The organism is Pseudomonas sp. RL_15y_Pfl2_60 (assembly GCF_963970595.1).
In the GTDB taxonomy this organism is placed as follows: domain Bacteria; phylum Pseudomonadota; class Gammaproteobacteria; order Pseudomonadales; family Pseudomonadaceae; genus Aquipseudomonas.
The window spans coordinates 57,672-288,357 of the sequence record NZ_CAXAOE010000005.1; the positions used below are offsets into that span (position 1 = coordinate 57,672).

The window sequence follows — 230,686 nt, forward strand, 5'->3', positions numbered from 1 at the left end:
GAACACTCGGCTGGCTGGTCGAATGGTTGATGATCAGCAAGCTTTATCACCGGCCATTGGACACCTTGCTTGCCACTTGGGGGTTGTCACTGGTGATGCAGCAGGCGTTTCGTTCGATTTTCGGTGCGCGTGAAGTCGGCGCAGAAATGCCGGAATGGATCATGGGTTCCTGGGCGCCTTCGGCGGCAATCGATATTCCTAAGAACGGCTTGTTCGTAATGGGCCTGACAGCGCTGCTGACGGCCACCATTTTTATCATGCTGTACCGCTCGCGCTGGGGCTTGCAGGTTCGCGCGACCATGCAGAACCGGGTGATGAGCCGGGCCGTTGGCATCAACACCAAAAAAGTCGACCGCATGACCTTCGCCCTGGGTTGCGGCGTGGCTGGCGTGGCTGGCGCGGCGTTCACCACCATCGGCTCGACTGGCCCAACCGCCGGTTCGCTGTACATCGTCGACACCTTTCTCACCGTGGTATTTGGCGGTGCGGCCAGTCTCGTCGGGACCATCGCCTCGGCGTTCACCATCGCTCAAGCGCAGTCGATCATGGAGTTCTTCCTGTCCGGCTCAATGGCCAAGGTGCTGACGTTATCTGCGGTCATCTTGATTCTGATGCTGCGCCCGCAAGGGTTGTTCTCGATCAAGGTGCGCAAGTGATGCAGATGTCGCTTTTGAAAGGCGCCAGTGCGCTGGCGCAGGAGCCTGCAGTGATCCGCTGGGTCAGTGCAGGCGTGATGCAGAGTCGTAGGAGCCGTCCATGAAAAACGCATATGAAAGCCTGCTGGGTGGCAAGCAGGGGGCCATTGGCCTGCTGGTGCTGGCCGTACTGATTCTGGTGGTGTTCCCGCTGATGCTGGACACCTTTCGCCTGAACATGGTCGGTAAGTACCTGACCTACGCATTCGTGGCCGTGGGGCTGGTGCTTTGCTGGGGGTATGGCGGCATTCTCAGCCTCGGCCAGGGCATCTTCTTCGGGCTGGGTGGCTACTGCATGGCGATGTTCCTCAAACTTGAGGCGTCCGACCCAGAGAGCACCAAGATTCAGTCAACGCCCGGTATTCCAGATTTTATGGATTGGAACCAGATCACAGAATTACCGGCGATGTGGCAACCGTTTCACAGCTTCAGCTTCACCCTGCTGGCGGTGATTGCAGTGCCGACGCTGTTGGCCTTGATCATTGGCATCGCCATGTTCAAGCGCCGGGTTGGCGATGTTTACTTTTCTATCGTGACCCAGGCCATTGCCGCGATCCTGACCATTTTGATCATCGGCCAACAAGGCTTGACGGGCGGGGTCAACGGCATCACTGACTTGAAGACCTTGCTTGGCTGGGATATTCGTCCCGACAGCTCCAAGGTCATCCTCTATTTTGTGAATGCCTTCTTGTTGCTCGGTTGTGTATTGCTGGGGCGCTTTATCCTGACTTCGAAACTCGGCCGCCTGTTGATGGCCATGCGCGATAAAGAAGAGCGCGTGCGGTTCTCCGGCTATGACGTGGCCAGCTTCAAGATCTTCGTGTTCTGCGTGGCAGCGGCTTTCTCGGCGATCGGTGGGGCGATGTTTGCCCTGCAGGTTGGCTTTATGTCGCCAAGTTTTGTCGGCATCGTGCCGTCGATCGAGATGGTCATCTTCGCCGCTGTAGGCGGACGCATGTCGTTGCTGGGTGCGGTGTATGGAACCCTGCTGGTGAGCTTCGGCAAGACCTATTTCTCCGAGAGTTTCCCCGAGCTGTGGCTGTACTTGATGGGCGGGCTGTTTATCGTCGTGGTCATGTATTTCCCCAACGGCATTGCCGGCTTGTGGGAAAGCCATGGGCGTAAATGGCTATCCCGGTCGTCGCTGGGCAACAAGCTGTTTGGTCGGCCAGAGCCCAAGGCGCGGGTGGCAACTAAGGCCGTTGCAGTGCAACCCGTTCGTGAACTGGAGACTACGCCATGAATAGCCCAGCAGGATTTCAGGCTGCCAAGCCGGTACTGGCCGTCGAGGGGTTGACGGTGTCTTTTGATGGTTTCAAGGCGGTCAACGATTTGAACCTCTATGTCGATCGCAACGAGGTGCATGTGGTGATCGGGCCGAACGGTGCTGGTAAAACCACGGTGCTTGACTTGATCTGCGGCAAAACCAAATCAACCGCTGGCAGCATCGAGTTTGATGGTCGCGAGCTGACTAAAATGCGCGAGTACGACATCGTCCGCGCCGGGGTCGGGCGCAAGTTTCAGAACCCGTCGATCTACGAAAACCTGACGGTGTTCGAGAACCTGGAGATGTCATATCCCAAGGGCCGCAATGTCTTCAGCGCGCTGTTCTTCAAGCGCACCGCGCAAGTGGTTGCGCGGGTCGAGGAGGTCGCCGCTGAAATCTTCCTCAGTGATTTTCTCGATAAGCAGGCCGACCTGCTGTCTCACGGCCAAAAACAGTGGTTGGAGATCGGCATGCTGCTGATGCAGGACCCCGCGCTGCTGATGCTCGACGAGCCGGTTGCCGGTATGAGCGTCAGCGAGCGGGCGCAGACAGCACAACTGCTCAACCGCATCAGCCAAGGGCGGTCGGTGCTGGTGATCGAGCATGACATGGAGTTCGTCAAAAGCATCGCCAACCGCGTCACTGTACTGCACCAGGGCAAGGTACTGGCCGAGGGCAGCATGGAGTCGGTGCAGAGCAATCCAAAAGTGATTGAGGTGTATCTCGGCCATTGAGGCCAGGACATTTTATCGAACCAGACAACCGAGCATCGGCTGGCCACGCCTTGCGTTGGACAGTTGAGCGTTACAGGGGATAACCATGTTCACAATCAGTAATCTGGTGTCCGGTTACGGCCAGAGCCAAATCCTTCATGAACTTAATTTGGACGTGGCGAAAAAGGAAATCGTTGCCGTCATGGGACGCAACGGCATGGGCAAGACCACCTTGTTCAAGAGTTTGATGGGCGTGCTGCCGCAGTGGGGCGGGCAGATCACGATTGATGGCCAGGATGTGTCCAAGCTGGAAACCCATCAACGGGTCGAACATGGCATCGCCTATGTGCCGCAGGGGCGGATGATCTTCTCGCACATGACCGTCCTGGAGAACATCCAGACCGGCCTGCCAGCCTCAGCCAAGGGCAAGGTGCCCGACGACCTTTATGCACTGTTCCCGGTGCTGCACGAGATGCGTTCGCGCAAGGGCGGCAACCTCTCGGGTGGGCAGCAACAGCAGTTGGCGATTGCCCGCGCGCTGGCAACCAACCCCAAGGTCCTGTTGCTCGATGAGCCGACGGAAGGCATCCAGCCATCGATCATCAAGGACATCGCCCACAAGCTCAAAGAGATTCGCAATCTGCGTGACCTGACCATAGTGGTGTCCGAGCAAGTGCTGTCGTTCACCCTGGACGTTGCCGATCGTTTCTTGGTGATAGAGAAGGGCAAGTTTGTGATCGAGGAAACCCGCGACAAGGTCGACGAGGCAACCATCAGCCGGTATTTGTCGGTTTAACTGCTGAGCTCAACAGTCGATTGTCGTGCCGGCACAGCTATGTTGTGCCGGCTTTTTCGCGTGGCCTGGATTTGCCCTTGAAGCCCGGTGCAACGCGGGTTTTGCCCATACGTCATTCAGCGTATTTCGTCATTTTCACCCACGTTTAAGACTAGCTCCGTATCCGGCGTTTTAGCGCCAAGTCCCTATCAATGGTCCCAGGAGTTCTGTCATGACCGAAACACTCATCAAGGTCGACCTCAACCAGCCAGCCACCGAGAACGAGCAAATTCATAACCGCTGGCACCCGGATATCCCAATGGCCTGTTGGGTTAAGCCGGGCGACGATTTCATCCTGGAAACCTACGACTGGACGGCTGGCGCGATCAAGAATAATGACGATGCCAGCGACGTGCGTGATGTTGACCTGTCCACCGTGCATTACCTGTCGGGTCCGGTTGGCGTGCACGGTGCCGAGCCTGGTGATTTGCTGGTGGTTGATTTGCTCGACATTGGCGCCAAGGCTGAGTCCATGTGGGGCTTCAATGGCTTCTTCTCCAAGAACAATGGCGGCGGCTTTCTGACTGATCACTTTCCCATGGCGCAGAAAGCCATCTGGGATTTCAAAGGCATGTTTACCAGCTCGCGGCACATCCCTGGTGTGAACTTCGCGGGTTTGATCCACCCTGGCCTGATCGGTTGCTTGCCAGACCACAAGATGCTGGCCGACTGGAACAAGCGCGAGCAGGAGTTGATCGACACCGATCCGCACCGCGTACCTGCGCTGGCCAATCCGCCAATGGCGCCCACTGCGCACATGGGCAAGATGAAAGGCGAGGCGCGTGACCTGGCAGCCTTGACCGGTGCGCGCACTGTGCCGCCACGCGAGCATGGTGGTAACTGCGATATCAAGGATCTGTCCCGTGGTTCCAAGGTCTTCTTTCCGGTTTATGTCGACGGCGCGGGCTTGTCGGTCGGCGACCTGCACTTCAGTCAGGGCGATGGTGAAATCACCTTCTGCGGCGCCATCGAAATGGCTGGCTGGGTGCACATGAAAGTCGAGCTCATCAAGGGTGGCATGGCCAAGTACGGCATCAAGAATCCGGTGTTCAAACCCAGCCCGATTGTGCCGAACTACAACAACTACCTGATATTCGAAGGCATCTCGGTCGACGAGTCCGGCAAGCAGCATTACCTGGACGTCAACATTGCCTACAAGCAGGCTTGCCTGAATGCCATCAACTACCTGACCAAGTTCGGTTACTCACCCGCGCAAGGTTATGCGTTGCTTGGCTCGGCGCCGGTGCAGGGGCATATCAGCGGGATTGTCGACGTACCCAACGCCTGTGCGACCTTGTGGTTGCCGACCGAAATCTTCGACTTCGACATCAACCCGAACGCCAACGGCCCGACCAAGTTCCTCGACGGCAGCATTGATTTGCCGATCGCGCCGGATCTTTAAACCATCGATCAACAAGCCGGTATCAACCCGGCAAACGAGTTCTCCCCCTGGCAGGTTTGGCGCTTTGGACGGCGGCCTGGCTTGCCAGGGTGGTGAACACTAAAACTTCAGGAGCCGTGCATGCCAATCTATGAATATGACTGCGCCGGTTGCGGCGATTTCACCATGCTGCGGCCCATGGCCGAACGCGATCAACCCTGTGATTGCCCCTACTGCGGAGCCATGAGCAAACGGGTAATTCTCAGTGCGCCGAGCCTGGCAACCATGCCCGGCACCCAACGTCGCGCCATTGCTGCCAATGAACGCAGTGCCAACGCCCCGCAAACCCTTGATGAGTACAAACAGAGCCGCAAGCACCCAAAGGGTTGTGGTTGCTGCTCGCCGAACAAGCCACTGGCACCAACCAAAGCCAATCCCCATGCAATGAAAGGCAAGCCAGCGGGGCGGCCCTGGATGATCAGTCATTGAGCCAGGCGTTCAAGCACCGCCGCGAAAGCAGGACAGTCCCCAGGCCGTGAGTTTAAAGGGCAGATGGTAATGTTGCTGGGTATCGTCCAGTCCGAATCGGTAGACCAGCACATCCAGAAACGGCACTCGCGGTAGTTGTTGACCTTGTGCGCGATAGAAGTCCGCTACATCCAGGCAGACCTCGTATTGACCGGGTTCAAACATCGGGCTGTGGTCTGTCAGCTCAACGAACAGGCCATTGGCTGCAATCCGACCTGTGCAGATCAGTTCCCGGCTTGCCTCCTTGAGGCGCTCGACGCGTATGGCCAATCCTTCGGCGACCTTGCCGGTTGCGACATCAACCACATGGATGGAGATGCCTGCATTCATTGCCAAAACCCATGGTGCGGCTTGGCCGCTTCTTCTTCCAGCATCGGCCCCAGTACCTCAACCTGGCGTTGGCCACGTACGAACACTTCGCGGCACGGCAAGGAGAAGGTTGGATTTTCCGGATGGTCGCCAGTCAGGCCGAGCAATGCGTGCTCGGAAAGGGCATAAACCACTCGGCCGATACCGGTCCAGTAGATCGCACCGGAACACATGCAGCAGGGCTCGGCGCTGGTGTACAAGGTGCATTTTGCCAGCTCTTCCGGGCTCAGAAGCTTGGCTGCCAAGGCCGCTGCAGCCAGTTCGGCGTGCTGGGTCGGGTCACCTTCAGGCGGCATTGAGTTGTTACCGGCACTGGCAATAACCTTGCCATTCTGATCAGCGACCAAGGCCGCGAAAGGATGGCGGCCGCGCTGTTTGGCTTGCTCGGAAAGCTGGATCGATTGACGCAGCAGATCCAGGTCGAGTTTGGACACATTGGGGTTGGTCAAGCTATTCATAGCGACTCCTGTCTTGATGGTTGGAGCTTCCTCTTGGCGAGAAGAGGAAGCTGGGCTTACTTGCTTGGCTCGGGCTGAGTGTCGAGCGTTGCCTCGGGTTCGTTTTGCGGGTCGCTGTTGAGCAATAGATTGAGAACAGTCGCGGTGATTGCACCCAGGAAAATGCCGCTTTCCAAGACCAGTTTGAGGGTGCCGCTGAGATGCTCGAACAAAGGCGGGAATGACATCGGCAGCACGCCAACACTTACAGATACCGCCACAATAATTGCGTTGCGTGTGCCTTCGAACTTGACCCGCGACAGCTCCTGGATACCGGCCACTGTGGTCATGCCGAACATCACGATGGCGCAGCCGCCGAGCACTGGCGTCGGAACCGCCGCGATCAGCGCACCGAGTTTCGGGAACAGGCCCATCAGCACCATGATTGCGCCTGCCGCCGCGACCACGAAGCGACTCTTGACGTTAGACAGGGCGATTAAACCGGTATTTTGGGTAAAGGCGTTGTAGGGGAAACTGTTGAACAGGCCGCCGAGCATGGTAGAGAGACCGTCGGCACGAAAGGCCCCGGCCAGGGTTTTCTGGGTGGTTGGTCTGCCGGTCAGTTTGCCGATAGCCAGGCAGTTACCGGTGGTTTCGGCCATGATCACCAGCATTGCCAGGGTCATGATCAGAATCGGCATCAGCGAGAATTCCGGTGCGCCAAAAGCCATCGGGGGGCTCAACTCGAACCACGCCGCCTCACCCACGCGGTTAAAGTTGGTCATACCGAAAGCCGCTGCAACCAAGCTCCCCAAAATAAGACCGATCAGCACGCTGAGATTACCGATAAAACCGGAAAACTTGGCGTAGACCACCAGCGTGATCGAAACCGTGGCTAGCCCAAGCAGCAGGTTGGCAGGCGCGCCAAAATCTTCGGCTGCAGGGTTACCACCGCCCAACCAGATAGCAGCGGCCGGCATCAGCGAGATGCCAATAATGGTAATCAGACTGCCGATGACAACCGGCGGGAAAAAGCGCAGCAGGCGGCTGAAAATTGGCGCAAGGGCAATGGTGATCGCGCCTGCGGCGATTACGGCACCGAATATCTGGCTGAGGCCGAACTCCTTGCCAATCATGATCATCGGGGCCAGCGCAATAAATGAGCAACCTTGGATCAGCGGCAGGCGGGCGCCGAATTTCCAGAAGCCAATGGTCTGGATCAAAGTCGCCACGCCTGAGGTCAGCAAATTGGCGTTAATCAGCAATATGACTTGCGCCGAGGTCAACCCCAGCGCGCTACCCAAAATCAACGGAACGGCCACAGCCCCGGCATACATCACCAGAACATGCTGCAAACCAAAGGTGAACAATTGGCGGATGGGCAGAACCTCATCAACCGGATGGACTTGTGTGGCTTTCATTAGCGTGTCTCCTGAAGAGGGCAGCTTTATTTTTATAAGGGCCGGGCACGCTATTGGTTCTTCGACCAATTAGTGACTCTGTGCTGGCGAAGTTGAGTATTCCTCGCTTGATCTCGATGGAACAAATGAATAACCATCGTTAAAACCGATGGATGAGTTAGGCAATGCGATGCGCTTTTCACTGGATCAACTACAGGTTTTCAGCCTCGTCGTGCAAGCGGGTTCATTCTCTGCTGCGGCGCGCAAAATGGGTCGTACCCAGTCGACGATCAGCGCGGCGATAGCCAATCTGGAAACCGATCTGGGCGTCGCCTTGTTTGATCGCTCAAGCCGTATTCCAAGCCTGACGCCAGCCGGTCAGAAGCTACTGCTGCAGGCTGAAGCGGTGATCGAGCGTTGCCTGGCACTGGAAAGTCATGCCGATGGCATGGCCGAGGATGTGGAGCCCTGCCTGACGCTGGCCATTGAGGTGCCGTACAACACGCTAATGCCGGTTCTCGTTGAGTTCGAGCAGCAGTTTCCCTCGGTCGACCTGATAGTCCGGCATCCTGTGGATGGCGATGCGCGCCAGATATTGCTCAAGGGCGAGGCCGTGCTGGGCGTGGCATTCTCGCAGCCTGACTACCCCCGTGAACTTGAGTTTATGCAGTTGGGCAAATTGATCATGGTGCATGTCACCCATCGGGATCACCCGCTGGCCCAGCACAAACAAGTCAGTTTTGCCGAGCTGCATGCCCATCGTCGGCTGGCATTCAGTGCCCACGTCGACAAACTACCGAGTACGGAATACCTGCGCTCCACGCAAATGTGGCAGGCCGAAAGCTACATGGCGGTGATGGAAATGGTGCGCGCCGGATTAGGGTGGGCCACCTTGCCGCGCCAGCTTATCCTGCGTGAATTGAACAATGGTGAATTGGTCGAGTTACAACTGGCTGCATACCCGCACACCGACTGGTTGGTGGGTGTCGATCTGGTATGGCCGCGCCAGCTACGCCGAGGCAAGGCCGAGCGCTGGCTTAAACAGCGTTTGATGCAGAGCAAGGTGTTTGAACTGGATCGCAACGGCCAGTCAACGACGTTGTAGTGTGCTCATTAAGCAGGGCGCAAGCCTCGTATATTTATTCGTGGAGCGAAGATGCCCTGCAACCAAGGCATCCTCGCTTGAACCACGCCGTCAGGAAATGGCTTTGTCTTGGAGCGTTTCGTCACTCATCAGTTTTTCCAGACTGATGGGCAGGTCGCGTACGCGTTTGCCAGTCGCGTGGTACACGGCGTTGGCCACAGCAGCGGCCAGCCCGGTCACCCCGATTTCACCGATCCCACGGGCGCCAAATTCATTGAGGTTGTAGTCTGGGTAATCGAGCAGGATTACATCGATCTCTGGCTGATCGGCATGCACCGGCACCATATATTCGGCGTAGTTATTGTTTACCGGCATGGCGTTGCGCTCGTCGTAATCGGTGCTTTCGAACAGCGCCATACCAATGGCCATGACGATGGCACCCTCGACCTGGTTGCGTGCGGTCTTGGCATTGATGACCTTGCCAACATCAATTGCGCTGACCACCCGCGAAACCCGCAACCGCGAAATACCCGGGTCCCAGCGCACCTCAACGAAGTGCGCGCCAAACGAGCTGAAGGCATGCTTTTCTGAGTCAGCCATACCGGTGTGAGCCTCGCCCTCGGCGCTGGCAAGCTTCATGCGCTTGAGTACATCAGCGAATGCGATGCTTGTGCTGCCACTTTCCAGTTTACCGTTACTGATCTTGATTGCATCGGGCTTGGCGCCGGCAAGTCCGCCTTCGCTGGAAATGGCAAACGCTTTGAGCTGTTGCAGCGCGGTTCGGGTCGCCTCGGCCACCGCTGGCAATACGCTAGCGGTCACCCAGGAGCCGCCGGAAACGGGGCCCGCCGGGAACGTTGAATCGCCCAAATGCACGACGACCTTGTCCAAGGGCAAGCCGGTAAGATCGCTGACACACTGCGCGATGACCGTGTAGGTGCCGGTGCCGATATCCTGGACGCCGCAAAAAACCTCGGCGCTGCCGTCGGGTTTCAAGGACACACGGGCCTTGGACGGCGTGCGGAAGGCGTCCCAATTGCACTGCGCCATCCCGTAGCCAATGACTTCATGGCCTTCACGCATGCTGCCTATTTCTGGCTTGCGGTTGGCCCAGCCAAACCGCTTGGCTCCTTCGGCCAAGGCTTCACGCAAATGATTGCCAGACCAGGGCAGCTGTTCCTGCTCATTTTGCTCAGCCCAGTTGAGTTGGCGGAACGCGAGTGGGTCCAGCTGACATTTCTCGGCCAACTCATCAATCGCAGACTCCAAGGCAAACAAGCCCGGCGCTGCTCCCGGCGCGCGCATTGAGGTTGGCGCGCCACGGTTGACCGGCACTGTGGCGTGGCTGGTTTCGACATTGGCACAGGAGTAAAGGCTGGCACTCATGCCTGCGCAGTTCTCAACATATCTATCGCCCATGCCTTGCGTATTGAGCGATTCATGGCGCAGCGAAACCAGCTTGCCCTTGGCATCGGCCGCCAAGCGCATGCGTTGATGGGTTTCGGGACGGTGTCCGACCGTGGTGAACATTTGAGCTCGTGGCACAACCAGTTGTACCGGTCGGCCAACCACCTTTGCCGCGGCGCATGCGGCTACACAATGGGGCCAAACCCAGAGCTTTGCGCCAAAGCCTGAGCCTATAAACGGAGCCCTGACTTCCACGCGCTCAGCTGGTAAACCGAAAATCTGGGCAAGGGTATTGCGCTGCACAACCACCGACTGGGTGGATTCATACACCACCAGCTTGTTGTTTTCCCAGAGCGCGACTGTGGCGTGCATCTCCATGGGGTTATGGGTTTCAACGGGCGTGGTGTAGGTCGCGTCAACCTTCTGCGCGCCGGCATCGAAGGCTTCGGCAGGGTTGCCGCGTTTATGGCCCTGGCCGCTGTCAGCAGGCGCGCCTTGCTGCAATCCCAGCTTGAGATTGGCTACTGCGCGGCTGTCTGTGTAGCTGACCTTGACCTTGTAAGCAGCCTCACGGGCATGTTCGAAGGTGTCAGCAATAACCAGAGCAACGAATTGCCCTGCGTAACGAATGACCTCGTCTTCGAACGGCAAGCGCTTTTCGTCGATACGCGTGGATGTCAGTACCTTCTCAATCGAGAACTGCGCAGGTGGGGAATGGAAGGCTTGGGGGAAGTTGCCATGGTGAAGAATTTCGATCACCCCGACAGAGCGCCGTGCGGATTCGATATCCAGTGACTTGATCGAGCCGCTGGCAACGTTGCTGAACACGCCATAGGCGAAGACCATTCCTTGCGGATGCTGGTCTGCGGTGTACAGGGCGCGGCCGGTGACTTTCAAACGCCCGTCGACGCGCCGTGGCGATGCACCCATGATTGATTCGCTCATGCCAATGCTCCTGTGCCGAGTGTCATGAGGTTGCGCACAATGGCTTGGCGCCCCAACGGAATCTTGTAGGCGTTGTGCGAATAAGGCACTGCATCCTTCAGGGCAATAGCCGCAACCTTGGCGAACGCATCCGGGCTGGCGGTTAGCCCACGCAGTGCGCGCTCTGCATCGTGTGCCCGCCATGGTTTGGTGCCCAGGCCGCCCATGGCAATACGCGCTTCGCGGATCACCTTGCCATCCATGACCAAAATCACCGCACTTGATGCCAGCGCGAACTGATAAGAGCTGCGATCACGCAGCTTTAGATAGGCGGATTGATTGTTCGCCAGCGGTGCGTCCAGGGTGACATGGGTGATCAACTCATCCGGCTGGAGTGCATGCTCCTTCCAGGGTGTGCTTCCCGGCAACAGGTGAAAATCGAGGAAGTTGATTTCGCGCTTACCGGATGGGCCTTGCACTTCAACACTGGCGCCAATTGCAGCCATGGCCACACACATATCCGAAGGATGGCTGGCAATGCATTGATCACTGGTGCCCAACACGGCATGCACGCTGCGGTTGTGGCCGTCGATGGCCGCGCAGCCCGAGCCGGGATTACGTTTGTTGCACGCAGAGACGCCATCGCGAAAATAATTGCAGCGCACCCGCTGCATCACATTCCCCGCAGTGGTCGCCTTGTTGCGCAGTTGAGTGGTGGCGCCGGAAAGCAGTGCCTGGGACAACAGCGCATAGTCACTTTTGATTCGCGGGTGATTGGCGAGTTGGGTATTGCTGACCATGGCGCCAATCCGGGTGCGACCATCGTTCAGGGTTTCGACCTGGTTCAACGCCAGCTTGTGCACGTCGACCACTTGATCGGGCTGCATGATGTCGAGCTTGACCAGATCCAGCAGTGTGGTGCCGCCCGCAAGAAAGGCCGTAGCCTCGTTGCGCGAGTGAGTGGCAATGGCCTGCTCGGTACTGCTCGCGCGGATATACTCCAAGGTTCTCATCAGCTGGCTCCTTGCAGTTTGCCGCGGGCATCTTGCACCGCTGCCAGAATGTTCTTGTAGGCGCCGCAGCGGCAGATGTTGCCACTCATGGCTTCGCGAACGCTGGCGTCGTCGGCTCCGATGTTCGCATCCTTGATAATCGCCGCAGCGGTCATCATCTGGCCTGAAGTGCAGTAGCCACACTGAAAGGCGTCGTGCGCCCAAAAGGCTTCTTGAATGGGGTGCAGTTGACCGTTTTGCTCCAGCCCTTCGATGGTGGTGATTTCATCACCCTCATGCATCGCGGCCAGGGACAGACAGCTGTTCACCGGCTGGCCGTTTATGTGCAAGGTACAAGCCCCGCACTGGCCGTGATCGCACCCCTTCTTGGTGCCGGTCAATTGCAGCCGATCGCGCAATACGTCCAGCAACACTGCGTTGCCGGGAATGTTGAGGGCGTGTAGTTGCCCGTTTACTTTAAGCGAGACACGCAACTCGCCCTTTGCCAAGGGCGTGTCACTGTCGTCGACGGGTGCCTCAAGCTGTGCGGTCTGCGCCCATACAGGCGCGGTGGCAACGGCCATGCCGGAAATACCGATAGTGCGAAGGAAGTTACGCCGCGAGGGCGTCGTCAGTTCCTTGAACAATTGGCCGGTGCTGTCTGAGTCGTGAATATTGCGTTCAGTCGGATCAGTCATTACTTCGGTCCTCATCGGTTTTAACGCTTCACATCACGGAGCTGCCTTGCATGGCGCGAGCTGTTGGATCGGGGCCGTTCAGCCCGCACTGCATCGCGCTTGTTTTTATGTGTTCGCGCATGATTCGTGCGCAATGCCGCTCCACATCTTCATCTGAGCTTATATATCGATAAGTGTTCACACTTGCTCGATCGGAGCGGGTTATTGCCTATTTCGGCAAAATGGCTTTGGCGGGGGAGGGGGAAGTCGCTTTCAGGCGGGGTCATCAGTTTGGGCTAATGAGCGAGTCAGCGCTTCGCAAAACCGCGAGCAGCGCCCTATTATTCATGAAGCTCAAAATTATCACTGAGTTGTCTGTACCGCTCAGCATTTGGATCATATACATGGATGCTTGTTTACTCAGCCCTATTGGCAATGATGCCGCTAATCAAAGTGGTTACCATTTTCACGCCACCAATGAATGCAATTTTGATAATCATGCACTTATTTTTTTACTTGTTTGTCGAAAAGGCCGCCGGCCATGTATTTTAGGCCGGTATCGCATGCGACTGTAACCACGGTTTTCCCCTGGCCAAGTATTTTGGCAAGCTTGATAGCCGCCACAATATTCAAACCGGTGGATGTTCCCGCAAGTATTCCTTCTTGCTCTGCAAGCAGGCGGCACATCTTGCGGCCTTCTTGTTCACATATGCCCCACGCTTCTTCATAAAGCTCTGGGTCCAAGAATGGAGGGACAAAGCCGATACCGATGCCTTCAACATGGTGCTCGCCGGCCCATCCTTTAGACATCATTGGAGAGCTTTCTGGTTCTAGCACATAAATCTTGGTGCTACGATTTACCTGCTTCAGAATCTTGGCGACACCCATCACCATACCTGCAACACCTGCCGCTCCGCAGAACGCATCCACGCCATTTGGGAACTGTTGTAGGATTTCGTTACCGATCTCTTCATAGCCGATCAGAGCATCTCTGTTGGCAAATTGATCGGTAAGGAAGAAATTTTCTTGCTTTCCGTACTCCACGGACTTCTGAATCATCCTTGGAATGAGGTCAGCCCCAATTTTTCCTGAGTCGCTATGAATCAGGTCTAGATCTGCACCGAACGCGTCCATCGTTTTCAGTTTCTCTGAGGCAAAAGCATTCGAAGAAACAATTTTGAATGCATAGCCCTTCACTGCACAAACGAACGCAAGTGATGAGCCTGTGCTCCCTCCGCTAGCCTCCACTACTGTCATGCCTGGGCGAAGCTCTCCCTTTTTTTCGGCTTGCTCTATCATGGTTTTCGCCATGCGATCTTTGTAGGAACCGGTGGGATTGAAGTACTCAAGTTTTACATACACATCTGCGTGCCCAGATGGTACGACCTTATTGAGCTTTACTACTGGGGTATTGCCAATGACATCTAACATGCTTTGACTTGGCACAGGAGCTTTGCTTTTCATAACGCCACCTATACTGGGGGAGGGCTTTGAAAGGTTTTTTGTAGGGGCTAGCTAAGGGCTGTAGTGGTCAACTAATTCCGGACGACGGTTTTAAGTCGTTCTTCTGCTTTTGCCGGACGATTCGGTTTCAGCGGCGTTTTTACATACTCTGGGCCAAAAGCAGCCAGCCAAATGTGTTTGGAACACTGGGGCACCTATCTGACTCTGTTGAGTTGGAAAGCATAGTTGTTTCGCCTGCGACCTGATCATCAGTTTCAGATCGCAGGCGGGGGGGCTAGCTTGGGAGGAATTCCTTTGCCCAACCCAAACTAGCAATATTGCACTGGATCATCGATTCGACCTCGGTTTCGTTGTAACCCATTTCCGCCAATACTTCGCGGGTAGAGTGGCCCCAGCGCTCTGGAAGACTGATGGCTTTTATACTGGCCTCGGTCGGGCGGATCGCTAGGTGATCAATCTGCGTCAGGCAGTGCCCGCTTGGATGGTTTGGGTGAATAGAAAAGGCGAAGCTGCCACGATCAATTCCCACTGTACCGTCGCCTTCTCGAGTGTACAGCTCGCGAAGGGTTTCGATCGAAAGAGGTTCGGCAGCGGCAATATCTGCAGCTTGGAATTGTTCTGCCCAGTAGCTTGCTGGCGCAGAACGTAATGCCTGACTCAAGAAGTCTGCGATATTGCAAGCTTGACTGATTCCTGCAAGACCTTCGATACGCTCGAGCTGGGCCAACTCGGCGGGTGTCGAGTCGAGGTAAATCCAGCCTTGAGCTGTTTGATAGAAGTGGGATAGGGCGTTATGACCCAGTACTTCACGGCCAGAAGGTTCATTGAAAGGCCCGCGGCCTGCATAGTCGAAGGCGAACGACAGTTGTGCCAGATTGGTAACGGACGATAGGGACGTGCGCGAACGGGTGGGTTTGCCTGTTTTCATCTTATGGTAAATAGAAACTGCCATACCGAGGCCAGCGGCAAAACCACAGTTGACGTCCAGAGTGCCCAGGTGAGCATGTTCTTCCGGCGTTTGTGGGCCACCGAAACGACTCATGATTCCGCTGTGGGCCTGAATGATATCGTCGTACCCAATATAATCACTCTTAGGGCCCACAAGTGGTCCGCCGAGACAGTCGAGACGGCAAAACAGGACGCCGGGGTTAACAGCTTGCAGGCTTTCGTTGTCCAGGCCCAAAGACTTGAGTTGGCGCTCTGGCGCATTGATTACCACGATGTCGACCGATGCCACCAAACGGTTGAATACTTCACGACCTTGAGCACTCATGATATCGACCAAGGCGCTACGTTTGCCCATGCCGGTCTGGAAGGTAAACAGGGTGCCGATCAGCGGGTCATACATAGGTTTGACCGGGTCAAGCTTGATCACGTCAGCGCCAAAGCGGGCTAGGAAAGCCGTGGAGTGTGGGCCTGCGATCACGTTAGTTAGATCAAGAATGCGCAGGCCATCGAGCCAGCCAGCTGAATTTGTAGCCTGTACAGCGTTACCAACCGGGTAGGTGGATGGGTGAGCGTTGGCGGTGGCTTGCAGCTGTGCCAGTGCCTGGGAATAGGATACTTGTGTGCGTGGACGCGGGTTGACCATCAGGCCGGCACACTCTTCAAGCCAGACGAATGGGCCGGGCTGTTTCATTAGGCCATATTCAGGATCATTGACCTCAACGATCAGACCGGCTGCGTTAGTGTGTTGGTGGTTTACCCACTCCTGAGTTGTACGGTGCGGCGCTCCCGGAATTTGGCCTTCACCGAACAGCGTGCCCCACTCTTCGGAGGTCTTGCTGAGGAACGCCTTTTTCATTTTGGCGGAGATATGGTCGGCCCATTTCTTCGGTAACGGATACACACCAATAGAGGTTTCACCATCCCATTCGCTGATCGGTGCATGCAGGTCGTTTACTTCCGGAAGTCCTTCGGCGACCAATTCGTCGTAGATGCCCAGCACTTGTAAGGCACGCTTGGCATGGTTGCGGTGGGACGGGCAGACGCAATAAAACATCCGGCCATCGGCACACTTGTAGGTGCGATAGAAGGGGTCGAGGTATTCCTGCAGGTCGTTGTAGCTCAAGTCCATTGGGATGTTATTGGCTTTGCGGTGCTCGATTTCCAGCTCACGCATAGTCTTGTAGCGCTCGGGCAACCCTTCAATCACGTAGGAGTTATAGGACAAGCCTTCCATCAGTGCGGAGATTACCGGCACTTCAATTGCGTCGCCGTGTCCAGTGCGTTCACGGGCTTGCAAAGCGAGGGCAACAGAGGCAGCTGCTAGAGTAGTGGCGTAGGCCGAGCCCAGCGGCAGTGGTGAGAAACTAGGATTCAAGCCCAGCAATACACGGTTAAAGCCCATGTCTGTGAAAGCCCCTGCGGTAGCGGCTACTACAGCTTCGGTGGCTTTCCAGTCACGGCGAAGCTCATCGTTGCTGGCAAAGCCAGGTATGGACAGGGTGATTAGTTCTGGGCGTTGCGCACGTAATGTGCCGAAGTCGATACCGAGCTTTTGCATGACGCCAGGACGAAAGCTTTCGATGACGATGTCTGCCTGCTCAATCAAGGCCAGAGCTTGGGTCAGTCCGTCTGCTGATTTTAGGTCCAAGCGCAGGCAGCTCTTGTTTCGGTTTAGCACCGCGTTGGCCGGGTGATCCCATTGCGGGCCTTGTGGCGGGTCAATATGGATCACAGTGGCACCCAGATCGGCAAGCGTCATGGCAACTGCCGGGGCTGCGATTTGCTGGCCGAAGTCGACGACGCGAACGCCAGTCAAAGGCAATTGATTGTTATTGTTCATTTCACATCCCTCTTCATATAGGTATTTAGTTTTTAAGAAAACTTCTGGGTGTCAGGATCTAAAAGTAAAAGCGGCCTAGGCCGCATCGGTCTGAGCTCCTGAGTTCCGACCATCAAGCCGCGTTTAAACAAGAGTCTGTTTAAATATTTGCTGTTGAGTAATTCGTTTTTAGGAATTAGTCAGCTGGCATTTACTTATGTGCTTGTTGGTTATGGGGCTGTTTTGGTGTTGCTAATACTAAAAATGAACAGGGCCGCGGAGTAGCAATAAAAAAATGGCCTCAGGCCGTATTTAATTTATGGCTGGACGGTGCTTTAGATAACAAGGGAGGGAGCGGTTTCAGCGTCGTGTCGTATTGGTTCAGCAGGGGAGGTATCGGCAATGGCTGCGCCTAAGTCATAAAAAAAACGGGGGCTAAGGCTGCCATTTTATTGCTTCTCATCGTTTTTCATCTTCATAACAATAGGTTTCGTCTCGATTTTGAGGGTTCCCAGTGAATCGATACGGCTGGCTTTTTTGTTGGGCGTCTGCGCAAACCTGCCGAGTGGTGATCGCGAGAAGCATCCGATGAAAGGAGCCATGCAGGTTTTCACATGGCCAGCTGCATATAAGTGGTCCGAGAGTAAACCAACAGTTAAAGAGGTGCGAGATGAAAATAAATATAAGAAATTCGTATATGCAGAGGGCCGAACAATGAGTGATAAGATAAATAAAACGCCGGAGGATCGAGTGTTGTCCGGCGTGCATCCGGTCATGTCAGTTGGTTCAGCAGTATTAGTTGTTTTCTTTGTGTTGTTCACCGTGATCTATCCAGATTTAGCCGGTGGTCTTTATACAGATGCTAAAGAGTTTATTGCGACAAAGTTGGGTTGGTATTACATCGGCCTAATGAGCACTTTCCTATTTTTGGCGGTGTGGTTGAGTTTTAGCCGTTATGGCGGTATTCGTTTGGGCAAAGATGATGACCGGCCGGAGTTCAGTAATTTTTCCTGGTTTAGCATGCTGTTCGGTGCAGGTATCGGTATCGGAATTCTGTTCTGGAGTATCGCGGAACCGATCTATCACCTTCAGGGAACGCCATTCTTCCCCGAAAGCCAGAATATGACTGCCGAGGCTGCGCAGGTGGCCATGCGCGTCGCTATCTTTCACTGGGGTCTGCATGGTTGGAGTTTATATGCAGTATTCGGGCTGATGCTGGCGTACTTTGCTTACCGCAAGGGTTTACCGCTGTCGATCCGCTCCAGCCTCTATCCTCTAATAGGCGAGCGTATTTACGGGCCGCTGGGTCATGCTGCCGATTTGCTGGCCGTGTTCGGTACGGTGTTTGGTATTGCTACCTCGCTTGGGTTAGGCGCGCAGCAGATGAACTCAGGGCTCAATTACTTGATGGGTATCGAGGTATCCATCACCAATCAGGTGATCCTGATTGCAGTGATCTCGGTGATTGCGACTGCCTCGGTGCTCAGCGGGGTTAATAAAGGTATTCGCATGCTCAGTGAATTGAACATGCACCTGACAATTTTGATTCTGGTGTTGTTCGTAGTATTTGGCCCCACGGCATACTTGCTAGGCGCGTTTGTGACCAATACAGGAGATTACCTGGCCAATGTTGTGCAACTCGGTCTTTGGGTTGATCCAGATCCTAAGGGGCAATGGCAAGGCTGGTGGACAATTTTCTACTGGGGCTGGTGGATTGCTTGGGCACCCTTTGTGTCGATGTTTGTTGCGCGTATCTCTAAGGGTCGCACGCTGCGTGAATTCGTCCTCTGCGTCTTAATCGCTCCAACCGTTTTGGTGACGTTCTGGATCACTATCTTTGGCAATAACGCGATCTATATTGAGCTGTTTGGTAGTGGCGGAGTCACGACTGCAGTAAACGAAGACTTGACCATGGCGCTGTTCAAAACCATTGAGTTAATGAGCCTTGGTCAATGGATGACGGTTTTGATGGCGGGCATCTGCACCCTGATGCTGGTGACTTACTTCGTAACATCGGCAGACTCGGCCACCTTGGTGATCTGCACCTTGGTTTGTATGGGTGATGAACATCCACCAGCCCGCTACCGCGTGTTCTGGGGGATTGCTATCGGTGCAGTAGCGGCAGGCTTGTTGTTGGCAGGAGGTCTAAAAGCATTGCAGACAGCCTCGGTGGCAGCGGCGCTACCGTTTTCTGTGGTGATCATCTTTGCCGCCTACGGTTTTTTTAAGGCGCTGCGCGAGGATGTCAAATCCTGTTCTGTGAGCACCCGCAAACAGCAGTCAGTCGATAAGTCGAGTAAGCCGCCGAGCAACGTCGAGACTGCTGCATCCTCAATGATTTGAACCTGAATACTCCGTGTCCCCTGATGCGGAGCCCCCCATACACGGATGACTGCACGGGAACCCTCTAGTTGTGTTCTTCGGAGACTGTCGTCTTGAAATAGCGGAGTTGCTATGTCTACTCAAGTGATACTGCCTCGCATTATGCAAATCGGCGGTGACGCCAGCCAAGATATTCCAGTGGTCATGGCCAACCTTGGTTGCTCCCGGCCGCTAATCATCACCGACAGGATGATGGTCAAACTAGGCTATGCCGAGCGTATTCAGCAATGTTTGGCCCGTGAGCAGATAGTTGCCGAGGTGTTCGATGAGACGGTGCCGGAACCGACAGTCGCTTCGATCCAGGCCGGTGTGGCAAAGGCGCGCAGCGGCAATTACGACTGCATCATTGCCTTGGGCGGCGGTAGCCCGATCGACAGTGCAAAGGCCATTGCCATCCTCGCTAAACATGGCGGTGAAATGCGTGACTACAAGTTTCCGCGCATTGTTGTTGAGTCCGGTTTACCGATTATTGCGGTGCCGACTACAGCCGGCACTGGCTCGGAGGTTACGCGGGTCACCATCATCGCCGATGAGAAAACCGACGAAAAAATGCTCTGTATCGGCATCGGCTTTATGCCGGTGGCAGCGTTAATCGACTTCAGCTTAACCCTGAGCCTACCAGCTCGTACTACAGCAGACACCGGCATTGATGCATTGACCCATGCGATGGAGGCGTACGTCAGCAAGAAGGCCAGCCTTTACAGCGACTGCCAGGCACTGCAAGCCATGCGGTTGATTGGACCCAATTTGCGCCGTGCCTACCATAATGGTTCGGACAAGGACGCCCGTGAGGCAATGATGCTGGGTTCGACTCTGGCTGGGGTGGCGTTTTCCAATGCATCGGTGGCATTGGTGCACGGTATGAGCCGGCCAATTGGCGCGCACTTTCATGTTCCCCACGGGCTGTCCAACGCCATGTTGCTGCCCAGTGTCACGGCCTATTCCATTCCTGCCGCCGCCGAGCGTTATGCCGACTGTGCCAGGGCAATGGGAGTCGCTAGTGCTACGGACAGCACTGAACAGGCCAACCGCAAACTATTGGATGAATTGCAGGCGCTCAATGATGAGTTGCAGGTGCCAAGCCCGGCTCAGTTCGGGATCGAGCGAGATCACTACTTTGCGCAGTTGGACATCATGGCCGAGCAGGCGCTGGCCTCTGGTTCGCCCAACAATAATCCACGGGTGCCTACGGCTGAAGAGATCATCGCGATCTACAAGCAGCTTTGGTAGTCCGATTTATTTCTGATCGCAGGCGTGTTGCCCGCACACAACAAAGTTGAGGATATGCAAAATGAATACAGTAGGTCACCTGATTAACGGCCAAATTGTCACAGATGCCGAGCGGTTGCAGGACGTGTACAACCCTTCCACTGGCGCCGTTTCCAAGCAGGTTGCATTGGCCTCGCGAGCGACTGTGGAGCAAGCCATCACAGCCGCTGAAACCGCCTTCCCGGCATGGCGCAACACCCCGCCGATCAAACGTGCGCGGGTGATGTTCCGCTTCAAGGAATTGCTGGAGCAAAACGCTGAGCGGATTGCGCAGATGATTGGAGAAGAGCACGGCAAGATATCTCACGATGCCATGGGAGAGCTGCAACGCGGTATTGAGAACGTTGAATATGCCTGCGGTGTACCTGAGCTGCTCAAGGGCGAGCACAGCAAGAACGTTGGCCCGAATATCGACTCCTGGAGCGAGTTTCAGCCTTTGGGCGTAGTGGCCGGGATCACTCCGTTCAACTTCCCTGCCATGGTGCCGCTCTGGATGTTCCCGATGGCCATAGCCTGCGGTAACTGCTTTATTCTCAAGCCCTCCGAGCGTGACCCAAGCTCGACCTTATTTATTGCTCAACTGCTTCAGGAGGCAGGTTTGCCGGATGGAGTTATGAGCGTGGTCAACGGCGATAAGGAAGCAGTTGATACCTTGTTGAATGACGAGCGTATCCAAGCGGTGAGCTTTGTTGGCTCGACACCGATTGCTGAGTACATCTACAAAACCGCCAATGCCAATGGCAAGCGTTGCCAGGCTCTGGGCGGGGCGAAGAACCACGCTATTGTGATGCCAGATGCCGATATGGATAACGCGGTAAACCAACTACTTGGCGCTGCGTTTGGTTCGTCCGGCGAGCGTTGCATGGCCCTGTCGGTAGCAGTGGCAGTTGGCGATACAGCAGCTGATGCGCTGATTGTGAAAATGCAGGCTGCCATGCAGTCGCTGAAAGTGGGAGCTTACTCGGAACAAAGCAATGACTTTGGCCCGGTGATTACTAAAGCGCACCAAGAAAAAGTCGTCGGTTACATCAACAGCGCCGAAGAACAGGGCGCTAAGGTAGTTGTTGATGGCCGTAACCCACAGGTGCCGGGCTATGAAAATGGCTTCTTTGTGGGGGGGACGCTGATCGATAATGTCACCCCGGACATGCACAGTTACCGCGAAGAAATCTTTGGCCCTGTGCTGCAAGTGGTTCGTGTCAACAGCATGCAGGAAGCTATGGATCTGATTGATGCCCATGAATACGGTAATGGCACCTGCATTTTTACACGCGACGGTGAAGCCGCCCGCTATTTCTCTGACAACATCAAAGTGGGTATGGTCGGAATCAACGTCCCTCTGCCTGTGCCTGTGGCATATCACAGTTTTGGTGGCTGGAAGCGCTCTCTGTTCGGCGACTTACATGCTTATGGCCCCGATGCCGTGCGCTTCTATACCAAACGTAAGACGGTTACTCAGCGCTGGCCTTCGGCGGGTATCCGCGAAGGGGCTGAGTTCTCTATGCCAACCATGAAATAAGTAATAGCAGGCTGGCTTGCTCAGAACCTCAAGGTTAGGCCACAGCTGTTATCAGTGCGTGGCCTTTTGTGCTTACTTCGTAGGTCAGTTAAGCGAACTTAATTACAAGGCGTTAGTTGATGAAGGAGAAGGGATCTTCAATCACTCGGGTGCTGGAAATTATTGAGGCAGTTTCCCGAGCGCATCGTCCTATATCTCCTGCCGATTTAGCCGAGCAATTGTCTATTCCTAAACCGAGCCTTCATCGGTTGCTGGCGCAACTAGAAGGTGACGGTTATCTGCAGTTCAATATGCGTCGTTTGCTGGTGCCAGGTATCCGCTTGCATGGAATTGCTCTCGGGGTCTTATATAGTGGCCGTTTCAAAGCGCCTCGTCAGGCCATCCTGCAACGCCTAACGTCAATTATTGGTGAAACCTGCGGTATTGCTATTCCCAGTGGCACTGAGATGATTTATTACGATCGGGTACAAACTGAGCGGCCGTTGCAGGTGTATTTGCCGGTGGGCAGTCATACGCCAACATGGTGTACCTCAAGCGGCAAACTCTACCTCAGTTCATTGTCTCGTGATCAACGCCTCGGCATTCTCAAGAATCTACCTCTGAGCCGGTATGCTCGCAATACATTGACCGATGCAGTGGAGCTAGAGCGCGCTCTGACTAAAATCAGGGCTGAGGAGTTGGGTACCGACAATGAGGAGTTCGTAGATGGTCTTGTGGCTTGCGCCGTTCCGGTTAAAGATCGGCAAGGTCGGCTGTTTGCCTGCTTATTCGTCCATGCCCCGGTAATTAGTAAGCGTTTTGATGAGCTGTTGATGTATGTCCCCCTGTTACGTGAGGCAGCTGCTGAGCTGGGGCAGTTGATCGATTATGCTGACGATGGAATTGTAGGGGTTTAGCGATGGTTGTAAAAAAACGGCTGCCTCCATTGAACTGGTTGCGGGCATTTGAAGCATCAGCCCGGCATCTTAACTTTACTCAAGCTGCTGCTGAGTTGAACCTGACTCAAGCCGCGATCAGTCAGCAAGTCAAAGGACTTGAGTCGCAGTTTGGTGTTCGTCTGTTCAAGCGGTTACCTCGAGGTCTGGAGCTGACCGAAGCGGGGCAGGCATACATGCCTGCGGTCCATGAGGCTGTGGAACGACTGGCGGCAGCCACCGATGAGTTATTTGGCCAGGGCCGAAAAAGGCTGCTGACAGTTCGGGCAAATTTGGTTTTTTTTACTAACTGGCTGGCACCAAGACTGTACCGCTTTAGAGCGTTGCATCCAGATATCTCTCTGCGTTTCACCAGCAACATATGGCTGGATGAGCGAGCGAAAGATGCTGATATGGATATTCGCTACGGTCAGGGGGTTTGGCCAGGGTTGAAAGTTAGGCGTCTGACTTGGGATGAGCTGATACCAGTGTGCAGTCCGGCGCTCTGCAACGGCGCCCAACCGCCATGCTCACCTAATGAGCTTGGCGACTACACCATGCTGCATGTTATAGGTTACGAAGAAGGTTGGGGCTATTGGCTTAATCAGACTGGTTTTCGTCATATCGATGCGTCCCAAGGTATGCAGTTCGACACATTGATAACGGCACTGGAGATGGCTACTCAAGGGCATGGACTTGCCTTAGGGAGAACCTCGTTGGTTGCTGGGTTGATCGCAACTGGTCGTCTGGTTGCCCCTTTCGAACAGCGGGTTGCCACGAACGAGGCTTTTTATTTGACGTGCCAAGACCACGATTACCTTTCTCCTCAGGCTTTGGCATTCTGGTCTTGGCTTGAGCAAGAGGCGGAAAGTGCAAGTACCGCGTCTTAATAAACGGTTCAAACAAGCGACTGAAGAGACAATAGCGGACAGACCACGATTAAACCCTTTCACCTCTATGAGGGCCGCTGGGTTTCTCAATCCCTACACCAAATCTCCACCGTGATTTATTCATGATTTTAATGTAGCCCTTTGAACATGAGCCTTTCAGGCTGATCGCGCAAAAAAATGCGCAGTTTTACTCTGCTAGAGTGCGGGCTGAATAAATTATCAAGACCAAAGGAATGGCGATGATACCTACAGCACGACTTGGCGATATGCATGATTGCCCAATCGCAGGCCACGGCAAGACACCTATTGTTTCAGCCTCACCCGATGATCAAACCAATTTTCTCGGCGCCGCCCGAGTGGGTGATAAATGCGGCTGTGGGGCCGTGATCACAACGGGCTTCCCTTCTATTGTCGTCAACAATCGACCGCTGGCCTATGTCGGAAGTCGTTCGAGTCACGGCGGCACCATCGTTTCAGGCAGCCCCGATACCTTTGGTGGCTTCCAATCCGGAGGCGGTGCAAGCAGTGATATTGTCGATTTCGCCCAGCTTGGCGCCATTCGAAGCGACGGCTCGGTCGATGATGCGCGAATGACTGAGCTTTTAAAAAATCCAAACCAAATGCAGCAGGCTTTGGTTAAAGAATCATCGCCCGTCGAAGCGAGCAACGCTCTGGTTGAACCCGTGGCTAAGGCGCAAACCCAAGAGCCCGGCTTTTACATCGTCCCGCAAAGCACCACAGCGCAGGGGCTTGAGACTCAACTCTTCACCTCGCCAAGCTCGGCTGTACTCGATAAGTTCAAAGGACTGAACCCTAATCTAGACCAGGTCAAAGCTGGCCAGATGATCGTGCTCAGCGACCCGAACAACCAGCAGTGCACGCGTGAAGAGGCGCTTCTGATGGAAGCCGCTACGAAGGTTAATGCCAGTTTGGAAGCGCTGACTCCAGATGAAGCGGACTTTATGGCCCGCAACCGTGACGAAATCGAATCATTTCTTACGCAAGGTTCAACATCGATCGGCATAGGTGAAGCAATATTTGCCAAGCATCTGGAAGGCGTGAGTAATTCACTTCGCAGCATTGATAGCTTGCATCAGCGATCCTTCCAGCAGTATGGGCACTTACGCGCTCAGGAGTTCTTCGCAGAGCGTCAACGCCTGTTCAGCCAGCTTGAAATGCAATTGACCTCACTAACTAAAAAAGGGATAGGCTTTCCAGATCATCCAAACCTCAAGAGCGCTCTAGGCATATCGAGCCGAAGCTTGGTGCATCACTGGACAAAGGCAGGGGCACCCGGCCAAATCCCCGGCTATGCAACCCACATAAACGGAGTCGCCCGAGCTGCAAAGTACGTAAAAATGGGCGGGTGGATTGGAACCACAGTTGGCGCTGGCGCCTCGTATATGAAGGTTCAGGATGTTTGCACAGCGGGTAATACAGAGGCGTGTGAAAGAGTCAAATATACTGAGACGGGGAGCTTCGCTGGTACGGTGGTTGGTGGAGCTATTACAGGTTTTGCGCTTAGCGGCTCCGCTGCTGGAACAATCTGCATTGCGCTTGGTGTTCCCACCGGAGGTATAGGAGCTCTAGCCTGTGGGCTTATAGTTGTTGGAGCAGGGTCTTTAGCTGCTGGAGGCATTGGTGGTGGAATTGGTGAGAGCACCGCGGATGTAGTTTATAAGAGGCGAACTGGTAAATGAATTTGCCGCTACTTGAGTTGGTATTTCTGATTGTGGTTTTGGTTGAGCTAATTGGCATAGTAGTCTGCCTTATTGCCGCGCTGTACCTTGCCTACACCAAGCTAGACACTATGCTCGAGAGTCTCAGCAATTGTCCGGCAGTCATGACAAGAGCTGCGTTAAAAAATGGCGGGCCAGTAGGCAAGCTCTTTGTGCTTGGAGGAGTCATGGGTGTTGTGGCTCGGCCCTCAATTTACTTACGCGATGGTGGTGCGAGTCCTACAGACTTAGCTAATTTCCCTGCGCCGCTTAAGCGCCAACTCATCGTACTCCAGCTAACCAGTTGGGGATTAGTTGCATCGATGGTTTTAATTTGGGGGTTCAGCAAACTGATTGATTGACTTGAATGAGCTCGATTGCAAGTCAAACCTCTGGGACCAGCTTCATATGTTTTAGAGCAATACAGGAGCAAACCATGATTATTAGCCTGCCTGCCGGTGGCATCTGGCGGGAAGGTGCACAGCAAAGTCTGTATTCAGGACTGCACCGCTGTTTTGGGTGTTGGTGATGAAATGCCGTGCAGAAACTCTCCCAGTGGCAAACAGAACGAGCCATTGCGGTTGGGTTCAGGTTGATTGGTTTTGTCGGCAGGCATTACGCAAATTAGCGCCTCAAAAACAAAAGGGCCTAGGTTTTCACCTAAGCCCTTTGTTGTATGTGGCGCACCAGGCGGGATTCGAACCCACGGCCCCTGCCTTCGGAGTCCTAAAAGTCGACGTTTAGAATCAATACGTTAGCGCGGGTTAGCTGGGAAATCAAAGAGTTGTGAGAGCTGGGGTTAGCGGGTTTTCGCCCCGTTTAGCGGGGCGAGTGTGGCAAAATTGTGGCAATGACTTGGAGTAGGTCTAGTCGATTAACTCTTTCGCTATCATCTCTGCCTGCTTCAATACTGTTTCCGTTGCGAGTAGCTGCATGTCTGGCGGGTAGCCGAACTGGCGAAGCGTGCGTTTCACAATTACCTTGAGCTTGGCTTTGACGCTTTCTTTGATGGTCCAGTCGATGGATGCATTTTCCCGCACCCGCAAGGTTAGTACCACCGCCAGTTCGCGTAGTTTGTCTTGCTCCATCAGCTCGCGGGCACTGTCATTGTTGGCCACAGCGCTGTAGAAGGCGTACTCGAAATCCGTCAGCCCCATATTCTTGGCTTCGTCATCAGAGGCAACGATTTCTTTGCTGATCTTGATCAGCTCGTCCATTACCTCAGCAGCTGTCAGAATCTTGTTATGGTACTTCTTGATGGCATTTTCCAGCATCTCCATCAAGCTCTTACTCTGGACTAGATTCTTCTTTGCTCGCGCTTTCAGTTCATCATTGAGTAGCTTTTTAAGTACCTCCAGCGCCACATTCTTGTGCTTATAATCCTTAAGTTCAGCCAAAAATTCCTCTGAGAGAATGGAAATATCAGGCTTCTTAATACCGGCTGCATCGAATACGTCGATCACCTGTTCCGATACTAATGCTTTGTCGATTACTTGGCGGATTGTAGTTTCGATGTCTTCATCGCTGCGACCTTCACCTATACCGCCCCCATCGAATTTGACCAACCGTGCTTTGACTGCTTGGAAGAAACCCACTTCATCCTTGGCATCCAGCGCCTGATCATGCGGAACGGCTATGGCGAAGGCTTGTGACAATGCCGTGACCTCATTGATGTAACGCTTGCGCCCATCCTCTAGACCGAGGATGTGTTCTTCCGCCGAGAGGATCAGAGATAGCTTCTGCGCAGTATCAGCTTCAAAGAAGTCTTCATAGGCGAATCCGTGGTACATAGCTGATATCACCTCGATTTTTTCCAACATCAGCGCGACCGCTTGCTCCTGTGCCAGAGTCGGATCGCCTTTGCCGCCTGCATCGGAGTAAAACGAAAGTGCTTCTTTCAAGTCGGAAGCAATGCCGAGGTAATCCACTACCAAGCCACCTGGTTTGTCCTTGTGCACGCGATTCACCCGTGCAATGGCCTGCATCAGGTTGTGACCCTTCATCGGCTTATCAATATAGAGGGTATGCATGCTAGGGGCATCAAACCCCGTTAGCCACATATCGCGCACGATGACCAGTTTGAGTGGATCGGCATCGTCCTTCATGCGTTCGGCCAGTAATTTGCGCTGCTCTTTGGTGGTGTGGTGTTTGGCCAATAGGGGGCCGTCGCTAGACTGCGCGGTCATCACCACTTTGATTGCACCCTTGGTCAACTCATCCGAATGCCACTTTGGACGCAGTTTGATTATCTCATTGTATAGCTCGGCGGCAATGCGTCGAGACATGCTCACCACCATACCTTTACCGGCAAAGACCTCCTGACGGGCGTCGAAATGGGCAACGATATCGCGAGCAATGTTCTGAATACGTTGTTCGCTACCGATCAGGGCTTCCATCCGGGTCCATCTGGCCTTGACCTTCTGAGTGTCGCTCAGTTCGTCCTGGTCTAGCTCTTCATCCAGTTCGGCTATCAGCTTCTTGCCTTCTTCGCTGAGCGTTACTTTAGCTAGGCGGCTTTCGTAGTAGATGCGCACGGTGGCTCCATCCTCTACTGCCTGAGCAATGTCGTAGATATCCACATAATTGCCAAACACTGCGGGTGTGTTTACGTCAGTCTTTTCGATCGGAGTACCGGTAAAGCCTAGATAGGTGGCGAACGGCAGTGCATCGCGTAGATATTTAGCAAAACCGTAGACTACTTTCTTGCCGATCAAAGTGCCGTCAGCGCTATTTTCATCCACTGTCTTAGCTGCAAAGCCGTACTGTGTACGGTGCGCTTCATCGGCAATTACAACGATGTTACGACGGTCGGAAAGCTCCTCATAGACATTGCCTTCTACTGGTTGGAACTTCTGAATGGTAGAGAACACTACCCCGCCTGAGGCCACCTTCAGCAAACTCTTGAGGTCCTCACGATCCCTGGCTTGAACCGGTTCCTGACGTAGTAGCTGCTTGGACGCAGCGAAGGTATCGAAAAGCTGGTCGTCAAGGTCGTTGCGATCTGTAATGACTAGAACGGTCGGGTTATCGAGCAACAGCACAATCTTACCGGTGTAGAACACCATGGAAAGAGATTTTCCCGATCCCTGAGTGTGCCACACCACGCCGGCCTTTTTATCGCCTCTAGGCTGCTTGGTTACTCCAGGCAGGCCATAGCTGATGGGACTCTCCTGCACGCTGAGACCGGTGCCCATGTCGACTGCCCGAAGGGTAGAGGCTATCGCCGCATTTACTGCGTAGTACTGGTGATAGGCCGCCAACTTTTTAACGGTGCTAATTGTTATTTGGCCAGTTTTGGGATCTTCCTTCTTGCCCTTCTCGAACACAATGAAGTGGCGCAGTAAATCCAACAAAGTGGTTTTGTTGAGCATGCCAACGATCAGCGTTTCCAATTGACTGACCAAGTGAGAGGCTTCTGTTTTACCATCGGCGCTCTTCCATGCCATAAAGCGCGAAAGCCCAGCTGAGAGTGAGCCGGCTTTGGCTTCTAATCCATCTGATATAACCACTAGCGCGTTAGTGCTGAACAGGCTCGGGATAGTTTGTTTATAGGTCTCGATCTGCTGGTATGCGGTTTTCAGCGTGGCGTTTTCAGCGGAGGCATTTTTTAGCTCGATTACTACCAAGGGTAAACCATTGACGAACAGCACTAGATCGGGGCGCTTAGTCTGGTTGTTTTCAATCACCGTGAATTGACTAACGACTACGAACTCGTTGTTCTCCGGACGGGCAAAGTCGATCAGCCATACTCGTTCGCCGCGCTCATCACCGTCCTTGTGAATGCTCACCGGCACTCCTTCGCTCAACAACCGATGGAATGCTTCGTTATTTGCCAGCAGCTCGGGAGACTGGACACGTTCGACATCCTTCAGTGCGGCCTGAACGACATCTGCCGGCAGCTTGGAATTGATACGCTGAACCGCTTTCTCCAGCCTCCCGACCAATAGCACCTCGGCATAGTCGTGTCGTTCTGGATTGTCACTGTCTGGGGCAATATCCGGAGCATGGACATAGTCGTAGCCTAGGCGCTCGAGCAATTTGATGGCGAAGGTTTCAATAGCGGATTCGGTGAGTGTGGCCAAAATGCGTTTCCCTATGGATTCTCTGGTGTCGCCAGCATATTCATGAGCAGCACAAGAGCTGGATGGTGAAAGGTGCTCACTCCTCACCCTCGGTAATATCGTTCTCAGATTCCAAGAATGCTTTAAATTCCGCTTGATAAGCTTTTATTTCCATACTGAACAAGATTTCACTGGCAGCATAGGAATAATCACCCATTTCGAATTCCCCGAAAGACTCATCCCAGAAGTTATTAAATTCTTCATTGTCATTGTAACTATTGCTTGCGCTGGCGGTATTGTCAGTAACCGTGCTTACAAGCTCTTTTCGCTCTTCAAAGGCTCGAATAAGAAAAACAGCCACGACCAGAGTGCTATCAATTAAAAATTCTCTAGTAAGTAAGTCGACTTTGTTGTTTCGATCTTTCAGCTCCTCCAGCGACTTACCGTGGGATGTAGGACTTATTTCATTTCTCAGATTACCTATCAACTGGCCAATATTAGCCAGTGAGCCTGACATTTGAGTGACTAACTCTTCCGTAGTATAGCCTAGGGCAACAAAGGCTTTCTTTAATACTGCATTGATGCTGGGAGTAGTCCCAAGGGGTACACCTTTTGCGTCGCAGATTTCTTTCCCAATACTTTCCAAAAGAGCTTTTGCATTTTCGACAGAAATACTGAAGTCGGTTTCAAGATGACCCTCCATTCGCTCAATATAGATTTCAAGCGTCTGCCAGCGACTATACTGGGCAAGCGCGGCTCTAAGCTTCTCCATCAGTAAGATACTCGCACTTCGCCGCTAATGAGTTTGGGTAGCATCGTGTCGCGCAGTTTTTCTAATGTTTTAACCTGCTTAGCAATGGCAATTTGCTTTTCAAGCAGTGGTTTCATCTGCTCGGACATTATCGTAAGGTCTTCGGGCGACGGGACCAAAACCATGGCTGCATCTAGATCGCCGCGCTTGATATGCCCCATTGTTGTAGCATGGCTGGCGGAAATGGAAATGAACTCTGCTAGGTGGTGTTTACACCACATCAGATAAAACCATTTCGGGAACTCCTCAGACGTTACTTTGAATAAATGCTGATTCAGTACGCAGCGCTCCCCGTCCCAAACCTTGACCATCAGAGAAGCTGACCAAGCAAAAATCACGTCACCGGCGTCAACAATATAGTCTTCTTTGACCTTGCTGGTTACCCAGTCTGAAGCCTCAGAAATGCCGCTACGTAGTTCTCGGATTTTTAAAGCGGGTAGCTTTTCAAAGTCGTTCTCTGGCGGATACTTTTGGCAGGCTAGGCCGTTTAAGAATCTGGCGATGCTGCTTAAAGGCCTTTCAGTACAGTTCTCTGGAGCATCTTCGATAAACCATTGGCGAAACTGAGTCTCGGCTATTTTTTCGAGCGTCATAGTCTGACGGTCCAACAAATTAATTTTGTCGTCTATGCTGCTGAGGACTGCCGCTATGGCTTTTTGTTCATTGACGTCGTTTGGTAAAATTATAGGCAAATCTCGTTGTGCAGTTATGCCTACATATGCACGAGTTGAACCGCTATCTCCGTGGTTTACCAACGTATCTTGGAATAGTGGCGAGTTAAAATAATACATAAGGAACTTGTTGTGTAGTCGCTCCTTATTGATGACTCGATAGTACGTAACCTGTGGTGTTAGCATTATGTATGGGGTTTTAATCTGCCCGACAATGGCGGTTCGCCCTAGTGTTGCTTTATGTGTTAATAGAACATCTTCCTCAATCGCAAATCCCTTGCTTAGCGAGTCGGCAAGCACTTGCGGAATAAATTTACAATCGATCAAATCAATTTTCGAGTTATTGATATCAGTTGCCATGACAAACGGAATTCCTTCGGATACAAAATCCGAACCCTTGGGATGTATTTCTCCATGGTTCCCGTCTAGCGGCTTAGCTATTACCCCATCCTCTACGAGTTGGCCGACTGTCGTAAGTGACCATTCAGAAGGGATAGGGCCAATCTCTGTTTCCTGCCACTCTCTCATTTATCTAGCCTCGCAAGATTTTTTGCGATCGCTTTGTTGAGTGTTGCTTCCTCTAACAATTGCTCTTCGAATTCAGATTTTAGCGCGGCAAATCGTTCTGCAAAGTCGAAATCGTCTTCCTCGTCAGGCAAGCCAACATAGCGGCCAGGTGTGACTATATAATCAAGTTCAGCAACACGCTCCAGTGCTACCGAAGCGCAGAAGCCTTTGATGTCTTCGTACCCGTCTTCCCCGGTACGCCAGGCATGGTAGGTATCGGCGATTCGTTGAATATCATCTGCGCTGAGTTCCTTCGTGCGTCGGTTTATGAGGTGACCAAGGTCGCGTGCATCGATAAAGAGTATTTCGCCCTTTCTTGGATGACCATTTGTCCTGGCGCGATTCATAAACCACAGCGCTGCGGGGATCTGAGTATTCAAAAATAACTTGGCGGGAAGGTTAACGATACAATCAATGAGGTTGCCGTCAGCAATTAATGCTTTGCGAATTTCGCCTTCACCACCGCTCTTGGTTGTCAACGCCCCCTTAGCTAGGACTACGCCTGCGCGGCCATTAGGTGCTAAGTGATGGGCAAAATGTTGTAACCAAGCGAAGTTGGCATTGCCCTCTGGCGGGGTGCCATATTTCCAGCGGCCATCACCCCGCAATAGCTCGCCACTCCAGTCGCTGACATTAAACGGAGGGTTGGCGATGATAAAGTCGGCCTTTAGATCCTTGTGCGCATCGTTGAGAAATGAGCCTTCGTTATTCCACTTTACTTGTGAGGAGTCGATGCCGCGAATGGCGAGGTTCATTCGCGCCAGTCGCCAAGTAGTTTGGTTACTTTCTTGGCCGTAAATCGATATGTCGTTGACACGGCCCTGGTGCTCTTCAACGAACTTTTCTGACTGCACGAACATACCGCCGGAGCCGCAGCAAGGGTCGAACACACGGCCCTTGTAGGGCTCGAGCATCGTCACCAATAGCTCGACGATCGAACGAGGGGTATAAAACTGGCCACCCTGTTTGCCTTCGGCCAAGGCGAACTCACCGAGAAAGTACTCAAATACATGACCTAGCACATCTGCACTGCGGCTTTTGGCATCCCCTAGGGCGATGTTCCCGACCAAATCAATCAGGCCACCGAGACTTGCTGGGTCAAGGTTCTGTCGAGCGAATACCTTTGGCAGCACACCTTTGAGTGGGGGGTTTTCTTTCTCCAGGGCATCCATGGCAGCGTCCACGTGACGTCCGATATCTGGCTGCCGGGCCATGCTCACTATGTAGAACCAGCGGGCTTCAAGCGGCACGAAGAAAACGTTCTCGGCTTTGTACTCGTCTTTATCCTCTGGGTCTGCTCCGGCATACTCGCCTTCGCCTGCCTTTAGGCGGGCGTACATCTCTTCGAACGAGTCAGATATGTACTTGAGGAAGATCAGGCCCAGTACAACATGCTTGTACTCCGCAGCGTCGATGTTTTTACGCAGCTTGTCAGCGGCTTTCCAAAGCTGTTTCTCGAGAGGTTCTTCTTTGACAGGTTTTGCTGTTTTCGGCCTAGCCATTGGGTCTGTATCCATTCGTGAAGTCGAGCGCGAGCGCGCTAGAGTAATGCTCAAAAGGTGTTTAAGAATTTTTACTTAAAGCATCTTCATAACGCTGCGTAAAAATAGGAAGCGTAGTATTCAGAACTATGCAGAGATCTCTAAGTTGAACGATGTCGAGTCGTCGCACCCCACGCTCCACATCGCTCATAAACGATTGTGGTCGGCCGAGGGCGGTCGAACACGCTGCTTGAGTCAGTCCTGACTCGGTCCGCAGACGCTTTAGCAGCAGAAGAAAAACCTCGTGCTCATTTCGGTAAATAGCTTTGGTCATGGCCGCGTATCAGTTGAACCGGCTTACCACGCTATATCTGCTTTTAAGATATCTGATTATCAGATATTTTAGGTGCGAGATGGTGGCCTGAGGAAAAGTGATGAGGCAGGTGTGGGAGTTATTTCGAGTGCTTTGGGCTGTCGGGTGTCTGCCTGTTGGCACGTTGCTGCTTGTTGTGGTGGTTCTGTGCGGTTTCAGTCTGCCGTTCTTCTTGGGGTTTTCTGGCGACGCCGACCCTGCTGTTCGTTGGCTATTCTGGGCTCTGGCCATCTACTTCTTTGGGGGGGCATGGTTGTTCTGGTGTGTGGATCAACGCTATGCAGAGAAGCTGAAGCAACAGGGCGGCTTCCGGTCTTCCTCCATCGCTCAAAATACAAGAATGATCACACGCCTCCGTAAAGTGGGAGATACACATGCTCAGTGACCGCGCGCCGCTATCAATTGCCGCCAACGTGTTGGCAAGCTCCTCCATTCAATCTGTACTCCGCTCTCCGTCTTATCACGCCCGTGGCTGGCAGATACTTGATCGCTGGGCGCTTAGCTGTCCAAAACAGCTACGTAATCTCGAGGCGGCCGGAGAGGTCATCTGAATCGCCCCAGGTTTTCTAGACACTCTCCAGCCTCTGGAAATAGCGCTTTTCAAACTCTACCGGCGACAGCTGGTTGTTGAAACCGTGCCGGCGTTTTGGGTTGTAAAACATCTCGATGTAATCGAACACATCAGCGCGAGCATCCTGCCTGGTGCTGTAGATCTTTCGCCTGATCCGCTCCCGCTTCAGCAGCTGGAAAAAGCTTTCCGCTACCGCATTGTCATGGCAGTTGCCACGCCGACTCATGCTGCCAAGCAAGTTGTTGGCTTTCAGAAAGCTCTGCCAGTCGCCGCTGCTGAACTGGCTACCTTGGTCGGAATGAATCATCACTTCCTGCTTTGGCTTACGCCGCCAAACCGCCATCAACAATGCATCAATAGCCAGATCGCTGGTCATTTGCGGCTTCATTGACCAGCCGATGACCTGCCGCGAAAACAGATCGAGCACCACCGCCAAAAATAACCAACCCTCATAGGTGCGGATGTAGGTTATGTCAGTGACCCAGACCTTGTTGGGTTCGACGACATTGAATCGACGCTCCAGATGATTTGGTGAAGCCACTGGTGGCTTGCCACCATAACGTCCCGGCCGGCGCCGATACCCTGTCTGCGAGCGCAGTCCTTCCTGACGCATTAATCGAGCAACGCGATGACTACCGCACTGTTCTCCAAGCTCACGCAGGTCGTCATGGATTTTGCGGTAGCCATAGACGCCACCGCTCTCGAGCCACGAGTGCTTGATCAAACCCAGCAGCCGCTGATCATCCTTAGCTCGTGCCGACTTCGGCTCAGCCCGGCGTAGTAACCGCTGGCATGTACTTTCAGGGTCAGGCACAGGCGGCGAACCGAATAGTCTGCGGATAGCTGACTGATGAAGGCGTACTTTAGCCGCACTCCTTGGCAAAGTACGCGGCGGCCTTTTTTAGGATGTCTCGCTCCTCGGTCACGCGCTTGAGTTCAGCCCGCAAACGACGTAGCTCAGCGTGTTGGTCGTCCTCTTGCGCGCGTTGCTCTTGGGGCTTGCTGTAACGCTTCACCCAGGCATACAGGCTGTGTGTCGACATGCCCAAACGAGCAGCTACCTCAGCTACCGGCAGACCTCGTTCGGTTACCTGTTTGACGGCTTCGATTTTGAATTCTTCGGGATAACGCGGGTTGCTCATGGCACCTCCTAATGGGCCGTATTATGAGGCCTGAAGGTGTCTACGAAACTAGGGGCGATTCAGTCGCTACATTCCGAGTGCCAATTTGGATGGGCACAGAATGGACACATGAAAAACAAAAGGGCCTAGGTTTTCACCTAAGCCCTTTGTTGTATGTGGCGCACCAGGCGGGATTCGAACCCACGACCCCTGCCTTCGGAGGGCAGTACTCTATCCAGCTGAGCTACTGGTGCGTTGCGGGCGCAATGATACGCATCTAGTTCGCGGGCGTCCATGGGCATGGTTTGTTCGTGATTCTGCACAAAATTTGTACGGCGGACAGTCACTCGTCTGTCAAAAGAATAAATAACGGCTTAAATCGTTAATTTTTTCGAACAGACTATTGCCCTTTACCCCTCGCGACCCTAGGATTCGTTTGAGATTTCAAACACACGCCCTGAATCTGATCGGAACTCGACAGCCCCCTGCTGCTCGAAACCCTTACAGGCCAGGTTAATGCTTGATCCGCGCGGCCATTCGTCCGACATTTTTTCACATTGGGCACACGCCTAGGCTCCCATAACAACCTCCCGGTTTTAGCGCCGGTATTCAGGAGACTGCCATGCAATTGCAAGACACTCAGCTATTTCGTCAGCAGGCTTATATCGATGGTGCCTGGTTGGACGCCGACAGCGGCCAGACTATCAAGGTGACCAACCCCGCGACCGGCGAGACCTTGGGTACTGTGCCAAAGATGGGCGCAGCAGAAACGCGTCGTGCGATCGAAGCGGCTGACCGTGCGCTGCCGGCCTGGCGTGCACTGACTGCCAAGGAACGCGCAAACAAGCTGCGCCGCTGGTTTGAGCTGCTGATCGAAAACCAGGACGACCTGGGCCGCCTGATGACGCTGGAACAAGGCAAGCCACTGGCGGAAGCCAAGGGTGAGATTGCCTATGCGGCCTCGTTTATCGAGTGGTTTGCAGAAGAAGCCAAGCGTATTTATGGCGATGTGATTCCTGGGCATCAGCCAGACAAGCGTCTGATCGTTATTAAGCAGCCGATTGGTGTGACTGCGGCTATTACGCCGTGGAACTTCCCGGCTGCGATGATTACCCGTAAAGCCGGTCCGGCGTTGGCTGCAGGCTGCACCATGGTGATCAAGCCTGCGTCGCAGACACCGTTCTCGGCCTTGGCCTTGGTGGAGCTGGCTGAGCGTGCGGGTATCCCTAAAGGTGTGTTGAGCGTGGTGACCGGCAGCGCTGGCGATATCGGCGGCGAGCTGACTAGCAACCCAATCGTGCGCAAGCTGTCGTTCACTGGTTCGACCGAAATTGGTCGTCAGCTGATGGCTGAGTGCGCCAAGGACATCAAGAAAGTATCGCTGGAGCTGGGCGGCAACGCGCCGTTTATCGTGTTTGATGACGCCGATCTCGACGCCGCAGTTGAAGGCGCGATTGTTTCCAAGTACCGCAACAACGGCCAGACCTGCGTCTGCGCCAACCGTTTGTATGTACAGGACAGCGTTTACGATGCCTTCGCCGACAAGCTCAAGGCAGCAGTTGCCAAGCTCAATATTGGTGATGGCCTGACTGAAGGCACCACCACTGGCCCGTTGATTGACGACAAAGCGGTGGCCAAGGTGCAAGAGCACATTGAAGATGCAGTCAGCAAAGGCGCCAAGGTGCTGACTGGCGGCAAGCCACATAGCAAGGGCGGCACCTTCTTTGAGCCAACCATTTTGGTTGATGTGCCCCTTAACGCTGCTGTCGCCAAAGAGGAAACATTTGGTCCGCTGGCGCCACTGTTCCGCTTTAAAGATGAAGCTGAAGTGATCGCCATGTCCAATGACACCGAGTTTGGCCTGGCCTCGTACTTCTATGCCCGTGACATGAGCCGTGTGTTCCGTGTGGCCGAGGCGCTGGAGTACGGCATGGTCGGCGTCAACACAGGCTTGATCTCGAATGAAGTCGCACCATTTGGTGGCATCAAGGCCTCTGGCCTGGGCCGTGAAGGCTCCAAGTACGGTATTGAAGATTATCTGGAAATCAAATACCTGTGCCTGAGTGTCTAATCCTTAAACGCGTGGCTTGATAGCGCGCAGGTGATGGCTGAAAGGTTAACTGGCAAGAGTCAGCCGGGTTTTTTGGTCATCACCTTGTTTTAAATAACCCTGTGACCGGGGAGGGCGCAGCAGTCGATCATCGTATGCTGCTGCGTTTGACGCTGGTTGCGCAGTCCTTGAACCACGCCGCACGATGAGCGGCGAATGAGGAAGACATGAGCAAGACTAACGAATCATTGATGCAACGCCGTACCGCCGCTGTTCCACGTGGCGTTGGCCAGATCCATCCGATTTTCGCTGCAAAAGCGGAAAACGCGACGGTAACCGATGTTGAAGGGCGCGAGTTCATCGACTTCGCGGGCGGTATCGCGGTGCTCAACACCGGCCACCTGCATCCAAAAATCGTTGCAGCTGTTCAAGAGCAGTTGACCAAGCTTTCCCACACTTGCTTCCAGGTGTTGGCTTACGAGCCATACGTTGAGGTGTGCGAGAAGATCAATGCCAAGGTGCCAGGTGATTTCGACAAGAAAACCCTGCTGGTCACCACGGGTTCCGAAGCCGTTGAAAACGCAGTGAAGATTGCGCGCGCCGCAACCGGTCGTGCGGGCGTTATTGCCTTCACCGGCGGTTATCACGGTCGCACCATGATGACCCTGGGGTTGACCGGCAAGGTCGTACCTTATTCGGCAGGCATGGGCTTGATGCCGGGCGGCGTGTTCCGCGCGCAGTATCCGTGCGAGATCCACGGGGTCAGCACTGATGATGCAATCGCCAGCATCGAGCGCATCTTCAAGAACGACGCTGAGCCAAAAGACATCGCTGCAATCATCATCGAACCTGTTCAGGGTGAAGGTGGCTTCTACGTTGCGCCGAAGGATTTCATGAAGCGCTTGCGCGCATTGTGCGACCAGCACGGCATTCTGTTGATCGCCGACGAAGTCCAGACCGGCGCTGGCCGTACCGGTACCTTCTTCGCCATGGAGCAGATGGGTGTTGTGCCTGACCTGACCACGTTCGCCAAGTCGATTGCCGGTGGCTTCCCATTGGCGGGTGTGTGTGGCAAGGCTGAATACATGGACGCTATCGCGCCAGGCGGTTTGGGCGGCACTTATGCCGGTAGCCCGATTGCGTGTGCGGCGGCTCTGGCGGTCATGGAAGTGTTTGAAGAAGAAAACCTGCTGGATCGCAGCAAGGCTGTTGGCGAGCGTCTGGTCACTGGCCTCAAGGCCATTCAGGCCAAGCACAACTCCATCGGTGATGTGCGTGCGCTGGGCTCGATGATCGCCGTTGAGCTGTTTGAAGGCGGTGATCACCACAAGCCAGCAGCAGCGCTGGTTGGCCAAGTGGTGGCAAAGGCCCGCGACAAAGGCTTGATCCTGTTGTCGTGCGGTACTTACGGCAACGTGTTGCGCGTGCTGGTGCCGCTGACTGCGGAAGATGCATTGCTGGACAAGGGCTTGGCGATTATCGCTGAGTGCTTTGACGAGCTGGCGTAAGCCATAGTGCAAAAAGCCCGCTTTGGCGAAATGCCGAAGCGGGCTTTTTTGCATCTGTAGGTAGAGCAACGCTTTATATGTCCGCAGTTGTTTGGTCCAAACTCAGCTTGCGGGTCGAGCTGGTGGACAAGCTTCGCGTTGTCACACCCTACCGTTCAGCGGGCGATGAAGGTTTTCGCAAAAATCAGCGTACCCACACCCCATGCGGCGTTGACCAGGAAGCCAATCAGGAAACGGCCTGGCAACTGGGCCATATCGAAGCCCATGCCCTTTAGCGGGAAAACCACCAGCAGAGCGACTAGAGTTAAAGCGATACCACCAAACAGCAGACCTTTAATCCAGGGCTGCGGTTTTTGTGCGTCCCAACGCAATACGCTCAGCATCACTATTGCCCAAACCCCGCCCCAGAATGAAGCTGAGATCAACGCTGGTATCCCAAGTGGCAGGGTTGCCGCCATGTTGAACGGCGCAAAGGGTACGATGCCGGTGGCGTGCAATATGCCCAGAATAGGTTGGTGGAAGAAGGGTACTGCAAGAAAACCGGCGAGAAAGAACAAGACAATACGCGTCATGCGAAGCTCCTAGGATAGCTTGATTAACCAGCGCGGACTTTGTACAAACTTTGTATAACAATACAGTAAGTTATTGCTGGGCGCTGGCTGTAACAAAGTCTGGGCAAATAGCTCTATAAACCATACTTTTCATTGGAGCCCACTGTGCACGCGATGTTACCGCTGCTCGATCGCCTGGCATTCCCCGCGCTAACTCGCGGCGAGCTTGAGGCTTTGCAGGTCAATCTAACCTATGTGTGCAACCAGCGTTGCCTGCATTGCCACGTCAATGCGGGGCCTACGCGCACAGAGTCCATGACCGATGAAAGCCTTGCGCTGCTGCATCAGGTGATTGATGCGCATCCCGTGCATACGCTTGACCTGACCGGTGGCGCGCCTGAAATGCATCCGCGTTTCCGTGAAATTGTCATGCATGCGCGGCGCGAAGGCTTACGGGTCATTGATCGCTGCAACCTGACGATCTTGAGCGAACCCGGTTATGAGGATCTGGCCCAGTTTCTAGCCGAGCACCAAGTTGAAATCAGCGCTTCAATGCCTTGCTATTCGCGTGACAACGTGGACAAGCAGCGCGGCGATGGTGTTTTCGATGCCAGCATCGTTGGCTTGCAAAAGCTCAACGCGCTCGGTTATGGCAAAGAGGGCAGCGGCCTGGTCCTGAACCTGGTGTACAACCCGCAAGGCGCCAGTTTGCCGCCACCTCAGCAAGCCCTTGAGGCCGACTACAAGCGTCATTTACAGGAAGACTTTGGTATCGCCTTTAACCACTTGCTGACCATCACCAACCAGCCGATTGCCCGCTTTGGCAGCACTTTGGTCAGCAAGGGTCAGTTCAACGATTACATGCAGCTACTGCGCGACAGCTACCGTGCCGAGAATGTTGAGGGCTTGATGTGTCGTTCGTTGGTCAGCGTTGACTGGCAAGGTTATTTGTACGACTGCGACTTCAACCAGATGCTCGATTTGCCGCTGGAGTTGCAAAGCCAGGTGATCAGCCGCCAGCGTCCGCACTTGAGCGACCTGCTCAATGCGACACTGGCTGGCAACTCCATCGTTACCCGTGACCATTGCTTCGCTTGCACGGCTGGACAAGGTTCCAGTTGCGGCGGTGCGCTTAATTCCTGAGGAAGTAACCTATGCAACCCAACAGCGCTCTTGGCCTGTTCTTTTGGGGATTTCTGGTGCTGTACGGGGTATTGATGGTGATGCTGTCGCCGCGCGCCGTCACCATCGGTGGTTTCTTTCATGGTGAAGACAACCAGGGTCGTAGCGCGGCGCCTTGGTTGCTGACCTCCAGTATTTTCATTAGTTGGATCTTCGCCAAGTCGGTGACCAATGCCGCCAATCTTGGCGCTAGCTACGGCTTGATCGGTGGTTTGGCCTACGCCACATACTGGTTGGCGATTCCCTTGACCGGCTTTGTGATTTATCGGTTGCGGCGCAAGTTTGCGGCAACTGGATTGGTCAGCTTTCTGAGTTCGCATTACGGACGCGGCGCGGCATTGGCCTTTACTGCTGCGATCTTGATTCGCCTGTTTAACGAGGTCTGGAGTAATACCGCTGTGGTTGGCGGCTATTACGGTGACTCCGGCAGCACCGGGTTTATCACGGCTGCCTTGCTGTTTACTGCGGTGACATTGGCCTACAGCCTGCGTGGCGGCTTGCGCAGTTCGATTCTGACTGATGCGGCGCAAGCGGCGATCTTCGTTGTGGCCCTGGTTTGGGTGCTTGGCTTGGTATTGCCGCAGCACAGCGCCGCCGAATTGGCCAGTACCAGCCATTGGGCCTTTAGCGGCGGCGTGGATCTACTCCTGGTCGCGGGCCTGCAAGTGTTCAGCTACGGCTTCCATGATCCGGTCATGACTGATCGTGGTTTTATCAGCGAAGAGAAAACCATGCGCCGGGCGTTTGTGATTGCGGGCGTACTGGGCTTCTTCGCAATTCTCGCCTTTAGCTTGATTGGCGTCCATGCGCAGCTTACGGGGCTGGCTGCATCGAGTAATGTGCCGGCTGACCTGGCCAAATCCATGGGTGTTGCCGCCTTGATGGTCATGACCGTGGTCATGGTGTCTGCCGCCGGTTCTACGCTGGACTCAACCTTTTCCAGCCTGGCCAAGTTGGCGGGCCGCGAATTGCCTAATCTGGCCGGGCGCGACCTTGGCCAGAAAGCAATTGGCGTCGGCATGGCGGTGATGGTGGTGTTTGCCCTGCTCGGCAACCTGCCGATGCTGGCTGGCACTGACATTCTCAAAGCCACCACCATAAGCGGCACCATGGTGATTGGCCTGGCACCGGTCTTTATTCTCCACGGCATCGTCAAACCAACGCGCCTTGGGTTTCATCTGAGTTTCTGGTGCGGCTTGCTGCTGGGCCTTGCATTGAGCCTTGGCTGGATACCGCAAAGCTGGGCGATTGGCGACGGTAACTATGCGTTATTGCTGGGCACCAACCTTTACGGCCTTATTCTTTGCACACTGGGCTATGTATTACCGGGGCTTCTGTGCTCGGCGCCCAACGCGTCATCCGCCTCTACTAGGAGCTGAACATGAGCCAATTGATCCCGCGCCAAGCCGTACCTGCATTGAGCGTTAAGCTGATGCCTGAAGGTCAATGGACCTTGAATGCCAATGCGCCGAAAAACTTCACCATGTTGGTGTTCTATCGCGGCCTGCATTGCCCGCTATGCCGCAAGTCATTGCAAGAGCTCAATGGCTTGGTTGAACGCTTTGCAGCGCTGGGCGTTGAGGTGATTGCACTGTCGACCGACAGCCATGAGCGTGCGCAGAAGACCCAGGCTACCTGGACCATCGGTAATGTGCCTTTGGGTTATGGCCTGAGCATCGAGGAGGCGCGTAGTTGGGGGTTATTTATTTCCGAGGGTAAGCCAGGCCCGCAGGAGCCTGAGATTTTCGCTGAGCCGGGCGTGTTCCTGGTTCGCCCGGATGGCACCTTGTATATGTCTTCGGTAAACACCATGCCGTTTGCACGTCCGCATTTTGATGAGTTGCTCGGAGCGGTCGAGTACGTGATCAACAACAACTACCCAGCGCGCGGCGAAGCCTGATGTCACTGCGCGCGGGCCGTGACTGTCCCTTGGATTACCGCTTGCCTGCGCAGGCGTTCGCTGCGCAGCCGCTGTTTAGCTGCGACACGCTGTATGTGGTCGGCGGTTTGTACGGTAATCGTCAGGCCATGGCGGCACTGCAGCGCAGGGTTCAGTCCGAGCCAGGTGCCCGGGTCGTCCTCAATGGTGATGCGCACTGGTTCGATTGCGATCCGCAGGTCTTTTTGCAAGTTGAGCAAGGCTTGAGTGGCTACACCTTGCTGCGCGGCAATGTTGAGACTGAACTCGGGCGGGCCAGTGATAGCGGTGCAGGCTGTGGTTGTGCCTATCCGATGACGGTTGATGAGCAGGTGGTCGAACGTTCGAATACCATGCAGCAACAACTCAAGCAAACCGTGCAAGCTTTGCCTGGTATGGCTGAGCAATTGGCTGCGCGGCCTGCAACGGCAGTGGTCGAGGTTGGCGGGCGGCGCATAGCAATCAGCCATGGCGACGAGCAATCGCTGGCGGGTTGGCAGTGCTCGCGTGAGGCGTTGGATGAGCCAGCACGGCAGCTGGAACTTGACCAATGGTTGCTGCAACACCAATGCGAAGTATTGGCCACCAGCCATAGTTGCGCGGCGGTTGCGCTTAGCCTGCAACATGGCGCCATGATCAACAACGGCGCTGCCGGCATGCCGAACTTCAGTGGTGGGCGCTATGGCGTCATCACGCGCATTGCCACCACGCCACATGCAGCAGCGTTTTACCGCGCCGAGCGTAGCGGTTTGTTTATCGAAGCCTTGGCGCTGAATTACGATCACGAACAATTTATCAATGACTTCGATCGCCAGTGGCCGCCGTCTAGCCCGGCGGCGCTGTCGTATCGTCCACGTATCCAGGGGCAGGCACTGTTACCGGTGTCGAATGCTCTATTGAAAGGCTTCAGCTTGTGTCAGAGCCTATGCGCCATGGAGGCGCTTACTTAATGAATAGCCGCAAAATTTTATTAATGGGCGTGATCCTGGCGCTAATTGCCAGCTTCTTTGTTTTTGACCTGGGCCAATACCTCAACCTTGAGGCGCTCAAGGCCCAGCAAGCCTCTTTGAACGCACAAGTCTCGGCGCAACCCTTGCTGGCCGCCGGGATATTCTTTGTCATCTACGTGGCCGTGACCGCGTTGTCGCTGCCTGGTGCCGCGCTGATGACTCTGCTTGGCGGTGCGCTCTTTGGCCTTGGTGAGGGTTTCCTGCTGGTCTCCTTTGCCTCGACCATGGGCGCCTCCCTGGCCATGCTCAGCAGCCGCTTTTTGTTGCGTGACTGGGTGCAAAAGCGCTTCGGCAAGCGTTTGGCCAGCATTGACCAAGGTGTCGAGCGAGAGGGCGCGTTCTACTTGTTCGCATTGCGCCTGGTGCCCTTGTTCCCTTTCTTCCTGATCAACTTGGCAATGGGCCTTACACGCTTGCCGGTACGCACGTTCTGGTGGGTCAGCCAGCTGGGCATGTTGCCAGGCACCTTGGTGTACGTGAATGCCGGCCGCGAGCTGGGTCAGCTTGAATCACTCAGTGGCATTCTGTCGCCGGGTTTGATCGGTGCGTTTGTGCTGCTGGGTATATTCCCGATTATCGCGCGCAAGTTGCTCGGCTTGATTCAGGCGCGGCGCATCTACAAGAACTGGGTTCGTCCAGATGCTTTCGACCGTAATTTGGTGGTGGTTGGCGCCGGTTCCGGCGGATTGGTCAGCGCCTATATTGCGGCGGCGGTTAAAGCCAAGGTCAGCTTGATTGAAAAGCACAAAATGGGCGGCGATTGCCTCAACACAGGTTGCGTACCCTCCAAGGCATTACTGCGTTCGGCAAAGTTTGCTGGCGAGCTGAAAAAGGCGGATGCCCTGGGCTTTCGCGCGGCGCATGCCGAGATTGATTTTCCTGCGGTGATGGAGCGTGTGCAGCGGGTTATCAGCGATATCGAGCCCCATGACTCAGTGGAGCGTTACACTGGTCTGGGCGTTGAGGTGATTACCGGTGAGGCGAAAATTACTTCGCCGTGGACTGTTGAAGTCAATGGCCAGACGCTGAGTGCCCGCAGCATGATTATTGCCGCTGGCGCACGGCCTCTGGTGCCCAATATTCCGGGCCTCGATCAAGTTCAGATGTACACCTCCGACACCATCTGGAATTTGCGTCAGCAACCGCGATGGATGTTGGTATTAGGCGGCGGCCCAATCGGCTGTGAGCTGGCCCAAGCTTTCCAGCGCCTGGGCTGTCAGGTGATTCAGGTCGAACTGGCTGACCGTTTGCTGCCGCGCGAAGATGCGGATGCCAGCGAGCAAGTATTCAACAGCCTGTGTAACGATGGTGTTGATGTGCGCTTGTTGCATAAAGCCGAGCGTTTCGAGCTGGTCGACGGTGAACAACGCATGGTTGCGCGGCGCATGGATACCGGTGAGGAAGTCACCATCGCCTTTGACTGCCTGCTGATGGCGTTGGGGCGTGTGGCAAATGTCAGCGGTTATGGCGCTGAAGACCTCGAATTGACGGTACGTCCAAACGGTACGCTGGAAACCGACGAATACCTCGCCACGCGCTTCCCCAACATTTATGCGGTGGGCGATGTAACCGGGCCATACCAGTTCACCCACGTGGCTGCGCATCAGGCCTGGTACGCGGCTGTAAACTCGCTGTTTAGCGGCTTCAAGCGGTTCAAGGTGGATTACCGGGTAATTCCGTATTGCACCTTCACATCTCCTGAAATCGCGCGGGTGGGTTTATCTGAGACTGAGGCGAAGGCGCAGGACATCGCCTATGAAGTTACCCGATACGAGATTGATGATCTGGACCGGGCAATTGCCGATGAAGCCGCCCATGGCTTTGTCAAAGTGCTTACCGAGCCCGGCAAGGATCGCATCCTTGGTGTGAGTATTGTTGGTGAGCATGCTGGTGAGTTGCTGGCTGAATACGTGTTGGCGATGAAGCACAACCTGGGGTTGAACAAGATCCTTGGCACCACGCACAGCTATCCAACCATGGCTGAGGCAAACAAGTATGCGGCAGGCGAGTGGAAGCGTGCCCATGCGCCGCAAGGCCTGTTGCGCTGGGTTGAGAAATTCCATGGCTGGAGGCGCGGTTGAAACGCTTGCCAAGCATGCTGGTGCTGGCCTGTGCCTTGGCGCAGGTCGCCGTGGCACAGGCAGAGAATCAGTTGCAGGCATGGACCTCCGGCCCGCCTGCAGGTGATTGGTCGGCACCTTGGCGGTTGGCCGATATTCCCAAGCTCAAGCCCTCGAGCCGCACCTTGGAGGCTCAGGATGGGCGCAAGGTTCTGCATATCAAGGCTGATGCCGCCGCGGGCGGTTTGCTGCACCCGCTGGACCTTGCCGGCGATAAGCCCTGGATATTGAGTTGGCAGTGGCGCACGGAAAAACGTTTGAGCAAAGCGGCATTTGCCACCCGTGACGGTGATGATTACGCCGCGCGGGTGTATGTGCTGCTGGACTATCCGCTGGATGATCTACCCTTTTTGACCCGGCAAAAGATCCGTTTGGCGCGAACTTTTTATGACCCGGAGCTGCCCGCTGCCACACTGGCTTATGTGTGGGATAACAAGGCGGCGCCCGGTACGCATGCGCGCAGCGCCTATACCGACCAAGTCGAGATGAAGGTATTGCGCGGTCCGCAAGCGCCGTTGGCGACCTGGCTTGATGAGAAGCGTGACCTGCGCGCCGATGCAATTGCTGCTTTTGGCGCGGCGCCGCAACGGATTATCGGCGTGGTGTTTGCTGCTGATAGCGATAATACCGGTGAGTCGGCTGAAAGTTATTTTGCTGCGCCGACCTTGGACTTACAGGCGAAATAAACAACACAGCGGCCTCGGCCGCTGTGTCTTGGTTGAGCAGCCTAGGCCGTTTGTGCGCTTGAATCTTCCTGGGCTTGGTCCTTGCGCTGCCAGCGGTTTGCGCGGCTGAAGGTGCCGAAGTCGTTAAAGCGTACACCTGCTTCTCGCATCACCTTGTGGGCGAAAGGGACGCTCAGTTGGCGAATATAGAAGGGCTCCTTGACCGCGAAATGATGGATGGCGTGGCTGCTGCCAAAGTTGAAGCAGAATGCTTGTAGCGGCCACAGCCACCAAGGGTTGAGCACCTGGGTTTGCTGGATCACATTGCCCGGCTCGACATCGCCGTAATAGTGCATGTTGGAGCTGACAAAATGCAGGCAGAAGGTGCGCAGAACATTGGGGCCGACCAGTACCACCACCGCAATATTTACCGCATTGAAGAACTGCAAGGTGCTGCTCGACCAGTCGATCGGCATGCCCAGGCCACGGCAGAGGAGGTCAATAGCGTGGAAGCCGAGAAACAGATACCAGGTTCCCCAGTTGAGCAATGCCAGCGGTGCATAAACCAGCAATGAACGCTTGATGATTTTCCCGCGAATTTCAGCGCTAGGTGCGCGAACCGCACGAATAACGGTGGACATGACGTTATCGCCCACCATCAGCAAGCGTGCCAGACCCCAAGGCTCGCCATTGGTGATGGCGCGCTCTTCGATGTCTTGCTCGGTGCCTGAAACCTTATGATGATTAAGGTGCAGGTGGCGTCTGACCCAGGGGTTGATCGTGCTTGGCCGCGCCAGCCATACCAGCGCCATCATCAGGTTGTGGGGAATGCGCTGCTTGCGAAAGTACATCGAGTGAATCAGGTCGTGTTCAAGTTCGTGGGTCAAAGATGCTAGAAAAGCATTCAGTAACAGACATGCCCACCACGGCATATAGCCGGCCATGTACAGTGCTGCAGAGCCGATCATGCCCAGCAGGGCAAAGGCTAAAATGCTGGCGCCCAACGCATCTTGATGCAATAAAATTGGAAAGCGCTGGCGCAGTTCAACGCCGTGGGCCAGCACTGTTTGGCGAATATGCGCTGATCGTTGCTGATCATTCATGGTGTCAACGCTTGCAGAATCGTTGGACATAACCCCATCCTCTTAATTATCGGCTGCAAAACCTTATGGTGAGTGCCATAACCATGCGTCATTTGTTATGTATGTGCCCAACCGAGTACGCCAACCTGTTGACTGGATGCGCCAACTTGCATGACCAATGAAGCGACGACTTTAGCCAGCTGGACCCGCGCCCTGCGTAAGCAGCTGGATGCGCTGGGCCTTGATAGTGAGCAGCTGTGCCAGCAAGCAGGCTTTGCGCCTGGCGCGCTGGACGATCCCAATGGACGTTGTCCGCTGTCGGTTACCACCCGGCTTTGGCAGTTGGCTGTCGAGGCCAGCGGGGACCCTGCGTTGGGCCTCAAGACCTCGCAGTTTGTCAGCCCAACCACCTTTCATGCTTTGGGTTATGCGCTGATAGCCAGTTGCAGCATGCGCGAAATGTTCGAGCGCACGGTCAGGTATTACCAGGTCATCAGTGATGTGATGGAGCTTGAGCTTCGCGAATGCGCCGATTGCTATGAGTTTTGCTTTCGCACAGCCCCTGGCAGCCAGCCTCCCGCCGCCGAAGCCCTCGATGCTTTTGCGGCCATCTATGTGCGCAGTTGCCGTAATCGACTGGGCCGCGATTTTGCGCCGCTGGCGGTGTATCTACAGCGGCCAGAGCCTGAAGATAGCCAGCCCTGGCATGCGGTGTTTCGTGCGCCCTTGGTGTTTTCGGCAGCCGAAAATCTATTGCGTTTTGCCAAGCCAGAATTTGAGCAACCGCTTGATGATGGTAACCCTGAACTGGCCGAGCACAACGAAGTGGCGCTCAAGCGTAACCTGGAGCAACTGCAGGCCCCGATCTGGATACGTAAGGTACGTGCTCGTCTGGAGGCGCAGTTGCCAGAGGGTGAGCCCTCGGCGGAACGCATTGCCCAAGCCCTGCACCTGAGCTTGCGCAGCCTGCAACGGCATTTGGCCGATGAAGGAACAAGTTATGAAGCCGTGTTGGCGCAAACGCGCCAGGCATTGGCCTTAGAGCACATGCGCGAGGGCAATTGCTCTATTAGCGAGATAGCCTACTTGCTCGGTTTTTCGGATGTCAGCAGCTTTAGTCGCGCCTTCAAACGCTGGACCGGACAAACGCCGAGCCAATACCGTGAGACTTTCAAGGAAGACTAGAACGCGTTATGAGTGATTACGATTTAATTTTGGTCGGTGCAGGCCATGCGCATCTTGGCGTGTTGCGTCGCTGGGCCATGCTTGAGCGTCCGTCTGGACGTATCGCCTTGGTCAGCGCCGACACCCATGCCTGGTATTCGGGCATGCTCCCCGGATTGTTGGCGGGTCGTTATTCGGCACAGGATTGCAGTGTTGAACTGCAACCGATCTGCCGCGCCGCCAAGGTCGAGTTAATTACCGCGCAGGTCGAATCCCTCTCGGCGGAACAGCGCCAGTTGCAACTCAGCGATGGTCGCCAGTTGAGTGCCAACTGGCTGTCACTCAATGTTGGTGGCCAGGTTGCGCCGTTGACGCAACAAGGCGATGCCATGCAGTGCCTGGCGATCAAACCCTTTGCGCCATTCCTGGCGCGTTGGCAGGCCTGGCAGCATTCGCCAAAACCCATTGCCATTGTCGGCGGCGGTGCTGCGGGTGTTGAGCTGGCGTTGGCGCTTGCCGACAAAGTGCCGCAGTTGTCACTGTTCTGCGCGGGCAAACTGCTCGCAGGCCATAACCCGGGTTTGCATTTGCGGGCGATAGGCGCGTTGCGCCAGCGCCGAGTGCGTCTGCGTGAATACAGCCCGATCAGCCGCGTTGAAGATGACCAGTTATTCAGTCAGGACGAATTGGTCTGGCGGGGCGAGCGGGTGTTGCTGGCAACGGGCGCGCAGGCTTTACCCTGGCTCGAAGAAAGTGGCCTGGCCTGTGATGCGCGTGGCTTTGTGCAGGTACTTTCCACGCTGCAGAGTCAGTCACATGGGCAAATCTTTGCTGCGGGCGATTGCGCCAGCTTGCCCGGCGCTTTCAAAAGCGGTGTTTATTCAGTGCGTCAGGGACCGGTATTGGCGAGCAATTTGATGGCCGCCTTGCATCAGCAGCCCTTGAAAAACTATCGCCCGCAAAAGCAGAGCCTGGCGTTGTTGGCCACGGGCGACGGTGGTGCGCTGTTGGCGTGGCGCGGTATCAGTGCCGGCGGGCAAGTCTATGGGCGCTGGAAGGATTACCTTGACCAAAGCTTTATCCGCCGACATCGGTTTTCAGGATGACCCGCCAGATTGTTTAGCCATAAATAATCTAAACATGTAAAAAATCTGCTTTAACAAACATTGTGCGCTGTGCGAGTCTTTGGTTCTATGAGTTCGCCAGCGCTTCTTTCCAAGCAGACTGTATTTGTCCCGTTGCTACGGGAGCGGCTCTGTTTTGCTGCAAACCGGGTGAACCCTCTCTTCCCAAAAATACTAGCCTTCTGGGCGCTTTGGCACTGCCGACATGCGCGCCCTCCGGATACAGCCCTTCCCGCGACGTGTTAATCGCTATGCGCTAGCGCATACACCGATTATCGACCTTCGGCAGTCGCCTGGCACTGCCGCGCTATTGCTTATCCGCTTGCCACATGGCAACTGACTTATTCGCGCTACTGCGCTATCGAGATCCCATGCAATTTGCTCCAGTGCAAGAAGCTGAAAAATTTCTAGCCGACAATCCTGATATCGAGATGTTCGAGCTGTTCATTCTTGACGCCAACGGTGTACCACGCGGCAAGCTGCTACACCGTGACGAGTTGCTCGCGGTGTACAAAACCGGGCGGCCGTTGCCAAGCACCATTCTCGGCTTGACCATGAATGGCGATGACGTTGAGGACTCGGGCCTGGTCTGGGAAGTGGGTGATATTGATTGTCGCGCCTATCCATTGTCCGGCAGCTTGACCCGCATGCCTTGGCGGCAGATTCCTACCGCGGCAGTGCAAGTCAGCATGCACCCGACTGAAGGCTTGCCGGCCACTGTCGCTGATCCAAGGCATCTGCTGGTGCAGGTGATCGAACGGCTGAAGGCGGACGGTTATTACCCGGTCATGGCCTGTGAGCTGGAATTTTATTTGCTCGATCAAAAGCGCGATGCCCAGGGTCGACCGCAACCGGCGCTGGATGTTGATGGTGGTCGTCCGCGTAGCACCCAGGTCTACGGTTTGCGTGAACTTGAGCAGATTGAACCCTTTCTAGCCGACCTCTACAGCGCCTGCAAGACCCAAGGTATCCCGGCGCGCACAGCCATCTCCGAATACGCACCGGGCCAGGTTGAAATCACGCTGGAGCATGGCGATGCGTTAGAGGCCATGGATCAAGCGGTTCGCTATAAGCGCATCGTTAAGGGGGTCGCCCACAAGCACGGCATGCAGGCCTGCTTTATGGCCAAGCCTTATGATCATCTGGCGGGCACTGGCATGCATATGCACGTCAGCCTGGCGGACGCACAGGGCAATAATCTCTATGCCAGCGAAGACCCGGCGGGCACGCCGCTGCTGGGAATGTCGGTGGCGGGCATGCTCAGTGCACTGCTCGATTCGCTGCTGTTGTTTTGCCCTAACGCCAACTCCTACCGCCGTTTCCAGGCCAATAGCTATGCGCCCCTGGCACCGACCTGGGGTGTGGATAACCGTACTGTCAGCATGCGTGTGCCGGGTGGTCCAGCCAATACACGCCATGTCGAACACCGTATTTGTGGTGCCGACGCCAACCCTTATCTGGCGGCTGCGGCGATTCTTGCCGCTATCCATCACGGGATTCGCCACGAGCTTGATCCGGGCGCCCCGGTCACGGGCAATGGTTATGCACAGGCTACAGAGCTGTTGCCAACGGACTGGTTGACCTCTTTGCACGCACTTGAAAACTCAAGCTGGGCGCGTGAGGCCCTCGGTAGCGAGTTTCTTGATGTGTATCTCGCGGTCAAGCGCGAAGAGCATCGCCAGTTTATGGCTGAAGTGGGTGAGCAAGACTGGCGCTGGTACCTGACGAACGCCTGAAGCCTGACAGCAAACCGTTTAACCAAGGATCTTGTATGAATGCTCGAGTAGATGTTGCTGCGCAGCGCTGTAAGTCGTATTACACGGCCACGCTTAATCAGGAAACCAATTACCCAAGCCTGCAAGGCCAGGTCAGTGTCGATGTGGTGATTATCGGGGGCGGCTTTACCGGCGTCGCCAGTGCGGTTGAGCTGGCTGAGCGCGGCCTGAAGGTTGCGATTGTCGAAGCCAAGAAAATTGGCTGGGGCGCAACCGGCCGTAACGGCGGCCAAGTCACCGGCAGTCTCTCGGGCGATGGCGCCATGCGCAAACAAATGCGCAAGAAGCTCGGTAGCGAGGTTGATGATTTCATCTGGGGCCTGCGCTGGCGCGGCCACGAGATTATCAAGCGGCGTGTGGATAAGTATTCGATCGCCTGTGATCTCAAATACGGCCACCTGCATGCAGCCTACAAGCCTGCGCACATGGATGACTTGAAGGCTGACTACGAGGAAGCCGTACGCCGTGGCATGGGTGATGAAGTGACCCTGCTTGACCGCAGTGCCGTGCGCAATCTTCTGGACAGCGACTTGTACTATGGCGCAATCAAGAACATGCGCAATATGCACCTGCATCCCCTGAACCTGTGTATCGGTGAAGCCAAGGCCGCTGAAAGCCTGGGCGCGCTGATTTTCGAGCATTCCGAGGTGCTGGAGATCATTCACGGCGATAAACCAGCCGTGGTGACCGCACAAGGCCGGGTCGATGCAAAGCAAGTGCTGCTGGCCGGCGATGTGTATCACCAGCTTGAGCCGAAAAAACTGAAGGGCATGATCTTCCCGGCCATGGGCGGAATTGTCACCACCGAGCCACTTGGTGAGCTGGCCGACCAGATCAACCCGCAAGACCTGGCCGTGTATGACTGCCGGTTTGTCCTCGACTATTTCCGCCTGACCGCAGACAAGCGCTTGTTGTTTGGTGGTGGCGCCAACTACTCTGGGCGCGACTCTCGTGACATCGCTGCCGAGTTGCGTCCGGGTATTGAGCAGACATTCCCTAAACTCAAAGGCGTTGATATCGATTTCCAGTGGAGTTGCGCCATGGGCATCGTGATTAACCGTATTCCGCAACTGGGCAAGCTTTCGGACAACGTCTGGTATTGCCAGGGCTATTCCGGCCATGGCATCGCCACGACGCATATCATGGGCGAAGTCATGGCCAATGCGTTGACCGGTACTTTGGAGAAGTTCGACACCTTTGCCGGTTGTTCGCACATTAAAGTGCCATTTGGCGATGTATTTGGTAACCCGATGCTGGCGGTCGGGATGTGGTATTACCAACTGCTTGAGAAGCTGCGCTGATTGGTCGTTGTCGGGTTATTATCGCTGCTGTAAATGCACCTGCAGCGGAGAATAATAATGAAAACCCTGGTCGATCACCTGGCGCAATACGCGGCTTATCACCGCGACCAGCGAAATATCATCAGCCACTTTGTCGGTATCCCGATGATCGTGCTGGCAGTGGCGGTTTTGTTGTCTCGTCCGGGTGTTGAGTGGCTTGGGCTTTGGTGGTCTGGCGCGGCGCTTGTGAGCCTTGTTGCTGCTGTGTTCTACCTTCGCCTTGACCTGCGCTTTGGCCTCGCCATGAGCATCGGGCTGCTGTTGTGTATCTGGGTCGGTGCGCTGCTGGCGCAGCAAAGTACGATGCTGTGGTTGAGCTCAGGGCTCGGCTTGTTTGTCGTGGGTTGGTTGATCCAGTTTGTTGGCCACTATTTTGAAGGCCGCAAACCTGCATTTGTTGACGATGTCATGGGCTTGGCAATCGGCCCGCTGTTTGTGGTGGCTGAAGCTGCGTTCTTGCTGGGGTTGCGCGCAGAGGTCGAGCAGCAGGTGGTCGACCGCGCCGGACCGGTAAGGCACAAGAGCGGCCAACAATCGATTTAACACCTGGCTGGACAACTTGCGTTGTCCAGCGTGCTACTGCGCCGCTACAGCAGGCGAGGCCTGCTCGCGCTCTATCCAGTTTTGCGTCAGCGTGCGCGAATGCCGGTCAACCGTAATGGGGGCAAAGGGCCTGCCTGACACACTCTGCAGGGTGTTGCTCTTGCTGTTCATGTCGGCCAGTGCGCTCTTCAGGTACTCCCAGCGAGCAGTAAGCCTGCCCAGCGCCGGATCATCGGTTAAGCCCGCCGCGTTGAGTTGTTGGTCAATCTTTGGCAGCAGCAGGCGTTCGTCCTGTCCCAGATAGGTATCAGGTTGCTCACGGGCAATTTCAAAGGTGCCCATGTAGGCGCGGCTGAGGTACTGCACTGCAAGGTATTCGACCTCGGCGGGCAGCTCATTGTCACTGCCTTGCGGCATTTGCCGTGCTTCATGCAGAAACTCGCGTAGAGCCTTGCTCAGTTCCTCTGGATATCGCCACGGCACGTTGTCTTCGTTGGGGCCATAGGAAACACCGTTACGCAACTGGGTAACAAGCGCTTGGCGCGTCGCCAGTAGGCCGTCGCTTGGCTGTGAAATGGCTTGCATGGCGCCGTTTAGAGCTTGCAGGTCTGCTTCCAGGCGCTGTTGATGCGTCTTCTGGAAGCCTTCACCGCGTAACAGAAGCAAGCTGCTGGTGGCGCGACAGGCGTACACCTGCGCAAGCTCGGCGGGGCTGAGCGCCGCAGCTGAGGTGCTTGCGGGGAAGCTCGCCGCGAGTGCAATCAAAAAAATAAAAGCATGAGTAATCATAAGCTTGGAACGCATTCCGGGGTGCTCCTTATTATTGTTGTGAGCAGTGCGGATAAGACTTTGCGCAGCAATACGCTAGGTATAGATTACTTTTCCTCGGGCGTTATGAAATTAACCAAAAGAGTGATTTTATCGACGATTGACCATCAGCCTTGCAGGTGCTGGCAACAACTGCCTGGGTATTAGGGCAGTGCCTTGGGGTCGGCGTTGTCGAGCGACTCATCGGATGCGTAGATGCACCGGTCGCGGCCGTTGCGCTTGGCCTGTAACAGGGCGGCATCTGCCCGGTTGAGGGTTTGCGAGTAGCTTTCATCGGCGCGGTGTTCTGCGACCCCGAAACTGGCGGACACGCTCAGCAACTCGGTGCTGACCCGCACGGCGAGGGCGCGCAGGCCGCTGCGTACGCGGTCGATAACCTGCGCGGCCGAATCCAGGTCAGTGTCGGGTAATAAAATCAGAAACTCTTCGCCACCCCAGCGCCCGCAAAGGTCGTAGCTGCGAACCTCGGCTTGTAATACCCGGGCGATTTCTTCGAGCATGCGGTCGCCGATATCGTGGCCCCAGTTGTCATTGATCTGCTTGAAGTGGTCGACATCAACCATCGCCAGGACAAAGGTCTTGTTCTGGCGTGTGGCCCGTGAAACTTCCTCCTTGAGCCGCTCAATCAACATACGGCGGTTGGCCAGGGCGGTCAGTGGGTCGCGGTTGGAGGCTTCTTTCAGAGCCAGGTTGAGGTCGCGCATCATCTGCTGGTAGCGGTCAGAAATGCGGGCGACCTTTTCCAGTTTGCGCAGTTGCTTGTGATAACGCTCGGACAACGACAAGTTCTGTTCGCGGGCCAGGGATTGATAGCCATCAGAGATGCGCGCAATGCGTTCGATTCGACCCAGGTGTTCAACATTCTGCTGGTGCAGGCGTTGCAGGGCATCGCGCAGCGGATGGTCCCTATACGCAGGATCAGCCAACAAGCTGTCTATCAAGCTATCCAGATCGCGCTCGCGGTTCATATGCTACTCATCAAGGGTACTGATAGTGAACGCAAATGTGCAGTCTTCGCGAAACTCTTCGGCGAGCTCCGCAACACGTTCGTTACGGCTGTCGTAAAGCCAGGTGACACTGACTTCCCGGCCCTGGTTGTGCGCCTCTTCAAGCAGGTCGAAGATATCCATCATGGCTTTGATCGAGCTGGTGTTGAGGTACAGCAGCTTTAGTTGTAGCGCCAGGGGCCGTGGTTCTTCTGCCAGGAAACGTTCAACCCACTGGATGACCTGGTCATACAGCTCGAATGAGTTTTCCGGGTAGGAATCGCCTTGCATTGCCAGGACGCCAGCTTGCCAGTCTCCATGAATGAAGGGTGTGGATTGCGTGCTGGCGATATTAAGTTCGCTCATGATTTTACTCTCAATATCCTTATTTCAAATAACGGCACTAAGGCTGAAAAAGAACCTGCCGTCTTGTTGCTCACGCAAGCTGGTACGCATAGGCGAGCTGGACTTGCGGGCAATATCCAGCAAGCCAAGACCAGCGCCGCTGCTGGCGCCATCTTCACGCGGTTTGCGTAGCTGTTCTTTGTAGGCGATTTTGAGTTGGGCTTTGTCCAGCGTAGATAACCGTGCGACAAAGTCGACTAATTCACGGCCGTCTTGCTCCGTCACCAGGTTGCCTGCCGATACTACATAGCGGCCCTCGTCATCGCGAGAAATGGCTACGGTAGCAGAGGCGTCTTGGTCGCTAAAGCCTTTCTGCGTGGCATAATGCCTGATGTTCTGGGTCATCTCGATGTAAACCGCAAATACGTCCATCGCCGCCGAAGGCTTGGCTTGCTCCGCCTGCAAGTAGTTACGCAAAGCATTGCCAATTTCCTCGATCAGGCTGCGTGATATCGGGCCATTGAAGCAGAGCATGACACGCTGCCGATTGTAGATTTCACGCATTGCAAGTAGATCTAACGATTCCATAGGCGCCCTTGTTATTGTCTGCTCTGGTGAACATGAGCGGAGCGTATCGCCCCATTCTTTCTCTTCAGCATTTCAATTTAGCAGTCAGCTGTTCTGATCGAAGCGAAAGCACAGCACAGTGATGTCATCACGTTGCGGTAACTCGCCTTGATATTCTGCGAGTTTTGTCGCAAAAAGCTCAGCCTGCTCGGCCAGCGGTAATTTCGCATGCTTTTGCAGCATAGCGGTGAATCGCTTGTTACCAAACCCGAAGCCATGTTCGCCGCCAGCCTGGTCCAGGAATCCGTCTGTGCACATGTAGTAGGTCCAGCCGGGCATCAATGCCAGCTCGATGTTCTGGTATTCACCTTTGCGCTTGTCACCCAAGGCCCTGCGGCCTCCGGGTAACTCTTGGATCGCTTCGCCGTCAGTGGCGAACAAGCCAATCTTGGCCCCGGCAAATAGCAATCTGTTGTGGCTGGGGTTGACCCAGACCAGACCGGCGTCCGTGTTGGTGGCCAACGCGCGGGACGATTGCGCATCGGCGAGCATGCCGCGTAGCGCGAGGTCTGTTTCGCGCAGAATCGCAGCGGGATCATCTGCGCCGGCCACACCAATGGCGTGGTCGATTGCGGCGCGGGCAAGCATGGTCATCAACGCGCCAGGGACACCGTGCCCTGCGCAATCAAATACACCAAGTAAATAGCCATCTTGGTGCTGGCGGTACACATAAAAGTCACCGCCGACCGTATCGCGCGGCTGCCAAAGCACAAACTGCTGCTGGCCCAGCGATGCACTGAGCTGACGGTCGGGCAGAATCGCGCGCTGGATCAGGCTCGCGTAATCAATTGAGTCATCAATTTTCTTATGCGCCGCGACCATTTCCCGATTCGCCTGCTCCAGCGCATGGGTTCGCTCCTGGACCTTGCCTTCCAACTCGCGGGTGTGCTGTAGCACCTGATCGGCCATGCTCGAAAAGGCTTGCGTCAACTCGCCTATTTCATCATCGCGCGCATCAGGCAGGGGCTCTTCATAATGCCCGGCAGCAATTGCCAGTGCCGAGCGCCGCAGCCCCTTGATTGGCCTCACCACCAAGCTTTCTACAGCGTAGGCAAACCCCAGCAAAAGCACGCCAAGCAATGCAACAAAGCTGATAAGCAGCAGCCACAGCCAGCGGCTATCGACTACATTGGCTGCTTGCAGATCAACCGAGGTCATGACGTACCACTTAAGTGGCTCGATGTAGGCAAGTGCCAGCAGTCGTGGCTTGCCGCTGACCATGGCATCCATGGTCTTGACTCGATTCGGCTCGGTTTGCGCCTGCAGCATGATCTGACGCATCAATTGACGGTCGTCGCGATTACTCAGGTACTCGAATATGTCATTGCTGTGTGGCGCATTGGCTTGCTTGGGCTGGGCTTGAATGATGCCGTCGTGATTGAACAGCATCGGCATCACACCTGGCTCGGTTTTGCTGAGCAGTTCATCAATAAAGGGTTTGAGGTTCAGCTCGCTGCCGGTGATACCGAGGAGTTTGTTTTGCGCGTTGCGTACGCGCACGTTGAAGCGGATCTTGCTGGCATTATCCTGCTCGTCGACCTCAATACCCAGGCTGTAGTCAGTTGGGTCATCGCGCAGGGCAAAGTACCAGGCGTCTTTTGGATCTGTTTCGCTAAGGGTGTAGCGGCGAATCTGGCTGACCGGGCTGCCTTCATCGTTGCGGTAAAGGTTCAGTGATGAGTCGACGATGATGAAATAGGATTTATCCAGAAAATCACTGCGAAAACCTTCAGCTTCATCAAAGAAACGCGTGCGGTGGACTGAGCTGCTTTCATTTTGCAGCCATTGCCGGGTGCTAAGTGAGTTAGCTAAGCGCTTGGACAGTGCCAGTTCCCGGCTCAAGGGCGCCGCGATTTGTTGACGATGCAAAAGGGTGAAGTTACGTGCGTAGGCTTCGCCAAAGTGGCCACGAATATCGCCAAGCGCACGCCAGCCAAACATCACGGCAGGAACCAGCGCAATAGCGCATGCAAGTAAAACTGCGAGCGCAGACTTACCCCGTAATCCCCATTTTACAGCCATACGCTATGTCCTTTAGCACGCAGCCTCTGTGGGCTTTACGTATAAATAAGTTGTGTGAGTTGTATGGCAGTCGATCGGCAAGTTTAAAGGCAGGCAGATGGCCGAAAATGCCTGTTTAAGTGCCCTAGATAACAGACAAACGATGCATTTGAGCAAAGATGCAACAGCTACTCGGATAAAACAAGGCTTCAGAGCAGGGCGGATTTTATTAAGCGATAGTGGCAAGTCGCCATGTTTTCCTTTTCTATCAAGCCAACTAAGGTTTGGAGAAAGTGGGCGGCTAGCTAGGCAGTACCGAGCAGTGAGACTGATTTGATCTGCAGCCAAACTTGTTGCTGCGGCAGGAGTTTGAGCCTGTCGAACGAGTAACGGGTGATTCTCGCTACGATGTGCTCTTCACCCACAGCAGCATGGACCAGCACCTGCGCTTGCTCCTCAAGCGAGACGATGCTGACGATTTGTGCCGGAATCAGGTTGAGAATACTGCTGTCATGGGCTTTTTGCAGGTTGATACTGACATCCCTGGCCTTGATCTTGACCCTCACCGGCTGGCCATTATCCAGCATGGTATGCGGCAGTTTCAGCACGCTATCGCAACCATTTAAACGGATGCTCAACAACCGGTAGCGCGAGTCAAAACCACTGACCTGGCCATCAACGACCGCTTCGGCATCGGCCTCGAAAATAAAGGGCAAGTCATCGCGCACCAGCGTCTGCTTCAGCGCCCCCGCCGCCTGCACCTTGCCGTCTTCGAGAACCACCAGATGATCAGCCAGGCGACCGATTTCATCTGCACTATGGCTGACGTATATCACCGGGATCTGCAGTTGCCCATGCAGCCGTTCCAGATAGGGCAGCACTTCAGATTTGCGCTTGGGATCGAGTGCGGCCAGAGGCTCATCCATCAGCAGCAGCTTGGGGCTGCACAACAGTGCGCGGGCGATTGCCACGCGTTGGCGTTCACCGCCAGACAGCTTGTCGGGCATGCGCTTTAACAGATGATCGATACCCAGCAGCTCGACGGCTTGCTGCAGAGGCACCTTGCGTAAGGTGCTGGCGACACGCTTCCAGCCGTATTGTAGGTTGCCCAGCACGCTTAAATGCGGGAACAGATTAGCGTCCTGAAACACGTAGCCAATCGCACGCTTATGGGGGGGCATGAACAGGCCGTTCTGGCTGTCTTGCCAAACCTCGCCATTGACCTTGAGGTAACCCTCTTGAGGTTTTTCCAGCCCGGCAATGCAGCGCAGGCAACTGGTTTTGCCTGATCCGGAGTGGCCAAAGAAGCCGCTGACACCTTTGCCCGGCAACTGTAGGTCAACATCCAGGGCAAAGCTCTCGTGGCTGAGCTTGAAGCGCGCCTGTATTGACCCTGACGCTGAATCTTGCGGCGGTAGGGGCTCACTCATGACTGCCAGCCTTGTTTTGCCTGGCGGCTGGAGTAGAGCGCGAGCAACACGACAAATGAAAACAGCAGCATTCCGCCAGCCAACCAATGGGCCTGCGCGTATTGCAGGGTTTCGACATGGTTATAGATTTGCACCGATACAACCTGGGTCTTGCCCGGGATATTGCCGCCAATCATCAGCACCACGCCAAACTCACCAACGGTGTGCGCGAAACCTAGAATCGAGGCAGTGATAAAGCCGGGTCGTGCCAGCGGTATGACCACGCTGAAGAATGTATCCAACTGACTGGCGCGCAACGTAGCAGCGGCTTCAAGCGGGGCGTTGCCTATCGACTCGAAGGCGTTTTGCAATGGCTGTACAACAAAGGGCAGGGAGTAGAACACCGAACCGATCACCAACCCGGTGAAGCTGAACGTCAAGATTCCCCAGCCCAGGCTTTCTGTGAGTTGTCCGATGTAGCCATTGGGACCCAGCGCAATCAGCAGGTAAAAGCCGATAACCGTGGGCGGTAAGACCAGCGGCAAGGCGACTATGGCGCCGATCGGGCGTTTCAACCATGAATCTGTCCGTGCCAGCCACCAGGCGATTGGCGTGCCGATCAGCAGTAATAGCACGGTGGTCAGCGATGCCAGTTCGAGGGTCAGCCAGATGGCGCTTAAGTCGTCGTTGCTCAGGGGCATTGCTCAGGCTCGGGGTTAAATCTTGTAGCCATAAGACTTGATGATCGCCTGGGCTTTAGGGCCTTTGAGGTAATCAGTCAGGGCTTTGGCCGCTGGGTTATTCGCGCCTTTCTTGAGGATCAGTGCGTCTTGCTTAATGGGTTGATAATAGGCGTCTGGCACTAGCCAGGCAGAGCCGCTGGTTATTTTGCCATCTTTATACACTTGCGACAGTGCAACAAAGCCCAGCTCGGCATTACCGGTGGAGACGAACTGCAGGGCTTGAGTGATGCTTTGGCCTTCAACGATCTTGTCCTTGAGGCTAGCGCTCAAGCCCAGTTTTTCTAAGGTTTCTGTGGCCGCACGGCCATATGGCGCGGCTTTGGGGTTAGCCATCGCCAAGTGCTTGAAGCCGTTCTGCTTGAGCACTGTACCTTGCTCATCGACGTAACCGGGCTTGGCTGACCACAGTACCAAGGCGCCAGTGGCGTAGGTAAAACGTGAGCCGGCAACGCTCTTGCCCGCCTGTTCAAGCTTGGCTGGGGTGCTGTCGTCAGCGCTGAAAAATACTTCAAATGGCGCTCCATTGTTGATCTGCGCGAACAGCTGCCCGGTTGCGCCGAATGCCGGGATAACCCTGTTGCCTGTGTCTTTCTCAAACTCTGCGGCGATCGCTTTGAGTGGGGCGGTGAAGTTGGCTGCAACCGCGACATTAACGTCTGCGGCGAAGCTATGGCTACTTACCACGCTGGTAACGAGGAGGGCGCAAAAGGCTTTGAGGCGATGACGAAACATGGGTTTCCCCTGGGTTTTGGTTGTCGTTATATGTTTTTCTATATAGCGGTAGGCGAAGAACTGCCTACGCAACTCGGCGTTTCTACAGTTAGCTTATACCGTTATATTCAAAAATATACAGCGATTTTCAGAAAGTGAGCGCCAATTATCAAGGCGGCCAATACGCCAAACCACGCACAGCGGCTTGATGTTTGGTCACCTTAGCTTCATCAGCCTGTCACCTTCGGATGAATAAATTATCAGCCAGAACGATCTCCCCGTTTTTGGGGCACTGCGCTTAAGTCTGGAGGGATACAAATGGCTGGCTCCCCAACATCGAGTAACGTCTTAGTGACTCCGGCAGGGGGTATCTCGAAAATCAGTCTGGTTTTCGCTGCGATGCTCATAGCGGTCACCTTGTATTTCATGGTTTGGGGGCTGGAGTACACCCACAGCAACTATGCGCTGCTGTTCATCCTGGCGACTTTGTTTGGCATCTTCATGGCCTTCAACATTGGCGGTAACGATGTCGCCAACTCCTTTGGTACCAGCGTTGGTGCGGGCACCTTGAGCATACGCCAGGCGCTGATGGTAGCGGCGGTATTCGAGGTCAGCGGCGCGGTAATCGCTGGCGGTGAAGTGACCTCAACCATACGTGGCGGCATTGTTGATCTGGGCGCCATGGCAGTCTCGCCGATGGACTTTGTCTACATCATGATGTCGGCGCTGATTGCAGCGGGTATATGGCTGCTGTACGCGACCAAGAAGGGCTATCCCGTCTCCACCACCCACTCGATTATTGGTGCGATCGTCGGTAGTTCGATCACCTTGGGCATCCTGCTCAACGGTACTGATACGGCGCTGGCGTTGGTGCAGTGGGACAAAATCGGCCAAATCGCGATTTCATGGGTGCTGTCGCCTCTACTCGGTGGCGTCGTGGCCTACCTGCTGTACGCGCAGATTAAAAAATACATCCTCACTTACAACGATGAGGCGGAAAGCCAGATAAGGCAGATCCGAGAAGAGAAGCGCAACCACCAGCGCCGGCACAAAGAGGCATTCGAGCGGTTGTCTGAGATCCAGAAGATTTCCTACACCCACGCCATGACGCGCGACATGCAGGTAATCAACGACCGCGATTTTCAAGCCGAAGACCTTGAGTCCGATTACTACCGCGACCTGCAGAAAATCGAGAACAAGCGTGGCCAGCTACGTACCCATAATGCACTGGAAACCTGGGTGCCGGTGATTGCCGCGCTTGGTGCGGTGATCATTTCATCCATGTTGCTGTTCAAAGGCTTGAAGAACATGCACCTGGGCCTGAGCACCCTTAACAGCTACTTGATCATGGTGATGATTGGTGCGCTGGTCTGGCTGGCGACTTTTATCTTTGCCAAGACCCTGAAGGACGAGTCGCTGAGCCGGGCGACCTTTGTCATGTTCAGCTGGATGCAGGTTTTTACCGCTTGTGGCTTTGCCTTCAGTCATGGCTCCAACGATATCGCCAATGCGATCGGGCCGTTTGTGGCGATTCTGGAAGTATTGCGCACCGGCGCTATCGGTTCAGAAGCAGCCATTCCGACGGCGGCGATGGTTACTTTTGGTGTCGCCTTGATCGCTGGCTTATGGTTTATCGGCAAAGAGGTGATTCAAACCGTGGGCCACAACCTCACTGCGTTGCATCCCGCCTCGGGGTTTTCCGCTGAGCTTGCGGCGGCAGCCGTGGTGATGCTGGCATCGGTGATGGGGCTGCCGGTATCAAGCACGCATATTCTGATTGGTGCGGTGCTGGGCATTGGCCTGGTCAACCGGCAAACCAACTGGTCGTTGATGAAGCCCATTGCCCTGGCCTGGGTGATTACCTTGCCTGCTGCGGCAGTGCTTGCCGCCGTTGCCTTCCTTGCCCTGCGCAGCCTCTTCTGATGCGGACTTAACCCGAGGATCTGTCATGACCGATAACGCGAACCTGGATTTTGCCGAGCAGGCCTCTCGCTTGCATGCCGATATCCTCGACAGTTTCGATGAAGAGCTGGAAATGGAGTTCGACGATGTTCGCCTTGATCCTGTGCTCAAGGAGTTGGGGCACGTGGCACCGGTGGATATGGACCGGCGCCTGTACTTGCGTGAACTGCTGCGTTTGCAGTCCGAACTGGTTAAGTTGCAGGAATGGGTCGTCGAGCAGAAACTCAAGGTCGTGGTGCTGTTCGAGGGGCGTGACGCAGCAGGAAAGGGCGGTGCTATCAAGCGCATTACCCAACGCTTGAACCCGCGCGTATGCCGGGTTGCAGCCTTGCCAGCGCCCAGTGAACGGGAGCGCAGCCAATGGTATTTCCAGCGCTATGTCGCGCATTTGCCCGCCGCTGGCGAGATGGTCCTGTTTGACCGCAGTTGGTACAACCGCGCGGGTGTCGAGCGGGTCATGGGGTTTTGCAGTGATGCTGAATACGAAGAGTTCTACCGCAGCGTGCCTGAATTTGAACGCATGCTGATCCGCTCGGGCATCATCTTGGTCAAATACTGGTTCTCGATCACCGATGAGGAGCAATACCGACGCTTTTTGATGCGCATCCATGATCCGCTCAAACAGTGGAAACTATCGCCCATGGACCTGGAGTCGCGCCGCCGCTGGGAAGATTACACCCGGGCCAAGGAAGAAATGCTCTCGCGCACCCACACCGAACAAGCGCCGTGGTGGATAGTCGAGGCTGACGACAAAAAGCGTGCACGGCTTAATTGCATCCAGCATTTGCTGATGCAAATCCCATACGGCCAGACCAAGCAACCGGAAGTTGTGTTGCCTGCACGGGTATATAATGCAGATTATCTGCGCTCGCCTGTTCCACAACAGATGCTGGTGCCTCAGTTCTTCTGAGGCGTTTCTTAGGGTGCCTTGCCACTGTCTATTGCGGTGGTGGGCCGGTCTACTATCAGTGGCTCTATGTCTTGTTCAACACCCCAAGGCCAAGCGCCACAATCTGTCAGTTTGTTCGACGCCTTCCGCTTTTGGCTGAAACTGGGGCTGATCAGCTTTGGCGGTCCGGCCGGGCAAATTTCGATCATGCATGAAGAGCTTGTGGTACGCCGTCGCTGGTTGTCTGAGCGACGATTCCTGCATGCTCTGAACTATTGCATGATGCTGCCCGGGCCAGAAGCGCAACAGTTGGCGACCTACATCGGCTGGCTCATGCACCGCACCTGGGGCGGGATTATTGCGGGCGCTTTATTCATCCTGCCTTCGTTGCTTATCCTCATCGCATTGTCGTGGCTATACATCGCCTTCGGCGACCAACGGCTGGTTGAAGGGCTGTTCTACGGGATAAAACCGGCGGTCACGGCAATTGTGATTCAAGCGACCTACCGTATTGGCTCCCGGACGCTAACCAACCCTGCGCTTTGGTTGATCGCCATTGCTGCGTTTGTGGCGATTTTTGCCCTTGAGGTCGCTTTTCCGCTGATCGTCCTGGCTGCAGCGCTGACTGGCTATTTTGCCGGGCGTATCTGGCCTCACTGGTTTAGCGGCCCAACCCATGCCGACACGCTCAACCCGGCTGCTTCAGGCGCGTTGATTGATGACCATACTCCAACACCAGCCCATGCGCGTTTTACCCTGACTGGCCTGATCAAGTTGCTCTTGGTGGGAGCTTTGCTCTGGTTGCTGCCGATGGCGTCACTGATGCTGGCGTTTGGTTGGGATGGCACGCTGACGCAGATGGCCTGGTTCTTCACCAAGGCCGCGCTGCTGACCTTTGGTGGCGCCTATGCAGTGTTGCCCTATGTCTATCAAGGCGCGATCACGCAGTATGGCTGGCTGACGCCAGCACAGATGATTGATGGCTTGGCGCTGGGTGAAACCACGCCGGGGCCACTGATTATGGTCGTTGCCTTCGTGGGTTTTATTGGGGCTTATGTGCAGCAGGTATTTGGCCCAGACCAGATGTTTCTGGCTGGAGCGGTGGCGGCAGTGTTAGTCAGCTGGTTTACCTTTTTGCCCTCGTTCTTATTTATCCTGGCGGGCGGGCCGTTGGTGGAGTCGACCCACAATCAACTGAAATTTACTGCGCCGTTGACGGCGATCACCGCGGCGGTGGTTGGGGTTATTCTCAATCTGGCGTTGTTTTTCGCCTATCACGTCCTCTGGCCGCAAGGCTTGAACGCAGCCTTTGACTGGCCCTCGGCGCTAATTACCATGGCTGCGGCTGTGGCTTTGTTGCGCTATAAGCGTGGGGTTATTCAGGTGATTGCGCTGAGTGCCTGTTGTGGCTTGCTGGTGCATTTATTTCGCGCCAGTTGATTACTCAAGCAAATTAGCAGTGGCTTTGTCCTCGATTGCGCAGGATCATCAACCGACAGCCATCTTATTCGCAGGGAGAGTTTCTGATGACTAGCGCCACCCTCGCTAACCTGTGCAGAACGCTCTGGATCAGCTGTTGTATTGCCATTATTCCGCTTAGCGCGTCAGCCAGTTGGCGCAATGTTTTGCCTGATGCTGAGTTGGTTGGCCAAGGTGATTTGCGCATCTGGGGCTTTCGCATCTATACGGCCCGGCTGTGGAGCGCCCAGCAGCCTTTTGATGGCAGCAAACCCTTTGCCCTTGAGTTGATTTATCACCGCGAAATCAGTCGCCAAGAGTTTGTTGACGCCAGCCTTGATGAAATACGCCGCACATCCGCAGGTCGGGTCAGTGAGTCGCAGTTGCAGGCCTGGCGCAGCGAAATGCAGCGTGCTTTCGTCGATGTCCAGGAAGGTCAGCGTATCACCGGGGTTAATTTGACCCAAAGCAGTCAGTTCTACGTTGATGGCCGCTTGCATCATGAAGTGCGTGACAGTGCCTTTACCAAGGCATTCTTTGCCATTTGGCTGGATCCGAAAACCCGTGACCCTGGGTTACGAAAGCAGTTACTTGGCAGCCGTTGATGGTGCCCAAATAGCGCTTCCCGGATACCGCAAAATAGTCAGTTTCCAGCGCCAGGCACTCTGCCCAGGTTGACCGGTCGTCAATTCGCTGACTTGCTCGATTGTCGACCAATATGGGCGAGCAGCCCGCAAACCCGCGGGTTATCAAGGGTTTTTTGCGATAACCCGGCCAGTAGCGGTAGCGCTTGCGGTCCCGTAACATTCGTATGCAAAAGTCCGTCTGGTTTTCTGCATTTAGTTAGACATAATGCAGCACGGTGCACTTACCTTCAGAGAGGTTCTCTAACGCATGTGGTACAACGGTATTCTTGACTTGTCGGTCTGGCAACTGATCGCGGTCACTCTGCTGATGACGCATATTACGATCGTCAGCGTAACGGTGTATCTGCACCGTTACTCAGCGCACCGTGCTCTTGAACTGCACCCCGCGCTCAAGCACTTCTTCCGCTTCTGGCTGTGGCTGACCACGGCGCAGAACACCCGTGAGTGGACGGCTATCCACCGCAAGCACCACGCCAAGTGTGAAACCGTAGATGACCCGCATAGCCCGGTAATTAAGGGGTTGAGCACTGTATTGCGCAAGGGCGCCGAGTTGTATGCCGAGGAAGCGGACAACCCGGAAACGCTGCGTATTTACGGTAAGAATTGCCCGGAAGACTGGATCGAGCGGAATCTGTACTCACGTTTCCGCCTGGGCGGCGTGGCGATCATGGCGGTTATCGATTTGGCATTGTTCGGTGCGGCCGGTATTACTGTCTGGGCTGTACAGATGATGTGGATCCCGGTGTGGGCGGCAGGTGTGATCAATGGCCTTGGCCATGCAGTTGGCTACCGTAACTTCGAATGCCGTGATGCTGCGACCAACCTTGTACCCTGGGGGATTCTGATTGGCGGCGAAGAGCTGCATAACAATCACCATACCTATCCAAACTCGGCCAAGCTCTCGGTGCGCAAGTGGGAATTTGACATGGGTTGGGCATGGATCAAGCTATTCAGCTTTTTCGGATTGGCCAAGGTCCAGCGTGTCGCGCCTATTGCGCACCGTGTTGAAGGCAAGCACAGCCTCGATATGGATACCGCGATGGCGATTCTCAACAACCGTTTCCAGATCATGGCGCAGTATCGCAAGCTGGTGATCGCCCCATTGGTCAAGCAAGAACTGGCCAAGGCCGACGCATCGGTGCGCGACCGTTTCCACCGGGCCAAGCGTTTGCTGTCACGTGAGACCAGCCTGCTCAATGATCAGCACCAGCTGCGCATTGACGCGATGCTTGAGCAGAGCCAAGCGCTGAAAGTGATTTATGAAAAGCGCTTGGCGTTGCAGTTGATCTGGGCTAAAACCAGTTCTAACGGCCACGAAATGCTCGAAGCGATCAAGCATTGGGTGCATGACGCCGAAGTCAGTGGTATCCAATCGTTGCGTGACTTTGCGGCGCAGTTGAAAACCTACTCGCTGCGGCCAACTGCCAGCGTTTAACCTGCTCGTTCGTCTAAAAAGCCCGCCAATTGGCGGGCTTTTTGGTTTTATTAGAACTAAGTAACAAGTTTTATCTCTTATCTAGGCCTTTACTAGTACAACCCCGGGCTAGGAATACCTCCATGGATGAGAATAGTCGTCTGCCGACAGAGCTTGAAGAGTTAACGCTGGCCTTGTTGCACAGCCGTTCAGAGGTCACGCGCCTGCGCGAACGTGAGCAACTGATCAGCTCATTATTGGGCAGTATCAACGCCGTGGTCTGGGCGCTTGATTGGAATACGCAAAAAGTCATTTACGTCAGTCCGGCATACGAGGTCGTATTTGGCCGTCCTGCGGCTTCACTGATGGCGGACTATGGTGAGTGGCGCAACTCGATCTACCCCGATGATGTCGAGTACGCCGCCAATAGCCTGGCTAAGGTGCTGCAAACCGGTTCTGTCGAGTCACGCGAATATCGGATCATTCGTGCAGACGGGCAACTGCGCTGGCTTAGCGACAAGTGCTTTATGGGCCGTTTGAGTCATGAGGGTGACGCAAAGGTCGTTGTCGGGATTGCCGAAGACATCACCGAGAAGAAGCAGCTTGAAGGTGAGTTGCAGCGCTTGGCCACCACTGATGTGCTGACGGAGAGCAGTAATCGCCGGCACTTTTTCGAGTGTGCCCAGAAAGAATTCGAGCATGCGCGCAAGTTCGGTACGCCGTTGTCATTCTTGTTGCTTGATATCGATAACTTCAAGCAAATCAATGACCAGTACGGGCACCAGATGGGCGATGAGGTACTGCGCAGGATGGCCGCTTGCGGCGTCTCGGTATTGCGCCGGGGCGATTTGTTCGGGCGCGTTGGTGGTGAAGAGTTCGCTGCGTTATTCCCAGGTTGCGAGACGGCCTTGGCCAAGCAAATTGCCGAACGCCTGCAGCGTGAGATCAAGCAGCTGCGCTTCAATCATGCAGATATCCAGTTTGGCGTCACTGTTAGTCAGGGGCTGACCAGCATCAATAGTGCAGATTTGACCTTGGACAGCTTGTTTGCCCGCGCAGATGAGGCGATGTACAAAGCCAAAAATCAAGGCAAGGATCAGGTCGTCATAGGTTGATTGTCATGCTGGTAATTAACCTGAACCGAGCTGGCGGTATTCCGCCTAACTTTAGGTTGGGCTAGGCGAGAAAGCGCCCATGCTGGTGGCTCCCTGTTGATTTTGCATGAATTAAAACCATATAACTATATGATTTATAAGGTTTTTAATATTTTATTAAATAATTGGCACAAAATCTGTAACGACAGCTTCATAAGTGAGTCCGGCGCCTTTTGCCGGCTGACAATAAAAATGAAGAGACCTGTGCCATGAAGAATTTCTGTCTGTCGCAAAAACTGCTCTGTAGCACACTGATATTCAGGCCCGCAGCCTTAATCCCCTAATTTTTAAGTCCTACCGCTAACGCTTTGCTGGCGCCTATCCGGCTGCCTGCGCGTTGCTGTGTGGACTTGGCAAGGATTCGGCATGCGTGGCGTCTTTATCCCTGAACGGTGTGCGTGTGTTGATGTGTGTCCCTATAACACTGGAGTAAACCATAATGAGAAAAACCTCCTTGGCGCTGGCCGTAACTGCCAGCACTTTGGGCTTGTCCTTGAGCCAAACTGCCCACGCTGAGTTTCTGAAAGACAGCACGGCAACTCTTGAGGCGCGCAACTTCTACTTCAACCGTGATTTCCGCGATTCGGGTGCGCCCCAGTCGAAGTCAGAAGAGTGGGCTCAAGGCTTCATCCTGCGTGCAAACTCGGGTTATACCGACGGCACAGTAGGTTTTGGTGTTGATGCGATTGGCACCTTCGGTTTCAAGTTGGACTCGGGCGACGGCACCGCAGGTAGCGGTTTGCTGGTTCCAGATCGCTCATCTGGCGGTTCGCAGGACACTTCCTCGGGCCTGGCTGTTGCCGGTAAAGCCAAGATCTCCAAGACCGTATTGAAGATCGGCAGCCTGCAGTACAAGAACCAGGCAATCGCGTCGAGCGATGGTCGCCTGTTGCCGCAGGTGTTCAGCGGTGGCCAACTGGTTTCGCAAGAAATCGAAGGCCTGACCCTTGATGCTGCGCATATCCGTGAAGTTAACAACCGTAACTCCAATGACTACGAAGACATCACGGTCACCAGCGGCAAGACCCGTGGTATCGCGGTAACTGGCAGCGGCACGACCGACTCATTTGACTACATCGGCGGTACCTATAAGGTCACCAAAGAGCTGACAGCAGGCTACTACTACTCCAACCTGGAAGACTTCTATAAGCAGAACTCTTTCAACTTGGTGCATGTATGGCCGGTTGCTGAAGGCCAGACCCTGAAGACCGATGTGCGCTATGCACACTCGACTGATGACGGTCGCAGCACTATCGACAACGATGCTTACGGCATCATGACCACTTACAGTGTCAGCGGTCACAGCTTTGGCTTGGGTTATCAGAGCATGACCGGCGACAGCGGCTTTGCCTATGTCGGCAATACTGATCCGTTCCTGGTCAACTATGTTCAGATCAGCGATTTTGCCAACAAGGACGAAAAGTCTTGGCAAGCGCGTTACGACTTTAACTTTGCCTCCATTGGCATCCCGGGCCTGACCTTCATGACTCGCTACCTCAGCGGCGATAATGTTGATCTGGCTACCGCCAACGCTAGCGAAGGCAAAGAGTGGGAGCGCGATACCGAGTTGATGTACGTGTTCCAGGAAGGCGCCTTGAAGAACCTGGGCGTGCGCTGGCGTAATGCAGCGGTGCGCTCGAACTTCGCCAAGGACATCGACGAGAACCGTCTGATCGTGAGCTACACCCTGCCATTGCTGTAAGGGTGAGCAACGTTCTATAGCAACAAAAAAGCCCGGCTCTGGATACAGATGCCGGGCTTTTTTTGCAGCTCTAACTGCCGGGGTTATCGCGTCTGTGGAGCAGGTTGTTGCTGGGTGATGCAGTGGATATTGCCGCCGCCGAGCAAGATTTCACGGCCGGGCACCATCACTACGCGGTGCTCTGGGAACACCCGGCCAAGAATGGCTTTGGCTTCTTCATCTCGCGGATCATCAAAGCTGGGTGCAATGATGCCGCCGTTGACGATCAGGAAGTTCACGTAAGAGCCTGCAAGGCGTGACTCGGGGTGACGATCTTGTGAGCCATCAGCCAAATCCACGCCAGCGCATTCTTCATCAGTTGCGTACATCGGCCCCGGAATTGGCATCTTATGCACAACCAGTTTGCGGCCTTTGGCGTCTAGGGTGTTTTCCAGCACCTGCATGGCTTTCTGGCAGCGAGGGTAATTGGGGTTTTGCTCGTCATCGGTCCAGGCCAGCATGACTTCGCCGGGGCGCACGTAGCAGCAAAAATTATCAACGTGGCCATCGGTTTCATCGTTGTACAAGCCGTCCGGCAACCAGATGACCTTATCAATTGCCAGGTGTTGGCCGAGCAAGGCTTCAGTCTGTTCACGGGTCATGTGCGGGTTACGGTTAGGGTTGAGCAGGCATTCCTCTGTGGTGATCAGGGTGCCTTCGCCATCAACGTGAATCGAGCCGCCTTCAAGGACAAAACCTTCGGTGCGATAACGTGCGCAGCTTTCGATCTGCAGGATCTTGCTGGCCACTTGGTCATCACGGTTCCAGGGGGCATACAAACCGCCGTTGAAACCGCCCCAGGCGTTGAATTGCCAGTCTACGCCGCGTACATCGCCACTGTCGTTGATGACAAATGTCGGGCCGGTATCGCGTACCCAGGCATCATCGCTGCTCATCTCGACCACGCGGATATTGCTGTGATCAAGACGTGCGCAGGCGTTCTCGTATTGCTGGGCCGATACGCAAACCGTTACCGGCTCGAACTCGGCAATTGCCTTGGCCACCGCAGTGAATGCCTGCTGTGCAGGTTTCCCGCCCAAGCGCCAGTTGTCCGGGCGCTGCGGCCAGACCATCCAGGTCTTGCTGTGGGCTTCCCATTCGGCCGGCATACGAAAGCCATCTGCACGAGGGTTGGTGTTTAGGGTTGTCATTACAAGCACCTGCATATAGACGTTAGAAACAGCCGCTGCAGGCTCCCCGGTGGGCGCCCGGCAGCGGTGTGTGATTAATTCAGGACTCGAGTACGCCGTCGAGGGTTTTTAATGGCCCGTACAGGTTAGGGCGACGATCACGGAAAGAGCCCCAGGCGCTGCGTATGTGTTCAAGTTTGTCGAGATCGAAGCTATGAACCAGCACAGCTTCTTCGGTTTCATTCAGTTCTTCAACTTTAGCGCCAAATTGATCGGCAATAAACGATGAACCGTAGAATGTAATCCCTGAGCCGTCTTGCTCTTCACGGCCGATACGATTGCTGGCGACCAGCGGCATCAGGTTGGCACCGGCATGACCTTGTTGTACGCGCTGCCAGTGGTCGCGCGAGTTGATGCTGGGGTCATGCGGCTCGCTGCCAATCGCGGTGGGGTAAAACAGAATCTCGGCGCCAAGCAGGGCCATGCTCCGCGCACATTCGGGGAACCACTGGTCCCAGCAGATGCCCACGCCTATCTTGGCGTAGCGGGTATTCCAGACCTTGAAGCCGGTGTCGCCGGGGTTGAAATAGTACTTCTCGTGATAGCCGGGACCGTCTGGAATGTGGCTTTTGCGGTAGATCCCCAGGTTGCTACCGTCGGCATCGATAATCGCGATGCTGTTAAAGCGCGCCCGACCGGCCAGTTCATAGAAGCTGATTGGCAGCACCACTTGCAGCTCTTTGGCGACTTGCTGGAAGTGTGCAATGGCTGCGTTGGCTTCAACGCTGGTCGCCAGTTGCAGGAAATCCGGGTTGGGTTTTTGGCAAAAGTAGGGCGTTTCGAACAGTTCCTGGATCAGGATGATCTGAGCGCCTTTGGCTGCTGCTTCACGCACCAGTTTTTCAGCAGTTCCGAGATTGGCTGCGCGGTCCCAGGAGCAAGCCATTTGCGTGGCGGCGACGGTAACGGTACGTGACATTGGACACCTCGTAAAAACGTTCGGCGCCCAGCTTCAACCTTCGCATCGAGGTGGCTTGAAGCAGGGCGAGTTGGCCTTGACTGGATGTATTTATAATCGATAAAAATCTACTTTAAAAGCTTATTATTAAGAATATATGTTTTATTTCGGTGTTTTAGTCGATAAATATCGATATTTTTACTGTAAAAAATGCAACGCAACAGGCTGCCACGCGGCAGTCGCAAGGTGCTTGGGGTTGATTACAGAGCTGTTGGGCGCTTAGGTAGGCAGCTGGGCAGATACAGGCCCAAATAGGCATCGAATACGCGCCTGCCCTCTTCGGCAAGCCGCGGGCTGATGTGGCCGTGCAATTGCACTGAGCGTGCATAGACGCGATCACCAAGCTCCATGGCCAGTGCGAACACATCGATATCATCGGGCAGGGTTGGCAGGGCGAAGTGCCGCTCGAACAGCGATTGCATCAACTGGCCCAGCTCGATGTCGTGTTGCCGGTCGGCCTGGGTGATCTCGCTCAAGCCATGTTGCGCGAGAATGAGTTGGCGGGCTGCGGCGTCATCTGCGTAAATCGCCAGCATGCGCTGTTCGACTATGGCTGAAAGGTCGCGCCAGCTGCGAAGTTGTTGATGATCAATCGGCTGCTGCAGGCAGGCGCGAAAGGCCGCATGAACATCTGCTGTAAGGGCTTCAAGCAAAGCCGGGACGCTGGTAAAGAAGTGGTAAACCGATGACGGGGGAATCTGCGCGCGTTCGGCAACGCTGTAGATCGACAGGCCAGCCACCCCTTGTTCGGCAAGCAACTCACGGGCAGCCGCAAGAATCGCAGCGATACGGGCTTGGCTGCTGGCGCGAGGTTTACGGACAGTCGTCGGGCGTGGCATGGTCTGCTCAGGTCAAGGAATCATTAGCGGTTTATTCGCCTGGCCAGGCAGGTTACAGAATAATCGGCTTGTCGGGCAGCTCATTAGGGTTGCCTGTACTCGGCGCTGCAAAATGCTGCGCGAGCAAGCTGTGGGCCTGGGTAATGGCTTCAAGGCTGCCTTGGCGCCACAGGCCCTGGGCAAAGTGTTCGCACATGCGCGAACAGATTGCGTCCCACTGCGCTTGTTCGACGTGGCGCGAAATGCCTCGGTCGGCAACGATTTCAACGCGATGTTCGGCAAGCAGCAGGTAGATCAAGATACCGCTGTTGTGCTCGGTATCCCATACGCCTTGTTCGGCGAAAACCTGCTCGGCACGCGAGCGCGACGTGACGCCGGTCAATACCTCAACCAAGGGCAGGCGCGACTCAATGGCAAAGCGCACCTCGCCAATATGCAGTTTTTCACTGGCGCCTATGGCCTGGCTGATCTCAGCTAGCAAGGGCGCCGGAAAACTGCGGCGAAGCTGAAACCAGCCTGAGAAGAGGTGGATCAATACGCGTTTTATCACTGTCATCACCAGCTACCCGACGAACCGCCGCCCCCGAAACTGCCGCCGCCGCCACTAAAGCCCCCGCCCCTGCCGCCAAAACCACCACCGCCAAAGCCGCCGCTACGCCCTGAGCTGCCGCTTCCCATGCTGATGCCGCCGAACGGCAGTAGCATGATCACAGCGCCAATCAGTGCGCCAATCAGCGCGGCGCCAAGGGTACCGATAATAAAAGCACAGAGAATACCGGTGATAACGCCGCCCAGCCCCATGCGCAGCAATGTCGGGATGCGTCTGGCCATGCCTCGAAAGAACATGGCAATGACCAAGCCAAATACGCCGATATCCAACGGGTTTGAGTTTGAGTTTGAGTTATCGGCATCGAGAGCGGGCGGCGGCAGGGCCTCGCCATCAATCAGCTTGGTCAGTGCATCAACACCGGCACTAATGCCGCCGAAGAAGTCACCTTGTTTGAAGCGTGACTCAATGAACTCGCGTTGGATGCGTGCGGCAGCTGCGTCGGGCACCGCACCTTCAAGGCCGTAACCGACTTCGATACGATCACGCCGATCATCCTTGGCGACCAGCAGCAACAAGCCGTCATCGGTGCCCTTGCGACCAATCTTGTTGGCCTCGGCAACGGCTAATGAGTAGCTCTCGATATCTTGCGGCGCGGTGGTCGATACGATCAGCACCACCATTTGCGCGCCCTTGCGTTTCTCCAGCGCAACCAGTTGCTGGTCGAGTTGCTCGATTTGCTCGGCAGTCAGGGTGCCGGTCTGGTCGGTGACATGGCGCTTGAGCATTGGCACTTCGGCGGCATGGACCAAAACCGGGGCGATAAGCATCAGCGCCAGGAAAAGGCGCTTAATCCAGTGGTGAAATAGCTTCATGTTACTGCGAGGCAGGTGCTGTGCTGTTGCCGAAGTCTACCGTCGGTGCCGTGGAGATTTCCTTCTCGTTTTCGACACTGAAGTTTGGTTTCACCTCATAGCTCAACACCATCGCCGTCAGGTTGTTCGGGAAGGTGCGAATCAGGGTGTTGTATTGCTGCACCGCCTGGACGTAGCGGTTGCGTGCAACTGTCACGCGGTTCTCGGTGCCTTCGAGTTGCGCCTGAAGATTCTGGAACAGGCCATCGGCTTTCAACTCAGGGTAGCGCTCGCTGACCACCATCAAGCGTGACAGGGCGCTGGACAGCTCGCCTTGGGCAGCCTGGAATTGCTGGAGTTTCTGTGGGTCGTTGAGCGAGTCGCTGTTGATCTGCACGCTGCCAACCTTGGCGCGCGCATTGGTCACTTCGACAAAGACTTTTTCTTCGTGCTGGGCATAGCCCTTGACCGTATTGACCAGGTTGGGAACCAGGTCGGCGCGGCGCTGGTATTGGTTGACGACCTCGGACCATGCGGCCTTGACGGATTCATCCTGGCGCTGCATGTCGTTGTAGCCGCAGCCTGTAAGGATGCTCGCAAGCAGGATGACCAAGAGTAGATGTGCTGTTTTCATGAGTGCTCCAGTTCATTCCATTGCGCAGGACAGTAGCTGTCAACAATAGGTCAGTCGGCGCGGTTGCGTCAATTGATCGGCGCAGCGAACTGAAATGCAGCCCTGCCGAGTAACCATAGCCGTTGCCCGGCAGCTTGCAATTGCAGCTATTGCGAGGTGAACTCTTGCCACACCTCGTCGCGCACGGCTTTTTGCTCTTCAGAAAGGGTTTTGAGCGTGTACAGGCGGCGTTTAATGTCGATATTCGGATACAGATCAGGCATCGCTTGCAAAGAGGCATCGAGGAACTGTTTGGAGTCGCTGTTGGCGTTCGGGTAGAGGGTTTCAGTGGTGATTTCGGCAGCGACTTCAGGTTGCATCAGGTAGTTGATGAAGCGGTGTGCCAAGTCGGCGCGACGTGCTGTGCTTGGAATAACCAGGTTGTCGATAAACAGCACCGAGCCTTCCGCCGGTACGATAAAGTTGATTGGCTGGCCAGCCTGCTTGGCGGCCAGCGCATCACCTACCCAGGCCATGGCCATGCACAACTTGCCGTTGTTGAGGTCCTCGATGTAGCGCTCGCTGTCGACGTAGCGCAGGTTGGGGCGAATGTTTTTCAGTATCTCGCCTGCGCGGCGAATGCGGCTCGGGGCACTGCGCGAGAAATCGCGGCCTTGATAGTTCAGGACCAAGGATAGCGCCTCGTCCGATGCATCCAGGACGCTGATGCCGCAACTGCTAAGGCGAGCACTGTTTTGCGGGTCGAACAGGACGCTCCAGCTATCCGGTAACGGGCCGCCGTAGGCAGCCTCTGCCTGGGGCGTATTGATTGCCAAGCCAACCGAGCCCCACAGGTAAGGGACTGCATAGCGATTGTCGGGATCGACAGCTGCAAGCTTGCTCAGCAGTTGTTTGTCGAGGTGCGTGCGATTGGGCAGCAGGCTCATGTCCAAGGGCAGGATGGCCTTGGCTTTGATCAATTCGGGGATGGTGTCGTTGGACGGCACGGCAACATCGATGGATTCGCCGCTGGCCATGACTTTGCTCAGCTCTTCCGCTGTGCTGAAGGTATGGTATTCGACCTTGATGCCGGTTTCTGCCTCGAAGTCCTTGAGCACTTGCGGTGCTATGTAGTCGTTCCAGTTGTAGACGCGAATCATCTCTTCGGCATTGACAGTCAAGGGCGTCAATACAAGTAGAAGTAGAGCGTACAAACGAGGCATAGATCTGTTCCTGTAAACATTATCAACCGCACCAGTAGCGACGGCTGGAAAGTGGGTACTTGGCAGGTCGGACGAAAACTACTACGCAATGTATCGCTGTGTTGAGACGCCACTCACAGCGTTTAACTGAACATACTTTAGTTTGGTATTCACCGTTGAGGCCTGTAGGCCGGTTAGCAACAACTAAGTGTTCGGTCAAAACGGCCAGTGGTGAGCCTTCACGTCTTAATGCGTGACTCAAAAAGACGCCGGCTCAAGGCCGGCGTCTGGTGTTACCTGAGCTATACGGTGTGGAGATACCAGTTGTACTCCAGGTCTGAAATCGAATGCTCGAATTCAGCCAGCTCACTTTCTTTACAGGCGACGAAGATGTCGATGTATTCAGGGCTGATGTACTTGGCCATGATTTCGCTGTCGTCCAACTCGCGCAGGGCATCGCGCAGGTTGTTCGGCAGGCTCTGTTCCAACTGCTCGTAGGAGTTGCCTTCAATCGGCTCTCCCGGATCAATCTTGTTGGTCAGACCATGGTGAATACCGGCCAGAATCGAGGCCATCATCAGGTATGGGTTGGCGTCAGCACCGGCAACGCGTTGCTCAATCCGCACAGAGTCTGGGCTACCCGTTGGTACACGGACTGCAACTGTACGGTTATCAAGCCCCCAGCTCGGCGCGTTTGGCACGTAGAACTGTGCGCCAAAACGACGGTACGAGTTGACGTTAGGGCAGAGGAACGCCATCGATGCTGGCATGGTTTCCAGGATGCCGCCAATCGAGTGACGCAACGCATCATTTTCCAGCGGATCTTCCGAGGTAAAGATGTTTTGCCCAGTCTTCTTGTCGAGCAGGGAAATATGCACATGCAGACCATTGCCGGCCTGACCTGGATAGGGCTTGGCCATGAAGGTCGAGTCCATTTCGTGGTCGTAGGCAATGTTCTTGATCAGGCGCTTGAGCAACAAGGCATAGTCGCAGGCCTTGATCGCGTCTTTGGTGTGATGCAGGTTGACTTCGAACTGCGCCGGGGCACTTTCCTTGACGATGGCGTCAGCAGGCAAGTCTTGCTCTTTTGCAGCTTCGAGCATGTCTTGCAGGCAATCAACGTATTCGTCGAGGTCATCGATCAGGTAAACCTGAGTCGAGTGTGGGCGTTTACCGGAAATAGGTGAGCGTGGTGGCTGTGGACGGCCGTTCACGTTCTCCTGGTCGATCAGGTAAAACTCCAATTCGAAAGCGGCGCAGATGGTTAGGCCTAGTTCGTCGAACTTCTGTACTACCTGACGCAACACTTCTCGTGGATCGGCAAAGAATGGCTTGCCATCGAGTTCGTGCATGGTCATCAACAGTTGCGCGGTTGGGCGCTTCTGCCATGGCTCATTGCACAGCGTGTCGGGAATCGGGAAGCAGATACGATCCGCATCACCAATATCCAGGCCCAGGCCGGTACTTTCTACCGTTGAGCCATTGATATCGAGTGCGAATAAAGAAGCGGGAAGGTTAATACCTTTCTCGTACACTTTATGAAGACTGGCGCGTTCGATGCGTTTACCACGCACCACGCCATTCATATCTGCAATAAGAAGGTCGACGAACTGGACCTCAGGATGTTCCTTAAGGAACGCGTTCGCTTCATTAAGCTGAACGGCACGCGGGGGTACCGACATGATGCAACACCTTTCTTGTTAAAAATATCAATCATGCGAATGCACAGGTGTGAGTCAATCTTAAACACCTGGCGCTGTCAAGAGAGGCGTATTTTGCCCCAAAACAGGGCTGTGCGGCCAATTTTAGGGCGTTTCGAGGGATTTCAGGGGCTCTTGAGCCCTTTGGCTGTGCGGTGCTCAGTGGGGTGTGTTCAATTTTTTACATGGCTATTGTGAAAAAAAATGAACAAGGCTAAGCTCGGTTCAAACCCACTAACAGCAATAAAACGGGTGTCCCATGTCAGGCCTGCCGATAATCGGCGTTACCTCTGATACAAAACAGATTGGCCCTCATCCTTACCACGTTACCGGCGACAAATACGTTCGCGCAGTGGTTCTGGGTGCTGCTGGTTTGCCAGTGATTATTCCATCACTTGGCGAACTGCTGGATCAGCCTACCCTGCTCAATAATCTGCACGGTTTGCTGTTCACCGGCTCGCCATCCAATGTTGAACCGCATCATTACGGTGGCCCGGCCAGCGAGCCCGGCACTCTGCATGATTCTGCGCGTGACAGCACCACTTTGCCCCTGTTGAAGGCTGCTATCGCGGCGGGGCTTCCTGTACTTGGTGTGTGTCGCGGCTTTCAGGAAATGAACGTGGTCTTCGGCGGCACTTTGCACCAGAAGGTGCACGAAGTCGAAGGCTTCATGGATCATCGCGAGCCGCAAGATGAGCCGCTTGAGGTGCAATATGCGCCTCGTCATGCGCTGCATGTGCAGCCTGGTGGCATTCTCGCTGGCATCGGCTTGCCAGCGCAGATTGAAGTCAACTCCATTCATGGTCAGGGCGTTCAGCGTCTGGCGCCGGGCCTTCGAGTTGAAGCGCTGGCGCCTGACGGATTGATCGAAGCTTTTTCTGTCGAAGGTGCTAAAAGCTTTGCTTTGGGGGTGCAATGGCACCCCGAATGGCAGGTACGATCTAATCCGAATTATCTCGCCATCTTCCAGGCCTTTGGTGAGGCTTGCAGGAAGAGGGCGGGGCAACGCTGAGGTCGACTCAATTAATAGTCGGCTCAACCAACCCTGAGGTCTCTATGAGTACCAAAATAGACCAGCTATCCAGCTGGCTGAAAGAACGCAAAATCACCGAAGTTGAGTGTCTGGTCAGCGATCTTACCGGCATTGCCCGTGGCAAGATTTCGCCAACCAGCAAGTTCATCGCGGAAAAAGGCATGCGCCTCCCCGAGAGTGTGCTGCTGCAAACCGTGACGGGCGACTATGTCGAGGACGACATCTATTACGACCTGCTTGATCCGGCGGACATCGACATGGTCTGCCGTCCTGATGAGAGTGCTGTATTCCTTGTGCCTTGGGCGATTGAGCCGACTGCCCAGGTGATCCATGACACCTATGACAAGCAAGGCAATCCGATTGAGTTGTCACCGCGCAACATTCTCAAGAAAGTGCTCAAGCTTTACTCCGACAAAGGCTGGCAGCCGATCATGGCGCCAGAAATGGAGTTTTACCTGACCAAACGCAACGCCGACCCTGACTTCCCGCTGGAAGCCCCGCTGGGCCGTTCGGGCCGTCCGGAAACCGGTCGCCAGTCGTTCTCCATTGATGCGGCGAACGAATTCGACCCGCTGTTTGAAGACATGTATGACTGGTGCGAGATTCAGGGCCTGGACCTGGATACCCTGATCCACGAGGAAGGCCCGGCGCAGATGGAAATCAACTTCCGTCATGGTGAGCCGCTGCATCTGGCCGACCAGGTCTTGGTGTTCAAGCGCACCATGCGTGAAGCTGCGCTCAAGCACGATGTAACGGCGACCTTTATGGCCAAGCCGATTACCGACCAGCCAGGCAGCGCGATGCACGTGCACCAAAGCATTATCGACAAGAACACCGGCAAAAATATCTTCTCTAATGAAGATGGCACTATGAGTGAGTTGTTCTTGCACCACATCGGTGGTTTGCAGAAGTTGATTCCTGAGTTGTTGCCGCTGTTCGCGCCGAACGTCAACTCCTTCCGCCGCTTCCTGCCGGACACCTCGGCTCCGGTAAACGTTGAGTGGGGTGAAGAGAATCGCACCGTTGGCTTACGTGTGCCTGATGCTTCTCCAGAGAACCGCCGGGTTGAAAACCGTTTGGCCGGTGCCGATGCCAACCCTTATTTGGCGCTGGCTGCCAGCCTGTTGTGCGGTTATATCGGTATGGTCGAGGGGATCGAGCCAAGTGCGCCGGTTGAAGGGCGTGGCTATGAGCGTCGCAACCTACGTCTGCCCCTGACGTTGGAAGCAGCGCTGGAACGGATGGAGAACTGCAAGGTGGCCGAGGAGTACCTGGGTCGCAAGTTTGTCAGCGGCTATGTTGCGGTCAAGCGTGCCGAGCATGAAAACTATAAGCGGGTGATCAGCTCTTGGGAGCGTGAATTCCTGTTGCTGTCCGTGTAATTGAACGCGCGCCGGACAAAACCTGTCCGGCGCGCGCTACATGCATTTTTAGAGGTGGATATGACTAACCAGGCGACTAACCCAAAAACCCGTGAATGGCAGGCGATGAGCCGCGAGCATCATCTCGCGCCGTTCAGCGACTTCAAGCAATTGGCGGAAGTGGGGCCGCGCATCATCACCAACGCAGAAGGTGTTTATCTGTGGGACAGCGAAGGTAATAAAATCCTCGATGCCATGGCGGGCCTGTGGTGTGTAGCCGTGGGCTATGGTCGTAAAGAGTTGGCCGAAGCTGCTTATAAACAGATGCAGCAATTGCCTTACTACAACATGTTCTTCATGACTGCGACGCCACCAGCGCTCGAGCTGGCCAAGGCGATTGCAGAGCTGGCTCCGGAAGGCATGAACCATGTGTTCTTCACCGGTTCAGGCTCCGAAGGCAATGACACCATGCTGCGTATGGTCCGCCATTACTGGGCGATCAAGGGCAAGCCAAACAAGAAGGTCATCATCAGCCGCCTCAATGGTTACCACGGTTCAACCGTGGCCGGTGCGAGCTTGGGTGGCATGACTTATATGCACGAGCAGGGCGACCTGCCAATTCCAGGTATCGTGCATATCGCGCAGCCGTACTGGTTCGCCGAGGGCGGTGACATGACGCCGGACGAATTCGGTATTTGGGCGGCCGAGCAACTGGAAAAGAAAATTCTCGAAGTCGGGGCCGACAATGTCGGTGCCTTTATTGCCGAGCCTATCCAGGGCGCTGGCGGTGTGATCATTCCGCCAGATACGTACTGGCCGAAAGTACGTGAGATCCTCGCCAAATACGAAATCCTGTTTGTTGCTGACGAAGTGATTTGTGGCTTTGGTCGCACGGGCGAATGGTTCGGCAGTGACCTGTACGGCAATGCGCCAGACATGATGACCATCGCCAAGGGCCTGACCTCCGGCTACATCCCCATGGGCGGTTTGATTGTCCGTGATGAAATCGTTGAGGTGCTCAATCAGGGCGGTGATTTCAACCATGGTTTCACCTATTCCGGTCACCCTGTTGCGGCAGCGGTAGGCCTGGAAAACCTGCGTATCTTGCGCGAAGAAAAAATTGTTGAACGGGTCAAGGAAGAAACGGCACCGTATTTGCAGAAACGTTTACGTGAGCTGGCTGACCATCCGTTGGTGGGTGAGGTTCGCGGTGTTGGCATGCTCGGCGCCATTGAACTGGTGAAGAACAAGGCCACTCGTGAGCGTTATCCGAGTGATAAAGGTGTTGGCATGATTTGCCGTACACACTGTTTCAGCAATGGTTTGATCATGCGTGCCGTAGGCGACACCATGATTATTTCACCACCGCTGGTTATCAGTAAGGCCGAGATCGATGAGCTGGTAACCAAGGCCCGTCAATGTCTCGATCTGACGGCTGCCGAGGTACTGGGCTAAAGCATTGCGATAATTAAACTCGCAGCTGTAATCAGTTGAGTGTTTAAAAATGTCGATGAAGTTGCCAGACTGCGCCAGTGCGTTGGCCAGGCTCGCCGGAAGGTGGTGCAAACAGGCTGCGCCACCTTCTGGAATACTTATAAAACAACAGGAGCTTTACGCATGAAATTTTTCGGCAAAACCCTTCTCGCGTTGTCCCTGACGGCTGCTGTAGTGGGAGCAGCACAAGCTGAGGATAAGGTTCTACACGTTTACAACTGGTCCGATTACATCGCTGAAGACACGCTGGAAAACTTCCAGAAAGAAACCGGTATTAAAGTGGTTTACGACGTTTTCGACAGCAACGAAACACTGGAAGCCAAGCTGCTTGCCGGTACTTCGGGCTATGACGTCGTGGTGCCGTCCAACCAGTTTCTGGCCAAACAGATCAAGGCTGGCGTTTTCCAGAAGCTGGACAAGTCCAAGCTACCAAACTGGAAAAACCTCAACCCTGACTTGATGAAGTCGCTCGAAGCCGCAGATCCAGGCAATCAGTACGCATTCCCGTACCTGTGGGGCACCACGGGCATCGGCTACAACCCGGAAAAAGTCAAAGCAGCGTTGGGTACTGACAAGATTGATTCCTGGGACATCATTTTCAAGCCAGAGAACATGGACAAGCTGAAGTCTTGCGGCGTTTCCATGCTCGACGCACCTGAGGAAGTGTACGCTGCCGCGCTGCACTACCTGGGCCTGAATCCGATTGCACAAAGTGTAGAGGACGTGAAAAAGGCTGAAGAGCTGCTGCTCAAAGTCCGCCCAGACATCACCTACTTCCACTCATCGAAGTACATCTCCGACCTGGCTAACGGCAACATCTGCGTGGCACTGGGTTGGTCCGGCGATGTCTTCCAGGCAGAGGCTCGTGCTGAAGAGGCCAAGAATGGCGTGCCAGTCAGCTATGTCATTCCTAAAGAAGGTGCCGCGGCATTCTTCGACATGATGGCTATCCCGGCTGATGCGAAAAACGCTGAGGAGGCCTATACCTTCCTTAACTACATCCTCAAGCCAGAGGTTATTGCACCTATTTCTGACTATGTGGCCTACCCGAACGGTAACGCTGCGGCGACGCCACTGGTGTCGGAAGAAATCCGCAACAACCCAGGCATCTACCCAACCGAGGAAGCCTCGAAGAAGTTGTACACCTTCTCTGAGCTGTCGCCGAAGGTGCAGCGTGCAATGACCCGTAGCTGGACCAAGGTCAAGTCGGGCCGCTAGGCGTTGTTGATTTAAGACTGTAGTCCTGCATCAGGCGGAACTCTCCGCCTGATGCAGAAGTTGTAATCCACTGGTGGTATCAGAAATGGATACAGTTTTCCGAGCATTGACTGTGCCCGGTCAACTGGAAAAGGAAGCTTGCATGTATTGTTCAATTCTTCTGTTCGCCGCAAAGCGCGTTCAGTTTGAGGTCTCGCGATTGATGATTTGGTCGCCAGAGAGCGCGGTAAAAACCGTGTTGTTCAGCCTGACAAGCAAAAGACCACTGAACAGAAGCGATCTTATCCGATACAGTGCCGGCCTTTTTTTGGCCGCTCCATAAAATAAGAGGACATACGTGTGCGATTCTCAATAAGCAAAACTCTAACAGCCAGCTTACTAGCACTCGGCGTAGCGGCCGCAGCCCAAGCCGCTGAGTCGACCGTACACATTTACAACTGGAGTGATTATATCGGCGAGAACACCTTGGCCGATTTCCAGAAAGCCACTGGTATCAAACCGGTGTACGACGTATTCGACTCCAACGAAACCCTTGAAGGCAAGCTGCTGTCAGGCAACACCGGTTATGACATCGTGGTGCCGTCCAACAACTTCCTGGGCAAACAAATTCGTGCTGGCGCGTTCCAGAAGCTGGATCGCAGCCAACTGACTAACTGGAAGAATCTAGACCCGCGCTTGATGAAGCAGTTAGAGACCAATGATCCGGGCAACATGTATGCCGTGCCGTACCTGTGGGGTACCAACGGCATCGGCTATAACGTCGAGAAAGTCAAAGAAGTACTGGGCGTTGACCACATTGATTCGTGGGCGGTGCTGTTTGAGCCAGAGAACATGAAGAAGCTCACCACCTGTGGTGTGTCGTTCCTTGATTCCGCCGATGAAATGATCCCGGCGGTGCTCAACTACATGGGCCTCGATCCAAACAGCAAGAACCCGGATGACTACAAGAAAGCCGAAGAGAAGCTTCTTGCAGTGCGGCCATACGTGACCTACTTCCACTCATCAAAATTCATCAGTGACTTGGCTAACGGCAATATCTGCGTGGCTGCGGGTTTCTCCGGTGACGTACTGCAAGCAGCAGACCGTGCTGAAGAAGCAGGCAAGGGCATTGATATCGCTTATGCGATTCCCAAGGAAGGTGGCAACCTGTGGTTCGACATGATGGCAATCCCTGCGGATTCGAAGAATGTCAAACAAGCCCACGCCTTTATCAATTACTTGCTGCAACCAGAAGTCATTGCCGGGGTAAGTGATTACGTGGGTTACGCCAACCCTAACCTCAAGTCCGCCAAGTTCATGGACCAGGAAGTTAGCACCAACCCATCGGTTTACCCCCCTCAAGAAGTACTGGATCGCTTGTACATCCAGCAAGAAATGCCTCGTAAGATCCAGCGTCTGATGACACGCAGCTGGACGAAGATCAAGTCGGGACAATAATTTTAAGCAGCCCGCCGCCAAGGTGGCGGGCGCGATTTCGCGGGAGTTTTGGTAATGGCAGTTGCTTCTAGTACCTATAAACGGGTTCTTGAGGGCGATCAGCAACCGAAAGAGGTGCTGGTTAAAATCGAGCGTGTAACCAAGAAGTTTGATGAAACGGTTGCCGTTGATGACGTCTCTCTGACTATCAATAAAGGCGAGATCTTTGCCTTGCTGGGCGGCTCTGGCTCGGGTAAATCAACCCTGCTGCGCATGCTTGCCGGTTTTGAACGACCGACCGAGGGGCGCATCTTCCTCGACGGTGAAGACATTACCGACATGCCGCCCTACGAGCGCCCGATCAACATGATGTTTCAGTCTTATGCACTGTTCCCGCATATGACAGTGGCTGAAAACATCGCCTTCGGCCTCAAGCAAGACAAAATGCCAAAGGCTGACATCGAGGCGCGTGTTGCCGAGATGCTCAAGCTGGTGCACATGACCCAGTATGCCAAGCGCAAGCCGCATCAATTGTCCGGTGGTCAGCGCCAGCGTGTTGCACTGGCTCGCTCGCTTGCAAAAAGCCCGAAGTTGCTGCTGCTTGATGAGCCGATGGGCGCACTGGATAAAAAGCTGCGCTCGGAGATGCAGCTGGAACTGGTCGAGATTATCGAGCGCGTAGGCGTGACCTGCGTAATGGTAACGCACGATCAGGAAGAGGCCATGACCATGGCCCAACGCATCGCAATCATGCACTTGGGTTGGATTGCTCAGATCGGCAGCCCGATTGATATCTATGAAACCCCGACCAGCCGTCTGGTTTGTGAATTCATTGGTAACGTCAACCTGTTCGAAGGCCAGGTGGTGGAGGATCATGAGGCCCATGCCCTGATCGACAGCCCAGACCTTGAGCGCAATATATTTGTCGGTCACGGCGTCAGTACTTCGGTCCAGGACAAGAGCATTACCTACGCGATTCGTCCTGAAAAACTGCTGGTGACCACGGAGCAGCCATCGTTCGAATACAACTGGTCACGCGGTACTGTCCACGATATCGCCTACCTTGGTGGCCATTCGGTTTTCCACGTCCAATTACCAAGTGGCAAGATCGTCCAGTCCTTCGTTGCCAACGCTGAGCGTCGCGGCGCACGGCCAACCTGGGACGACCAGGTCTTCGTCTGGTGGGAGGACGATAGCGGGGTGGCATTGCGCTCATGAACATATCCCGAAGCATCAGTCGCCGGATGCCCAAGGGCCGGCATGTCGTAATCGGCATTCCGTTCATTTGGCTCTTTCTGTTCTTCCTGCTGCCTTTCATCATCGTGATGAAAATCAGCTTTGCCGAAGCAGATGTCGCGATTCCGCCTTATACCGAGATCTACACCTGGGCTGAAGGCCAGTTGTCGATCATTCTCAACCTGGGTAACTACATCTTCCTGACTGAAGATGAACTGTACTTGGCGGCCTATCTGGGCTCGCTGAAGATGGCCTTTATCAGTACGCTGATCTGCCTGTTTATTGGCTATCCGATGGCTTATGCCATTGCTCGCGCCAACAAGGAAATGCAGACGGTCTACTTGTTGTTGGTGATGATGCCGACCTGGACTGCGATCCTGATTCGGGTTTATGCCTGGATGGGGATTCTCAGCAACAACGGCATTCTCAACAGTTTCCTCATGTCGATCGGGGTGATCAGTGAGCCGCTGCAAATACTCAATACCAACTTTGCGGTGTACATCGGTATTGTTTATTCGTACTTGCCATTTATGATCCTGCCGCTGTTCGCCAACCTGGTAAAACACGACCATAGCCTGCTCGAAGCTGCCTCGGACCTCGGTTCAAGCACCTTCAACAGCTTCTGGAAAATTACCGTGCCCTTGTCCAAGAACGGCATCATTGCGGGCTGCATGCTGGTGTTTATTCCGGCGGTAGGCGAGTTCGTCATTCCAGAGCTGCTGGGCGGCCCGGAAACGCTGATGATCGGTAAAGTGCTCTGGCAAGAATTCTTCAACAACCGCGACTGGCCGGTAGCCTCGGCGTTGGCTGTGGTGATGTTGGCGTTGCTGATCGTGCCAATCATTCTGTTCAACCGTAACCAGGCAAAAGAAATGGAGGGCAGGGCATGAATAAGCGCTTTAGTTTCTCCAACATCATGCTGTGGGTCGGCTTCTTGTTCATCTACCTGCCGATGGTGATCCTGGTTATCTACTCGTTCAACAGTTCGCGCCTGGTGACCGTTTGGGGTGGCTGGTCGGTGAAGTGGTATGTCGGGTTGCTCGACAACACGCAATTGATCAACGCGGTACTGCGCTCGCTGGAAATCGCCTTCTACACCGCGATTTCTGCGGTGATACTGGGAACCATGGCGGCCTTTGTGCTGACTCGCGTCACACGCTTCAAGGGCCGCACCATGTTCGGTGGGTTGGTCACCGCACCCTTGGTCATGCCGGAGGTGATTACCGGTCTGTCGCTGTTGCTGCTGTTTGTGGCCATGGCTCAGTTGCTCGGTTGGCCGTCAGAGCGTGGCATTGCCACCATCTGGATTGCCCACACCACCTTCTGTACTGCCTATGTAGCGGTGGTTGTGTCATCGCGCTTGCGTGAGCTGGACTTGTCGATCGAAGAGGCGGCCATGGACCTTGGTGCACGACCCTTGAAGGTGTTCTGCTTGATCACCATTCCGATGATCGCGCCATCATTGGCCGCTGGCGCCATGATGTCCTTCGCGCTGTCGCTGGATGACTTGGTACTGGCCAGTTTCGTTTCCGGGCCAGGCTCAACCACCTTGCCGATGGAAGTGTTCTCGGCCGTGCGCCTAGGGGTCAAGCCTGAGATCAATGCCATTGCCAGTTTGATTCTGTTGTCGGTATCGCTGGTAACCTTCATGGCTTGGGCACTGACTCGACGTGCGGAAAACGCGCGTAAGAAAGCGGTTCAACAAGCAATTGATGAAGGCGCAAAAGCGACTTGGAAGCAAGCACCAAGCAGTGCTGAAAGCTGATTGATAATTGCTGGATTTAAACGGGCCTAATTGGCCCGTTTTTTATGCCTGCATATAAAGATCTGCTGTTGGGTGTCGATTAATAAATAGGTGCCTCCTCAGTAGTTGAGTGGATTAATACTATTGTACTGCTGACGAAAGTTAATTCAGGACGCATAGTTAAATAGTGGGTAATGGCTAAACAATAGCACTTGGCTGGAGCCACGGTTATACAGGCTGTATAGGTTTTGTTGCTGTTCGTACGCCTGTTTTTTTCGCGTTAAATTCTGTTTTGATAGGGCGGTTAAGGGATTAACTCAAACGTGTTAATTCAAAAGTAGTGTGCACGCAGTCATGCAGTAACAGGGGCAGTAACTTGTAATTTAATGCGGGGCCGGTGAGGGGCTTTTCATGTTTAATTCAATGCGTAAAACAGATCGACTCGAACAAGAGCGCGCCACCTGTGCTTTAGCTGAGGTCAACGCCAAGTTGGCCGCCATCAGCCGTTCCATGGTGATGATTGAATTTCTCCCTGACGGCATCATTCTCGATGCCAATCAGAACTTCTGTAAGGCCATGGGTTATAGCGCAGAAGAAGTTCGTGGCAAACACCACCGCATTTTCTGTGAGGAGTCTTATTACCGCAGTGATGCCTATACCAAGTTATGGGCTGATTTGGCCCGGGGCGAGGCGATCAGCGATACCTTTATGCGCCTGGACAAGTCGGGCCGTGAACTTTGGCTCGAAGCCAGCTACATGCCAGTTAAGAATGCCGACAATCAAGTCGTGAGTGTGATCAAGATTGCTTCCGATGTAACCCAGCAGATCCACCGAGAACGTGAAGGCAAGAGCATGATCAATGCCTTGAGCCGTTCGATGGCGGTGATTGAGTTCTCGCCGGATGGACACATCCTCAATGCCAATGAAAACTTCCTGAAAACCACCCACTACAGCCTCGACCAGGTCAAAGGCCAGCATCACCGGATTTTCTGTGACCGCAGTGAAAGCGAGTCGATCGAGTACAAGAATTTTTGGGCCTCGCTGAATCGGGGGGAGTTCCATTCCGGACGCTTTCAACGAGTCGACAGCCGGGGGCAACGAATCTATCTAGAGGCTTCCTACAATCCGCTCTTTGATGCGAATAATCGCCTCTACAAAGTGGTTAAGTTCGCCAGCGATATCACCGAGCAAGTGATTGGCCAGCAAAGTGCTGCTGAGGCTGCCCATGCCACCTCCCTGCAAACCGATACCTGTGCGCAGAAAGGCTCTTCGGTGATTCAGCAAACGGTCAAGGTAATTGAGGACATCTCCAAGGACCTGAATGACGCAGCCAAGAGTATCGATGCGGTTAACAAGCAGTCCGAGTTGATCGGCAATATTGTGCAGACCATTCGCGGCATTGCCGACCAAACCAACTTGCTTGCCCTCAACGCTGCGATCGAGGCCGCACGAGCGGGTGAGCATGGTCGTGGTTTTGCAGTCGTCGCCGATGAAGTCAGAAGCCTTGCTGCCCGTACCAGCAAGGCCACCCTTGAGATTGTCGAGGTTGTGCGCCAGAACCATGAACTCTCGTTGAGTGCGGTCGAAAGCATGCGATCGAGTCTCGGCAGGACCGGACAAGGTGTTGAGTTGGCCAATGAGGCCGGTGAGGCGATTGTCGAAATTCAGCAAGGTTCACGGCATGTGGTGGATGCCATCAGCCATTTCAGTAACTCATTACGCCTGCAATAAGAGCACAGCAAAAGATCACTGCATCCATGCGATGGATGCAGTGGCGATCAGTGAGCTTCTTCGAGTTCGTCGTGTAGCAGGCCGAGGATCTGGCGTTTCATGCCGATGAACTGCTGATCCATTACCATGTCGAGGTCACGCGGGCGCTGCATGGGTACATCCAGCGTTTGCTTGATCCGGCCAGGCCGCGCGCCCATCACATACACCCGGTCACCGAGCAGAATGGCTTCGTCAATGTCGTGCGTGACAAACACCACTGTCTTCTTGCTGTGTTCCCAGATGCGCAACAGCAGCTTTTGCATTTGCATGCGGGTCTGGCTGTCGAGCGCGCCGAAGGGTTCATCCATCAACAGTATTTGCGGGTCATTGGCCAGTGCCCGCGCAATTGCCACGCGCTGCATCATGCCGCCCGAGAGTTGCTTGGGATAGTTATCAGCAAAGGGCGTCAGGCCAACCTCGTTGAGATAGAAATCCACCACCTCTTTGCGCTCGGCGCCAGGCATGCCTTTGCGCTTGAGGCCGAACTCGATGTTCTGGCGTACAGTCAGCCAGGGGAACAGCGTATAGCTTTGAAACACCATGCCGCGGTCTGCGCCAGGGCCGTCAACACGCTGACCGCCCACGTATATTTCGCCATCGCTGGGTTCAGCAAGCCCTGCAGTCAGATACAGTAGGCTGGATTTGCCACATCCCGACGGGCCGACAATCACTGCAAACTGCTGGTCCGGAACTTCCAATGAGACTGAATCCAGTGCCGTAAAAACGCCGCCTGACGGTGTGTCGTAACGTAGGCTGACGTTATCCACCCGCAGCCTGGCAATTGAATTGTTGGGTTCTGTTATTGGTGCCTGAATGTCGCGTCGCACTGCAGCTACTGCGCCCATGAAGCCACCTTTAAGCGTAAGAGTCGGAACAGTTGATCGGTCATCAGGCCAAGCAGGCCGATTATCGCGATCGCCAGAAAAATCACATCGACCTGAAAGCCACGCATGGCCTTCAAGCTCATGTAGCCCAAGCCGCTAGAGGCCGCCACCAGCTCTGCAACCACCAGGTAGGTCCAGGCCCAACCCATGGTTACGCGCAGGGTATCGAGAATCCCCGGCAACGAGGCTGGCCCAAGCACATGCATGACCACATCGCGGCGGCTGGAACCGAGGGTGTAGCTGGCATTGATCAAGTCCTTGGAAATGCCTTTTGACACGTCGGCGATCATCACCAACTGTTGAAAGAACACCCCAAAGATGATGACCGTCACGCGCTGTTCCAGGCCGATCCTGATCCACAAAATAAACAGCGGTACGAATGAGGTTACCGGCAAGTACCGGATGAAGTTCACCAAAGGCTCGAGCAGTGCCTGAACAATGCGAAAGCTGCCCATCAGCAGCCCCAGCGGTACAGCGACCAATGAGGAAACAACGAAACCTATGACCACCACTTCAACGCTGGCCAGCACATGTTTGCTCAATGTGCCATCGGCGCTTAGGCGCATCGCGGCGTCCATTACCGCGCCGGGGGTCGGTAAAAACATGGTTGGCACCACGCCGCCATACGAGAGTGCTGCCCACAAGCCAAAGACCAGAGTCCAGCAGGCGATGCTGGCGCTCAGGGTCAGGGTTGCGGGAAGCTCGACTTTTGGCGTCAGGCATCTTTGCAAGGTGGATTTTTGAGTTGCCATGCGGCGTCTCCGGAGCAATACGCAAGTGTCAGAAGGCCCGCCTTTGCCGTAACAAAGGGCGGGCAAAGAGGCTATGGCTTGACGAAGCGGGTATCGACCAAGTCGTCATAGCTGACGTTGTACGGCTTGCCCTGCAGTTCGCTCCAGGTTTCATTGGCCAAGGTTATGATGCCGGCGATGTCACCTTTTGCTTCAGCTGTACCGAGCAGCTTTTCACTCATGGCCTGGTCGTAGAAACGCACGCCTTTAGCGGCTTCAGCGAGTTCCTTGGGATCGGAAAGATAACCGCCAACCCCTTTGGCCATGATCTTGTAGGCTTCAGCAGGGTGTTCTTTGGTGTACTCAACCGCTTTGTACAGGCCGCTGACCAGCGCCTTGACGTCGTCAGGTTGCTTGTCGATGACATCACAGCTCAACGCAACCACATCGACGATCACGCCCGGCGTCTGGCTGCTGTCGATCAAGACCTTGCCCTGGTTCTTGGCGCGAACCATAGAAAGATGCGGCTCCCAAGTCACGGCTGCGGGAATACGCCCGGCAATAAAGGCGGTGGCGGCGTCGTCAGCGGTCATGTTCTGGATATCCAGATCAGCCATTTTCATACCTTTTTGCTTGAGCAGGTATGACAGCCAGAACTGTGAAACCGAGCCTTCATTGACCGCAACTGACTTGCCCTTCAAATCACTCAGGCTGGACACATCATTACCGACGAGCACGCCATCACCGCCAGCGCTTTCATCGAGTGCCGCAACAGCCTTGAAGCAGAAATCCTTGGAGCGGTATTTGAGCACTTCATCGATGGTCGAAGCGGAGCCCGACAATTGCCCAGAAGCTTGCGCCGCCATGTACATGGCCGCCTCCTCGATGGTGGTCAGCTCAACATCCAGGCCTTGTTCTTTGAAGTAGCCAAGGTCGCGGGCCAGATACAGGGTGCCGTAGCCGACCCAGGTGGTGTGCCCAATCGACAAGGTGCCGGCTTGAGCGGTTGTGGCTCCGGCTGCCAATGCAGCGCAGAGCAACGTTGGGGTCAAACAATTGCGCAAGGACTTGTTCATGGAGCACTCCCACAGCCTGTCGGCTTGTTGTTGGTTTAGTGGCAGGGCTGGTCATTTGACCGATAAGCGTCCGTTGCGCCAGCCATTGAGGCTGGCGCTGGAGTGTTTCCTGACCCTCTACGGGGCTTTTAAAGCGTTAAAGCAAACCCAGTTGCTGTGCAGTTCGATCCACTGCGCGGCGGGTTTTCTCGACCAGTTCATCCAGGGTTGCGTGATCGGCAACCAGTGCTGGCGCCATGATCATGCGGCCAAGGGTCGAGCGAATAATGACGCCCTCCTCAAATCCGAATGTACGGCATTGCCAGGTGATATCGCCTTCGTTGGCAAAGCGTTTGCGCGTGGCTTTGTCTTCACAAAACTGCAGCGCAGCAACTAAGCCCGTACCTTGAATTTCACCGATGAGAGGGTGGTCGGCAAACACCTCACGCAAGGCCTTTTGCAGATAAGGGCCTGTGTCGTTTTTGACTTGGCTGACAATCTGCTCATCGCGCAGCGCCTTGAGGTTGGCAATGGCCACGGCTGCGGCAACCGGGTGTCCGGAGTAGGTCAGGCCATGGGCGAAAACGCCGCCTTGCTCGACTAGCACTTCAGCCATGCGTTTGCTCAGCACCAAGCCACCCATCGGGATATAGCCCGAGGTCAGGCCCTTGGCGATGCTCAGGGTGTCTGGCTCAAAACCAAAATATTGATGGGCAAACCACTCGCCGGTGCGGCCGAAACCGCCAATCACTTCATCGGCGCAAAGCAGCACGTCGTATTTGCGGCAGATGCGCTGGATTTCTGGCCAGTAGGACTCAGGCGGGAAGATCATGCCGCCAGCGCCCTGGAAAGGTTCGGCAACGAAAGCCGCGACGTTTTCAGCGCCGAGTTCGAGGATCTTGGTTTCCAGTTCACGGGCAGCCTTCAAGCCGAACTCGGCTGGGCTCAGGTCGCCGCCTTCGGCGTACCAGTAAGGCTCACCAATGTGGGCGAAGTCAGGCAGCATGCCACCCATTTCATGCATAAAACCCATGCCGCCCAATGCGGTGCTGGCCAGGGTCGAGCCGTGATAGCCGTTCCAGCGGCCGATCATGATCTTCTTCTGCGGCTTGCCGAGAATCTGCCAATAGCGACGCACGGTACGGATCAACACCTCGTTGGCCTCGGAGCCTGAGTTGGTGTAGATCGCGTGGCTGTAATGAGCGGGCAACAGGCTGAACAACAGCTCGGAAAGCTCGATTACCGCTGGGTGCGTGGTGTGGAAAAACATATTGTAGTAAGGCAGCTGCTCAAGCTGCTGGGTCGCCGCCGCAGTGAGGTCTTTGCGGCCGTAACCCAGGTTGGTGCACCACAAGCCAGACATCCCATCGAGGTAGCGTTTGTCGTCGTTGTCCCACAGGTTCAGGCCCTGGCCTCTGACCATGACGCGCGCGCCCTCTGCGTTCAGCGCCTTCTGGTCGAGGAATGCATGAATGTGGTGAGCCGCATCCAGTGCCTGATAATCCTCGGTTGTGCGTTTGGGGGTGAAGGGGGCAGTCATTGCAAAACTCCTCTTAGAAACCTCTGAAAAATTACTGCGCTACCTTTTTCAGCGGCTTCTTAGCGCAGCTGAAACCAAGTTGTTTTTAGTTGGGTAAATTTATCGAATGCATGTAGCGACAAGTCACGGCCAAAGCCGGATTGCTTGCCGCCACCAAAGGGTACGGTGACATCCAGCGCATCCACGGTATTGACTGAAACAGTGCCTGCCTTGAGCCGCTTGGCGACTCGGTGGGCGCGGTTTAGATCATCGCTCCACACCGATGCGGCGAGGCCATAGATACTGTCATTGGCGAGCTTGATGGCTTGTTCTTCGGTGTCGAAGGCGATTACCGCCAGCACGGGGCCAAACACCTCTTCGCGGGCGATCTGCATGTCACTGCTGACGTTGCACAAAATAGTCGGCTCGATAAAGTTGGCCGAGCCGTTGAACTCAAGTTGATTGGCGCCACAGACGACTTGCGTGCCTTGCTCACGGGCTTGTGCGATGTAATCGAGAATGCGCTGGGTCTGGCGTGAGTCGACGATGGCCCCGGCAGCGCTTGCCGGGTTAAGCGGATCTCCCGGCAGCCAGGCGCGGGCTTTAGCGATAAGCAGCTCAACAAACTGATCATGAATCGAGCGCTCGACCAGTAGTCGCGAGTTGGCCGAGCAGACCTCGCCCTGGTTGAAGAAGATGCCAAAGGCAGCCTTTTCAGCGGCCAGTTCCAGGTCTTGGCAATCAGCAAATACCAGGTTGGCGCTCTTGCCGCCACACTCCAGCCACACCTGCTTGAGATTGGACTGCGCAGCGTATTGCATAAAATACTTGCCCACCTCGGTTGAGCCGGTGAACACCAGGCTGTCGACATCCGGGTGTAAGCCCAGGGCTTTGCCTGCGGTTTCACCCAAGCCCGGCACCACATTGAGTACGCCAGCGGGAAGCCCCGCCTCAAGCGCCAGTTCAGCTAGGCGCAGGGCCGAGAAGGGCGATTGTTCTGCGGGCTTGAGCACCACGCTGTTACCGGCCGCCAGGGCGGGTGCTAGTTTCCACGCGGCCATGTCCAGCGGGAAGTTCCAGGGCACCACGGCACCGATGACACCGAGCGGCTCGCGGGTGATGGTCGCCAGTGTGTTGGCGGCGGTGGGCGCGACTTGGTCGTAGAGCTTGTCGATACTTTCGGCGTACCAGGAAAATACATTGGCCGCGCCCGGTACATCGATATTCCAGGCATCCATGACCGGCTTGCCCATGTTCAGGGAGTCGAGCAGTGCCAGTTCTTCGCGATTTTCCAGCATCAGTGCAGCAAGCTTTTGCAGCACGGCCTTGCGTTCGGCCGGCGCCATGCGCGCCCAGGGGCCAGTTTCGAATGCTTCGCGCGCAGCACGAACGGCCAGGTCAATCTCGGCTTCACCGCAGGCACTCACCTCGGCAAGCACTTGTTGGGTCGCAGGGTTGATGGCGCTGAAGGTTGCGCCGGATGCAGGGGTGACCGGTTGGCCTGCAATCAGCGCGGTGGTGATAAAACGTTGCTGCTGCGCACGTTGTTGCCAGTCACTGAGTTCAAACACCGGATTAACCCTCGCTCACCGCCCAGACTTAATAGGCGTTATTGATTGCAGTGGGACGATGGTGGCTGATGCGCGCGTCGAGGAAAATTATTAAATATGTCTTCGGGGTATATGAAAAAGCTGGTTAAGCCAGCACCAATAAGGAGCGCCATGCATGGCGATTGTGCAGTAAGGTTGACGGACGGTGTTTTTAGCCTTGCGGTTATACGCCCGGCCAGCGTGTGGCTGGCTTGAACGGTCAATATAATCAATAAAAGCAGTGAGTTATTTGCGTTTCAGCCAGGCAGGGCGTGTAAATTGCTTGCACAGGCCGATGCTTGAATCTTAAGTAATTAAACACTGCATTGCCCCATCCTGGTTCGACCGGATGGCCAGACGAGGTTTATCGTGGCGGCTTATACCCTGCGTCAATTGAAGTATTTCGTAACCACCGTCGAGTGTGGCAGCGTGGCCGAGGCATCGCGCAAGCTCTACATCGCGCAACCCTCGATTTCAACCGCGATCAAGGGCTTGGAAGAAAGCTTTGGCGTGCAGCTATTTATTCGTCATCACGCCCAGGGCGTATCGCTGACACCGAGCGGCGCGCGCTTTTATCGCAAGGCGCAAGAGCTACTGCGCATGTCACACGAGTTCGAGCAGAACGCGTTGGCCGACAACGACGTGGTCTGCGGACAGATTGATATCGGTTGCTTTGAAACCGTCGCGCCCTTGTATTTGCCGGGTTTGATTGCGGGCTTTCGCACGCTTTATCCAGGCGTGGAAATCCGTATCTTTGATGGTGAGCAGCAGGATTTGGTGCAAGGCCTGACGGGCGGTCGCTTTGACTTGGCGATTCTGTATCAGCACGACCTCGATGGCACCATCGAAGTTGAGCCGCTGATGCCGCCGCAGCCGCCTTATGCGTTGCTCCCTGAAAACCACCGCTTTGCCCAGCAGGCACAGGTTTCCCTGCGTGACTTGGTGCTGGAACCAATGATTCTGCTGGATGTGCAGCCCAGCCGTACCTATTTCGTCAGCCTGTTCGAGGAGCTTGGCCTGAGCCCGAACATTGGCTTTAGCTCGCCTTCGATCGAAATGGTGCGTGGCATGGTTGGCCAGGGCTTTGGCTTCTCGATATTGGTCACCCGGCCGCGTTCGGAATGCACCTACGACGGCCAGAAAGTGGTGATGGTTGATATCAGTGAAACGGTCACCGGCTCAGGCTTGGTCGCCGCCTGGCTGAAACGGGCGCAGCTAACCAAACCGGCGCAGTTGTTTGTCGATTACTGCAAGGCGCATCTCGCGCCACCGACTGTGACAAGTGGCGGATAGAAAAGCGCTATCCGCCCTACGGGAATTGTCGTTGTAGGGTGGTCAACGCGCAGCTTGCCCACCACTAGGTACACGCTGAAGTTCTACAACTCAAGCCACCATGACAGATGTCCGTGGCTGTTAATGGCGGATAAAAAAGCGCTATCCGCCCTACGCTGCTTTTAACCACTGTGCCAAACGACTGAGCATGGCGTCGCACTGTTCAAGCTGTGCAATGCTGATGAACTCGTCTGGCTTGTGCGCTTGCTCGATACTGCCGGGGCCGCAGACCACGGTGGCAATTCCGGCTTTATCAAACAAGCCGCCTTCGGTGCCGAAGGCTACCGTGCTGAAGTCATCGCATTGGCTGAGCAGGGCAATCAACTGTGCGGCAGGACTTTTGGCGTCGGTTGCCAGGCCCGGATAGGCGGAAAGTTGGCTGAACTCGATGGACGTTTGCTTATCCACGGCCTGCATTTCCGGCAGTAACTCATCCTTGGCGAACTGCTGCATTTGGTCTGCGACTGTTTGCGGGTCGTCGGATGGCAGGGCGCGGACTTCGAAATCAAACTGGCACTCGGCAGGGACGATGTTCAAGGCTCGCCCACCGCTGATCATACCGGTTTGCACGGTGGAGAATGGTGGATCGAAACGTGGGTCGTGCAACTGCGGCGCGCGTAAGTGCTGGCCGATTTCACCGAGCTTGCCAATCAGCTTTGCTGCATATTCGATGGCGTTGACGCCTTGCGGCGCGTAGGCCGAGTGACACGCCGCGCCCTGAATATTGCAGCGCATGGCCAATTTGCCTTTATGCCCCAGCACCGGTTTCATCAGGGTGGGTTCACCGATGATGCAAACGCTGGGTTTATGCGGTCGTTGTTGCAAATCAGCCAGCAGGGAGCGTAGGCCCAAACAGCCAACCTCTTCGTCGTAAGAAAACGCAAAATGCACGGGTTGCTTCAGTGGTGCGGCCAGAAACTGCGGCACTGCGGCCAGTACGCAGGCAATAAACCCCTTCATGTCAGCAGTGCCGCGACCAAATAAGTGGCCGTCGCGTTCGGTCATGGAGAAGGGCGGCAAGGTCCAGGCCTGACCCTCGACCGGCACCACGTCGGTGTGCCCTGAAAGCACCACGCCGCCCGCGATATCCGGGCCAATTGTGGCGAACAGATTAGCCTTGCTGCCTTCGGCATTGAAGAACAGCTGGCATGGGATATCGAAGCCTTTGAGGTAGGTGCTGATAAAGTCGATCAGCGCCAGGTTTGACTCACGGCTAACAGTATTGAACTCAATCAACCGGGCCAGTAATTGACGGCTGCTTTGCATGGCTAATCTCTCCCGAAGCTGGCGTTACTCGTCGCCGGGTACGCCGTAGGTCGGGGCTTTGGTCGGGTCGAGTGCGCGGATCACATAGTCCTGCATCTGTGGGCGATAGGCTTGCCAGAGCTTATTCAAGTCTGCAATAGGGTCTTGCTCTGACCAGTCTACTCGCAGATCAACAATTGGCCAGAGCAGGTCGCTTACCACCGACAATGCAGCCGAATGCACCGGTCCTGCTTCGCCACCGGCACTCATTGCCGCACTCATCGCACTTAACAGGCGATCGGCAAGGGCTTCGCCCGCGCTGTCTTCGAAGGCGCGAACCATGGCTTCGATCACCGCCTGGTTACTTAAAAGATTGCCTGCCGCTACGCAACCTTCACCCGCCAGAGCATGGTTGATCCCCAGTGCCTTGCTGCCGGTGAAGTGTGCGGTTTCACCGTCCATGTCGATCACTGTGACTTGGCGATACTGGCTGTAGCCGTGGCGTGAAAGCGCCTTGTCCAGCGCGCTGGCGGCAGATTCGCCTCCTTCGAGCAGGTCAAGGATTTCCGGGCCAAGTGCAGGCAAAGTGATATTTTGGGTGGAAACCGCGCCAACCGAGCTTCTCAGCCAGGGGCAACGTGCGCCGACCGCGATGCTGGATGAGCTGATGGCAATGCCCAACTGGCCGGTTTCTGGGCAACGGCCGACAATTGAAAAGGTCATGCTTGCTCCTCAGGGATTACCGCAATTACGTCAATTTCCATCAACCACTGCGGCTGGCCAAGTGCCGAAACCACCAGTCCGGTTGAGATCGGGAATACGCCCTTGAGCCATTTACCGACTTCCTGATACACCGGCTCACGAAAGCGCGGATCGGTCAGGTAAGTAGTGGTCTTGACGATGTGGCTCATGTCGCTGCCCGCCTCTTCAAGCAGTTGCTTGACGTTTTTCATGGCCTGCTCCGCCTGTGCCCGCGGATCGCCCATACCCACCAGGTTACCGTCAAAATCGGTGCCAACCTGACCGCGTACATAAACGGTGTTGCCCGCCCGCACAGCCTGGCAGAGGTCGTTATCCAATGACTGGTTGGGGTAGGTGTCTTTGGTGTTGAACATGCGGATGCGAGTGTGTGTCGGCATCAGCTGACTCCCATGATACGAAAGGATTGCGCGTGTGAGTCGCCTTCAGCTTGACGCTGCGCGGCATCACGGTAGTCGCGGTATTTGTGCTGCGTGACGATGTGATCAGCAATATGTTTGGCGTCGTGCCAAACGCCCCAGATAAAGGTCGAACCGCGACGTGACAGCCAAGGCAGGCCAAGGAAGTAGATGCCCGGTTCGCTGGAGACACCGCGTTGATGCCGGGGCTTGCCTTGGGCATCGAAGGCATCAACCTTTAGCCAGCTGAAATCAACTGCATAACCAGTCGCCCAGATGATCGAGCTAATGCCTGCCGCAGCCAGGTCCAGCTCAAGAATCGGCTGGGTGACGCATGCCGGGTCCGGGTATTTCTTGCGTGCCTCGGGCTCTTGCGGCAGGTCGAGCTGATTGCGTTCGATATAGGCATCGGCAGCGTCAAGCAGGGCCAGATAGTTTTCATCGCCGCGCGCCAGGTTCTCGGCAAGGTCTGGTTGAAAGGTTACAACACCATTATTGAAGGCTTTGGTCAGGCCAACCAGGGTCATGCCTTGGTTGGCCAGGTTGCGAAAATCAATGGTCTGGCCGCCACGCGCGCCGCTTACTGCAATGGTTACGTGCTCTTTGCCCGGTTGCGCGGCTTCTGCATCCCACTGGCCAAGCACGCCCAGCCACCAGCAAAAATCACGGTTGCGATAGCTGCGGGGCGGACGATCGTGGGCACCCACCGAGAGGTAAACCTGTTTGCCAGAACGCATCAGCTCATCGGCGATTTGCACCCCGGAGGAGCCCGCACCAACTACCAGCACCGCGCCTTCAGGCAATTGTTGCGGATTACGATAGTCTGCCGAGTGCAACTGGTGGATGTTGCTATCTTTAGGCGCAATTGGCGGGATTACCGGACGCTGGAAAGGGCCTGTTGCGGCAACCACGCGATTGGCTTCGATGACGCCTTCAGAGGTTTCGATGGTGAAGCCGGGGCGGCCGTTATTGCGCACCACTTGCTTGACTTCCACGCCCGTGCGGATCGGCGCGTTGAAGGTTTTGGCGTACTCGACGAAGTAATCCGCCACCTGTTCCTTCGGTGCAAAGGCATCGGGGTCGAGATCAAACTCAAGGTTTGGAAAACGGTCATGCCATGCCGGGCCGTTAGCCACCAGTGAATCCCAGCGCCCTGTTCGCCAGGCCTCGGCGATACGGTTGCGCTCCAAAACAAGGTGCTCCACCCCAAGCTTGCTCAGGTGTTCGCTCATGGCCACGCCTGCTTGGCCAGCGCCAACGACAAGCGTATCGATTTGAATGTGTTCAACTGTCATATCTGAGCCCATGTGGAAGGCGGGACTGATTCAGGTCAAGACGCGGCCCTTACTGACGGCGCCGAACTGCCTACAGCTGCATTCTGTCCACCGGGGCGGATTAGCGAAATTATGTTTTTTGTCGTTGTTGCTTATCTAAAAGCTGCTTTGCCTCGTGGCTATAGGCTTCTAAGCCACTGCTTGCAGGGGGAAAGGCTCAGGTTAAGCAACGCGCATCGACACCTGGGATGGTCGATAAGCCTGCGAATAGCTCAGGTGGAAAATAGTTCGTGGCTTGAACGACCCCATACAACTGATGTTGCTGGACGCTACACTGGCGCCAGCCCCGATTATCATTGTTGAATCAAGGACATCCAGCGTGAAGGTTATAACCATTGGTGGTGGTGAAATTTCTGAGTTGGAAACGCTGGATTTGGATGCGTTTATTTGCAGCCAGACAGGCAAGTCCAATCCAAAAGCGCTGTTTATTCCCACGGCAAGTGGCGATGCCGATGGCTATTGCAAGACTTTCCAGCGTATCTATGGTGACCGCCTGGGCTGCGAAGTCGATTTCTTGCTGGCCACAGGCCCAGGCTTTTCTCATCAACAAGCCGTACAGAAGATTCTGGATTGCGACTTGGTGTACGTCGGCGGCGGTAACACCCAGAGAATGCTTGCCATATGGCGAGACTTTCGCATTGTTGAGGCTTTGCGCCAGGCTGGAGAGCGCGGCACCGTTCTTTCAGGATTAAGCGCTGGTGCAATTTGCTGGTATGAAGCCGGGCTAAGCGACTCGGATCGTTTCACGGCAGACTCGAACTGGAAGCTCAAACGGCTGGACGCCTTGGGTTTTCTGCCTGGTGTATTTTGTCCACATCTGGATAAAGAGCAGCGCCATGCCCCTTTGCTAGAGTTAGTGCGCACCTCAGGTGAAAGGGCGATTGCTTGCGATAATGGTGCGGCAATCTATTGGCAAGATGGCGTCGCTCAAGTGCTTACCAGTCTCCCGAACGCCTATGCCTACATCTACACAGAGCAATCAGGCGAGGTTAGCGTGGAGCGGTTTAGCGCTGGGCAGAAATTACCTTTGTAGGTCATTCTAAACAGTCAGTTGCCAGGAAAAATCGATGCGCAAAATACCTCCATTGAACTCCGTACGTGCATTCGAGGCTGTGGCGCGTCACCAGAGTTTTTCTGCTGCGGCCGACGAACTTTCTGTCACGGTTGCGGCGGTTAGCCATCAAGTTCGCCAGCTTGAAGATGGCTTGGGGCAAAAGCTGTTGGAAAGAGGCCGTTCGGTCAGCCTTACAGCTGCTGGCAAGACGATCTATCCGTTGTTGCGTGATGGTTTTGATCAGATCGCCCAGGCCTTTGCCCTGCTCGCCGCGCCAAAGGCGAAGGACACCATTGAGGTGTCTACCACTCGCGCATTTGCCGAGCGCTGGCTGATGCCGCGCCTGGCCAGGTTCAACGCGATTTATCCCAACCTTGTGGTGTCGATTCATGCATCGGAAAAGGTTGTCGATATGCGCAGCGCTGCGGCGGACCTAGCGATTCGCTATGGTCCGGTCGATGCCGATGCTCGGGGGACGGTGCTGTTTGCGGACAGCTACATTGCCGTGGCGCACAAAAGCATCTGTCCTGCCGGTCGACAGGCGCGGATTGACGATTTTTATAATCGCCCACTGTTGGCGTTCAAGTGGAAGAATCAGGCGCTGTCAGTTCCGTCGTGGGCTGCTTGGCTTGCTCAGGTTGATCACGATAGCTCCCTTGAATTGCGCACTTCTTGGTACAGCGAGGAAACCCTGGCGCTGCACGCTGTTGAGCAAGGATTGGGCCCATTGCTGTGCAGCAAAGTGCTGATTGAGGATGGGTTACGCAGCGGGCAGATATGTCGGCTGGAAGGGCCAAGCCTGCCAGGTTTTTCTTACCATCTGGTCGAGGGCGCAGCTTATGCCTCGCACAACAGTCTTGCGTTGTTCAAAGACTGGCTGCTGGGTGAAGCCGCCTCATTCAGGGAAGGCGTCCTGGATGAGGCAGGAATGCCGGGCAACGACACAGGCACTCAGGCTGGCGAAAGCTGAGGCTTTTTCTCATCAACCAGTTGCTTCACCAAGCTCGGGACAGTGTTGAAAGCCTCGGTGATGGAGGCTTGATGTCGAGTATCACCAAACTCCTGATAGTCGATGGAAATGGTGTGGGTTTGATTCACGCCCAAATAGTGCGCGCAGGTCTGGATGTGAGTGTCCAGATGGTTCATGGATTCGCGAATGCCGCCTGGGCCAAAGCCGAACTCTCCACGGGACGACAAAATGACCAGTTTCTTGCCGGTCATAATAGGTTCCAGCGGGTAATCACCGCGCCCCAGGTCAAAGCTGAAGGTCTTGCCGATACGAATCACGTTGTCGAACCAGGATTTGAGTTGAGCTGGCATGCCGTAGTTGTACATTGGCGTACCAATGACAATGACATCAGCGCGGTCTAGTTCCTCGATCAACTCATCAGAGATACGCAGCGCCTCGCGTTTTGCATCAGTCATATGCTCTGCGGGGGTAAATACCGCTGCAATCCAGTCCTCGGTTATAAACGGCGGCGGGTTGCGGCCAATGTCACGCACAATAACCTGTGCATTGTCATCGTGTTCAACCCAGGCATCGACAAATGCCTGCGAGAGTTTACGGCTCAGGGAGCGTCCAGAGCGAACGCTGGCGTCAATATGCAAAAGTGTTGTCATGGCTGTGATCCTGTTTTATGTGAGTTTGAATAAACTCAAGGCATAAACAAGTTGGCCATAACTTAACGCGGTCTGACTATTGAGTTTTGTTTGGGGTGAGTTAAGTAAAACTAAAGAGGTAAGTGCAAGTTACTTGTTTAGTTGGGGTGAATATAAGCGGGTGTGCTTGTTTAATAAGGCGATTAAGTCTTGACGGTTATTAGCTGTGTGTTTGAGTCTTTATCTTCGGTTTTGGGTGCTGTGCTGGTGCCTTGCGTCAGTGATATTGGCGGTCAGCGGCCAATAACAACCTGCGCTGGCCGCCGCCAGTTCCAGACGGCTGGCCAGTGTTCCTGTGGCGTAATTACTTTTGCGTGACGTAGGTCAGTAGCTCAACCACTTGTTCGGGTGTTTGCGCCCAGGCCATTGCGGCAGCGTCGACTTCCTTGAGTGGGTGAATGATGTCGTCCGCGTGCAGGGTGATATAGGGCTTGCCCAGTGCGGCGCAGAAGCCTGCATCAAAGGCGGCATTCCATTGTTTGTATTTATCGCCAAAGCGGATGATCGCCACGTCGCACTGTTCAAGCAGTGTCTTGGTGCGAATCGCGTTGACCTTGGATGATTTGTGATCGCGCCAGAAACTTTCTGCTTCAGCGCCAAGCACGTCACCGGCGGCGTCGCTGCTTTCGTGATCGGTGTTGGCCGATGTGAACTTGATGTCGAGCTGGGCCTGGGCGGCACCATTGATGATGCGCTCACGCCAGTCGGTATGAATCTCGCCGGATAAGTAGATTGTCCAAGTCATCAGAACCTCAATGCTTTGTTAAAGACAACCACTATACCAAGCCTGGCGCGCCTATGACGGCGCGCCAGTTTGATCAGCGCGCAGGCTTGAAGGTCAGGGTGCTGCTGGTGTGTGCGGCGACATCGCTGTCGCTCAGGTGCATGGGCAGGTAAACGCCTTGCATATAGCGTTCGGCCTGGTCGCTGTAGTGTGTGTCGAATGGCGTGCCACTCTGGCCGACCGGGTTGATCCCGAGCGCTGTGCTGGCATCGGCCATGTCGACCAGGCGCCGGGTTGATGGGCCGTAAACCACCGACCATGGCGCAGGTCCGACGCGGTGGGACAGGTTGTTTGGCGTTTCATGGCCGCCTGGCGCTGCGAACGGGCCGACATTGAACAGGCGATCCAAGGGTTTTTTCTGGCCCAGCGGATGATTGTGCGTGAGGGTGTGGGCCGTGCCCCATTGCCAGTTTTCCGGGTTATCACCCAAGGTTTGCTTGAGGTGGGTAATGCTCGCTTGCCAGGCAGCCTTGACCGTTTGTGCGCGGTTTTCGACGATTTCGGTACTGCGGTTATCCCACCATGGCGAGTTAGCATCTGCCGTCAGGCGCGGCAGTGCGACATCCAGCACCCGCGTGGTGAGCAGGTTCTCGAAAAACGGCCCTTGCAACTCATCGCCCATGGCTTGTTTGGTTAATTCATATACAAGCTGGTTAAACAGGGTCGGCGCGGTTGCGTCGAGTGTATGGTCGCCGTTCCAGGCAACCAGTTGCTCAACCCATGCTTGCTCTTGCTTATCAGTTGCGGCCTTGCGCAAATCGTCGATGATTGGCGCCAGCAAGCGTGGCGCGTAGCCAGTCCCCGGATCAAGTTGCAGGGCCTGGCTGTTGTTCAAATCCCACTTCACCGAGTTGTCAGCCAAGCGCTGATTCAAGCGCTGGCCGCGGTCGGGCAAGTTGTAATAACCGGGGATTTCTATGCCGGTTGGCGAAACCGTTTGGAAGTTGGCCGAGACGATATAACCGCGCTGTGGGTTTTCTTCCTGCGGGTTATCGCTGAATGGGTAATAGCCGAGTTTGTCCGCTTCCTCCGTCGCGCCATCGAGGATAAAACTCGGGTTGACCCCGGCAGGACGGCGCGGCAGTTTGGCCGCAGCCCACCAGCCGATATCACCCTTGGCGTTGGCCCAGATTACGTTAAGGCCAGGCGACTCGATTTTCTCTGACGCTGTGCGTGCTTTCTCAAGGGTGTCGGCACGGTTGAGCTGATAAAAACCTTCGAGAATCGGGTTGTCGGTTTCTAGAAACGCCCACCACATGGCGATGGGTGTCTTGCCGACGGACTCGCCCAAGGCGTCGTTGATGATCGGGCCATGGGGTGAGCGTCGCAGGGTCAGGGTGACCGGCTCGGCATCCTTGACAGCAATGGTCTCGGTGCGGCTTTGCAGGTCTGTCCATTGGCCGTGATACCACACCTGATTGGGGTTGTCGGGATTCACCTTTTCGGCAATCAGGTCCAGGTCATCGTTCTGGAACATGGTGATGCTCCAGGCGAAGTCCTTGTTGTGGCCCAGGGATGCAACCGGATTGAGCGCCTGGTGATGGCCGTACAAGTCGAACCCAGGATAGCTCAACTGCGCTTCGTACCAGACTGCAGGCACCGAGAAACGGATATGTGGGTCGCCCGCCAGCAGTGGTTTGCCGCTGGCTGTGCGGCTGCCCGATACCGCCCAGGCATTGCTGCCTTCAAACTGCGGCAAACCCGCTTCGGCGAGCGCGTCATTGCTCAGGCGGGCGATGCTGTTGAGATCTTGCCAGTCGTTGCTGACCAGCGGTTGCTGCATCACGCCTTGCGGATGCCAGGCCAGGTCAAACACCTTGAGATAGTCGGCGCCGAGTCGGTCGCGCACGTAGCTCAACACAGGTTCTGTGCGAAACGCGGCAGCGAAGCTGTAAGCCATGTAACCGGCAACGCTGATGGTGTCGGCCACGGTGAATGGACGCTTGTTAATGCCCAGCAGGTCAAACTCAACAGGGGCCGGATTGTTGTCCTGATACTGGTTTATACCGTCGAGATAGGCCTGTAGCGCTTTGTATGATGCGCTGCTTTTATCCATCTTCTGCACGTATTCATCGGCGTGCTGACGGATTTCCAGGGTGCGGAACAAACGATCGGTTTCAACCAGCTTGCTGCCCAAAACCTCTGCCAGCTCACCACGCGCCAGGCGGCGCATCAGTTCCATTTGGAACAGTCGATCCTGGGCATGCACATAGCCCAAGGCACGGTACATATCTGCTTCGTTTTCAGCCTTGATATGGGGCACGCCGCGCTCGTCGTAGCGCACGCTGACGGGGGCTTGCAGCTGTTGCAGGGCGACTTCTCCCTCTCGCTGGGGTTGCTTGCTGGTGTAATACCAACCGCCGCCAGCAGCGGCTAGGGCAACAATGACGGCAAGTGCAGTGAGGGAGCGCTTCATTCAATCATCCTTATTATTGTCTTGCGGTTCTAACCGCGTCTTATGCCTCTATTGTGCGGACTGGGCCGTTATACGGCATTGACCAAATACAACATTGCTGAAATTATTTGGTCAATTTATCGCGATTTATCCACAAGGCGCACATGACCGTCGAACAGCCGCTGTCAGCCACCATCAGCCTGACTCACTCAGCCACCATGCGCCGTCTGTTATACGAGGGGTTGAGCAGCCTGGGCTTTGACCCGACCGATACTTTTCGACGTGCTTATGAGGGGGCGCGCCTGCCGCCGCCATTGCTTGCTGGCCGTCAGGAGCATGACCATGCGCCGCGCTTTTGGCAGGCGCTGGAGCAATTAACCGGGGATGTGGATATCGGCCTGCACCTGGGCGAGGTGATGAAGCCGCGACCGATGGACGTGGTGGGTTACTTGCTATTGGCCAGTCGCGATTTACGTCAAGCGCTGGAAAGCTTTGTGCGCTTCCAGCACATTCTCTCCGGCGGATTTGCTGCGCGGCTTGAGGAACAGCGCGACAGCGTGCGGCTGGTGATCGACCTTAATTACCGGGGCGTTGGCTCGCTGCGCCAGCAAATTGAGTGCTTGGCACTGCTTTGGCGCAAGCAGTTGAGCAGTGTGACAGACGATGAATTCAGCCTGAGTGGCATTGAGTTTCGTCATTCGGCGCCGCGCCGCATCAGTGAGCATCGGCGTCTGTTTGGTATCACACCGCAGTTCGGTCAGCGTCACGATGCTTTGATCTTTCCCCAGGCATTGCTTGCCCGGCCTTCGCGCAGCGCTAATGCGCGATTGTTTGAATTGCTGAGCAAGCAGGCAACGATTGAGTTGGCCGAGTTGAGCGAGAACCTGCTGCTCGATCGCGTGCGCAACTGGCTGGACGCAAATCTCGGGCAGCAACTGTGCGGTTTGCAGGCTTGCGCGGCGGCGTTGAATCTAAAGCCAGCGCTACTGCAGCGGGAGCTGGCAGCGCAAGGCAGTAGTTTTCGCCAGCTCCACGATGAGGTTCGCAGGCTGCGTGCGCTGGGGCTGCTGGAACAAGGCATGGCCACGCGCGATGTTGCCCGGGCCTGCGGCTTTGCTGAGCTGTCGCCATTTTATCGGGCGTTCAGGCGTTGGCAGGGCTGCACCCCAAAACATAAGGAACTGCGTTGAGCCCTTGGCTACTTATCGCTCGTGTTCCAGTCGCAGAAACAGCCCACCGCCATATTATTGCTGGCGTTGACCGAGCGCCCTTCAGCCAGCGCATTAAGGATCGGCTCAATAAAGCTGTTGCTTGAATTGCAGGTCAGCCCCGAGCTGTATGGGCCAAAGTAGGCGAGATTGCCCGCTCGATCCCAAATTGCCACTGCCGGGCTTGCAGGCAATTTTTCGCCGCCAGGCAGTTGCTGCAAGGGCTTCAATGCGCTGAGTGTGTCGGGCAACTGGCCGCTGCTTCCCGGTTTTTGCACCGCGTAAAACTCAACGCCTTGCGCGGAGAAGTGTTCGACTAACTCGGCTAAATGCTGTTGATTGCCGACATTGCAGGGGCATGCGGGGTCCCAGAAATGCACCAGTCGAATCGGTCCGGGTCCTGCGATATCAGGGGGCAAACGAATATCTGCACCCGTGAAAATAGCGGTGCGCTCGCTGAATGCACGCAGGTAACGTGCTTCAAACCAGAGGAATGCCGACAATAGCGCAACGATCACTGCGGCGACGGCAATACTGGCAATGATGATTTTATGACGGGCAGCTGGCATGGTGAGGTGTCTATACAAGGCCGTATAGCTTGCCACGATGCGCCCGGCAGCAAAATATCCGCAGTGTAACCAGTGACGTGAAATAATCGCCGCACATGCCAATTAATCATGGAAAACCCAATGCCAGAGCGTTTCACCCCTGACTGCGTGGTCGCCGGTCTGCGACCCATAGCCGCAGCTGCCATGAGCTTGCCGCACGAGCAGGCGTACCGCTCGTTCTATCGGCTCGACAAGCTAGCGGCGCAGCAGGTGCGCCTTGGCTTCTTTGATGCCGCCGGTTACCGCATTGCGGCCCAGGTGTGGTGGCCACAAGCGCCCAAGGCAACGCTGGTCCTGCTGCATGGCTATTACGATCACCTGGCACTGTATCGCCATGTCATCGAGTGGGCGTTGAGCATGGATTTCGCTGTGTTTGCATTTGATCTGCCAGGGCATGGCTTATCGAGTGGCGCGCGCGCCAGCATTGGTGATTTTGCTGAGTACCAGGCCGTGCTCAAGGCCGCTTTGGCACAAGTTGGGCAATTAGACTTGCCGCAGCCCTGGCACCTGTTTGGCCAGAGCACCGGCGGGGCGATTGTGGTTGATTATCTGCTCACGGGTAATCCTGGCCCTGAAATTGGCCAGAGCATCCTGTTTTCACCCTTGGTTCGGCCCCGTGCATGGGGCTGGTCGAAGCTGAGCTATCGCTTGCTCAAGCCCTTTGTGCGTAAGATCTCAAGGCGCTTTACCGAGAATTCGCACGATGCTGAATTTATCGACTTCCTGCATCACCACGACTCACTCCAGCCGCAGTGCTTGCCCACCGCTTGGGTTGGCTCGCTGGCCCGCTGGGTGCTGCACATCGAAATGGCACCGCCCAGCTCGCGAAGCCCACTGATAATCCAGGGTGAAAGCGATATGACGGTCGATTGGCGGCACAATCTACAGGTGCTTAAAGAGAAATTTAAGGCGCCGAAGATTCTGCTTTTACCCGAGGCGCGGCATCACATGGCCAATGAGTCGCAGCTCTATCGGGATCAGTACTTTGCGTTTCTGACCGAGCAACTGCGCAAGTAGCCTAACCGCAAGGCGCCATTGGCTCCCTGCGGCTAGCCGGGCTTAGATACCTTGCGGGGCGGGTGCCAGATCTGCTGTGTTCTGACCGACGGCCAAGCCTGCGCGCATCGCGGCGAGCGCTGCTTGGTAATAGGTTTTACCAGCATCTGACTGGGCGAAGCTGACGAACTCCTCCAGCTCTGCATCGCTGAGGTCGCGATAGACAAACAGCAAGGTGTTATCCAGTTCCGCACCGATCTGGCTCATCAGGTTCTGCCGCTGCGAGCTGAGCAGCGCCTGGGCGGTGCCGCCACCGAGCAAGCCGGGAATCATCTGGCTGAGGCTGTCTGCTGCCACACCGGCCAGTGCCAGGCTCACTTCAGCACCGGCTTCCTTGGCTGGCAAGGCTTGCGCCAGGTGGCCAATCAGTAAACGACGGGTGTCGGAGGCTTCGACTTGTGGCAGACCGTTGGCGTAACGGGCAAGTTGATCCTTGCGGGTGGCAAGGGTTTCTGCAGCCACTATTTTCTTGCCCAGTGAGGAGTTGAAGAATGTGACGGCTGGCGTGGAGTCCGGCAGATTGTCTTGCAGGGCTTGTTGCGCACGCTGATCCATAGCTTGTGGCGCAAAGCGTTTATTGCTGTTATCGACCAAAGCCTTATAAACCGCGGGCGGCAGAGTGCTGCGATAGCGCGCCTGAGCAGCGTTCAGGGCATCATTGAAATTGGCTCGCTGCTCAGGCCAACCGGCAACCTTATACAATTCGACCGAAGACGCTGCCAGGCTTGGCAGGCTGATAAACATAAAAAGTGCAACACATAGGGCGCGCATAAGGACTCCTGTCTGGCGTGCGGCTATTTTCATTGGCCAGTCGATGCTTGTCGAGAAGCAGAAGCGGCGCTGATAGAATATCGGCATGTCTGAATATCCTTCCCTAGAGCAGCTTTCGAGCATTGTCGACGACCTGGCAGAGCAGGGCTGGTCACTGCAGCCTGCATTTGTCTCACAGGCTCTGACCCTCGAACTGGCTCAAGAGTGCCGTAAACGTGCAGCGCAGGGCGCATTAGTGCCTGCGAGTATAGGCCGTGGCCAAGGCCTAGCGGTACAGGAAGGTATCCGCGGCGACCATATTCAGTGGTTGGAGCCGGGCCAGTCGCAAGCCTGTGACCAGTACTTGGCTAAACTTGAGTCGCTGCGCCAAGCCATCAATCAAGGTTTGTATCTGGGCCTTGAGGATTACGAAAGCCATTTCGCCCTGTATCCGCCGGGTGCATTCTACAAGAAGCACCTGGACCGCTTTCGTGACGATGACAGGCGCGCTGTTTCAGTGGTGCTGTATCTCAATCAGCAGTGGCAAGCCGGGGAAGGTGGCGAGTTGCGCTTGCACCTGCCGGACGGTGAGGTGCGTGATCTAGCGCCGCAAGCCGGGGTGCTGGTTGTATTCCTGTCCGCCGATATGCCCCATGAGGTGTTGCCCGCCCAGCGTGAGCGCCTATCGTTAACAGGTTGGTTTCGCCGGCGTGGTGACTCGGTCCTTTAGGGCTGGTAAGTGGAGATAGATATGCAAAAGATCCTGGTCAGCCGCTGCCTGTTGGGCCATCGCGTGCGCTATGACGGTGGTACGCATGGGCCTTATGACGTGCTGGCGCGCTGGCAAGCGCAAGGTCGGGTTGTTGCCCTGTGCCCGGAAGTCGCCGGTGGTTTGCCAACACCGCGCCCAGCTGCAGAAATTCCAGGTGGTCAAGGCGCCCAAGTGCTGGATGGCTTGTTGCCTGTCGTCAGCATTGAAGGAGAGGATTTCACTGCCCAATTCGTATCAGGAGCCGAGCAGGCCCTGGCGTTGGTCAAGCAGCACGGTATTGCGATCGCGCTGCTCAAGGCGCGCAGTCCGTCATGCGGAAACATCGAGAATTATGATGGCAGCTTCAGCGGCAACAAGGTCGCTGGTGAAGGGGTAACAGCCGCTCTGCTACGCCGCGCGGGCGTTGCAGTGTTTAACGAAGAGCAATTGGATGCGGCAACCCAGGCGCTTGCTCAGCTTGAACTAGACTAGAGCTGCTGATTACAGGGAACAAACCTGTTTATTACAGCGTCAATCCCATGAATCAATCCACAAGGTGTTCATGATGAAGAAGTTAGTGCCTGCCTTCGCCCTGAGTTTTTGCATGCTCGGCGCCAGTTTTGCCGCCATCGCTGAAGTGCCCCGTACAGCCGCTCCGGAAAATGCCTCGGTGTATATCGTTGAGCCAAAGGATGGCGCCACGGTCGATAAAACCTTTACCGTACGTTTTGGCTTGAAGGGTATGGGCGTTGCTCCGGCGGGTGTGGACGCGCCAGACACCGGCCATCACCATTTGTTGATCGACCTCGACCAACTGCCTGCAATGAATGGCCCGCTGCCGGCGACCGAGAATGTAGTTCACTTCGGCAAGGGCCAGACCGAAACCGAGCTGACCCTCGCCCCGGGCAAGCATACGTTGCAATTGCTCTTGGGCGATAAGAACCATGTGCCATTTGACCCGCCAGTGCTATCGAAAAAAATCACTGTAACGGTTAAATAGATGGCTTGGATTTCAAGCTGAAAGCCAAATGCTGGCCATTAAAAAGGGAGGCTTTAAGCCTCCCTTTTTAGTACAGCGCAGTCGGGCTCTGGTTTAGAACAGAACGCGGCTGCGGATAGTGCCGTTTACGTGCTGCAGTTTTTCCAATGCAAGATCGGAATACTCAGCGTCGACATCGATTACCACGTACCCAACTTTCTCATTGGTCTGCAAGAACTGACCGGAGATGTTGATGCCGTTTTCGGCGAATACGCGGTTGATCTCGCTCATCACACCCGGAATGTTTTCGTGGATGTGCAGCAAACGGTGCTTGCCAGGATGCGACGGCAAGGCCACTTCCGGGAAGTTGACCGAAGACACCGAGGTGCCGTTGTCGCTGTACTTGACCAGCTTTTCAGCCACTTCCAGACCAATGTTGGCTTGGGCTTCGGCGGTCGAACCACCGATGTGCGGCGTCAGGATTACGCGATCCAGGCCGCGCAGCGGGCTTTCAAACTCTTCAGTGTTCGAGCGTGGCTCAACCGGGAACACGTCGATGGCCGCGCCAATCAGGCGTTCTTCTTTGATCGCGGTTGCCAGGTGATCAAGTTCAACCACAGTGCCGCGCGCGGCGTTGATCAGGATGCCGCCTTGCTTGATCGCACGGATTTCTGCTTCGCCGATCATCCACTGAGTCGATGGCAGCTCAGGAACGTGCAGCGAAATGATGTCGCACATACCGAGCAGGTCATGCAGCTTGCCAACCTGAGTGGCGTTGCCCAGCGGCAGCTTGGTCACTACGTCGTAGAAGAACACTTGCATGCCCAGCGCTTCTGCAAGCACCGACAGCTGCGTGCCAATCGAGCCGTAACCGACAATGCCCAGCTTCTTGCCACGGATCTCGAATGAGTTGGCTGCGCTCTTGATCCAGCCGCCACGGTGGCAAGAGGCGTTTTTCTCGGGGATACCGCGCAGCAGCAAAATCGCTTGCGCCAACACCAGTTCAGCAACCGAGCGAGTGTTCGAGAACGGTGCGTTAAATACGGCGATGCCGCGCTCGCGGGCCGCATCGAGATCCACCTGGTTGGTGCCAATGCAGAAACAGCCGACGGCAACCAGTTTGTTTGCGCAATCAAATACCTCAGCCGTCAGCTGGGTACGAGAGCGGATGCCGATAAAATGGGCCTCGGCGATCTTTTCCTTCAATTCGGCTTCAGGCAACGAGCCGGTGAGGTACTCGATATTGCTGTAGCCGGCAGCCTTGAGGGTATCCACGGCATTTTGGTGGACGCCTTCGAGAAGAAGGAACTTGATCTTGCTCTTGTCGAGAGAGGTCTTGCTCATCGGAGTACCTGTTGTCCCACAATAGAGTGTCAGGAAAATTCTCAGCATTAACTGCTGATACGCCCGTGGGTTAGTGCTGGGCACTGATTAACGGGGTGCGTATGCTAGCATACGTGCCCCGCGAAACACCTATCCTGGCAGATGAAGCGTGCTCAGGGTGACCATGAATCGTTTGAGAGTTCTGTAGATGACCAATCCTGCCCTGATTGACGAGTTGAAGTCCTTAGTCGAAGTCGGAAAAGTGCTGACCGATGCCGATTCCCTTGATGCTTACGGCAAGGACTGGACCAAACACTTTGCCCCGGCACCGCTGGCTATTGTCTTTCCCAAAAGCGTTGAGCAGGTGCAGGCCATTGTCCGTTGGGCCAACCAGAACAAGGTCGCTTTAGTGCCATCGGGCGGCCGCACTGGATTATCTGCTGCTGCCGTCGCAGCCAATGGCGAGGTGGTGGTTTCGTTTGACTACATGAATCAAATTCTTGGTTTCAACGAATTTGACCGCACCGTGGTCTGCCAGCCGGGTGTCGTTACCGAGCAGCTGCAGAACTTTGCTGAAGAGCAAGGCTTGTATTATCCGGTGGATTTCGCTTCAGCAGGATCTAGCCAGATTGGCGGCAATATCGGCACAAATGCCGGCGGGATCAAGGTTATTCGCTACGGCATGACCCGCAATTGGGTCGCTGGTCTCAAGGTTGTGACCGGCGCCGGTGAATTGCTCGAGCTGAACAAAGACCTGATCAAAAACGCCACCGGCTACGACCTGCGCCAGTTGTTTATCGGTGCCGAAGGCACGCTGGGCTTTGTGGTTGAAGCGACAATGCGCCTTGATCGCGCCCCGCAGAACCTCACCGCAATGGTGCTGGGCGCCGCTGATTTCGACTCGATCATGCCAGTGCTGCATGCCTTCCAGAATAAGCTCGATCTGACCGCATTTGAGTTCTTTTCGGACAAAGCCCTGGCCAAGGTCATGGCGCGTGGCGATGTGCCGCCAGCGTTCGAAACCGATTGCCCTTTCTACGCGCTGCTTGAGTTTGAAGCCAGCACCGAAGAAGTTGCCAATGCTGCACTCGAGACCTTCGAGCACTGCGTTGAGCAAGGCTGGGTGCTCGATGGCGTGATGAGCCAGAGCGAGGCGCAACTGCAGAACCTGTGGAAGCTGCGCGAATATATCTCCGAGACCATTTCCCACTGGACGCCATACAAAAACGATATTTCGGTGACTGTTTCGAAAGTCCCGGCGTTTTTGCATGATATTGATGAAATCGTCGGTGAACATTACCCGGATTTCGAGATTGTCTGGTTCGGCCATATCGGTGACGGCAATCTGCACCTGAACATCCTCAAGCCCGAGAACTTGAGCAAAGACGAATTCTTCGCCAAGTGCGCCACCGTTAATAAGTGGGTGTTCGAGATCGTCCAGAAATACAACGGATCGATTTCAGCTGAGCACGGCGTGGGCATGACCAAGCGTGACTATTTGGAATACAGTCGTTCTGCAGCCGAAATTGCCTACATGAAAGCCATCAAGGCGGTGTTTGACCCCAATGGCATCATGAATCCAGGTAAGATTTTTGCTGAGTAATCGCCAGGCCAGGACGTAACAGCACTCACTATTGCCTGGCCCTGTTGTCGAGCCCACATTGATTTGCATGCATTGCCTTTTGAGGACTATTCATGAGCTACCAGCATCAGTATATCGACGGCACCACTATCCATTTCCCCATGGGGAAAGTGGTGTGCATAGGCCGCAACTACGCCGAGCATGCCAAAGAGTTGAACAACCCTGTCCCGACTGAACCGCTGCTGTTTATCAAGCCGGGCAGTTGCGTGGTGCCGCTCAATAGTGGGTTCAGTATTCCAGCGGACCGTGGCGCGGTGCATTACGAAGCCGAGATCGCAGTGTTGATTGGCAAGCCGCTGTCCCGCTCGCCGAGCAGCGAAGAAGTGCGTGATGCGATTTCAGGTTTCGCGCCAGCTCTGGACCTGACCCTGCGTGATGTCCAGGCCAAGCTCAAGGAAAAGGGTTACCCGTGGGAAATCGCCAAATCGTTTGACGGTGCCTGCGTGCTTGCACCTTTTGTCAGTGGTGATGCAATCACTGATTTGACCGACATTGGCATTCGTCTGTGCATTAATGGTGAAGTCCGCCAGGACGGTAACAGCAGCGTCATGCTCAATCCGATCCTGCCAATGATCCAGAACATGGCCGCTCACTTCAATTTGCAACCTGGCGATGTCATCCTCACCGGAACTCCCGTCGGAGTCGGCCCTCTGAACAAAGGTGATCAACTGCAGATTGAGCTGGTTGGGTTAAGCAGTTTTACCAGCCAAGTCCTTTGATAAATGATCTGAACCACCTTTCTTAGTATGTGCAGGGATGCGCGTTGAGCGGTATTTCAACCTGAGGATACGCCTAGCTTGAGCGGTATCGTTTTCATTGAGTAACAGCGGTGCCCCAAAGCTCAAAGGTGTTCAGCACTGTATTTCGCAGTCTGCTGGTTTTAATGCTTGTGGTGTTTGTCAGTGTCGGGCTCTATCAGCGTTGGGATGAACGTGCGCTGTTCCTGATCAAAGAGCTGCAAACCAGTGCCGAGGTGCAAGCGGCAAGCATTTGGTTGCCCAGTTACCGCGTGACCTTGGCCGGCAAGCCGATCGCCGGGCTTGAAGAGGGTGAAGTGTCCGGGCTGACTTACCGGGCCAGTAGCAACACCTTGTTTACTATCCTGGGCAAGCATACTGAGCTGGTCGAGTTGTCACTGACTGGCGATGTGTTGCGGCGTATCCCGGTGACAGGGCTTGAAAACCCCGAAGGTGTCGAAGTGCTTTCCGGTGACTTGATGGCCATTGTCGATGAGCGTCAGCGCACGCTCACGGTGTTCCCGTTGACTGCTGCTACTACCCAGATCAATGCCCGGCAGCAAATTCAGGTCGACCTGGGCTTTGCCAAGGCCGGTAACAAAGGTTTTGAAGGGCTTGGCTGGGACAGTCGCCGTAAACTGATACTGCTGGCTAAAGAACGAGACCCCCGAGGCTTCTATAGCTTGCCACTGCCAAGCAAGAGCGGCCCGGCCCAGGGCATGCTTGAGCTTAATATCGATGATGTTTTTGTCCGCGATATTTCTTCCGTGAGTTTTGATCCACGTACCGGGCATTCACTGATGCTATCTGACGAGTCGCGGGTGTTGGTTGAACTGGATGCCAACGCCAAGCCGCGCAGCTTTATCAGCTTTGCCAGCGGGCGTAATGGCTTGGGTTGGGGAATCAAGCAGCCCGAGGGTGTGACCATTGGTGCTGATGGCAGCATCTATGTGATCAGTGAGCCTAACCTGTTCTATGTGCTGTCTAAATAGCCACTGGAGAAGCGCTTATTCTTTAGTGGCTTGTAGTGCAGCGGATTATTTTAAGTTTGGCTTAAGGCAAAATTCAGCAAGGCTTCAGCTACGCTGGTTAATCTGACCCTGTCATTCACTGATTAGAGATTCAGACTATGAAACGCACTACTCTCGCACTGCTGCTTGCTCCACTGTTTTCGACTGCTGTCATGGCTCAAAGCTACAACGGTCCTAGCGCCAATGTCCAAGTGACCACAGTCGCTGAAGCACTCAAGGCTGCCGACGACACCCAGGTTGTGCTGCAAGGTCAGATTGTTGAGCGTCTGCGCGGTGAGCACTACACATTCAAGGACTCGACCGGCACCGTCGAAGTTGAAATCGATGATGAAGACTGGCCGAGCCAGAGCGTCGACGATAAAGCCACCGTCAAGCTGACCGGTGAAGTTGATCAAGGCCGTAGCGGTGTTGAAGTTGAAGTCGACCGCGTAGAACTGGTCAAGTAAAGCTTGCTAGCTTGTTGTGATTGGCATTCCGGGTGCATTTGATTGAATGCGCCCGGAGCCAAGCTCAAAGGTGGATGCGCTGCTGCAAGCTGAGCTTGGGCGGCGTTTTTTATGCGCAATTTCTGAGAAGTACAAAACATGCGCTCCTTGTTCTCGGTTAAACGTGTGCTGTTGACCTTATTGGTACTGATGCTGATATTGCTGGCGGTCGCTGCACAGCAGTATCGTTTGTTTGAACGAATTTGGTTTAACGCAACATCTGCCAGCAGCAGTCAAACGGATGCGATCTGGCTGTCAGACTATCGGGTCAGCCTTGAGTCCAAGAAAATTGAAGGCCTTGATGATGATATTTCCGCGCTGACTTTCGATCCCGATAGGCGCACCTTGTTTACTGTCACCAATACGCAACCACAGTTGATTGAGTTATCGCTCGATGGCCAGGTTTTGCGCCGTATTGACCTAGTGGGCTTTGGTGATCCCGAGGCAGTTGAATACATTCGTCCCAATGTGTTCGTGATCACCGATGAGCGGCTCCAACGTCTGCTGCGGATAGAAATTGATGATAATACTCAGCAGATCAACGCTAATCAGGCCAAGCAGCTCTCGCTAAGTGTTGGTGGGGGCGGTAATAAGGGGTTTGAAGGCCTGGCTTATGACTCGGTTGGCAAGCGTTTGTATGTTGCCAAAGAGCGTGACCCTGTGCGGATTCTTGAGATAACCGGTTTTGCCGAAGCCAATGCCGATGAGCAGTATTCGGTGCATGTGGTGGATAACATCAAGCGCGATAAGGGTTTGTTCGTGCGCGACCTGTCCAGCCTGCAGTTTGACGAAAGGACTGGCCATTTATTGGCGCTTTCGGATGAGTCGAGCCTTGTCATTGAGCTCGATGTCGAGGGCAAACCGATCAGTACCTTGTCCTTGCTGCGCCGACAGCATGGCTTGAGCGCGTCGGTGCCGCAGGCTGAAGGTATCGCCATGGATGATAATGGCGTGCTCTATCTGATCAGCGAGCCAAATTTGTTCTATGTGTTCGAGAAGCAAACCGATTAATTGGCTCAAAAAAACGCCGGGCCTTGATAAGGCACCGGCGTTTCGAGGCCAATGCTTAGCTTTCGTCGTTTAGCACGGCGCCAGGCGCATTCTTCTGCACTGATTCAACACCGTTTTTGCAACTTGCTGCAGAGGCGTACATCTGGCTCTGGCCAACCACTTGGCCATTGGTCGATTTGAGCACGAAGTAATGCTTGTCGTTGCTGCTGGTCTTGACTTCGAAAGCGCCTTCGCGCGCCGAATTCTTTTTCACCGACTCAATGCCGTTAAGTGCCGAGTCCTTCGCTTTGTACATCTCGCTGGTGAGGATGATCTCACCATTACCTGCGAGCAGGTTGAAGTGGAACTGACCGTCTTTGGCTTTTTTCAGGTGAAATTTGCTGGCCATTTTGACCTCCTTGGTCGGGATAGGGACAATCCAAGACTAGCTGGTCTTTGCCATCCGACCAGTCTAGGTCTCCTATCGAGTCAGACTCTTAACCCCTTCGCTGGTTCCCAGCAGTAATAAATCGGCGCCACGCGCTGCGAACAAACCGTTGGTAACTACGCCGACGATTGCGTTGATGCGCGTTTCCAGTTCGCTGGGATTAACGATCTGCATGTTGAATACATCAAGAATCACGTTGCCGTTGTCCGTGACCACGCCTTCGCGGTACACCGGGTCGCCACCGAGCTTGACCAGCTCACGGGCGACATGGCTGCGCGCCATGGGAATCACTTCGACCGGCAAGGGGAAGGCGCCTAGCACCGGCACCAACTTGCTGGCGTCAGCAATACAGATAAAGGTCTTGGCTACGGCCGCGACGATTTTTTCGCGAGTCAGGGCAGCACCGCCACCTTTGATCAGGTTCAAGCGCTCATCGCTTTCATCCGCGCCATCGACGTAAAACTCCAGGTCGCTGACCGTGTTTAGCTCGTAAACCGGGATGCCGTGGCCTTTAAGGCGTGCGGCAGTGGCTTCAGAACTGGCAACTGCACCATCAAACTCCATCTTGTGCTTGGCCAGCGCATCAATAAAGCAGTTGGCGGTGGAGCCTGTGCCCACACCCACAATGCTCTTGGCGTCGAGCTTGGGGAGGATATGGTCGACAGCAGCCTGCGCCACAGCTTGCTTGAGTTGGTCCTGAGTCATCACGGTTTTGAGCCTAAGTTGAAGATTGGTAGGCGCTAATTATAGCGGCATGTGCAAGAAAACCCTGCCACTAATCTGCTGCGAATGAGTCGCGACGCTGCAGCCAAATCCCCCGATTCCGTGTGGTCTAGCACGGCTGCCGTGGGGTAGACTCGTGGGCTCCATTGAAAACCGCCAGCGATTAGAGATCATGCTCGAACATTACGTTAAGAAAATCCTGACCTCGCGCGTCTATGACGTAGCGGTGGAAACGCCGTTGCAAGTCGCTCCTCAACTTTCAGAGCGTCTGGGCAACAAGATTTTGCTTAAGCGTGAAGACTTGCAGCCGGTCTACTCATTCAAGATTCGCGGCGCCTACAACAAGCTTGTCCAGCTCAGTGATATTGAGCGTGAGCGCGGTGTGGTCACGGCCTCGGCCGGCAACCACGCCCAGGGATTGGCCATGGCGGCCAAGCACCTTGGGATCAAAGCCACCATCGTGATGCCCAAGACTACGCCGGAAATCAAGGTCCATGGCGTGCGTTCGCGTGGCGGAATCGTAGTGCTGCACGGCGACAGCTTCCCCGAAGCACTGGCGCATTCACTCAAGCTGGTCGAAGAGCAGGGTTTTACCTACGTTCATCCCTACGATGACCCGGACACCATTGCTGGCCAAGGCACAGTGGCGATGGAAATCCTGCGCCAGTATCAAGGCAAGATCGATGCGGTGTTTGTCCCAGTTGGTGGCGGTGGCCTGATCGCGGGTATCGCGGCCTACGTCAAATACCTGTGCCCAGAAACCAAGATTATCGGTGTTGAGCCGGATGACTCGAACTGCCTGCAAGCCGCCATGGCGGCCGGTGAGCGTGTGGTGTTGGGGCAGGTCGGGCTGTTTGCAGATGGGGTTGCAGTTGCCCAGATTGGCAAGCACACCTTCGATATCTGCAAGGATTATGTCGATGAAGTGGTTACCGTCAGCACCGATGAAATTTGCGCGGCGATCAAGGATATCTACGATGACACGCGCTCCATCACCGAGCCTGCTGGTGCGCTGAGTGTGGCCGGCATCAAGAAGTATGTTGAACGTGAAGGCACTCGGGACCAGGTGCTCATTGGCATCGACTCGGGCGCCAATATCAACTTCGATCGTTTGCGTCACGTCGCTGAACGTTCCGAACTGGGTGAAAAACGCGAGGCAATCATTGCCGTGACGATTCCGGAACAGCCTGGCAGCTTCAAGGCGTTCTGCGAGGCCCTCGGCAAGCGCCAGATCACGGAGTTCAACTATCGTTACCATGCGGCTAAAGAGGCGCACATCTTCGTTGGCGTGCAGACGCATCCCGAAACCGATCCGCGCAAGGTGCTGGTTGAGGGCCTGCAAAGCAAGGGCTTCCCGGTTCTCGATTTGACCAACAACGAACTGGCCAAGCTGCATATACGCCATATGGTTGGCGGTCGTGCCGAGCAGGTCAGTGACGAAATAGTCCTGCGCTTCGAGTTTCCCGAGCGTCCGGGTGCGCTGTTCAACTTCCTCAACAAGTTGGGCGGGCGCTGGAATATCTCGATGTTTCATTACCGTAACCACGGGGCGGCGGATGGCCGTGTGGTGGCGGGGCTGCAAGTTCCTCAACACGAGCGCCATCTGGTCCCGGCAGCACTTGACGCGATCGGCTATCCCTACTGGGATGAGAGTGAGAACCCGGCGTACACACTTTTCCTTGGATAGGCCCTAAACACGATGGAACATTATCAACTGGTAAAGATTGCCCACAGCGCTGTTGCAGTGCTTGTGTTGTTAGGTTTGCTGGCGCATGTATTTATGCTCTGGAAAGCCCAGCGTAGCGGTGATGCTGCCGTGCTGCAGCGCAAGCTCAAGCGCACACGTTTTATCAGCATGCCGGTGTTGGCCCTGCTGGCGCTGACGCTGCCTTTCAGTGGTTACTGGATGGTCGACATGACCGGGTTACCATTGAGCCAGATGTGGTTGTTGGCCAGTAGTGTGCTGTTTGCTGTGCTGGTGATCTTGGGCTTGTTGCTTTCCGGTCGCCTGCGCGTCTGGCTGGCTTTGGGTGAGACGCCCGCATCAGCAGGCTTGAAGCGCTTTTGCATGGCTTATGCGCTGCTGATCATTATCGTGCTGATTGCGATCATGGGGCTGATGGGCGCTAAGCCGGTTTAAGCGCTGCATTCTAAAAAGGGTTACAGGCGCGTGCCGTAACCCTTTTTTTGTGCCTGCCGATTAGCACAGAGGTTTCTTAGCGCAGCGAAATCACCGGCCAGCCGCGTTTTTCAGCTTCGGCTTGCAGGCGTGGGTCCGGGTCAACGGCGAACGCATGGCTGACTTGCTCGAGCAGCGGCAGGTCGTTCATTGAATCGCTGTAGAAATAGCTGTCTTCAAGGCTGTACCCGGTTTCTTCAAGCCAGCGGTTAAGCCGGGTGACCTTGCCTTCCTTGAAGCAGGGCACATCGGTTGTCCGTCCGGTGTAGCGCCCATCGAGCATTTCGCATTCGGTCGCCAGCAGGGTGTCCACGCCAAGGCGGGCTGCAATGGGGCCGGTGACGAAGCGGTTGGTTGCGGTGATGATCACCAGCTTGTCGCCTGCCTGGCGGTGTTGTTCGAGCAAAGCCTCGGCCTTGGCCAGGATGATCGGCTCTATGCAATCGCGCATAAAATCATCGTGCCACTGCTGCAACTGGCTCATTTCGGTGCGCCCGAGTATGTCCAGGGTGAAATTCAGGTAGTCGGTGATGTTCAGGGTGCCAGCTAGATAGTCCTGATAGAACTCGTCATTGCGGTTCTTGTAGGCGATGCCATCGAGAATGCCGCGCTCACACAAATAGTCGCCCCATGCGTGGTCGCTGTCGCCGCCAAGCAGGGTGTTGTCGAGATCAAATAAAGCCAAACGCACAGGTCACCTTCACCGGTTTTGCTTAAGGATCAGCAGAATAGCTGCTTTTGCCAGTCATTCCTATGACACCATTTAGTGCGTTGCCGCTGTTGCAGGCTTTGTGGAACAATGCCGATTCATGCGTTAACGAGGTTGTGCGCTGTGATCGACTCCGATGGTTTCCGCCCGAACGTCGGCATTATTTTGACTAATGATGCCGGGCAAGTGCTATGGGCGCGCCGGATTAACCAGGACGCGTGGCAATTCCCACAAGGTGGGATCAACGATAATGAGTCGCCGGAAGACGCGCTCTATCGTGAATTGAATGAAGAAGTCGGGCTTGAGCGGCGCGATGTTAAAATTCTCGCCTGCACCCGGGGCTGGTTGAGGTATCGTCTACCTCAGCGGTTAGTGCGTACGCACAGCCAACCGCTGTGCATCGGTCAGAAACAAAAGTGGTTTTTGCTGCGCCTAACCTCTGATGAGCAGCGCGTACGCATGGACCTCACCAATAAACCTGAGTTTGATGGCTGGAAGTGGGTCAGTTATTGGTATCCTCTCGGTCAAGTCGTTACATTTAAGCGTGAAGTTTATCGCCGCGCCCTTAAAGAACTCGCACCGCGTTTGTTGACGCGGGACTGACATAGACTAGAGTCGAGCCATGCTCAATACGCTGCGCAAGATCGTCCAGGAAGTGAATGCCGCCAAAGATCTCAAGGCGGCGTTGGGCATTATCGTGCAGCGCGTAAAAGAGGCCATGGGCAGCCACGTCTGCTCTGTTTACCTGCTCGACCCTGAAACCAACCGTTTCGTATTGATGGCCACCGATGGCCTGCTCAAGCGTTCGATTGGCAAGGTCAGCATGGCGCCAAATGAAGGCCTGGTTGGTCTTGTGGGTACGCGCGAAGAGCCGCTGAACCTTGAGAACGCAGCCGCTCACCCACGCTATCGTTACTTTGCTGAAACCGGTGAAGAACGCTACGCCTCATTCTTGGGCTCGCCGATCATTCACCACCGTCGGGTGATGGGTGTTCTGGTTATCCAGCAAAAAGAGCGTCGCCAGTTCGACGAAGGTGAAGAAGCCTTCCTGGTCACCATGAGCGCCCAGCTCGCCGGGGTTATTGCCCACGCCGAGGCCACGGGCTCGATTCGCGGCCTGGGCAAGCAAGGCAAGGGCATTCAGGAAGCCAAGTTTGTCGGCGTACCCGGCTCACCGGGTGCGGCGGTGGGTACTGCGCTGGTGGTGCTGCCGCCGGCTGATCTTGAAGTGGTGCCCGATAAAACCATTGAAAACATCGACGCCGAGTTGGCCTTGTTCAATACGGCTCTTGAAGGCGTTCGTGCAGACATGCGCGCACTTTCGGCGAAGATGGCCACACAGTTGCGCCCGGAAGAGTGTGCGCTGTTTGATGTCTACTTGATGATGCTTGAAGACGCCTCGCTGGGTAACGAAGTGGTCAAGGTCATCAAAACCGGCCAGTGGGCGCAGGGTGCGTTGCGTCAAGTGGTGACGGATCACGTCAACCGTTTCGAGTTGATGGACGATGCCTACCTGCGTGAACGGGCGTCGGACATCAAGGATCTGGGTCGACGCTTGCTAGCGTATTTGCAAAAAGCCCGTCAGCAAAACCTGACGTATCCTGATAACACCATCCTGGTCAGTGAGGAACTGTCGCCGTCGATGCTTGGCGAAGTGCCGGAAGGCAAGTTGGTCGGCCTGGTTTCGGTGCTGGGTTCGGGCAACTCCCACGTAGCGATCTTTGCCCGCGCCATGGGCATCCCGACAGTCATGGGCGCTGTGGATTTACCCTATTCGAAGATCGACGGCATCCAGCTAATCGTCGACGGCTATCACGGTGAAGTGTTCACCAACCCCAGCGAGATGCTGCGCAAGCAATACGCTGATGTGGTTGAGGAAGAACGCCAGCTAAGCCAGGGCCTTGATGCGTTGCGTGCCCTGCCGTGCGAGACGCTCGATGGGCACCGTATGCCGCTGTGGGTCAATACCGGCTTGCTGGCAGATGTAACCCGCGCGCAAGAGCGCGGCGCCGAAGGTGTGGGCCTGTACCGCACTGAAGTGCCCTTTATGATGAAGGAACGCTTCCCCAGCGAAAAAGAACAGCTGGCGATTTACCGCGAGCAGCTTGAGGCTTTCCATCCGCTGCCAGTCACCATGCGCAGCCTGGATATTGGCGGTGACAAGAGCCTGTCGTACTTTCCGATCAAGGAAGACAATCCCTTCCTGGGCTGGCGCGGCATTCGTGTGACCCTCGATCACCCGGAAATCTTCCTGGTACAAACAAGGGCCATGCTCAAGGCCAGCGAAGGTCTGAACAACCTGCGGATTTTGTTGCCGATGATCTCCGGGGTGCAGGAGCTTGAAGAAGCCCTGCATCTGATCCACCGTGCCTGGGGTGAGGTGCGTGATGAGGGCACTGATGTGCCATTGCCGCCCATCGGCATGATGATCGAGATTCCTGCGGCGGTTTATCAAACCCGTGATCTGGCGCGGCAAGTGGATTTCCTTTCGGTCGGCTCTAACGACCTGACGCAATATCTGCTGGCCGTGGATCGCAACAATCCACGGGTCGCAGACCTTTACGACTTCTTCCATCCAGCGGTTTTGCAAGCGTTGCGCAAAGTCGTCGATGACTCACATGCCGAAGGCAAGCCGGTGAGTATCTGTGGTGAGATGGCCGGTGATCCAGCTGCGGCGGTGCTGCTCATGGCGATGGGCTTTGATAGCTTGTCGATGAACGCCACCAACTTACCCAAGGTGAAGTGGTTGCTGCGTCAGATCACCATGACCAAGGCCCGCGAACTGCTGGCGCAAGTGATGACCATCGACAACCCGCAGGTTATCGACAGCACCTTGCATTTGGCGCTGCGTAACCTTGGCTTGGGCCGCATGATTAACCCTGCTTCGGATATTCAGGCCTAAGCCTGCGGCTTAGGCTCAGGCGCTTATCCACAGTCAGCCTTGCAGGCTGACTTCGCCAAACTCAGCGCCATGTGCGCCAAAGCTGCGTTCAATTATTTGCCAATGTCCGTCCGCCTTGACAACCAATGCAGTGCTGGCACGTGTGCCGTAGGTTTGGCTGGCAATAAATGCGCTGCCAAGCAAGCGTTCTGTGGCAATGCCGACGCCGGTGTCAGGCAAGTCGCTGTCGTCTGGTACCTGGTTATTGCTAAGCAGTTCGAGCAAGGCTTGCGGCTGTGGTGATTCAAGCAATTGTGCAAGCGCCTGTTTGGCGTAATCCACTTTGGGCCAGGCGCTGTCGAGCTCGGCATTGGATAAGCCGTAAACCCCTGCGCTGAGTGTTCGGGCTTCACCGCTGTGCGAATTGAAATAGCACAGCTGCTGACCATCGCCGACCAGCAAGTTAAACCCTGAATAATCAGCCGCATTGGCTATAAGTGTTTCGATATAGTCGCAAGCGCTCAGTCGACCGCGGAGAAAGTTCGCTGGCAGTTCGCCGCGCGAACGCAAGCCTGCAGGTGGGCGAGGGTCGCGAATATTGGTCAATGCAGCGAAGCGGCCGCTACTGGTAATGCCTAGCCAGGTGCCGCCTGCTTCGAGGTCGCGTCCGGCAAATATTCCGGGTGCATCATGCCATTCGCTCAGCACGGCGCTGGGGCGCGCATAGAATTCATCGCGATTGGCGGCAACCACCAGGGGATAGGCGTGCTCCGGGCGCCAAGCAAAGGTTATCAGGCACATGATTGCTTCCTTGGTTGATGATGCTGCCACTTTACGCAATGCCGACCATGGCATCCATCGCTCTTGAGTAGAGGCAAATGGCTGCATCCGTTACCATGCGCCTTTATTTCGGGGGTGGTGATGGAGCTGCTGCTGTATCTGATGCTTGGCGCTGCAGCTGGCGTTATGGCCGGCCTGTTTGGTGTCGGTGGCGGTTTGATCATTGTTCCGGTGCTGGTCGCAAGTTTTGCTGCACATGGTTTTGCTCCAGAAGTCTTGACTCATCTAGCGGTGGGCACTTCACTGGCAACCATCATCTTTACTTCGATCAACTCAGTGCTTGAGCACCACCGCATAGGCGCGGTGCGCTGGCCGCTGTTTATCTGGATGGCTGCGGGTATATTGCTTGGCGCAGCGCTGGGCGCCCTGACTGCGAGTAAGATCCAAGGCCCGCTGCTGCAGAAGATCATCGGGGTGTTTGCGATTAGTGTTGCGCTGCAGATGATTCTCGGTTTGAAACCCAAGGCCAGCCGTGGTGTCCCAGGCAAGCCCGGATTATCCGTGGCAGGTGTGGTGATTGGTTGGGCGTCGGCGATTTTTGGCATTGGCGGTGGCTCGCTGAGCGTGCCGTTTTTGATGTGGCGCAGCGTGCCCATGCAACAGGCGGTAGCAACTTCATCGGCATGCGGCCTGCCCATTGCGCTGGCCGGTGCCATAAGCTTTATGTGGATCGGCTGGAACGAGCCGCAGTTGCCGCAATGGAGTGCAGGGTTTGTCTACCTGCCTGCATTGGCCGGAATCGCCGTGAGTAGTATGTTTTTTGCACGAGTGGGCGCGCGCCTGGCGCATCGTTTATCGCCGCTCGTACTCAAGCGTTTATTTGCCCTGCTGCTATTTTGCGTGGGCTTGAATTTCCTGATTTAACGCGTTCTTAGGAGTTTTTTGATGCTGGCTTACCCCCAGATCGACCCGGTTGCGATTTCCCTCGGGCCGTTGCAAATCCATTGGTATGGCCTGATGTATCTTGTCGGGATCGGCGGTGCATGGCTGTTGGCATCGCGTCGTCTGCATAGCTTTGCGCCGACCTGGACCAAAGAAAAACTCTCGGACCTGGTGTTCTGGTGCGCCATGGGAGTGATACTCGGTGGCCGCCTGGGTTACGTGCTGTTTTATGATTTACCCGCTTATATTGCCAACCCGCTACTGATCCTCGAAGTATGGAAGGGCGGCATGTCGTTCCACGGTGGTTTCATCGGCGTGATGCTGGCTTCCTGGTGGTTTGGCAAGCGTAACAACAAGACCTTCTTCGAGTTGATGGATTTTATTGCGCCCTTGGTGCCGATTGGCCTGGGCGCAGGACGTATTGGCAACTTCATCAACGCCGAGCTGTGGGGCAAGGCCACTGACGTGCCTTGGGCAATGGTGTTCCCGACCGACCCGCAGCAGCTGGCCCGGCATCCGTCGCAGCTGTATCAGTTCGCGCTTGAGGGCGTGGCGCTGTTCGCCATCTTGTGGTTCTACTCGCGCAAACCGCGGCCAACCATGGCGGTGTCGGGGATGTTCGCCATGTGCTACGGCATATTCCGTTTCATTGTCGAGTTTGTGCGAGTGCCGGATGCGCAGTTGGGGTATCTCGCCTGGGGTTGGCTGACCATGGGCCAGATTCTGTCGCTGCCGATGATTATTGGTGGCATGGCGTTGATCGCATACGCCTACCGTCGCCAAGCTGCTCAAGGAGCCGTGCAATGAAACAGTATCTGGACATGATGCGTCTGGTTCGCGAGACCGGCACGTTCAAAAGCGACCGCACCGGCACAGGCACCTACAGCCTGTTTGCCCATCAGATGCGCTTCGACCTGGCCGAAGGCTTCCCGCTGGTGACCACCAAGAAGTGCCATCTCAAGTCGATCATCCACGAACTGCTGTGGTTCTTGCAGGGTGATACCAATATCCGTTACCTCAAGGAAAACGGCGTACGCATCTGGGATGAGTGGGCCGATGAAAATGGTGATCTCGGCCCGGTCTACGGCTATCAGTGGCGCAACTGGCCGGCGCCTAATGGGGAGTCGGTTGACCAGATCAGCAAGCTGATCGAGATGATCAAGACCAACCCGGATTCGCGCCGCCTGATCGTTTCGGCCTGGAATCCGGCGCTGGTCGAGCAGATGGCGCTGCCACCTTGCCATGCCCTGTTCCAGTTCTACGTTGCGGACGGCAAGCTCAGCTGCCAGTTGTATCAGCGTTCGGCTGATATCTTCCTTGGCGTGCCCTTCAATATCGCCAGCTACGCACTGCTGACCTTGATGGTGGCGCAGGTTTGCGGCTTGCAACCAGGCGAGTTCATCTGGACCGGCGGCGACTGCCACTTGTACGCCAACCACATTGAGCAGGCTGACCTGCAACTTAGCCGTGAGCCGTTGCCATTGCCGCAGATGAAGCTCAATCCAGAGGTCACGGATTTGTTCGCCTTCAAGTTTGAGGACTTCGAACTGGTCGGTTACGAAGCCCATCCGCATATCAAAGCGCCTGTAGCGGTCTGATGCACAGCGCTGAGCTAAAGGCCTTCTACATGGTCGCTCGCCTGGGCAGCATTACCCAGGCGGCGAAAAAGCTCGGCCTCAGCCAGCCAACTATTACCACTCAAGTACGCAGCCTTGAGAGCCAGTACAACGTCGAGCTGTTCTACCGCGGTGGTCGGCGCTTAACCCTGACGCAGGCGGGCGTCGAGCTGTTGCCAATGGTCAAGAAGTTGATGCAGGAAGAAGCTGATATCGAGTTCTTCCTGCGTAATTGCGGGCAAGCGCACGGCACACTGCGCCTTGCCGCGACGGCGCCCTATTACATGCTCGACCTGATCAAGCGCTTTCATCAGCAATACCCGCAGGTCGAAGTCAGCCTGGAGATTGGCAACTCCCAACAGGTTATCGAGGCGCTTGAGGATTATCGTGTCGATCTGGCTGCCTCTTCGCAGCTCAACGCCGATGCCCGCTTGACTCACCTGACCCTGGGCCAGGACCCGCTGGTGCTGGCGGTGCACCGTGAACACCCGCTGGCCGCACAGGAAAAGGTTAACGTGGCTGCACTGGCCAGCCATTGCCTGCTGATGCGCGAGCAAGGGTCGACAACACGGGTATTGACCGAGCAAATGCTGGCGCAGGCTGGCGTCAGCGTCGCCAGGCTGCTTGAGATTGGTAACCGTGAGTCCATCCGTGAAGCGGTGGTGCGCAATATCGGCATCAGTGTGATTGCCCGCCAGGAAGTGCCGGATCACCCTGACCTGCGGGTGGTCGAGTTGGAGCAGGCGCCGATGATCAGCGAACATCTGTATTGCCTCAAGGAGCGTCGCCAGGCGCGTTTGCTTGCCGCCTTCCTGACGCTGGCACACGGCACTATTGGCGACTAGGCAACTTCGGTCCGGGTTACCGGCCAAGCATTCCCAAATATACCGATGCCACTATCGGCAGCTTTTGCCTAACTGCCATAAAGCCTTCGCATAGCCTGTTTAGCATCAACCTCATTCGGGCAATTTGCTCAGTGAGGTGGCAGATGACTCAACACAACATGCAGGTTCGCGGTATCCACAAAGGCTTCGGTGCTTTTCAGGCGCTTGATGGTGTTTCTCTGGATGTCGAAGCCGGAGAGCTGGTGTGCTTGCTCGGGCCGTCGGGTTGCGGCAAAACCACCTTGTTGCGCTGCATTGCCGGGCTGGAGAAGCAGGATCGTGGCAGCATTGTCATTGGCTCGCGCGATGTCTCCAATTTACCGCCACAAGCCCGCGACTACGGCATCCTGTTTCAGTCTTACGCACTCTTTCCCAACCTCAGCGTGGCACAGAACATCGCCTACGGCTTGAGCGGCGATAGCCGTGAAGTCGTGCGTGCACGGGTCAGCGAGATGCTTGAGCTGGTTGGCCTGCTCGGCAGCGAGAAAAAGTATCCGGGCCAGCTCTCCGGCGGCCAGCAACAGCGAGTTGCCTTGGCCCGCGCGCTGGCGCCCAAGCCTTCGCTATTGCTGCTCGATGAACCCATGTCGGCACTGGATGCGCGGGTGCGTGAGCATCTGTGCGGCGAACTGCGTCAGTTACAGAAGACCCTCGGCGTGACCGCCTTGATGGTGACCCACAATCAAGATGAAGCAATGCTGATGGCTGACCGCATCGCGGTGATGAACCAGGGTCATGTCGAGCAATACGCCACGCCGCAACAGATCTATAACCAGCCCGCGACACCATTTGTTGCTGAGTTCGTCGGCCAAGGCAATTGGTTGCCCTTTGCCTGCGCTCAAGATGGCAGTGCCCGGGTGGGTGGTCTGCACCTGCATTTGCCGCAGGCTCAAGCCTTGCAACAAGGGCGCTTGTTCTGTCGTCCTGAAGCGGTGGTGATAAACCCGCAAGAAGGGATCGACAATCAGTTTCACGCGCAAATGCGTGATGTCACCTTCCTGGGCAACCGTTGCCGAATGAATTTCGAACTGACGGAATTGCCGGGGCTGACCCTGCAGGCCGAGTTGTCCCCAGAGGCCATGCCGCGCCTGTCGAGCTCGGATATTCGGATCGCGTTGCCTTCAAGCAGTCTGCAGGTGTTTGCTTAACATGACGGTGCAACAGCATATCAATCTGCAGGCGCCTGCCCAGAGCAAGCATGTCGCCAGCAAAAGCCACGCAGGCTGGGCTGACCGCTTGTTTGTTGAGGGTGGCAAAGGCGTGTTGCTGGTGCTGCTGATCGTTGCCGTGTTGTTGCCTTTGCTGGCCATGCTCTGGCGCGGTTTCAGCGGTGAGGGCGGTGGCCTTAGTGCTGCATATGAGTTGTTCTCCAGCGACAATTTCCGCTGGTTGGTACTCAATAGCTTGAAAGTGTCGACCACTGTGGCGCTGATCGTGGTGCCGCTGGCGTACCTGTTTGCCTATGCGTTGCAACGCACATTGATAGCGGGCAAAGGCCTGTGGCGGGCGATTTCACTGCTGCCGCTGCTGGCGCCATCGATGCTGCCGGGCATAGCCTTGATCTATCTGTTCGGCAATCAGGGCATCTTGCGCGGGCTGTTCGCCGACAACATCTACGGTTTCTGGGGGATAGTGCTCGGCGAGGTGATTTACACCTTTCCCCACGCGTTGATGATCCTGATTTCGGCCCTTTCCCTGGCTGATGCCCGGCTGTTTGATGCGGCATCGAGCATGGGCGCTTCACCCTGGCGTGCATTTCGCAGCATCACCTGGCCGGGTAGCCGCCAGGGTGTATTTGCGGCGTTTTGCCTGGTGTTCACCCTGACGATTACCGATTTTGGCGTGCCGGTGGTGGTCGGCGGTGATTATCAGGTGCTGGCGCTGGAGGCCTACAAAGCCGTGGTTGGCCAGCAACAGTTTGGCCGTGGCGCATTGATTGGCATGGTCTTGTTGATCCCGGCGTTGCTTAGCTTCGGTGTCGATATGTGGCTGCGCCGACGCTCGCGAGACAGCATGAGTGGGCGCGCTCAGGTGTATCACCCGCAACCCTCGCGTCTGCGCGACGGTATTTTCCTGGGCATCGTCATCTTGTTGTGTGCCGCGTTATTGCTGGTGTTTGGCATGGCGATTTTCTCATCGCTGGTCAAGTTCTGGCCTTACAACCTGTCGCTGGTGCTGGATCACTACAGCTTCTCTGATTTGCCCGGTGGTTGGTCGGCGTATAGCAATAGCTTGATCCTTGCCACGTGCAGCGCGGTATTTGGCAGCTTGCTGATTTTTACCGGCGCCTACCTGATGGAGAAAACCCGGCAAAACGCATTGACGCAGATCCTGCGCATGCTCAGCTTTATTCCGATGGCGGTGCCGGGGTTGGTGCTGGGCTTGGGTTATGTCTTTTTCTTCAACCTGCCCAGCAACCCGCTGAGTGGTTTGTACGGCACCCTGACCTTGCTCGTGGTGTGCACCATTGCGCATTTTTTGACCACTGCACAGATGACCGCCAGCACGGCGCTGCGTCAGCTGGACGGTGAGTTTGAAGCCGCTGCGCTGTCGCTGAAAATGCCGCTGGCCAAGCATTACCTGCGCGTAACGCTGCCTATTTGCCTGCCCGCTTTGCTCGACATCATTCGCTACTTGTTCGTCTCGGCGATGACCACTGTGTCAGCCGCAATCTTTCTTTACAGCCCCGACAGCATGCTCGCCGCCGTTGCCGTGTTGAACATGGATGACGCAGGCAACGTCGGCGGTGCGGCTGCCATGTCGACCCTTATTTTACTGACCTCAGCTGGGGTATCGGTGTTACTGGCCGGCGCCTCGCGGGGGTTGCTGCTGCGTTCGCAAGCCTGGCGCCAGGCGGGTGATTGAGGCGGTGATACCGATGCAAAACGACTACCTCTGACTGAGTTTTAAAGCCTGCCTGTGCAGCTTGATCGCCTGAAATCTGATTCTGCCAACCCATAAAACCTTTGATATTGGAGCTTCACATGTTTAAACGCACTGCTCTAGCCACCGCTTTGATTGCCGGTTTTAGTCTGCACGCCAGTGCTGCAACCGAGTTGACCGTTTACACCGCGCTCGAGGTTGAGCAACTCAAGGCTTACAAAGAAGCGTTTGAGAAGAAGAACCCGGATATCGAAATTAAATGGGTGCGTGACTCAACGGGCATCATCACCGCCAAACTGCTGGCTGAAAAAGACCGGCCACAGGCAGATGTGGTGTGGGGGTTGGCAGCGTCCAGCCTGGCCGTGCTCGACAAACAGCAGATGCTTGAGGCCTATGCGCCAGAGCAGCTCGACAAGATCAGTGCCAACTACCGCGATGCAACCAATCCTCCGGCATGGGTTGGGATGGACGTCTGGGCGGCGACTGTTTGCTTCAACACGGTCGAGGCGCAGAAGCAAAACCTGCCGAAACCGGTTAGCTGGGAAGACCTGACCAAGCCGATCTACAAAGACAAAATCGTCATGCCTAACCCAGCTTCGTCCGGTACCGGGTATCTGGATGTCAGTTCCTGGCTGCAGACATTCGGTGAGCCACAAGGTTGGGCCTATATGGACCGCCTGCATCAGAACATCGGCCAATACACCCATTCAGGCTCCAAGCCCTGCAAGCTGGCGGCTGCTGGCGAGTTCCCGATTGGTATCTCGTTTGAATACCCAGCCGTTCAGTTGCAACGCAAAGGGGCGCCGCTGGATATCGTCCTGCCCAAAGAAGGCCTGGGCTGGGATATCGAGGCGACCGGCATTATCAAAGGCACCGCCCACTTGGACGCGGCCAAGAAGCTGGCTGACTTTTCTGCCAGCAGCGACGCCATGCAATTGTACAAGAGCAACTTCGCGGTACTGGCCCAGCCGGGTATCGCTGAGCGTTTCCAGGAGTTACCAGCCGACTACGAGCAACGCCTGATCAAGAACGACTTTGCCTGGGCAGCGGAGAATCGCGACAAGATCCTCGCCGAATGGCGCAAGCGCTATGACGGCAAATCAGAGCCTGTGGCTCAGTGATGCAGCCGGCAGCGACGCTCTGGCGGTGTTGCGCGTACGCGCGTCTACCCAGGTCGCCGCTGCCTGGCGCTCGATTTGTGGTGCGGTTGATTGGGTAAAAGCTCTGCAGGGTGCGCGTCCGCAAGGCGTGCGCTTCCAGTTAGGGTGAATTAAACACTGAGTTTGAGGATTTTTAATGAGTCAGCAAGATTGTGACCTGCTGGTTGTAGGCGCCGGTATTCTGGGCCTGGCCCATGCTTATGCGGCGGCCAAGCGCGGCCTTAAGGTCAAGGTGTTCGAGCGCAGCCACACACCGCTTGGGGCTTCCGTGCGCAACTTTGGGCAAGCGCTGGTGACCGGGCAGGCGCCCGGACCGATGCTTGATCTTGCCCGTTTGAGCCGTGGCTTGTGGGCCGGTCTTGCGGCTGATGCCGGTTTATCGATCAAGCAGCAAGGCTCGTTGCTGTTTGCCCGTACCGAAGCCGAGGAGGCGCTGCTTGAGGCATTTTGTAAAGGGCGGGCGCCTCAGCACGGCTATAAGGTTGATTTGCTGCGTGGTGCAGCGCTGGGCGATTTGTATGAGGGCCGCTTTGCGCATCATCGTGCAGCACTGCATGGCTTGGATGACCAGCAGATCTATTCGCGTGAAGCCATTCCGCAGTTGGCTAAGCACTTACAACAGCGTTACTCCGTAGAGTTTCACTTCTCGACCTTGGTGCAAGATATTCAGCCCGGCCTGGTTAAAACCACCAGCGGCATCTTTCGCAGCCCGCGAGTGGTGGTTTGTTCAGGTCACGACTACCAGACCTTGCTGGCAGAGCAGATCAGCGCATTGCAACCGCAAGTCTGCGGGTTGCAGATGTTGCGTGCGCGCTTGCAGCAACCTCTGCAGTTGCAGCATGCATTACTCACCGGTTTGAGCTGTGTGCATTACGGTGCATTTTCCGACTTGCCCGAGGCGGATGCTATCCGTGCGCAAATTTCCCAACAGCAACCGGAGCTTGAAGCCCATGGTATTCACTTGTTGATCAGTCCGACACCCTACGGCGAGCTGATCATTGGTGATTCCCATGTCTACGGCAGTGATATCGAGCCCTTCAATAGTGAAGCTGTTGATCAAATAATGATCAATTTGGCCGAGCATACCTTGGGTGCGCCTATTGAGGTCGTTGAGCGCTGGCAAGGTGTTTATGGTGCGCGAGGGCCGGGACCATTCAGTGTGCTTCGCGTTGATGAAGGGGTGCAGGCCGTCCTGATGCACACCGGGTTGGGCATGAGTGTCGGTTTAGGTTTGGGGGAACGCACTGTTGCTGCAATGCTGGGCGAAAGTGCATGGCCGAGCATTCAGGCTGCATAAATGTAACTGCTCTTTAGGGCCCGATTCAGAGCGGTTACGGGCCCCAATCCCTAAGCCCGCAAAACTATCCATTGCACCTCAGTGTCAGGACATTGGCCAAAGTTTGTTACCCTGATGCCTTTGTTGCTAAGCATGGAGCGTTGAGGTGCATAGGATTATTGCGGTGTTTATTTTGTGTTTGTGTGGTTTTTCAGCCGTTGCAGACGAGCCAGAAAAGACCACTCTGCGCGTAGGACTGAGCGAAGTTCCGCCCTTTGTCATTCATGATGATAATGGTGAGTGGCGCGGGATAAGCGTCGATCTCTGGAATGATATCGCCAAGGCCTTGGGCTACAAGTTCGAGTATAAACCCATGCAGTTTGGCGAGCTGTTGCCAAGCCTTGAGGCAGGTAATCTCGATGTGGTGATCGGTGCCTTGACCATGACCGCCGAGCGCGAAAGCAAGTTCGACTTTACCCATCCTATTTATCAGACGGGCTTGGCTATTGCCGTGCCGCACGGCGGTGACAAAAGTGGCTGGGCGACACTCAAGGGCTTGCTGTCTTGGCAGTTCGCCAGCGCGGTGCTTGGCTTGGCTGGCTTGTTATTGCTGGTGGGCGCATTGCTTTGGATATTCGAACGCCGGCGCAACACCGAGCAGTTTGGCGGCAAGCCAACGCAAGGGTTGGGCAATAGCTTCTGGTGGGCAGCAGTGACCATGACCACCGTTGGCTATGGCGACAAAGCACCAGTGACACTTGGCGGACGCTTGATCGCCATTATCTGGATGTTCAGCGCCTTGATCATGGTGTCGACCTTTACTGCTGCGGTCACCAGTGCGCTGACCGTTGGCAATCTGCAAAGCGGCATCAAGGGTTCCGAAGACCTTCGGCGTGCGCATGTTGCGACAATTGGCAGCACAGTCGGTGAGAAATACCTGACCAATCAACGCATTCGCAACACCGTCTACCCGGATGTATTGAGTGCGATGCGCTCGGTGCAAGAGGGGGTGACTGACGCGGTTGTCTACGATCTGCCGATTTTGCAGTATCGCAATACAGAGTTGGACGGCGGTGGCTTGGACATATTGCCGGGCACCTTTGACAATCAGTCATATGCCTTTGCAGTCGCCAGTGGCAGCCAGTTGCGCGAGCCGATCAGCCAGGAAATCCTGCGCATCACCAATGGCGACGAGTGGCAGCGACTCAAGGATGTGTACCTGAGTAAGTAGTTGTCAGGCCTCCCTGCCTTCAACATCATGAGCGACCCTGAGCGATTGGTCAGGGTCGCATCAATCAGCTTCAACCCTTGCTGACTTGTTGATCAAGCAGCTCTTTGGTCAGAGCCTCGACTCTTTCGCGGCGTTCGCTGTTGTTGCGCCAACTGCGATTATCGATGCTTGACCATTGCGGGTAGGCGCGGGCGTCGCGCAGGGCTTCGGGCAGTTTGCCTTGGCGCCAGGTACTGTCTTGAGGAGCGGCGAGCTTGATTGCATTCATCGCCGCATGGCCGCGCTCATCCAAGGCTGCCAGCAGCAGTTGCTGGCGCAGGGCCAGAAGACGCAGCACGGCATCATCGACCGTTAGCTCGCGTTCACCTTTGAACTTGCCTTTAAGGCGCTGGCCATAACCACGCAAGGTCTGGGCGCCGCCGCCAATCAATGCGCCCAGGGCAGCAGCTGCACCAAGGGTAATGCCGCCAACCAGCAGGTCGATCCCGGCGCCTGTTGCCGCGCCTGCCGCCATACCGCCACCGACCTTGATCCCGAGCTGCTTGAGGGTTTGTGGATTGAACAGGTCATCGCCCCAGCGTCCGTCAAGCAGGGGGAGATCTTCAGCCGTGGCGTCATCTTTACGGAAGGCATAGAGCTTGAGCAGGTCTTCAACACAACGTTGTTCGCGCTTGCAAATGTTCTCGCGTAGCGAATTGATCGCCGCCTTTTCAAGTGCAGGTTCAGCTGCAACGCTGCGTCGATAGGACGCGCAATCAATCAGCAAATCAGCAATCAGCTGCAGCCCAGCCAGGACGCGGGCCTCGCGTTGGGCCTGATGATCGTCGACCAGGCGCTGCAGTTGCGGCGCGGCTTTTTCCAGTAACAGGCCCAGGCTTTCATAGAGGCGCCGTTCACCATCAACGGGCGGCGCCACGCTGTCGAAGCGCACCAGTGCGTGCAAGCCAATGCGGGCCAGTGCTTCTCGCCACTCGGATTCGCGATGAGCAGTGCCGGCAACAAAATTCAATACGGGTAGCAAGGGGCGCCCGCACATGCTCAGCACTTCGAGCTCGTCGCGGTACTTGGCCAGTACCGGCTCGCGTGCATCAATCACATACAAACCGGCGTCGGAGGCTTGAAGCTGGCGTAGCACCTTGGCTTCTTGCTCGAAACGCTGATGGGCCTCGCTACTTTGCAGAAAACGCTCCAGCCGCGCCGGGCCATCGAGCCGTTCGCCGGGGTGATCAAGACGTTCCAGGTAGTCGAGCAGGGCGATTGCATCTTCCAGCCCCGGTGTGTCGTAAAGTTCCAGCAGCGCTTCACCCTCGACCGACAGGCGCGCGCCCTCAACATGGCGGGTGGTGCTGTGGCGGTGTGATACCTCGCCAAAGCCGACGTCGCGGGTCAGGGTGCGCAGCAGTGAAGTCTTGCCGACATTGGTGTGGCCGACGACGGCCAGGCGCAGCGCTTTGGACTTAGTCATGACCGTTCTCCAGCCAGCGTAGCGGCGCCGAATCACTGTGTTGCAGTTGCAGGCTGTTGAGCGCTGTGTGCCAGTCGCTTAAACGAGCGCTGTCGAGCGGCTCGCCCGTTGGCGGCTGTAATAGCCAGATGCGTGTGGCGCCCGCGCAGCGGCTCAGTTCGCCAAGCAGGCTCAAGGCGCCGCGGTCGGGCGAGCGGCGCGGGTCGCAGGCAATCACCAGGCGGGCCGGGGGAAAGCGCGTCAATTGTTCGAGCAAGCGCTGGCGCTGTTCGCGGCTGTCGATCACCCCGGCATCACGCACGATTTTTGGCAGTGTGGTCGGTGGCCATTGGCGCTGGGTATCCAGCTCGATGGCCATCAACACCGCTTCTTCGCTAGGGTTGGTGTTGTGGCCTGCTGCGGGTTGATGCAACGCATCCGGCGCGCTGTCATTTATCCCAAGGCGCTCACTGCTCGGTTGCAGCCGTTCGCGCAGCAAGCTGTAGCCGGGCAGGCTGGTGTCGAGTTTCAGGGCGGTGCGTCCTTTGCGCCAGAGCAGCCAGCAGGCAAGCGTCAGCAGCAGGCGCGGAATGATGCCGTAAACCAGCAATACGCCGACCAGCCAGCCGGCCCAGCTTTGTCGTGCGGCTTCGCTGAGCATGGCGCTGTCGCCGCTGATGCGGATCAGTTCGGCATCTGGCAGGCTGAAGCCGAACAGCGCAGGCAAGGCGCCGATACTTTGTGTCAGTACGGTAAAGGTTTCACCGCTGAGAATGGTGCTTTCCCAGACAAAACCATAGCGTCGTGTGGCCAGCAACAGCAACATGCTCAACAACGTGCTGAGCAGCGCGACCAGCCAGAATCCGTTGCTCATGATGCCCAGCACCCAACGGCTGAGCCGTTGACGTTGCAGCAAAATGAGCAAGGCCGGTGCCAGTTGCGCCACCTGCGCATCGCGCGCCAGTTTCTCACTGAGCCACAACCACAAGCGGCCCAGTGCTCCGGCGCTATTACCCGCAAGTAAAAGTCCAAGCAGCCAGCCGACCAGCATCAACAGGTTGAGCCCAAGCATGCTGCCGAGCGCCCAGAACACGTTGACCGGGCGCAGACCATCGCCGAGGGCGGCAACACTCAAACCTATGCCGCTGAACACGGCCAATACCAGCATGGCCAGAACCGCCAGTCGTGAGCCTTGGTACCAATGACTCAAGGCTTGTCGCTGGCCGTCACGTTCGGCCAGTAATAAAGCACGCTGTTGCAGGCGCTCGGCAAAATCGCCGCCGCTGATTTGCACACGGCGGTTGGCTTCGCTGTCTTCGAGCGGCCCGGTGTGCTCCTCGCGCAAGCGGATGGTCTCGGTGAGCCAGAGCTTTTGCAGTTTACTCAGCGTATTGGCGGCAGCTGTCACGCGGTATCTCGCTTCAGGATTGAATGCTGAGCATAACCGCTGGACGCTGTTTCAACTACGGCATCGGTTTATTTGCGCAGGCTTCTGACCTTGGCTGCAATGTCTGGCTGGTCGCTGAACAGCCCGTCGATTCCGGCGTCGAGGAAGATATTGATCTCCTGTTCGATATCACCACGGGCTTGTGGGTCATCGCCTTTGCGCAGATTCACAGGCAAAAAGCTGTTTTCGGCGCGGAAGGTATAGGGGTGAACTTTCAATTTGGCAGCGTGGGCATCGGCAACAAAACGGGTGGTGTTGGCTGGATCAAGCACGCCGTTGCTGTCGAGCGGGATAATTGCGCTTTTGTGTGGGCCGACGCCAACGGCGTATTCGGCGACCTGTTTGAAGCCTTGCGGCGTTGTCATTTGTGCGTAGGTCAGCGTGTTGCCACTGCTGGCTTGGTCAAATGGCTGGCCTTCGCCGTACAACTGGATCAAGCGGATATCGCTGTCACGACTGAGCTGTTTCAGGTTGTTGACCTCGAACGATTGGATATAAACCGGCGCCTTGGCGCTGTCCAAGCCATTTTCCTTGAGGACTTTCAGCAAGGGTTTTTCCATGCTCAAGCCTTGTTGCTGAAAGTAGCTTGGGTGCTTGGTTTCGATATACAGGCCAATCTGTCGTTGCTGGCTGCGTTGTAGGTCTTTGCTCAGGTCGATGATTTCCTGCAGCGTCGGGATCTGCATGCTGCCATTGAGACGTGCGTTGCCGGGGCGGACATTGGGGATTCGCTCAATGGCGCGCAGGGTCTTGAGTTCAGCTAGGGTAAAGTCCTCGCTAAACCAGCCATTCAGCGCGATGCCATCAACTGTTTTACTGCGTTTGCGTTCGGCAAATTCCGGGTGATCCGCCACATCGGTGGTCAAGCCCAGTTCATTGTCATGCCGCGCCACCAATTGTCCGTCTTTGGTCATCACCAGATCAGGCTCGATATAGTCAGCGCCCAGAGTGACCGCCAATGCATAAGCGCCGAGCGTGTGTTCGGGTACATAGCCGCTGGCGCCACGGTGGCCGATGACCAGTGGATAAGGCTGCGCCTTGGCCGCGTGCGCAGGCGATTCAGGCGCTGCGGTCGCCATAAAGGGCAAGCAAAACAGGCAGGCTAAAGCGCCAAGGCGGGAGTGGTGATCAGCGAATAGGTGGTTGAGTGTAGGCATGCGCGTCGTCCTTGTGCGAGGTGCTCGCTAAAAGGATAGTCTGCAATTGGCTTGGTGACGCTTTGGTTACAGCGCTTTGCATCCGTGGTTTTAACGGGGCTTGAACCTCAGTGGACAAGCTGCGCGTTGTCGCACCCTGCACCCAAGCTTTGCTATGCTCGCCCGCATGAAAAATACTCTTCCTCTTTGTCTGATTGCGGCGCTCGCGGACAACCGCGTGATTGGCCTCGATAACCAAATGCCTTGGCACTTGCCAGCGGATCTCAAGCACTTCAAGGCGCTGACGCTGGGCAAGCCGATCATCATGGGGCGCAAAACCTGGGATTCGCTCGGCCGACCTTTGCCGGGGCGCCTGAACCTGGTGGTTAGCCGCCAAAGCGGTTTGCAACTTGAAGGCGCTGAAGTCTTTGCTTCGCTGGAAGAGGCCGTGGCCCGTGCCGATGCCTGGGCGCGTGAGCAGGGTGTGGATGAGTTGATGCTGATTGGCGGCGCGCAACTGTATGCCCAAGGCCTTGAGCAGGCACAGCGCATGTACCTGACGCGGATCAATCTCAGCCCGGACGGTGATGCCTGGTTTCCTGAGTTTGATGCCGCTGCCTGGCAACTGGCCTCAAGCGAGGCGCATCCCGCCACTGAAACAACCCCGCCTTATGTATTTGAAGGCTGGCAGCGCCTTTAAACGCATTAGTAGGGTGGATGGTGTTTTTCCGTCCACCATTGAAAGCAATACGTTTCTTAGCTGCGATCAGCCAGCACGCCGATCAAAAAGAACACCAGCAACAACACTGGCGCCAAGGTGTAGTTGTTGAATTGGCCGAGCCCTGCGCTCAGGTAAGGCGTCAGGAATACGATGGCCAAGCCATACACCACGGCGCACACGACCACGAAAATGATGGTGCGAAAGACAAAGTTCAGGCCGCCAATGCTGCGCTGGACCCAGGCATTGATCGCTGGGCCGAAGAGTACGAACAGGGTCGCCATGATCGCCAGCGAGATATCGTACAGGTGGCTGCGACTCCAGCGTGACAGTGTGGCGGTTAGGTCAAGTAGCAGGTCCATGCGGTGTCCTTAGAGCAAAAGGCTCATCAACTGCCTATCAAGGCAAAAACTGTTGCAGTAAGTCATTCAGAAACAACTGGCCCTCTGCTGTCGCAGTCAGGCGATCAGGGTTGTCTTGCAGCAGGCCGCGTTGTTGCGCCTCTTTACGTGCCTCGCTTAGCAGGCTGAGCGGCAGGCCAGTGCGCTGGCTGAACAGCTCGCTAGCCACACCTTCGGTGAGGCGCAATACATTCATCAAGAACTCGAACGGCAACTCATCCTGCCCTAGAACGCGCTCGCCTGCACTAAAGCGCTTGTTTGGGTCGAGGTAGTCCTTGGGCAGGCGGGTTTTCCAGGTGCGCCGGATAATGCCATCGGGGCTGCTGAGCTTGCCGTGAGCGCCCGCACCAATTCCGATGAAATCGCCGAAGCTCCAGTAATTCAGGTTATGCCGCGCCGCCTTGCCTGGCTGGGCATAGGCTGAGACTTCATATTGTGCATAGCCATGTTCGGCAAGCAGTGCCTGGCCCGCTTCCTGAATATCCCAGAGCGTATCGTCTTCGGGCAAGGTTGGTGGCTGGTTCCAGAACACCGTATTGGGCTCAAGTGTCAGCTGATACCAGGACAGGTGCGTCGGTTGCTGCGCAATGGCGGTGCGCAGATCTGCCAGGGCATCGTCAATGGACTGATCGGGCAAGCCGTGCATAAGGTCGAGGTTGAAGTTGTCAAAGCCAGCTGCGCGGGCCATGTCGGCGGCGCGTACGGCTTCATCGCCATCATGGATTCGGCCGAGCGCCTGCAGCTTGGCTGACTGGAAACTTTGTACGCCGATTGACAGCCGGTTGATCCCCAACTTGCGGTACGCCGAAAACTTGGCCTGTTCAAAGGTGCCGGGGTTGGCTTCAAGGGTGATCTCAATGCCGTCGACAAACCTGATCCGCTCTTCAACGCCCGCCAGCAAGCGCCCGAGGGCCTTGGCTGAAAACAGGCTTGGGGTACCGCCGCCAAAGAAGATCGACGTCAGTTCACGGCCGTGTACAGCAGGCAAGTCGGCGTCGAGATCGGCCAGCAAGGCGTCAACGTACTCTTCCTCTGGCAGGGTTGGCGCCGCTGCATGGGAGTTGAAGTCGCAATAGGGACATTTTTTAACGCACCAGGGAATGTGGATATACAACGCCAATGGCGGTAACACAAAGCCTTCAACCAGGTGATGGCTGCGGTCGCTGGCGATGGTCTGGCCAGCGTTTGGCGCTGTTGTCATAGACCCAGCCGTTGCTTGAACAGCGCCATGGCGCGCGCGCGGTGGCTGAGCTGGTTCTTCTCGGCAGGGGTGAGTTCGGCACTTGAGCAATCGCGCTCTGGCACCCAGAACAAAGGGTCGTAACCGAAGCCATGAACGCCTTGTGCCGCTGGCAGGATACGCCCGTGCCACAGTCCTTCGCAGATGATCGGCAGCGGGTCGTCGGCGTGGCGGACCAAGGCCAGACAGCAAACAAACTGGGCACCGCGTTGCTCTGGGGCGACATCTTTGAGCACTTCAAGCAGCTTGGCATTGTTGGCAGCATCACCTTGCCCGTCTGCATAGCGCGCCGAGTAGATGCCGGGTGCGCCGCCGAGGTAATCCACAGCCAGTCCTGAGTCATCGGCGAGCGCGGGCAAGCCTGATACGCGTGCGGCATTGCGAGCCTTGAGAATGGCGTTCTCGACGAAGGACAGGCCGGTTTCTTCAGGCTCAACGGCGCTGAATTCACCTACCGAGCGTACTCGAATTGAGTCGCCAAGCATGGCCTGGAGTTCTTTGAGTTTGCCAGCGTTATGGCTGGCCAGTACTAGTTCAGTAAGCTGGATCATTCGTCTGGGAAAAATTCCTGGTTGAAATCGAAGCTGTGCGCCGTGCCATCGCCAGCGGTGACATTAATGGTGAAGCGCAAGACTTCACGCTGCTCGAAAGGGAACTGCGCCAGGTAATAAATCGCGCCCGGCTCGCTGACTTTTTTGAAGTTCAGCGCGTAGTTCTTGCCCAGCAGGTCCTTTACCGAGCCGGTGACGTTGGCGGCGCTGGCCTTGCCGCCTTTAAGCACGGCAATATTGACCACTCCTTGGGTTTTGCTCCGCACCAAACCATTGGCTGCAGCGATATCCGGCTGCAAGAACCCGGAGTTGAAGGCGTTGTAGTGAATGTCCAGGTCACCGTAGGTTTTCTTGCGTTCAGCGAAGGCTGGCAGGCTCAGGCACAGAGCCATAAGTAATACGACGAGGCGACGCATAAGGATCTCCTTTAAAAGTCAGCTGGCTTGGTCGTTGCTGTTCATGGCGGTATAGCCACTGACCCGATAGATGCCGATCTCACCTAACAGGTTAGGCAAGATTTTGCTGGCCCAACCGTGCCGGTGGTCGCGATCAACCGCCAGGCGCTCAAGAATGGTCGCTTGCTGGTCCAGGCACAGACGCTCGAAGTCTTCAAATGTGCAGAAGTGAATATTCGGCGTGTTGTACCAGGTGTAGGGCAAAAAGTCGGAAACCGGCATGCGGCCCTTGCTGGCCAGGTACCAGCGGCAGCGCCAGTGGCCAAAATTCGGGAAGGTGATGACACAGGTTTTACCGACGCGGAGCATTTCCTTGAGGATGCGATCCGGGAAATGCACGGCCTGTAGCGCTTGAGTCATGACCACCACGTCAAAGCTGCCATCGGCAAAGTTGCCCAGGCCTTTGTCGAGGTCTTGCTCGATAACATTGACGCCCTTGTCCACGCATTCGGCAATGTTGTCGGGGTCGATTTCCAGGCCGTAACCAAAGACCTGTTTATTGTCGCGCAGCCAGGCGAGTAATTCGCCGTTGCCGCAGCCAAGGTCAAGCACGCGGCTGCCTGCGGGAATCCAGTCTTGGATAATGTCCAGATCGGCTCTCATGCCTGCCTCACAAGGTAATTCGATTCATATAGCTGCTAAATGCCTGCAGATAGCGCGGGATCGGCATCAGGAATGCGTCGTGACCTTGCTGCGCGTCGATTTCCAGATAGCACAGGTTTTTGCGCGCAGAGGTCAGGGCGTCGACGATCTCGCGTGAGCGCTGCGGCGAGAAGCGCCAGTCAGTGGTGAATGAGATCACGCAGAAGTCTGCCTGCGCCGCCGCCAGGGTTTTCGCCAGGTCGCCGTCATTTGCCGCGGCTGGGTCAAAGTAGTCGAGCGCTTTGGTCATCAACAGGTAGGTGTTGGCGTCAAAGCGTCCGGAAAATTCTTCGCCTTGATAACGCAGGTAGCTTTCGACCTGGAACTCGACGCTGTGGAAGTCGTAGTTGAGCTTTTCACTTTTCAGGCCGCGCCCGAATTTCTCGCCCATGGCGTCGTCAGACAAATACGTGATGTGCCCAACCATGCGCGCTAGCATCAGGCCGCGCTTGGGGATGACGCCTTGTTCCTGGAAGTGGCCGCCATGAAACTCCGGGTCAGTCAGGATGGCCTGGCGCGCAACTTCATTGAAAGCGATGTTCTGTGCCGACAGTTTCGGTGCCGAGGCAATGGCAACGCAGTGGCGTACGCGCTGTGGATAACTGATGGTCCATTGCATGGCTTGCATGCCGCCCAAGCTACCGCCGACCACGGCTGCCCACTGCTCGATACCCAGTGCATCGGCCAGTCGAGCCTGGCTATGAACCCAGCATTCAACGGTCATCACCGGAAAATCGGCGCCAAAGGGCTTGCCAGTTTCCGGGTTGATGCTCGATGGGCCGGTAGAACCGTTGCAGCCACCGAGGTTATTCAGGCTGACCACAAAGAAACGGTTGGTATCAATGGCTTTGCCGGGGCCGATACAGCTGTCCCACCAACCGGGCTTGCGGTCTTCAGCGCTGTGATAGCCCGCAGCATGGTGATGGCCGGACAGCGCATGGCAAATCAAAACGGCGTTGCTGCGTGCTGCGTTTAGTTCGCCGTAGGTTTCATATATCAGGTCATAGTTGGCAAGGGTTCGCCCGGAAGCCAGTGATAACGGCTCGGCAAAATGCAGTACTTGGGGTGTCACCAAGCCAACAGAATCTTGTGGAAAGGCAGTCGACATCGACCCTGCTCGCAAAGTTGAGAGTTGAAAAAGAAAGTCATGCAGTCTAAAGAGCGCCGCCCCCTGCGGCAAGCGATGGGGCGGTGTCTTGAGCGTTTGAGTAAAGCCCGGATACAAAAGTGGATGCGGGTTCTGGGCCGCCAGCGAACCGGTTTTGGGGCCGGTTTATTCGTTGGCGCTCATGCTGCGTGCCGCAAGCGGTAGATTGACTACCTTGCTCTGGCGATGGATGGGCGCAGGACGGCGCAGGTTACGCAGCATGTCAGCCGCCTCGTTGAGCTGTGCGCTCAGGTCTGCGCGGTAGCGGGCCAATTGTTGAGTGCGCTGGCGGGTGTGTTGGGTTTCCTGAGCCAGCGCCTTGAGCCGCAGCATGTGGGTTTCCAGGAGCTGCTTATGTTCCAGCGTATGCTGCATCAGGGGCATCAAGGCGTCGTTGGCCCACTGGTCCGCATCCTGGCGCAGCCGCTGGTGCATGCCAACCACCTCTTGGGCAAGCGTGGCAAAAAAGCGTTTTGCCAGGCTTTTCTGCTCGGTCAACAAGGACTTTAAGTGCAAGCGAAACTGGTCTGCCTTGACCTGCAGTTGCTTGAGTTCGCGGCGATAGCGCTCCACATTGAATTGTGGTGCATCAACGCCATTGAGCGGGTTTTCTTCGTTGTGCCGGCGATAAACCGCTGCGACCATGGTGTTGGCGGTTTCGACTTCATAGCTCAGGCTGTGCAAGTCGTTTTGGATTGAGCTGAAAAAATGCAGGATGGCCTGGTTGATGCCAAGGGTTGTCCAGCAACTGGTCAGCTCCTTGCGGGCGCGCTCCATGTGCTTTTCAAGCTGCTCGGGCCGCACCGCCGCACGGAGCATATCGCCTTGGCGCTTGAGCAGGCGCTGATTGGTTTTCAAGCCCAGCAGCCGCTTGTGGTGCTGGCTGTGATCTTCTTTGGTTTTGGCGGTCAGCTCAAACAGCATCTGGCCGTTATCTTGCTGGTGAGCGTTAAGCAGGGCTTGTTGCTGAGTCACTTGTTCAAGGCGCAAGTTGAGTACGTGCTGGCTGTTTTGCACCAAGCCCAGCACCTGATTAACCACATGATCTTCGATCAAGCGTTCTTTTTGCTTGACGATGCGCTCGCAGAGCAATGTTTCCAGGTTATGCATTTGGCTGCGTGCAAGCAGGGCCGAGTCCTTGCGCACTTTAGCCAACAGCGCCTGCTTGGCCGAAAGCGGCAATACATCGTCCGGCTTGATGCCAAGTTGCTTGGCGGTAATGGTCTGGATCTGGCGGATGCTGTTCTGCACGAAGGTCTCGCCGGCCAGGTCATCCCAAAGTACGTCGATCTTGTTCAGCACGGCAAACAAGCTGGCGTGGCTGTCTTCTTCAAGCGGATGAATATGTTGCTGCCAGGCCGCCATGTCGCTTGCAGTCACGCCCGTGTCGGCAGACAACAGGAACAGGATTGCCTGGGCGCTGGGTAACATCGACAGGGTCAGTTCGGGCTCGCAACCCAGCGCATTCAGGCCTGGCGTGTCGAGAATGCGCAAGCCTTGGCGCAGCAGTGGATGGTCGAAATTGACCAAGGCATGACGCCAGGCTGGCACCATGACCACACCGGGTTTGTCGCTGTTTTCCAGGGTGTCTGGATGGAAGCCCAGCTGGATGGCGTCTTCAACCTTCATCGGCTTGGTTTTCGACACCTGGTTGAACGCTGCAATCATGTTGCCAGGGTCCGTAACATCCAGCGGGATGTTCACCCAGTGTTGCGGGGCGCGCTTGAACTGGGCAACGCTGGCTTCCGAGGCGCGAGTTTCTATCGGCAGTAGCCGAATATAGGAATGCTCGGAGCGTGGGTCGAAGAACAGCTCGGTTGGGCACATGGTGGTGCGCCCGGCGTGCGATGGCAGCATGCGCTGGCCATAAGAAGAGAAGAACAGGCTGTTTATGAGCTCGGTCTTGCCGCGCGAGAACTCGCCAACGAACGCCAGGGTGATGTGATCGGTACGCAAAACCCGAAGTGCGCGCTCAAGTTTGGCGGCAACGTTATCCGAGTTTAAACGGTTGGTTTCGAGCCAACTGCGATAGCGCGTGATTTCACGCATAAGCTCGCGTTTCCACGCCACATAGGCGTCGATCTGCTGGGTGAGACGTTCCATGCTCATTGACTCCATCCTTTAACGAATTGAAGCATCTAGCACGTCCCGCATCGACCTGTAGGCTTTGCTATCAATCCATTATGACTATATTTACAAGCCAGGCCGGGCATTTTCAGCCGATATGTGAAAGCCGACTCACTTGTATTGAATCCTTGCAGTGATGGCATTATGCCTAGACTGTACGAATCGTCAATTAGCCTGTCTATAAACGGTCGTTTTGCCCAGCCAACCGGCCCGGGCGGGCCAGTTGTTGTATAGCGTCAGGGTCTATTCAAGCGCCGTCGGCAAGGCGGGGGAACCTCGTCGACTCAGCGCCAAGCCTTAGTTAGATCGCCAGGCTCAGGCCCGAGAGCATGCCGGTCATGACCGCCAGGTTGCGGATAACCAGCATGTCGATCAGGTTGAGCACCAGGAATGCCAGGATCGGCGAAAGGTCTAGGCCGCCGAGGTTTGGCAGGATTCGCCGGAAAGGCATCAACAGGGGTTCGCAAATCTGGTTCACCAGTTCAACCGCTGGGTTATGGCTACCCTGGGCGACCCACGACAGAATCACGCTGATGATCAAGGCAAAGAAGAACACCTTGAGGAACAGTGCGGTGACGCCAATGATCGACCAGACCAATACCAGCAGCGGTGCGCCAAAGCCGTAGCCCATCAACATCAGGGTTAGCTCCATGAGCACGAACTGGACGATCACGGCGAGTATCAACGAAGAGGTGTCGAGGCCGAAGATGCTCGGGATCAGCTTGCGCATGGGTTTGAGCAACGGCTGGGTCGCGCGCACGATAAACTGGCTGAGCGGGTTGTAGAAATCAGCGCGAACCAATTGCAGGATGAATCGCAGCAGCACGATCAACAGGTAGAGACTGCCGATAGTTTGCAGGATATAGACGCCTGCAGTGTTCAAACCAATCATTATTTGCTCCTTATTTGCCTAGCTGTTCAGCCAGCTCGGCCGAACGGCGAGCAGCAGCGTGTAATGCGTCATCAACCAGGGCTTCAAAGCGGCCAGCCTGGAAGGTTTTGATTGCAGCTTCGGTGGTGCCAGCAGGCGAGGTCACCCGGCGCCGCAGTTCGCCTGCGTCGACATCGCTGGCGACGGCCATATGGGCGGCGCCCAAGGCTGTTTGCAGCGTCAGTTGGGCAGCGGTTTCGCGTGGCAACCCCAGTTTTTCGCCAGCGGCCGTCATGGCTTCGATCAACAGGAAGAAATAAGCGGGACCACTGCCTGAAACGGCGGTTACCGCATCGATTTGCTGTTCTTGTTCGAGCCAAACGGTCATGCCGACGGCCTTGAGCAATTGTTCGGCCTGGTCTTTCTGCTCTGGGCTAACGCGGGCATTGGCATACAAGCCGCTAACGCCCTGGCGCAATAGCGCTGGCGTGTTGGGCATGCAGCGCACTATGGGGCGCTCGCCGAGCCAGTTTTCAAGGCTGGTGCAGTTGATACCGGCGGCGATGGAAACCACCAGTTGTCCCGCTTGCAGGTGTTGGGCGAGGTCGGTGCAGACCTCTTTCATCACCTGTGGCTTGATCGACAGCACTATGACGTCCGCACCTTCTATCGCCTCGGCGTTACTGGCAAAAGTGCTGATGCCGTGCTCGGCAGAAATTTTCGCGCGTTGCTCTTCACCGCGGTCACTGGCTCGAATGGCACTGGCGTCGAAGCCTTGCGCGCGCATGCCGCCGATGAGGCTGGCGGCCATGTTGCCTGCGCCGATAAAGGCGATGCGAGGAGAAGTCATAGCGGAGTTTCCTGTGTTGATTCAGAACGATAGTCGCGGGCACCAAAGAGTGCCGTACCAATTCGAACCCAAGTCGCGCCTTGGGCAATAGCTGCTTCAAGGTCGTGACTCATGCCCATGGACAATGTGTCGAGATCAAGATTCAAACCTTGCTGCAGCTCGCGTAACAAGGCGAATGCCGCGCTTTGTTGCGCCGGGTCATTACTTGGCTCTGGAATTGCCATCAGCCCCCTTAGTTGCAAGTTCGGTAAGGCCTTTACGGCCGCTGCCAATGCCGGTAATTGTTCAGGGCTACAGCCGGATTTACTGGCCTCCTGGCTGACGTTGACCTGCAAGCAGATATTCAATGCGGGCAAGTGCGGCGGTCGCTGTGCTGACAAGCGTTGCGCCACCTTGAGCCGGTCGACTGAATGTACCCAATCAAAGTTTTCGGCGATGGCGCGGGTCTTATTTGACTGAATGGGGCCGATGAAATGCCAAATCAATGGCAAATTGGATAATTCGTGCTGTTTATCCAGCGCTTCTTGTAGATAATTTTCACCAAAGTCATGTACACCAGCCGCATAAGCTTGGCGAACGGCGCTGGCTGGTTTGGTTTTGCTTACTGCAAGCAAACCAATTGTCTCGGGTTGACGTGCGCAGGCTTGCGCCGCCTCACGGATCCGAGTTCCGACCTTTGCAATATTCTCTGCTATCGTGGACATTACTTACGCTCTGTGGCCCGTTCGCTCTGCGTGTGGGGCATTCTAACGTCAATGGCCGCTGGTTGAGAAAAACTAACGTGACAGGGCGCGTCATTCTGCCTGCAACGACGCGTGCTAGTTGAGCCGTTTGATTTGATTTAAACACTGCATAACCGGGTGCAGCGTTATTTAAGCAGCCTGTTGGGGAGTTACATGGATATCACAGAACTGCTGGCGTTCAGTGCCAAGCAAGGGGCTTCAGACTTGCACCTTTCTTCGGGGCTGCCACCGATGATTCGGGTTGATGGTGACGTGCGTCGCATCAACTTGCCTGCACTGGACCATAAGCAGGTGCACGCGCTGATCTACGACATCATGAACGACAAGCAGCGCAAGGATTTCGAAGAATTCCTGGAGACCGACTTCTCGTTCGAAGTGCCGGGTGTCGCGCGTTTCCGGGTTAACGCCTTTAACCAGAACCGTGGTGCTGGCGCTGTATTCCGGACGATTCCTTCCAAGGTTCTGACCATGGAAGACCTCGGCATGGGCGAGGTGTTTCGCAAGATCACCGACGTGCCACGTGGCCTGGTTCTGGTGACAGGTCCAACAGGTTCGGGTAAGTCGACCACCTTGGCGGCAATGCTCGATTACCTCAACGCCACCAAGTATCACCACATCCTGACCATCGAAGATCCGATCGAATTCGTTCACGAATCGAAGAAGTGCCTGGTCAACCAGCGTGAAGTTCATCGCGACACATTGGGCTTCTCCGAAGCACTGCGCTCGGCGTTGCGGGAAGACCCGGACATCATTCTGGTGGGTGAGATGCGTGACCTTGAAACCATCCGCCTGGCGCTTACCGCTGCGGAAACCGGGCACTTGGTCTTCGGCACCTTGCACACCACTTCAGCCGCCAAAACCATCGACCGGGTGGTTGACGTATTCCCGGCTGAAGAGAAATCCATGGTTCGCTCAATGCTCTCGGAATCATTGCAGGCGGTTATTTCCCAGACCCTGTTGAAGAAAATCGGCGGTGGTCGGGTGGCTGCACACGAGATCATGATCGGCACCCCGGCAATTCGGAACCTGATCCGCGAAGACAAAGTGGCGCAGATGTATTCATCAATCCAGACCGGTGGCTCGCTGGGCATGCAGACCCTTGATGCCTGCCTTAAAGGTTTGGTGGCAAAAGGCTTGGTCAGCCGCGAAAGCGCGCGTGAGAAATCCAAGAACCCTGAGAATTTCTAAAGAAACGCCACTGGCTATACTCAAAACCTCTGGGCCGCCTGTGCTCCGGAGCCCAGGCGTCGATGGCACACGCGCATTGACGTCACTTATGATGTAAACGCGTGACTGCGACGGTGAGAGAACACAATGGACTTTGAAAAACTGCTGCGCCTGATGGTCGAGAAAGGTGGGTCTGACCTTTTTATTACTGCGGGCGTGCCACCGTCGATGAAGGTCAACGGCAAGATCATGCCGATCACCAAGACTGCCATGTCACCTGAGCAAACCCGTGAAACCGTGCATTCGGTGATGAACGAGCAGCAACGCCGCGAGTTTACCGAGAATCACGAATGCAACTTTGCGATCAGCGCCCGGGGTGTTGGCCGTTTCCGGGTCAGTGCGTTTTACCAGCGCAACCTGGCGGGCATGGTATTGCGCCGGATCGAAACCAATATCCCGACGCTTGATGACTTGCAGTTACCGGAAATCCTAAAAAAACTGGCACTGACCAAGCGCGGCCTGGTGCTGTTCGTCGGGGCGACGGGTACCGGTAAATCGACCTCCCTGGCGGCGATGATTGGCTATCGCAACAAGAACAGCAGCGGCCACATCATTTCCATCGAAGACCCGATCGAATATATCCACCAACACCAGAATTGCATCGTTACCCAGCGTGAAGTGGGTATCGACACCGAGTCGTTTGAAGTGGCGCTGAAAAACACCCTGCGCCAGGCGCCCGATGTGATCCTGATTGGTGAGGTGCGTACCCGCGAAACCATGGATCACGCCGTTGCCTTCGCTGAAACCGGTCACCTGTGCCTGGCCACCTTGCACGCTAACAACGCAAACCAGGCGTTGGATCGGATCATCAACTTCTTCCCAGCTGACCGGCAGAACCAGGTGTGGATGGATTTGTCGCTCAACCTCAAGGCAATCGTTGCCCAGCAACTGATTCCAACCCCGGACGGCAAAGGTCGGCGCGCGGTAATCGAAGTGTTGATCAACACGCCACTGGCCGCAGACTTGATTCGCAAAGGCGATGTGCATGAGCTCAAGGCCTTGATGAAGCGCTCAACCGAGCAGGGCATGCAGACATTCGACCAAGCGCTGTACAACCTCTACAGCCAGGGCGAAATCACTTACGAAGATGCCTTGCTCTATGCCGACTCGGCGAACGACCTGCGCCTGATGATCAAGCTCGGTTCAGAAACCGATGGCGACCACCTGACCAGCATGGCGCAAGGCTTGTCATTGGAAGTCAGCAACGACGATAACCCGGGCCGCAGCTTTCGCTAGCAAGGGGTTTAGCGAAATTTATCCAGCGCGACGGCACTCAACCCGCCGCGCGGTTGTCTCAATTTTTTCCATGCAAGCAGGAGGCGAGCAGCTATGCAGCAACAGGACACCCACAGCAAGACAATCGGTTATCTGTTATGGATCTTCGGATTTCTCGGCGCCCACCGTTTCTACTATGGCAAGCCTGTGACGGGAACCATCTGGTTCTTCACCTTGGGCTTGTTTTTTATCGGCTGGATCATCGACCTGTTCCTGATTCCCGCCATGGACAAGGAAGCTGACCTGCGCTTTACCGCAGGCGAAACCGATTACAACGTCGCCTGGATTCTGCTGACCTTTCTCGGCATTTTCGGCGTTCATCGCATGTACCAAGGCAAATGGATTACCGGGATCATCTACCTGTTCACCGGAGGCCTGTTCTTTGTCGGCGTGCTTTATGACTTCTGGACGCTCAACACCCAGGTGTCACTGAAAAACGCCTCGCGCGCCTGAGAACCGCTGGCCCTGTATGCGCCCAGCTGATGGGGCCAGGTGGCGCCGTCAGCGAGCATCGGGTCGTTAATGCACAAACCTCTCGGTCGTTTTTTGTTACGGTTGTTTCTTCTACTAAAAAGAGAGAACCGTTATGAAGCTCGCGCCAAAATTGCTGGCCGCTGCACTCTGCCTGGGTCTAACTCTGACGGGACAGGCGTTCTCCACCGAGCTCAAGCACTGGCCAGAGCCGGCAGCCAAGCAACTCAATGCCATGATCGCGGCAAACGCCCATAAAGGTAATTTCGCGGTCTTTGACATGGACAACACCAGCTATCGTAACGACCTGGAAGAGTCACTGCTGCCGTTCATGGAGAATAAAGGGCTGATCACCCGAGAAAAGCTCGATCCCTCCCTCAAACTGATGCCGTTCAAGGACACCGCTGACCACAAGGAAAGCCTGTTCAGCTATTACTACCGGCTTTGCGAAGTAGACGACATGGTCTGCTATCCGTGGGTTGCGCAGGTGTTTTCCGGCTTCACTCTCAAGGAACTCAAAGGCTACGTGGACGAGTTGATGGCCTTGGGCAAGCCCGTGCCAAGTACTTATTATGATGGCGATGAGGTCAAGACCATCGAAGTCCAGCCGCCCAAGGTGTTTGCCGGTCAGACCGAGCTGTACAACAAGCTGATGGAAAACGGCATTGAAGTCTATGTGGTGAGCGCGGCATCTGAAGAGTTGGTGCGCATGGTCGCTTCAGACCCCAAATACGGCTACAACGTCAAACCGCAGAACGTAATCGGCGTTTCGCTGCTGCTCAAGAATCGTCAAACCAACCAACTGACGACTGCGCGTAAGCAGGTAGCTGCAGGCAAATATGACGATCAGGCCAACCTCGGTCTGGAACTGACTCCGTACCTGTGGACGCCAGCAACCTGGATGGCAGGCAAACAAGGCGCGATCCTGACCTATATCGATCAGTGGAAAAAACCGATTCTGGTGGCTGGCGATACCCCAGACAGCGACGGCTACATGCTGTTTCACGGCGTCGATGTCAACAAAGGCGGGATTCACCTGTGGGTCAACCGCAAAGACAAGTACATGAACCAGCTCAACGGCATGATAAAAACCAACGCCGAGGCGCAAGCCAAGGAAGGTTTGCCAGTGACGGCTGACAAAAACTGGGTCATCGTCAAGCCCGATGATATCCAGTAAACGAGCAAGGGCCAGGCGTTAACCTGCCTGGTCCTGTATTCAAGTCGAATGCTTGATTTCGGATAAGTCATCCACCGCCAGCGCGCCGGTATCCGTGGTTTCCAGTACGGCGTAGGCGCTGCTGCAAAACAGTGAGTTCAAGCGCTTCATGTCGGCGATCAACTCCAGGTGCAATGAGCTGGTTTCGATGCTCTGCACTATCTTGCGTTGCAGGCGGCTTACATGGGCGTGAGCCAGGCGTCGTTCCTGAGCGCGGAAGCGGCGCTTCTCTTTAAGCAATTGGCGGGCGCTTTCCTTGTCGGAGCTGAGAAACACCGACAAGCCTAGGCGCAGGTTGGCAATAAGCTGGCTGTGCAGCCCGGCCAGCTCCTCCAGGCCGGTTTCGGAAAATGACCGGCGTTGCGAGGTTTTTTGCTGCTGAACCTTGCGCAGCATGCGTTCGATCAGGTCGCTGGCGAGCTTGAGGTTGATCGCCAATTCAATGGTTTCTGCCCAGCGGCGGCTGTCCTGATCGCTCAAGTCTTCCCGTGGCATCTGCGCCAGATACAGCTTGATGGCGCTGTACAGCGTTTCAGTGTCGTCGGTCAGGCGGCGTATTTCCTGAGTGACCGCGCTCTGCTTGCTGTGCAGCACATCGCGCATGGTTTCGAGCATATTGTCGATCAAGTCGCCGATGCGCAGGGTTTCGCGCGCCGCATTGGCCAGCGCCAGGCTAGGTGTGGCCAGCGCTGCCGGATCGAGATGCCGCGCCTTGGCTGCACCATTGGTTTCTGGTTTTTGCGGCAGCAACCAGGCGCAGAGCTTGGCCATCGGCCCGACACTTGGCAGGAGCAGCAGGCAGCGTGTGGTGTTGTACAGCAGGTGGAAACCAATGACGATTTCCTGATGGCTGAAGTCGAAGCCGTCAATCCATGCCACCAGCGGGTCGAGCACCGGGATAATCAGCAACAGGCCGATCAATTTGTACAGCAGGCTGCCAAGCGCTACCTGGCGGCCTGCCGGGTTCTGCATGCTGGTGCTGAGGAAGGCCAACACACCGCTGCCGATGTTGGCGCCAATCACCAGGCCGATGGCCACGGGCAGGCCAATCAAGCCAGCGCCTGCCAGGGTTGCGGTGAGCAACACGGCTGCAAGGCTGGAGTAGGAAATCATTGCGAACAGGGCGCCCACCAGCGCATCGAGCAGAATGTCGCCGGTCAGTGATGCAAAGATCACTTTGACACCTTGGGCCTGCGTGATCGGCGTCGCCGATTCAACGATCAATTGCAGCGCCAGAATGATCAGTCCCAGTCCGATGCAGACCCGGCCCATTTGCCCAAGCCGAGTTTGTTTGCGCGACAAGAAAAAGATCACCCCGACGAAGATCAGCAGGGGCGATAGCCATGACAAATCAAAGGTCAGCACCCGCGCCATCAGCGCAGTCCCTACATCAGCGCCGAGCATGGTTGCTAGCGCCGGGGTCAGGCTCATCAGGCCCTGGCCGACAAAGGAGGTGACCAGCATGGCGGTGGCGTTACTGCTCTGCACCAGTGCGGTGACGCCTATTCCGGCGATAAACGCCAGCCAGCGCTTGGACATGCTCTGGCTGATTACATGGCGCAGATTAGAGCCATAAACCCGCAGGATGCCGGTTCGGACTATATGTGTGCCCCAAATCAACAAGGCCACGGCAGATAACAAATTAAGCAGGGTAAGCATGCTGGCTCCCTGTGCTGTTTAGACCCTGATGGGCAAGCTGACGGTGCCGTACACGTTCTAGTTGTTACTTAAGCTGTAGTTGGTTTACGGCAATGACGCCAGCATCGCATAGCTGAGCAGGGGATTGAAACAAAACTGTCACAAAGCCATTGCGGCCAATGACAAAAACACAAAAGCCCGGAATTCCGGGCTTTTCAGGGACCAGCGGCCGAGTTTAGCTCGGGATGATCGGCAACTCGCGCTTGTGCGCTGTTTTCAGATAAGCCGATTCGATGATCTCGGCGGCAGCATCCGAGACTGGCTTGCCGAGCAGGTAGTTGTCGATATCGTTGTAGGTACAGCCGTAGGCAACTTCATCGAGTTTGCCCGGCGCCAGTTCTTCCAGGTCCGCAGTCGGCGCTTTGTGCACCAGGGACTCTGGCGCACCCAGTTGCTGAGCGAGGAGGCGAACCTGGCTCTTGGTCAGACCAGACAAGGGCGCCAGGTCACAAGCACCGTCACCAAATTTGGTAAAGAAGCCCATGACCGCTTCGGCGGCGTGGTCGGTGCCGACAACCAGGCCACCGACAAAGTTAGCGATGGCGTACTGCGCAACCATGCGGGTGCGGGCCTTGACGTTGCCTTTGGCAAAGTCGGTCAGGCTTGGGCTTGGCTCAATGCCTTCCAACTGGATGCTGTTCATCAAGCCATCGACGGCATCGGCGATGTTCACCGCAGTCGACATATCCGGCTGGATAAAGCCCAGCGCTGCCTGGGCGTCGTGCTCGTCAGCCTGGGTCTTGTACGGCAAGCGCACAGCGACGAACTTGACGGCCTGGCCCTCGTCGCGCATTTGGCTGACGGCCAGTTGGCACAGGCGACCGGCGGTTGATGAGTCGACACCGCCGCTGATCCCCAGCACCAAGGCCTTGGCGCCGGATTTGCGCAGTACGCCTTTGATGAACTCAATGCGGCGAGTGATTTCGGCGTTGGCGCTGCTCTCATCGATGATGCCTCGGTCAATGGCCAAGGCTGCCTGAATCTCTGATCGCAAAACTGGGTTCATTACATATTCACCTTTTGGGTTATTTCAGTGCTGGCTAAAGCGGCTGTTGCGTGGCCTTAGGTGGCTTGAGTCAGTACTGGAATTTTTAAGCAATTATCGGGCTACTTTAGCACCGCTCGCCCCAGCGTTTGTGGAGCCGCTTTGAGCAAGTAGTATTTCCTGCCGGGTTTTATGCGAGCGCATTGTATTCAATCTTTGGCAGCTAAAGTCGTCATGCCACAAATGTTATTCGCCAAGGGTTGTGTTATCGGAAAGTGGGCGTTTTTGGTGCAAGGGATGGCTTGCCGCGCAGGCAAAAGGCAAGCCGCTCACTGGTGAGGCGCCCGATGTTTGCCATCGGGCGCTTTAGCTTGGCATTGAGTGCTCAAGCAACCTTTTGGCTAAGCCTGAACAAGCCGACCTGTGGCGCTTCGCTGATCCAATACTGGGCAACATGCCAGCCAGCTTCAGCAGCCATTGCCGTGAATGATTCGACGCTGAATTTATGCGAGTTTTCGGTGTGCAGGCTCTCGCCTTCGGCGAAGGTGAAGCGTTGTCCGGCGATGGTCACGGTTTGTGCGACCAGGCTGAGCAGGTGCATTTCCATGCGTTGCTTGACCGGGTTCCACAGCGCCTGGTGGGCGAAGTTGCTCAGGTCAAAATCCGCGTCCAGTTCACGGTTGATGCGCACCAGCAGGTTTTTATTGAAGCTGGCGGTCACCCCCGCTGCATCGTCGTAGGCTGTTTCAAGGATATCGACAGGTTTGACCATGTCGACGCCGACGATAAATTGCGCCTCATTGCCCAATATGGTTTTGGCCGACTTGAGGAACGCCACCGCTTGCTGCTGATTGAAATTGCCGATGGTCGAGCCGGGGAAAAAGCCGATCCGTGGGCGTTGGTTTATGGCTGCTGGCAGGGCCAGGGTGCGGGTGAAGTCGCCAACTTGAGGAACCACGTTCAAGGCTGGATAGCGTTCGGTCAGGCGCTGCGCAGCATGTTGCAAGGCATCCGGGCAGATATCGATGGGCACGTAGGCACCCAGTTGCGGGGCAGCATCAAGCAGCAGGCAAGTTTTATCGCTGGCACCGCTGCCGAATTCGATCAGCGCGCTGCCGGGGGCAAAGGTGGCGGCTATTTCTCCGGCAACATCGCCCAGCAGGCGAGTCTCTGCGCGGGTGGGATAGTATTCAGCGGTTTTGCAGATGTCCTCGAACAGGGCTGAGCCGGCCGCATCATAGAAGTATTTGGGCGGTATGCTCTTGTGGTCTGCCGCCAAGCCGTTGAGTACATCGCGTCGGAATGAGCTGTGCTCGTCGGTCAGGGCTTTGTGGCTGTCGCGTGCCAATCGCAGCCCGCTCAAGACCCAGCGTTTTTCCGGGTGGAAAAAATTGCGGTAGCTCAGGCGGGTATGGCCGGGGCTGGTGAAGCTGGCACCGCCACGCAAGACCATCTGATTGATCATGAACTTGCCGTTGTACTCGCCAACGGCGCCGGGGGCTGGGCGAAAGCCCGGGTACGGGCTGTAAGGGCTTTGTGTCCACTGCCAGGCAACGTCATCGACCTGTTGCAGGTGGCCCGACTGGGCCGCCGCTTCCCATTCCGCTTCGGTCGGCAGGCGGGCGCCAGCCCAGCAGGCAAAGGCGGCCGCTTCGTAATAGCTGATATGGGTCACTGGCGCGTCGAGATCCACTGGCTCCAGGCCGCCCAAGGTCATCTGACTCCAGCCGTCCTGGCTGGGCTGCCAGTAAAACGGTGATTGCCAGTCCTGGCTGCGCACCATGTCCCAGCCCTCAGCCAGCCACAGTTCAGGGCGTGTGTAGCCACCGTCATCCATGAACTCAAGCCATTGCGCGTTAGTCACCAGGCGATCACTGATCTCGAATGGCTGCAAGTAGGTGGTGTGCCGCGGGCCTTCGTTGTCGAAGGCAAAGCCCTGGCCTTGGTGGCCGATTTCCACCAGGCCACCAGCATGGGCCTTGAACTGGCCCTTGCGCCCACGTGAGATTTTGCTCCAGCGCCGGTCATAAACCGGTTTCAGCGAGGAGGTGCTGAACAGGTGGAGAATATCCATCAACAACAGCTCTTGATGCTGTTCTTCGTGGGCTAGGCCCAACTCGATCAACTTGTGCTGTGCAGGAGCGAGCGGTGTTTGCAGCAGCTCAGCCATGTGCTGATCGACATGCTTGCGGTAGGCCAGCACTTGCTCAGCGCTGGGCCGGGTCATCAGGCCGCGTTGTGGGCGGGGGTGGCGCGGGCCGACGGCTTCGTAATAGGAGTTGAACAGGTAGCTGAAGCTGGGATCGAATGCGCCGTAGTTGTCGAGATGTGGGGCGAGCAGGAATGTCTCGAAAAACCAGCTTGTGTGAGCAATGTGCCATTTGGCCGGGCTGGCATCGGGCATTGATTGAACCACCATGTCTTCATGGCTGAGCGGTGCAATCAAGGATTCGGTGCGGCCCCTGACAGCGAGGTAGCGATCAAGTAACGGATTTTGAGTGTGCTTTGGGTTTAGAGCTCTTAATGTGCTGCTCATCAACTTTTGTCTCCGCTGTTTAGGCTGGTCATTGTTGAGGCTGGCTGAGGGCTAACGTTACGGCTGGCTGGGAAATTGATTGGGTTATGGCTGGAAACGCTTGAAGCTGGCTTGGAGGAAATTGATCTGGCGGGCGGATTGAATCGCTGCGCCACAATTAAATCAGAGTCGGTTATTCGAATAAGGTTTCAGCTTAGACCGCTATTGGCATTGTCGAGCTGAAAAAGCAAAAAACCACCCAATGGCAGTTTTTTTATTGGAAGTGGGTCAAGCACTGACGGGCTGGTGCTGCGCTTTGCCGTGGCATTGTCAGTGAGTTGCACTGGCTGGGGAAACCGCATCCAGCCAGTGCGACCACCGACTCATCAGGCCTGGTAGCAGATATGCCCGTCGACCAGGGTGTAGCGCACTGCGCTCGGCAGGCAATGGCCGATAAACGGGCTGTTGCTGCCTTTCGAGAACCAGGTTTCACCCGCCAGGGTTGAGGCCTGTGGGTCGAACAACAGAATGTCTGCTGCCTGGCCCACGGCAAGGATACCGGCCGGTAGGCGCAAGGCTGTGGCAGGGCCGGTGGTCAGGCGCTGGAGTAGCGTCGGCAGGTCAATCAAGCCGTCTTGCACCAAGGTCATGGCCAGTGGCAGCAATAGCTGGACACTGCTGATGCCTGGCTCTGTCGCGCCAAAGGGCGCCAGCTTGGCGTCGGCTTCATGCGGTTGGTGATGGCTACTGATCGCCTGGATCGTACCGTCCTTGACGGCTTGGCGCAGGCCATCGCGATCTGTTGCGGTGCGCAACGGGGGCTGCACGTGATAAAGGCTGGAGAAGCCTTGCAGCGCCTCGTCAGTCAGGATCAACTGGTAGAGCGCAACATCGGCGGTGACCTTCAGGCCGCGTGCTTGCGCCTCGGCAATCAACTCTGCGCCACGTGCGCTGGTCAACTGGCTGAAGTGGGCGCGCACACCGGTCTGTTCAACCAGCAGCAGGTTGCGGGCCAGGGCGACGGTTTCGGCAGTCTCGGGAATGCCGGGCAAGCCAAGGAAGCTGGCTCTTGCGCCTTCATGGGCCAAGCCGCCTTCTGCCAGATCGTGGTCTTGCGAGTGAAATATCACGGTCAGGTCGAACGTGGCGGCGTATTCCATTGCACGGCGCAGGGTGCGGCTGTTGCGGAAACAGTCCAGGCCATTGCTGAACGCCACGCAGCCAGCATCGCGCAATGCAACCAGCTCGGCCAATTGCTCGCCTTCCAGAGCCTTGCTCAGTGCGCCGATAGGGAAGACTTTGGTGTGCCCGGCTTCGCGGGCGCGGTCGAGGATCATCTCGGCAACTGCTGGTGTATCGAGTACCGGTTTGGTAAACGGCGGGCAGCACAAACTGGTGACGCCGCCTGCCGCCGCTGCCAGGGTTTCGGTGGCGATGCTGCCCTTGCGGCTGTAGCCAGGCTCGCGCAGCGCCACGTTGAGGTCGACCAGGCCGGGGGCGGCGACCAAACCCGTGGCGTCAAGGGTGTTTTCGGCTACGAAACCAGTGGGTGCGTCGCCAATGGCGACCAGCAAGCCACCCTCGATATACAGGTCGCTGATTTGGTCGAAGCCGCTGTTCGGATCAATTACGCGGGCGCCGAGGATACGGGTACGCATCAGTTCTGCTCCTCGGATTCCAGGTTGAGTTGACGTTGAGTGTTTTGCCCGCTCATGGCCATCGACAACACCGCCATGCGAATGGCGATGCCGTAGGTCACCTGATTGAGAATCACCGATTGTGGGCCATCAGCTACCGCTGACTCGATTTCCACACCACGGTTGATCGGGCCCGGGTGCATGACCAGCGCATCAGGCTTGGCCAGTTTCAGGCGCTGTTCGGTCAGGCCAAACAGGCGGTAGAACTCACCTTCGCTGGGCAGTAGCCCGCCCTGCATCCGTTCACGCTGCAGGCGCAGCATAATCACCACGTCGACATCTTTAAGCCCGGCGTCCATGTCGCTGTAGGTGGTCACGCCAAATTGCTCGATGCCGACCGGCAGCAGGGTTTTGGGTGCTATTACGCGGATGTCCGGGCAGCCGAGGGTTTTCAGGGCAATCATGTTCGAGCGCGCAACACGCGAATGCAGGATGTCGCCGACGATGGCGACCGAGAGATTCTCGAAGCTGCCTTTATGGCGCCGGATCGTCAGCATGTCGAGCATGCCTTGGGTCGGGTGCGAGTGACGGCCATCGCCACCGTTGATGATCGCCACGTCCGGGCACACGTGCTCGGCGATAAAGTGCGCTGCGCCTGAGTCGCCGTGGCGCACCACGAACATGTCTGCCGCCATGGCTTCAAGATTGCGCAAGGTGTCGAACAGTGACTCGCCCTTGCTGGTCGAGGAGGTCGAGACGTTCAGGGTAATCACGTCAGCGGACAGGCGCTGCGCCGCCAACTCGAAGGTGGTGCGGGTGCGTGTCGAGTTCTCGAAGAACACGTTGCACACCGTCTTGCCGCGCAACAGTGGGACTTTCTTCACCGCTCTGGCGCCGACTTCGAGGAAGGAATCGGCGGTGTCGAGGATCTCGGTCAGTAGCTCGCGCGGTAAGTCATCAAGCGAAAGGAAATGGCGCAACTGACCTTGGTCATTGAGTTGCAGAGGTCGTTTGGCTTCTGTCGGCGTCATCGCGGTAGGGGTCTCAGTTTGTGAGCGTTTGCAGCTCAAGAGTGAGCGGGGTCGGGCCTGATAATTTTACCCGCTGCGTGGCAGGCAATGACAGGGTTGCGCCGACTACATCCGGGCGAATCGGTAAATCGCGAGCATCCAGGTCTAGCAGGCTAACCAGGCTGATACTGGCCGGGCGACCATAATCGAACAGCTCGTTCATGGCGGCGCGTATGGTCCGTCCGCTCATCAGTACGTCGTCGATCAACACAATGTGCTGGCCTTCGATCTCAAACGGTAGCTCAGACGGCTGGACTTGTGGATGCAAACCGTTCTGGGTGAAATCGTCGCGGTAAAACGAGACATCCAGAATGCCCAGCGGCTCTTTATTGCCGAGGGTTTCAAGCAGGGCCTGCGCAACCCATACGCCACCGGTGCGAATACCGATGAAACGCGGTGTGCTGATCTGCCGCTTATTCAGGTGGCTGATTAGCGCGCTGGCCATTTCAGGCAGCAATTCAGCGGGATCGGGTAGGTTCATCACAAGCTCCTTGGGCATTGAGCTGGGCTCAGCCTGAAATATGTTCTTCTAGCCATCCTTCGAGCAGTAGCGCGGCGGCCAGTGCATCCACCGGACGTTCGCGATAACCGCTATTTTGGCCTTGCTGTAAGCGCTCGCCTTTGGCCGCATAGGTCGTCAGGCGTTCGTCATGGGTGTGAACGGGCAGATTAAAACGGCCATTGAGGCGGCGCGCGAACTTCTCTGCACGCTCGCTCATGTCACTTGGGCTGCCGTCCATGTTCAGCGGCAGGCCGACGACAATTGCATCTGGCTGCCATTCGCGTATCAGCGCTTCGACCTTCTGCCAGTCGGGCACGCCATTTTGCGCCTTGAGTACGCACAATTCGCGGGCCTGGCCGGTAATCACCTGGCCGACAGCAACGCCAATCTGCTTGGTGCCGTAATCGAAACCGAGTAATAAACGTAGCGGGCGCGGGTTACTCACAGATTGGCTCCATCAAGCGTGGCCCGCTTGTGAAGTGAGCAGGCTCAAGTTGATGCCAAGCTGCGAGGCAGCGGCATTGAGGCGCTGGTCATAGGGCAGGTCGAACAGGATGTTCTGCGTCGCCGGGCAGGTCAGCCAGGCGTTATCAGCGATTTCAGCTTCCAGTTGGCCAGCATCCCAGCCGGCATAGCCGAGGGTGATCAGATATTTGTCAGGGCCGGTGCCGGCGGCAATCGCAAACAGCACATCTTGCGAGGTGGTCAGGCCCAGCTCGCCAAGCTCAAGGGTGGCTTGGTAGCTGTCGCCGGCAGGATGCAGGACAAAGCCGCGGTCAGTCTGTACGGGGCCGCCGCTGAAGATCGGCAAGCTCTCGCAGATGGCCGGTGGCTCGCTGTCTTCGCTGAGTTGTTCGAGTACGTCCGCCAGGTTAAGGCCATTTGGGCGGTTGATGACCAAGCCCATGGCGCCTTGCTCGTTGTGATCAACGATGTAGGTGACGGTTTGCGCAAAATGCTCATCGTCCATGTGTGGCATGGCGATTAGCAACTGGTGTTTGAGGTAGCTAGGGCTGGCATCTTTCATGATCGCTAGCTTAAAGCCTGCGACCTGAGCCGGGAAGCCAAAACAGTCTTGTTGCTATAAAACATTGGGCTAGGGTGTAAAAAAGTGAACCGGCCTCAATTGCTCGACAAGCGGTCGCCCCGCTCAAAGCGCCAGGTGCGGATGATTTCCAGGCGGTCTACGTCTGCCAGGTCGCCACTGAAGGGCGCATAGGGCGCAGCCAGGCGGACAATTCGCAGCGCCGCTTTGTCGAGTAGCGGCTGGCCGGATGACTCCAATACCAGTACTTCATGCAGGCTGCCGTCACGGTTGATCGATACCAGCATGCGCAGGCTGCCGTAGATCTGCTTGCGCCGGGCATCGTCCGGGTAGTTGAGGTTGCCGATGCGCTCAACCTTCTTGCGCCATTCGTCCTTGTACCAGGCACCTTTGTCGCGCATGGTCGAGGCGGCGTTGAGGCGCACAATCTTCGGTCGCTTTGCGTATTGCTGAACTTCTTGCGCCAGCTCTGCTTCAAGGCTGGCGATTTCGCTGCTCAGTTGCTCGCGGTCGAAGGTCGGCGCCTCGCGCGTGGGTTCGACCTGCTTGACCTTTTCTTGCTTGGCCTGAACTTTCTGTGGCTGCGGCTTCTTGGTGGCCACGACCTTTTTCGGTTCTTGTTTGGGAACAGGTGGCGGTTGCGGCGCCGCAGGGGGCGTCACGTGCTTGACCTGGGTGTCCTGGAAGGGCGCCTGTTCAGTGGTTTTCGGCGCGGCCTTGTGATCCAGCGTGCCGCTGCCCTGCTGGTTGTCCTGGGCAAGGAAGTCGGCCTCTTTGGGCTTTTCTTCACTCTTGAAGGTCGACAGGGTGATTTCCAGGGTCTTGCTGATGGTGACCGGGTCAGCCAGGCTGAAGCTCAAGCCAAGTATCAACGCGACATGCAACACGGCTGCCAGAAACAGCGTGAAGCCCAGTCGGTCTGCTGGCTTGACCGCAGAAGAAGGTGTGTGTGTGGTCTTGGCTGGTGATTTCATGGAATAAGGTTCAGCTCGGAATGCCGCGCAGTCTGCCGACTAGAGGCCATGGCCTGCAAGTTTCAAGTGCAAAGCTGCTACCTGCTTCAAACTTGTGTATTGGCGGGTGCTACTTAATTTACGCCCTGATGTGGCAATGCCAAAAGGCTTTAAAGCCCTGAATCGGGGTGCCATGTGCGTCGATTCAGGGCTTGTCATTGAAGAGGCTTGGGATTATTTGCCAGCCTTGAGTTTTCCAGCAATGACATCCATCAGTCGCTCAGCGATCTTGGTGTCATAGGCGGCATCAATTTCACGGATGCAGGTTGGGCTGGTCACGTTGATCTCGGTCAGGTTGTCACCAATCACATCCAGGCCAACGAACAACAAGCCTTTTTCGCGCAGGGTCGGGCCAATGCCTTGGGCAATCTCCAGGTCCCTCGCGCTCAATGGTCGCGCTTCTCCGCGTCCGCCAGCGGCCAGGTTGCCACGGGTTTCGCCTGCGGCGGGGATTCGTGCAAGGCAGTAAGGCACCGGCTCACCGTCAATCATCAGAATACGCTTATCGCCATCGCTGATTGCAGGAAGATAGCCTTGCGCCATTATCTGCTGGGTGCCGTGGGCGGTCAGGGTTTCCAGGATCACCGACAGGTTTGGATCGCCTTGGCGATGACGGAAAATCATCGAGCCGCCCATGCCGTCGAGTGGCTTGAGGATGACATCGCCTTGCTCTTTGGCAAAGTCGCGCAAAATATCGGCGCGACGGCTGACGATGGTTTCCGGGGTGTACTGTGGAAACTGGGTGGCAAAGAGTTTTTCGTTGCAGTCGCGCAGGCTTTGCGGGCGATTCACTACCAAACTGCCAGCATTCTCGGCCTGTTCAAGCAGGTAGGTCGCATAAACGAACTCATTGTCGAACGGTGGATCCTTGCGCATCAGGATCACGTCCAGGTCCGAGAGCAGCATGTCTTGTTCGGCGCCGAGTTCAAACCAGTGCTCGGGGTCGTAAAACACCTTGAGCGGGCAAACGCGGGCGCGGGCCTGGCCTTTGGCCTGGTACAGATCCTTGACTTCCATGTAGAACAGCGACCAGTCGCGGGCCTGGGCTGCAAGGAGCATGGCCAGGGAGCTGTCCTTCTTGAAGGATATCTGCGCGATAGGATCCATGACGATGCCAACACGAACGGTCATGTATTTTTCTCCGTAAAGTCACAATGTGAGCTGTTAATAAGATGTTGGAGACTATACACGAGCCTTTAATTGGCGCTGATTGTGTAGTCGTTCAAGGAAAAAACCTTAGGCGTCGGTAGCTTATAGCTTGCATCTGGAGAGTGTGCTAAAAAGGCCGAATGATCAGGGTAACAATCTATTGGCGTCAGATGTTCAGTCGTCAATCCAAGGAGCCTGTTCAAAGGCTGTGTCCGCACTGCTCACACGCGATAGGTCGCCTGGCACCGACTAGATAAGGTGATGGGGTGGCTGAAGTCTATTGTGTTTTGACGCGACATCATTAGATGGGCGGTCGAGCTGAACTGGCTCCAGCAGAAAAAATAATGACTCACCGAGGCGATGGTAGGGCACACATGGAACAGCATTCCGAGGGTTTGAGAGTAATGGTCATTGACGATTCGAAAACGATTCGTCGAACCGCAGAAACCCTGCTCAAGAAAGTGGGTTGCGATGTAATTACTGCAGTAGATGGTTTTGATGCCTTGGCAAAAATTGCCGATACCCATCCGAACATTATTTTTGTCGATATCATGATGCCGCGTCTTGATGGTTATCAGACGTGCGCCCTGATCAAGAATAATAGCGCTTTCAAATCCACGCCGGTGATCATGCTGTCCTCGAAGGATGGGCTGTTCGATAAAGCCAAAGGGCGAATCGTGGGCTCCGATCAGTACCTGACCAAACCCTTCAGTAAGGAAGAGTTGCTCGGTGCGATCAAAAACCATGTGCCTGACTTTATGCCGGTGGAACAAGCATCCTGACATTCGTACCAGTACCAATGTCCTTTAAGTAGTGAGACGCACCATGGCTCGAATTCTGATTGTTGATGACTCGCCGACCGAGATGTACAAGCTGACCGCAATGCTGGAAAAGCACGGTCATGAAGTATTGAAGGCGGAAAATGGCGCTGATGGCGTTGCCCTGGCTCGCCAGGAAAAACCAGACGCGGTATTGATGGATATCGTAATGCCCGGGCTGAACGGCTTCCAGGCGACACGTCAACTGACCAAAGATGCGGACACCAATCACATTCCAGTGATCATTGTGACCACCAAGGATCAGGAAACTGACAAGGTCTGGGGTAAGCGCCAAGGCGCTAAAGATTACCTGACCAAGCCGATTGATGAAGACACGCTGCTGAAAACGCTGAACGCTGTACTGGCCGGTTAATTCCGCGCCAGTAGGCAAACTCTAACCAAAAGGCTGCAGTGGGCATGTCCGACGCACAAACACCCTTTGAAAAACTTCTCGAGATCGATCAGCGCTGTCGTGTGCTTGCGGCTGGCTTGCCTATGCAGCAAGCCGCGCAACAGACATGGAGCGGTATCGGGTTCCGGATGGGGGAGCGTTTGTTCGTGGCGCCGATGGGTGAGGTCGGTGAGGTTTTGCATGAACCGCGTTATACCTTGTTGCCAGGCGTAAAGAGCTGGGTCAAGGGTGTGGCAAACGTACGGGGTCGCTTGCTTCCAGTCATGGATCTGTGCGGCTTTCTAGGCAATGAGTTGTCGCCACTGCGCAAGCAGCGGCGGGTGTTGGTGGTGGATCATCAAGAGATCTTTGCTGGCCTGACGGTCGACGAGGTCTTTGGTATGCAGCATTTTTCGGTGGATACATTCTCCGAAGATCTGCCTCCACTGGAAACATCGGTAGCGCCATTTATTCATGGCGTCTTTCAACGTGAGCAAGCTTGGTTGGTGTTCAGCCCTTTTGCGCTGGCACAAAACCCAGACTTCCTAGCGGTAGCATTTTAATAAGATTTTCGGTTGGGTCGGCTTTGCCGGCCTTTTGGCGTTATATGGGAACCGTAGTGCGGTCGGTCCAGGCGGGGGCCAGATAATGAAAAAACTAAATGCAGGCAAATTATTCGCGGGTACGCGTAGCAGTACACTGATTTTGGGGCTGTTTATCGTCCTGATCGTGTCAGTTGTGTTGCTGTTCGCTAACTTCGCCTATATCAACACCCAGTCCAACTACGACACTGAATACATCAGCCACTCCGGTGAGCTGCGTGTTCTGTCCCAGCGTATTGCGAAAAACGCCACGGAAGCAGCAACAGGCACACCTGAGGCCTTTGGTTTGTTGCGTGATGCACGTAACGACTTCCAAAAGCGCTGGGCTATTCTGACCGATGGCAATGCTGAAAGTGGCTTGCCACCTGCTCCCGAGCTGGTGCAACCACAAATGGCGGCTGTGCAGAAAGATTGGGACAGCTTGCGTAAAAACACTGACTCCATTCTGGCCAGCGAGCAAACGGTTCTGTCGCTGCACCAAGTAGCTGCGACGCTGGCTGAAACCATTCCACAGTTGCAGGTCGAGTACGAAGAAGTTGTCGACATCCTGCTGGAAAGTGGCGCGCCAGCGGCTCAGGTGTCGGTTGCCCAGCGCCAGTCGCTGTTGGCAGAACGTATCCTGGGCTCGGTGAACAAGGTACTTGCTGGTGACACCGACTCGGTACAGGCCGCCGATACTTTCGGTCGTGACGCCAGCCTGTTCGGTCGCGTATTGAATGCGATGCTCGAAGGCAACGCTGCCATGGAAATCACCAAGGTAGAAGACAGCGAAGCGCTGGATCGTCTGGGTGAGATTTCCGAGCTGTTCGAGTTCGTATCGGGCTCGGTGGACGAGATTCTCGAAACCTCGCCAGAGCTGTTCCAGGTGCGTGAATCGGCGAACTCCATCTTTACCGTTTCGCAAACCCTGCTTGATAAAGCCTCCGACCTGTCCCTGGGTTTTGAAGGCCTGGCCGACAGCCGTCAGGTCAATACCTTGGTGGGTTACGTGCTGGGCTTGCTGGTACTGGCTTCGATCATCCTGATCGGTATCGTGATGGTCCGTTCGACTAACCGTCGACTGGCTGAAACGGCTGAAAAGAATGACCGTAACCAAACGGCGATTTTGCGACTGCTCGATGAAATTGCAGACCTTGCGGACGGTGACTTGACGGTGGCGGCAACGGTAACCGAGGACTTCACCGGTGCCATTGCTGACTCCATCAACTACTCCATCGACCAACTGCGTGACCTGGTTGCAACCATTAACTTGACCGCCGTACAGGTGGCCGGTGCTGCTCAGGAAACCCAGGCAACGGCCATGCATCTGGCCGAAGCTTCCGAGCACCAGGCGCAAGAAATTGCCGGAGCTTCGGCGGCAATCAACGAAATGGCGGTGTCGATTGACCAGGTATCGGCGAACGCCTCTGAATCCTCTGCGGTAGCGGAACGTTCGGTAGCCATTGCCAACAAGGGTAACGAGGTGGTGCACAACACCATCACCGGCATGGATAACATTCGTGAGCAGATCCAGGACACCTCGAAGCGGATCAAGCGCCTCGGTGAGTCGTCCCAGGAGATTGGTGACATCGTTAGCCTGATTAACGACATTGCCGACCAAACCAACATTCTCGCCCTTAACGCTGCAATCCAGGCCTCCATGGCCGGTGATGCAGGCCGAGGCTTCGCCGTGGTAGCGGACGAAGTACAACGCCTGGCTGAACGTTCATCTGCTGCAACCAAGCAGATCGAGGCACTGGTTAAGACGATTCAGACTGACACCAACGAAGCTGTAATTTCGATGGAACAGACCACCTCTGAAGTGGTGCGCGGTGCACGTCTGGCGCAGGACGCCGGGGTTGCACTGGAAGAGATCGAGAAAGTATCGAAGACCCTCGCGGCCTTGATCCAGAACATCTCCAACGCCGCACGCCAACAGGCGTCGTCTGCCGGTCACATCTCCAACACCATGAACGTGATTCAGGAGATCACCTCGCAAACGTCGTCCGGTACAACCGCAACCGCCAAGAGCATTGGTAACTTGGCGAAAATGGCCAGTGAGATGCGTAAGTCGGTATCCGGCTTTACCTTGCCGGAAGGGGAGCAGGCTTAATCGATGGCTGCGCAGCGGCTTGCAAAGGTCGCTGCCCGGAGTCCCAGGATTATGACCGAACGTCACGACAACCCGCATGGTGCGTGGGCCTTGCAGCCAGTCTTGGAAATGTCTAACGACGAATTCCACAGCTGGCAGGTTTTGCTTGAGGATCGTACGGGGGTTGTGATTCAGGAGCAGCGCAAGGCGTTTTTGCAGACTAACCTGAGTTCGCGCATGCGCGAACTGGGTGTCAGTGAATACGCCGACTACTATCGTCAGGTGACTGATGGCCCGCGTGGCGCGGTTGAGTGGTCTGTGCTGCTGGATCGGTTAACGGTTCAGGAGACCCGGTTTTTTCGCCATCGTGCCTCATTTGATGTGCTTGAGCGTTACCTGCAATCTCGGTTGCAGCAGTCGCTGGATAAGCCATGGGAATTGTGGAGTGTGGGTTGCTCCAGTGGTGAAGAGCCGTATTCATTGGCCATCACTGCCGCCCAGGTGCTGGAGGCTGCCGGATTGCCTGCACATTATGCGGTGACCGGTACCGATATCAGCCTCAACGCGTTGAGCAAGGCACGTGAAGGGCGTTTTGCGGCGCGCAAGCTTGAGCAATTAGAGGCACATATAGCTCAGCGCTATTTTTCCGCTGAGCCCGATGGCAGCCTCAAGGTATTACCGGAACTGGCGTCGCAAGTATGTTGCGCCAAGCTCAATGTACTGGAGTTGGCAAAGGCGCCAATGGCCGGTATGGACGTTATTTTTTGTCAGAACTTGTTGATTTATTTTCGTCGCTGGCGTCGCCGCGAGATCCTCAATTGCCTGGCAGAGCGCCTTGCACCGGGTGGTCTGCTGGTTATTGGAGTTGGCGAAGTGGCGGGTTGGCAGCATCCGGATTTGATACCGGTCGCCGACGAGCGAGTTCTGGCGTTTACCCGTAAGGGCAAGTTATGAGCGGAGTGACTATGGGTGATCGGCACGACTATGTCGCCCTGGAGTGGGTCAAAGGCGAAGTAGCAGAAACCCTGAAGCAGGCACGTCAGGCGCTTGAGTCGTTCGTCGAGAACCCTCAAGACCCAACGCGCATGCGGTTCTGCTTGACCTACGTGCATCAGGTGCACGGTACCTTGCAGATGGTTGAATTCCACGGCGCGGCACTGCTCGCGGAAGAGATGGAGCACCTTTCGCAAGCGTTGATGGAAGGTCGTGTCGGCAATCAGGGCGAAGCCCTGGAAGTGCTGATGCAGGCTATCTTGCAGATGCCGGTTTACCTGGACCGAATCCAAACGGCGCGCCGTGATCTGCCAATGGTCGTGCTGCCTTTGCTCAATGACCTGCGTTCGGCGCGCGGCGAGAAACTGCTTTCAGAGACCAGCCTGTTCGCCCCGGACATGTCCTCACTGGCGCCCGCGCTGTCGAGTGAGGCTTTGGCGCAACGCTACAATGCTGAGCTGCCGGGATTACTGCGTAAGTTGCGGCAAATGTTGCAGATGGCGCTGGTGGGTGTGCTGCGTAATCAAGACCTGCCAACCAACCTGGGGTACATGGCGCGGGTATTTGCCCGCCTCGAATCCTTGTGCAAGGACGCGCCACTTGGTGCGTTATGGCAGATTGCCTCGGGTGTCGTCGAAGGGCTGGCCAGCGGCAGTATCTCCAATGGCAGTTCGGTGCGCAGCCTGTTGCGTGAGGTCGATAAAGAACTCAAGCGCTTGATGACCCAGGGTGCAGATGGCTTCAATCAGGCCGCGCCTGATGAGCTGATCAAGAACCTGTTGTTCTATGTCGCCAAAGCCAGCGGCAAAACCCCGCGTATTGCCGCGTTGAAAGAACAATTCCGTCTGGATGAAGCATTGCCGGACGATGAAACCGTTGATGCCGAACGGGCGAGCCTCGCAGGCCCAGACCGCAACGCCATGCGTTCGGTGGTCGGTGCGCTGTGTGAAGAACTGGTCCGGGTTAAAGACAGTCTCGATCTGTTTGTGCGCAGCGATCGCGTCCAAATTGTCGAGCTGGAATCCTTGCTCGCGCCGCTCAAGCAGATCTCGGACACCTTGGCGGTGTTGGGCTTTGCCCAGCCGCGCAAAGTCATTATCGACCAGATCGCCGTGGTGCAGGGCTTGGCTCAGGGCCTGCGTGACCCAAGCGATGCCGTGTTGATGGATGTGGCGGGTGCGCTGCTCTATGTCGAGGCGACGCTGGCCGGTATGGTGGGTCCCTCGGAAGAAGGCACCAGTGAAGAAAACCACCTGCCAACGACCGACGTTGGGCAAATTCACCAGTTGGTGATCAAAGAGGCGCGTACCGGCCTCGAACAAGCCAAAGATGCAATTATCGAATTCATTGCTTCGCAGTGGAATCACGATCACCTGGCCCGCGTGCCAGAGTTGCTGACGCAAGTGCGCGGTGGCTTGGCGATGATTCCGCTGGAGCGAGCCGCGCAACTGCTAAATGCCTGCAATCGCTACATCCAGGAACAACTGCTGGCGCGCAAGGCTGTGCCCAACTGGCAGAGCCTGGACACCTTGGCCGATGCAATTACCAGCGTCGAGTATTACCTTGAGCGCTTGGGCGATGATCACGCCAGCCAAGGCAACTTGATTCTCGACGTGGCTGAAGAAAGCCTCGAAAGCCTGGGTTATCCACTGCAGGAAAAGCCTTCGATTCTCGACCAGCCAGCAGCGCCTGATGCAGCGCAAGCGCTTGCTGAGCCCGAGCCGCAAGCCTCACCTGAGCTCGACAGCAACGCTGAGCCTGACGCGCAGGCTGCATTGCCAGAGTACGACCTGGACCTCGGTGAGACCGATTTTGAGCCTTTGGCCAACCCGCTGGACGATATTGAAGTTATCAGCGCTGACTCACTCGTTGAGCCAGGCGCGCCACTGGATATCGACCTGTCGAGCGACAGCTTTGATGCCGCGCTCGAGCAGCAACTCGATGCCGAAATGCCAAAGCCAGAACCAGCGCCTGACGACTTGAATGCTGAGTTCGCTGATCTCGACTCGGTTAATGATGAGCTGAACTTCGATTTGGCCGAGATCACCCCGGTCGAGGACAACAGCGAAAACGATATCGAGCTGGTCGACTTTGATTTTGGCGAGCTGGAGCTTGAGCCAACAGATGCGCCAGCCGATGAGCAACTGCCAAGGTTGCAGCTGGATGAAAGCCCGGCATTTTCATTGGACGACCCAGATTTGCAGCTTGAGGCTTTTAGTCTCGACTCATTGGAGCCGCAAGCCAGCTGGAATGATGAAGATATCGCCGCGCTGGGCCTGCCAGATGTTGAGCTGCCGAGCCTGAGTGAGCCTGAACAAGCCTCTGCCGACGAGGCTGAAAAGCCACTGTCCATGGCTGATGTCATGGCGGCTCCAGCGCAGGTGGTCAATCCGCCTGCGCACGATGTGCCGCCGAGCTTGTTGCCGCCACCCGCCGATGAAGAGCCTTTCGATGACGAGCTGGCTGAAGTCTTCATTGAGGAAGCCGGTGAAGTGCTCGAAACCATCGCTGAGTATTATCCGCTGTGGTGCGCCGATACACAGAACAAAGAGGCCTTGATTGAGGTTCGCCGAGCTTTCCACACGCTCAAGGGCAGTGGCCGTATGGTCCGTGCGCTGGTGATTGGCGAGCTGGCCTGGTCGGTTGAGAACCTGCTCAATCGCGTGTTGGACGGCAGTATCGAAGCCGATGCGGATGTGCAGCAGGTGATCAGCGAAGTGATCAAGCTGATACCTGAGCTGGTCAGCGAATATGCCAACAAGGCGCAGCGCCAACGCGACGATGTCGACCTGCTTGCGATGACCGCCCATGCCTTGGCCAAAGGCCAACGTATTAGCCCGCCCGCAGCCACGGTTCCTGTTGAGCTCGTTGCAACAGCAGATGTGCCGTCTATGGCCGAGGCCTCAGGCGAGCGGGATGAAATGCTCGACCCGCAGTTGCTGGATATCTTCCGCAGCGAAGCTGAAACCCATCTTGAGACCTTGCTGCGCTTCCTGGCAGATTGCGAGCGTGAGTTGCCGCAACCGGTTACCGATGATTTGCAGCGGGCCTTGCACACACTTAAAGGCAGCGCCTACATGGCTGGCATTTTGCCGGTCGCCGAGATTGCAGCGCCGCTGGAAAAACTGGTCAAGGAATTCAAGACCAACCTGATCGCCTTGGATATGTCCGAAGCTGACCTGTTGCGTCGCGCCGAGCAGTTGTTCCGCCTCGCGCTTGCCCAGCTTGAAGAGCATCCGCTGGCCGTGTTGCCGGGCGCGCAAGACTTTCTCGATGATGTACAAAAGCTGCATCAGGAGCGACTGGACACAGCTGAAAACAATCGTAAAAGCGAGTTGGGCGAGGTGCGCGATCCCCAGTTGATCAGCATCTTCCTGGCTGAAGGCATGGACATCCTGCTCGATGCCGAGAAGCTGTTGAGCAACTGGCGCGAGCATCCGTTTGAGCGTCAGGAACTCAGCGCATTGCTTGATGAACTGACCATGCTTGGACGTGGCGCCGACATGGCCGAGTTGCCGCAAATTGATGAGCTGTGCGAAGCATTGCTTGATCTCTATGGCGCAGTCGAAGAAGGCAGCCTGGCGGTTAGCGAGCGTTTCTTCAGTGAGGCAGAGCTTGCCCATGAAGCGCTGATCGGGATGATGGACCAGGTCGCCGCGGGTTTGCAGGTCAGTGCCGAACCGCAGCGCGTCGAAGCCTTGCGGCTCTTGCTTGGCGAGGCGCTCGACCCTTCCAAGCTGGCGCTGTTGTCGAGCCCCGATAATAACGGTATCGACATTGTCGAACTGGATGCCGCCACCGCCGCGTTGCAGTCGCAGGCAGATGAAACTGAGGCTGAAGACAGCCTGGCCGATTCTTTAGAAGCGCCCAGCAACGAGTTGCCTGCAATCACGGCTGAAGTCGCCCCCGAGCAAGAGTTTGATGAGCAATCACTGGACGCCAATGCCTATGAGGCCCTGGACAGTGAAATGGTTGAGATCTTCCTTGAGGAAGCGGTCGACCTGCTGGAGAGCGCCAGTGTTTCGCTCGATCAGTGGCTGGCCAATCCTGAGGATAAAACGCCGCTGCAAGCGCTATATCGCGATCTGCACACCCTCAAGGGTGGCGCGCGTATGGCCAATATCAAGCCAGTGGGCGACCTTGGTCATGAGCTAGAGACCCTTTATGAGCGCCTGCTCGATGGTCGGCTTGATGTCGCGCCTGAGCTGACCGGTTTACTCCAGCAAAGCCATGATCGATTGGCCGTGCAAGTCGAACAGATGCAAGCGCGAGCCAATATCGCATCGGCAGATGATTTGATTGCTGCCATTGCCGCCTTCATTCGGGGTGAGCAAGCGGTCGTGGATAACCCAGCGCTCGATGCGCCTGTGGACGACGGTCGTGAACCTGCCGAGCCTGGGCACGACCTGCCGTTGGCTGAGATCGACGATGAGCTCAATCAGCCAGAGCCTCCAGCGCTTGATCACTTGGATGATCAGGAGCGCGATGCCGAGACAACCGACAGCGAGCCGCTGGAAATCGATGATGGCGCGGCCGAGCAAGCGGATTTCGCAGCGCTGGATGGCGAATCTGATGAAGAGGAGTCAACTGAGCCGGACGAGCCGCAGTTACCTGAACTGAGCATGGCCGCCGAACCCGACGCTGAACCTGTGGCGCCCACCCCGCTCATTGAAGAGCGCGATCAGGAGCTGGTCGAGATTTTCCTTGAGGAAGGGTTTGATCTGCTCGACAGCTCGGCGGCGGCGTTGCAGCGTTGGATCAACGATGTCGATAACAGCCTTGAGCTGGAATCTCTGCAGCGCGATTTGCACACCCTCAAAGGGGGCGCGCGGATGTCCGAGATCGCAGAAGTTGGCGATCTTGCCCATGAGCTGGAATTTCTTTATGAAGGCCTGAGTGACGGTCGCTTGCGTGCGAGCCCTGAGCTATTTGCCTTGCTGCAACTTGCTCACGACAGCTTGGCGGCGATGCTTGAAGCGGTGCGTGATCAGCGTCCTGTGCCCAATGGCGAGGCGCTGATCGAGGCCATCAAGCAGTTCCGCAGCAACCCTGGCCAACAGTTGAGCATGCCGTCCAGCATTCATCTGCAGGCGGTTGACGATTCTAGCGATACCGCAGAAGAGTCAGACATCCTCGATATCTTCCTTGAGGAAGCTGACGATCTGCTGGAAGCCATGGAAGTTGCGGTTGGCCGTTGGGATGTTAATCGCGATGACTCCAGCGCCATTGATGACATCCTGCGTGTCTTGCACACCCTCAAGGGCGGCGCGCGTCTGGCGGGCCAGAAGCGTTTGGGTGATCAGGCGCACGACCTCGAACAGCACCTGAGCGAAGCGCAGCAACAGCCTGCACCTTGGCCAGAAAGTATTTTCCTCGATGTGCAGTCGGGTTACGAAGGCTTGGTGAGCGAAGTCGAACTACTGCGTGAGCGCCTGGCCAACGAGCCATTGGATGCACCGGCTGAAGTTGCTCCGGCTGCGCCTGCGGCTGATTACCAAGCGAACCTGTCTGCGCCTATTGTCGCTGCCAGCGCCATGCCGGCCCAGGAGCTGGTGAACAAGGTCTTGCCTTTTGTTCGCCGCGCTCAGGAAGCCGCGCAGGAAGCCGCATCGCGCCGGGCTCCACAAGAGCTGGTCAAGGTGCCAGCCGAGCTGCTTGAAGGCCTGGTTAACCTGGCGGGTGAAACCTCGATTTTCCGCGGTCGGGTAGAGCAGCAGGTCAGCGACTTTGGTTTCACCCTCAGCGAAATGGAAGCGACCATTGACCGGGTGCGTGACCAATTGCGACGTCTGGATACCGAAACCCAGGCGCAAATCCTCAGCAGTTATCAGGCTGAGGCCGAGCGTTCCGGTTACGAAGATTTCGACCCGCTGGAAATGGACCGCCACTCGCAGCTGCAAACCCTGTCGCGTGCTTTGTTCGAGTCGGCGTCTGACTTGCTCGATTTGAAAGAAACCCTGGCTGCCCGTAACCGCGACGCTGAAACCCTGTTGCTGCAACAGGCGCGGGTTAACACCGAGCTGCAAGAAGGCCTGATGCGTACGCGCATGGTGCCGTTCGAGCGCTTGATACCCCGTCTGCGGCGTATCGTCCGCCAGGTTGCGGGCGAGTTGGGCAAGCAGGTTGAGTTCGTCGTCGGTAATGCCGATGGCGAGATGGACCGTACCGTTCTTGAGCGCATTGTTGCACCGCTTGAGCACATGCTGCGTAACGCTGTGGATCACGGTATTGAATCAGCCGATGCGCGCCGTGCAGCCGGTAAGCCCGCGCAAGGCACCATCCGCCTGAACCTGGGCCGTGAAGGCGGTGATATTGCCTTGACCCTGACCGATGACGGTGGCGGCATCAACCGCGATGCGGTGCGTCGTAAAGCCATTGAACGTGGCCTGATGGATGCTGATTCCGACCTTAGCGACTATGAAGTCTTGCAGTTTATCCTCGAGGCGGGTTTCTCCACCGCCGAGAAGGTCACGCAGATCTCGGGGCGTGGCGTCGGCATGGATGTGGTGCATTCAGAGGTCAAGCAACTCGGCGGCTCGATGAGTATCGACTCGACGCCGGGTGTTGGCACCAGCTTCCTGATTCGCCTGCCATTTACCGTGTCGGTCAACCGCGCATTGATGGTGTATTCCGGTGAGGATCTCTACGCGATTCCACTGAACACCATTGAAGGTATCGTGCGCGTTTCACCTTATGAGCTCGAAGCCTATTACGCACCGGATGCGCCACGCTTCGAGTACGCCGGCCAGGCTTATGAGTTGCGTTATCTCGGTGACCTGCTCAACAACGGCCAGCAACCCAAGCTGGTCGGACAAAGCCTGCCGTTGCCGGTAATTCTGGTGCGGTCGAGCGAGCATACGGTCGCGGTGCAGGTTGATTCGCTGGCCGGTTCTCGTGAGATCGTGGTGAAAAGCCTCGGCCCGCAATTTGCCGGTGTCCATGGTATTTCCGGGGCGACCATCCTTGGTGACGGTCGCGTTGTGGTGATTCTCGATCTGCTGGCAACTATTCGTGTGCTGCACGCCCACTTGCTCAACCAGATGCAACCGCGGCTGGTCAGCCACAAAGCGAGCGAAGCCGAGATTGAAGCGGATCGGCCAACGCTGGTGATGGTGGTCGACGATTCGGTAACTGTGCGTAAGGTAACCAGCCGCTTGCTTGAGCGTAACGGCATGAACGTGCTGACTGCAAAGGATGGGGTCGATGCCATCTCGCTGCTGCAAGAGCACAAGCCGGACATCATGCTGCTGGATATCGAAATGCCGCGCATGGATGGCTTCGAGGTGGCGACCCTGGTTCGCCACGATTCGCGCCTCAAAGACTTGCCGATCATCATGATCACCTCGCGTACCGGTGAAAAACACCGCGAGCGGGCACTGAGCATTGGGGTTAACGAGTACCTGGGCAAGCCTTATCAAGAGTCACTCTTGCTCGAGAGCATCAATCAGTTGGTTAAGCGCACATGACCGAGAAAACCACCGCTCGCATCGCTGTTATTGCTGATACATCCTTGCAGCGTCATGTGTTGCAACAGGCGCTGGCGGGCAGTGGTTATGAAGTGGTGATGAACAGTGATCCGGCGCGTCTTGATGAAGAGGCGTTGCTGGCTTGCGAGGCTGACTTGTGGCTGGTGGATCTGGCCCAGTCAGAAGACTCGCCATTGGTCGACAACCTGCTCGAAACCACCTCTGCGCCAGTGCTGTTTGGTGAAGGTCATGCGCCTGAACGCCACTCCGAGAACTACCCGCGTTGGGAGCGTAGCCTGTTTGCCAAGCTGAAAAAGCTGGTGGGCGATCCGTCAAAAGCAGTTGGGCCGACGCTTGAGGCGCTGCTGTCCGAGGCGCAGCGTCCAACGCGCCTGGAGCTGCCACAAGTACTGGCTGATTCGCAATTGGTTATGGGAGAACCGGCGCAACAGGTCTGGCTGTTGGCGGCCTCAATGGGTGGCCCTGCAGCGGTGAAGGCTTTTCTGGATGCCTTGCCCGGCGGCTTGCCGGTGGGGTTTATTTACGCGCAGCACATCGATGCCAGCTTTGAGTCAGTATTGCCGCAGGCGGTTGGCCGGCACAGCCAATGGCATGTGAACCCGGCACGCGACGGCGACACTGTGCGTTGCGGGGAAGTGATTGTGGTGCCAATCAGCCGTGAACTTGAATTTGACCGCGACGGTGCAATGCACATTAGCGAGCGTGCCTGGCCCGAGCCTTACAGCCCTTCCATTGACCAGATGATGCTGAATCTGGCGCAGCAGTTTGGCAATCAGTGCGGCGTGATCGTCTTTAGTGGCATGGGCAGCGACGGCAGTGCGGCGGCTGCGTACCTTAAACGTCAGAACGCACTTGTCTGGACCCAGCGCGGCGACACCTGCCTGTGCCCAAGCATGCCCGACAGCCTGCGTGAGGCTGGTTATAGCGACTATAGCGCCGACCCTCGCGAACTGGCGCTCGGGCTGGTTAATCATCTGGCAGAGCAGTGCCGTCATTCTGCAACGAATGCCTGATCAGGACATATCCATGAGCCAAACCATCGAAAACAGCGTCACCAGTCTCACATGCCTGGCGATCCCGCTGGCTGATCGCACTCTGTTATTGCCTAACGTGGTGGTCGCCGAGTTGATCCCTTATCGCGCACCGCAAACTAGTGCAGGCATGCCGGCTTGGTTTTTGGGGCAGATCAATTGGCGAGATCTGCGCCTGCCGCTGTTGTCATTCGAGGCCGCCAGTGATGGCCAGGCGCAAATCGGTGGCAATGCCCGTGTAGCGGTGATCAACGCACCTGGCGGTCGGGAAAAGGTCAAGTTCATCGCCCTGCTGGTGCAGGGTATCCCGCGCTCGGTAAAAGTCGCCAACGACCTGGTAACAGTGCCGGGGGCTACCCTGGCCCCGCTGGAATTGGATGCGGTGCAAATTGGCGATGATCTGCTGAAAATCCCCGACCTGATCGCACTTGAGCAGTTACTGGAAGACGCAGGCCTGATCTAAGTTGAGTGGTCGTTGCAGGCGCCAGCGCAAGCTGGCGTTTTGCGTTGGGGGCGCTGCGGCTTAGAAATCGCCCCACAATTGCTGTGCCACACTCAGTGCCACCACTGGCGCCGTTTCGGTGCGCAATACCCTTGGGCCTAAGCGCGCCGCGTGAAAACCCTGGGCCTTGGCTTGCTCGACTTCGGCGTCATTCAGGCCACCTTCAGGACCAATCAGGAATGCCAGCGACTGAGGCTTGGTATGGCTCTCCAGTGGTTCGGCAACCGGGTGCAGCACCAGCTTCAACTCGCTGTCTATCTGCGCTAACCAGTCATTCAGGCTAATGGGCTGATGGATCAGCGGCACCACCGAGCGACCGCATTGCTCACAAGCGCTAATCGCCACTTGCCGCCAGTGCGCCATGCGTTTGTCTGCGCGTTCATCCTTGAGCCTGACTTCACAGCGTTCGCTGACAATCGGACTGATCTCGGTTGCACCCAGCTCTGTGGCTTTTTGGATCGCCCAATCCATCCGTTCGCCACGGGACAAGCCCTGGCCCAGATGAATACGCAGTGGTGATTCCGGCTGCCCGGCAATGCACTGGCGCAGCTCAACGCTGACGGTCTTTTTGCCCACCTCAATCAACTCGCCCAGAAACTCACTGCCGCTGCCATCAAAGAGCTGCACCGCATCGCCGACGTTATGGCGCAGCACGCGGCTGATGTAATGAGCCTGCGCCTCAGGCAGCGCATGCTGGCCAATGGAGAGCGGGGCATCGATAAAAAAGCGAGATAGGCGCATGGGCAAACTATTAACTGGATACAGGGAAGCGCAGTTTAGCCTGTTTGATGCCAGCGTTGTGTGTGAGCGCTAGCCTGAGGTTGAGCAGAATTACAGGCGCGGGTGAACTGCTGCCTGACTTTTGAATGGATCCGGCGTAGCAGGACAGACTCATGTCACATATTTATCTATCACACATGATGGCTCTTTCACTTCGTGCTAATGTTGCGCTCAGAAATGAATAGTGGCATTTGGCCTGTATTGTAAGCAATTCATACACTGCACTGTTCGCCACTGTCGGCAACGTAGCTTGCTAATAGGTTAAAGACTTCCACTCAAAGTTGACAAACTGTAGTGGTTAACGAATTCTGGACACTGGTTTAGTTATATCCAGCCAGTAATTCGGCCTCTAAACAATAGTGGACAGACCCTGAGGAATCCCCACAAAATTTCCTTTTGCATCAGTTGTAAATAGGGGACTCGGACACAGCAAAGCTCCACTCAGACCAGTTGGCTCATGCTGCCCAGTCCCCGAATGGACTGATCTGCTCCGTGAAGCTCCGCTTCAGACTTCGATCGCCTCGAAACCGCGCGGGAGTCGATCATTGGGTCGCACGTCATGGCACATGACCGCCCACTCGTATTTCCAGTCGAATGTTGAGCTTGGTACAGATTTTTTCTTGGGTTGTTTCTTGGCAGGCTTCTTGGCTTTTTTCTTGGGTTTCGCGGCTCCAGCTATGTCCTGCATCACATGCGAGCCAAGGCAGGTTTTACAGGTCACTTTGTTCGCTTTGCTGGTGGAATCCAAATTGTCGTTGTCTCGACCGCATGCAACTTGACCATCGGTTGTTTCGTAGTGCATTACCATAGCGAGAACCTCTAGATTCAGCATTGTTCTTATTAGGACTTGGGGTCAGAGGTAAAATTCAGAAAATTCCTTTTCAATGGGGCCGCTGAAGTATAGCCCCTCGTTCAGCGCGCAATTAAAAATGGCAAAGGGCGCCATTTAGCAGCCCAGTTGCCGATGCTGGCCACAGGTGTGGCTGTTTTGCCGAGCAATCTCGGGTGGTTAATCACAAGTTCGAGATGCCGGTTGGCGGCTGCGGGCATACTCAAGGAACCCGGCCGTATCTTCAGAGCACAGGCGCTCGACAACGCTGGCGACTTCTTCTTTTGGCCAGTCCCACCACTTGCTGGCTAAGAGTTCTTCGCGCGTTTGTTCATCAAAACGCCAGCCGATCACCCGAGCAGGATTCCCCGCGACAATCGAAAAGGGAGCCACATCCTTGCAAACCAGCGCCCCTGCCGCCACCACAGCTCCATGGCCGATGGTGACTCCCGATAAAATCGTGCTGTTGGCACATAACCAGACATCGCTGCCGATAAGCACATCGCCTCGTGACTCTTCGTAATCTTTGATGTGTCGGGCTTGTTTCAGCATGGCTGGGAAAGGGTAAGTGCTGACCCAGTCAGTTCGATGGTTGCCGCCAAGTAAAATCAGAACCCCTTTGGCAATTGAGCAGTAAGCGCCAATTTCGAGTTTCGTACCTTCGTGAACGAATTTGACATCAGGCATTCCATAGCTGCCGGTGCCATATTCAAAGTCCGGGTAACGGCGCTTGAACTGGTATCTGCCACGATCAAATTCAGGCACGGCCTTGAGTGCGCGTTTGAGCCGTTTTCTCTTTGCACCGGGGCTTGCAACACCTACATACAGCACCACAATTATCAGCGCGCTGGCCGATAGGGCTAGTGACACCCACTCCATCTTTCGCTCTCCATTTCCATATTTGGCATTAGCAGCCTGAAATGCACACCTGAATCGCTTAACCCGGATCACGAAAGCCAGGGTAGTTGCTATTGCCCTGGGCCACGCTGACTGATGTGCGCGTGGCAATATCAATCCCTTCGCTCGCCACTTCTGCGAGAAAGTCGATCTGCTCCGGGGTAATTACATAGGGCGGCAGGAAGTACACCACGCTCCCCAGTGGGCGTAGCAGCGCGCCGCGCTTCAGGGCATGTTGATAGACCTTTAAGCCGCGTCGCTCTTGCCAGGGGTAAGGGGTCTTGCTGGTTTTGTCTGCGACCATTTCGATTGCCAGGGCCATGCCGGTTTGGCGGACTTCGGCCACATGCGGATGGTCAACCAAGTGAGCCGTGGCATCGTGCATGCGTTTGCTCAGTACACGGTTGGCTTCGATGACATTGTCCTGCTCAAAGATATCCAGTGTCGCCAGCGCCGCAGCGCACGCCAGTGGGTTGCCGGTATAGCTGTGCGAGTGCAGAAACGCGCGCAAGGTTGAATAGTCGTCGTAGAAGGCTTGATAAATATTGTCGGTGGTCAAGCAGGCGGCAAGTGGTAGATAGCCGCCGGTCAGGGCTTTGGACAGGCACAGAAAATCTGGGCGAATCCCGGCTTGCTCGCAGGCAAACATGGTGCCGGTTCGACCAAAGCCAACGGCTATCTCATCCAGAATCAGGTGTACGCCATAACGGTCGCAGGCTTCACGCAGCAGTGTCAGGTAAATTGGGTGATACATGCGCATACCACCCGCACCCTGGATCAACGGTTCAACAATGACGGCCGAGACTTCCTGATAGTGCTCGGCGAGAGCCTGTTCCATATGGGTGAACATCAGGCGCGAATGTTCTTCCCAACTGACACCATCCGGGCGGTTGTAGCAGTCCGGGCTGGGAACTTTGATGGTGTCGAGCAGCAGGGCTTTATAGGTGTCGGTGAACAGGGCGACATCGCCGACCGACATCGCCGCAACGGTTTCACCGTGGTAGCTGTTGCTCAGGGTGATGAAGCGTTTCTTCGCAGGCTGGCCGATATTGAGCCAGTAATGGAAGCTCATCTTCAGGGCTATTTCGATGCACGACGAACCGTTGTCTGCATAAAACACCCGGTCGAGGCCCTTTGGCGTCAGCTTGACCAGGCGCTCGGATAACTCAATGACGGGCTGATGGCTGCACCCGGCGAGGATGACATGCTCAAGTTGATCGACCTGATCCTTGATACGCTGATTGATCCGTGGGTTGCAGTGGCCGAAGACATTGACCCACCAGGAGCTGACTGCATCCAGATAACGCTTGCCTTCGAAGTCTTCGAGCCACACACCTTCGCCGCGCTTGATCGGTACAAGGGGCAGTTGTTCATGGTCTTTCATCTGCGTGCAAGGGTGCCAAACTACGGCGAGATCGCGCTGCATCCATTGATCGTTCAAGCTCATGGGGTCCTCCAAATCTTTAGGCACAGCCTACCAGATGCGAATGCCGGGCTTAGGGTCAAATCGTGATCGGCTGCAAGCGACCGGGCTTGTTGAGCCGGTGGGACGGTCGTCCTGGTTGGCTGGTTCACTGTGCCGTCTTGCTGTAACGCAGACCGGCCAATAAGCTCTAAATTCACAGCGGTTCAGTGTGAAAACAGCGGATCCAGTTTAGTTATCGTATTTCCCGATATTTCAAAGCGAAAATTTACGCTTTATATCGATAGTTTTGTTGCTAATCTTGGCTCAACTTAAATACATATGGTTTTGTGGAACATATTGATGCAGTGGCGCAACTCCCCATCACGTTATGGCGTGATCAGTATCTTGATGCACTGGTTGGTGGCCCTGGTGGTCTTCGGATTATTTGGGTTGGGCTTTTGGATGGTCGGCCTTGATTACTACAGCAGTTGGTATACCGATGCGCCGAACATTCACAAGAGTGTTGGCATCTTGCTGTTTTTGGCCATGCTCCTGCGGGTTTGCTGGCGCTGGATCAGCCCGCCACCAGGGCACTTGCAAAGTCATGGTCGTATGACGCAGTTGGCCACCAAGTGGGGCCATGGTTTTTTGTATATTGGCTTGTTTGTACTGATGATCTCCGGCTATTTGATTTCAACCGCAGACGGTCGTGGTATCAGCGTGTTTGATTTGTTTGCAGTGCCAGCGACCTTGACCAGCATTCCTGATCAAGAGGATTGGGCAGGTTTGGTTCACGAATATCTGGCCTGGGCCATTGTCATATTTGCCGGCCTGCATGGCCTAGCGGCGCTCAAGCACCATTTTATTGACCGTGACAGCACGTTAAAACGCATGCTCGGCCGGGAGTGAATTCCAGTTGTTGAATCGCGCGGCCTGTTCTGCGCATCCCTGAAACGTTGCACTATGATTTTGCAAGATCACTTTGAAAAGGATGATTCCATGTTGAAGAAAACACTTGCTGCACTGGCATTAGGTACTGCTTTGATCGGCGCGGGTCAGGCTTTTGCTGCCGATTACGTGATCGACACCAAAGGTCAGCACGCCTTTGTTAATTTCAAGATCAACCACTTGGGCTACAGCTGGCTGTACGGCACCTTTAAAGAATTCGATGGCAGCTTTAGCTACGACGCTAAAGCGCCAGAGGCCAGCAAAGTTAAAGTAACCCTGCAAACCGAAAGCGTTGATACCAACCACGCTGAGCGCGATAAGCACATCCGCAGCGGCGACTTCCTCAATGTAAGCAAAAACCCGACTGCCACCTTCGAATCGACCTCGGTTAAGTCGACTGGCGAAGGCACTGCCGACGTGACTGGCAACCTGACCCTCAATGGCGTGACCAAGCCTGTTGTAGTCAAGGCCAAGTTCGTGGGTGAAGGTGATGATCCGTGGGGCGGCTACCGTGCAGGCTTTGAAGGCACCACCACAATCAAAATGAAAGACTTCAACATCGAAAAAGACCTGGGCCCTGCTTCGCAAGAAGTTGAGCTGATCATTTCTTTCGAAGGTGTTCGTCAGTAATGACTGGCTGCCCATAAAAAACGCCGGTTAAGCGCCGGCGTTTTTTTGGGCAAAAATACGCAATTCGTGATCCGCAGATACAACAACGCCAGCACTAAGCTGGCGTTGTTGGTTGCAGCCATTGCTGAGTTACTCGTCGCGGTTGCGCGTCAGCAAGGCTGGCTTCTCACCGCGTGGGCGGCTGCTTGGCAGCTGATCCAGTTGCTCCGGGGTCGGGAACCGATCAAGACGAGAGCTTTTATGCATGATCACGGGTTGCTTCTCCGTCGCTTTGTTAGCCACTTTCTCGCTACGTGGCAGCTCATCACGATTAAGTGAGGTGCTGCGTTCACGGTCGCGTGGCGGACGTGAGCGGTTGGCTCCAGAGCCATTACGGCCTTGACCACCTTGACGCTTACCTTGGCCACTGCCGTTAGGCTTGGCTGCACCGCCTGCCGCGCCACCGCTACGTGGGCCGCGGCCCTGACTGCGCGGTTGGCCAGCTGCTGGCTGCGCCGCAGCTGCTGCCGGGCGGCGGCCACGGTTTTGTGACCTGTTCTGGTTCGGGCTGACGTAGTCAACGCGGTTACCAAAGTTATCAATTTCGTCGTCGCGGAACTCATCTGGCGCGCGATCTGGAGGGAGTACCGGAATCGCGGCAGTGGCTACAGGGCGGTTACTGTTGCTGCGTTCTCCACGTGGCTTTGGCTTGCGGCCAGCATTATCACGGCTGCCTGCAGGCTTGGCTGCGCGACCGGTGTCTTTGCCTTTGTCTTTGCGTCCGCCACCATGGCGCTCGCCATCGGGTGTAGCAGGGCGTGGCGCACGTTGTTGGCGCGGTTGACGTGGTTCGCGGACTTCCGGGCGCTCAGCTTCTACAGTGCTGGCGTCGAAGCCCATTACATCGCCATCGGCAATCTTCTGCTTGGTCATTCGTTCGATGCCGCGCAGCAGTTTTTCTTCGTCGGGCGCTACCAGCGAAATCGCTTCACCGCTGCGACCTGCACGGCCAGTACGGCCAATACGGTGCACGTAATCTTCTTCAACGTTAGGCAGCTCGAAGTTGACTACATGCGGCAGTTGGTCGATATCCAGGCCGCGAGCGGCGATATCAGTGGCAACCAGAATGCGCACCTTGTTGGCTTTGAAGTCAGCCAGGGCCTTGGTACGGGCGTTCTGGCTCTTGTTGCCGTGAATCGCAACCGCTGGCAAGCCGCGCTTGTCGAGGTACTCGGCCAGGCGGTTGGCGCCATGCTTGGTGCGGGTAAATACCAGCACTTGTTCCCAGGCGCCGGCGGTGATCAAGTGAGCCAGCAGCGCACGCTTGTGGCTTGCTTGCAGGCGGAATACGCGTTGCTCGATACGCTCAACCGTGGTGTTCGGTGGCGTTACTTCAATGCGCTCCGGGTTGTGCAGCAGCTTGCCGGCAAGGTCGGTAATGTCTTTGGAGAAGGTCGCTGAGAACAGCAGGTTCTGGCGCTTGGCCGGAAGGCGGGCCAGGACCTTTTTGACGTCATGGATAAAGCCCATGTCGAGCATGCGGTCAGCTTCGTCGAGTACTAAAATCTCGACGTGCGACAGGTCAATGCTGCCTTGGCCAGCAAGATCGAGCAGGCGACCCGGGCAGGCGACGAGAACGTCAACGCCCTTGGCCAGTGCCTGGACTTGCGGGTTCATGCCAACGCCGCCAAATATGCAGGCGCTGACGAATTTCAAATCGCGGGCATACAGCTTGAAGCTGTCGTGCACCTGGGCGGCCAGTTCACGGGTTGGTGTCAGCACCAGCACGCGTGGTTGTTTTGGGCCGTGGCGTTGTTCGCGGTCCGGATGACCGTTGGGGAACAAACGCTCAAGGATTGGTAGGGCGAAACCGCCTGTTTTACCTGTGCCAGTCTGTGCCGCTACCATCAGGTCGCGACCTTGCAACGCGGCGGGAATAGCCCGCTGTTGCACCGGAGTTGGCTGGGTGTAGCCGGCGGACTCGACCGCACGAACCAAAGCCTCGGAGAGACCGAGGGAAGCAAAGGACATGTGAAATCCTGTCTAGTGAGGGCGTAGCCCTATGGTGTATTGCCTGGCTTGAATCGCACGTGGGGCGCGCAATCCCGTCCGGTACTGCTGCCTCTGGGAGGGGCGAGCATCCGGGCGCAAGCCTGGCGGGAAGTCCCGAGTATAACAGAGCTTGGCCATTACGCAGTAGTGGCCTGCTTAATGGTGCTGTATTTGCTGCATACGGGGTTTGATTAATAGCACTGTGTTGGGCATGCGTCGTGGAAATTAGTTCGCATTGACCACAGATTTATCGAGCTAATTATCCGGATTAGTAATAAGTAGAGGCCTGCGCCTTTGCACAGGCCTCTGGCTGTAGCACGGCTCTGACGCGCCGGTTAGCGCGGCAGCTTCAGGTTGTTCCAGATCGCCAGGCTCGGTTCAGACTGGTTAAGCGTATAGAAGTGCAGGCCTGGCGCGCCGCCTTGCAGCAGTTGCTCGCACATTTCTGTAATCACTTGCTGGCCAAAAGCCTGGATGCTGTCGATGTCATCACCGTAAGCTTCCAGTTGCTTGCGCACCCAGCGCGGGATCTCAGCGCCACAGGCATCCGAGAAGCGTGCCAGCTTGCTGTAGTTGGTGATCGGCATGATGCCCGGCACAATCGGAATCTCAACACCCATCTTGCGCACGCGCTCGACGAAGTAGAAATAGCTGTCGGCGTTGAAGAAATACTGGGTAATGGCGCTGTCGGCCCCGGCTTTCGCCTTGCGCACGAAGTTGGCCAGGTCATCTTCAAAGTTGCGTGCCTGCGGATGCATTTCCGGGTAGGCAGCAATTTCGATATGGAAGTGATCACCGCTTTCTTCGCGGATAAAGGCAACGAGTTCATTGGCATAGCGCAGTTCGCCGCTCGCCATGCCCATGCCTGATGGCAAGTCACCCCGCAAGGCAACGATGCGCTTGATGCCGTTGCTCTTGTAGAGGTCCAACAGCTCGCGCAGTTCGGCCTTGCTGTCACCGACGCAGGAAAGGTGCGGCGCAGTCGAAACCTTGACCTCGCCATCGAGCTGCAAGACGGTATTGACGGTGCGATCGCGGGTTGAACCGCCTGCGCCATAGGTGCAGGAGAAAAAGTCCGGGTTGTATGTCGCTAACTGGCGCGCGGTGGCCATCAGCTTTTCGTGTCCAGCTTCAGTTTTAGTCGGGAAAAACTCGAAGCTGAAACGGCGTTCTTGACTCATGACGATGTCCTTGTGAGCACTGGCCGCACGGCTGTGTGAAGGCATGCGGCCAGTCGGCTACTTAGTAGCGGTAAGCATCCGGCTTGAAAGGGCCTTCAACGGTTACGCCGATGTAATCAGCTTGGGTTTGGGTCAGGCGTGTTACGACGCCGCCAAAGCCCTTGACCATTTCCAGTGCCACTTCTTCGTCGAGTTTCTTCGGCAAGACTTCAACTGTCAGGCGCTCTGCTTTTTGCTCGGCAGTCAGGTCGGCATACTTTTGTGCGAACAGGAAAATCTGGGCCAGAACCTGGTTGGCGAACGAGCCGTCCATGATGCGGCTTGGGTGGCCAGTGGCGTTACCCAGGTTGACCAGGCGGCCTTCGGCCAACAGGATCAGGTAGTCATCGTTGTGCGCGTCGAAGCTGCCAGAGCCAGTACGGTGGATCTTGTGTACCTGCGGCTTAACTTCTTCCCATGCCCAGTTCTTGCGCATGAAAGCGGTGTCGATTTCGTTGTCGAAGTGACCGATGTTGCAGACAACGGCGCGCTTTTTCAGGGCTTTGAGCATGCCAGCATCACACACATTGGCGTTGCCGGTGGTGGTCACGATCAGGTCGATCTTGCCCAGCAGGGCTTTGTCGATGCAGGCGTCGGTGCCGTCGTTGAGGCCATCGATGTAAGGCGAAACCAGTTCAAAACCGTCCATGCAGGCTTGCATGGCGCAGATTGGGTCGATCTCGGAAACCTTGACGATCATGCCTTCCTGGCGCAGCGACTGCGAGGAACCCTTGCCCACGTCACCGTAGCCAATTACCAGCGCTTGCTTGCCCGACAGCAGGTGGTCGGTACCGCGCTTGATGGCGTCGTTGAGGCTGTGACGGCAACCGTATTTGTTGTCGTTCTTGCTCTTGGTGACCGAGTCGTTGACGTTGATCGCCGGGATTTTCAGCTCGCCCTTGGCCAGCATATCCAGCAGACGGTGTACGCCAGTGGTGGTTTCTTCGGTCACGCCGTGGATTTTATCCAGCATGGCCGGGTATTTCTTGTGCAGGATCTCGGTCAGGTCGCCGCCGTCGTCGAGGATCATGTTGGCATCCCAAGGCTGGCCATCTTTGAGGATGGTCTGCTCGATGCACCACTCGTACTCTTCTTCGGTCTCGCCTTTCCAGGCAAATACCGGGATGCCAGCAGCAGCGATAGCCGCAGCGGCCTGGTCTTGAGTCGAGAAAATATTGCACGATGACCAACGCACTTCAGCGCCCAGCGCGATCAGGGTCTCGATCAACACGGCGGTCTGGATGGTCATGTGGATGCAGCCGATGATCTTGGCGCCTTGCAGCGGTTGCAGGCCAGCATATTTGCTGCGCAGGCCCATCAAGGCAGGCATTTCGGATTCAGCGATGATGGTTTCGCGGCGGCCCCAGGCAGCCAGGGAAATATCAGCCACTTTAAAATCGGTAAAACCTTCAGGCGTCATAACAGCGCTCATAAAATGAGTCTCCATTCGTTGTCTGCGAATGGGCGCCGTTGATGCGTATGGTTAACGCCCCATCCGAGCCTGACAAACCACTGGTGTACAGGGTCTGCTGCAGCGCCCCTCGGATGGGTGGCGGGCGTAACCGAAGCGGTGTCGGTTACGTGTAGCCGGGCGATTATAGCGAGACAGACGGTTTTGCCCAAGGCTTTCCGTCGCCCTGCGCGCAACGCAGTGGTAGCCTTGGGTAATTACTTGGCAATTGTTAACGGTAAAAGTCTGAGCGGGCCGCTACCTTGGTCGCCTTTGCATTAGCCAGCGGCAAATTGGCGGCATGATTGCCTGATACGCCCTGAAGTTGGCACATTTGCTAATGGACGGCAGCGGTCCTGCAGATCAAGCTGTAGGGCCTATCTGACTTGCTGCGGAGCTGTTATGACCATTGCCTTCTGGTGCGTGCTGATCGCGATCTTCCTGCCTTATGTGTCAACTGCGCTGGCCAAAGGGCTTAGCAAGGGCTTTAGCCCGCGAAACAATCATGATCCAAGGGCGTATCTGGGCAGTGTTGAAGGCGCCGCACGTCGTGCCAATAACGCACAGCTAAACGGGTTTGAAGTCACCCCGGCCTTTGCGGCTGCGGTGATCATCGCGCACTTGGCCGGTGGTTCCCAGCAAAGTGTAATTGATCAATTGGCGATCGCTTTTATCATCAGCCGGATCCTCTACACAGCTTTTTACCTTGCCGATCTTGCGCCCGTGCGTTCGCTGATGTGGTTTATCAACATGGGCCTGATTATCAGCTTGTTTGTGGTCGCAGCCTGAGCCCAGGCGGCTCTGCGGCTGTTGCGCTGCCGGGTATTTACACGGTAAGTCTTGTTGCAATCGCTGCATGCGGCAAATTACCGCGCTTGGCCGGCGCGGCTTGAGCATGGATACTGTCGCGCTTGTTGAGCCTGATTGCGGCGCGAAGGTGTTATGAAGCTGAGAAATGTTTTACTTGTTCTGCTGGCCAGTCTGACCCTAGCCGCCTGCGGTGGTGTTGATCCCAACTCCCCGCTAGGCCAGCGCCAAACCATCTTCAAGCAGATGCTCAAGACCAGTGAAGATCTGGGCGGCATGTTGCGCGGACGTATCGTTTTTGATGGGCCGCGTTTTGTTGAAGGGGCTGCCAAGCTGGATGCACTGTCGAAAACGCCATGGCAGCACTTTCCGCAAGTAAAGGAAGAAGACGCGACCAATGCCCGCGATGATGTCTGGAAGCGCCAGGCGCGGTTCAAGCAGTTGGCTGACGAACTTGAAGCCAACACTGCTGCGTTGGTGGTTGCAACCACTGCCAAACCATTGAAGAGCACGGATCTGGTTGCGCCTATGCAGGCTGTTGAAGACAGTTGTAAGGCTTGTCATGAGGAGTTTCGTAACCACTGAGGTTCCCTTAGGCTTTCCTAGCTGCGGGTAGGTTGCGACTCCACTTGCTCAAGCGTTTTGCGCGCCTTGCTCAGCAGTTTCTGGCTTTCGGAGATGCTGTTGGCATCACCTGCGCTGAGCGCTGCGATCAGGTTTTTCTTGCGGGCGCTGACGTTTAGCTGTGCTTTGGACACTTCTGCGCCTTGGGATGAGTGCAAGCCTAGTTTTGCGCACTGTGTTTCCAGCTTGTCCAGTTCTTGCTGGATACCCGCCAATCGGGCGGCGTCACCGAGTTTGCCGATTTCCTCGGTTTTGTCTCTGAGTTCCTGGCGTTTGCTGATGCAGTCTTTTAGCGGGTCGCTGGCTTGAGCCGTAATGACCGTGTTGGTTAACAGCGCTGCGCCGCTGAGTAGAAAGATAAGTGCCGATCGCATTAGCATGTTGTTCGCTCCGTTTTATTATTTTCGCGAACAGCTTTCGACTGCGGTCGTCCACTAAAGTTTTGCGGCCTCTGCGGTTCCTGGCGAGTGAAGCAACAGCTAAAAGCCATCAACTCCAGCGGCACGCAGCTTCTCTTGCAGCTTGACGACCTGCGGATGGGCAAAGAATGCTTGAAGTTGCTTGGCGCGCACTTTGCCGACGCCCGGTTGCTGACGCCAGGAAGAGGTGTTGCGCTGAGCCAGTCGTTGCCAGTTGTCGTCGGGCTGCAAGCGCAGTCCGGGCGGTGCTCCGAGTGCGGTCAGCCAGATATTGAATGGCTGCTGGCGGGCTGCATTAAAGCGCTGGCTCAACTGCGCGGCGCTGCGCTCACCGAACCCTGCAGTTTGTTCAAGCTGTTCGTTGGTCAAGTCGAGCCAGTCAAGCAAGCCATTAATGTGCTGCGCATCGATTAGCTTTCGCCATGTTCCGGCGCCAACACCGGCCATGTTCAAGCCGGCTTTACCGCTAAGCCAGCTGAGACGAGCGATAAATTGCTGGGCGCAAGGTGCTGAAAACTGCCAGCAGCTCAAGCGGTCGTATGCTGCGGCATCCGGCGAAGTCACTGGCTGGCGAATGCTGCTGCGAATAACCACGCTTTCGAGCGTCGGGATGGTCAGGCCAGAGAGGCGGATCGCAACATGATCACCGGGGCGGATATCCATCGCCTGCCAACGTTGCATATTCGTGACGCTGACATGCTCGATGATGCGGTCATCCAACTGTGTGGCGACGAGTGTCAGCACCGGTGTGATGCGTCCGCTACGGCCGATCTTGAACTTGACCTCGCGCACCTCGGCCAGCGCCCGGCTAACCGGGTATTTCCAGGCCACGGCCCAAGATGGCGGCTTGGCTTGCCAGTGTTGCGCCGCTTGCCGAGCACTTTGGCGCAAGACAATACCGTCGGTGGCGAAGGGCAGGGCGCTTGTATACCAAGTGCTGCGCCAGTCTCGGGCTTGCTGAGCATTGTGAATGGGCTGGCTGAAGGCTTTGCTGTCGCTAAACCCGAGTTCATCCAAGCGCTGCAGGCGCTGGTTCATGTCAGTTGGGCCTTGTGGCCAGTCCCAGACAAACAGCCCCACGCCATCAGCCAGTTCAGTGCTGAGCTGCTTGCGTGCGAGCAGGCCTGCGACCTTACTGCGCGCGCCGACACCACCAGCCTTGGCTTGAATATGATTTTCCAGCCGCCAATACAGCTCGCCTTGGAGAATGAGAGGGTCTTGATAGGCAATCCGCTTGGGAATGGCGGTTATCAGTAATGCTTGTGATGTCCAGTCTTGACCGTGCTGGCCGTCGCCTCGACTGATCATCTGCTGAAGTTGGCCCTGGTCATAGATCAGGCTAACCGCCACGCCGTCGACTTTGGGTTGCACCCAGATGTCTTGCCGTGTGCTGAGCCAGGCGTCCAGCGCCTGGGCGCTGGCCAGTTTGTTCAGGCCGGTCTGGGTTATTGGATGCTTGATCGTGCCGCGACTGGTGGCCAACGGTTGCAATGGGCGTTGTGTTGCATTGGGAAAGCAGCGTTGCCAACTTTGCTGTTTGGCCAGGGCTTGATCATAGAGTTCGTCGGCGATCAGCGCGATGCCTTGGCGATGGTAGGCATCGTCCCATTCGGCAATTTGCCTGCTCAGTTGGCTGATTTCAGCCCGAGCTTGCTGGGCGGACCATTGCGGGCAGTCAGCGCTGGCGCTGGCTTGGCTGTACAGGGCAATGGTTGCAGCCACTATGCGTAATAGCAGTGGGTTGTTCATGCGCATCCTTGCGTGGCCTCGATACCCCGCTCAGCCTAGGCGCTGGTCGCGCAGGCAGCAGCCCGACTTTTAACGGGGCTGGCTGATTTATAAATTTCAGCCAAAAAAAAGCCCCGCACTCGGCGGGGCTTTTAGCCTGGCTTGAATTACAAGCCAGCAGCAGCGCGCAGGTCCGCAGCCTTGTCGGTGCGTTCCCAGGTGAATGCGGTGAAGGTGTCACCGTCATAGGTCATTTCATACGGGTTGCGACCGAAGTGGCCGTAGGCCGCTGTTGGCTGGTACATCGGGTGCAGCAAATCGAGCATCTTGGTGATTGCGTATGGGCGCAGATCGAAGTGCTCGCGAACCAGTTGGATGATTTTGTCATCGCTGATTTTGCCGGTGCCGAAGGTGTTCAGCGAGATAGAGGTCGGCTGCGCCACACCAATGGCGTAGGAAACCTGGATCTCGCAACGCTCAGCCAAGCCAGCCGCCACAATGTTTTTGGCAACATAACGGCCCGCATAAGCTGCCGAGCGGTCAACCTTGGATGGGTCCTTGCCAGAGAACGCACCGCCGCCGTGACGGGCCATGCCGCCGTAGGTGTCGACGATGATCTTGCGACCGGTCAGACCGCAGTCGCCAACCGGGCCACCAATCACAAAGTTACCGGTTGGGTTGATGTGGAACTGGGTGTCCTTGTGCAGCAATTCTGCTGGCAGCACGTGCTTGACGATCAGTTCCATCACGCCTTCGCGCAGGTCGTTGTAGCTGACCTCAGGGTTGTGCTGGGTCGACAGAACGATGGCGTCGATGCCGACAACCTTGCCATTGTCGTAACGGCAAGTGACCTGGGATTTGGCATCGGGGCGCAGCCAAGGCAGCAGACCTGACTTGCGCGCTTCTGCCTGGCGCTCGACCAAACGGTGCGAGAAGCAGATCGGCGCAGGCATCAGCACATCGGTTTCGTTGCTGGCGTAGCCAAACATCAGGCCCTGGTCGCCCGCACCCTGATCTTCCGGCTTGCTGCGGTCAACGCCCTGGTTGATGTCGACCGACTGCTTGCCAATGATGTTCAACACGCCGCAGGTCGCGCCGTCGAAGCCGACGGTCGAGCTGTCGTAGCCAATGTCGATAATGACTTTACGAACCAGGTCTTCAAGATCAACCCAGGCTGAAGTGCTGACTTCACCGGCGATGATTGCCACACCGGTCTTGACCATGGTTTCACAGGCAACGCGGGCGTGCTTGTCTTTGCTGATGATTGCATCGAGCACTGCATCGGAAATCTGGTCAGCAATTTTGTCCGGGTGCCCTTCAGACACAGACTCGGAGGTAAACAGGGAGTATTCGCTCATCTATCGGTCTTCCTAATTAATACCGGTGGGTGAGATCGGCTGCGGGCGGAAATTCGCTCTAAAGCCTGTGTATTCATCGGGCTTGGCAAAGTGCCGCACCTGAATTTGAAATCCATTGCGTAGGCCGACATACAGGCTTTCACCCGGCGTCAACCCTGCGGCGATAGCCCAATGGGCCAGGTCGTCCTGTTCAAAACCTAACCAGAGATCACCGCAGGCCTGCCTGGCCCAGCTCTGGTTATGGCTGCATAACTCGGTTACCAGCAAGCTGCCGCCGGGATTAACCTGTGCAGCCAGCTGTTTAAGCGCTTCTGCCGGGGCTGCGAAATGGTGAAGTACCATGTTCAGCACCAGGCAATCGGCGCTTGGATATTGATCATTCAGCGCGTCAGCGAGCACCAGTTGCACATTGCTCAAGCTGCTTTTGTCGCATGTCTGGCGTGCTATTTCGAGCATCGCCTGGCTGTTGTCCAGCGCGGTCACCTGGCTAAAGCGACTCGCAAGCTCAGGTAGAAAGCCGCCGTCGCCGGGGCCTACTTCAATTACACTGGCGCTGGCGGCAAAACCCAGCGTATCCAGCACCGCCAGCACGCTGTCGCGATACTGTGGCAGGCCGGCAATCAAGTCCTGCTGGGCTTGAAAATTATCCGCCATGCGCGCAAAAAATTCTTGGCTGGCACTCGCTCGCTGGCTGTGTACCGCAGCGATACGGGCCTGCACCTCGGCGGGTAACGTTAGCGCATCCACTTCATCAAGCAAGGCGCTGTGTAGCCTGCCGCCAAATCGTTTGTTATCGGCGAAAGCGCGGCGGTAAAAAATTGCATTGCCTTCGCGGCGTGTGGCCACCAGCTTGGCTTGCGCCAGCACCTTCAGGTGGTGGCTCATGCCTGATTGGCCAATGGCAAATATCTGCGCCAGTTCGAGTACGCCAAATGAGTCATTACTCAGGGCGCGCAATACATTGAGGCGCAATGGGTCACCGCCAGCTTTACACAGGGCGGCCAGTTCATCGGCTGGCTCAAAACGGAGCTGGGGCACACGCATGTTCATAAGGTGGGCAGTCTAAGCGGTCAATTTTCATACAGCAACAGCAATATCAAAATATTTTGATATTGCTGTTGTCGGGCCTGGCTGCGGTGCTTTAGATAGAGCCTTAGCCAAGTGTTTCTAGATATCTCAGCCCCAGTCGCAACACTGCTTCAGTCGCAATAAGGCCGGGTTTGGTCGCCGTGATCATGCCCGCTGATGTGAATTGGCAGGAGATGCCTGCAAATATGTCGCGCTGACGGCAGATTTGCCGGTGACAAGGCTTAAAATCGACAAGATTGCGGCTTTTCCTCAAGTATTCGCCGCTGCACGACTATCTGTCATTGCCCCGCACCGCCTTGGTGGGCGAAAATGGGTGCCTTTTCAAATTTGTCCCTCAGGAGATCAGCGATGCCCAGCCGTCGTGAATGCGCCAATGCCATCCGTGCTTTAAGTATGGATGCCGTGCAGAAAGCCAACAGCGGCCACCCGGGTGCCCCAATGGGTATGGCCGATATCGCTGAAGTTTTGTGGCGTGATTACCTCAAGCACAACCCAAGCAACCCTGAGTTTGCCGACCGTGACCGTTTTGTACTGTCCAACGGCCATGGCTCGATGCTGATTTATTCGCTGCTGCACCTGACGGGCTATGACCTGGGTATCGAAGACCTCAAGCAGTTCCGCCAGATGGGCAGCCGCACGCCCGGTCACCCTGAATACGGCTACACCCCAGGCGTTGAAACCACCACCGGCCCGCTGGGGCAGGGGATTGCCAACGCCGTAGGCTTTGCCATCGCCGAAAAAGTCCTGGCTGCGCAGTTCAACCGCGAAGGCCACAAGATCGTCGATCACTACACCTACGCCTTCATGGGCGACGGCTGCATGATGGAAGGCATCTCCCACGAAGTGTGCTCCCTGGCTGGCACCTTGGGCCTGGGCAAGTTGATTGCCTTCTACGATGACAACGGTATTTCCATCGACGGTGAAGTTGAAGGCTGGTTCAGCGACGACACGCCGAAGCGCTTTGAAGCCTACGGCTGGCAAGTGATCCGCAATGTCGACGGCCACGACGCCGAAGAAATCAAGATTGCTATCGAGACCGCCCGCAAAAGCGAGCAGCCGACGCTGATCTGCTGCAAAACCATCATCGGTTTTGGCTCGCCGAACAAGCAGGGCAAGGAAGATTGCCACGGCGCTGCGCTGGGTCATGACGAAATCGCGCTGACCCGTGCCGCGCTGGAATGGAACCACGGCCCATTTGAAATTCCTGCCGATATCTATGCGCAGTGGGATGCCAAGCAAGCGGGTGCCGCTGTTGAAGCCGAGTGGGATCAGCGTTTCGCTGCCTACGCCGCTGCGCATCCAGAGCTGGCTAGCGAGCTGAAACGCCGCATGGCCGGTGAGTTGCCAGCTGATTTCTCCGAGAAGGCTGCTGCCTATATCACTGAAGTTGCGGTCAAGGGCGAAACCATTGCCAGCCGCAAGGCCAGCCAGAACACCCTCAATGCCTTTGGCCCGCTGTTGCCTGAATTCCTTGGCGGTTCGGCTGACCTGGCTGGTTCCAACCTGACTTTGTGGAAAGGCTGCAAGGGCGTCTCGGCTGAAGACGCATCCGGCAACTACATGTATTACGGCGTTCGTGAGTTCGGCATGAGCGCGATCATGAACGGTATCGCCCTGCACGGTGGTTTCGTGCCGTACGGCGCGACCTTCCTGATCTTCATGGAATACGCACGCAATGCGGTGCGTATGTCGGCGCTGATGAAGAAGCGTGTGCTTTATGTATTCACCCACGACTCAATCGGCCTGGGCGAAGACGGTCCGACTCACCAGCCGATCGAGCAGTTGACCAGCCTGCGTTCTACGCCGAACCTCGACACCTGGCGTCCAGCCGATGCGGTCGAATCAGCAGTGGCATGGAAATACGCAATCGAGCGTAACGATGGCCCGTCCGCGCTGATCTTCTCGCGTCAGAACCTGCCGCACCAAGGCCGTGAAGTCGCCCAGTTGAACGACATCGCCCGTGGCGGTTACGTGCTCAAGGATTGCGCTGGCGAGCCAGAGCTGATCCTGATTGCCACCGGTTCTGAAGTTGGCTTGGCGGTTGAGGCCTACGACAAACTGACGGCCCAGGGCAAAAATGTGCGTGTTGTCTCGATGCCGTGCACCAGCGTTTTCGACGCACAGGATGCAGGCTACAAGCAGGCGGTATTGCCGGTACAAGTTGGTGCGCGTATCGCCATCGAAGCTGCTCACGCAGACTTCTGGTACAAGTACGTCGGCCTTGAAGGCCAGGTTATCGGCATGACCACCTTTGGTGAGTCGGCACCGGCACCTGCGCTGTTCGAGCACTTTGGTTTCACAGTTGAAAACATTCTGGAAACCGCTGCCGAGATGCTTGAAGGCTAAGGAACCTCTGTACGTGCAAGTTGGCCGGTATTGCCGGCCGACTTGCAGTCTATTCCCGCACCTTGTCGAGAGCTGAGTCCAGCATGTCCGAGCGTCCTTATAGAATTGCACTCAACGGTTACGGTCGAATCGGCCGCTGCGTACTGCGTGCTTTGCATGAGCGCGGCGCGGGCGCGAACATTGAAATTGTCGCCCTCAACGACCTGGCTGATCAGTCGAGCATTGAATATTTGACGCGCTTTGACTCAACCCACGGGCGTTTCCCCGGCGAGGTTCGGGTTGACGGCGACTGCCTGCATATCAACGGTGATTGCGTAAAGGTACTGCGTGGCGAAACTCCGGAAAGTATCAACTGGGCGGCGCTTGATATCGACTTGCTGCTCGAATGTTCCGGGCAATACACCACTCGTATCGAGGCGCAGCGTTTTATCAACGCGGGTGCACCACGGGTGTTGATGTCGCAACCGATGGCCAGTGAAGCGGACATCGACGCGACCATCGTATTTGGCGTTAACCAGCATGCCTTGACCGGTGCCGAGCGCTTGGTGTCCAACGCATCCTGCACCACCAACTGCGGCGTGCCCTTGTTGAAAGTGCTCAACGAAGCGGTTGGCATCGAATATGTTTCGATCACCACGATTCACTCGGCTATGAATGATCAGCCGGTCATTGACGCCTATCACCATGAAGATTTGCGTCGCACCCGCTCGGCGTTTCAGTCAGTGATTCCGGTGTCCACAGGCTTGGCCCGTGGCATTGAACGGTTAATGCCGGAACTTGCCGGGCGGATTCAGGCCAAAGCTATACGCGTGCCAACGGTTAACGTGTCTTGCTTGGACATCACGATTCAGACTGGCCGCGACACCAGCCCCGAGGAAATCAACCGGGTGCTGCGTGAAGCCTCACAAGCCGGCCCGCTTCGTGGTTTGCTGGCTTACACTGAACTGCCGCATGCCAGTTGCGATTTCAACCATGACCCGCATTCTGCGATTGTCGATGGCAGCCAAACGCGAGTCTCTGGCCCGCGGTTGGTGAATATACTGACTTGGTTCGACAACGAATGGGGCTTTGCCAATCGCATGCTCGACGTTGCCGAACACTTTTTGAATGTTTCCACCCAAACAGCCCCCGTGAAGGACTGAACACATGGCTTCTGCTTTTAAACCCGTAGTGAAAATGACCGACCTTGATCTGCAAGGTAAACGCGTATTGATTCGCGAAGACCTCAACGTGCCGGTAAAAGACGGTGTTGTTAAAAGCGACGCCCGCATTCTCGCTTCCTTGCCAACTATCAAGCTGGCATTGGAAAAAGGCGCTGCTGTGATGATCTGCTCGCACCTGGGCCGCCCGACTGAAGGTGAATACTCCGAAGAAGACAGCCTCAAACCTGTGGCTGATTACCTGAGCAAGGCGCTCGGTCGCGATGTCCCGCTGATCAAGGATTACTTGGGCGGTGTTGAACTGGCCGCTGGTGACGTGGTGCTTCTGGAAAATGTGCGTTTCAACGCCGGTGAAAAGAAGAACGCAGACCAACTGGCGCAGCAATATGCCGCTTTGTGCGATGTCTTTGTGATGGACGCTTTCGGCACTGCGCACCGCGCCCAGGGCTCGACCCATGGCGTAGCCAAATTCGCCAAAGTGGCTGCGGCTGGCCCATTGCTGGCCGCTGAGTTGGATGCCTTGGGCAAAGCCCTCGGCAATCCAGCCAAGCCAATGGCTGCAATCGTTGCTGGCTCCAAGGTTTCGACCAAGCTTGATGTGCTCAATAGCCTCAGCGAGATTTGCGATCAGTTGATCGTCGGTGGCGGTATCGCCAATACCTTCCTCGCCGCAGCCGGTTTCCCGGTTGGCAAGTCGTTGTACGAAGCGGATCTGGTTGCCACTGCCAAGGCCATCGCGGCCAAGGTCAATGTTCCCTTACCGGTTGATGTTGTGGTCGCCAAGGAGTTCGCCGAGTCAGCAACGGCTACGGTCAAGCTGGTCGCGGATGTGGCTGAAGACGACATGATCCTCGATATTGGCCCGCAAACCGCTGCGCAGTTTGCCGAGCTGCTCAAGTCGTCCAAGACTATTCTGTGGAATGGCCCGGTCGGCGTCTTCGAGTTCGACCAGTTTGGTCAAGGGACCAAGGCGCTGGCACTGGCCATTGCCGAAAGCTCGGCATTCTCCATTGCCGGCGGTGGCGACACCCTGGCAGCAATCGACAAATACGCAGTCGCCGACAAGATCTCTTACATCTCCACCGGCGGTGGCGCATTCCTTGAGTTTGTTGAAGGTAAAGTATTGCCAGCTGTAGAAATGTTGGAGCAGCGTGCTAAAGGCTAAATCTGGCCAAATGGCGCTTGGACTCAAGCCCGGTTGCAAATGGGACTCAATGGATAAGGAGTTAGTTACGATGCGAAATACTATGGTTTTGTTGGCGTCAGCAACGTTGCTGGCAGGCTGCATGAATGAGGCGCGTCATGAGCGTGCTTGCAAAATATTCAGCCCTGCCAATATCGAAACACCGACGGAAAACCAGGATATGCGTATCGAATCGCAGAGCACTGGCGATCCAACGGGTACCTCTTATGAAGAAACCAACTGCTGATTGGCTAACCTGTAAATGGCTGGTGTGATGTTGAAGTCTTTAAGTGCTTTGATCTTGTTGTTGTGCGCTTGCCTGTCGATTACAGCCTGTAGTTCGGCGGCTATCGATCAGGATCAACACTGCGATGTGGTGTTTATGCAGCCAGAGCGGCCGGCGGTGACATACGACCGTTACAGTCGTGATGGTGTTAGTCGGCATGTGCTGCAGCATGAGGTTCCGGCAGCGGGACCCGCATTGATGAACGATTGCTAATGGGGCAATGCGATGAACGTTAAGGCACTCTGCGCTGCAGTTGTGTTCTCAGGCTTGAGCCTAGTCGCAGGATGTGCGACTGAGCAGCCGAGCGACAGTTGGACACGCTGGGTTTGTGATAGCCAGGCCGAGGTGCTGTGGCGCTTTGTCGATTCGTCCCAGGACTCAGTCGATGTACGGGTTGGCGGTGGCGATATTGTGCATCGCCTTGAACGCCAGCCTTCGGGTTCAGGGGCCATGTACAGTGATGACATGTTGACCTTTCATACTAAAGGCAGCGAAGGCTTGATTTACCGTACAGCCACCGATGATTTGATTGGTCGTGGCTGTAAAGCACCTTAAGCGGTAGCCTAAGGTTAAGCACTATTTAACTAAGCCTGCTCTTGCGGCAGGCTTTGATGATTAACAGCCCAATCGGGAGACAGGAAAATATGGCACTTATCAGCATGCGCCAGATGCTCGACCACGCCGCAGAATTCGGTTATGGCGTTCCAGCATTCAACGTTAACAACCTTGAGCAAATGCGCGCCATCATGGAAGCTGCTGACAAGACCGATTCACCGGTTATCGTTCAGGCTTCGGCAGGTGCACGCAAATACGCAGGTGCGCCGTTCTTGCGCCATCTGATTCTTGCGGCAATCGAAGAATTCCCGCATATCCCTGTGTGCATGCACCAGGATCACGGCACCAGCCCTTCAGTTTGTCAGCGTTCGATTCAACTGGGCTTCAGCTCGGTGATGATGGACGGCTCGCTGAAAGAAGACGGCAAGACCCCGGCTGACTACGACTACAACGTGCGTGTCACCCAAGAAACCGTCGCCATGGCCCACGCCTGCGGTGTTTCGGTAGAAGGTGAGCTGGGTTGCCTGGGCAGCCTTGAAACCGGTCAGGCTGGCGAAGAAGATGGCATCGGTGCTGAAGGCATCCTGGATCACAGCCAGATGCTGACTGATCCGGAAGAAGCCGCTGATTTCGTCAAGCGCACTCAGGTTGATGCCTTGGCTATCGCGATCGGTACCAGCCACGGTGCCTACAAGTTCACCAAGCCACCGACTGGCGATATCCTGGCGATCGACCGGATCAAGGCGATCCACCAGCGTATTCCCAACACCCATTTGGTCATGCACGGTTCATCTTCGGTGCCGCAGGAGTGGTTGGCAATCATCAACCAGTACGGCGGGGACATCAAAGAAACCTACGGCGTGCCGGTCGAGGAAATCGTTGAAGGCATCAAGCACGGTGTGCGCAAGGTCAACATCGATACCGACCTGCGTCTGGCATCGACCGGTGCCATGCGCCGCATGATGGCTGAACAACCAAGCGAGTTTGACCCACGTAAGTTCTTCGGCAAAACCGTAGAAGCCATGCGTGATATTTGTATTGCTCGCTATGAAGCCTTCGGTACGGCGGGTAATGCATCGAAAATCAAGCCCGTTTCGCTCGAAGCTATGTTTCAACGTTATGCAAGCGGTGAGTTGGCCTCCAAGGTCAAGTAAAGCCTCTGCAGTAGCCGGAAAGCCCGCAATAGCGGGCTTTCTTGCGTCTGGAACATTGAAATTAACCGCGCCGCGCTGCGATCTATTCGTAGATTTCATGGCCCTTGAGGGCGTTACGAAAAACCATGTAAAACTCCTAACGCCCCTCTTGCGCGGGTCTGGCTCATACTTGCCCGATAAATCGCCCAGGATGTCTTCATTTATGCCCAACAACTCGCGAGTCTTGCTGCAGTTTGTCCTCGCCGTGTTGCTGACAACGCTGGTAGGAAGCATTCTACAAACACAGTACAACCTCGCCCAGTTGCAGGCTTTGGGCGCTCCGATGCCAATCGATGTGCGCGTGGAAACGACCTGTCTCGATGTTCTGGGATTTAGCCCGGTATTTGCGATCCTGGTGTTGCTGGGTTTTGCTTGCGCGTTGCCCATGGCCGCCTGGCTGAGCAAGAAAGTACCGAGTGCACGCTGGATGCTATTTGCATTAGCGGGCGCACTGGCAATTTTCCTGGGCCTTACGCTGGTTAATGCGCTGTTGCCGATGCCGACCTTTATCGGGGCCAACCGTTCGTTCGTTGGCACCCTGGGATTAATGGCCAGCGGCAGCGTTGGCGCATTGTTTTTTGCCATGCGTTGCCGAGCCGCAGCTTGATTTGCGCCGACTAGAAGGTTTTACCATGATCGAAAAAGCGCGTAGCCCATTCGCCGTACTACTGCTGGCCTGCTTTTGGTTAAGCTCTGCATCAGCCACTACCGATTATCGTATCGAGACCTTTACCGAAGGGCTTGAGAATCCCTGGTCGATGGCATTTTTACCCGATGGACGCATGTTGGTGACCGAGCGGGCTGGGCGCTTGCGCATCATTGCGGCTGACGGCAAGCTACAGGAACAGGCTGTTGGCGGGTTGCCTGAGATATACGCAACTTCGCAGGCTGGCCTGCTGGACGTGGTGCTGGACCCTGAGTTCGCTCAAAACCAACGCATCTTCTTCAGCTATTCCTACGGCGATCGCAGTGCCAACAATACGCGCCTTGCCAGTGCCCGACTGGTCGATGGGCAGTTACAGGATGTTAAAACCCTGTTCACTGCACTGCCTGCTAAAGCGGGTTCTTCGCACTATGGCGGGCGGATCGCTTTTCTGCTGGATAACAGCCTGCTGTTAACCCTGGGCGATGGTTACGACTACCGTGAAGAAGCGCAGAATCTAAGCAATCATCTGGGTAAAATCATCCGTATCAACCGCGACGGCAGTGTGCCGGCAAATAACCCATTTGTTGATACCAAAGGCGCGGCCCCGGAGATTTACAGCTACGGCCATCGTAACGTGCAAGGCATTGTCTATGTGCCGGAACTCAAGCGTGTCTACAGCCACGAGCATGGCCCGCGGGGCGGTGATGAACTGAACCTGATCAAGCCCGGCGTCAATTATGGCTGGCCGCTGATTACCTACGGTGTCGATTACAACGGTGCGCAAATTTCGCCTTACACAGAGCTGCCTGGTTTGGAGCAACCCTTGCTGCAATGGACGCCTTCGGTTGCGCCTTCCAGCCTGATGCTCTACAGCGGCTCGCGCTTCAAATACTGGCAGGGTGATTTGTTTGCCTCGACGCTGGCAGAAAAAAGCGTCAGGCGTATCCGTATGAAAGAGGGCATGTTGGCAGGCCAGGAAGTGCTGTTTGAAGAGCTTAATGAGCGTATTCGCGCGGTATACGGAGGCCCGGATGGGTATATTTATCTGCTCACCGACAACCCGCAAGGGCGTGTGCTCAAGGTAATACCGACCGAGTGAAGCGTTGCGGCATAATAGCCAGCATCCAGTACGCTGAAAGTCGTGACCATGACGCCGCTTAAATACCTGCAAGCTTATCCTGTCGCGCTGCAAGACCAGGTTCGTCAGTTGATCGCCCAAGATCGCCTGGGCGATTACCTGACGCAGCGTTACAGCGGTAAACACAGTGTGCAGAACGACAAGGCTCTGTACAGCTACACAATGGGGCTCAAGCAAGAACACCTGCGCAATGCGCCAAGTATCGACAAGGTACTGTTTGATAACCGCCTTGACCTGACGCACCGCGCGCTGGGCCTACACACCGCTATTTCACGGGTGCAGGGCGGCAAGCTCAAAGCCAAGAAAGAGATTCGCGTAGCGGCGCTATTCAAAGAGGCTGCCCCAGAGTTTTTGCAGATGATCGTGGTGCACGAACTGGCACACCTGAAAGAATCCGAGCACAACAAAGCCTTCTACAAGCTGTGCGAATACATGCTTCCCGGTTACCAGCAGATTGAGTTCGACCTGCGTGTTTATCTGACCTGGCTGGAGTTATCCAAAGCTCAGGCTTGAACAGGCTGGCGGCCTACGGATTGTTGACCACCACGTAGACCACCGTGTTGTTGTTCCACTGCGGCTGGTAGTACTGGTTATTGCAGTAGTAATACTCATTGCCGTGGCGATACACCTGTTGGCAGTTGGGCGGCAGGCTGTTGATCATCGAGCCGATGGCCAAGACGCTGCCAGTGACAATTGCCGCAGTGGCTACCGGGTGATGGTGATCGACATCGACGTCGATATCCCAGTCACCCCGTCCATTGTGATCAACGTCGATATCGACATCTTCGTTCCAGCCCCAACCGTGATGGTCGACATCTATATCGACGTCGCCGTGGCGATAGTTGCGGTTATCGTTGATGTTGACGTTTTTATTGATATTGACGTTATTGTCGCGCCTGACTGGCGGACGCTGAATATTGCGGTTCGGTTGCACCCGCGGCTGGCTTGCCGCCCGTGCATGGCTCACCGAACTGTGCGCTCTGACGCCGCCGCCGCCGTGACCCGCAAAACGAGCGGCTTCAGCCAGTGGCGCGCCGATTAGCAGCGATGACAACGCCAGATAGCCAAGGTGCTTGGCCAGCAAAACCTGAGTAGTCATGGTTGTGGCTCCTGTTCGGGCGCAACGCTGTCTCGGGTGAAGGGAATACGCTTGGCATCCTTGTCGGCCACAAAGGTGAAGTGATCAGCCGCAAAACCGGGTTTGGTATTCCACTTCATGGTCGCCTGGTACTGTGGGTCGCCGAGAGTGTATCGCGTCGTAATCACCAGCTTGCAGGGCAGCGCCTGTTCACCTTGGCTGACCCAGAGTTGCCAGTCGATAGTCGGTTCGCGAAACGCCAGGTGGTCACAGGTTTGCCCATCAATCTGCTCGCTATCGACCAGCAGGCCGCGCTTAACGCCTGCGAGGAATTGTGCTTGTCGGGTTTGGCTGAGAAAGTCGATCAGGGGCATTTCAACATCATGGGCAATCAGCCCGTTGACCAGTTGGTTGAGGGTCGCCGGCGCGGGTGTTTGGGCGTAGTAACCCTGTTCTGAACTGGCCAGGGTCAGGGTTTTACCGTCGTAGACGATCAGGCGCGGCGTGTTGCCGCTGATCTGCGCTCGCAAGTGCGTGGGCGCTTGCACATCGAGGGTTGCCTGTGAGTTGTGTTGCAGCTTGTAGCCGAAATCGAGGACTTCATCCTGGCTCGACTGCACGCTGACGGAATACTGTTTCAGCGCACGCAGGCTGGTGCGCATTCGCTCGTAGACTGCCCGGGCCTCGGCGCTGACCGCGCTGTCGGGGGCCTCTTGTGACTCGGTGGCAAGCGCCAATGGGCCAGCTACAGCTAAGCACAGGGGCAAGCACAGTCGCGTAAGGCGAAGGACTCTCATACAGGCTCCAACAATCTAGAGTGATGGCTGTATGAGCCTAGACCAGCATTGGGTTGGCCGTCAGAACCTGCTGTTATTTGAGGGCATCAGCCGCGTAGCATCAGATTCAATTGGTCAACGATTTCAGCCCAGTCGGCATCCTCGCGTATTTCTTCACGCAGCAAAGCGGCTTGGGCCTTATTCCAGAAGCTGGCTTCGGCTAATACACAATCTTCCGGCAGGGGGGAGTGAGTGCTGATAAATGCTTCGATGCTGGCTGGGTCGTTATCTAAACCCAGTTGGGCAAAGAGGCTGGGCAGATCGTGAACGGGCGGCTCCATAGTGTTCTCCTCCGGCAATAATCTTGGCGCTGCACTGGAAAGGTTAGCGCAACTTGTCTTATTGACAGGTTATTGGACCCAGAGAATCTCGAAGTGTTGCGTGCCATTGGCAATGTGGACGTCATCACCAACAGTTTTGCCGAGCATGGCTTTGCCCAGCGGCGCGTCATGGCTGATTACCTGGATGCTTTGATCGTCGTGCAGCAGTTTCATGCTGGCGCCATTGGGGCCGAGTAGAAATAAATGCTCGTTGGCTCCTTCATCCGCCAGACAGATCAGTGCGCCCAGGGCGATGCCGGTTTCGTCTGTGAAAGGGCGCAGCTGTAACTGGCGCCACAGGCTGATGGCCTGGCGGATAGCCTCGACCCTGCGCGCTTGGCCAGTCGCCAGGTAGGCCGCTTCAAGCCCAAGAGTGTCGTATTTGTTCTCGGCGATGTTCTCTTCATGGGTTGCGCTTTCATGGGCGACCTGTGCGGCGTGCGCCGCAGCCTGCAGGTCTGCTTCAAGACGCGTCAGTACGAGTTGTTGCAGCAGTGTTTTATCCATGAACAGTGACTACTGAGTGGGAGCTGGCGCGCAGGGTAACTGAAATGACCGAATTGCGGGAGCGTTGCCAGCTAGCTTGAGGGTTCTTGCACCAAGGTCTAGTGTTGCCAGGTCAATGCTTGGACGATAGTTGATCACTGCTGATAATACTGCGCTGGCTAGGCCCGGCGGGAGGATGTTTGATGGACCTGTTACGTGCAATTGGCTTTTGCTTCCTGGGCGTCGTGGTGCCGTTGGGGGCGCTGTTGGCGAGTAACCCTTCGGGAATCGCTCAGTGGTTATCCGGGATGCTCGGTACGGATGTAACCCGCGCCTCGCTGGGGATTGGTTTTCTGGCGCTGGCAGCCATTTGCCTGAAGATTGACCTGACCATTCGCCGTCGGGCGCAAGCGGCCAAGGCGCGGCTGGCATGAATCCGCTATTGCTGGCTTGCACCGGTTAGCCAGGTGCTGGTGCGCCTTTGAGCAAGTGCGCCGAGGCCGTGCGGATTGGCCCCAGCTGCCGACAAATGAGCGCGAGTTGGGTTCGCACCAGGCGCTGCTGGTCGTCCAGTTCATCGGGGATCTGCTCTAGCTCAAGTGCAAGCTGTTCTTCGGCGTCGCTGTGAATCGCCACGCCGGTTTTATCAATCAAGCCCTTGGCGATCTCATCGAGGCTGGTCGCTAGTTGCTCGGCGCTGGCCAACAAGTGTTGCTGGGTTTCATCCAGCTGGATTTCACCGCGATGCGCGCCGAGGCCGGAGAGATAGCTGAGCAAGGTGTGCGACAGCACTAGGAAGCGAAATCCCGTGTCTGATTCCTTGCGGAAATGGCCTGGCTCCATGAGCATGTTGGCCAGTGTGGTCGACAGCGCAGCATCGGCGTTGTGGGCATTGCGCCGCGCTAGCCGGTAGCTGAGGTCGTCACGCTTGCCCCGGGCGTATTGCTCAATGATCTGGCGCAGATAAGTGCTGTTGCAGCTTAGTGTTGTGGCGACCATGCGGTTAAGGCTGCGGCCTTGCCAGTCTGGCAGAATCAGAAACACCGCCAGCCCTGCTATCAAGCTGCCGATCAAGGTATCGACCAGACGCGGAATAAACAGTCCGTAACCATTGCCTACCTGGTTGAAGCAGAACAACACCAGCAGGGTGATCGCGGCGGTGGCCAGGGTATAGCGACTGGTACGCGTGGCGAAGAAGGCAACCCCGGCGGCCACCGCAAACAGTGACTGAATCAGCGGGATTGGAAACAGGTCAAACAATGCCCAGCCAATCAGCAAGCCGAGTACCGTACCACTCACCCGCTGGACCAGCTTGCGCCGTGTTGCACCGTAATTGGGTTGGCAGACAAACACCGTGGTCAGCAATATCCAGTAGCCCTGCGCCGGGTGGATCCAGTTGAGCACCGCATAACCGACCGTCAGCGCAATAGCCAGGCGCAACGCATGGCGAAACAGGAATGAACTGGGTGTGAGCTGGGCGCGGAAGCGGTTGAGCACTTCTTTGAAGGACTGCGGTTCGCGATCAAGCAGGCTGCTGTCTTGTTCGTCAGCCAGCGCATCGGGGTTGCTGGCATTGCTGAACAGGTTGTCCAGCGTACCGAGGTTATTGGCCAAGGCATTGAGTGAGCGCAGCAAATGACGCTGTGCCGGGCTGGCTTGCTGGCGCAGGTAATCGAGTGAATCATGCAGATCGGCCAGCGCCTGGCTGCACAATTCGCGAAACATAAAGGGTTGGCGCAACTCGACCGCTTGCGCCAGTCGCTCGCAGGCTTCGCCATGCAGGCGTAGCAAACGCTGGCAGCGAAACATCACATCGCTGTGGAAGAAAGCTTCAGCCAACTCGTTGTACGGGTAGTGCGATGAACTGGCGCGCTCATGAATGTCTTGCGCCAGAAAATACAGCTTCAGGTAACGGCTGACTTTGCGCCCAGGCCTACCGTTGCCGACGCGATGCAAGATTATTTCCTTGGTGGCATTGAGCGCGGCGACGACTTGACCGTTTTGTTTGGCTAGCGCCAGCCGTCGCTCCTCGACATCCAGTTGGCGCAAGGGCTCGAACAGTGCGGCCTTGAGTTTCAGGTAGCGGCCCAGTTCACGGAACAAGCGGGCAAGGCTCAGTTGGACTGGCTGATTGGAAAACACCGCATGCCAGACGACGGAGAGCAAGCCATACCAGGCAGCGCCTGCAACCAGAAGCATGGGCTGCACAAGCGAGCCGCTGGTGCCGCCGCGTTGTTCGACGCCAATCATGCTGTAGATCGCCAGAATCAGCGTCGCTGAACCGAGCGTTGCGTAGCGCTCGCCCAATGCGCCAAGCATGGTCAGTGAGAAGGCTGAGGCGGCAAGCGCAGCGGCAAATAACCAAGGGTGGCCAAAGACCCATTCAACGGTCACTGCGGCGGCGCTGAAACAACAGAGCGTCACCATCAGTGCAGTCAGGCGGCCTTGCCAGCTGTCATCGGTCTCGGCCAGGGCGCTGGCGATAACCCCCAGAAACAGTGGGATCAGCGCGTGCATCTGATCTTGCGACCAGCACAAAATCAGGCTGCCACTCAGTGCGATAAAGACGCGCAGGCTGTAGCTGAATTTGTCCAATGCCCAAAGGCGGCGCAAAGATTGGCGTAATGAAGGACGAGTCATCGGCTGGCCTTGCTGCATGAGTGTTTGCAGATTAACGGATCAGTTATGACGAGTGCTACCGGTCAGGCGATACATAGTTGATCGCAGATGTCGGCAACTGCCAATGAGAGGGTTACACGTCAGGTTTGACATTTGGAACCGATCGGTTCTAAATATGTCGATGAATCGCGGACGCCCTAAATCATTTTGCCCTGAACAAGCCCTTGAAAGCGCCATGCAGGTGTTCTGGCAGCGCGGCTATGAAGCCACGTCGCTGCAAGACCTGCTGGCGGCTACAGGTTTGTCGAAAAGCAGCCTGTATCAAACCTACCCGAGCAAGCTGGCCTGGTTTGAGGCGGCCTTTACGCGCTATTGCCAGCACCGCCAGGCACTGCTGGTTGAGTTGCTTGAGCAAACAAACTCGCCCCTTGAGTACATTCGCGGACGCTTGCTGGGTGTGCTTGATGACGATGGCCTCGATGGCATACCGCGCGGCTGCATGTTGGTCAATGTGGCCAATGAGTTCTCGCTCAATCAACCCGACATACTGAGCCTGACAAAACAGGCTACTGAGGGCTTTTCTCAAGTGTTGGGCAGCGCACTCAAGCGCGCCCAAGCCATGGGCGAATTGAGTGCGCAGGCTGACACCGATGCCTTGGGCTTTTACCTGCAATGCGTGATCAGTGGTTTGCGCACTCAAGTGAAGTCGGGTTTGTCGGCACAACGTATTGTCACTACCGTTGACCTGGTAATAAGCCAGTTAAGGTAAATTTTTTTAGCAAAATATGGACTGGACGGTCCTTAATCAAGGAGAAACGCATGTTGGAGCTATTCGAACTACGGGGCGCTGATCCAGAGGTTCTGTTTTCGCCTTATTGCTGGCGGGTGCGCTTGGCATTGGCGCATAAGGGCCTGCCATTTACTGCCAATCCCTTGCGATTTACCGACAAAGAGCCCTTGGCGTGCTCGGGGCAAAACCTGGTTCCGGTTATTCGCGATGGTGAAACCGTGGTGAACGACAGTGTTGCGATTTTCGAGTACCTGGACGCCACCTATCCGCAGCAACCCTTGCTGGGTGACAGCCTGGCCGCCAATCGCGCTCGGTTGCTGGAAAAACTGACCTTCACCGCAGTGCGCATGCCGCTGCTGAAACTGCTGGTGCCACGGGTGTACGCCGCAATTGATGAGGCGGACAAGGACTACTTTCGCAGCAGCCGTGAGAAAGCCCTGGGCATGACCTTGGAAGCCTTTGCCGACAGGCAAGTCGGGTTGGATTCATTTGTGTTGGCTGTAGCCCCGTTGGAAGCCTGGCTCAAGACCCAGCCTTATCTGGATGGCGAGCAACCTGCCGGCACTGACTATCTGGTTGCCGGTTTGTTCTTCTGGGCCTGGTGCCTTGGCGAACAGCCTTGGCCCGCCGATTCGGCTGTCGATGCCTGGTTCCAGCGCATTCTCACGCGCTACGAAGCTCAGGTTGGAGTGGTGAAGCGCGCAGCTTGAATTGTTAGGAGGTAAGTCATGATCGACCTGTACTACTGGACCACACCAAACGGCCACAAGATCAGTATCTTCCTTGAGGAATCAGGGCTGAGCTACCAGATTCGTGCGGTGCATATCGGCAAGGGGGAGCAGTTTGACGCTGATTTCCTGAAGATAGCGCCGAATAACCGTATCCCGGCCATTGTCGATCATGAGCCCGCCGATGGCGGTGAACCGCTTGCCTTGTTCGAGTCAGGCGCGATCCTTGAATACCTGGGTGACAAGAGCGGCCAATTTTTACCGCGTTCGTTGCGTGCGCGCACTGAGGTTTTGCAATGGTTGCATTGGCAGATGGGCGGGCTAGGACCGATGGCCGGTCAGAACCACCATTTCAACCGCTATGCACCTGAACCTGTTCCCTACGCAATCGAGCGTTATGTAAAGGAAACAGCGCGTCTGTATGGCGTTCTCAACCGGCAGCTTGAGGGGCGCGATTACGTTGCCGGTGACTACTCTATTGCCGATATGGCCATTTACCCCTGGGCCAAGGGTTGGGAGGGACAGAAGCAGAATCTTGCTGACTTTCCGAATATGGCTGCCTGGCTGGAGCGTATTGCCGAGCGACCTGCAGTACAGCGCGCCTATGCCTTGGTTGATCAGGTAAACCCGGATCCGGATGCCCTGGTTTCAGCGCAGGCGCGCAAGCTGTTGTTTGGTCAAGGTAACTGACCTGCGCGGCCAGTGTGTTCCGCTGCCAATCCCGGCGTGAGCGTTGTTCTGTGATGTTGAGGTTGATTAGTGCCGGATTACTCTGAATTTCAGGCGTTTTAACTGAAATCAGTGGTTATTTCAGCCGGGCTTGTATCTCAGCTTTTCTAAACTTAGAAGACACAACGCTGACTTACCTAACCTGCCGGAGGTGGCTATGCGCATTGGCGTACCCAAAGAAATCAAGAACCATGAATACCGTGTCGGCCTGACGCCCCATTCGGTGGCTGAATTGACAGCCCTGGGCCATGAGTTGCTGGTCGAAACCCAGGCTGGCGCTGCAATTGGTTTTAGCGACGCCGATTACGTTGCCGCTGGGGCGCAGATAATGACCAGCGTTGAGACGCTCTTCGCTGACGCGCAACTGATCGTCAAGGTCAAAGAGCCGCTGGCCGAAGAACGTGCCCGACTCCGTCCTGAACACACGTTATTTACCTATTTGCACCTGGCCCCGGATCGCCCGCAAACCGATGACCTGATAAACAGTGGCGCCACCTGCATTGCCTATGAAACCGTGACCGATGCCCATGGCCGCTTGCCCTTGCTGGCGCCCATGTCAGAGGTGGCAGGGCGAATGTCGATCCAGGCCGGTGCCAATTGCCTGGAAAAAGCCAAGGGCGGTCGTGGCGTTCTGCTCGGCGGTGTACCTGGGGTTGCGCCAGGTAAAGTCGTGATTCTCGGCGGTGGCGTGGTCGGCAGTCATGCCTTGGCTATGGCGGTTGGCCTTGGCGCGGATGTCACTGTGCTGGATAAAAGCGTCGATGCGCTGCGCCGACTGGATTCGCTTTACGGTAATCGCATTACCACCCTGTATTCGACGGGCTCGACCTTGCGTGAACAGATTCTGGCGGCGGATCTGGTGATTGGAGGAGTGCTGATTCCGGGCGCCGCAGCACCGAAGTTGATCAGTGCCGAAATGGTCAAGCAGATGCAGCCGGGTGCTGTGCTCGTGGATGTTGCCATCGATCAGGGCGGCTGCGCTGAAACATCGAAAGCCACTACTCACGCAGATCCGACCTATGTGGTCGATGATGTGGTGCATTACTGCGTGGCCAATATGCCGGGTGCTGTCGCGCGCACCTCGACACTGGCGCTCAATAACGCAACCCTGCCTTTTGTTATCGAGTTGGCGCAAAAGGGGCCGCGTCGCGCCCTCGAAGATAACCCGCATCTATGCAACGGCCTCAGCGTTGTCAAAGGCAGGCTGACCTGCGCCAGTGTGGCAGAAGCCCATGGCTTGGAGTATCACAGCGCAACCGGCATGCTTGAGCAGCTCTGACTCGCCCACAGGCTTGGTCGTTACAGCGGCCAAGCCCAAAGCAACATCGGCACGCTGACCAGTACCACGACGATTTCCAGCGGTAAGCCGAGGCGCCAGTAATCGCCGAAGCGAAACCCGCCGGGGCTGAGAATCAAGGTGTTGTTCTGGTGGCCAATCGGGGTGAGGAAGGAGCAGGATGCACCAATTGCCACCGCCATCAGCAATGGGTCTGAGTTGACCTCAAGCTGAGTCGCCAAGCTTAGCGCAATCGGGCACATAACGGCGGCGGTGGCGGCGTTGTTCATAAAGTCTGAAAGGGTCATTGTGACAATAAGCAGCACCGTCAACACCACGACAGGTTGCCCTTGGGCGATGTTTTCCATCAACAGGCGAGCCAGCAAATCAGCCGCCTCCGTTGATGACATGGCCCCAGCCACGGGAATCAAGGCGCCGAGCAAGACAATCACAGGCCAGTCGATAGACTCGTAGAATGAGCGCAAAGGCACTACGCGCATCACCATATAGACCAGCACGCCGCAGGCGAAAGCGACCGCCGCCGACAATAGACCGAAAGCTGAAAGGGCGATTGCGACTATCATCACGCCAATGGCCAATCCCGCCTGGCCCGGGTTCGGAATGCTGATTGCGCGGTCGGCCAAGGGCACGCAACCGTAGTCCGCTGCGAACTCGGCAATATCTTCGAGCGTGCCCTGCATCAGCAACACATCGGCGCTTTGGATTTGTGTCGAGCGCAGGCGTTTGATTGAGCGGTGGCTTTGCCTGGAAATGGCCAACAGGTTGATCGAGTAACGGCTGCGCAGGCGCGTGCCGCTGGCGGTACGGCCGATCAGCTGCGCATCAGGCCTGACCAGTAACTCTTGCAGCACGCTGGCTTCGCCATTGTCCTTTTTGTCTGGCTCAGTCGCGTCGGCTTTATCTTTGTCCTCGCCAGGTTCACGCTCGTTCTTGGGATCGGCCTCTTTGTTCTTTTTGGCTGAGTCACTGGCTTCCAGTGTCAGTCCAAGATTGCTCAACACGCTGCCCAGAGACTCGGGCTCAGCCTCAATGACCAGCACATCATCAATCTCAAGCACCCGGCGCGGATTGGGGGCAGACAAGCGCATTTTGTTGCGCACCATCGCCACGATCTGCGCGTCAACTTCTTCCAGCGATTGCTCGACTTCACGGATGCTTTGACCCATGGCCTTGCCACCCTTGATCACGCGCGCTTCGGTGAGATAAGTGCCGGTTTCGAAGCTGGCGGCATTACCCACTTGGCGCTTGGGAACCAGCCTCCAGCCAATCAGCAAAATAAAGGCAATACCGCTCAGCGCAACGGGGACACCGACCATGCTGAAGTCAAACATGGCAAATGGGCCGGCATCGGTTTTGGCGCGAAAGCTGGAGACAATCAAGTTAGGCGGTGTGCCGATCAAGGTGGTCATGCCGCCAAGAATGGTGCCAAAGGCCAGCGGCATCAGCACGCGGCCCGGCGGTATCGATTGCTTGTTGGCGACCTGCAAGGCGATGGGCATCAGCAATGCCAGAGCGCCGACGTTGTTCATAAAGGCCGACAACAAGGCGCCTAAACAGGTCAGCGCGGTCATCGTTAGCATTGGCCCGGCTTTGCTGGGTATCACCCGCTGCGCAAGTGCATCAACCGCGCCGGTAATCTGCAGTCCGTAGCTGAGCACCAGCACACAGGCCACAGTGATTACTGCCGGATGGCCAAAGCCGGCGAAGGCTTCCCGGTCCGGCACCAAACCGCAGATAACGCAGGCTAACAAGGCGCCGAGTGCGACGATGTCGTGCCGCCAGCGCCCCCAAATGAATAGGCCCATGGTGATGGCGAGGATGGCAAAGATCAATCCTTGGTCTTGAGTCATGTAGCGATCAATCCTGTTCAGGTCGGACAGCTGTCAGCGAGACACTCGTGCTACAAATACTCTATCTACTAAAGCAGATTGCGCAGTTAAACGGCAGTTCCATGCCTGTGATTAATTACTTGTGCGCTAGTGTTCAGAGAGCCTGAGTGGCCAGGCTAGACATATTGGGCGGCTGCATAGCCCGAGGCCCAGGCCCATTGGAAGTTGAAGCCGCCAAGATGGCCGGTGACATCCAGCACTTCGCCGATAAAGTACAACCCCGGCGCTTTCAGTGACTCAAGGGTTTTTGATGAGACTTCGCGTGTATCGATTCCGCCCAGGGTGACTTCTGCCGTGCGATAGCCTTCAGTGCCAGCCGGCACTAGTTGCCAGTCAGATAGCGTCTCGGCAATGGCTTTAAGCTCGTTCGGGCTGTACTGCTTCATCGGTTTCGAGGTGAACCAGCTGTCGGCAAGCAAGCCGGCCATCTTCTTGGTGAAAAGCTCGGCGAGCAAGGTTTTCAACTCAGTGTTTGGGCGTTCAAGCTGCTGGTTGGCCAGCCACTGCGGGAGATCGATATGGGGCAACAAGTCGATTGTGATGCTGTCGCCGGGTTGCCAATACGAGGAAATCTGCAGAATCGCCGGGCCACTCAGGCCGCGGTGGGTGAACAGGATATTTTCGCGGAAGCTGGTGCCATTGCAGCTGACCAAACAATCCTCAACCGACGTGCCAGACAATTCCGTGCACAGGGTTTTCAGTTGCGGGTCGGTAATAGTAAATGGCACCAGGCCAGCTCGGGTTGGCAGCAGCTCATGGCCAAACTGCTTGGCGACCTGATAACCAAAACCAGTGGCGCCCAGGGTCGGGATGGACAAACCGCCCGTGGCGATTACCAGCGACTGGCATTGCACCGGGCCGAGCGAGGTTTCAAGGTTGTAGCCGCTTTCTTGCTTGCTGATGGTTTTGACTGAAGTCTCGAGGCGCAGATCAACACCTACCGCGTCGCACTCAGCCAAAAGCATCTGCAGAATGTCACTGGACTTGTTGTCGCAAAACAGCTGGCCGAGTTTCTTCTCGTGATAGGGCACGCCATGCTTGGCAACCAAACCGATGAAATCCCATTGGCTGTAGCGCGCCAACGCGGATTTGCAAAAGTGCGGATTGCCGGAAAGAAAGTTGTCCGGCTCGCAATACATATTGGTGAAGTTGCAACGCCCGCCGCCAGACATCAGGATTTTCTTGCCCGCCTTGTTGGCGTGGTCGAGCAGCAGTACGCTACGGCCACGTCCCGCCGCAGTCAGGGCGCACATAAGACCGGCCGCACCGGCACCGATGATCACAACATTTGCAGCGAGCACAGCAACTTCCTCAACCCAGGCATACAGTGCGCGCATATTACCCGAAGGTGCCAGGCGCGTATTGCTGGATCACTGTGCTTGAGGCGCGACGCTCTCATCGGCAATGGCCTGCAGAACGCTCTGCAGCTTGCCAATCACCGGACAGTCGCTGGCACCATGACGCGCGCCGATATAGGCCGGATCGTTATAACCCACCCAGGCTTGTTCGGATGCGTCCTGCCAGACCAGCACTTTGAGCGGCAAATCAATTGCCGATGTCTGCGCGCACTCCATCAGCGGCGTGCCGCCTTTGGGATTGCCGAATATCAGCAGTTGGGTCGGCCGCAAGGGCATGCCAACCTTGGCCGCACCGGCGGCATGGTCGACTTTGGCAAAAACAGTCAGTTTACGGCTGCTGACGGCATGCTCGACGCGCTGCATCGTCTGGCTGACGTTGTAGGGGCTTTTAAGCGTAATCAGACCGTCGGCTGCAGCGCTCATCGAGCTGACCGCCATCAGGATCAAGGTTGTAAATAATTTGCGCGAATTCACGTGCTGCTCCTGCCTTGATTGAAGAGTCCATCAAAGCAGTAGAGCGAGTCGTGGCCGTTTTGTTTCAGCGCTCGACTGGCAAGCGCTGAAACAACGGGTTCAAAGCGCGCGAACCCGCAAGCTGCGACCTTTGATCTTGCCGTCGCTAAGACGCTTGAGTGCCTGCTTGGCAACACTGCGCTCCACCGCCACATAAGCCTGGAAGTCGAAAATAGCGATCTTGCCGACCTGAGTGCCGGGAATGCCTGCGTCGCCAGTCAGGGCGCCGAGAATGTCACCTGGGCGCAACTTGTCTTTGCGCCCGGCGCCAATGCACAGGGTAATCATCGGGGGTTGCAGCGGTTCACCAGCCAAAGGCTTGAGGCTGCTCAGCGGATGCCAGTTCAGCGCCCCTTGCTGGAGTTTTTCAATCGCCTGGGCGCGGTGCGCTTCAGGTGGCGCAACCAGGCTTACGGCAACGCCTTTGGCGCCAGCGCGACCGGTACGGCCAACGCGGTGGATATGGGTTTCGGAGTCGCGCGCCAGCTCAACGTTGATAACCATGTCGAGGGCGTCGATATCCAGGCCGCGCGCCGCGACATCGGTTGCCACCAAGACGCTCAGGCTGCGGTTGGCAAACATCGCCAACACTTGATCACGATCGCGCTGCTCAAGGTCGCCATTGAGCGCGCCAGCGGAAATGCCGTTGGCAGCCAGGTGATCAACCACTTCCTGGCATTGTTGCTTGGTGAAGCAGAAGGCTACGGCAGATTCCGGGCGAGCGCTGGCGAGCACCTTGACCACGGCGTCCATGCGCTCCTCGGGAGAGATTTCATAGAAACGCTGCTCGATTTGGGTGTCATCGTGCAGGGCTTCGGCTTTTACCCGCTGCGGGTCGCGCATGAACGAGGCCGACAACTGCTTGATAGCGCTCGGGTAGGTGGCCGAGAACAGCAGCGTCTGACGGCGATCCGGGGTGTGGCCGATGATCTCGGCGATGCTGTCGTAGAAGCCCATGTCGAGCATGCGATCGGCTTCATCGAGGATCAGCGTATTGAGGCCGTCAAGCTTGAGTGTGCCTTTGGCCAAGTGCTGTTGAATACGCCCCGGCGTGCCGACGATGATCTGTGCGCCGTGCTCAAGCGAGCCGATTTGCGGGCCAAAGGGTACACCGCCACACAAGGTCAGCACCTTGATGTTGTCAGCACCGCGAGCCAGGCGACGGATTTCCTTGGCCACCTGGTCGGCCAACTCGCGGGTTGGGCACATCACCAGCGCCTGGCAACCGAAGAATCGCGGGTTGAGCGGATTAAGCAGGCCAATGCCAAAGGCGGCGGTTTTACCACTGCCGGTTTTAGCCTGGGCGATCAGGTCCATGCCCTTGAGTATCACCGGCAGGCTTTGCGCTTGAATCGGGGTCATCTGCGCATAGCCGAGCGACTCGAGATTCGCCAGCATGGCGGGCGAAAGTGGCAAGGATGAAAAGGCGGTGTTAGTCACGGTACAGACCTGCAAAAACGAAATGGCGCGCAGTGTAACAGGTGCAGCGCCCGGCACTGTGCTTGGGCCGACCGAAGCGCTTGAAAATAGTCGATGTTGCCTGAAGGTTTTTCAAATCTGCGCCTATGCTTTGGGGCAGTAGTTATGAATGTACACACTATCCGCACAAGTACCGCTGGCTTAACAACAGGAGGTTGTAATGGACATCTTGATCCAGTGGTTGGGCGAGCATCCCGAGGTGATGCTGTTTTTCAGCCTGGCCATGGGCGTTGGCCTGGGCCGGATACAGTTGTTTGGCTTCAGCCTAGGCAACGCCGCCGGGGTGTTGTTGGTGTCTGCGGTATTGAGCAGCCTGCTCGGCGGTACAGATGGCTTTGCCTTGTCTGGGCAAATCAAGACCTTGGCCTTTTCACTCTTTGTATTTGCCGTCGGTTACCGGGGTGGGCCTGAGTTTTTTGCATCCCTTGGCCTTGGAACCTTGAAGCAAGCGGTGGTGACCTTGGTCATTGCAGCAACCGGCTTGTCTACGGCAATGCTGTTGTCTTGGTATTTCCAGTTGGATATTGGCACCACCTTGGGGTTGGCGGCTGGCGGCATGACCCAAACCGCCATGCTGGGTACGGGTTATGGCGCGCTGGCCTCGTTGCCAATCAGTCATGATGAGTTGATGCTGATGGAGGGCAATGCCGCCGTAGCTTACGCCCTGACCTATATTCTCGGCACCGTGGGCGTGGTGTTGTTCTGTTCGCAAATCGGCCCGCGCCTGCTCGGGGTCGACCTGGCTGAAGATGCGCGACGCTACGAGGCGCAGCACATTGAGGACGACACTATCGGCTTGAATCTGCGTCCGGTGGAGCGCAGGGTTTACCGGGTGCGTCGCATGGCGGGCAAGACCATCGCTGAATTCGAAGCCATGCTCCCGGGGCGGGCGTCCTGTGAGCGAATTAAACGCGGCAATGCCTGGATAGAAACCGTGGACCGAGTGGTTTTGCAGCGCGGTGACTTGTTGTTGATGGTCGGGCGCCGGGAAGATCTGATTCACGCCCGGCGTTTAGTTGGACGCGAGGTTCTGGAGCCAGAACTGCTGGGCGCGACCATCGAAACCATTGAGCTGGTGTTCAGTAATCACGAATATCACAACCTACCTGTGCATGAGATAGCCATGCGCGCAGGCGAGATGGCGCGTGGGGTTTTTCTTGAGCGTGTCACCCGTTCAGGGCGTGAGCTGCCCATGCATCAAGACCTGGTGCTGCTTAACGGTGATCTATTGATGCTGTCGGGGTTGCCGGAGGATGTCGCCCGGGTTCAGCAGATGATTGGCCCGATTGTGTCGCGGGATGAGCGCACGGACCTGGTCTGGCTGGGCCTTGGCCTTGGCGTCGGTACGGTGTTTGGTTTGGCGGCGGTGACAATCGGCGGCGTGGCGGTGACTTTAGGCAGTGGCGGCGGGGCGCTGGTTGCCGGTCTGGTGATTGGCTGGTGGAACGCGCGCTCGCCGCGTAATGCCGCCATGCCCGCACCGGCGGGGCGTGTGTTGTGGGACTTGGGCTTGGCGGTATTCTGCGCCGTGGTGGGGTTGTCAGCAGGCCCGCAAGCCTATGCGGCATTGCAAAGCCAGGGCTTGTTGGTGCTCGGCTGTGGCGCCTTGGTTACTTTTATCCCGCTGCTGGTTGGTTTGTTTTTTGGTCGCTTCGTGTTGGCGATACCAACTGTGATTCTGGTCGGCTCGCTGGCCGGCTCGCAAACCCAGGACGCCGCGATGATTGCTGCATCTGACGCCGCTAGTAGCACCTTGCCGGTATTGGGTTTTACCGTGCCCTATGCGATTGCCAATGTATTGCTCACCGCGCTGGGGCCGCTGGTGGTGATTTTGCTCTACACCTGAAGCCGCGCCTGGCGCTTTAGGTGGCCGCTGGCGCGTGTCGCAGAGTTTCGGGGAGCCGGCTGGCGCAGTGCTTTCCTAGTCCTGTGGGTCAACTTCAGGGTTGGCCCGCCTCGGGCTGCGTCCTTCGGCCGGGGAGAGTTGCAGGAAGATCGCGGCTGCGAACATCGAGAGTAAACCGATGCACAAATAGGTGGCTTGGAACGCCCAGATAACCGCATCGGGCTCACCTTTGCTCTCTGCACTGAAGCCGCTCAATAGCGCGGCTGCCGCTGCAATCCCAATCCCCATCGACAGCTGGACAACAACCGATAGCAAGCCGTTGCCGCTGCTTGCCTCGTCATCACGCAGGTCGATCAAGGTGACGGTATTCATCGCGGTGAACTGCAATGAGTTGAAGGCGCCGATGAGTGACAGTTGAATGATCAGTTGCACCGGCGAGCTATTAGCGTCAACCAAGGCCATGCTGGCGATCAGCGCACCGAGCAGCAAGGTGTTGCCGGTGAGGATGCGGCGATAGCCGAGTCGGTCAATCAATGGTTTGGCCAGCGGTTTCATAAGCATGGCTGCCAGCGCCAGCGGAATCATGCTCATGCCCGCTTGAGAGGGTGAATAACCCATGGCCAGTTGCAGCAATAATGGTGTCAGAAAGGGTAGGGAACCGCTGCCCAGGCGAGCGAACATATTGCCCAGAATCCCGACGGCGAAGGTGCGGGTGTTAAACAACTTGGGCGAGAACAGTGCGTTTTCCGTGCGCCCAGCCCGCAGCCAATAGGCGGCCAGGCAGGCGAGCCCGCCAAGTAGCAGCAACATCACTCGGACATGCGCCATGCCCAATTCACCCAAACCTTCAAGGGCGATGGTGATCAACACCATCGAGGCGCCGAACAAGGTGAAGCCTATGGCATCAAAGCGAGTACGTTGCGGCCCGCGAAGGTCAGGCATCAGCTTGAATGCGGCCCAGCAGCCCAAGGCACCCACCGGCAGGTTGATCAAGAATATCCAGTGCCAACTGGTGTATTCCACCAGCCAGCCGCCCAAGGTTGGGCCAATCAAGGGGCCGAGCAAACCGGGCAGGGTGATAAAACTCATGATCCTGACCAAATCGCTACGCGGGTAGGCGCGCAGTACCACCAAGCGCCCGACTGGCATCATCAAGGCACCGCCCAGGCCTTGGATTACCCGGGCGCCAATGAGCATATTGAGTGATTGCGAAAGTGCACACAGCAGCGAACCGAGGCTGAACAGCAAGATTGCGCCAAAGAAAATGCGCCGGGTGCCAAAGCGATCGGCAATCCAGCCAGATGCTGGAATGAGCAGGGCAACGGTGAGCATGTAGGCGATGACCACCGACTGCATGCGCAAAGGGTCTTCGGCCAGGTCATGGGCCATGCTCGGCAGGGCGGTATTGAGAATGGTGCCGTCCAGCGTTTGCATAAAAAACGCGATGGCAACAATCCAGGGCAACAAGCGGGCGGTGCGTGCGTCAAGCGGCAGCATGGTGAACCTCAGTCACAGCAGACCCCTACAACTGTAATGCAATATTGCAGCTAATGTTGGCAATGCCTTGTTTTAGACAGCCTGCCTAGAACGGCTGGGCGTTCTCAACCATTTAATGCGAGCGCATCCGGCGTAGGGCGGACAGTGCCCTTTTGTCCGCCAGCCACAGCACAAAGCTGCGGCTATTGGCGAACGCCGGTGGACAAGCTGCGCGTTGTCGCCCCCGATTGTTTGCAGGCTTATCGTGCGGTTGCCGGTGCGCGCATGGCAGGCCCGCGCACTGCTGCGCCATTGGCGACATAGTACGGAGCAGTGCTACGTGGTAATGGCTCGCGGCCACGAATTTTATCTGCGATTTTCTCGGCCATCATGATGGTCGGGGCGTTCAGGTTGCCGGTGGTTATCAGCGGCATGATCGAGGCATCGACTACGCGCAAACCCAGCAGGCCATGGACACGCCCCTGGCCATCAACCACAGCCATGTCGTCTTCACCCATCTTGCAGGAGCAGGAGGGATGGAAAGCCGTTTCGGCATGTTCGCGGATAAAGTTATCCAGCTGTTCGTCGCTGGTGACATCAACCCCAGGACTGATCTCGCGGCCTCGATAGGGGTCTAGCGCAACCTGCGCCATGATCTCGCGGGTGATACGAATACCATCGCGGAACTCTTGCCAGTCCTGTTCGTGCGCCATGTAGTTGAACAGGATGCTTGGGTGCTGGCGCGGGTCTTTGGACTTGGCACGCACCCGGCCACGGCTTGGTGAGCGCATGGAGCCCACATGTGCCTGAAAACCATGCTCGCTGACCGCATTGCTGCCGTTGTAGTTAATCGCCACGGGCAAGAAGTGATATTGAATATTTGGCCACTCGAACTCTTCACGCGAGCGAATAAAACCGCCCGCCTCAAACTGGTTGCTGGCACCGACGCCGTTGCCCATGAACATCCATTTGGCGCCAATTGTCGGCTGGTTCCACCATTTTAAGGCGGGGTAGAGCGACACTGGTTGCTTGCAGCTGTACTGCAAATACATTTCAAGGTGGTCCTGCAGGTTTTCACCCACGCCGGGCAGGTCGTGGACCAGCGCGATATCGAGCTCTTTGAGCAACTGAGCCGGGCCAACACCTGAGCGTTGCAGGATCTGCGGTGAAGCAATCGCGCCACTGCACAGCAACACTTCACGGCGCGCCGTGACATTCACCGGGGTATTGCTGTCGCCTTGCAAGTAAGCCACGCCAGTCGCACGTTTGCCACTGAACAGGATGCGGTCGGTCAGGGCGTGGGTGACGATTGTCAGGTTGCTGCGCTCACGGGCCTGGTCAAGATAACCGCGTGCAGTGCTGGCGCGGCGTCCCTTTGGCGTGACCGTACGATCCATTGGCCCAAAGCCTTCTTGTTGAAAGCCATTGAGGTCGTCGGTGCGAGGGTAACCGGCCTGCACACCGGCTTCGATCATCGCGTGGAATAATGGGTTGTTGCCGGTTTTCGGGGTGCATACGCTCACCGGCCCGTCGCCGCCATGATAGGCATTGGCACCGATGTCGCGGCTCTCGGCCTTGCGAAAATACGGCAGGCAGTCGTGATAGCTCCAGTCTTCGAGCCCAGCATTCTTGGCCCAGCCGTCGTAATCCATGGCATTGCCACGGATGTAGCACATGCCATTGATCAGCGATGAACCGCCCAGGCCTTTGCCGCGACCGCATTCCATGCGCCGGTTATTCATATGGGGTTCTGGGTCGGTTTCGTACGCCCAGTTATAGCGACGGCCTTGCAGGGGGAAGGCCAATGCAGCAGGCATTTGCGTACGGAAATCCAGGCGATAGTCCGGACCGCCAGCTTCGAGCAGCAGCACGCTGACATCGCTGTCTTCGGTCAGGCGGGTGGCCAGCACGTTACCGGCAGAGCCCGCGCCAATGATGATGTAGTCAAATTCTTGCTTCATGATCGTTACCTGCGTTGCGGCGGTTGCAATGACGCTCTGTCTGCAGCGTCGTTCTAAACCAGAGTCAGTGGCTGCGTTTAGAAAACCGAGGCGTAATCGCCCAATTCAACTTGGATCGACTTGATGCGCGTGTAATGGGTCAAAGTGCTCAAGCCGTTCTCACGGCCAACGCCAGACTGCTTGTAGCCGCCGACAGGCATTTCAGCGGCAGATTCGCCCCAGGTGTTGATCCAGCAAATACCGGCTTCGAGCTTGTGGATAACCCGGTGAGCACGGTTCAGGTCGCGGGTGACCAAACCGGCGGCCAGGCCATAGTCGGTATCGTTGGCGCGGCGCACCACTTCATCTTCGGTGTCGTAGACCAAAATGCTCATGACCGGGCCGAAGATCTCCTCACGGGCGATGGTCATGTCATCGGTGCAGTCGGTGAACACGGTTGGCGCTACATAGGTGCCTTTGGCGAATTCACCCTCGGTTACACGTGCGCCACCACAGAGCAAACGTGCGCCTTGCGCCTTGCCTGTCTCGATATAACGCAGCACGTTTTGCATATGACTTTCGCTGACCAGCGGGCCGAAATTGGTGTTCTCGTCCTGCGGATCGCCCAAGCGAATACGTTTGACCCGCTCGGCAATCTTGCTCTCGAAGCGCGACTGCAGCATGCGTGGCACGAATACCCGGGTGCCATTGGTGCAGACCTGGCCCGAACTGTAGAAGTTGGCCATCATCGCGATGTCGGCGGCGCGGTCCAGATCCGCATCTTCAAAGATGATCAGCGGCGACTTGCCACCGAGCTCCATGGTCACTTCCTTTAGCGAGGAGCTGGAGGCGCTGGCCATGACTTTCTTACCGGTGACGGTGCCGCCGGTGAAAGACACTTTGGCGATGCCTGGATGCTCGGTCAGCATCTGGCCAACGGTGCTGCCGCTTCCCGTGAGGACGTTGAATACGCCGTCCGGAACCCCGGCTTCGGTGTAGATTTCAGCCAGCTTTACCGCGCTCAGCGAGGTGACTTCACTGGGCTTGAAGATCATCGCGTTACCGGCAGCCAATGCCGGAGCGGATTTCCACATGGCGATCTGGATTGGGTAGTTCCACGCGCCAATGCCCGCGACTACGCCAAGGGGTTCGCGGCGGGTGTAGACGAATGAGCTGTCGCGCAGCGGAATCTGCTCGCCCTCGATCGCAGGAATCAAGCCTGCGTAGTACTCAAGTACATCAGCGCCGGTGACAATATCGACAAAGCGGGTTTCCGACAGAGGCTTGCCGGTGTCGAGGGTTTCCAGTTCGGCCAGTTCATCGTTGCGTTCGCGCAGGATATCGACAGCACGGCGCAGAATTCTTGAGCGCTGCATGGCGGTCATGGCGGCCCAGATTTTTTGCCCTGCGCTGGCACTGGCAACCGCATGGTCGACATCTTGCTGATTGGCTTGCTGGATATTGGCCAGGACTTCACCCGTGGCGGGGTTGATGCTTTCGAATGTGGCGTTGCTGCTGGAATCGACGTAGCGACCACCAATATAGAGTTTCTGGTCTTCGAAGCGAGCCATTGGAAATCCTCTTTTTGTGCTGCTGTGCAAGGCAGGCGGATGGCTTGAAAAGCCTGTGCCTGAGGTGTCGGCGGTGTGGCAGTAGGTGTTGAACTGCAGAATTACGGCCGGACTAGATGAAACTAGGCTACGTTATTTTTATTGAACGATCAATCAATAAAAAGCTTGCGGGCGACCTGAATCACACTGTTAACGACAGTGTTTGCGCGGCTTTCAGGCGCTTTTGCCTGTTTCAGTGATTGCTGCTTGGGTTGCTTGAATGCTGATCTTGTAGCGACGCTTAGGCTGCGTCGCCAAGTTGCATATCGAGATAGTCGTAGGCGATGTTGAGCGCTTCGGCGGTATCAAAACCCTCACCTGACAATGCGCCCCGCAGCCATAAGCCATCAATCAGCGAGGCCATGCCGCGTGCGGCAGTGCGCGCCCGCTCTTGAGGGAGTACGCGGCGAAATTGCCCGCAGAGATTGGAGTACAAACGGTGGTCGTTGACTCGTTGCAAACGGCGCAGTGAAGGTTGATGCATGCTGCTGGCCCAGAAGGCCAGCCAGGTTTTCATCGCCGGGCCGTTGACCTGGCTGTCATCAAAATTGCCTTCGATAATCGCGCGCAAGTGCGCCCTTGGGCTGTTGTCCTTGAGCGCGCTGCGCCTTGAGCGAACCGCATCGCTCAAGGCCAACATCAAATGGCGCATGGTGGCTTCGAGCAAGCCGTTCTTGTCTTGGAAATAATGGCTGATGATGCCGTTGGAAACACCGGCCAGCTTGGCGATATAAGCAATGCTGGCGTCGCTCATGCCAACTTGGTCAACAGCCTGCAAGGTGGCGGCAATAAGCTGTGAACGGCGGATCGGCTGCATTCCGACCTTGGGCATTAAAGACTCCAACAGGTACATGAAAGGAGTGCCAGTCTAGGGCCTTTTTTGTTGATCGATCAATCAATATCAGCCTTGTTGATGGGCTAAATGCCGCTGCAACCGCGCTGGGTACAGCTAGGCAGTTGGTGCTATGGGCTCAATCATGCGCACTTGCAACTCGCGGCTCAGGTAGTTCATGCGCTGCTCATGGAATTGACGCATGTGAGGTAGCGCGACGTGTTCGTCGAAGGCCGCCTGATCTTGCCAGACCTCATAAAAGGTAAAGCGAGTTGGCTCAATTGGGTCGCGCAGCATGTGGTATTCGATACAGCCACTTTCGGCGCGGCTGGCTTGGATATAGCCAGCGAACAGTTCGGCGAACGCGGCGGACTGTTCCGGGCGCGTGTAGGCGTCGAGGATAAAGGCATAGGGCTTGTTCATAAAACGCACTCAAAGGTAGATTGATAATTGCACTGTAAAGCAGTAAATCTGTTTTTATTCATGACTTTTAAGCAAATATTATTTGCCTGGCCGCCAGTTTTTAGCGGTGCGCGATGCCTTTAAACTGCCCGCAACTTTGAACTTATTGGGTATTTAGTGATGGCTAACACGATGAAAAAGGTTTTGCTGCTCGATGGCGGTAAACAATTTGCTCACTCAGAGGGGCGCTATAACAGCACCCTGCATGAAACTGCGTTGCAGGTGCTTGACCACGCAGGTTTTGAGCTGAAAACAACCCGTATCGATGAGGGTTACGATATTCAGGAGGAGGTTGAGAAGTTCCTCTGGGCTGACGTGATCATCTATCAAATGCCGGGCTGGTGGATGGGCGCGCCCTGGACGGTCAAGAAGTACATCGACGAGGTGTTTACTGCGGGTCACGGCAGCCTGTACGCCAATGATGGTCGCACCCGCTCCGACAGCTCGCAGAAATACGGCAGCGGCGGTTTGTTGCAGGGCAAGCAGTACATGCTTTCATTGACTTGGAATGCGCCAACCCAGGCGTTTGATGACCCGACTGACTTCTTCGCTGGCAAAGGCGTTGACGCGGTGTATCTACCGTTTCACAAGGCCAACGAGTTTCTGGGCCTGAGCGGCTTGCCGACCTTCATCTGTAACGATGTGATGAAGGTCCCGGCAATTGAACAAGATCGCAAACGTTATGCCGCGCACTTGGCCGAGGTGTTCGCATTGGCTCAGTAAGAACACATCTTGGGCTAGGGTTCTGATCCGTCGGCGAGCTCGCTTGCCGGTTGCCAGCCACCGCCCAGGGCTTTGTACAGGTTTACTTCGCTACTGAGTTGGGCGAGGCGATCGCTGATCAAGTCCTGGCGCACCTGAAACAGCAAGCGCTGGGCATCGAGGAAAATCAAATAGCTGTCGACCCCGCCACGATAGCGCTGCTGCGCCAAGTCGAAGTACTGCTGGGTGCTATCGAGTAATGCCTGTTGCGCGGCGAGCTGTTCTTTGTAGGTCAGGCGTGCGGTCAAACCATCGGATACTTCTTGAAAGGCCAGTTGAATGGCTTTTTCGTATTGCGCGACCTGGCTGGTTTTCTCGATTTCAGCCACGTCCAGTGAAGCGCTCAGGCGTCCGGCGTTGAAAATTGGCAGGTTGATTTCTGGTTGGAACAGCCAAGTGCCGCTGCCGCCACTGAATAAGTCTGACAGCGACGAGCTCATGGTACCTGCATTGGCGGTCAGGCTGATGCTGGGAAAGAAGGCCGCGCGGGCAGCGCCAATATTGGCATTGGCGGCTTTGAGCATATGTTCAGCCTGAAGAATATCAGGGCGCCGCTGCAGCAGTTGCGAGGGCAGGCCAGCTGGCATTTCAGTGAGCAAAGTGTCACTCAGTTTCGGGCTGGCCGGCAGGTTTTGCGGCAGGTCGCTACCGAGCAATAGCACCAGTGCGTTCTGGTCCTGCGCCACTTGCCGACGATATTGGGCCAATACTACATTGGCGCCGTCGAGCGAGGTTTTCGCCTGGCTCAATACAATCGCCGAAACAGCCCCTGCCTCCAGGCTGCGCTTGGTCAGGTCATAGCTGTCCTGATAGGTCTTGACCGTCTGCTCTGTGAGTTGCAGCAGTTGCCGGTCGGCCTGCAAGGTAAACCAGGCATTGGCGACGCTGGCGATCAAGCTGATGCGCACACTTTGTTGCGCCTCGATGGTGGCGAAATATTGCTCCAGCGCCGCCTGGTTAAGGCTGCGCAGGCGGCCAAAGAAATCCAGCTCCCAGGCACTGACGCCCAAGGTGGCGCTGTATTGGCTGTTGATGCTTGAGTCGCTGTTCTGGTTGACGCCTTCCGGTATGCGCTGGCGGGTGCCCGTGCCATTGGCATTTACTTCAGGGAACAGCTCGGCCCGCTGGATGCGGTATTGCGCCTGATACGCCTCTACATTCAAGGCCGCAACACGCAAGTCGCGGTTGTTGTTAAGCGATTGCTCGATCAGCTTGATCAGCGCCGGGTCCTTGAAAAAACTGCGCCACTCCTGAAGTTGCGCGGCCTCGGTCGTGCCCTGCGTCGGGTAGGCGCCAGCACTTGGATAAACCGCAGTAACCGGTGACTCTGGCTGGCTGTACTCCGGGTTCATCGAGCAGCCACCCAGCAGTGCGAGGCTGAGCAGGCTCAGGGTAAATTTATTCATGGCTGCACCTCATCCTGCGCAGTCTTTGCACGCTTTTTGGGTTTGAACCAGGAACTGACCAAGACAAAGAACAGTGGCACCCAGAAGATGGCCAACAGGGTTGCGCTGAGCATGCCGCCGATAACGCCGGTGCCGATTGCATGCTGGCTGCCCGCACCCGCACCGCTGGATATGGCCAGTGGCACCACGCCGAGAATAAAGGCCAGCGAGGTCATGATGATCGGTCGCAAGCGCATGCGGCAGGCTTCCAGCGTGGCCTCGACAAGGCCTTTGCCCTGGTCGTTGAGTTCTTTGGCGAACTCGATGATCAAAATGGCGTTCTTCGCCACCAGGCCAATGGTTGTAAGCAAACCAACCTGGAAGAACACGTCATTGGACAGCCCGCGCATGCTGGTAGCCAGCAGCGCACCGACTATGCCCAGCGGCACCACGAGCAAGACCGCCAGTGGAATGGTCCAGCTTTCATAGAGTGCAGCCAGGCACAGGAACACGAAAATCATCGACAAGGCGTATAGGGCGGGGGCTTGTGAGCCAGACAAACGTTCTTCATAGGATATGCCCGTCCAGGAATAACCCACGCCTACCGGCAATTGGGCGGCCATTTCTTCCATGGCCTGCATGGCATCGCCGGTGCTGTAGCCCTCGGCAGGCGCGCCGAGAACCTCCATGGCTGAAACGCCGTTATAGCGCTGCAGCTTTGGTGAGCCCGAGACCCATTTGCCGCCAGCAAAAGCGCTGAAGGGCACCATTTTGCCGGCGCTGTTGCGCACGTACCATTTATTCAAGTCTTCAGGGGACATGCGTGCCGCAGCCTCACCTTGCAGGTAGACCTTCTTCACCCGCCCTTTGTCGATGAAGTCGTTAACGTAGCTGGAGCCCCAGGCAATCGACAGTGTGCTGTTGATGTCGCTGAGACTCAAACCCAGCGCTCGCGCTCGCTCGTCGTCGATTTCCAGTTGGTATTGCGGCTCGTCTTTCAGACCGTTAGCCCGCACGCCGGTGAGTGCCGGATTCTCGCGTGCCATCTTGAGCAACTGGTCCCGCGCTTCAGTCATGACCTCGTGGCCGACCCCAGCACGATCTTGCAGAAACATGTCAAAGCCGCTGGAGTTACCCAGTTCACGAATTGAAGGTGGGGCAAAGGCAAACACCAGGGCGTCGGTGATGGAGCGGAAGCGCGCCTGGGCACGGGTTACCAGGCTGAAGACGCTGTTGACCTCGCCGGGGCGTTCTTCCCAAGGCTTGAGGGTGACAAAGGCCATGCCGGAGCTTTGCCCGCGACCTGCGAAGTTGAAACCGCTGATACTGAATACCGACTCGACAATATCGCCTTCTTCATTGAGCAGGTAGTCACGCACCTGGTCCACGACTTCCTTGGTTCGAGCCATGCTCGAGCCTGCAGGTGTTTGCACCTGAGCATAGAACGAGCCTTGGTCTTCCTCGGGCAGGAAGGCGCTGGGAATGCGGCTGAACATCCAGGCAATGATGCACAGGATCAATGCATAAAGGATGAGGTAGGGCAGCTTGTGCTTGAGAATGCTGACAACGCTACGCTCATAGCCGCTTACTCCGCGCTCGAAGGTTCTGTTGAACCAGCCGAAGAAGCCGCGCTTGCTGTGGACCTCGCCGTCTTTGATCGGCTTGAGCAGGGTCGCGCACAGCGCTGGGGTGAAGATCAAGGCAACCAGTACCGAGAGGCCCATGGCGGCAACGATGGTGATCGAGAACTGGCGATAGATCACTCCGGTCGAGCCGCCGAAAAATGCCATCGGTAGAAATACGGCGGACAGCACCAAGGCAATACCGACCAGTGCCCCCTGGATCTGGCCCATGGACTTGCGTGTGGCTTCGAGCGGGGAGAGCTTGTCTTCGGCCATGACCCGCTCAACGTTTTCGACCACGACGATGGCGTCATCCACTAGCAAACCAATGGCCAGCACCATGCCGAACATGGTCAGGGTATTAATGCTGAAGCCGAATGCATCAAGCACTGCAAAAGTGCCGAGCAACACAACCGGCACGGCCAGGGTTGGGATCAGCGTGGCGCGGAAGTTCTGCAAGAATAGGTACATCACGCAGAACACCAGGACTATGGCTTCCATCAGGGTGAAAATCACCTCTTTGATCGAGCCGGCGATCACTGGAGTTGTGTCGTTGGGATAAACGATTTCAAGGCCTTTCGGGAAGAATGGCTTGAGGTCTTCGAGGGTGCTGCGAATGGCTGCCGAGGTCTCTAGTGCGTTGGCGTCAGTGGCCAGCCTGATGGCCATGCCAGCGGCTTGTTTACCGTTATATTCTGCCGAGGTGCTGTAGTTTTCCCCGCCTAACTCAACCTTGGCGATATCGCCGAGGCGAACCTGTGAGCCGTCAGCGTTGACCTTGATCAGGATGTCTTCGAATTGCTCCGGGGTTTGCAATCGGGTTTTGCCGATGATGGTTGCATTCAGCTGCTGGCCATTTTGGGCCGGTAATTGACCGAACTGGCCCGATGAAATTTGCACGTTCTGCGCTTGAATGGCGGTTTTGACATCCACCGGCGTCAGTTGGTAGTTATTCAGCTTTTCCGGGTTGAGCCAGATACGCATGGCGTACTGCGCACCAAAGATCTGGAAGTCGCC

Annotated in this window: 203 protein-coding genes, 1 tRNA gene, 2 pseudogenes and 1 riboswitch (2 of these 207 only partly in view); of the genes and pseudogenes, 104 read left to right on the plus strand and 102 right to left on the minus strand. The window is 56.1% G+C overall.

The features are described 5' to 3' along the window. From urtB to AACY26_RS14575, 6 genes are all read left to right on the plus strand, one after another. On the plus strand, positions 1 to 656 hold the 3' portion of the coding sequence (urtB, locus tag AACY26_RS14550) for an urea ABC transporter permease subunit UrtB (protein ID WP_339515238.1). The gene continues 265 nt to the left of window position 1, outside the view; 656 of the gene's 921 nt are visible here — the last part of the coding sequence; its start codon lies off the left edge, out of view; it ends in the stop codon at positions 654 to 656. 100 nt (positions 657 to 756) lie between these two features. Then, the gene (gene urtC, locus AACY26_RS14555; RefSeq protein ID WP_339515240.1) at positions 757 to 1,938 is read left to right on the plus strand and encodes an urea ABC transporter permease subunit UrtC; all 1,182 of its coding nucleotides are present in this window, start codon (positions 757 to 759) and stop codon (positions 1,936 to 1,938) included. Next, complete coding sequence (urtD, locus tag AACY26_RS14560) at positions 1,935 to 2,696, plus strand: urea ABC transporter ATP-binding protein UrtD (protein ID WP_339515242.1); 762 nt, start codon at positions 1,935 to 1,937, stop codon at positions 2,694 to 2,696. Before urtC ends, urtD begins: the two co-directional genes overlap by 4 nt. 85 nt (positions 2,697 to 2,781) lie before the next feature. Beyond that, positions 2,782 to 3,471, plus strand: a complete 690-nt coding sequence (urtE, locus tag AACY26_RS14565; RefSeq protein WP_339515243.1) for an urea ABC transporter ATP-binding subunit UrtE — start codon at positions 2,782 to 2,784, stop codon at positions 3,469 to 3,471. Positions 3,472 to 3,682: 211 nt separating this feature from the next. After that, on the plus strand, positions 3,683 to 4,912 hold the full coding sequence (fmdA, locus tag AACY26_RS14570) for a formamidase (RefSeq protein WP_339515245.1): 1,230 nt from the start codon (positions 3,683 to 3,685) through the stop codon (positions 4,910 to 4,912). 120 nt (positions 4,913 to 5,032) lie between these two features. Then, positions 5,033 to 5,380, plus strand: coding sequence for an FmdB family zinc ribbon protein (locus AACY26_RS14575; RefSeq protein ID WP_339515247.1), 348 nt, complete (start codon positions 5,033 to 5,035; stop codon positions 5,378 to 5,380). Between the two features lie 9 nt (positions 5,381 to 5,389). Here the strand turns inward: AACY26_RS14575 and AACY26_RS14580 are convergent, their stop codons facing one another. The 3 genes from AACY26_RS14580 to AACY26_RS14590 are packed head-to-tail and all read right to left on the minus strand — an operon-like array spanning position 5,390 to position 7,646. After that, positions 5,390 to 5,749, minus strand: a complete 360-nt coding sequence (locus tag AACY26_RS14580; RefSeq protein WP_339515249.1) for a hydroxyisourate hydrolase — start codon at positions 5,747 to 5,749, stop codon at positions 5,390 to 5,392. Continuing rightward, complete coding sequence (locus AACY26_RS14585) at positions 5,746 to 6,246, minus strand: nucleoside deaminase (protein WP_339515251.1); 501 nt, start codon at positions 6,244 to 6,246, stop codon at positions 5,746 to 5,748. The genes AACY26_RS14580 and AACY26_RS14585 overlap by 4 nt, the downstream gene beginning before the upstream one ends. Positions 6,247 to 6,302: 56 nt before the next feature. Then, positions 6,303 to 7,646, minus strand: a complete 1,344-nt coding sequence (locus AACY26_RS14590) for a nucleobase:cation symporter-2 family protein (RefSeq protein ID WP_339515253.1) — start codon at positions 7,644 to 7,646, stop codon at positions 6,303 to 6,305. 169 nt (positions 7,647 to 7,815) lie between these two features. Between AACY26_RS14590 and AACY26_RS14595 the strand changes: the two genes are divergently transcribed. Beyond that, positions 7,816 to 8,730 (plus strand): LysR family transcriptional regulator, encoded by a 915-nt coding sequence (locus AACY26_RS14595; RefSeq protein ID WP_339515255.1) that lies wholly within the window; start codon positions 7,816 to 7,818, stop codon positions 8,728 to 8,730. A 90-nt stretch (positions 8,731 to 8,820) separates the two neighbouring features. On the opposite strand, the gene AACY26_RS14600 is transcribed toward AACY26_RS14595, so the two are convergent. The 5 genes from AACY26_RS14600 to AACY26_RS14620 form a co-directional block, all read right to left on the minus strand. Beyond that, on the minus strand, positions 8,821 to 11,061 hold the full coding sequence (locus tag AACY26_RS14600; RefSeq protein WP_339515257.1) for a xanthine dehydrogenase family protein molybdopterin-binding subunit: 2,241 nt from the start codon (positions 11,059 to 11,061) through the stop codon (positions 8,821 to 8,823). Next, the gene (locus AACY26_RS14605; protein ID WP_339515259.1) at positions 11,058 to 12,053 is read right to left on the minus strand and encodes an FAD binding domain-containing protein; all 996 of its coding nucleotides are present in this window, start codon (positions 12,051 to 12,053) and stop codon (positions 11,058 to 11,060) included. The genes AACY26_RS14600 and AACY26_RS14605 overlap by 4 nt, the downstream gene beginning before the upstream one ends. Beyond that, positions 12,053 to 12,616 carry a (2Fe-2S)-binding protein gene (locus tag AACY26_RS14610; RefSeq protein ID WP_339515680.1) on the minus strand — a complete coding sequence of 188 codons (564 nt, stop codon included), beginning with the start codon at positions 12,614 to 12,616 and terminating at the stop codon, positions 12,053 to 12,055. Before AACY26_RS14610 ends, AACY26_RS14605 begins: the two co-directional genes overlap by 1 nt. A 597-nt stretch (positions 12,617 to 13,213) precedes the next feature. Then, entirely contained in the window at positions 13,214 to 14,173 is a 960-nt protein-coding gene (locus tag AACY26_RS14615; RefSeq protein ID WP_339515261.1) for a PLP-dependent cysteine synthase family protein, read from the minus strand. A 274-nt stretch (positions 14,174 to 14,447) separates the two neighbouring features. After that, a complete protein-coding gene (locus AACY26_RS14620; RefSeq protein ID WP_339515263.1) occupies positions 14,448 to 16,961 on the minus strand; it encodes a CoA transferase in 2,514 nt (837 codons plus the stop codon). A 567-nt stretch (positions 16,962 to 17,528) separates the two neighbouring features. On the opposite strand from AACY26_RS14620, the gene AACY26_RS14625 reads away from it, so the two are divergent. The 7 genes from AACY26_RS14625 to AACY26_RS14655 all read left to right on the plus strand — a co-directional run bounded on the left by AACY26_RS14625 (position 17,529) and on the right by AACY26_RS14655 (position 25,994). Then, positions 17,529 to 19,283 (plus strand): BCCT family transporter, encoded by a 1,755-nt coding sequence (locus AACY26_RS14625; RefSeq protein ID WP_339515265.1) that lies wholly within the window; start codon positions 17,529 to 17,531, stop codon positions 19,281 to 19,283. A gap of 111 nt (positions 19,284 to 19,394) precedes the next feature. Continuing rightward, a complete protein-coding gene (locus AACY26_RS14630; protein ID WP_339515267.1) occupies positions 19,395 to 20,552 on the plus strand; it encodes an iron-containing alcohol dehydrogenase in 1,158 nt (385 codons plus the stop codon). Between the two features lie 61 nt (positions 20,553 to 20,613). Next, positions 20,614 to 22,110 (plus strand): CoA-acylating methylmalonate-semialdehyde dehydrogenase, encoded by a 1,497-nt coding sequence (locus AACY26_RS14635; RefSeq protein WP_339515269.1) that lies wholly within the window; start codon positions 20,614 to 20,616, stop codon positions 22,108 to 22,110. Positions 22,111 to 22,229: 119 nt separating this feature from the next. Then, positions 22,230 to 23,006, plus strand: coding sequence for an IclR family transcriptional regulator (locus AACY26_RS14640; RefSeq protein ID WP_339515271.1), 777 nt, complete (start codon positions 22,230 to 22,232; stop codon positions 23,004 to 23,006). A 2-nt stretch (positions 23,007 to 23,008) separates the two neighbouring features. Beyond that, the gene (gene gcvA, locus AACY26_RS14645; RefSeq protein WP_339515273.1) at positions 23,009 to 23,914 is read left to right on the plus strand and encodes a transcriptional regulator GcvA; all 906 of its coding nucleotides are present in this window, start codon (positions 23,009 to 23,011) and stop codon (positions 23,912 to 23,914) included. A 233-nt stretch (positions 23,915 to 24,147) separates the two neighbouring features. After that, positions 24,148 to 25,614, plus strand: a complete 1,467-nt coding sequence (locus AACY26_RS14650) for a PAAR domain-containing protein (protein WP_445261310.1) — start codon at positions 24,148 to 24,150, stop codon at positions 25,612 to 25,614. Next, positions 25,611 to 25,994 carry a hypothetical protein gene (locus tag AACY26_RS14655; RefSeq protein WP_339515275.1) on the plus strand — a complete coding sequence of 128 codons (384 nt, stop codon included), beginning with the start codon at positions 25,611 to 25,613 and terminating at the stop codon, positions 25,992 to 25,994. Before AACY26_RS14650 ends, AACY26_RS14655 begins: the two co-directional genes overlap by 4 nt. A 504-nt stretch (positions 25,995 to 26,498) precedes the next feature. On the opposite strand, the gene AACY26_RS14660 is transcribed toward AACY26_RS14655, so the two are convergent. The 5 genes from AACY26_RS14660 to AACY26_RS14680 all read right to left on the minus strand — a co-directional run bounded on the left by AACY26_RS14660 (position 26,499) and on the right by AACY26_RS14680 (position 33,557). After that, positions 26,499 to 29,714, minus strand: coding sequence for a type I restriction endonuclease subunit R (locus AACY26_RS14660; protein WP_339515277.1), 3,216 nt, complete (start codon positions 29,712 to 29,714; stop codon positions 26,499 to 26,501). Positions 29,715 to 29,790: 76 nt separating this feature from the next. Continuing rightward, positions 29,791 to 30,465 (minus strand): abortive infection family protein, encoded by a 675-nt coding sequence (locus tag AACY26_RS14665; protein WP_339515279.1) that lies wholly within the window; start codon positions 30,463 to 30,465, stop codon positions 29,791 to 29,793. Continuing rightward, on the minus strand, positions 30,465 to 31,703 hold the full coding sequence (locus AACY26_RS14670) for a restriction endonuclease subunit S (protein WP_339515281.1): 1,239 nt from the start codon (positions 31,701 to 31,703) through the stop codon (positions 30,465 to 30,467). The genes AACY26_RS14665 and AACY26_RS14670 overlap by 1 nt, the downstream gene beginning before the upstream one ends. Continuing rightward, complete coding sequence (locus tag AACY26_RS14675; protein ID WP_339515283.1) at positions 31,700 to 33,259, minus strand: type I restriction-modification system subunit M; 1,560 nt, start codon at positions 33,257 to 33,259, stop codon at positions 31,700 to 31,702. The genes AACY26_RS14670 and AACY26_RS14675 overlap by 4 nt, the downstream gene beginning before the upstream one ends. 46 nt (positions 33,260 to 33,305) lie before the next feature. Continuing rightward, entirely contained in the window at positions 33,306 to 33,557 is a 252-nt protein-coding gene (locus tag AACY26_RS14680) for a helix-turn-helix domain-containing protein (protein ID WP_339515285.1), read from the minus strand. A gap of 413 nt (positions 33,558 to 33,970) precedes the next feature. Between AACY26_RS14680 and AACY26_RS14685 the strand changes: the two genes are divergently transcribed. Continuing rightward, positions 33,971 to 34,147 (plus strand): hypothetical protein, encoded by a 177-nt coding sequence (locus AACY26_RS14685; RefSeq protein WP_339515287.1) that lies wholly within the window; start codon positions 33,971 to 33,973, stop codon positions 34,145 to 34,147. Positions 34,148 to 34,162: 15 nt separating this feature from the next. On the opposite strand, the pseudogene AACY26_RS14690 reads toward AACY26_RS14685, so the two are convergent. Further along, positions 34,163 to 35,309: pseudogene (locus AACY26_RS14690) on the minus strand (IS3 family transposase). Between the two features lie 156 nt (positions 35,310 to 35,465). Further along, a tRNA-Arg gene (locus AACY26_RS14695) sits at positions 35,466 to 35,542 on the minus strand. A gap of 368 nt (positions 35,543 to 35,910) precedes the next feature. Between AACY26_RS14695 and gabD the strand changes: the two genes are divergently transcribed. Together gabD and gabT are read left to right on the plus strand one after the other, a co-directional pair. Then, positions 35,911 to 37,359, plus strand: a complete 1,449-nt coding sequence (gene gabD, locus AACY26_RS14700) for an NADP-dependent succinate-semialdehyde dehydrogenase (RefSeq protein ID WP_339515289.1) — start codon at positions 35,911 to 35,913, stop codon at positions 37,357 to 37,359. 206 nt (positions 37,360 to 37,565) lie between these two features. Continuing rightward, positions 37,566 to 38,846: a 4-aminobutyrate--2-oxoglutarate transaminase gene (gene gabT / locus AACY26_RS14705; protein WP_339515291.1), complete on the plus strand. Its 1,281-nt coding sequence runs from the start codon at positions 37,566 to 37,568 to the stop codon at positions 38,844 to 38,846. 155 nt (positions 38,847 to 39,001) lie between these two features. Here the strand turns inward: gabT and AACY26_RS14710 are convergent, their stop codons facing one another. Then, entirely contained in the window at positions 39,002 to 39,418 is a 417-nt protein-coding gene (locus AACY26_RS14710; protein WP_339515293.1) for a hypothetical protein, read from the minus strand. Positions 39,419 to 39,571: 153 nt separating this feature from the next. On the opposite strand from AACY26_RS14710, the gene arsS reads away from it, so the two are divergent. Genes arsS through AACY26_RS14740 form a run of 6 tightly spaced genes read left to right on the plus strand, consistent with a single transcriptional unit; the run spans position 39,572 to position 46,313 of the window. Beyond that, positions 39,572 to 40,540, plus strand: a complete 969-nt coding sequence (gene arsS, locus AACY26_RS14715; RefSeq protein WP_339515682.1) for an arsenosugar biosynthesis radical SAM (seleno)protein ArsS — start codon at positions 39,572 to 39,574, stop codon at positions 40,538 to 40,540. A gap of 11 nt (positions 40,541 to 40,551) precedes the next feature. Further along, positions 40,552 to 41,958 (plus strand): sodium:solute symporter, encoded by a 1,407-nt coding sequence (locus AACY26_RS14720; RefSeq protein WP_339515295.1) that lies wholly within the window; start codon positions 40,552 to 40,554, stop codon positions 41,956 to 41,958. Between the two features lie 2 nt (positions 41,959 to 41,960). After that, positions 41,961 to 42,479, plus strand: a complete 519-nt coding sequence (locus AACY26_RS14725) for a peroxiredoxin-like family protein (protein ID WP_339515297.1) — start codon at positions 41,961 to 41,963, stop codon at positions 42,477 to 42,479. Beyond that, positions 42,479 to 43,447, plus strand: coding sequence for a hypothetical protein (locus tag AACY26_RS14730; protein ID WP_339515299.1), 969 nt, complete (start codon positions 42,479 to 42,481; stop codon positions 43,445 to 43,447). Before AACY26_RS14725 ends, AACY26_RS14730 begins: the two co-directional genes overlap by 1 nt. Beyond that, positions 43,447 to 45,588 carry an FAD-dependent oxidoreductase gene (locus tag AACY26_RS14735; RefSeq protein ID WP_339515301.1) on the plus strand — a complete coding sequence of 714 codons (2,142 nt, stop codon included), beginning with the start codon at positions 43,447 to 43,449 and terminating at the stop codon, positions 45,586 to 45,588. Before AACY26_RS14730 ends, AACY26_RS14735 begins: the two co-directional genes overlap by 1 nt. Beyond that, on the plus strand, positions 45,585 to 46,313 hold the full coding sequence (locus AACY26_RS14740) for a DUF3047 domain-containing protein (RefSeq protein ID WP_339515303.1): 729 nt from the start codon (positions 45,585 to 45,587) through the stop codon (positions 46,311 to 46,313). The genes AACY26_RS14735 and AACY26_RS14740 overlap by 4 nt, the downstream gene beginning before the upstream one ends. A 41-nt stretch (positions 46,314 to 46,354) precedes the next feature. On the opposite strand, the gene AACY26_RS14745 is transcribed toward AACY26_RS14740, so the two are convergent. Then, a complete protein-coding gene (locus AACY26_RS14745; protein WP_339515305.1) occupies positions 46,355 to 47,425 on the minus strand; it encodes a fatty acid desaturase in 1,071 nt (356 codons plus the stop codon). A gap of 120 nt (positions 47,426 to 47,545) precedes the next feature. Between AACY26_RS14745 and AACY26_RS14750 the strand changes: the two genes are divergently transcribed. From AACY26_RS14750 to AACY26_RS14770, 5 genes are all read left to right on the plus strand, one after another. Beyond that, positions 47,546 to 48,559, plus strand: coding sequence for an AraC family transcriptional regulator (locus AACY26_RS14750; protein ID WP_339515307.1), 1,014 nt, complete (start codon positions 47,546 to 47,548; stop codon positions 48,557 to 48,559). Positions 48,560 to 48,567: 8 nt separating this feature from the next. Continuing rightward, a complete protein-coding gene (locus AACY26_RS14755) occupies positions 48,568 to 49,644 on the plus strand; it encodes an FAD-dependent oxidoreductase (RefSeq protein WP_339515309.1) in 1,077 nt (358 codons plus the stop codon). Positions 49,645 to 50,033: 389 nt separating this feature from the next. Next, complete coding sequence (locus tag AACY26_RS14760; RefSeq protein ID WP_339515311.1) at positions 50,034 to 51,398, plus strand: glutamine synthetase family protein; 1,365 nt, start codon at positions 50,034 to 50,036, stop codon at positions 51,396 to 51,398. A 35-nt stretch (positions 51,399 to 51,433) separates the two neighbouring features. Next, on the plus strand, positions 51,434 to 52,738 hold the full coding sequence (locus tag AACY26_RS14765; RefSeq protein WP_339515313.1) for an NAD(P)/FAD-dependent oxidoreductase: 1,305 nt from the start codon (positions 51,434 to 51,436) through the stop codon (positions 52,736 to 52,738). 57 nt (positions 52,739 to 52,795) lie between these two features. Then, the gene (locus tag AACY26_RS14770; RefSeq protein WP_339515315.1) at positions 52,796 to 53,320 is read left to right on the plus strand and encodes an Mpo1 family 2-hydroxy fatty acid dioxygenase; all 525 of its coding nucleotides are present in this window, start codon (positions 52,796 to 52,798) and stop codon (positions 53,318 to 53,320) included. Between the two features lie 33 nt (positions 53,321 to 53,353). Here AACY26_RS14770 and AACY26_RS14775 read toward each other — a convergent pair whose 3' ends face one another. The 8 genes from AACY26_RS14775 to modA all read right to left on the minus strand — a co-directional run bounded on the left by AACY26_RS14775 (position 53,354) and on the right by modA (position 60,991). Beyond that, entirely contained in the window at positions 53,354 to 54,124 is a 771-nt protein-coding gene (locus AACY26_RS14775; RefSeq protein WP_339515317.1) for a hypothetical protein, read from the minus strand. Positions 54,125 to 54,291: 167 nt separating this feature from the next. Continuing rightward, positions 54,292 to 55,116: a biofilm regulation diguanylate cyclase SiaD gene (gene siaD, locus AACY26_RS14780; RefSeq protein ID WP_339515319.1), complete on the minus strand. Its 825-nt coding sequence runs from the start codon at positions 55,114 to 55,116 to the stop codon at positions 54,292 to 54,294. A gap of 3 nt (positions 55,117 to 55,119) precedes the next feature. Beyond that, complete coding sequence (gene siaC / locus AACY26_RS14785; protein WP_339515321.1) at positions 55,120 to 55,500, minus strand: biofilm regulation phosphoprotein SiaC; 381 nt, start codon at positions 55,498 to 55,500, stop codon at positions 55,120 to 55,122. Between the two features lie 24 nt (positions 55,501 to 55,524). Next, the gene (gene siaB, locus AACY26_RS14790; RefSeq protein WP_339515323.1) at positions 55,525 to 56,067 is read right to left on the minus strand and encodes a biofilm regulation protein kinase SiaB; all 543 of its coding nucleotides are present in this window, start codon (positions 56,065 to 56,067) and stop codon (positions 55,525 to 55,527) included. Between the two features lie 84 nt (positions 56,068 to 56,151). Next, complete coding sequence (siaA, locus tag AACY26_RS14795; protein WP_339515325.1) at positions 56,152 to 58,128, minus strand: biofilm regulation protein phosphatase SiaA; 1,977 nt, start codon at positions 58,126 to 58,128, stop codon at positions 56,152 to 56,154. Positions 58,129 to 58,412: 284 nt separating this feature from the next. Next, positions 58,413 to 59,537 carry a molybdenum ABC transporter ATP-binding protein gene (gene modC, locus AACY26_RS14800; RefSeq protein WP_339515327.1) on the minus strand — a complete coding sequence of 375 codons (1,125 nt, stop codon included), beginning with the start codon at positions 59,535 to 59,537 and terminating at the stop codon, positions 58,413 to 58,415. Continuing rightward, positions 59,534 to 60,217 carry a molybdate ABC transporter permease subunit gene (gene modB, locus AACY26_RS14805; RefSeq protein WP_339515329.1) on the minus strand — a complete coding sequence of 228 codons (684 nt, stop codon included), beginning with the start codon at positions 60,215 to 60,217 and terminating at the stop codon, positions 59,534 to 59,536. Before modB ends, modC begins: the two co-directional genes overlap by 4 nt. 15 nt (positions 60,218 to 60,232) lie before the next feature. Beyond that, a complete protein-coding gene (gene modA, locus AACY26_RS14810) occupies positions 60,233 to 60,991 on the minus strand; it encodes a molybdate ABC transporter substrate-binding protein (protein ID WP_339515331.1) in 759 nt (252 codons plus the stop codon). 297 nt (positions 60,992 to 61,288) lie between these two features. Between modA and AACY26_RS14815 the strand changes: the two genes are divergently transcribed. From AACY26_RS14815 to AACY26_RS14845, 7 genes are all read left to right on the plus strand, one after another. Beyond that, positions 61,289 to 62,893 (plus strand): inorganic phosphate transporter, encoded by a 1,605-nt coding sequence (locus tag AACY26_RS14815; RefSeq protein ID WP_339515333.1) that lies wholly within the window; start codon positions 61,289 to 61,291, stop codon positions 62,891 to 62,893. Positions 62,894 to 62,918: 25 nt separating this feature from the next. Beyond that, positions 62,919 to 63,842, plus strand: a complete 924-nt coding sequence (gene ppk2, locus AACY26_RS14820) for a polyphosphate kinase 2 (protein WP_339515335.1) — start codon at positions 62,919 to 62,921, stop codon at positions 63,840 to 63,842. Between the two features lie 66 nt (positions 63,843 to 63,908). Continuing rightward, positions 63,909 to 65,261: a chromate efflux transporter gene (gene chrA, locus AACY26_RS14825; RefSeq protein WP_339515337.1), complete on the plus strand. Its 1,353-nt coding sequence runs from the start codon at positions 63,909 to 63,911 to the stop codon at positions 65,259 to 65,261. 86 nt (positions 65,262 to 65,347) lie between these two features. Next, complete coding sequence (locus AACY26_RS14830; protein ID WP_339515339.1) at positions 65,348 to 65,884, plus strand: chalcone isomerase family protein; 537 nt, start codon at positions 65,348 to 65,350, stop codon at positions 65,882 to 65,884. A gap of 289 nt (positions 65,885 to 66,173) precedes the next feature. After that, positions 66,174 to 67,361: a delta-9 fatty acid desaturase DesA gene (gene desA, locus AACY26_RS14835; RefSeq protein ID WP_339515341.1), complete on the plus strand. Its 1,188-nt coding sequence runs from the start codon at positions 66,174 to 66,176 to the stop codon at positions 67,359 to 67,361. Positions 67,362 to 67,483: 122 nt separating this feature from the next. Then, positions 67,484 to 68,455 (plus strand): GGDEF domain-containing protein, encoded by a 972-nt coding sequence (locus AACY26_RS14840; protein WP_339515343.1) that lies wholly within the window; start codon positions 67,484 to 67,486, stop codon positions 68,453 to 68,455. 478 nt (positions 68,456 to 68,933) lie between these two features. Then, positions 68,934 to 70,196 (plus strand): OprD family porin, encoded by a 1,263-nt coding sequence (locus AACY26_RS14845; RefSeq protein ID WP_339515345.1) that lies wholly within the window; start codon positions 68,934 to 68,936, stop codon positions 70,194 to 70,196. An 83-nt stretch (positions 70,197 to 70,279) separates the two neighbouring features. Here AACY26_RS14845 and aguA read toward each other — a convergent pair whose 3' ends face one another. The 8 genes from aguA to AACY26_RS14885 form a co-directional block, all read right to left on the minus strand. Next, complete coding sequence (gene aguA, locus AACY26_RS14850) at positions 70,280 to 71,386, minus strand: agmatine deiminase (RefSeq protein WP_339515347.1); 1,107 nt, start codon at positions 71,384 to 71,386, stop codon at positions 70,280 to 70,282. A 79-nt stretch (positions 71,387 to 71,465) separates the two neighbouring features. Next, positions 71,466 to 72,344: an N-carbamoylputrescine amidase gene (gene aguB, locus AACY26_RS14855; RefSeq protein ID WP_339515349.1), complete on the minus strand. Its 879-nt coding sequence runs from the start codon at positions 72,342 to 72,344 to the stop codon at positions 71,466 to 71,468. A 239-nt stretch (positions 72,345 to 72,583) separates the two neighbouring features. Beyond that, positions 72,584 to 73,222: a TetR/AcrR family transcriptional regulator gene (locus AACY26_RS14860; protein WP_339515351.1), complete on the minus strand. Its 639-nt coding sequence runs from the start codon at positions 73,220 to 73,222 to the stop codon at positions 72,584 to 72,586. A 52-nt stretch (positions 73,223 to 73,274) separates the two neighbouring features. Continuing rightward, positions 73,275 to 73,778 (minus strand): TPM domain-containing protein, encoded by a 504-nt coding sequence (locus AACY26_RS14865; RefSeq protein ID WP_339515353.1) that lies wholly within the window; start codon positions 73,776 to 73,778, stop codon positions 73,275 to 73,277. Next, the gene (locus AACY26_RS14870) at positions 73,778 to 74,644 is read right to left on the minus strand and encodes a TPM domain-containing protein (RefSeq protein WP_339515355.1); all 867 of its coding nucleotides are present in this window, start codon (positions 74,642 to 74,644) and stop codon (positions 73,778 to 73,780) included. The genes AACY26_RS14865 and AACY26_RS14870 overlap by 1 nt, the downstream gene beginning before the upstream one ends. 1 nt (position 74,645) lies before the next feature. After that, positions 74,646 to 75,257 carry a LemA family protein gene (locus tag AACY26_RS14875; protein ID WP_339515357.1) on the minus strand — a complete coding sequence of 204 codons (612 nt, stop codon included), beginning with the start codon at positions 75,255 to 75,257 and terminating at the stop codon, positions 74,646 to 74,648. A 146-nt stretch (positions 75,258 to 75,403) separates the two neighbouring features. Beyond that, positions 75,404 to 76,459: a polyamine ABC transporter substrate-binding protein gene (locus AACY26_RS14880; RefSeq protein ID WP_339515360.1), complete on the minus strand. Its 1,056-nt coding sequence runs from the start codon at positions 76,457 to 76,459 to the stop codon at positions 75,404 to 75,406. Between the two features lie 281 nt (positions 76,460 to 76,740). Further along, the gene (locus AACY26_RS14885) at positions 76,741 to 78,120 is read right to left on the minus strand and encodes a glutamine synthetase family protein (protein WP_339515362.1); all 1,380 of its coding nucleotides are present in this window, start codon (positions 78,118 to 78,120) and stop codon (positions 76,741 to 76,743) included. Positions 78,121 to 78,397: 277 nt separating this feature from the next. Here AACY26_RS14885 and AACY26_RS14890 point away from each other — a divergent pair, with 277 nt between their 5' ends. The 9 genes from AACY26_RS14890 (at position 78,398) to AACY26_RS14930 (ending at position 89,371) form a co-directional block, all read left to right on the plus strand. Then, positions 78,398 to 79,150 carry a gamma-glutamyl-gamma-aminobutyrate hydrolase family protein gene (locus AACY26_RS14890; RefSeq protein ID WP_339515364.1) on the plus strand — a complete coding sequence of 251 codons (753 nt, stop codon included), beginning with the start codon at positions 78,398 to 78,400 and terminating at the stop codon, positions 79,148 to 79,150. Between the two features lie 44 nt (positions 79,151 to 79,194). Further along, complete coding sequence (locus tag AACY26_RS14895) at positions 79,195 to 80,553, plus strand: glutamine synthetase family protein (protein ID WP_339515366.1); 1,359 nt, start codon at positions 79,195 to 79,197, stop codon at positions 80,551 to 80,553. 60 nt (positions 80,554 to 80,613) lie between these two features. Beyond that, on the plus strand, positions 80,614 to 81,987 hold the full coding sequence (locus AACY26_RS14900) for an aspartate aminotransferase family protein (protein ID WP_339515368.1): 1,374 nt from the start codon (positions 80,614 to 80,616) through the stop codon (positions 81,985 to 81,987). A gap of 162 nt (positions 81,988 to 82,149) precedes the next feature. Further along, complete coding sequence (locus AACY26_RS14905; RefSeq protein WP_339515370.1) at positions 82,150 to 83,244, plus strand: extracellular solute-binding protein; 1,095 nt, start codon at positions 82,150 to 82,152, stop codon at positions 83,242 to 83,244. Positions 83,245 to 83,583: 339 nt separating this feature from the next. After that, positions 83,584 to 84,681, plus strand: coding sequence for a polyamine ABC transporter substrate-binding protein (locus tag AACY26_RS14910; protein WP_245851564.1), 1,098 nt, complete (start codon positions 83,584 to 83,586; stop codon positions 84,679 to 84,681). A 54-nt stretch (positions 84,682 to 84,735) separates the two neighbouring features. Continuing rightward, positions 84,736 to 85,878, plus strand: coding sequence for a polyamine ABC transporter ATP-binding protein (gene potA, locus AACY26_RS14915; protein WP_339515372.1), 1,143 nt, complete (start codon positions 84,736 to 84,738; stop codon positions 85,876 to 85,878). Between the two features lie 26 nt (positions 85,879 to 85,904). Then, on the plus strand, positions 85,905 to 86,786 hold the full coding sequence (locus AACY26_RS14920) for an ABC transporter permease subunit (protein WP_339515683.1): 882 nt from the start codon (positions 85,905 to 85,907) through the stop codon (positions 86,784 to 86,786). Continuing rightward, the gene (locus AACY26_RS14925; protein ID WP_339515374.1) at positions 86,783 to 87,661 is read left to right on the plus strand and encodes an ABC transporter permease subunit; all 879 of its coding nucleotides are present in this window, start codon (positions 86,783 to 86,785) and stop codon (positions 87,659 to 87,661) included. The genes AACY26_RS14920 and AACY26_RS14925 overlap by 4 nt, the downstream gene beginning before the upstream one ends. A gap of 390 nt (positions 87,662 to 88,051) precedes the next feature. After that, a complete protein-coding gene (locus AACY26_RS14930; protein ID WP_339515376.1) occupies positions 88,052 to 89,371 on the plus strand; it encodes a methyl-accepting chemotaxis protein in 1,320 nt (439 codons plus the stop codon). Between the two features lie 47 nt (positions 89,372 to 89,418). On the opposite strand, the gene AACY26_RS14935 is transcribed toward AACY26_RS14930, so the two are convergent. The 5 genes from AACY26_RS14935 to AACY26_RS14955 all read right to left on the minus strand — a co-directional run bounded on the left by AACY26_RS14935 (position 89,419) and on the right by AACY26_RS14955 (position 95,170). Next, positions 89,419 to 90,255 carry an ABC transporter ATP-binding protein gene (locus AACY26_RS14935; RefSeq protein WP_339515378.1) on the minus strand — a complete coding sequence of 279 codons (837 nt, stop codon included), beginning with the start codon at positions 90,253 to 90,255 and terminating at the stop codon, positions 89,419 to 89,421. Further along, on the minus strand, positions 90,243 to 91,046 hold the full coding sequence (locus AACY26_RS14940; protein ID WP_339515380.1) for an ABC transporter permease: 804 nt from the start codon (positions 91,044 to 91,046) through the stop codon (positions 90,243 to 90,245). The genes AACY26_RS14935 and AACY26_RS14940 overlap by 13 nt, the downstream gene beginning before the upstream one ends. A gap of 71 nt (positions 91,047 to 91,117) precedes the next feature. Then, positions 91,118 to 92,101 (minus strand): ABC transporter substrate-binding protein, encoded by a 984-nt coding sequence (locus AACY26_RS14945; RefSeq protein ID WP_339515382.1) that lies wholly within the window; start codon positions 92,099 to 92,101, stop codon positions 91,118 to 91,120. Between the two features lie 136 nt (positions 92,102 to 92,237). After that, a complete protein-coding gene (locus AACY26_RS14950) occupies positions 92,238 to 93,620 on the minus strand; it encodes an aspartate aminotransferase family protein (protein WP_339515384.1) in 1,383 nt (460 codons plus the stop codon). A 59-nt stretch (positions 93,621 to 93,679) separates the two neighbouring features. After that, positions 93,680 to 95,170 (minus strand): aldehyde dehydrogenase, encoded by a 1,491-nt coding sequence (locus AACY26_RS14955; RefSeq protein ID WP_339515386.1) that lies wholly within the window; start codon positions 95,168 to 95,170, stop codon positions 93,680 to 93,682. Between the two features lie 387 nt (positions 95,171 to 95,557). Here AACY26_RS14955 and AACY26_RS14960 point away from each other — a divergent pair, with 387 nt between their 5' ends. Then, positions 95,558 to 96,481: a LysR family transcriptional regulator gene (locus AACY26_RS14960; RefSeq protein ID WP_339515388.1), complete on the plus strand. Its 924-nt coding sequence runs from the start codon at positions 95,558 to 95,560 to the stop codon at positions 96,479 to 96,481. A gap of 150 nt (positions 96,482 to 96,631) precedes the next feature. On the opposite strand, the gene argE is transcribed toward AACY26_RS14960, so the two are convergent. The 4 genes and pseudogenes from argE to AACY26_RS14980 form a co-directional block, all read right to left on the minus strand. After that, the gene (gene argE, locus AACY26_RS14965; protein WP_339515390.1) at positions 96,632 to 97,786 is read right to left on the minus strand and encodes an acetylornithine deacetylase; all 1,155 of its coding nucleotides are present in this window, start codon (positions 97,784 to 97,786) and stop codon (positions 96,632 to 96,634) included. A 24-nt stretch (positions 97,787 to 97,810) separates the two neighbouring features. Next, positions 97,811 to 98,488 (minus strand): DUF1028 domain-containing protein, encoded by a 678-nt coding sequence (locus AACY26_RS14970; RefSeq protein ID WP_339515392.1) that lies wholly within the window; start codon positions 98,486 to 98,488, stop codon positions 97,811 to 97,813. Beyond that, complete coding sequence (locus AACY26_RS14975) at positions 98,485 to 98,904, minus strand: RidA family protein (protein ID WP_339515394.1); 420 nt, start codon at positions 98,902 to 98,904, stop codon at positions 98,485 to 98,487. The genes AACY26_RS14970 and AACY26_RS14975 overlap by 4 nt, the downstream gene beginning before the upstream one ends. Continuing rightward, a pseudogene (locus AACY26_RS14980) lies at positions 98,904 to 100,251 on the minus strand (flavin-containing monooxygenase). The gene AACY26_RS14975 and the pseudogene AACY26_RS14980 overlap by 1 nt, the downstream one beginning before the upstream one ends. Positions 100,252 to 100,575: 324 nt before the next feature. On the opposite strand from AACY26_RS14980, the gene AACY26_RS14985 reads away from it, so the two are divergent. After that, complete coding sequence (locus AACY26_RS14985) at positions 100,576 to 101,289, plus strand: Type 1 glutamine amidotransferase-like domain-containing protein (RefSeq protein ID WP_339515396.1); 714 nt, start codon at positions 100,576 to 100,578, stop codon at positions 101,287 to 101,289. 34 nt (positions 101,290 to 101,323) lie between these two features. Further along, entirely contained in the window at positions 101,324 to 102,280 is a 957-nt protein-coding gene (locus tag AACY26_RS14990; RefSeq protein WP_339515397.1) for a LysR family transcriptional regulator, read from the plus strand. On the opposite strand, the gene AACY26_RS14995 is transcribed toward AACY26_RS14990, so the two are convergent. The 3 genes from AACY26_RS14995 to AACY26_RS15005 all read right to left on the minus strand — a co-directional run bounded on the left by AACY26_RS14995 (position 102,262) and on the right by AACY26_RS15005 (position 106,169). Continuing rightward, positions 102,262 to 102,930: an FMN-dependent NADH-azoreductase gene (locus AACY26_RS14995; protein WP_339515398.1), complete on the minus strand. Its 669-nt coding sequence runs from the start codon at positions 102,928 to 102,930 to the stop codon at positions 102,262 to 102,264. The two genes, AACY26_RS14990 and AACY26_RS14995, sit on opposite strands and share 19 nt — an antisense overlap. Positions 102,931 to 103,273: 343 nt before the next feature. After that, the gene (locus AACY26_RS15000; protein ID WP_339515399.1) at positions 103,274 to 103,714 is read right to left on the minus strand and encodes a YtoQ family protein; all 441 of its coding nucleotides are present in this window, start codon (positions 103,712 to 103,714) and stop codon (positions 103,274 to 103,276) included. Between the two features lie 73 nt (positions 103,715 to 103,787). Next, positions 103,788 to 106,169 carry a penicillin acylase family protein gene (locus AACY26_RS15005; protein WP_339515401.1) on the minus strand — a complete coding sequence of 794 codons (2,382 nt, stop codon included), beginning with the start codon at positions 106,167 to 106,169 and terminating at the stop codon, positions 103,788 to 103,790. A gap of 143 nt (positions 106,170 to 106,312) precedes the next feature. Here AACY26_RS15005 and AACY26_RS15010 point away from each other — a divergent pair, with 143 nt between their 5' ends. Beyond that, positions 106,313 to 107,338: an AraC family transcriptional regulator gene (locus tag AACY26_RS15010; RefSeq protein ID WP_339515403.1), complete on the plus strand. Its 1,026-nt coding sequence runs from the start codon at positions 106,313 to 106,315 to the stop codon at positions 107,336 to 107,338. A gap of 8 nt (positions 107,339 to 107,346) precedes the next feature. Here the strand turns inward: AACY26_RS15010 and AACY26_RS15015 are convergent, their stop codons facing one another. Beyond that, positions 107,347 to 107,925 (minus strand): DUF6436 domain-containing protein, encoded by a 579-nt coding sequence (locus tag AACY26_RS15015; RefSeq protein WP_339515405.1) that lies wholly within the window; start codon positions 107,923 to 107,925, stop codon positions 107,347 to 107,349. Between the two features lie 120 nt (positions 107,926 to 108,045). On the opposite strand from AACY26_RS15015, the gene AACY26_RS15020 reads away from it, so the two are divergent. Next, positions 108,046 to 108,981, plus strand: coding sequence for an alpha/beta hydrolase (locus tag AACY26_RS15020; RefSeq protein WP_339515407.1), 936 nt, complete (start codon positions 108,046 to 108,048; stop codon positions 108,979 to 108,981). A gap of 42 nt (positions 108,982 to 109,023) precedes the next feature. Here the strand turns inward: AACY26_RS15020 and AACY26_RS15025 are convergent, their stop codons facing one another. Further along, positions 109,024 to 109,791, minus strand: coding sequence for a hypothetical protein (locus AACY26_RS15025; protein WP_339515409.1), 768 nt, complete (start codon positions 109,789 to 109,791; stop codon positions 109,024 to 109,026). 85 nt (positions 109,792 to 109,876) lie between these two features. Here AACY26_RS15025 and AACY26_RS15030 point away from each other — a divergent pair, with 85 nt between their 5' ends. The 3 genes from AACY26_RS15030 to AACY26_RS15040 all read left to right on the plus strand — a co-directional run bounded on the left by AACY26_RS15030 (position 109,877) and on the right by AACY26_RS15040 (position 111,521). Then, a complete protein-coding gene (locus AACY26_RS15030) occupies positions 109,877 to 110,500 on the plus strand; it encodes a 2OG-Fe(II) oxygenase (RefSeq protein WP_339515411.1) in 624 nt (207 codons plus the stop codon). Positions 110,501 to 110,521: 21 nt separating this feature from the next. After that, the gene (locus tag AACY26_RS15035) at positions 110,522 to 111,013 is read left to right on the plus strand and encodes a DUF523 domain-containing protein (RefSeq protein WP_339515412.1); all 492 of its coding nucleotides are present in this window, start codon (positions 110,522 to 110,524) and stop codon (positions 111,011 to 111,013) included. Between the two features lie 73 nt (positions 111,014 to 111,086). Then, positions 111,087 to 111,521: a DUF4399 domain-containing protein gene (locus tag AACY26_RS15040; protein ID WP_339515413.1), complete on the plus strand. Its 435-nt coding sequence runs from the start codon at positions 111,087 to 111,089 to the stop codon at positions 111,519 to 111,521. A 93-nt stretch (positions 111,522 to 111,614) separates the two neighbouring features. Here AACY26_RS15040 and serA read toward each other — a convergent pair whose 3' ends face one another. Then, positions 111,615 to 112,844 carry a phosphoglycerate dehydrogenase gene (serA, locus tag AACY26_RS15045; RefSeq protein WP_339515414.1) on the minus strand — a complete coding sequence of 410 codons (1,230 nt, stop codon included), beginning with the start codon at positions 112,842 to 112,844 and terminating at the stop codon, positions 111,615 to 111,617. Between the two features lie 187 nt (positions 112,845 to 113,031). On the opposite strand from serA, the gene AACY26_RS15050 reads away from it, so the two are divergent. The 5 genes from AACY26_RS15050 to AACY26_RS15070 all read left to right on the plus strand — a co-directional run bounded on the left by AACY26_RS15050 (position 113,032) and on the right by AACY26_RS15070 (position 117,729). After that, the gene (locus AACY26_RS15050) at positions 113,032 to 114,426 is read left to right on the plus strand and encodes an FAD-binding oxidoreductase (protein WP_339515415.1); all 1,395 of its coding nucleotides are present in this window, start codon (positions 113,032 to 113,034) and stop codon (positions 114,424 to 114,426) included. A 92-nt stretch (positions 114,427 to 114,518) separates the two neighbouring features. Beyond that, positions 114,519 to 115,184: a fumarylacetoacetate hydrolase family protein gene (locus AACY26_RS15055; protein ID WP_339515416.1), complete on the plus strand. Its 666-nt coding sequence runs from the start codon at positions 114,519 to 114,521 to the stop codon at positions 115,182 to 115,184. 110 nt (positions 115,185 to 115,294) lie between these two features. Next, on the plus strand, positions 115,295 to 116,194 hold the full coding sequence (locus AACY26_RS15060; protein WP_339515417.1) for an SdiA-regulated domain-containing protein: 900 nt from the start codon (positions 115,295 to 115,297) through the stop codon (positions 116,192 to 116,194). 137 nt (positions 116,195 to 116,331) lie between these two features. Then, on the plus strand, positions 116,332 to 116,679 hold the full coding sequence (locus AACY26_RS15065; protein ID WP_339515418.1) for a NirD/YgiW/YdeI family stress tolerance protein: 348 nt from the start codon (positions 116,332 to 116,334) through the stop codon (positions 116,677 to 116,679). Between the two features lie 138 nt (positions 116,680 to 116,817). Beyond that, positions 116,818 to 117,729: an SdiA-regulated domain-containing protein gene (locus AACY26_RS15070; RefSeq protein ID WP_339515419.1), complete on the plus strand. Its 912-nt coding sequence runs from the start codon at positions 116,818 to 116,820 to the stop codon at positions 117,727 to 117,729. A gap of 55 nt (positions 117,730 to 117,784) precedes the next feature. On the opposite strand, the gene AACY26_RS15075 is transcribed toward AACY26_RS15070, so the two are convergent. Together AACY26_RS15075 and rpiA are read right to left on the minus strand one after the other, a co-directional pair. Beyond that, on the minus strand, positions 117,785 to 118,117 hold the full coding sequence (locus AACY26_RS15075; RefSeq protein WP_339515420.1) for a YegP family protein: 333 nt from the start codon (positions 118,115 to 118,117) through the stop codon (positions 117,785 to 117,787). A gap of 72 nt (positions 118,118 to 118,189) precedes the next feature. After that, positions 118,190 to 118,861: a ribose-5-phosphate isomerase RpiA gene (gene rpiA / locus AACY26_RS15080; RefSeq protein WP_339515684.1), complete on the minus strand. Its 672-nt coding sequence runs from the start codon at positions 118,859 to 118,861 to the stop codon at positions 118,190 to 118,192. Between the two features lie 190 nt (positions 118,862 to 119,051). On the opposite strand from rpiA, the gene ilvA reads away from it, so the two are divergent. Continuing rightward, a complete protein-coding gene (gene ilvA / locus AACY26_RS15085) occupies positions 119,052 to 120,566 on the plus strand; it encodes a threonine ammonia-lyase, biosynthetic (RefSeq protein WP_339515685.1) in 1,515 nt (504 codons plus the stop codon). A gap of 12 nt (positions 120,567 to 120,578) precedes the next feature. After that, on the plus strand, positions 120,579 to 121,019 hold the full coding sequence (locus AACY26_RS15090) for a DUF2269 family protein (RefSeq protein WP_339515421.1): 441 nt from the start codon (positions 120,579 to 120,581) through the stop codon (positions 121,017 to 121,019). A 76-nt stretch (positions 121,020 to 121,095) separates the two neighbouring features. On the opposite strand, the gene AACY26_RS15095 is transcribed toward AACY26_RS15090, so the two are convergent. Further along, a complete protein-coding gene (locus AACY26_RS15095) occupies positions 121,096 to 121,749 on the minus strand; it encodes an HAD family hydrolase (protein ID WP_339515422.1) in 654 nt (217 codons plus the stop codon). 141 nt (positions 121,750 to 121,890) lie between these two features. On the opposite strand from AACY26_RS15095, the gene AACY26_RS15100 reads away from it, so the two are divergent. Together AACY26_RS15100 and ptsP are read left to right on the plus strand one after the other, a co-directional pair. After that, a complete protein-coding gene (locus AACY26_RS15100) occupies positions 121,891 to 122,370 on the plus strand; it encodes an RNA pyrophosphohydrolase (RefSeq protein ID WP_339515423.1) in 480 nt (159 codons plus the stop codon). Between the two features lie 19 nt (positions 122,371 to 122,389). After that, on the plus strand, positions 122,390 to 124,669 hold the full coding sequence (gene ptsP, locus AACY26_RS15105; RefSeq protein WP_339515424.1) for a phosphoenolpyruvate--protein phosphotransferase: 2,280 nt from the start codon (positions 122,390 to 122,392) through the stop codon (positions 124,667 to 124,669). A 33-nt stretch (positions 124,670 to 124,702) separates the two neighbouring features. Here the strand turns inward: ptsP and AACY26_RS15110 are convergent, their stop codons facing one another. Further along, positions 124,703 to 125,449, minus strand: coding sequence for an NRDE family protein (locus tag AACY26_RS15110; RefSeq protein WP_339515425.1), 747 nt, complete (start codon positions 125,447 to 125,449; stop codon positions 124,703 to 124,705). A 120-nt stretch (positions 125,450 to 125,569) separates the two neighbouring features. Between AACY26_RS15110 and AACY26_RS15115 the strand changes: the two genes are divergently transcribed. From AACY26_RS15115 to AACY26_RS15160, 10 genes are all read left to right on the plus strand, one after another. After that, positions 125,570 to 126,352, plus strand: coding sequence for a sulfite exporter TauE/SafE family protein (locus AACY26_RS15115; protein ID WP_339515426.1), 783 nt, complete (start codon positions 125,570 to 125,572; stop codon positions 126,350 to 126,352). Between the two features lie 21 nt (positions 126,353 to 126,373). Further along, positions 126,374 to 127,177 carry a prolipoprotein diacylglyceryl transferase gene (gene lgt / locus AACY26_RS15120; RefSeq protein ID WP_339515427.1) on the plus strand — a complete coding sequence of 268 codons (804 nt, stop codon included), beginning with the start codon at positions 126,374 to 126,376 and terminating at the stop codon, positions 127,175 to 127,177. Beyond that, positions 127,174 to 127,968, plus strand: a complete 795-nt coding sequence (locus tag AACY26_RS15125) for a thymidylate synthase (protein ID WP_010485614.1) — start codon at positions 127,174 to 127,176, stop codon at positions 127,966 to 127,968. Before lgt ends, AACY26_RS15125 begins: the two co-directional genes overlap by 4 nt. After that, the gene (locus tag AACY26_RS15130; protein WP_339515428.1) at positions 127,968 to 128,831 is read left to right on the plus strand and encodes a LysR substrate-binding domain-containing protein; all 864 of its coding nucleotides are present in this window, start codon (positions 127,968 to 127,970) and stop codon (positions 128,829 to 128,831) included. The genes AACY26_RS15125 and AACY26_RS15130 overlap by 1 nt, the downstream gene beginning before the upstream one ends. A gap of 143 nt (positions 128,832 to 128,974) precedes the next feature. Further along, a complete protein-coding gene (locus AACY26_RS15135) occupies positions 128,975 to 130,018 on the plus strand; it encodes a putative 2-aminoethylphosphonate ABC transporter ATP-binding protein (RefSeq protein WP_339515429.1) in 1,044 nt (347 codons plus the stop codon). A gap of 1 nt (position 130,019) precedes the next feature. Further along, positions 130,020 to 131,735, plus strand: a complete 1,716-nt coding sequence (locus AACY26_RS15140) for a putative 2-aminoethylphosphonate ABC transporter permease subunit (RefSeq protein ID WP_339515430.1) — start codon at positions 130,020 to 130,022, stop codon at positions 131,733 to 131,735. A gap of 119 nt (positions 131,736 to 131,854) precedes the next feature. Continuing rightward, positions 131,855 to 132,874 (plus strand): putative 2-aminoethylphosphonate ABC transporter substrate-binding protein, encoded by a 1,020-nt coding sequence (locus AACY26_RS15145; protein ID WP_339515431.1) that lies wholly within the window; start codon positions 131,855 to 131,857, stop codon positions 132,872 to 132,874. Then, a complete protein-coding gene (locus AACY26_RS15150) occupies positions 132,843 to 133,022 on the plus strand; it encodes a hypothetical protein (protein WP_339515432.1) in 180 nt (59 codons plus the stop codon). The genes AACY26_RS15145 and AACY26_RS15150 overlap by 32 nt, the downstream gene beginning before the upstream one ends. 27 nt (positions 133,023 to 133,049) lie before the next feature. Then, the gene (locus tag AACY26_RS15155) at positions 133,050 to 134,210 is read left to right on the plus strand and encodes a TIGR03364 family FAD-dependent oxidoreductase (RefSeq protein WP_339515433.1); all 1,161 of its coding nucleotides are present in this window, start codon (positions 133,050 to 133,052) and stop codon (positions 134,208 to 134,210) included. A 145-nt stretch (positions 134,211 to 134,355) separates the two neighbouring features. Next, the gene (locus AACY26_RS15160) at positions 134,356 to 135,420 is read left to right on the plus strand and encodes a transporter substrate-binding domain-containing protein (RefSeq protein WP_339515434.1); all 1,065 of its coding nucleotides are present in this window, start codon (positions 134,356 to 134,358) and stop codon (positions 135,418 to 135,420) included. 70 nt (positions 135,421 to 135,490) lie between these two features. On the opposite strand, the gene AACY26_RS15165 is transcribed toward AACY26_RS15160, so the two are convergent. From AACY26_RS15165 to AACY26_RS15175, 3 genes are all read right to left on the minus strand, one after another. Then, positions 135,491 to 136,885 carry a GTPase/DUF3482 domain-containing protein gene (locus AACY26_RS15165; RefSeq protein ID WP_339515435.1) on the minus strand — a complete coding sequence of 465 codons (1,395 nt, stop codon included), beginning with the start codon at positions 136,883 to 136,885 and terminating at the stop codon, positions 135,491 to 135,493. Beyond that, the gene (locus tag AACY26_RS15170; protein WP_339515436.1) at positions 136,878 to 138,272 is read right to left on the minus strand and encodes a DUF2868 domain-containing protein; all 1,395 of its coding nucleotides are present in this window, start codon (positions 138,270 to 138,272) and stop codon (positions 136,878 to 136,880) included. The genes AACY26_RS15165 and AACY26_RS15170 overlap by 8 nt, the downstream gene beginning before the upstream one ends. 68 nt (positions 138,273 to 138,340) lie before the next feature. Further along, positions 138,341 to 139,390 carry a glycerophosphodiester phosphodiesterase gene (locus AACY26_RS15175; protein ID WP_339515686.1) on the minus strand — a complete coding sequence of 350 codons (1,050 nt, stop codon included), beginning with the start codon at positions 139,388 to 139,390 and terminating at the stop codon, positions 138,341 to 138,343. 232 nt (positions 139,391 to 139,622) lie between these two features. Between AACY26_RS15175 and AACY26_RS15180 the strand changes: the two genes are divergently transcribed. Beyond that, positions 139,623 to 140,147, plus strand: coding sequence for a dihydrofolate reductase (locus AACY26_RS15180; protein ID WP_339515437.1), 525 nt, complete (start codon positions 139,623 to 139,625; stop codon positions 140,145 to 140,147). A gap of 56 nt (positions 140,148 to 140,203) precedes the next feature. Here the strand turns inward: AACY26_RS15180 and AACY26_RS15185 are convergent, their stop codons facing one another. The 10 genes from AACY26_RS15185 to AACY26_RS15230 form a co-directional block, all read right to left on the minus strand. Further along, positions 140,204 to 140,527 (minus strand): DUF3392 domain-containing protein, encoded by a 324-nt coding sequence (locus AACY26_RS15185; protein ID WP_339489739.1) that lies wholly within the window; start codon positions 140,525 to 140,527, stop codon positions 140,204 to 140,206. A gap of 37 nt (positions 140,528 to 140,564) precedes the next feature. Further along, entirely contained in the window at positions 140,565 to 141,767 is a 1,203-nt protein-coding gene (gene hemW / locus AACY26_RS15190) for a radical SAM family heme chaperone HemW (RefSeq protein ID WP_339515438.1), read from the minus strand. Next, positions 141,764 to 142,357, minus strand: coding sequence for an RdgB/HAM1 family non-canonical purine NTP pyrophosphatase (gene rdgB, locus AACY26_RS15195; RefSeq protein ID WP_339515439.1), 594 nt, complete (start codon positions 142,355 to 142,357; stop codon positions 141,764 to 141,766). Before rdgB ends, hemW begins: the two co-directional genes overlap by 4 nt. Then, positions 142,354 to 142,773, minus strand: a complete 420-nt coding sequence (locus tag AACY26_RS15200) for a DUF4426 domain-containing protein (protein ID WP_339515440.1) — start codon at positions 142,771 to 142,773, stop codon at positions 142,354 to 142,356. The genes rdgB and AACY26_RS15200 overlap by 4 nt, the downstream gene beginning before the upstream one ends. An 18-nt stretch (positions 142,774 to 142,791) precedes the next feature. Then, the gene (gene metW / locus AACY26_RS15205) at positions 142,792 to 143,415 is read right to left on the minus strand and encodes a methionine biosynthesis protein MetW (RefSeq protein WP_339515441.1); all 624 of its coding nucleotides are present in this window, start codon (positions 143,413 to 143,415) and stop codon (positions 142,792 to 142,794) included. Positions 143,416 to 143,422: 7 nt separating this feature from the next. Continuing rightward, entirely contained in the window at positions 143,423 to 144,562 is a 1,140-nt protein-coding gene (gene metX, locus AACY26_RS15210) for a homoserine O-succinyltransferase MetX (RefSeq protein ID WP_339515442.1), read from the minus strand. Positions 144,563 to 144,727: 165 nt separating this feature from the next. Further along, positions 144,728 to 146,710: a dynamin-like GTPase family protein gene (locus AACY26_RS15215; protein ID WP_339515443.1), complete on the minus strand. Its 1,983-nt coding sequence runs from the start codon at positions 146,708 to 146,710 to the stop codon at positions 144,728 to 144,730. A gap of 319 nt (positions 146,711 to 147,029) precedes the next feature. Next, a complete protein-coding gene (locus tag AACY26_RS15220; RefSeq protein WP_339515444.1) occupies positions 147,030 to 147,620 on the minus strand; it encodes a YggT family protein in 591 nt (196 codons plus the stop codon). 10 nt (positions 147,621 to 147,630) lie between these two features. Beyond that, complete coding sequence (gene proC, locus AACY26_RS15225; protein WP_339515445.1) at positions 147,631 to 148,449, minus strand: pyrroline-5-carboxylate reductase; 819 nt, start codon at positions 148,447 to 148,449, stop codon at positions 147,631 to 147,633. Beyond that, entirely contained in the window at positions 148,446 to 149,153 is a 708-nt protein-coding gene (locus tag AACY26_RS15230; RefSeq protein WP_339515446.1) for a YggS family pyridoxal phosphate-dependent enzyme, read from the minus strand. The genes proC and AACY26_RS15230 overlap by 4 nt, the downstream gene beginning before the upstream one ends. Before the next feature lie 192 nt (positions 149,154 to 149,345). On the opposite strand from AACY26_RS15230, the gene pilT reads away from it, so the two are divergent. The 4 genes from pilT to AACY26_RS15250 all read left to right on the plus strand — a co-directional run bounded on the left by pilT (position 149,346) and on the right by AACY26_RS15250 (position 153,342). Continuing rightward, positions 149,346 to 150,380, plus strand: coding sequence for a type IV pilus twitching motility protein PilT (gene pilT / locus AACY26_RS15235; RefSeq protein WP_087515257.1), 1,035 nt, complete (start codon positions 149,346 to 149,348; stop codon positions 150,378 to 150,380). Between the two features lie 126 nt (positions 150,381 to 150,506). Continuing rightward, positions 150,507 to 151,655 carry a PilT/PilU family type 4a pilus ATPase gene (locus tag AACY26_RS15240; protein ID WP_339515447.1) on the plus strand — a complete coding sequence of 383 codons (1,149 nt, stop codon included), beginning with the start codon at positions 150,507 to 150,509 and terminating at the stop codon, positions 151,653 to 151,655. A gap of 93 nt (positions 151,656 to 151,748) precedes the next feature. After that, positions 151,749 to 152,147 (plus strand): TM2 domain-containing protein, encoded by a 399-nt coding sequence (locus tag AACY26_RS15245; protein ID WP_339515448.1) that lies wholly within the window; start codon positions 151,749 to 151,751, stop codon positions 152,145 to 152,147. 133 nt (positions 152,148 to 152,280) lie between these two features. Continuing rightward, positions 152,281 to 153,342 (plus strand): haloacid dehalogenase-like hydrolase, encoded by a 1,062-nt coding sequence (locus tag AACY26_RS15250; protein ID WP_339515449.1) that lies wholly within the window; start codon positions 152,281 to 152,283, stop codon positions 153,340 to 153,342. Positions 153,343 to 153,381: 39 nt separating this feature from the next. Here AACY26_RS15250 and AACY26_RS15255 read toward each other — a convergent pair whose 3' ends face one another. The 10 genes from AACY26_RS15255 to gshB form a co-directional block, all read right to left on the minus strand. Beyond that, a complete protein-coding gene (locus AACY26_RS15255) occupies positions 153,382 to 155,040 on the minus strand; it encodes a Na/Pi cotransporter family protein (RefSeq protein ID WP_339515450.1) in 1,659 nt (552 codons plus the stop codon). A gap of 214 nt (positions 155,041 to 155,254) precedes the next feature. Then, the gene (nadE, locus tag AACY26_RS15260) at positions 155,255 to 156,085 is read right to left on the minus strand and encodes an ammonia-dependent NAD(+) synthetase (protein WP_339515451.1); all 831 of its coding nucleotides are present in this window, start codon (positions 156,083 to 156,085) and stop codon (positions 155,255 to 155,257) included. Between the two features lie 364 nt (positions 156,086 to 156,449). Continuing rightward, positions 156,450 to 158,600, minus strand: coding sequence for an ergothioneine biosynthesis protein EgtB (gene egtB / locus AACY26_RS15265; RefSeq protein WP_339515452.1), 2,151 nt, complete (start codon positions 158,598 to 158,600; stop codon positions 156,450 to 156,452). A gap of 365 nt (positions 158,601 to 158,965) precedes the next feature. Next, complete coding sequence (locus tag AACY26_RS15270) at positions 158,966 to 160,237, minus strand: dihydroorotase (protein ID WP_339515453.1); 1,272 nt, start codon at positions 160,235 to 160,237, stop codon at positions 158,966 to 158,968. Further along, positions 160,237 to 161,247: an aspartate carbamoyltransferase catalytic subunit gene (locus tag AACY26_RS15275; protein ID WP_339515454.1), complete on the minus strand. Its 1,011-nt coding sequence runs from the start codon at positions 161,245 to 161,247 to the stop codon at positions 160,237 to 160,239. The genes AACY26_RS15270 and AACY26_RS15275 overlap by 1 nt, the downstream gene beginning before the upstream one ends. 13 nt (positions 161,248 to 161,260) lie before the next feature. Continuing rightward, the gene (gene pyrR, locus AACY26_RS15280; protein ID WP_339515455.1) at positions 161,261 to 161,767 is read right to left on the minus strand and encodes a bifunctional pyr operon transcriptional regulator/uracil phosphoribosyltransferase PyrR; all 507 of its coding nucleotides are present in this window, start codon (positions 161,765 to 161,767) and stop codon (positions 161,261 to 161,263) included. Between the two features lie 28 nt (positions 161,768 to 161,795). Next, positions 161,796 to 162,233, minus strand: a complete 438-nt coding sequence (gene ruvX / locus AACY26_RS15285) for a Holliday junction resolvase RuvX (protein WP_339515456.1) — start codon at positions 162,231 to 162,233, stop codon at positions 161,796 to 161,798. A gap of 12 nt (positions 162,234 to 162,245) precedes the next feature. Continuing rightward, the gene (locus AACY26_RS15290; protein ID WP_339515457.1) at positions 162,246 to 162,815 is read right to left on the minus strand and encodes a YqgE/AlgH family protein; all 570 of its coding nucleotides are present in this window, start codon (positions 162,813 to 162,815) and stop codon (positions 162,246 to 162,248) included. A 95-nt stretch (positions 162,816 to 162,910) separates the two neighbouring features. Further along, a complete protein-coding gene (locus AACY26_RS15295; protein ID WP_339515458.1) occupies positions 162,911 to 163,807 on the minus strand; it encodes an energy transducer TonB in 897 nt (298 codons plus the stop codon). A gap of 213 nt (positions 163,808 to 164,020) precedes the next feature. Beyond that, on the minus strand, positions 164,021 to 164,977 hold the full coding sequence (gshB, locus tag AACY26_RS15300) for a glutathione synthase (protein WP_339515459.1): 957 nt from the start codon (positions 164,975 to 164,977) through the stop codon (positions 164,021 to 164,023). Between the two features lie 392 nt (positions 164,978 to 165,369). On the opposite strand from gshB, the gene pilG reads away from it, so the two are divergent. The 8 genes from pilG to AACY26_RS15340 all read left to right on the plus strand — a co-directional run bounded on the left by pilG (position 165,370) and on the right by AACY26_RS15340 (position 178,851). Continuing rightward, entirely contained in the window at positions 165,370 to 165,777 is a 408-nt protein-coding gene (pilG, locus tag AACY26_RS15305; protein WP_010485676.1) for a twitching motility response regulator PilG, read from the plus strand. A gap of 43 nt (positions 165,778 to 165,820) precedes the next feature. Continuing rightward, a complete protein-coding gene (gene pilH, locus AACY26_RS15310; RefSeq protein WP_010485677.1) occupies positions 165,821 to 166,186 on the plus strand; it encodes a twitching motility response regulator PilH in 366 nt (121 codons plus the stop codon). A gap of 44 nt (positions 166,187 to 166,230) precedes the next feature. Further along, positions 166,231 to 166,767 (plus strand): chemotaxis protein CheW, encoded by a 537-nt coding sequence (locus AACY26_RS15315; RefSeq protein ID WP_339515460.1) that lies wholly within the window; start codon positions 166,231 to 166,233, stop codon positions 166,765 to 166,767. An 85-nt stretch (positions 166,768 to 166,852) separates the two neighbouring features. After that, the gene (locus AACY26_RS15320; RefSeq protein ID WP_339515461.1) at positions 166,853 to 168,898 is read left to right on the plus strand and encodes a methyl-accepting chemotaxis protein; all 2,046 of its coding nucleotides are present in this window, start codon (positions 166,853 to 166,855) and stop codon (positions 168,896 to 168,898) included. Positions 168,899 to 168,949: 51 nt separating this feature from the next. Beyond that, positions 168,950 to 169,831, plus strand: a complete 882-nt coding sequence (locus AACY26_RS15325; protein WP_339515462.1) for a CheR family methyltransferase — start codon at positions 168,950 to 168,952, stop codon at positions 169,829 to 169,831. An 11-nt stretch (positions 169,832 to 169,842) separates the two neighbouring features. Beyond that, positions 169,843 to 177,336, plus strand: a complete 7,494-nt coding sequence (locus AACY26_RS15330) for an Hpt domain-containing protein (protein WP_339515687.1) — start codon at positions 169,843 to 169,845, stop codon at positions 177,334 to 177,336. Then, positions 177,333 to 178,370, plus strand: coding sequence for a chemotaxis protein CheB (locus tag AACY26_RS15335; RefSeq protein WP_339515463.1), 1,038 nt, complete (start codon positions 177,333 to 177,335; stop codon positions 178,368 to 178,370). The genes AACY26_RS15330 and AACY26_RS15335 overlap by 4 nt, the downstream gene beginning before the upstream one ends. Before the next feature lie 13 nt (positions 178,371 to 178,383). Continuing rightward, on the plus strand, positions 178,384 to 178,851 hold the full coding sequence (locus AACY26_RS15340) for a chemotaxis protein CheW (protein ID WP_339515464.1): 468 nt from the start codon (positions 178,384 to 178,386) through the stop codon (positions 178,849 to 178,851). Between the two features lie 60 nt (positions 178,852 to 178,911). On the opposite strand, the gene AACY26_RS15345 is transcribed toward AACY26_RS15340, so the two are convergent. The 4 genes from AACY26_RS15345 to AACY26_RS15360 form a co-directional block, all read right to left on the minus strand. Continuing rightward, a complete protein-coding gene (locus AACY26_RS15345) occupies positions 178,912 to 179,631 on the minus strand; it encodes a 16S rRNA (uracil(1498)-N(3))-methyltransferase (RefSeq protein ID WP_339515465.1) in 720 nt (239 codons plus the stop codon). Between the two features lie 544 nt (positions 179,632 to 180,175). Further along, positions 180,176 to 180,472, minus strand: a complete 297-nt coding sequence (locus tag AACY26_RS15350; protein WP_339515466.1) for a hypothetical protein — start codon at positions 180,470 to 180,472, stop codon at positions 180,176 to 180,178. Positions 180,473 to 180,679: 207 nt separating this feature from the next. Further along, positions 180,680 to 181,378, minus strand: coding sequence for a CatB-related O-acetyltransferase (locus AACY26_RS15355; RefSeq protein ID WP_339515467.1), 699 nt, complete (start codon positions 181,376 to 181,378; stop codon positions 180,680 to 180,682). A gap of 58 nt (positions 181,379 to 181,436) precedes the next feature. Continuing rightward, positions 181,437 to 182,843: an adenosylmethionine--8-amino-7-oxononanoate transaminase gene (locus tag AACY26_RS15360; protein WP_339515468.1), complete on the minus strand. Its 1,407-nt coding sequence runs from the start codon at positions 182,841 to 182,843 to the stop codon at positions 181,437 to 181,439. A gap of 318 nt (positions 182,844 to 183,161) precedes the next feature. Between AACY26_RS15360 and AACY26_RS15365 the strand changes: the two genes are divergently transcribed. Then, entirely contained in the window at positions 183,162 to 183,710 is a 549-nt protein-coding gene (locus tag AACY26_RS15365; protein ID WP_339515469.1) for a cytochrome b, read from the plus strand. A gap of 90 nt (positions 183,711 to 183,800) precedes the next feature. Further along, positions 183,801 to 184,379, plus strand: coding sequence for a YceI family protein (locus tag AACY26_RS15370; RefSeq protein ID WP_339515470.1), 579 nt, complete (start codon positions 183,801 to 183,803; stop codon positions 184,377 to 184,379). A 129-nt stretch (positions 184,380 to 184,508) separates the two neighbouring features. Here the strand turns inward: AACY26_RS15370 and AACY26_RS15375 are convergent, their stop codons facing one another. From AACY26_RS15375 to AACY26_RS15385, 3 genes are all read right to left on the minus strand, one after another. Further along, positions 184,509 to 186,389, minus strand: coding sequence for a DEAD/DEAH box helicase (locus AACY26_RS15375; protein ID WP_339515471.1), 1,881 nt, complete (start codon positions 186,387 to 186,389; stop codon positions 184,509 to 184,511). A 356-nt stretch (positions 186,390 to 186,745) separates the two neighbouring features. After that, positions 186,746 to 187,591: a methylenetetrahydrofolate reductase [NAD(P)H] gene (gene metF / locus AACY26_RS15380; RefSeq protein WP_339515472.1), complete on the minus strand. Its 846-nt coding sequence runs from the start codon at positions 187,589 to 187,591 to the stop codon at positions 186,746 to 186,748. 61 nt (positions 187,592 to 187,652) lie between these two features. Next, complete coding sequence (locus AACY26_RS15385; RefSeq protein WP_339515473.1) at positions 187,653 to 189,062, minus strand: adenosylhomocysteinase; 1,410 nt, start codon at positions 189,060 to 189,062, stop codon at positions 187,653 to 187,655. Positions 189,063 to 189,085: 23 nt separating this feature from the next. After that, positions 189,086 to 189,179: riboswitch (S-adenosyl-L-homocysteine riboswitch) on the minus strand. A gap of 303 nt (positions 189,180 to 189,482) precedes the next feature. Here AACY26_RS15385 and AACY26_RS15390 point away from each other — a divergent pair. Next, positions 189,483 to 189,869, plus strand: a complete 387-nt coding sequence (locus tag AACY26_RS15390) for an MAPEG family protein (protein ID WP_339515474.1) — start codon at positions 189,483 to 189,485, stop codon at positions 189,867 to 189,869. 153 nt (positions 189,870 to 190,022) lie between these two features. Continuing rightward, positions 190,023 to 190,472 carry a c-type cytochrome gene (locus tag AACY26_RS15395; RefSeq protein ID WP_339515475.1) on the plus strand — a complete coding sequence of 150 codons (450 nt, stop codon included), beginning with the start codon at positions 190,023 to 190,025 and terminating at the stop codon, positions 190,470 to 190,472. Between the two features lie 17 nt (positions 190,473 to 190,489). Here the strand turns inward: AACY26_RS15395 and AACY26_RS15400 are convergent, their stop codons facing one another. The 4 genes from AACY26_RS15400 to AACY26_RS15415 all read right to left on the minus strand — a co-directional run bounded on the left by AACY26_RS15400 (position 190,490) and on the right by AACY26_RS15415 (position 195,066). Next, positions 190,490 to 190,891, minus strand: coding sequence for a DUF1090 family protein (locus tag AACY26_RS15400; RefSeq protein WP_339515476.1), 402 nt, complete (start codon positions 190,889 to 190,891; stop codon positions 190,490 to 190,492). 99 nt (positions 190,892 to 190,990) lie between these two features. Further along, on the minus strand, positions 190,991 to 192,685 hold the full coding sequence (ligB, locus tag AACY26_RS15405) for an NAD-dependent DNA ligase LigB (protein WP_339515477.1): 1,695 nt from the start codon (positions 192,683 to 192,685) through the stop codon (positions 190,991 to 190,993). 140 nt (positions 192,686 to 192,825) lie between these two features. Further along, the gene (metK, locus tag AACY26_RS15410) at positions 192,826 to 194,016 is read right to left on the minus strand and encodes a methionine adenosyltransferase (RefSeq protein ID WP_339515478.1); all 1,191 of its coding nucleotides are present in this window, start codon (positions 194,014 to 194,016) and stop codon (positions 192,826 to 192,828) included. Between the two features lie 12 nt (positions 194,017 to 194,028). Beyond that, positions 194,029 to 195,066 (minus strand): ArsR/SmtB family transcription factor, encoded by a 1,038-nt coding sequence (locus tag AACY26_RS15415; protein WP_339515479.1) that lies wholly within the window; start codon positions 195,064 to 195,066, stop codon positions 194,029 to 194,031. Positions 195,067 to 195,453: 387 nt separating this feature from the next. Here AACY26_RS15415 and tkt point away from each other — a divergent pair, with 387 nt between their 5' ends. The 9 genes from tkt (at position 195,454) to AACY26_RS15460 (ending at position 204,125) form a co-directional block, all read left to right on the plus strand. Beyond that, positions 195,454 to 197,451 carry a transketolase gene (gene tkt / locus AACY26_RS15420; protein WP_339515480.1) on the plus strand — a complete coding sequence of 666 codons (1,998 nt, stop codon included), beginning with the start codon at positions 195,454 to 195,456 and terminating at the stop codon, positions 197,449 to 197,451. Positions 197,452 to 197,534: 83 nt separating this feature from the next. Then, a complete protein-coding gene (gene epd, locus AACY26_RS15425) occupies positions 197,535 to 198,593 on the plus strand; it encodes an erythrose-4-phosphate dehydrogenase (protein WP_339515481.1) in 1,059 nt (352 codons plus the stop codon). 4 nt (positions 198,594 to 198,597) lie between these two features. Next, entirely contained in the window at positions 198,598 to 199,776 is a 1,179-nt protein-coding gene (locus AACY26_RS15430) for a phosphoglycerate kinase (RefSeq protein WP_339515482.1), read from the plus strand. A 70-nt stretch (positions 199,777 to 199,846) separates the two neighbouring features. Further along, positions 199,847 to 200,041 (plus strand): hypothetical protein, encoded by a 195-nt coding sequence (locus AACY26_RS15435; RefSeq protein WP_339515483.1) that lies wholly within the window; start codon positions 199,847 to 199,849, stop codon positions 200,039 to 200,041. Between the two features lie 264 nt (positions 200,042 to 200,305). Continuing rightward, positions 200,306 to 200,635, plus strand: a complete 330-nt coding sequence (locus tag AACY26_RS15440) for an MliC family protein (protein ID WP_339515484.1) — start codon at positions 200,306 to 200,308, stop codon at positions 200,633 to 200,635. A gap of 89 nt (positions 200,636 to 200,724) precedes the next feature. After that, on the plus strand, positions 200,725 to 201,789 hold the full coding sequence (gene fba / locus AACY26_RS15445) for a class II fructose-bisphosphate aldolase (protein ID WP_089360890.1): 1,065 nt from the start codon (positions 200,725 to 200,727) through the stop codon (positions 201,787 to 201,789). Between the two features lie 202 nt (positions 201,790 to 201,991). Then, positions 201,992 to 202,435, plus strand: coding sequence for a hypothetical protein (locus AACY26_RS15450; protein WP_339515485.1), 444 nt, complete (start codon positions 201,992 to 201,994; stop codon positions 202,433 to 202,435). A 25-nt stretch (positions 202,436 to 202,460) separates the two neighbouring features. Next, positions 202,461 to 203,573, plus strand: a complete 1,113-nt coding sequence (locus tag AACY26_RS15455) for a PQQ-dependent sugar dehydrogenase (protein ID WP_339515486.1) — start codon at positions 202,461 to 202,463, stop codon at positions 203,571 to 203,573. Between the two features lie 48 nt (positions 203,574 to 203,621). Continuing rightward, positions 203,622 to 204,125: a M48 family metallopeptidase gene (locus AACY26_RS15460; RefSeq protein ID WP_339515487.1), complete on the plus strand. Its 504-nt coding sequence runs from the start codon at positions 203,622 to 203,624 to the stop codon at positions 204,123 to 204,125. A gap of 13 nt (positions 204,126 to 204,138) precedes the next feature. Here the strand turns inward: AACY26_RS15460 and AACY26_RS15465 are convergent, their stop codons facing one another. The 4 genes from AACY26_RS15465 to AACY26_RS15480 all read right to left on the minus strand — a co-directional run bounded on the left by AACY26_RS15465 (position 204,139) and on the right by AACY26_RS15480 (position 206,353). Next, complete coding sequence (locus AACY26_RS15465) at positions 204,139 to 204,711, minus strand: hypothetical protein (RefSeq protein ID WP_339515488.1); 573 nt, start codon at positions 204,709 to 204,711, stop codon at positions 204,139 to 204,141. Then, positions 204,708 to 205,487, minus strand: a complete 780-nt coding sequence (locus tag AACY26_RS15470; RefSeq protein ID WP_339515489.1) for a DUF2092 domain-containing protein — start codon at positions 205,485 to 205,487, stop codon at positions 204,708 to 204,710. The genes AACY26_RS15465 and AACY26_RS15470 overlap by 4 nt, the downstream gene beginning before the upstream one ends. Positions 205,488 to 205,573: 86 nt before the next feature. Then, entirely contained in the window at positions 205,574 to 205,807 is a 234-nt protein-coding gene (locus AACY26_RS15475) for a DUF2789 domain-containing protein (protein ID WP_339515490.1), read from the minus strand. Between the two features lie 69 nt (positions 205,808 to 205,876). Then, positions 205,877 to 206,353: a GreA/GreB family elongation factor gene (locus tag AACY26_RS15480; RefSeq protein WP_339515491.1), complete on the minus strand. Its 477-nt coding sequence runs from the start codon at positions 206,351 to 206,353 to the stop codon at positions 205,877 to 205,879. Between the two features lie 182 nt (positions 206,354 to 206,535). Here AACY26_RS15480 and AACY26_RS15485 point away from each other — a divergent pair, with 182 nt between their 5' ends. Continuing rightward, entirely contained in the window at positions 206,536 to 206,766 is a 231-nt protein-coding gene (locus AACY26_RS15485; RefSeq protein ID WP_339515492.1) for a hypothetical protein, read from the plus strand. Between the two features lie 25 nt (positions 206,767 to 206,791). On the opposite strand, the gene yccS is transcribed toward AACY26_RS15485, so the two are convergent. Continuing rightward, complete coding sequence (gene yccS, locus AACY26_RS15490; RefSeq protein ID WP_339515493.1) at positions 206,792 to 208,972, minus strand: YccS family putative transporter; 2,181 nt, start codon at positions 208,970 to 208,972, stop codon at positions 206,792 to 206,794. 154 nt (positions 208,973 to 209,126) lie between these two features. On the opposite strand from yccS, the gene AACY26_RS15495 reads away from it, so the two are divergent. The 4 genes from AACY26_RS15495 (at position 209,127) to ald (ending at position 212,477) form a co-directional block, all read left to right on the plus strand. Then, positions 209,127 to 209,720 (plus strand): TetR/AcrR family transcriptional regulator, encoded by a 594-nt coding sequence (locus AACY26_RS15495; protein WP_339515494.1) that lies wholly within the window; start codon positions 209,127 to 209,129, stop codon positions 209,718 to 209,720. 50 nt (positions 209,721 to 209,770) lie between these two features. Next, the gene (locus AACY26_RS15500) at positions 209,771 to 210,451 is read left to right on the plus strand and encodes a glutathione S-transferase family protein (protein ID WP_339515495.1); all 681 of its coding nucleotides are present in this window, start codon (positions 209,771 to 209,773) and stop codon (positions 210,449 to 210,451) included. Between the two features lie 18 nt (positions 210,452 to 210,469). Further along, positions 210,470 to 211,159 carry a glutathione binding-like protein gene (locus tag AACY26_RS15505; RefSeq protein WP_339515496.1) on the plus strand — a complete coding sequence of 230 codons (690 nt, stop codon included), beginning with the start codon at positions 210,470 to 210,472 and terminating at the stop codon, positions 211,157 to 211,159. A gap of 196 nt (positions 211,160 to 211,355) precedes the next feature. Then, positions 211,356 to 212,477 (plus strand): alanine dehydrogenase, encoded by a 1,122-nt coding sequence (gene ald, locus AACY26_RS15510; protein WP_339515497.1) that lies wholly within the window; start codon positions 211,356 to 211,358, stop codon positions 212,475 to 212,477. A gap of 20 nt (positions 212,478 to 212,497) precedes the next feature. Here ald and AACY26_RS15515 read toward each other — a convergent pair whose 3' ends face one another. From AACY26_RS15515 to dbpA, 4 genes are all read right to left on the minus strand, one after another. Further along, positions 212,498 to 214,345 carry an SLC13 family permease gene (locus AACY26_RS15515; protein ID WP_339515498.1) on the minus strand — a complete coding sequence of 616 codons (1,848 nt, stop codon included), beginning with the start codon at positions 214,343 to 214,345 and terminating at the stop codon, positions 212,498 to 212,500. A gap of 155 nt (positions 214,346 to 214,500) precedes the next feature. Continuing rightward, complete coding sequence (locus tag AACY26_RS15520) at positions 214,501 to 215,721, minus strand: NAD(P)/FAD-dependent oxidoreductase (RefSeq protein WP_445261311.1); 1,221 nt, start codon at positions 215,719 to 215,721, stop codon at positions 214,501 to 214,503. A gap of 33 nt (positions 215,722 to 215,754) precedes the next feature. Further along, positions 215,755 to 216,216 (minus strand): DUF302 domain-containing protein, encoded by a 462-nt coding sequence (locus AACY26_RS15525; protein WP_339515500.1) that lies wholly within the window; start codon positions 216,214 to 216,216, stop codon positions 215,755 to 215,757. Between the two features lie 99 nt (positions 216,217 to 216,315). Further along, complete coding sequence (dbpA, locus tag AACY26_RS15530) at positions 216,316 to 217,695, minus strand: ATP-dependent RNA helicase DbpA (RefSeq protein ID WP_339515501.1); 1,380 nt, start codon at positions 217,693 to 217,695, stop codon at positions 216,316 to 216,318. A 199-nt stretch (positions 217,696 to 217,894) separates the two neighbouring features. Between dbpA and AACY26_RS15535 the strand changes: the two genes are divergently transcribed. Next, positions 217,895 to 219,580: an aspartate-alanine antiporter-like transporter gene (locus AACY26_RS15535; protein ID WP_339515502.1), complete on the plus strand. Its 1,686-nt coding sequence runs from the start codon at positions 217,895 to 217,897 to the stop codon at positions 219,578 to 219,580. A gap of 75 nt (positions 219,581 to 219,655) precedes the next feature. Here the strand turns inward: AACY26_RS15535 and mdtD are convergent, their stop codons facing one another. The 5 genes from mdtD to AACY26_RS15560 form a co-directional block, all read right to left on the minus strand. Then, entirely contained in the window at positions 219,656 to 221,077 is a 1,422-nt protein-coding gene (gene mdtD / locus AACY26_RS15540) for a multidrug transporter subunit MdtD (RefSeq protein WP_339515503.1), read from the minus strand. 239 nt (positions 221,078 to 221,316) lie between these two features. After that, positions 221,317 to 223,017, minus strand: a complete 1,701-nt coding sequence (gene betA / locus AACY26_RS15545) for a choline dehydrogenase (RefSeq protein ID WP_339515504.1) — start codon at positions 223,015 to 223,017, stop codon at positions 221,317 to 221,319. A gap of 77 nt (positions 223,018 to 223,094) precedes the next feature. Beyond that, positions 223,095 to 224,567: a betaine-aldehyde dehydrogenase gene (gene betB, locus AACY26_RS15550; RefSeq protein WP_339515505.1), complete on the minus strand. Its 1,473-nt coding sequence runs from the start codon at positions 224,565 to 224,567 to the stop codon at positions 223,095 to 223,097. 280 nt (positions 224,568 to 224,847) lie between these two features. Continuing rightward, on the minus strand, positions 224,848 to 225,438 hold the full coding sequence (gene betI, locus AACY26_RS15555) for a transcriptional regulator BetI (protein ID WP_339515506.1): 591 nt from the start codon (positions 225,436 to 225,438) through the stop codon (positions 224,848 to 224,850). 117 nt (positions 225,439 to 225,555) lie between these two features. Beyond that, positions 225,556 to 225,861 carry a putative quinol monooxygenase gene (locus AACY26_RS15560; RefSeq protein ID WP_339515507.1) on the minus strand — a complete coding sequence of 102 codons (306 nt, stop codon included), beginning with the start codon at positions 225,859 to 225,861 and terminating at the stop codon, positions 225,556 to 225,558. 171 nt (positions 225,862 to 226,032) lie between these two features. Between AACY26_RS15560 and AACY26_RS15565 the strand changes: the two genes are divergently transcribed. Then, a complete protein-coding gene (locus AACY26_RS15565) occupies positions 226,033 to 226,623 on the plus strand; it encodes an NAD(P)H-dependent oxidoreductase (protein ID WP_339515508.1) in 591 nt (196 codons plus the stop codon). Positions 226,624 to 226,637: 14 nt separating this feature from the next. Here AACY26_RS15565 and AACY26_RS15570 read toward each other — a convergent pair whose 3' ends face one another. Both AACY26_RS15570 and AACY26_RS15575 read right to left on the minus strand, forming a co-directional pair. Then, on the minus strand, positions 226,638 to 228,068 hold the full coding sequence (locus AACY26_RS15570; RefSeq protein WP_339515509.1) for an efflux transporter outer membrane subunit: 1,431 nt from the start codon (positions 228,066 to 228,068) through the stop codon (positions 226,638 to 226,640). Then, positions 228,065 to 230,686 carry the 3' portion of an efflux RND transporter permease subunit gene (locus AACY26_RS15575; RefSeq protein ID WP_339515510.1) on the minus strand. It continues 516 nt past the right edge of the window, so the window shows 2,622 of its 3,138 coding nt (coding positions 517-3,138); its start codon lies off the right edge, out of view — the gene reads right to left on this strand; its stop codon occupies positions 228,065 to 228,067. The genes AACY26_RS15570 and AACY26_RS15575 overlap by 4 nt, the downstream gene beginning before the upstream one ends.

Coding starts and splice junctions, on each gene's coding strand:
- urtC (WP_339515240.1), top strand. CDS start 757: ATGAAAAACGCATATGAAAGCCTGCTGGGTGGCAAGCAGGGGGCCATT.
- urtD (WP_339515242.1), top strand. CDS start 1,935: ATGAATAGCCCAGCAGGATTTCAGGCTGCCAAGCCGGTACTGGCCGTC.
- urtE (WP_339515243.1), top strand. CDS start 2,782: ATGTTCACAATCAGTAATCTGGTGTCCGGTTACGGCCAGAGCCAAATC.
- fmdA (WP_339515245.1), top strand. CDS start 3,683: ATGACCGAAACACTCATCAAGGTCGACCTCAACCAGCCAGCCACCGAG.
- AACY26_RS14575 (WP_339515247.1), top strand. CDS start 5,033: ATGCCAATCTATGAATATGACTGCGCCGGTTGCGGCGATTTCACCATG.
- AACY26_RS14580 (WP_339515249.1), bottom strand. CDS start 5,749: ATGAATGCAGGCATCTCCATCCATGTGGTTGATGTCGCAACCGGCAAG.
- AACY26_RS14585 (WP_339515251.1), bottom strand. CDS start 6,246: ATGAATAGCTTGACCAACCCCAATGTGTCCAAACTCGACCTGGATCTG.
- AACY26_RS14590 (WP_339515253.1), bottom strand. CDS start 7,646: ATGAAAGCCACACAAGTCCATCCGGTTGATGAGGTTCTGCCCATCCGC.
- AACY26_RS14595 (WP_339515255.1), top strand. CDS start 7,816: ATGCGCTTTTCACTGGATCAACTACAGGTTTTCAGCCTCGTCGTGCAA.
- AACY26_RS14600 (WP_339515257.1), bottom strand. CDS start 11,061: ATGAGCGAATCAATCATGGGTGCATCGCCACGGCGCGTCGACGGGCGT.
- AACY26_RS14605 (WP_339515259.1), bottom strand. CDS start 12,053: ATGAGAACCTTGGAGTATATCCGCGCGAGCAGTACCGAGCAGGCCATT.
- AACY26_RS14610 (WP_339515680.1), bottom strand. CDS start 12,616: ATGGCCGTTGCCACCGCGCCTGTATGGGCGCAGACCGCACAGCTTGAG.
- AACY26_RS14615 (WP_339515261.1), bottom strand. CDS start 14,173: ATGAAAAGCAAAGCTCCTGTGCCAAGTCAAAGCATGTTAGATGTCATT.
- AACY26_RS14620 (WP_339515263.1), bottom strand. CDS start 16,961: ATGAACAATAACAATCAATTGCCTTTGACTGGCGTTCGCGTCGTCGAC.
- AACY26_RS14625 (WP_339515265.1), top strand. CDS start 17,529: ATGAAAGGAGCCATGCAGGTTTTCACATGGCCAGCTGCATATAAGTGG.
- AACY26_RS14630 (WP_339515267.1), top strand. CDS start 19,395: ATGTCTACTCAAGTGATACTGCCTCGCATTATGCAAATCGGCGGTGAC.
- AACY26_RS14635 (WP_339515269.1), top strand. CDS start 20,614: ATGAATACAGTAGGTCACCTGATTAACGGCCAAATTGTCACAGATGCC.
- AACY26_RS14640 (WP_339515271.1), top strand. CDS start 22,230: ATGAAGGAGAAGGGATCTTCAATCACTCGGGTGCTGGAAATTATTGAG.
- gcvA (WP_339515273.1), top strand. CDS start 23,009: ATGGTTGTAAAAAAACGGCTGCCTCCATTGAACTGGTTGCGGGCATTT.
- AACY26_RS14650 (WP_445261310.1), top strand. CDS start 24,148: ATGGCGATGATACCTACAGCACGACTTGGCGATATGCATGATTGCCCA.
- AACY26_RS14655 (WP_339515275.1), top strand. CDS start 25,611: ATGAATTTGCCGCTACTTGAGTTGGTATTTCTGATTGTGGTTTTGGTT.
- AACY26_RS14665 (WP_339515279.1), bottom strand. CDS start 30,465: ATGGAGAAGCTTAGAGCCGCGCTTGCCCAGTATAGTCGCTGGCAGACG.
- AACY26_RS14670 (WP_339515281.1), bottom strand. CDS start 31,703: ATGAGAGAGTGGCAGGAAACAGAGATTGGCCCTATCCCTTCTGAATGG.
- AACY26_RS14675 (WP_339515283.1), bottom strand. CDS start 33,259: ATGGATACAGACCCAATGGCTAGGCCGAAAACAGCAAAACCTGTCAAA.
- AACY26_RS14680 (WP_339515285.1), bottom strand. CDS start 33,557: ATGACCAAAGCTATTTACCGAAATGAGCACGAGGTTTTTCTTCTGCTG.
- AACY26_RS14685 (WP_339515287.1), top strand. CDS start 33,971: ATGCTCAGTGACCGCGCGCCGCTATCAATTGCCGCCAACGTGTTGGCA.
- gabD (WP_339515289.1), top strand. CDS start 35,911: ATGCAATTGCAAGACACTCAGCTATTTCGTCAGCAGGCTTATATCGAT.
- gabT (WP_339515291.1), top strand. CDS start 37,566: ATGAGCAAGACTAACGAATCATTGATGCAACGCCGTACCGCCGCTGTT.
- AACY26_RS14710 (WP_339515293.1), bottom strand. CDS start 39,418: ATGACGCGTATTGTCTTGTTCTTTCTCGCCGGTTTTCTTGCAGTACCC.
- arsS (WP_339515682.1), top strand. CDS start 39,572: ATGTTACCGCTGCTCGATCGCCTGGCATTCCCCGCGCTAACTCGCGGC.
- AACY26_RS14720 (WP_339515295.1), top strand. CDS start 40,552: ATGCAACCCAACAGCGCTCTTGGCCTGTTCTTTTGGGGATTTCTGGTG.
- AACY26_RS14725 (WP_339515297.1), top strand. CDS start 41,961: ATGAGCCAATTGATCCCGCGCCAAGCCGTACCTGCATTGAGCGTTAAG.
- AACY26_RS14730 (WP_339515299.1), top strand. CDS start 42,479: ATGTCACTGCGCGCGGGCCGTGACTGTCCCTTGGATTACCGCTTGCCT.
- AACY26_RS14735 (WP_339515301.1), top strand. CDS start 43,447: ATGAATAGCCGCAAAATTTTATTAATGGGCGTGATCCTGGCGCTAATT.
- AACY26_RS14745 (WP_339515305.1), bottom strand. CDS start 47,425: ATGTCCAACGATTCTGCAAGCGTTGACACCATGAATGATCAGCAACGA.
- AACY26_RS14750 (WP_339515307.1), top strand. CDS start 47,546: ATGACCAATGAAGCGACGACTTTAGCCAGCTGGACCCGCGCCCTGCGT.
- AACY26_RS14755 (WP_339515309.1), top strand. CDS start 48,568: ATGAGTGATTACGATTTAATTTTGGTCGGTGCAGGCCATGCGCATCTT.
- AACY26_RS14760 (WP_339515311.1), top strand. CDS start 50,034: ATGCAATTTGCTCCAGTGCAAGAAGCTGAAAAATTTCTAGCCGACAAT.
- AACY26_RS14765 (WP_339515313.1), top strand. CDS start 51,434: ATGAATGCTCGAGTAGATGTTGCTGCGCAGCGCTGTAAGTCGTATTAC.
- AACY26_RS14770 (WP_339515315.1), top strand. CDS start 52,796: ATGAAAACCCTGGTCGATCACCTGGCGCAATACGCGGCTTATCACCGC.
- AACY26_RS14775 (WP_339515317.1), bottom strand. CDS start 54,124: ATGCGTTCCAAGCTTATGATTACTCATGCTTTTATTTTTTTGATTGCA.
- siaD (WP_339515319.1), bottom strand. CDS start 55,116: ATGAACCGCGAGCGCGATCTGGATAGCTTGATAGACAGCTTGTTGGCT.
- siaC (WP_339515321.1), bottom strand. CDS start 55,500: ATGAGCGAACTTAATATCGCCAGCACGCAATCCACACCCTTCATTCAT.
- siaB (WP_339515323.1), bottom strand. CDS start 56,067: ATGGAATCGTTAGATCTACTTGCAATGCGTGAAATCTACAATCGGCAG.
- siaA (WP_339515325.1), bottom strand. CDS start 58,128: ATGGCTGTAAAATGGGGATTACGGGGTAAGTCTGCGCTCGCAGTTTTA.
- modC (WP_339515327.1), bottom strand. CDS start 59,537: ATGAGTGAGCCCCTACCGCCGCAAGATTCAGCGTCAGGGTCAATACAG.
- modB (WP_339515329.1), bottom strand. CDS start 60,217: ATGCCCCTGAGCAACGACGACTTAAGCGCCATCTGGCTGACCCTCGAA.
- modA (WP_339515331.1), bottom strand. CDS start 60,991: ATGTTTCGTCATCGCCTCAAAGCCTTTTGCGCCCTCCTCGTTACCAGC.
- AACY26_RS14815 (WP_339515333.1), top strand. CDS start 61,289: ATGGCTGGCTCCCCAACATCGAGTAACGTCTTAGTGACTCCGGCAGGG.
- ppk2 (WP_339515335.1), top strand. CDS start 62,919: ATGACCGATAACGCGAACCTGGATTTTGCCGAGCAGGCCTCTCGCTTG.
- chrA (WP_339515337.1), top strand. CDS start 63,909: ATGTCTTGTTCAACACCCCAAGGCCAAGCGCCACAATCTGTCAGTTTG.
- AACY26_RS14830 (WP_339515339.1), top strand. CDS start 65,348: ATGACTAGCGCCACCCTCGCTAACCTGTGCAGAACGCTCTGGATCAGC.
- desA (WP_339515341.1), top strand. CDS start 66,174: ATGTGGTACAACGGTATTCTTGACTTGTCGGTCTGGCAACTGATCGCG.
- AACY26_RS14840 (WP_339515343.1), top strand. CDS start 67,484: ATGGATGAGAATAGTCGTCTGCCGACAGAGCTTGAAGAGTTAACGCTG.
- AACY26_RS14845 (WP_339515345.1), top strand. CDS start 68,934: ATGAGAAAAACCTCCTTGGCGCTGGCCGTAACTGCCAGCACTTTGGGC.
- aguA (WP_339515347.1), bottom strand. CDS start 71,386: ATGACAACCCTAAACACCAACCCTCGTGCAGATGGCTTTCGTATGCCG.
- aguB (WP_339515349.1), bottom strand. CDS start 72,344: ATGTCACGTACCGTTACCGTCGCCGCCACGCAAATGGCTTGCTCCTGG.
- AACY26_RS14860 (WP_339515351.1), bottom strand. CDS start 73,222: ATGCCACGCCCGACGACTGTCCGTAAACCTCGCGCCAGCAGCCAAGCC.
- AACY26_RS14865 (WP_339515353.1), bottom strand. CDS start 73,778: ATGACAGTGATAAAACGCGTATTGATCCACCTCTTCTCAGGCTGGTTT.
- AACY26_RS14870 (WP_339515355.1), bottom strand. CDS start 74,644: ATGAAGCTATTTCACCACTGGATTAAGCGCCTTTTCCTGGCGCTGATG.
- AACY26_RS14875 (WP_339515357.1), bottom strand. CDS start 75,257: ATGAAAACAGCACATCTACTCTTGGTCATCCTGCTTGCGAGCATCCTT.
- AACY26_RS14880 (WP_339515360.1), bottom strand. CDS start 76,459: ATGCCTCGTTTGTACGCTCTACTTCTACTTGTATTGACGCCCTTGACT.
- AACY26_RS14885 (WP_339515362.1), bottom strand. CDS start 78,120: ATGTCGGTACCCCCGCGTGCCGTTCAGCTTAATGAAGCGAACGCGTTC.
- AACY26_RS14890 (WP_339515364.1), top strand. CDS start 78,398: ATGTCAGGCCTGCCGATAATCGGCGTTACCTCTGATACAAAACAGATT.
- AACY26_RS14895 (WP_339515366.1), top strand. CDS start 79,195: ATGAGTACCAAAATAGACCAGCTATCCAGCTGGCTGAAAGAACGCAAA.
- AACY26_RS14900 (WP_339515368.1), top strand. CDS start 80,614: ATGACTAACCAGGCGACTAACCCAAAAACCCGTGAATGGCAGGCGATG.
- AACY26_RS14905 (WP_339515370.1), top strand. CDS start 82,150: ATGAAATTTTTCGGCAAAACCCTTCTCGCGTTGTCCCTGACGGCTGCT.
- potA (WP_339515372.1), top strand. CDS start 84,736: ATGGCAGTTGCTTCTAGTACCTATAAACGGGTTCTTGAGGGCGATCAG.
- AACY26_RS14920 (WP_339515683.1), top strand. CDS start 85,905: ATGCCCAAGGGCCGGCATGTCGTAATCGGCATTCCGTTCATTTGGCTC.
- AACY26_RS14925 (WP_339515374.1), top strand. CDS start 86,783: ATGAATAAGCGCTTTAGTTTCTCCAACATCATGCTGTGGGTCGGCTTC.
- AACY26_RS14930 (WP_339515376.1), top strand. CDS start 88,052: ATGTTTAATTCAATGCGTAAAACAGATCGACTCGAACAAGAGCGCGCC.
- AACY26_RS14935 (WP_339515378.1), bottom strand. CDS start 90,255: ATGGGCGCAGTAGCTGCAGTGCGACGCGACATTCAGGCACCAATAACA.
- AACY26_RS14940 (WP_339515380.1), bottom strand. CDS start 91,046: ATGGCAACTCAAAAATCCACCTTGCAAAGATGCCTGACGCCAAAAGTC.
- AACY26_RS14945 (WP_339515382.1), bottom strand. CDS start 92,101: ATGAACAAGTCCTTGCGCAATTGTTTGACCCCAACGTTGCTCTGCGCT.
- AACY26_RS14950 (WP_339515384.1), bottom strand. CDS start 93,620: ATGACTGCCCCCTTCACCCCCAAACGCACAACCGAGGATTATCAGGCA.
- argE (WP_339515390.1), bottom strand. CDS start 97,786: ATGCAAAGCAGCCGTCAATTACTGGCCCGGTTGATTGAGTTCAATACT.
- AACY26_RS14970 (WP_339515392.1), bottom strand. CDS start 98,488: ATGACCTTTTCAATTGTCGGCCGTTGCCCAGAAACCGGCCAGTTGGGC.
- AACY26_RS14975 (WP_339515394.1), bottom strand. CDS start 98,904: ATGCCGACACACACTCGCATCCGCATGTTCAACACCAAAGACACCTAC.
- AACY26_RS14990 (WP_339515397.1), top strand. CDS start 101,324: ATGCGCAAAATACCTCCATTGAACTCCGTACGTGCATTCGAGGCTGTG.
- AACY26_RS14995 (WP_339515398.1), bottom strand. CDS start 102,930: ATGACAACACTTTTGCATATTGACGCCAGCGTTCGCTCTGGACGCTCC.
- AACY26_RS15000 (WP_339515399.1), bottom strand. CDS start 103,714: ATGACTTGGACAATCTACTTATCCGGCGAGATTCATACCGACTGGCGT.
- AACY26_RS15005 (WP_339515401.1), bottom strand. CDS start 106,169: ATGAAGCGCTCCCTCACTGCACTTGCCGTCATTGTTGCCCTAGCCGCT.
- AACY26_RS15010 (WP_339515403.1), top strand. CDS start 106,313: ATGACCGTCGAACAGCCGCTGTCAGCCACCATCAGCCTGACTCACTCA.
- AACY26_RS15015 (WP_339515405.1), bottom strand. CDS start 107,925: ATGCCAGCTGCCCGTCATAAAATCATCATTGCCAGTATTGCCGTCGCC.
- AACY26_RS15020 (WP_339515407.1), top strand. CDS start 108,046: ATGCCAGAGCGTTTCACCCCTGACTGCGTGGTCGCCGGTCTGCGACCC.
- AACY26_RS15025 (WP_339515409.1), bottom strand. CDS start 109,791: ATGCGCGCCCTATGTGTTGCACTTTTTATGTTTATCAGCCTGCCAAGC.
- AACY26_RS15030 (WP_339515411.1), top strand. CDS start 109,877: ATGTCTGAATATCCTTCCCTAGAGCAGCTTTCGAGCATTGTCGACGAC.
- AACY26_RS15035 (WP_339515412.1), top strand. CDS start 110,522: ATGCAAAAGATCCTGGTCAGCCGCTGCCTGTTGGGCCATCGCGTGCGC.
- AACY26_RS15040 (WP_339515413.1), top strand. CDS start 111,087: ATGAAGAAGTTAGTGCCTGCCTTCGCCCTGAGTTTTTGCATGCTCGGC.
- serA (WP_339515414.1), bottom strand. CDS start 112,844: ATGAGCAAGACCTCTCTCGACAAGAGCAAGATCAAGTTCCTTCTTCTC.
- AACY26_RS15050 (WP_339515415.1), top strand. CDS start 113,032: ATGACCAATCCTGCCCTGATTGACGAGTTGAAGTCCTTAGTCGAAGTC.
- AACY26_RS15055 (WP_339515416.1), top strand. CDS start 114,519: ATGAGCTACCAGCATCAGTATATCGACGGCACCACTATCCATTTCCCC.
- AACY26_RS15065 (WP_339515418.1), top strand. CDS start 116,332: ATGAAACGCACTACTCTCGCACTGCTGCTTGCTCCACTGTTTTCGACT.
- AACY26_RS15070 (WP_339515419.1), top strand. CDS start 116,818: ATGCGCTCCTTGTTCTCGGTTAAACGTGTGCTGTTGACCTTATTGGTA.
- AACY26_RS15075 (WP_339515420.1), bottom strand. CDS start 118,117: ATGGCCAGCAAATTTCACCTGAAAAAAGCCAAAGACGGTCAGTTCCAC.
- rpiA (WP_339515684.1), bottom strand. CDS start 118,861: ATGACTCAGGACCAACTCAAGCAAGCTGTGGCGCAGGCTGCTGTCGAC.
- ilvA (WP_339515685.1), top strand. CDS start 119,052: ATGCTCGAACATTACGTTAAGAAAATCCTGACCTCGCGCGTCTATGAC.
- AACY26_RS15090 (WP_339515421.1), top strand. CDS start 120,579: ATGGAACATTATCAACTGGTAAAGATTGCCCACAGCGCTGTTGCAGTG.
- ptsP (WP_339515424.1), top strand. CDS start 122,390: ATGCTCAATACGCTGCGCAAGATCGTCCAGGAAGTGAATGCCGCCAAA.
- AACY26_RS15110 (WP_339515425.1), bottom strand. CDS start 125,449: ATGTGCCTGATAACCTTTGCTTGGCGCCCGGAGCACGCCTATCCCCTG.
- AACY26_RS15115 (WP_339515426.1), top strand. CDS start 125,570: ATGGAGCTGCTGCTGTATCTGATGCTTGGCGCTGCAGCTGGCGTTATG.
- lgt (WP_339515427.1), top strand. CDS start 126,374: ATGCTGGCTTACCCCCAGATCGACCCGGTTGCGATTTCCCTCGGGCCG.
- AACY26_RS15125 (WP_010485614.1), top strand. CDS start 127,174: ATGAAACAGTATCTGGACATGATGCGTCTGGTTCGCGAGACCGGCACG.
- AACY26_RS15130 (WP_339515428.1), top strand. CDS start 127,968: ATGCACAGCGCTGAGCTAAAGGCCTTCTACATGGTCGCTCGCCTGGGC.
- AACY26_RS15135 (WP_339515429.1), top strand. CDS start 128,975: ATGACTCAACACAACATGCAGGTTCGCGGTATCCACAAAGGCTTCGGT.
- AACY26_RS15140 (WP_339515430.1), top strand. CDS start 130,020: ATGACGGTGCAACAGCATATCAATCTGCAGGCGCCTGCCCAGAGCAAG.
- AACY26_RS15145 (WP_339515431.1), top strand. CDS start 131,855: ATGTTTAAACGCACTGCTCTAGCCACCGCTTTGATTGCCGGTTTTAGT.
- AACY26_RS15150 (WP_339515432.1), top strand. CDS start 132,843: ATGACGGCAAATCAGAGCCTGTGGCTCAGTGATGCAGCCGGCAGCGAC.
- AACY26_RS15155 (WP_339515433.1), top strand. CDS start 133,050: ATGAGTCAGCAAGATTGTGACCTGCTGGTTGTAGGCGCCGGTATTCTG.
- AACY26_RS15165 (WP_339515435.1), bottom strand. CDS start 136,885: ATGACTAAGTCCAAAGCGCTGCGCCTGGCCGTCGTCGGCCACACCAAT.
- AACY26_RS15175 (WP_339515686.1), bottom strand. CDS start 139,390: ATGGCGACCGCAGCGCCTGAATCGCCTGCGCACGCGGCCAAGGCGCAG.
- AACY26_RS15180 (WP_339515437.1), top strand. CDS start 139,623: ATGCTCGCCCGCATGAAAAATACTCTTCCTCTTTGTCTGATTGCGGCG.
- AACY26_RS15185 (WP_339489739.1), bottom strand. CDS start 140,527: ATGGACCTGCTACTTGACCTAACCGCCACACTGTCACGCTGGAGTCGC.
- hemW (WP_339515438.1), bottom strand. CDS start 141,767: ATGACAACAGCGCCAAACGCTGGCCAGACCATCGCCAGCGACCGCAGC.
- rdgB (WP_339515439.1), bottom strand. CDS start 142,357: ATGATCCAGCTTACTGAACTAGTACTGGCCAGCCATAACGCTGGCAAA.
- AACY26_RS15200 (WP_339515440.1), bottom strand. CDS start 142,773: ATGCGTCGCCTCGTCGTATTACTTATGGCTCTGTGCCTGAGCCTGCCA.
- metW (WP_339515441.1), bottom strand. CDS start 143,415: ATGAGAGCCGATCTGGACATTATCCAAGACTGGATTCCCGCAGGCAGC.
- metX (WP_339515442.1), bottom strand. CDS start 144,562: ATGTCGACTGCCTTTCCACAAGATTCTGTTGGCTTGGTGACACCCCAA.
- AACY26_RS15215 (WP_339515443.1), bottom strand. CDS start 146,710: ATGAGCATGGAACGTCTCACCCAGCAGATCGACGCCTATGTGGCGTGG.
- AACY26_RS15220 (WP_339515444.1), bottom strand. CDS start 147,620: ATGATTGGTTTGAACACTGCAGGCGTCTATATCCTGCAAACTATCGGC.
- proC (WP_339515445.1), bottom strand. CDS start 148,449: ATGACTTCTCCTCGCATCGCCTTTATCGGCGCAGGCAACATGGCCGCC.
- AACY26_RS15230 (WP_339515446.1), bottom strand. CDS start 149,153: ATGTCCACGATAGCAGAGAATATTGCAAAGGTCGGAACTCGGATCCGT.
- pilT (WP_087515257.1), top strand. CDS start 149,346: ATGGATATCACAGAACTGCTGGCGTTCAGTGCCAAGCAAGGGGCTTCA.
- AACY26_RS15240 (WP_339515447.1), top strand. CDS start 150,507: ATGGACTTTGAAAAACTGCTGCGCCTGATGGTCGAGAAAGGTGGGTCT.
- AACY26_RS15245 (WP_339515448.1), top strand. CDS start 151,749: ATGCAGCAACAGGACACCCACAGCAAGACAATCGGTTATCTGTTATGG.
- AACY26_RS15250 (WP_339515449.1), top strand. CDS start 152,281: ATGAAGCTCGCGCCAAAATTGCTGGCCGCTGCACTCTGCCTGGGTCTA.
- AACY26_RS15255 (WP_339515450.1), bottom strand. CDS start 155,040: ATGCTTACCCTGCTTAATTTGTTATCTGCCGTGGCCTTGTTGATTTGG.
- nadE (WP_339515451.1), bottom strand. CDS start 156,085: ATGAACCCAGTTTTGCGATCAGAGATTCAGGCAGCCTTGGCCATTGAC.
- egtB (WP_339515452.1), bottom strand. CDS start 158,600: ATGAGCAGCACATTAAGAGCTCTAAACCCAAAGCACACTCAAAATCCG.
- AACY26_RS15270 (WP_339515453.1), bottom strand. CDS start 160,237: ATGCGTACCCGTATCCTCGGCGCCCGCGTAATTGATCCGAACAGCGGC.
- AACY26_RS15275 (WP_339515454.1), bottom strand. CDS start 161,247: ATGACGCCGACAGAAGCCAAACGACCTCTGCAACTCAATGACCAAGGT.
- pyrR (WP_339515455.1), bottom strand. CDS start 161,767: ATGAACCTACCCGATCCCGCTGAATTGCTGCCTGAAATGGCCAGCGCG.
- AACY26_RS15290 (WP_339515457.1), bottom strand. CDS start 162,815: ATGAAAGATGCCAGCCCTAGCTACCTCAAACACCAGTTGCTAATCGCC.
- AACY26_RS15295 (WP_339515458.1), bottom strand. CDS start 163,807: ATGAAATCACCAGCCAAGACCACACACACACCTTCTTCTGCGGTCAAG.
- gshB (WP_339515459.1), bottom strand. CDS start 164,977: ATGACCGTTCGTGTTGGCATCGTCATGGATCCTATCGCGCAGATATCC.
- pilG (WP_010485676.1), top strand. CDS start 165,370: ATGGAACAGCATTCCGAGGGTTTGAGAGTAATGGTCATTGACGATTCG.
- pilH (WP_010485677.1), top strand. CDS start 165,821: ATGGCTCGAATTCTGATTGTTGATGACTCGCCGACCGAGATGTACAAG.
- AACY26_RS15315 (WP_339515460.1), top strand. CDS start 166,231: ATGTCCGACGCACAAACACCCTTTGAAAAACTTCTCGAGATCGATCAG.
- AACY26_RS15320 (WP_339515461.1), top strand. CDS start 166,853: ATGAAAAAACTAAATGCAGGCAAATTATTCGCGGGTACGCGTAGCAGT.
- AACY26_RS15325 (WP_339515462.1), top strand. CDS start 168,950: ATGACCGAACGTCACGACAACCCGCATGGTGCGTGGGCCTTGCAGCCA.
- AACY26_RS15330 (WP_339515687.1), top strand. CDS start 169,843: ATGGGTGATCGGCACGACTATGTCGCCCTGGAGTGGGTCAAAGGCGAA.
- AACY26_RS15335 (WP_339515463.1), top strand. CDS start 177,333: ATGACCGAGAAAACCACCGCTCGCATCGCTGTTATTGCTGATACATCC.
- AACY26_RS15340 (WP_339515464.1), top strand. CDS start 178,384: ATGAGCCAAACCATCGAAAACAGCGTCACCAGTCTCACATGCCTGGCG.
- AACY26_RS15345 (WP_339515465.1), bottom strand. CDS start 179,631: ATGCGCCTATCTCGCTTTTTTATCGATGCCCCGCTCTCCATTGGCCAG.
- AACY26_RS15350 (WP_339515466.1), bottom strand. CDS start 180,472: ATGCACTACGAAACAACCGATGGTCAAGTTGCATGCGGTCGAGACAAC.
- AACY26_RS15355 (WP_339515467.1), bottom strand. CDS start 181,378: ATGGAGTGGGTGTCACTAGCCCTATCGGCCAGCGCGCTGATAATTGTG.
- AACY26_RS15360 (WP_339515468.1), bottom strand. CDS start 182,843: ATGAGCTTGAACGATCAATGGATGCAGCGCGATCTCGCCGTAGTTTGG.
- AACY26_RS15365 (WP_339515469.1), top strand. CDS start 183,162: ATGCAGTGGCGCAACTCCCCATCACGTTATGGCGTGATCAGTATCTTG.
- AACY26_RS15370 (WP_339515470.1), top strand. CDS start 183,801: ATGTTGAAGAAAACACTTGCTGCACTGGCATTAGGTACTGCTTTGATC.
- AACY26_RS15375 (WP_339515471.1), bottom strand. CDS start 186,389: ATGTCCTTTGCTTCCCTCGGTCTCTCCGAGGCTTTGGTTCGTGCGGTC.
- metF (WP_339515472.1), bottom strand. CDS start 187,591: ATGAGTCAAGAACGCCGTTTCAGCTTCGAGTTTTTCCCGACTAAAACT.
- AACY26_RS15385 (WP_339515473.1), bottom strand. CDS start 189,062: ATGAGCGCTGTTATGACGCCTGAAGGTTTTACCGATTTTAAAGTGGCT.
- AACY26_RS15390 (WP_339515474.1), top strand. CDS start 189,483: ATGACCATTGCCTTCTGGTGCGTGCTGATCGCGATCTTCCTGCCTTAT.
- AACY26_RS15395 (WP_339515475.1), top strand. CDS start 190,023: ATGAAGCTGAGAAATGTTTTACTTGTTCTGCTGGCCAGTCTGACCCTA.
- AACY26_RS15400 (WP_339515476.1), bottom strand. CDS start 190,891: ATGCTAATGCGATCGGCACTTATCTTTCTACTCAGCGGCGCAGCGCTG.
- ligB (WP_339515477.1), bottom strand. CDS start 192,685: ATGCGCATGAACAACCCACTGCTATTACGCATAGTGGCTGCAACCATT.
- metK (WP_339515478.1), bottom strand. CDS start 194,016: ATGAGCGAATACTCCCTGTTTACCTCCGAGTCTGTGTCTGAAGGGCAC.
- AACY26_RS15415 (WP_339515479.1), bottom strand. CDS start 195,066: ATGAACATGCGTGTGCCCCAGCTCCGTTTTGAGCCAGCCGATGAACTG.
- tkt (WP_339515480.1), top strand. CDS start 195,454: ATGCCCAGCCGTCGTGAATGCGCCAATGCCATCCGTGCTTTAAGTATG.
- epd (WP_339515481.1), top strand. CDS start 197,535: ATGTCCGAGCGTCCTTATAGAATTGCACTCAACGGTTACGGTCGAATC.
- AACY26_RS15430 (WP_339515482.1), top strand. CDS start 198,598: ATGGCTTCTGCTTTTAAACCCGTAGTGAAAATGACCGACCTTGATCTG.
- AACY26_RS15435 (WP_339515483.1), top strand. CDS start 199,847: ATGCGAAATACTATGGTTTTGTTGGCGTCAGCAACGTTGCTGGCAGGC.
- AACY26_RS15440 (WP_339515484.1), top strand. CDS start 200,306: ATGAACGTTAAGGCACTCTGCGCTGCAGTTGTGTTCTCAGGCTTGAGC.
- fba (WP_089360890.1), top strand. CDS start 200,725: ATGGCACTTATCAGCATGCGCCAGATGCTCGACCACGCCGCAGAATTC.
- AACY26_RS15450 (WP_339515485.1), top strand. CDS start 201,992: ATGCCCAACAACTCGCGAGTCTTGCTGCAGTTTGTCCTCGCCGTGTTG.
- AACY26_RS15455 (WP_339515486.1), top strand. CDS start 202,461: ATGATCGAAAAAGCGCGTAGCCCATTCGCCGTACTACTGCTGGCCTGC.
- AACY26_RS15460 (WP_339515487.1), top strand. CDS start 203,622: ATGACGCCGCTTAAATACCTGCAAGCTTATCCTGTCGCGCTGCAAGAC.
- AACY26_RS15465 (WP_339515488.1), bottom strand. CDS start 204,711: ATGACTACTCAGGTTTTGCTGGCCAAGCACCTTGGCTATCTGGCGTTG.
- AACY26_RS15470 (WP_339515489.1), bottom strand. CDS start 205,487: ATGAGAGTCCTTCGCCTTACGCGACTGTGCTTGCCCCTGTGCTTAGCT.
- AACY26_RS15475 (WP_339515490.1), bottom strand. CDS start 205,807: ATGGAGCCGCCCGTTCACGATCTGCCCAGCCTCTTTGCCCAACTGGGT.
- AACY26_RS15480 (WP_339515491.1), bottom strand. CDS start 206,353: ATGGATAAAACACTGCTGCAACAACTCGTACTGACGCGTCTTGAAGCA.
- AACY26_RS15485 (WP_339515492.1), top strand. CDS start 206,536: ATGGACCTGTTACGTGCAATTGGCTTTTGCTTCCTGGGCGTCGTGGTG.
- yccS (WP_339515493.1), bottom strand. CDS start 208,972: ATGACTCGTCCTTCATTACGCCAATCTTTGCGCCGCCTTTGGGCATTG.
- AACY26_RS15495 (WP_339515494.1), top strand. CDS start 209,127: ATGTCGATGAATCGCGGACGCCCTAAATCATTTTGCCCTGAACAAGCC.
- AACY26_RS15500 (WP_339515495.1), top strand. CDS start 209,771: ATGTTGGAGCTATTCGAACTACGGGGCGCTGATCCAGAGGTTCTGTTT.
- AACY26_RS15505 (WP_339515496.1), top strand. CDS start 210,470: ATGATCGACCTGTACTACTGGACCACACCAAACGGCCACAAGATCAGT.
- ald (WP_339515497.1), top strand. CDS start 211,356: ATGCGCATTGGCGTACCCAAAGAAATCAAGAACCATGAATACCGTGTC.
- AACY26_RS15515 (WP_339515498.1), bottom strand. CDS start 214,345: ATGACTCAAGACCAAGGATTGATCTTTGCCATCCTCGCCATCACCATG.
- AACY26_RS15520 (WP_445261311.1), bottom strand. CDS start 215,721: ATGCGCGCACTGTATGCCTGGGTTGAGGAAGTTGCTGTGCTCGCTGCA.
- AACY26_RS15535 (WP_339515502.1), top strand. CDS start 217,895: ATGGACATCTTGATCCAGTGGTTGGGCGAGCATCCCGAGGTGATGCTG.
- mdtD (WP_339515503.1), bottom strand. CDS start 221,077: ATGCTGCCGCTTGACGCACGCACCGCCCGCTTGTTGCCCTGGATTGTT.
- betA (WP_339515504.1), bottom strand. CDS start 223,017: ATGAAGCAAGAATTTGACTACATCATCATTGGCGCGGGCTCTGCCGGT.
- betB (WP_339515505.1), bottom strand. CDS start 224,567: ATGGCTCGCTTCGAAGACCAGAAACTCTATATTGGTGGTCGCTACGTC.
- betI (WP_339515506.1), bottom strand. CDS start 225,438: ATGCCCAAGGTCGGAATGCAGCCGATCCGCCGTTCACAGCTTATTGCC.
- AACY26_RS15560 (WP_339515507.1), bottom strand. CDS start 225,861: ATGAACAAGCCCTATGCCTTTATCCTCGACGCCTACACGCGCCCGGAA.
- AACY26_RS15565 (WP_339515508.1), top strand. CDS start 226,033: ATGAAAAAGGTTTTGCTGCTCGATGGCGGTAAACAATTTGCTCACTCA.
- AACY26_RS15570 (WP_339515509.1), bottom strand. CDS start 228,068: ATGAATAAATTTACCCTGAGCCTGCTCAGCCTCGCACTGCTGGGTGGC.